General features: G+C 38.5%; 205 protein-coding genes, 2 tRNA genes and 1 riboswitch (2 of these 208 running past the window's edge). Of the genes, 72 read left to right on the forward strand and 135 right to left on the reverse strand.

Going from position 1 to position 230686, the window contains the following annotated elements; all coding sequences use genetic code 11:
- From ACQY77_RS02855 to ACQY77_RS02895, 9 genes are all read right to left on the reverse strand, one after another.
- Positions 1-303, reverse strand: the start of a protein-coding gene (locus ACQY77_RS02855; RefSeq protein WP_421939497.1) for a hypothetical protein. It extends 915 nt beyond the left edge of the window; the window shows 303 of its 1218 coding nt (coding positions 1-303); the start codon lies at positions 301-303; its stop codon lies beyond the left edge, outside the window.
- A complete protein-coding gene (locus ACQY77_RS02860) occupies positions 300-1394 on the reverse strand; it encodes a glycosyltransferase family 4 protein (RefSeq protein ID WP_421939496.1) in 1095 nt (364 codons plus the stop codon). Before ACQY77_RS02860 ends, ACQY77_RS02855 begins: the two co-directional genes overlap by 4 nt.
- Positions 1395-1407: 13 nt before the next feature.
- Positions 1408-2268, reverse strand: coding sequence for a glycosyltransferase (locus ACQY77_RS02865; protein WP_428430118.1), 861 nt, complete (start codon positions 2266-2268; stop codon positions 1408-1410).
- Between the two features lie 14 nt (positions 2269-2282).
- Complete coding sequence (locus tag ACQY77_RS02870; protein WP_421939494.1) at positions 2283-3443, reverse strand: DegT/DnrJ/EryC1/StrS family aminotransferase; 1161 nt, start codon at positions 3441-3443, stop codon at positions 2283-2285.
- Positions 3440-4882: a lipopolysaccharide biosynthesis protein gene (locus ACQY77_RS02875; RefSeq protein ID WP_421939493.1), complete on the reverse strand. Its 1443-nt coding sequence runs from the start codon at positions 4880-4882 to the stop codon at positions 3440-3442. The genes ACQY77_RS02870 and ACQY77_RS02875 overlap by 4 nt, the downstream gene beginning before the upstream one ends.
- An 8-nt stretch (positions 4883-4890) precedes the next feature.
- Positions 4891-6189: a nucleotide sugar dehydrogenase gene (locus ACQY77_RS02880; protein WP_421939492.1), complete on the reverse strand. Its 1299-nt coding sequence runs from the start codon at positions 6187-6189 to the stop codon at positions 4891-4893.
- Positions 6182-6730 (reverse strand): UpxY family transcription antiterminator, encoded by a 549-nt coding sequence (locus tag ACQY77_RS02885; protein ID WP_421939491.1) that lies wholly within the window; start codon positions 6728-6730, stop codon positions 6182-6184. Before ACQY77_RS02885 ends, ACQY77_RS02880 begins: the two co-directional genes overlap by 8 nt.
- 352 nt (positions 6731-7082) lie before the next feature.
- A complete protein-coding gene (locus tag ACQY77_RS02890; RefSeq protein ID WP_421939490.1) occupies positions 7083-9374 on the reverse strand; it encodes a GumC family protein in 2292 nt (763 codons plus the stop codon).
- 20 nt (positions 9375-9394) lie between these two features.
- A complete protein-coding gene (locus tag ACQY77_RS02895) occupies positions 9395-10153 on the reverse strand; it encodes a polysaccharide biosynthesis/export family protein (RefSeq protein WP_421939489.1) in 759 nt (252 codons plus the stop codon).
- Positions 10154-11014: 861 nt separating this feature from the next.
- Here ACQY77_RS02895 and ACQY77_RS02900 point away from each other — a divergent pair.
- Positions 11015-11674 carry a hypothetical protein gene (locus ACQY77_RS02900; protein WP_421939488.1) on the forward strand — a complete coding sequence of 220 codons (660 nt, stop codon included), beginning with the start codon at positions 11015-11017 and terminating at the stop codon, positions 11672-11674.
- A gap of 54 nt (positions 11675-11728) precedes the next feature.
- Here ACQY77_RS02900 and ACQY77_RS02905 read toward each other — a convergent pair whose 3' ends face one another.
- Positions 11729-12124, reverse strand: a complete 396-nt coding sequence (locus ACQY77_RS02905) for a response regulator transcription factor (RefSeq protein WP_421939487.1) — start codon at positions 12122-12124, stop codon at positions 11729-11731.
- A 39-nt stretch (positions 12125-12163) separates the two neighbouring features.
- Positions 12164-12928 carry a DeoR/GlpR family DNA-binding transcription regulator gene (locus tag ACQY77_RS02910; protein ID WP_421939486.1) on the reverse strand — a complete coding sequence of 255 codons (765 nt, stop codon included), beginning with the start codon at positions 12926-12928 and terminating at the stop codon, positions 12164-12166.
- Between the two features lie 160 nt (positions 12929-13088).
- Here ACQY77_RS02910 and ACQY77_RS02915 point away from each other — a divergent pair, with 160 nt between their 5' ends.
- The 6 genes from ACQY77_RS02915 (at position 13089) to ACQY77_RS02940 (ending at position 20146) form a co-directional block, all read left to right on the forward strand.
- A complete protein-coding gene (locus ACQY77_RS02915; RefSeq protein WP_421939485.1) occupies positions 13089-14684 on the forward strand; it encodes a glycerol-3-phosphate dehydrogenase/oxidase in 1596 nt (531 codons plus the stop codon).
- A gap of 24 nt (positions 14685-14708) precedes the next feature.
- On the forward strand, positions 14709-16199 hold the full coding sequence (glpK, locus tag ACQY77_RS02920) for a glycerol kinase GlpK (RefSeq protein ID WP_421939484.1): 1491 nt from the start codon (positions 14709-14711) through the stop codon (positions 16197-16199).
- Positions 16200-16220: 21 nt separating this feature from the next.
- Positions 16221-16952, forward strand: a complete 732-nt coding sequence (locus ACQY77_RS02925) for an MIP/aquaporin family protein (RefSeq protein ID WP_421939483.1) — start codon at positions 16221-16223, stop codon at positions 16950-16952.
- A 162-nt stretch (positions 16953-17114) separates the two neighbouring features.
- Complete coding sequence (locus tag ACQY77_RS02930) at positions 17115-17801, forward strand: exonuclease domain-containing protein (RefSeq protein WP_421939482.1); 687 nt, start codon at positions 17115-17117, stop codon at positions 17799-17801.
- Positions 17794-19698: a DUF294 nucleotidyltransferase-like domain-containing protein gene (locus ACQY77_RS02935; protein WP_421939481.1), complete on the forward strand. Its 1905-nt coding sequence runs from the start codon at positions 17794-17796 to the stop codon at positions 19696-19698. The genes ACQY77_RS02930 and ACQY77_RS02935 overlap by 8 nt, the downstream gene beginning before the upstream one ends.
- 118 nt (positions 19699-19816) lie before the next feature.
- On the forward strand, positions 19817-20146 hold the full coding sequence (locus tag ACQY77_RS02940; RefSeq protein WP_421939480.1) for a YegP family protein: 330 nt from the start codon (positions 19817-19819) through the stop codon (positions 20144-20146).
- A 65-nt stretch (positions 20147-20211) separates the two neighbouring features.
- Here the strand turns inward: ACQY77_RS02940 and rplT are convergent, their stop codons facing one another.
- From rplT to ACQY77_RS02980, 8 genes are all read right to left on the reverse strand, one after another.
- A complete protein-coding gene (rplT, locus tag ACQY77_RS02945; protein ID WP_025144714.1) occupies positions 20212-20556 on the reverse strand; it encodes a 50S ribosomal protein L20 in 345 nt (114 codons plus the stop codon).
- Between the two features lie 77 nt (positions 20557-20633).
- Positions 20634-20834, reverse strand: a complete 201-nt coding sequence (gene rpmI / locus ACQY77_RS02950; protein ID WP_090882274.1) for a 50S ribosomal protein L35 — start codon at positions 20832-20834, stop codon at positions 20634-20636.
- Positions 20835-20863: 29 nt separating this feature from the next.
- A complete protein-coding gene (gene infC / locus ACQY77_RS02955; RefSeq protein WP_421939479.1) occupies positions 20864-21433 on the reverse strand; it encodes a translation initiation factor IF-3 in 570 nt (189 codons plus the stop codon).
- A 20-nt stretch (positions 21434-21453) separates the two neighbouring features.
- Complete coding sequence (gene thrS / locus ACQY77_RS02960) at positions 21454-23379, reverse strand: threonine--tRNA ligase (RefSeq protein WP_421939478.1); 1926 nt, start codon at positions 23377-23379, stop codon at positions 21454-21456.
- 379 nt (positions 23380-23758) lie between these two features.
- Positions 23759-24661, reverse strand: coding sequence for a hypothetical protein (locus ACQY77_RS02965; protein WP_421939477.1), 903 nt, complete (start codon positions 24659-24661; stop codon positions 23759-23761).
- A gap of 146 nt (positions 24662-24807) precedes the next feature.
- Complete coding sequence (locus ACQY77_RS02970) at positions 24808-25545, reverse strand: (Fe-S)-binding protein (RefSeq protein ID WP_421939476.1); 738 nt, start codon at positions 25543-25545, stop codon at positions 24808-24810.
- A gap of 51 nt (positions 25546-25596) precedes the next feature.
- Positions 25597-26937 carry an MFS transporter gene (locus ACQY77_RS02975; RefSeq protein ID WP_421939475.1) on the reverse strand — a complete coding sequence of 447 codons (1341 nt, stop codon included), beginning with the start codon at positions 26935-26937 and terminating at the stop codon, positions 25597-25599.
- Between the two features lie 89 nt (positions 26938-27026).
- Positions 27027-28919: a RecQ family ATP-dependent DNA helicase gene (locus ACQY77_RS02980; RefSeq protein WP_421939474.1), complete on the reverse strand. Its 1893-nt coding sequence runs from the start codon at positions 28917-28919 to the stop codon at positions 27027-27029.
- A gap of 71 nt (positions 28920-28990) precedes the next feature.
- On the opposite strand from ACQY77_RS02980, the gene ACQY77_RS02985 reads away from it, so the two are divergent.
- On the forward strand, positions 28991-32218 hold the full coding sequence (locus tag ACQY77_RS02985) for an amidohydrolase family protein (RefSeq protein ID WP_421939473.1): 3228 nt from the start codon (positions 28991-28993) through the stop codon (positions 32216-32218).
- 297 nt (positions 32219-32515) lie between these two features.
- On the opposite strand, the gene ACQY77_RS02990 is transcribed toward ACQY77_RS02985, so the two are convergent.
- The gene (locus ACQY77_RS02990) at positions 32516-34714 is read right to left on the reverse strand and encodes a B12-binding domain-containing radical SAM protein (protein WP_421939472.1); all 2199 of its coding nucleotides are present in this window, start codon (positions 34712-34714) and stop codon (positions 32516-32518) included.
- 165 nt (positions 34715-34879) lie between these two features.
- Between ACQY77_RS02990 and ACQY77_RS02995 the strand changes: the two genes are divergently transcribed.
- On the forward strand, positions 34880-35596 hold the full coding sequence (locus ACQY77_RS02995; RefSeq protein ID WP_421939471.1) for a hypothetical protein: 717 nt from the start codon (positions 34880-34882) through the stop codon (positions 35594-35596).
- 208 nt (positions 35597-35804) lie between these two features.
- Here the strand turns inward: ACQY77_RS02995 and ACQY77_RS03000 are convergent, their stop codons facing one another.
- Positions 35805-36995, reverse strand: a complete 1191-nt coding sequence (locus ACQY77_RS03000) for an NAD(P)/FAD-dependent oxidoreductase (protein WP_421939470.1) — start codon at positions 36993-36995, stop codon at positions 35805-35807.
- 55 nt (positions 36996-37050) lie between these two features.
- Here ACQY77_RS03000 and ACQY77_RS03005 point away from each other — a divergent pair, with 55 nt between their 5' ends.
- Both ACQY77_RS03005 and purE read left to right on the forward strand, forming a co-directional pair.
- The gene (locus tag ACQY77_RS03005) at positions 37051-38190 is read left to right on the forward strand and encodes a 5-(carboxyamino)imidazole ribonucleotide synthase (RefSeq protein ID WP_421939469.1); all 1140 of its coding nucleotides are present in this window, start codon (positions 37051-37053) and stop codon (positions 38188-38190) included.
- 31 nt (positions 38191-38221) lie between these two features.
- A complete protein-coding gene (purE, locus tag ACQY77_RS03010) occupies positions 38222-38707 on the forward strand; it encodes a 5-(carboxyamino)imidazole ribonucleotide mutase (protein ID WP_421939468.1) in 486 nt (161 codons plus the stop codon).
- A gap of 59 nt (positions 38708-38766) precedes the next feature.
- On the opposite strand, the gene ACQY77_RS03015 is transcribed toward purE, so the two are convergent.
- The gene (locus ACQY77_RS03015; RefSeq protein ID WP_421939467.1) at positions 38767-39330 is read right to left on the reverse strand and encodes a YqgE/AlgH family protein; all 564 of its coding nucleotides are present in this window, start codon (positions 39328-39330) and stop codon (positions 38767-38769) included.
- A gap of 45 nt (positions 39331-39375) precedes the next feature.
- On the opposite strand from ACQY77_RS03015, the gene pdxH reads away from it, so the two are divergent.
- From pdxH to ACQY77_RS03035, 4 genes are all read left to right on the forward strand, one after another.
- The gene (gene pdxH / locus ACQY77_RS03020; protein ID WP_421939466.1) at positions 39376-40026 is read left to right on the forward strand and encodes a pyridoxamine 5'-phosphate oxidase; all 651 of its coding nucleotides are present in this window, start codon (positions 39376-39378) and stop codon (positions 40024-40026) included.
- Positions 40027-40070: 44 nt separating this feature from the next.
- A complete protein-coding gene (locus ACQY77_RS03025; protein ID WP_428430140.1) occupies positions 40071-40964 on the forward strand; it encodes a 3-hydroxybutyryl-CoA dehydrogenase in 894 nt (297 codons plus the stop codon).
- Between the two features lie 31 nt (positions 40965-40995).
- Positions 40996-42018: a Holliday junction branch migration DNA helicase RuvB gene (gene ruvB / locus ACQY77_RS03030; protein WP_421939464.1), complete on the forward strand. Its 1023-nt coding sequence runs from the start codon at positions 40996-40998 to the stop codon at positions 42016-42018.
- Positions 42019-42548: 530 nt separating this feature from the next.
- Positions 42549-44057 (forward strand): GNAT family N-acetyltransferase, encoded by a 1509-nt coding sequence (locus tag ACQY77_RS03035; RefSeq protein WP_421939463.1) that lies wholly within the window; start codon positions 42549-42551, stop codon positions 44055-44057.
- A gap of 85 nt (positions 44058-44142) precedes the next feature.
- On the opposite strand, the gene ACQY77_RS03040 is transcribed toward ACQY77_RS03035, so the two are convergent.
- Positions 44143-44349, reverse strand: a complete 207-nt coding sequence (locus tag ACQY77_RS03040) for a hypothetical protein (RefSeq protein ID WP_421939462.1) — start codon at positions 44347-44349, stop codon at positions 44143-44145.
- Between the two features lie 127 nt (positions 44350-44476).
- Between ACQY77_RS03040 and queG the strand changes: the two genes are divergently transcribed.
- The gene (gene queG, locus ACQY77_RS03045; protein WP_421939461.1) at positions 44477-45409 is read left to right on the forward strand and encodes a tRNA epoxyqueuosine(34) reductase QueG; all 933 of its coding nucleotides are present in this window, start codon (positions 44477-44479) and stop codon (positions 45407-45409) included.
- A 156-nt stretch (positions 45410-45565) separates the two neighbouring features.
- Here the strand turns inward: queG and ACQY77_RS03050 are convergent, their stop codons facing one another.
- A complete protein-coding gene (locus tag ACQY77_RS03050; protein WP_421939460.1) occupies positions 45566-47425 on the reverse strand; it encodes a M1 family metallopeptidase in 1860 nt (619 codons plus the stop codon).
- A 40-nt stretch (positions 47426-47465) separates the two neighbouring features.
- On the reverse strand, positions 47466-48413 hold the full coding sequence (locus ACQY77_RS03055; RefSeq protein WP_421939459.1) for an exonuclease domain-containing protein: 948 nt from the start codon (positions 48411-48413) through the stop codon (positions 47466-47468).
- 188 nt (positions 48414-48601) lie between these two features.
- Here ACQY77_RS03055 and ACQY77_RS03060 point away from each other — a divergent pair, with 188 nt between their 5' ends.
- Positions 48602-50578, forward strand: a complete 1977-nt coding sequence (locus tag ACQY77_RS03060) for a DUF3857 domain-containing protein (RefSeq protein ID WP_421939458.1) — start codon at positions 48602-48604, stop codon at positions 50576-50578.
- Positions 50575-52479 (forward strand): DUF3857 domain-containing protein, encoded by a 1905-nt coding sequence (locus ACQY77_RS03065; protein ID WP_421939457.1) that lies wholly within the window; start codon positions 50575-50577, stop codon positions 52477-52479. Before ACQY77_RS03060 ends, ACQY77_RS03065 begins: the two co-directional genes overlap by 4 nt.
- Positions 52480-52622: 143 nt before the next feature.
- Here ACQY77_RS03065 and ACQY77_RS03070 read toward each other — a convergent pair whose 3' ends face one another.
- Entirely contained in the window at positions 52623-54071 is a 1449-nt protein-coding gene (locus ACQY77_RS03070; protein ID WP_421939456.1) for an SDR family oxidoreductase, read from the reverse strand.
- Between the two features lie 196 nt (positions 54072-54267).
- Between ACQY77_RS03070 and ACQY77_RS03075 the strand changes: the two genes are divergently transcribed.
- Entirely contained in the window at positions 54268-55053 is a 786-nt protein-coding gene (locus ACQY77_RS03075) for a murein L,D-transpeptidase catalytic domain family protein (RefSeq protein WP_421939455.1), read from the forward strand.
- On the opposite strand, the gene ACQY77_RS03080 is transcribed toward ACQY77_RS03075, so the two are convergent.
- Positions 55054-55491, reverse strand: a complete 438-nt coding sequence (locus ACQY77_RS03080; RefSeq protein ID WP_421939454.1) for a hypothetical protein — start codon at positions 55489-55491, stop codon at positions 55054-55056.
- A gap of 183 nt (positions 55492-55674) precedes the next feature.
- Here ACQY77_RS03080 and ACQY77_RS03085 point away from each other — a divergent pair, with 183 nt between their 5' ends.
- Positions 55675-57525: a DNA topoisomerase 3 gene (locus ACQY77_RS03085; protein WP_421939453.1), complete on the forward strand. Its 1851-nt coding sequence runs from the start codon at positions 55675-55677 to the stop codon at positions 57523-57525.
- On the opposite strand, the gene ACQY77_RS03090 is transcribed toward ACQY77_RS03085, so the two are convergent.
- The 5 genes from ACQY77_RS03090 to ACQY77_RS03110 all read right to left on the reverse strand — a co-directional run bounded on the left by ACQY77_RS03090 (position 57522) and on the right by ACQY77_RS03110 (position 61611).
- Positions 57522-57899 (reverse strand): response regulator, encoded by a 378-nt coding sequence (locus ACQY77_RS03090; protein WP_421939452.1) that lies wholly within the window; start codon positions 57897-57899, stop codon positions 57522-57524. The genes ACQY77_RS03085 and ACQY77_RS03090 overlap by 4 nt on opposite strands.
- 354 nt (positions 57900-58253) lie before the next feature.
- On the reverse strand, positions 58254-60164 hold the full coding sequence (locus tag ACQY77_RS03095) for an AAA domain-containing protein (protein WP_421939451.1): 1911 nt from the start codon (positions 60162-60164) through the stop codon (positions 58254-58256).
- Positions 60165-60186: 22 nt separating this feature from the next.
- On the reverse strand, positions 60187-60570 hold the full coding sequence (locus tag ACQY77_RS03100) for a DUF3037 domain-containing protein (protein ID WP_421939450.1): 384 nt from the start codon (positions 60568-60570) through the stop codon (positions 60187-60189).
- Positions 60548-61345, reverse strand: a complete 798-nt coding sequence (locus ACQY77_RS03105) for a HipA family kinase (protein WP_421939449.1) — start codon at positions 61343-61345, stop codon at positions 60548-60550. The genes ACQY77_RS03100 and ACQY77_RS03105 overlap by 23 nt, the downstream gene beginning before the upstream one ends.
- 77 nt (positions 61346-61422) lie before the next feature.
- Entirely contained in the window at positions 61423-61611 is a 189-nt protein-coding gene (locus ACQY77_RS03110) for a hypothetical protein (RefSeq protein WP_421939448.1), read from the reverse strand.
- A 123-nt stretch (positions 61612-61734) separates the two neighbouring features.
- Here ACQY77_RS03110 and ACQY77_RS03115 point away from each other — a divergent pair, with 123 nt between their 5' ends.
- Complete coding sequence (locus ACQY77_RS03115) at positions 61735-61935, forward strand: KTSC domain-containing protein (protein WP_421939447.1); 201 nt, start codon at positions 61735-61737, stop codon at positions 61933-61935.
- 164 nt (positions 61936-62099) lie between these two features.
- Here the strand turns inward: ACQY77_RS03115 and idi are convergent, their stop codons facing one another.
- The 4 genes from idi to ACQY77_RS03135 form a co-directional block, all read right to left on the reverse strand.
- Positions 62100-62618 (reverse strand): isopentenyl-diphosphate Delta-isomerase, encoded by a 519-nt coding sequence (gene idi, locus ACQY77_RS03120; protein ID WP_421939446.1) that lies wholly within the window; start codon positions 62616-62618, stop codon positions 62100-62102.
- A 2-nt stretch (positions 62619-62620) separates the two neighbouring features.
- A complete protein-coding gene (locus ACQY77_RS03125) occupies positions 62621-63457 on the reverse strand; it encodes a phytoene/squalene synthase family protein (RefSeq protein ID WP_421939445.1) in 837 nt (278 codons plus the stop codon).
- Positions 63441-64346 carry a MerR family transcriptional regulator gene (locus ACQY77_RS03130; RefSeq protein WP_421939444.1) on the reverse strand — a complete coding sequence of 302 codons (906 nt, stop codon included), beginning with the start codon at positions 64344-64346 and terminating at the stop codon, positions 63441-63443. Before ACQY77_RS03130 ends, ACQY77_RS03125 begins: the two co-directional genes overlap by 17 nt.
- Before the next feature lie 170 nt (positions 64347-64516).
- The gene (locus ACQY77_RS03135; protein WP_421939443.1) at positions 64517-64795 is read right to left on the reverse strand and encodes a hypothetical protein; all 279 of its coding nucleotides are present in this window, start codon (positions 64793-64795) and stop codon (positions 64517-64519) included.
- A 440-nt stretch (positions 64796-65235) separates the two neighbouring features.
- On the opposite strand from ACQY77_RS03135, the gene ACQY77_RS03140 reads away from it, so the two are divergent.
- From ACQY77_RS03140 to ACQY77_RS03170, 7 genes are all read left to right on the forward strand, one after another.
- Complete coding sequence (locus tag ACQY77_RS03140) at positions 65236-65988, forward strand: LytR/AlgR family response regulator transcription factor (protein ID WP_421939442.1); 753 nt, start codon at positions 65236-65238, stop codon at positions 65986-65988.
- Positions 65989-66139: 151 nt separating this feature from the next.
- On the forward strand, positions 66140-66505 hold the full coding sequence (locus ACQY77_RS03145) for a response regulator (RefSeq protein WP_421939441.1): 366 nt from the start codon (positions 66140-66142) through the stop codon (positions 66503-66505).
- 4 nt (positions 66506-66509) lie between these two features.
- The gene (locus ACQY77_RS03150; RefSeq protein WP_421939440.1) at positions 66510-67139 is read left to right on the forward strand and encodes an autotransporter outer membrane beta-barrel domain-containing protein; all 630 of its coding nucleotides are present in this window, start codon (positions 66510-66512) and stop codon (positions 67137-67139) included.
- 108 nt (positions 67140-67247) lie between these two features.
- Entirely contained in the window at positions 67248-68621 is a 1374-nt protein-coding gene (locus ACQY77_RS03155; protein ID WP_421939439.1) for an exonuclease domain-containing protein, read from the forward strand.
- A 96-nt stretch (positions 68622-68717) separates the two neighbouring features.
- Entirely contained in the window at positions 68718-69065 is a 348-nt protein-coding gene (locus ACQY77_RS03160) for an MmcQ/YjbR family DNA-binding protein (protein WP_421939438.1), read from the forward strand.
- Between the two features lie 79 nt (positions 69066-69144).
- Positions 69145-69456 carry an ArsR/SmtB family transcription factor gene (locus tag ACQY77_RS03165; RefSeq protein WP_421939437.1) on the forward strand — a complete coding sequence of 104 codons (312 nt, stop codon included), beginning with the start codon at positions 69145-69147 and terminating at the stop codon, positions 69454-69456.
- Between the two features lie 33 nt (positions 69457-69489).
- Positions 69490-69921, forward strand: a complete 432-nt coding sequence (locus ACQY77_RS03170) for an SRPBCC family protein (protein WP_421939436.1) — start codon at positions 69490-69492, stop codon at positions 69919-69921.
- A 51-nt stretch (positions 69922-69972) separates the two neighbouring features.
- On the opposite strand, the gene bioA is transcribed toward ACQY77_RS03170, so the two are convergent.
- The 3 genes from bioA to ACQY77_RS03185 are packed head-to-tail and all read right to left on the reverse strand — an operon-like array spanning position 69973 to position 72700.
- Entirely contained in the window at positions 69973-71253 is a 1281-nt protein-coding gene (bioA, locus tag ACQY77_RS03175; protein WP_421939435.1) for an adenosylmethionine--8-amino-7-oxononanoate transaminase, read from the reverse strand.
- 21 nt (positions 71254-71274) lie between these two features.
- Positions 71275-71727, reverse strand: coding sequence for an NUDIX domain-containing protein (locus tag ACQY77_RS03180; RefSeq protein ID WP_421939434.1), 453 nt, complete (start codon positions 71725-71727; stop codon positions 71275-71277).
- Positions 71714-72700 carry a cation diffusion facilitator family transporter gene (locus tag ACQY77_RS03185; RefSeq protein ID WP_421939433.1) on the reverse strand — a complete coding sequence of 329 codons (987 nt, stop codon included), beginning with the start codon at positions 72698-72700 and terminating at the stop codon, positions 71714-71716. The genes ACQY77_RS03180 and ACQY77_RS03185 overlap by 14 nt, the downstream gene beginning before the upstream one ends.
- 115 nt (positions 72701-72815) lie before the next feature.
- Between ACQY77_RS03185 and ACQY77_RS03190 the strand changes: the two genes are divergently transcribed.
- Positions 72816-74012, forward strand: a complete 1197-nt coding sequence (locus tag ACQY77_RS03190) for a pyridoxal phosphate-dependent aminotransferase (protein ID WP_421939432.1) — start codon at positions 72816-72818, stop codon at positions 74010-74012.
- A gap of 316 nt (positions 74013-74328) precedes the next feature.
- Here the strand turns inward: ACQY77_RS03190 and ACQY77_RS03195 are convergent, their stop codons facing one another.
- Positions 74329-75573, reverse strand: coding sequence for an ABC transporter permease (locus ACQY77_RS03195; protein WP_421939431.1), 1245 nt, complete (start codon positions 75571-75573; stop codon positions 74329-74331).
- 200 nt (positions 75574-75773) lie between these two features.
- Here ACQY77_RS03195 and queA point away from each other — a divergent pair, with 200 nt between their 5' ends.
- Together queA and ACQY77_RS03205 are read left to right on the forward strand one after the other, a co-directional pair.
- Positions 75774-76823, forward strand: coding sequence for a tRNA preQ1(34) S-adenosylmethionine ribosyltransferase-isomerase QueA (gene queA / locus ACQY77_RS03200; protein ID WP_421939430.1), 1050 nt, complete (start codon positions 75774-75776; stop codon positions 76821-76823).
- Positions 76824-76907: 84 nt separating this feature from the next.
- Entirely contained in the window at positions 76908-77585 is a 678-nt protein-coding gene (locus ACQY77_RS03205; RefSeq protein ID WP_421939429.1) for a 2-C-methyl-D-erythritol 4-phosphate cytidylyltransferase, read from the forward strand.
- A gap of 20 nt (positions 77586-77605) precedes the next feature.
- Here ACQY77_RS03205 and ACQY77_RS03210 read toward each other — a convergent pair whose 3' ends face one another.
- From ACQY77_RS03210 to ACQY77_RS03235, 6 genes are all read right to left on the reverse strand, one after another.
- Positions 77606-77764, reverse strand: coding sequence for a lmo0937 family membrane protein (locus ACQY77_RS03210; protein WP_109924584.1), 159 nt, complete (start codon positions 77762-77764; stop codon positions 77606-77608).
- Positions 77765-77926: 162 nt separating this feature from the next.
- On the reverse strand, positions 77927-78148 hold the full coding sequence (locus ACQY77_RS03215; RefSeq protein ID WP_010603503.1) for a DUF2795 domain-containing protein: 222 nt from the start codon (positions 78146-78148) through the stop codon (positions 77927-77929).
- Between the two features lie 84 nt (positions 78149-78232).
- Positions 78233-78781 carry a cob(I)yrinic acid a,c-diamide adenosyltransferase gene (locus ACQY77_RS03220; RefSeq protein WP_421939428.1) on the reverse strand — a complete coding sequence of 183 codons (549 nt, stop codon included), beginning with the start codon at positions 78779-78781 and terminating at the stop codon, positions 78233-78235.
- Between the two features lie 74 nt (positions 78782-78855).
- Positions 78856-79614 (reverse strand): ABC transporter ATP-binding protein, encoded by a 759-nt coding sequence (locus ACQY77_RS03225; protein WP_421939427.1) that lies wholly within the window; start codon positions 79612-79614, stop codon positions 78856-78858.
- Between the two features lie 64 nt (positions 79615-79678).
- Positions 79679-79969: an Asp-tRNA(Asn)/Glu-tRNA(Gln) amidotransferase subunit GatC gene (gene gatC / locus ACQY77_RS03230; RefSeq protein WP_421939426.1), complete on the reverse strand. Its 291-nt coding sequence runs from the start codon at positions 79967-79969 to the stop codon at positions 79679-79681.
- Positions 79966-80697 carry a lysophospholipid acyltransferase family protein gene (locus ACQY77_RS03235; RefSeq protein ID WP_428430119.1) on the reverse strand — a complete coding sequence of 244 codons (732 nt, stop codon included), beginning with the start codon at positions 80695-80697 and terminating at the stop codon, positions 79966-79968. The genes gatC and ACQY77_RS03235 overlap by 4 nt, the downstream gene beginning before the upstream one ends.
- Before the next feature lie 151 nt (positions 80698-80848).
- On the opposite strand from ACQY77_RS03235, the gene trpS reads away from it, so the two are divergent.
- The 3 genes from trpS (at position 80849) to kdsB (ending at position 83423) form a co-directional block, all read left to right on the forward strand.
- On the forward strand, positions 80849-81847 hold the full coding sequence (trpS, locus tag ACQY77_RS03240) for a tryptophan--tRNA ligase (protein WP_421939424.1): 999 nt from the start codon (positions 80849-80851) through the stop codon (positions 81845-81847).
- 108 nt (positions 81848-81955) lie between these two features.
- Positions 81956-82570 (forward strand): deoxynucleoside kinase, encoded by a 615-nt coding sequence (locus ACQY77_RS03245; RefSeq protein ID WP_421939423.1) that lies wholly within the window; start codon positions 81956-81958, stop codon positions 82568-82570.
- A 97-nt stretch (positions 82571-82667) separates the two neighbouring features.
- The gene (kdsB, locus tag ACQY77_RS03250; protein WP_421939422.1) at positions 82668-83423 is read left to right on the forward strand and encodes a 3-deoxy-manno-octulosonate cytidylyltransferase; all 756 of its coding nucleotides are present in this window, start codon (positions 82668-82670) and stop codon (positions 83421-83423) included.
- Between the two features lie 63 nt (positions 83424-83486).
- Here the strand turns inward: kdsB and ACQY77_RS03255 are convergent, their stop codons facing one another.
- Positions 83487-84437 carry a bifunctional helix-turn-helix transcriptional regulator/GNAT family N-acetyltransferase gene (locus ACQY77_RS03255; protein ID WP_421939421.1) on the reverse strand — a complete coding sequence of 317 codons (951 nt, stop codon included), beginning with the start codon at positions 84435-84437 and terminating at the stop codon, positions 83487-83489.
- 120 nt (positions 84438-84557) lie between these two features.
- Here ACQY77_RS03255 and ACQY77_RS03260 point away from each other — a divergent pair, with 120 nt between their 5' ends.
- From ACQY77_RS03260 to ACQY77_RS03280, 5 genes are all read left to right on the forward strand, one after another.
- Entirely contained in the window at positions 84558-85100 is a 543-nt protein-coding gene (locus tag ACQY77_RS03260; RefSeq protein WP_421939420.1) for a hypothetical protein, read from the forward strand.
- 278 nt (positions 85101-85378) lie between these two features.
- The gene (locus ACQY77_RS03265; protein WP_421939419.1) at positions 85379-86995 is read left to right on the forward strand and encodes a CTP synthase; all 1617 of its coding nucleotides are present in this window, start codon (positions 85379-85381) and stop codon (positions 86993-86995) included.
- Positions 86996-87015: 20 nt separating this feature from the next.
- Complete coding sequence (yidC, locus tag ACQY77_RS03270) at positions 87016-88818, forward strand: membrane protein insertase YidC (RefSeq protein ID WP_421939418.1); 1803 nt, start codon at positions 87016-87018, stop codon at positions 88816-88818.
- 311 nt (positions 88819-89129) lie between these two features.
- Entirely contained in the window at positions 89130-91988 is a 2859-nt protein-coding gene (locus tag ACQY77_RS03275; RefSeq protein ID WP_421939417.1) for a prolyl oligopeptidase family serine peptidase, read from the forward strand.
- Positions 91989-92143: 155 nt separating this feature from the next.
- Positions 92144-93415: a nucleoside recognition domain-containing protein gene (locus ACQY77_RS03280; RefSeq protein ID WP_421939416.1), complete on the forward strand. Its 1272-nt coding sequence runs from the start codon at positions 92144-92146 to the stop codon at positions 93413-93415.
- 182 nt (positions 93416-93597) lie between these two features.
- Here ACQY77_RS03280 and ACQY77_RS03285 read toward each other — a convergent pair whose 3' ends face one another.
- The 3 genes from ACQY77_RS03285 to ACQY77_RS03295 all read right to left on the reverse strand — a co-directional run bounded on the left by ACQY77_RS03285 (position 93598) and on the right by ACQY77_RS03295 (position 96973).
- Positions 93598-93768 (reverse strand): hypothetical protein, encoded by a 171-nt coding sequence (locus ACQY77_RS03285; protein WP_421939415.1) that lies wholly within the window; start codon positions 93766-93768, stop codon positions 93598-93600.
- A gap of 163 nt (positions 93769-93931) precedes the next feature.
- Positions 93932-94372 carry a PaaI family thioesterase gene (locus ACQY77_RS03290; RefSeq protein ID WP_421939414.1) on the reverse strand — a complete coding sequence of 147 codons (441 nt, stop codon included), beginning with the start codon at positions 94370-94372 and terminating at the stop codon, positions 93932-93934.
- Between the two features lie 144 nt (positions 94373-94516).
- Complete coding sequence (locus ACQY77_RS03295) at positions 94517-96973, reverse strand: TonB-dependent receptor (protein ID WP_421939413.1); 2457 nt, start codon at positions 96971-96973, stop codon at positions 94517-94519.
- Between the two features lie 182 nt (positions 96974-97155).
- On the opposite strand from ACQY77_RS03295, the gene ACQY77_RS03300 reads away from it, so the two are divergent.
- Positions 97156-97596 (forward strand): Fur family transcriptional regulator, encoded by a 441-nt coding sequence (locus ACQY77_RS03300; protein ID WP_421939412.1) that lies wholly within the window; start codon positions 97156-97158, stop codon positions 97594-97596.
- Between the two features lie 5 nt (positions 97597-97601).
- On the opposite strand, the gene ACQY77_RS03305 is transcribed toward ACQY77_RS03300, so the two are convergent.
- Positions 97602-98849, reverse strand: coding sequence for a glycoside hydrolase family 28 protein (locus tag ACQY77_RS03305; RefSeq protein WP_421939411.1), 1248 nt, complete (start codon positions 98847-98849; stop codon positions 97602-97604).
- Between the two features lie 175 nt (positions 98850-99024).
- The gene (locus ACQY77_RS03310; RefSeq protein ID WP_421939410.1) at positions 99025-99906 is read right to left on the reverse strand and encodes a sugar phosphate isomerase/epimerase family protein; all 882 of its coding nucleotides are present in this window, start codon (positions 99904-99906) and stop codon (positions 99025-99027) included.
- A 405-nt stretch (positions 99907-100311) separates the two neighbouring features.
- On the opposite strand from ACQY77_RS03310, the gene ACQY77_RS03315 reads away from it, so the two are divergent.
- Positions 100312-101295, forward strand: coding sequence for a hypothetical protein (locus ACQY77_RS03315; protein WP_421939409.1), 984 nt, complete (start codon positions 100312-100314; stop codon positions 101293-101295).
- Positions 101296-102026: 731 nt separating this feature from the next.
- On the opposite strand, the gene ACQY77_RS03320 is transcribed toward ACQY77_RS03315, so the two are convergent.
- The 19 genes from ACQY77_RS03320 to ACQY77_RS03410 form a co-directional block, all read right to left on the reverse strand.
- Positions 102027-102100: transfer RNA gene (locus ACQY77_RS03320), tRNA-Arg, on the reverse strand.
- Between the two features lie 67 nt (positions 102101-102167).
- Positions 102168-102401 carry a hypothetical protein gene (locus tag ACQY77_RS03325; RefSeq protein WP_421939408.1) on the reverse strand — a complete coding sequence of 78 codons (234 nt, stop codon included), beginning with the start codon at positions 102399-102401 and terminating at the stop codon, positions 102168-102170.
- Between the two features lie 68 nt (positions 102402-102469).
- The gene (gene uxuA, locus ACQY77_RS03330) at positions 102470-103639 is read right to left on the reverse strand and encodes a mannonate dehydratase (RefSeq protein WP_421939407.1); all 1170 of its coding nucleotides are present in this window, start codon (positions 103637-103639) and stop codon (positions 102470-102472) included.
- 18 nt (positions 103640-103657) lie between these two features.
- On the reverse strand, positions 103658-104482 hold the full coding sequence (locus ACQY77_RS03335; protein WP_421939406.1) for an SDR family oxidoreductase: 825 nt from the start codon (positions 104480-104482) through the stop codon (positions 103658-103660).
- A gap of 17 nt (positions 104483-104499) precedes the next feature.
- Positions 104500-105975 carry a glycoside hydrolase family 30 protein gene (locus tag ACQY77_RS03340; protein ID WP_421939405.1) on the reverse strand — a complete coding sequence of 492 codons (1476 nt, stop codon included), beginning with the start codon at positions 105973-105975 and terminating at the stop codon, positions 104500-104502.
- 79 nt (positions 105976-106054) lie between these two features.
- The gene (locus tag ACQY77_RS03345) at positions 106055-107179 is read right to left on the reverse strand and encodes a glycoside hydrolase family 18 protein (protein ID WP_421939404.1); all 1125 of its coding nucleotides are present in this window, start codon (positions 107177-107179) and stop codon (positions 106055-106057) included.
- Positions 107179-108351, reverse strand: coding sequence for a glycoside hydrolase family 88 protein (locus ACQY77_RS03350; RefSeq protein ID WP_421939403.1), 1173 nt, complete (start codon positions 108349-108351; stop codon positions 107179-107181). The genes ACQY77_RS03345 and ACQY77_RS03350 overlap by 1 nt, the downstream gene beginning before the upstream one ends.
- A 1-nt stretch (position 108352) precedes the next feature.
- Complete coding sequence (locus ACQY77_RS03355) at positions 108353-109537, reverse strand: alginate lyase family protein (protein WP_421939402.1); 1185 nt, start codon at positions 109535-109537, stop codon at positions 108353-108355.
- 1 nt (position 109538) lies between these two features.
- Complete coding sequence (locus tag ACQY77_RS03360) at positions 109539-112001, reverse strand: glycoside hydrolase family 2 TIM barrel-domain containing protein (protein ID WP_421939401.1); 2463 nt, start codon at positions 111999-112001, stop codon at positions 109539-109541.
- A gap of 11 nt (positions 112002-112012) precedes the next feature.
- Complete coding sequence (locus ACQY77_RS03365) at positions 112013-113188, reverse strand: DUF5009 domain-containing protein (RefSeq protein WP_421939400.1); 1176 nt, start codon at positions 113186-113188, stop codon at positions 112013-112015.
- Between the two features lie 4 nt (positions 113189-113192).
- Positions 113193-115835, reverse strand: a complete 2643-nt coding sequence (locus tag ACQY77_RS03370; protein ID WP_421939399.1) for a glycoside hydrolase family 2 TIM barrel-domain containing protein — start codon at positions 115833-115835, stop codon at positions 113193-113195.
- Between the two features lie 78 nt (positions 115836-115913).
- On the reverse strand, positions 115914-118136 hold the full coding sequence (locus ACQY77_RS03375; RefSeq protein ID WP_421939398.1) for a glycoside hydrolase family 3 N-terminal domain-containing protein: 2223 nt from the start codon (positions 118134-118136) through the stop codon (positions 115914-115916).
- A gap of 12 nt (positions 118137-118148) precedes the next feature.
- Positions 118149-119234, reverse strand: a complete 1086-nt coding sequence (locus tag ACQY77_RS03380; protein WP_421939397.1) for an endo-1,4-beta-xylanase — start codon at positions 119232-119234, stop codon at positions 118149-118151.
- A 1-nt stretch (position 119235) separates the two neighbouring features.
- Entirely contained in the window at positions 119236-121065 is a 1830-nt protein-coding gene (locus tag ACQY77_RS03385; protein WP_421939396.1) for a glycoside hydrolase family 2 protein, read from the reverse strand.
- A gap of 200 nt (positions 121066-121265) precedes the next feature.
- A complete protein-coding gene (locus ACQY77_RS03390) occupies positions 121266-123017 on the reverse strand; it encodes a RagB/SusD family nutrient uptake outer membrane protein (RefSeq protein WP_421939395.1) in 1752 nt (583 codons plus the stop codon).
- A 10-nt stretch (positions 123018-123027) separates the two neighbouring features.
- The gene (locus ACQY77_RS03395; RefSeq protein WP_421939394.1) at positions 123028-126129 is read right to left on the reverse strand and encodes a SusC/RagA family TonB-linked outer membrane protein; all 3102 of its coding nucleotides are present in this window, start codon (positions 126127-126129) and stop codon (positions 123028-123030) included.
- 37 nt (positions 126130-126166) lie between these two features.
- Positions 126167-127879, reverse strand: coding sequence for a RagB/SusD family nutrient uptake outer membrane protein (locus ACQY77_RS03400; protein ID WP_421939393.1), 1713 nt, complete (start codon positions 127877-127879; stop codon positions 126167-126169).
- Between the two features lie 4 nt (positions 127880-127883).
- The gene (locus ACQY77_RS03405) at positions 127884-131045 is read right to left on the reverse strand and encodes a SusC/RagA family TonB-linked outer membrane protein (RefSeq protein WP_421939392.1); all 3162 of its coding nucleotides are present in this window, start codon (positions 131043-131045) and stop codon (positions 127884-127886) included.
- Between the two features lie 160 nt (positions 131046-131205).
- Positions 131206-131346, reverse strand: coding sequence for a hypothetical protein (locus ACQY77_RS03410; RefSeq protein ID WP_421939391.1), 141 nt, complete (start codon positions 131344-131346; stop codon positions 131206-131208).
- 163 nt (positions 131347-131509) lie between these two features.
- On the opposite strand from ACQY77_RS03410, the gene ACQY77_RS03415 reads away from it, so the two are divergent.
- Positions 131510-132526: a LacI family DNA-binding transcriptional regulator gene (locus tag ACQY77_RS03415; protein ID WP_421939390.1), complete on the forward strand. Its 1017-nt coding sequence runs from the start codon at positions 131510-131512 to the stop codon at positions 132524-132526.
- On the opposite strand, the gene ACQY77_RS03420 is transcribed toward ACQY77_RS03415, so the two are convergent.
- Positions 132523-133752, reverse strand: coding sequence for an MFS transporter (locus tag ACQY77_RS03420; RefSeq protein ID WP_421939389.1), 1230 nt, complete (start codon positions 133750-133752; stop codon positions 132523-132525). The genes ACQY77_RS03415 and ACQY77_RS03420 overlap by 4 nt on opposite strands.
- A gap of 170 nt (positions 133753-133922) precedes the next feature.
- Here ACQY77_RS03420 and ACQY77_RS03425 point away from each other — a divergent pair, with 170 nt between their 5' ends.
- The 3 genes from ACQY77_RS03425 to aqpZ all read left to right on the forward strand — a co-directional run bounded on the left by ACQY77_RS03425 (position 133923) and on the right by aqpZ (position 136252).
- Positions 133923-134366 (forward strand): MarR family winged helix-turn-helix transcriptional regulator, encoded by a 444-nt coding sequence (locus tag ACQY77_RS03425; RefSeq protein ID WP_421939388.1) that lies wholly within the window; start codon positions 133923-133925, stop codon positions 134364-134366.
- 42 nt (positions 134367-134408) lie between these two features.
- Positions 134409-135239 (forward strand): MBL fold metallo-hydrolase, encoded by an 831-nt coding sequence (locus ACQY77_RS03430; RefSeq protein WP_421939387.1) that lies wholly within the window; start codon positions 134409-134411, stop codon positions 135237-135239.
- A 305-nt stretch (positions 135240-135544) separates the two neighbouring features.
- Positions 135545-136252, forward strand: coding sequence for an aquaporin Z (aqpZ, locus tag ACQY77_RS03435; RefSeq protein ID WP_421939386.1), 708 nt, complete (start codon positions 135545-135547; stop codon positions 136250-136252).
- A 73-nt stretch (positions 136253-136325) separates the two neighbouring features.
- Here aqpZ and ACQY77_RS03440 read toward each other — a convergent pair whose 3' ends face one another.
- Entirely contained in the window at positions 136326-136838 is a 513-nt protein-coding gene (locus ACQY77_RS03440; RefSeq protein WP_421939385.1) for a glutathione peroxidase, read from the reverse strand.
- Between the two features lie 191 nt (positions 136839-137029).
- Here ACQY77_RS03440 and topA point away from each other — a divergent pair, with 191 nt between their 5' ends.
- Both topA and ACQY77_RS03450 read left to right on the forward strand, forming a co-directional pair.
- Positions 137030-139588, forward strand: a complete 2559-nt coding sequence (topA, locus tag ACQY77_RS03445) for a type I DNA topoisomerase (RefSeq protein ID WP_421939384.1) — start codon at positions 137030-137032, stop codon at positions 139586-139588.
- Positions 139589-139610: 22 nt separating this feature from the next.
- Positions 139611-140015, forward strand: a complete 405-nt coding sequence (locus tag ACQY77_RS03450) for a hypothetical protein (protein ID WP_421939383.1) — start codon at positions 139611-139613, stop codon at positions 140013-140015.
- An 82-nt stretch (positions 140016-140097) separates the two neighbouring features.
- Here the strand turns inward: ACQY77_RS03450 and ACQY77_RS03455 are convergent, their stop codons facing one another.
- Positions 140098-140526, reverse strand: coding sequence for a nuclear transport factor 2 family protein (locus ACQY77_RS03455; protein WP_421939382.1), 429 nt, complete (start codon positions 140524-140526; stop codon positions 140098-140100).
- A gap of 217 nt (positions 140527-140743) precedes the next feature.
- Here ACQY77_RS03455 and ACQY77_RS03460 point away from each other — a divergent pair, with 217 nt between their 5' ends.
- Both ACQY77_RS03460 and pbpC read left to right on the forward strand, forming a co-directional pair.
- The gene (locus ACQY77_RS03460) at positions 140744-146326 is read left to right on the forward strand and encodes an alpha-2-macroglobulin family protein (protein WP_421939381.1); all 5583 of its coding nucleotides are present in this window, start codon (positions 140744-140746) and stop codon (positions 146324-146326) included.
- A 60-nt stretch (positions 146327-146386) separates the two neighbouring features.
- Positions 146387-148765, forward strand: a complete 2379-nt coding sequence (gene pbpC, locus ACQY77_RS03465; protein ID WP_421939380.1) for a penicillin-binding protein 1C — start codon at positions 146387-146389, stop codon at positions 148763-148765.
- Positions 148766-148848: 83 nt separating this feature from the next.
- On the opposite strand, the gene ACQY77_RS03470 is transcribed toward pbpC, so the two are convergent.
- A complete protein-coding gene (locus tag ACQY77_RS03470) occupies positions 148849-149541 on the reverse strand; it encodes a lysoplasmalogenase (RefSeq protein ID WP_421939379.1) in 693 nt (230 codons plus the stop codon).
- Positions 149531-150748: a sterol desaturase family protein gene (locus ACQY77_RS03475; RefSeq protein ID WP_421939378.1), complete on the reverse strand. Its 1218-nt coding sequence runs from the start codon at positions 150746-150748 to the stop codon at positions 149531-149533. Before ACQY77_RS03475 ends, ACQY77_RS03470 begins: the two co-directional genes overlap by 11 nt.
- Positions 150749-150961: 213 nt before the next feature.
- Between ACQY77_RS03475 and ACQY77_RS03480 the strand changes: the two genes are divergently transcribed.
- Positions 150962-151312, forward strand: a complete 351-nt coding sequence (locus ACQY77_RS03480) for a hypothetical protein (protein WP_421939377.1) — start codon at positions 150962-150964, stop codon at positions 151310-151312.
- Positions 151313-151717: 405 nt separating this feature from the next.
- Here ACQY77_RS03480 and ACQY77_RS03485 read toward each other — a convergent pair whose 3' ends face one another.
- On the reverse strand, positions 151718-151951 hold the full coding sequence (locus ACQY77_RS03485; protein WP_421939376.1) for a cold-shock protein: 234 nt from the start codon (positions 151949-151951) through the stop codon (positions 151718-151720).
- A 120-nt stretch (positions 151952-152071) separates the two neighbouring features.
- Here ACQY77_RS03485 and ACQY77_RS03490 point away from each other — a divergent pair, with 120 nt between their 5' ends.
- A complete protein-coding gene (locus tag ACQY77_RS03490; protein WP_421939375.1) occupies positions 152072-152755 on the forward strand; it encodes a phosphatase PAP2 family protein in 684 nt (227 codons plus the stop codon).
- Between the two features lie 3 nt (positions 152756-152758).
- Here ACQY77_RS03490 and ACQY77_RS03495 read toward each other — a convergent pair whose 3' ends face one another.
- On the reverse strand, positions 152759-153394 hold the full coding sequence (locus tag ACQY77_RS03495) for a Crp/Fnr family transcriptional regulator (protein WP_421939374.1): 636 nt from the start codon (positions 153392-153394) through the stop codon (positions 152759-152761).
- Positions 153395-153576: 182 nt separating this feature from the next.
- On the opposite strand from ACQY77_RS03495, the gene ACQY77_RS03500 reads away from it, so the two are divergent.
- On the forward strand, positions 153577-154242 hold the full coding sequence (locus ACQY77_RS03500) for an HAD family hydrolase (protein WP_421939373.1): 666 nt from the start codon (positions 153577-153579) through the stop codon (positions 154240-154242).
- A gap of 43 nt (positions 154243-154285) precedes the next feature.
- Here ACQY77_RS03500 and ACQY77_RS03505 read toward each other — a convergent pair whose 3' ends face one another.
- Entirely contained in the window at positions 154286-155458 is a 1173-nt protein-coding gene (locus ACQY77_RS03505; protein ID WP_421939372.1) for an aldose epimerase family protein, read from the reverse strand.
- A 213-nt stretch (positions 155459-155671) separates the two neighbouring features.
- On the opposite strand from ACQY77_RS03505, the gene mgrA reads away from it, so the two are divergent.
- Both mgrA and ACQY77_RS03515 read left to right on the forward strand, forming a co-directional pair.
- Positions 155672-156661 carry an L-glyceraldehyde 3-phosphate reductase gene (gene mgrA, locus ACQY77_RS03510; RefSeq protein WP_421939371.1) on the forward strand — a complete coding sequence of 330 codons (990 nt, stop codon included), beginning with the start codon at positions 155672-155674 and terminating at the stop codon, positions 156659-156661.
- 138 nt (positions 156662-156799) lie between these two features.
- A complete protein-coding gene (locus ACQY77_RS03515; protein ID WP_421939370.1) occupies positions 156800-159250 on the forward strand; it encodes a TonB-dependent siderophore receptor in 2451 nt (816 codons plus the stop codon).
- Between the two features lie 81 nt (positions 159251-159331).
- On the opposite strand, the gene ACQY77_RS03520 is transcribed toward ACQY77_RS03515, so the two are convergent.
- From ACQY77_RS03520 to ACQY77_RS03545, 6 genes are all read right to left on the reverse strand, one after another.
- A complete protein-coding gene (locus ACQY77_RS03520) occupies positions 159332-159529 on the reverse strand; it encodes a hypothetical protein (protein WP_421939369.1) in 198 nt (65 codons plus the stop codon).
- An 85-nt stretch (positions 159530-159614) separates the two neighbouring features.
- Positions 159615-159941 carry a hypothetical protein gene (locus tag ACQY77_RS03525; protein ID WP_421939368.1) on the reverse strand — a complete coding sequence of 109 codons (327 nt, stop codon included), beginning with the start codon at positions 159939-159941 and terminating at the stop codon, positions 159615-159617.
- A 129-nt stretch (positions 159942-160070) separates the two neighbouring features.
- Complete coding sequence (locus tag ACQY77_RS03530; RefSeq protein WP_421939367.1) at positions 160071-160367, reverse strand: Dabb family protein; 297 nt, start codon at positions 160365-160367, stop codon at positions 160071-160073.
- A 63-nt stretch (positions 160368-160430) separates the two neighbouring features.
- On the reverse strand, positions 160431-163121 hold the full coding sequence (ligD, locus tag ACQY77_RS03535; RefSeq protein ID WP_421939366.1) for a DNA ligase D: 2691 nt from the start codon (positions 163119-163121) through the stop codon (positions 160431-160433).
- Between the two features lie 6 nt (positions 163122-163127).
- On the reverse strand, positions 163128-163301 hold the full coding sequence (locus ACQY77_RS03540; protein ID WP_421939365.1) for a DUF3606 domain-containing protein: 174 nt from the start codon (positions 163299-163301) through the stop codon (positions 163128-163130).
- Positions 163302-163400: 99 nt separating this feature from the next.
- Positions 163401-164609, reverse strand: coding sequence for a glycosyltransferase family 87 protein (locus ACQY77_RS03545; protein ID WP_421939364.1), 1209 nt, complete (start codon positions 164607-164609; stop codon positions 163401-163403).
- Between the two features lie 183 nt (positions 164610-164792).
- On the opposite strand from ACQY77_RS03545, the gene ACQY77_RS03550 reads away from it, so the two are divergent.
- The gene (locus ACQY77_RS03550) at positions 164793-164996 is read left to right on the forward strand and encodes a DUF3606 domain-containing protein (RefSeq protein WP_421939363.1); all 204 of its coding nucleotides are present in this window, start codon (positions 164793-164795) and stop codon (positions 164994-164996) included.
- A 61-nt stretch (positions 164997-165057) separates the two neighbouring features.
- Here ACQY77_RS03550 and ACQY77_RS03555 read toward each other — a convergent pair whose 3' ends face one another.
- The 10 genes from ACQY77_RS03555 to ACQY77_RS03600 all read right to left on the reverse strand — a co-directional run bounded on the left by ACQY77_RS03555 (position 165058) and on the right by ACQY77_RS03600 (position 173717).
- On the reverse strand, positions 165058-165999 hold the full coding sequence (locus tag ACQY77_RS03555) for an NADP-dependent oxidoreductase (protein WP_421939362.1): 942 nt from the start codon (positions 165997-165999) through the stop codon (positions 165058-165060).
- A 53-nt stretch (positions 166000-166052) separates the two neighbouring features.
- Complete coding sequence (locus ACQY77_RS03560) at positions 166053-167195, reverse strand: serine hydrolase domain-containing protein (protein WP_421939361.1); 1143 nt, start codon at positions 167193-167195, stop codon at positions 166053-166055.
- Positions 167196-167260: 65 nt separating this feature from the next.
- A complete protein-coding gene (locus tag ACQY77_RS03565) occupies positions 167261-167719 on the reverse strand; it encodes a VOC family protein (protein WP_421939360.1) in 459 nt (152 codons plus the stop codon).
- A gap of 49 nt (positions 167720-167768) precedes the next feature.
- Positions 167769-168767, reverse strand: coding sequence for an LLM class flavin-dependent oxidoreductase (locus ACQY77_RS03570; RefSeq protein ID WP_421939359.1), 999 nt, complete (start codon positions 168765-168767; stop codon positions 167769-167771).
- A gap of 128 nt (positions 168768-168895) precedes the next feature.
- Positions 168896-169210: a hypothetical protein gene (locus ACQY77_RS03575; protein WP_421939358.1), complete on the reverse strand. Its 315-nt coding sequence runs from the start codon at positions 169208-169210 to the stop codon at positions 168896-168898.
- Positions 169211-169354: 144 nt separating this feature from the next.
- Positions 169355-169873, reverse strand: a complete 519-nt coding sequence (locus ACQY77_RS03580; RefSeq protein WP_421939357.1) for a hypothetical protein — start codon at positions 169871-169873, stop codon at positions 169355-169357.
- Between the two features lie 170 nt (positions 169874-170043).
- Positions 170044-170820 (reverse strand): exodeoxyribonuclease III, encoded by a 777-nt coding sequence (xth, locus tag ACQY77_RS03585; protein WP_421939356.1) that lies wholly within the window; start codon positions 170818-170820, stop codon positions 170044-170046.
- 301 nt (positions 170821-171121) lie between these two features.
- Entirely contained in the window at positions 171122-171964 is an 843-nt protein-coding gene (locus ACQY77_RS03590; RefSeq protein WP_421939355.1) for a metallophosphoesterase family protein, read from the reverse strand.
- Positions 171965-172089: 125 nt separating this feature from the next.
- Positions 172090-172632 (reverse strand): lipocalin family protein, encoded by a 543-nt coding sequence (locus ACQY77_RS03595; RefSeq protein WP_421939354.1) that lies wholly within the window; start codon positions 172630-172632, stop codon positions 172090-172092.
- Between the two features lie 197 nt (positions 172633-172829).
- Positions 172830-173717, reverse strand: coding sequence for a DMT family transporter (locus tag ACQY77_RS03600; RefSeq protein WP_421939353.1), 888 nt, complete (start codon positions 173715-173717; stop codon positions 172830-172832).
- Positions 173718-173804: 87 nt separating this feature from the next.
- On the opposite strand from ACQY77_RS03600, the gene ACQY77_RS03605 reads away from it, so the two are divergent.
- Positions 173805-174287, forward strand: coding sequence for an Lrp/AsnC family transcriptional regulator (locus ACQY77_RS03605; RefSeq protein WP_421939352.1), 483 nt, complete (start codon positions 173805-173807; stop codon positions 174285-174287).
- A gap of 10 nt (positions 174288-174297) precedes the next feature.
- On the opposite strand, the gene ACQY77_RS03610 is transcribed toward ACQY77_RS03605, so the two are convergent.
- Positions 174298-174744 (reverse strand): hypothetical protein, encoded by a 447-nt coding sequence (locus tag ACQY77_RS03610; protein ID WP_421939351.1) that lies wholly within the window; start codon positions 174742-174744, stop codon positions 174298-174300.
- A gap of 211 nt (positions 174745-174955) precedes the next feature.
- Between ACQY77_RS03610 and ACQY77_RS03615 the strand changes: the two genes are divergently transcribed.
- The 4 genes from ACQY77_RS03615 (at position 174956) to ACQY77_RS03630 (ending at position 176685) form a co-directional block, all read left to right on the forward strand.
- On the forward strand, positions 174956-175417 hold the full coding sequence (locus ACQY77_RS03615; RefSeq protein ID WP_421939350.1) for a sigma factor-like helix-turn-helix DNA-binding protein: 462 nt from the start codon (positions 174956-174958) through the stop codon (positions 175415-175417).
- Positions 175407-175895: a hypothetical protein gene (locus ACQY77_RS03620; RefSeq protein ID WP_421939349.1), complete on the forward strand. Its 489-nt coding sequence runs from the start codon at positions 175407-175409 to the stop codon at positions 175893-175895. Before ACQY77_RS03615 ends, ACQY77_RS03620 begins: the two co-directional genes overlap by 11 nt.
- 117 nt (positions 175896-176012) lie before the next feature.
- Positions 176013-176375 carry a response regulator transcription factor gene (locus ACQY77_RS03625; RefSeq protein WP_421939348.1) on the forward strand — a complete coding sequence of 121 codons (363 nt, stop codon included), beginning with the start codon at positions 176013-176015 and terminating at the stop codon, positions 176373-176375.
- Positions 176376-176484: 109 nt separating this feature from the next.
- Positions 176485-176685 carry a hypothetical protein gene (locus ACQY77_RS03630; protein ID WP_090888861.1) on the forward strand — a complete coding sequence of 67 codons (201 nt, stop codon included), beginning with the start codon at positions 176485-176487 and terminating at the stop codon, positions 176683-176685.
- Between the two features lie 110 nt (positions 176686-176795).
- Here the strand turns inward: ACQY77_RS03630 and ACQY77_RS03635 are convergent.
- A tRNA-Ser gene (locus ACQY77_RS03635) sits at positions 176796-176880 on the reverse strand.
- 351 nt (positions 176881-177231) lie between these two features.
- Between ACQY77_RS03635 and ACQY77_RS03640 the strand changes: the two genes are divergently transcribed.
- Positions 177232-177618, forward strand: a complete 387-nt coding sequence (locus ACQY77_RS03640; RefSeq protein WP_421939347.1) for a transmembrane 220 family protein — start codon at positions 177232-177234, stop codon at positions 177616-177618.
- A 930-nt stretch (positions 177619-178548) separates the two neighbouring features.
- On the opposite strand, the gene ACQY77_RS03645 is transcribed toward ACQY77_RS03640, so the two are convergent.
- From ACQY77_RS03645 to ACQY77_RS03710, 14 genes are all read right to left on the reverse strand, one after another.
- Positions 178549-179052, reverse strand: coding sequence for a sigma-70 family RNA polymerase sigma factor (locus tag ACQY77_RS03645; RefSeq protein WP_421939346.1), 504 nt, complete (start codon positions 179050-179052; stop codon positions 178549-178551).
- Positions 179053-179185: 133 nt separating this feature from the next.
- Positions 179186-179836 (reverse strand): response regulator, encoded by a 651-nt coding sequence (locus tag ACQY77_RS03650; RefSeq protein WP_421939345.1) that lies wholly within the window; start codon positions 179834-179836, stop codon positions 179186-179188.
- A gap of 66 nt (positions 179837-179902) precedes the next feature.
- A complete protein-coding gene (locus ACQY77_RS03655) occupies positions 179903-180982 on the reverse strand; it encodes a PAS domain-containing sensor histidine kinase (RefSeq protein ID WP_421939344.1) in 1080 nt (359 codons plus the stop codon).
- A 114-nt stretch (positions 180983-181096) separates the two neighbouring features.
- Entirely contained in the window at positions 181097-181942 is an 846-nt protein-coding gene (locus tag ACQY77_RS03660) for an alpha/beta hydrolase (protein WP_421939343.1), read from the reverse strand.
- A gap of 182 nt (positions 181943-182124) precedes the next feature.
- Positions 182125-183168, reverse strand: coding sequence for a ThiF family adenylyltransferase (locus ACQY77_RS03665; RefSeq protein WP_421939342.1), 1044 nt, complete (start codon positions 183166-183168; stop codon positions 182125-182127).
- Between the two features lie 2 nt (positions 183169-183170).
- Positions 183171-184286 carry a 2-iminoacetate synthase ThiH gene (gene thiH / locus ACQY77_RS03670; protein ID WP_421939341.1) on the reverse strand — a complete coding sequence of 372 codons (1116 nt, stop codon included), beginning with the start codon at positions 184284-184286 and terminating at the stop codon, positions 183171-183173.
- Positions 184279-185043 (reverse strand): thiazole synthase, encoded by a 765-nt coding sequence (locus ACQY77_RS03675; protein WP_421939340.1) that lies wholly within the window; start codon positions 185041-185043, stop codon positions 184279-184281. Before ACQY77_RS03675 ends, thiH begins: the two co-directional genes overlap by 8 nt.
- Before the next feature lie 10 nt (positions 185044-185053).
- Complete coding sequence (locus ACQY77_RS03680; RefSeq protein WP_421939339.1) at positions 185054-185689, reverse strand: thiamine phosphate synthase; 636 nt, start codon at positions 185687-185689, stop codon at positions 185054-185056.
- A gap of 13 nt (positions 185690-185702) precedes the next feature.
- Complete coding sequence (locus ACQY77_RS03685; RefSeq protein ID WP_421939338.1) at positions 185703-186299, reverse strand: thiamine phosphate synthase; 597 nt, start codon at positions 186297-186299, stop codon at positions 185703-185705.
- Positions 186300-186305: 6 nt separating this feature from the next.
- The gene (gene thiC, locus ACQY77_RS03690) at positions 186306-188183 is read right to left on the reverse strand and encodes a phosphomethylpyrimidine synthase ThiC (protein ID WP_421939337.1); all 1878 of its coding nucleotides are present in this window, start codon (positions 188181-188183) and stop codon (positions 186306-186308) included.
- A gap of 16 nt (positions 188184-188199) precedes the next feature.
- Positions 188200-188403, reverse strand: coding sequence for a sulfur carrier protein ThiS (gene thiS / locus ACQY77_RS03695; protein ID WP_421939336.1), 204 nt, complete (start codon positions 188401-188403; stop codon positions 188200-188202).
- A gap of 61 nt (positions 188404-188464) precedes the next feature.
- Positions 188465-188553: riboswitch (TPP riboswitch) on the reverse strand.
- Between the two features lie 187 nt (positions 188554-188740).
- Complete coding sequence (locus ACQY77_RS03700) at positions 188741-190054, reverse strand: PepSY-associated TM helix domain-containing protein (protein WP_421942396.1); 1314 nt, start codon at positions 190052-190054, stop codon at positions 188741-188743.
- Positions 190055-190095: 41 nt separating this feature from the next.
- Positions 190096-191322, reverse strand: a complete 1227-nt coding sequence (locus ACQY77_RS03705) for a DUF4374 domain-containing protein (RefSeq protein ID WP_421939335.1) — start codon at positions 191320-191322, stop codon at positions 190096-190098.
- Positions 191323-191352: 30 nt separating this feature from the next.
- Complete coding sequence (locus ACQY77_RS03710; RefSeq protein WP_421939334.1) at positions 191353-193740, reverse strand: TonB-dependent receptor; 2388 nt, start codon at positions 193738-193740, stop codon at positions 191353-191355.
- Positions 193741-193839: 99 nt separating this feature from the next.
- Here ACQY77_RS03710 and ACQY77_RS03715 point away from each other — a divergent pair, with 99 nt between their 5' ends.
- Positions 193840-194607 carry a helix-turn-helix transcriptional regulator gene (locus tag ACQY77_RS03715; protein ID WP_421939333.1) on the forward strand — a complete coding sequence of 256 codons (768 nt, stop codon included), beginning with the start codon at positions 193840-193842 and terminating at the stop codon, positions 194605-194607.
- Positions 194608-194973: 366 nt separating this feature from the next.
- Here ACQY77_RS03715 and ACQY77_RS03720 read toward each other — a convergent pair whose 3' ends face one another.
- The 3 genes from ACQY77_RS03720 to serC are packed head-to-tail and all read right to left on the reverse strand — an operon-like array spanning position 194974 to position 197349.
- Positions 194974-195117 (reverse strand): hypothetical protein, encoded by a 144-nt coding sequence (locus ACQY77_RS03720; RefSeq protein WP_421939332.1) that lies wholly within the window; start codon positions 195115-195117, stop codon positions 194974-194976.
- Between the two features lie 6 nt (positions 195118-195123).
- A complete protein-coding gene (locus ACQY77_RS03725) occupies positions 195124-196248 on the reverse strand; it encodes a DUF1015 family protein (protein WP_421939331.1) in 1125 nt (374 codons plus the stop codon).
- Between the two features lie 3 nt (positions 196249-196251).
- Positions 196252-197349 (reverse strand): 3-phosphoserine/phosphohydroxythreonine transaminase, encoded by a 1098-nt coding sequence (gene serC / locus ACQY77_RS03730; RefSeq protein ID WP_421939330.1) that lies wholly within the window; start codon positions 197347-197349, stop codon positions 196252-196254.
- Between the two features lie 323 nt (positions 197350-197672).
- Here serC and ACQY77_RS03735 point away from each other — a divergent pair, with 323 nt between their 5' ends.
- Both ACQY77_RS03735 and ACQY77_RS03740 read left to right on the forward strand, forming a co-directional pair.
- Positions 197673-198143, forward strand: coding sequence for an Lrp/AsnC family transcriptional regulator (locus ACQY77_RS03735; RefSeq protein WP_421939329.1), 471 nt, complete (start codon positions 197673-197675; stop codon positions 198141-198143).
- A gap of 149 nt (positions 198144-198292) precedes the next feature.
- Positions 198293-198757, forward strand: a complete 465-nt coding sequence (locus ACQY77_RS03740; RefSeq protein WP_421939328.1) for an Lrp/AsnC family transcriptional regulator — start codon at positions 198293-198295, stop codon at positions 198755-198757.
- 743 nt (positions 198758-199500) lie between these two features.
- On the opposite strand, the gene ACQY77_RS03745 is transcribed toward ACQY77_RS03740, so the two are convergent.
- The gene (locus ACQY77_RS03745; protein WP_421939327.1) at positions 199501-199812 is read right to left on the reverse strand and encodes a hypothetical protein; all 312 of its coding nucleotides are present in this window, start codon (positions 199810-199812) and stop codon (positions 199501-199503) included.
- A gap of 224 nt (positions 199813-200036) precedes the next feature.
- Here ACQY77_RS03745 and ACQY77_RS03750 point away from each other — a divergent pair, with 224 nt between their 5' ends.
- Positions 200037-200312 (forward strand): hypothetical protein, encoded by a 276-nt coding sequence (locus ACQY77_RS03750; protein ID WP_421939326.1) that lies wholly within the window; start codon positions 200037-200039, stop codon positions 200310-200312.
- Positions 200313-200568: 256 nt separating this feature from the next.
- Here ACQY77_RS03750 and ACQY77_RS03755 read toward each other — a convergent pair whose 3' ends face one another.
- The 8 genes from ACQY77_RS03755 to ACQY77_RS03790 all read right to left on the reverse strand — a co-directional run bounded on the left by ACQY77_RS03755 (position 200569) and on the right by ACQY77_RS03790 (position 214310).
- Positions 200569-201843, reverse strand: coding sequence for an ATP-binding protein (locus ACQY77_RS03755; protein WP_421939325.1), 1275 nt, complete (start codon positions 201841-201843; stop codon positions 200569-200571).
- A 102-nt stretch (positions 201844-201945) separates the two neighbouring features.
- Complete coding sequence (locus ACQY77_RS03760) at positions 201946-202461, reverse strand: hypothetical protein (protein ID WP_421939324.1); 516 nt, start codon at positions 202459-202461, stop codon at positions 201946-201948.
- Between the two features lie 161 nt (positions 202462-202622).
- Positions 202623-203510 carry a PorP/SprF family type IX secretion system membrane protein gene (locus ACQY77_RS03765; RefSeq protein ID WP_421939323.1) on the reverse strand — a complete coding sequence of 296 codons (888 nt, stop codon included), beginning with the start codon at positions 203508-203510 and terminating at the stop codon, positions 202623-202625.
- Between the two features lie 67 nt (positions 203511-203577).
- The gene (locus ACQY77_RS03770) at positions 203578-211440 is read right to left on the reverse strand and encodes a YDG domain-containing protein (RefSeq protein ID WP_421939322.1); all 7863 of its coding nucleotides are present in this window, start codon (positions 211438-211440) and stop codon (positions 203578-203580) included.
- A 38-nt stretch (positions 211441-211478) separates the two neighbouring features.
- Positions 211479-212621, reverse strand: coding sequence for an ABC transporter substrate-binding protein (locus ACQY77_RS03775; protein WP_421939321.1), 1143 nt, complete (start codon positions 212619-212621; stop codon positions 211479-211481).
- A 26-nt stretch (positions 212622-212647) separates the two neighbouring features.
- Complete coding sequence (locus ACQY77_RS03780) at positions 212648-213196, reverse strand: phage tail protein (protein ID WP_421939320.1); 549 nt, start codon at positions 213194-213196, stop codon at positions 212648-212650.
- Between the two features lie 18 nt (positions 213197-213214).
- Positions 213215-213763, reverse strand: coding sequence for a phage tail protein (locus ACQY77_RS03785; protein WP_421939319.1), 549 nt, complete (start codon positions 213761-213763; stop codon positions 213215-213217).
- 10 nt (positions 213764-213773) lie between these two features.
- Entirely contained in the window at positions 213774-214310 is a 537-nt protein-coding gene (locus ACQY77_RS03790) for a phage tail protein (RefSeq protein WP_421939318.1), read from the reverse strand.
- 158 nt (positions 214311-214468) lie between these two features.
- Between ACQY77_RS03790 and ACQY77_RS03795 the strand changes: the two genes are divergently transcribed.
- From ACQY77_RS03795 to ACQY77_RS03805, 3 genes are all read left to right on the forward strand, one after another.
- Positions 214469-215395, forward strand: coding sequence for a hypothetical protein (locus ACQY77_RS03795; RefSeq protein ID WP_421939317.1), 927 nt, complete (start codon positions 214469-214471; stop codon positions 215393-215395).
- Between the two features lie 345 nt (positions 215396-215740).
- Complete coding sequence (locus tag ACQY77_RS03800) at positions 215741-216043, forward strand: hypothetical protein (RefSeq protein WP_421939316.1); 303 nt, start codon at positions 215741-215743, stop codon at positions 216041-216043.
- Between the two features lie 761 nt (positions 216044-216804).
- Positions 216805-217110 (forward strand): hypothetical protein, encoded by a 306-nt coding sequence (locus ACQY77_RS03805; protein WP_421939315.1) that lies wholly within the window; start codon positions 216805-216807, stop codon positions 217108-217110.
- A gap of 7 nt (positions 217111-217117) precedes the next feature.
- Here ACQY77_RS03805 and ACQY77_RS03810 read toward each other — a convergent pair whose 3' ends face one another.
- From ACQY77_RS03810 to ACQY77_RS03835, 6 genes are all read right to left on the reverse strand, one after another.
- Positions 217118-217897, reverse strand: coding sequence for a DUF72 domain-containing protein (locus ACQY77_RS03810; RefSeq protein ID WP_421939314.1), 780 nt, complete (start codon positions 217895-217897; stop codon positions 217118-217120).
- A 16-nt stretch (positions 217898-217913) separates the two neighbouring features.
- Entirely contained in the window at positions 217914-218279 is a 366-nt protein-coding gene (locus tag ACQY77_RS03815) for a hypothetical protein (RefSeq protein WP_421939313.1), read from the reverse strand.
- An 86-nt stretch (positions 218280-218365) separates the two neighbouring features.
- Positions 218366-219049, reverse strand: coding sequence for a hypothetical protein (locus ACQY77_RS03820; RefSeq protein ID WP_421939312.1), 684 nt, complete (start codon positions 219047-219049; stop codon positions 218366-218368).
- A 374-nt stretch (positions 219050-219423) separates the two neighbouring features.
- On the reverse strand, positions 219424-219807 hold the full coding sequence (locus ACQY77_RS03825; protein ID WP_421939311.1) for a GreA/GreB family elongation factor: 384 nt from the start codon (positions 219805-219807) through the stop codon (positions 219424-219426).
- Between the two features lie 1116 nt (positions 219808-220923).
- A complete protein-coding gene (locus ACQY77_RS03830; protein ID WP_421939310.1) occupies positions 220924-221253 on the reverse strand; it encodes a hypothetical protein in 330 nt (109 codons plus the stop codon).
- Positions 221254-221282: 29 nt separating this feature from the next.
- Positions 221283-221612, reverse strand: coding sequence for a TonB-dependent receptor plug domain-containing protein (locus ACQY77_RS03835; protein WP_421939309.1), 330 nt, complete (start codon positions 221610-221612; stop codon positions 221283-221285).
- A gap of 891 nt (positions 221613-222503) precedes the next feature.
- On the opposite strand from ACQY77_RS03835, the gene ACQY77_RS03840 reads away from it, so the two are divergent.
- The 3 genes from ACQY77_RS03840 to ACQY77_RS03850 all read left to right on the forward strand — a co-directional run bounded on the left by ACQY77_RS03840 (position 222504) and on the right by ACQY77_RS03850 (position 225022).
- Complete coding sequence (locus tag ACQY77_RS03840) at positions 222504-223118, forward strand: Crp/Fnr family transcriptional regulator (RefSeq protein WP_421939308.1); 615 nt, start codon at positions 222504-222506, stop codon at positions 223116-223118.
- 89 nt (positions 223119-223207) lie between these two features.
- The gene (locus tag ACQY77_RS03845; RefSeq protein WP_421939307.1) at positions 223208-223996 is read left to right on the forward strand and encodes an SDR family NAD(P)-dependent oxidoreductase; all 789 of its coding nucleotides are present in this window, start codon (positions 223208-223210) and stop codon (positions 223994-223996) included.
- A 219-nt stretch (positions 223997-224215) separates the two neighbouring features.
- A complete protein-coding gene (locus ACQY77_RS03850; RefSeq protein ID WP_421939306.1) occupies positions 224216-225022 on the forward strand; it encodes a phytanoyl-CoA dioxygenase family protein in 807 nt (268 codons plus the stop codon).
- Between the two features lie 156 nt (positions 225023-225178).
- On the opposite strand, the gene ACQY77_RS03855 is transcribed toward ACQY77_RS03850, so the two are convergent.
- The 3 genes from ACQY77_RS03855 to ACQY77_RS03865 are packed head-to-tail and all read right to left on the reverse strand — an operon-like array spanning position 225179 to position 227304.
- The gene (locus ACQY77_RS03855; protein ID WP_421939305.1) at positions 225179-226423 is read right to left on the reverse strand and encodes an RNA polymerase sigma factor; all 1245 of its coding nucleotides are present in this window, start codon (positions 226421-226423) and stop codon (positions 225179-225181) included.
- Between the two features lie 45 nt (positions 226424-226468).
- Positions 226469-226819 (reverse strand): YciI family protein, encoded by a 351-nt coding sequence (locus ACQY77_RS03860; protein ID WP_421939304.1) that lies wholly within the window; start codon positions 226817-226819, stop codon positions 226469-226471.
- Positions 226820-226851: 32 nt separating this feature from the next.
- Positions 226852-227304: a carboxymuconolactone decarboxylase family protein gene (locus tag ACQY77_RS03865; protein WP_421939303.1), complete on the reverse strand. Its 453-nt coding sequence runs from the start codon at positions 227302-227304 to the stop codon at positions 226852-226854.
- 357 nt (positions 227305-227661) lie between these two features.
- Between ACQY77_RS03865 and ACQY77_RS03870 the strand changes: the two genes are divergently transcribed.
- The gene (locus ACQY77_RS03870) at positions 227662-228087 is read left to right on the forward strand and encodes a LytR/AlgR family response regulator transcription factor (protein ID WP_421939302.1); all 426 of its coding nucleotides are present in this window, start codon (positions 227662-227664) and stop codon (positions 228085-228087) included.
- A gap of 128 nt (positions 228088-228215) precedes the next feature.
- Here the strand turns inward: ACQY77_RS03870 and ACQY77_RS03875 are convergent, their stop codons facing one another.
- The 3 genes from ACQY77_RS03875 to ACQY77_RS03885 all read right to left on the reverse strand — a co-directional run.
- Entirely contained in the window at positions 228216-228905 is a 690-nt protein-coding gene (locus ACQY77_RS03875; RefSeq protein WP_421939301.1) for a competence protein, read from the reverse strand.
- A 272-nt stretch (positions 228906-229177) separates the two neighbouring features.
- Entirely contained in the window at positions 229178-230251 is a 1074-nt protein-coding gene (locus ACQY77_RS03880) for a PepSY-associated TM helix domain-containing protein (RefSeq protein WP_421939300.1), read from the reverse strand.
- Positions 230252-230255: 4 nt separating this feature from the next.
- On the reverse strand, positions 230256-230686 hold the final stretch of the coding sequence (locus tag ACQY77_RS03885; RefSeq protein ID WP_421939299.1) for a TonB-dependent receptor. Its footprint extends 1915 nt past the window's final position; only the last 431 of its 2346 coding nucleotides appear in the window; the start codon falls outside the window, past its right edge; it ends in the stop codon at positions 230256-230258.

The raw sequence follows: 230686 nt of genomic DNA on the forward strand, positions 1-230686 counted from the left end.
CCGCTTTAAATCCATTCCTACCACATAATTAAACAAGAGTGCGAAGCATGCGGCTACAATCATTAAGGCGAAGAAACCTGCAATATCTGCCTGGCCAATTACATAAAAGAAAAGACCTGCAAGAAAAAAAACGACCATTTCTTTACCGTATAAGAAGTCTTTTTCGTCTGTTCTGAAAAAATAGAGCAAAGGAGCAAGAAAAACTACAGGTGCGGGAATTCTGAAAATACCCGTCATAAAAATATTGAACGTTGTTACATAAATAAATAGAAACAACAGCCCCAGAAGCATTACCTTTTTCATGATAGGATTAGATTTTCCCAATTCGTAGATATATTTTCCATTGAATTGGTTTTACTGATTAATTTTCCGTTGGTAGAGAAAGTAGTCTGGAGTGTTTCATTACTGAGCAACTCATTCATGGCATGCGTTAATGCATCTACATCCTCACATTTAATTAAGAAACCATTTATTCCGTTATTGATGATTTCTGAAGGGCCAAACTCACAATCCATTGCTATGGCCGGGCACCCTAAACTCATGGCTTCTACCAGGGCATTTGGATAACCTTCTACCCTCGAAGCCATCACAAACAATTTTGCCTGGCTATAGTAATCCTGAAGGTTTGATTTAAATCCGATCAATTTTACGCGATCAGTTAGCTTTAATGCCTCAATCTGTTGCGTTAATGCTGGTCTGCAGTCGCCCTCCCCTGATATGATTAAATCGATATTTTGGTTAGGTATACGACTGTAAGCCGCTATTATCAGGTCAAAACATTTATCAGGATCCAAACGTCCTACACTCAATATAAAAGGCTTATCATTAACTGCTGCTTTTGAGGGCTGATTAAAAATATTTACCGGATTGTAGATGGTTTTAAAATTGCTCAGGGTACGAAATCTTTTATTACGTTTAAAACCATCTTCCATTGCTTTTGCGGGTAAAACTACCGCCTTTGATTTGTTATAAACCTGAAATGAGATCCATTGCAACCAGGTACTGTACGTATTTAAGGTATAATCAGGCGAGGTTCTTTCCGATATTATATATTTGATATTCAATAATATACAAGCAATACCTGTCCATATATTAACCGATGTCATAAAAGAAATACAGCAAACTGGTTTCTCTTTCCTTAGTGTTGCAATGAGCCTATAAAAAGTAACTGCAGCAAATTTCAGTCTGGAAAACAAGTCTGATTTACCTCTCCGATCTACCAAAACTTTAAGTTTAATTTTTGGAGCAAGAACATATTTGGTGGGCGCCTGATTTAAACAAATCACTATAACATCAAAATCCTTTTCACTAAAGTGATTGGCCAGGTTACTCAAAACCCTTTCGGCCCCACCCCCCTCCAAGCTGCTAATTACAAAGCATAATTTAGTTGCCATTTCAGTTAGTTTACTATGGTTTTAATGGTGTTAATGCGTTACCTAAGGTTTTATGTTTTACTTCGAACAGGAAATATTTCTTAAAGTAGAAATAAAGCAGTTTAACTTTTTGAAAGGTGGTGTAAGTAAAGATTTTGGTAATGATATAAAAATCACTGAGTTGCATTTTCTTTAAAGGCACGTATGCCACCGGGCTCCATATTCCACCAGAATGTCTTCTGTAGCAGCTCATCACCTCTGGTAATACATATATTTTTTTGCCTGTTGCCCAGGTTGAATACAATTTCAAAAACTTATCGCAGGCATTGCATTTCAGAAACCAATCGTTTTTGTATAACTCTTTAATCTCTTCTACATTTCTATACACAATGGTAGCGGTACAGGTTTCTAATTGTTTGTTCATCAACAAATCGCTAAAACTGTAGGTTAACGGAACAGGATTAAAATCCATGTAAATCAACTCCGTTTCATCGTAATTAATTTCTTTGGTATAATGGCAACACATAACATACTGTGGATTTGCCTCCAGAAAATCAACTTGCTTCTGAAGTTTATAAGGATCAGTCCAAAAATCATCACCATCACAAGTTGCTACGTACTTGCCTTTGGTTTCTAATGCTACCCGAATTACATTCTGGGTAGCACCAATATTTTTAGGTGCCTTTAACCGCTTTATCCTTCCGGGATATCTGGCTACGTAACCATCAATAATTTCTGTTGTTCCGTCTGTAGAGCAATCATCCCCAATAATAATCTCGGTATTGAAATTGCATTTCTGCATTAAAAAACCATCGAGTGCTTTGCCAATAAATTTGCTGTGGTTATAGGTTATGCAAAAAATGCTAACCATAATATTGTCGTTAATTTGTTCCATTTTCAAAGCCTGAATTAGTGGCCGTTTACAACCATCCCGAGGGTAGTTCCGTTAACCAAGGTGCCGTAGTCTGCAAGTTTGACCACTTGTTTTTTACGATAATTTTGAGTTCTTAAAATGATTCTTACCACCAGGTCCTGATCTGCAGCTGTAAGGGTGTGGTACAGGGGTAAGCAAATAATGCGCTTTGCTATCGAATCGCAGATTGGCATATTTATTTTTTCAATATAAGGTAGTGCCGATAAGGATGGATAAAAATACCTTCTGCAGTAAACCTGAACCAATTCCAGCTGCTTCATCACATCGAGCATGATCTCTTCAGACTTAAAGATGATTGGAAAGTAAGCGTAGTTAAAATCGGTATCATCCTGCACCACCTGGAATTCTGCATCAGCCTTGGTTAATCTTTGCATATAGTGTACGGAAAGCTCCTTACGTTTACTTAAAATCTGATCGATATAATTTAAGTTACAGAGCCCCATTGCAGCATGAAACTCAGAGTTCTTAGCGTTTGTACCAATTTCAGAGAAGGTATCTACACCACTGTAGCCAAAATTGCGCATAAACGCCATTTTCTTTAGTACCTCAGGATTCTGAGTAAATACTGCCCCCCCCTCTATGGTATGAAATAATTTTGTAGCATGAAAACTCGTTGTACTTACATCGCCATAGGCGAAAATCGATTTCCCTTTGTACTTTGTGCCAAAGCAATGTGCGGCATCGTAAATTACCTTCAGATCATGTTTTTTAGCGATCCTGTCAATGGCCTCAATATCACATGGATTTCCAAAAACATGCGTTGCCATAATGGCTGATGTATTTGGTGTTATAGCCGCTTCAATTTTGTCAGGATCTATATTTAAAGTTTTCTGATCTATATCTACAAAAACAGGCTTGCAGCTCTGCCAAACAAGGCTGCTTGTGGTAGCAACAAAAGAAAATGGAGTAGTAATCACCTCTCCTTTTATCTCCAGTGCCTGAATAGCCAATTGCAGTGCTATGGTACCATTGGTAACAAATAACAAGTGCGGAAGATCCAGGTACTGCTGCAACTTCAACTCCAATTCGTTTACTAATGGACCGTTATTGGTTAGCCATTGTCTGGCCCAAATGCTACTAACATAGCTTTTGAATTCTGCCTGTTTAGGCAAAAATGGTTTGGTTACAGGGATCATTGTTTGAGAATTAATTGTTTAAAATCGATTATTGCAGTAAGGCGAATCAAACTGCTTATGCCGAGGTAAAATCCTCCATATATTACTCCAATGGATAAAATCTGGAGTATGTTGTTCATTGCGTAATGTGATAAGTACCAAATACTGAGGTAAAAACAGCCTAGACCCACCGTTGCAGAAAGAATGAGTATGGGTAAAATATCTGTAAGCTGCTCTTTTAACGGGTAATTGATGAGCTTACCGCTATAGCTTGAATTGATGTAGTAAGCAAATACGGTAAAGAATAACTGATAATATAAAAGCCCCATAATACCGAATGGGATTACTGCGAGTATTCCGATTACACTGAGCACTTTTTTAATGATTTCGAGCTTTAAGAACTGGCCACTCTTACCTTTAACTTTTAATATATTCAGGTTATAAGCATGTAGTGGATACAAAATCCCTGCGATGCATAAAATCTGGAAGTATGGGACAGCAGGTAACCATTTTTCTGTTAAAAGCATTAGAAAAAGTGGTTTAGCAATCACTGCCAGATAAATGAGTATCGGCGCATTCCAAAATAACACCTGCTGCATCAGCTTACGGTAAACCATTTTAAGTTTTACATCATCGTTAGAGATGCTGGAAAACATGGGGTACGTTACTTTGTTAATTGCTGTTGATATAATTCCTATTGGTAACTGGCTTAAGCTATCTGCTCTGGAGTAAAAACCCAACTGAGTAGCGGCATAAAAACGTCCGATGATTATGGTATATATATTCTGATAAAAGGTTTCTAATAAACCCGAAAGTGTCATCTTATAACCAAAGTGAAAATGTTTTTTAAAACTTTTCTTGCTAAAGATTAACCTGGGGCGCCAATCAGAATAATACCAGTGTAGTGCTGTAGAAATACTGGAGTTAACCAGATACATCCAAACCAGGCTCCAGGCACCATAACCATTTTTGGCCAGGTAAATACCTACACATCCCCCAAGAATAACAGCAGGAATCTGGATAACGGTTTGCAGCTTAAACTGCATTTCTTTGGTTAACAAGGTATTTTGAATACTGAAAAAAGCATTGATCAGAAATACCAAACCATAAACCTTTACAATATCATTTAGCTGGGGTTGTTTATAAAAGGATGCTATTAATGGTGCCGCAAAGAATAGTATCGCATATACAACTACGCTCCCGATGAGGTTAAAAAAAAAAATTGTCGAGTAGTCTTTTTGTCCGGTTAAGCGAGACCGGATTAATGAGGAGGTTAAACCACTATCTACTAACGAATTGCCAATTGCTATAAACACTGAAAGCATGGCAATTAAGCCGAATTCTGCAGGTGATAAAATCCTGGCCAGAATGATTGTAATGAAAAGGCTTATGAATTTTGAACTAAACTGTTGCCCGATTGACCATATTATGCCAGAACGGGCTTTGTGTTGCAAACTCATGGTGTTTATTATAAACGAACGGCTTCAAGCGATTGTGGTAAAAACGATTTGATGTCGTAAATGATTGATTCAGGTTTACAAAGCATATTGATATCTAAACTTTTAAACTCGTTGTGCGCAACCGCCAGTACCACTCCATCATATTTTCTTGTTTTAGAAGAGCCGTTTTCGCAGATCACGCCGTAGTTGTGTTCAGCCTGATCGGAATTTGCCCAAGGATCGTGAATGGTTACCTTAACTTTATATTCTTGTAACCGCCTAACAATATCGATCACTTTAGTGTTGCGAACATCAGGACAGTTTTCTTTAAATGTAAAGCCTAAAACCAGCACCTCTGCCCCTACAATATGAATATTTTTAGCGATCATTTTTTTAATAACCTGATCAGCCACATATTTACCCATACCATCGTTAACCCTTCTTCCGGCCAAAATAATTTCAGGATGATAACCAGCTTCCTGTGCTTTCTGAGCCAAATAATAAGGATCTACGCCAATGCAATGCCCGCCAACCAAACCTGGTCTGAAATTTAAAAAATTCCATTTGGTACCTGCAGCGTTTAGTACTTCTGAGGTATCAATTCCCAATTGGTTAAAAATCATGGCCAATTCATTTACAAAAGCAATGTTGATATCGCGCTGTGCGTTTTCTATAACTTTTGCTGCCTCGGCTACTTTAATAGAAGACGCTTTGTATGTGCCGGCTGTAATCACCGAGCGGTAAAGCGCATCTATTTTTTCAGCGGCTTCAGGTGTTGATCCCGAGGTGATTTTAAGGATATTAGCAACAGTATGCTGTTTATCCCCCGGATTAATCCTTTCAGGTGAGTAACCTGCAAAGAAATCTCTGTTGAAAACTAAACCTGACCCTTTTTCTAAAACAGGTACACATTCATCTTCTGTTACACCAGGATAAACCGTAGATTCATACACCACTACATCGCCTTTTTTTAGCACTTTGGCAATGGTAGCACTGGCTTTAATCAAGGGCGTTAAATCCGGACGGTTATTTTTATCTACCGGGGTAGGTACAGTTATAATGTATACTGAACATGAGCGAAGTTTTTCTAACTCATTGGTACAGTATAAACCTTTAAGTGTGGTACAATCGAAAGTAAGCACGTTTTTCAAATCGGCTTCGGCTATTTCTAAAGTACTGTCATAGCCCGCTTTAAGTTGATCTATTCGCTCCTGCTGAATATCAAATCCAAAAACTTTATGTTTTTTGGCGAACTCTACCGCAAGAGGAAGGCCAACATAACCTAAACCAATTACAGCCATTTTCAAATTTTCATCGTTACTAAACATATTGTTGTTGTTGATTAACGGTTAACATCAAATTATTTACGGGTACACGGGTTACTACGGCACAATCGAGATTATCGAAGGACATGAGTACATGTTTGCCCTGAATTTGGATAATATTACCCTCCTGATCGTGAAACAAGCCACTTTTGATCCTAACTTTATCTCCTTTAGACAGGTTTTCCAGGCTAACTACTTCCGCATCATGATATGAATCGGCAATGTATTTGAGTTTTTCTATTTCATTATCTCTAACCACAGCAGGTCTTCCTAAGTAGTAAATGAAATTGAGTACCCCCATTGTTGCCCTTACCTTATATTCTTCCCTTTCGTTAATTCTTACAAATACATAACCTGCAAAAAGCGGAAAGCTTACCATTTTCTTTCTGTCGGCCCATTGGCTTTCTACATTACGAACCGGGCAAAAAGATTCTATACCTTGTTCTTGTAACAGCTTATCCACTTTTTTTTCCCAACGAGGGCGAACGTAGATAACCAACCATTTTTTGGCAAAGGATGGTCTGAAGTTAATTTTAGATTCCATGTTTAGTTATAGAGTTTTTAGATTTCTTTACTTGGTACAGCTTCGCTATATCACTTACAGGAAGTAAGCAATAATGTGGCTGCTTGTTCTGGTTTTACCAGCGTTATGCGCGGGATACAGCTTCGCTATATCACTTACATGACGTTTTTTTTGTTTTTAATACTCTTGCTGAAATAGCAAACTATTTTTAAAGATTTGCCTGTTAATTGGTGAAATAGCTACTTGATACTTAGTTAGGGTATCACTAAATCATGCGTTAACAAACTGAATTAAAACGGTTGGGACGTTTATTTGGTAAAAGGTATTCGGTACTGGGTAATTCGTTTGGGCAATATTTTACAGTATAGTGGTATTAGTTCGCCATAGCGTAGCCATATCCTCCATAGCTGTATTTTTGGTTCTTTTCTCTTTTGGCATCGTTAAATACGACCATTGGATTTTTCAATTTATTGTTGTCGTATATATCTTTTAAAATTGCCAGCTGATACTTATTTGTGTAATTATATCTTACTAAGTAAATACTTACATCGGCATATTCGGCTAAACTAAATGCATCTGCAACCTGTCCTACCGGAGATGTGTCAATAATGATGTAATCAAAACGGTCTTTCAGTTCTTCAAAAAGTATATCCATTTTTGGGCTCATCATTAATTCTGATGGGTTTTCCGGTGATTTGCCACATCCTATTACCGAGATGTGTTTTGAAATTTTAGTTGGTCTGATGATATCATTTAAGAAAACCTTATCATCATTGAGGTATTCGGAAATACCAACGGTTTGTTTCAGGCCTACTTTATTCAGTAAATCTGGTTTTCTTAAATCAAATTCCAAAACAACCACTCTTTTATCCAGCATGGCTAAAGTAGAAGCCAGGTTTATGCTGAAGAAAGTTTTTCCTTCACCTTTCATACTTGATGTTACCAGCATTACTTTGTTCTCTCCATGAGCAGACATCAAGCCTAAGTTCATTCTGATATATCTGAATAATTCAGAAATAGTAGAGCGGTTATCTTTTTGGAAAACAACAGTTCCTTTGTCAGCATTATGCGAAAGCTCACCTAACATTTTTACACCTGTTAGTTCAATCATATTGGCATCTTTTACCTTATTGTTGAACAAACCTTTCACATAGATAAATCCTGCAGGAACCAGGCAGCCAAAAATAAGTCCGCATAGGTATAATAACGGCTGTTTAGGGCTATCCGGAATGGTGTTATAAGCTGGTTTATCGATGATTTGCGAGGTTGGCACGGTAGCCGAAAGTGATAAAGCTGTTTCCTCTCTTTTTTGCAACAAATATTTGTACAAACCTGATTTCACTCCTTGTTCGCGACTTCTTTCAAGTAAACCTCTTTCTATTGTTGGAACAGATTTTATTTTACTGTCATATTGTGAATAATTAGCCCTCAGGTTTCTTCTTTCGATGGCAAATCCTTGTTTAATACTGCTTAAATTCTCGAGAATATTATTTTTAAGATTGGCCAGCTGCTCATTAAGATTAATAACCAATGGATTTTCAGCATTCGCTGTTCTCAGCATCCTGTTTCTTTCAATCTGAAGATCGTTAAATCTGGAAATCAAAGAATTTAAAATCGGATCTTTTAATCCCATTGCACTGGGTGCCAAATCATTTTGGTCCTGTTTGCCCCTGAAGTAATTTTCAACGGTACGGATAAGCCCCATTTGAACAGCAGAAGCTTCTAATTGCTGTGTATATTCGCTGGAACGCGCAGCATTCATTTGCGCATCCATATTAATATCAGTAACCCTGTTTTGTTGCTTATAACTCTCTACATCTTCTTCACCTCCGGTCAAATCATTAACCAGATATTTTAATCTGTTATCAATAAATTTGATGGTATTTCTGGCAATTGCATTCTTATTATTTACATTATTGATGTTGTAAGTGTCGATCAGATCGGTTAATATATCAATTCCACGCTGTGGTATATTATCGTTCATGCTAATGGTGATGGTATTGGCATCCTTTACTACCGGAAGTATTTTCAATTTAACCAAACTGAAAGATTCTGTCATGTTATAAAGGTTTTTGAATTGGATTTTAACCTTACCAAACTCTTTTGCGAAAGCTGGTCCTTTATTAACCTGGATCTGATAATTTTTGCTGTTGATTACCTGACCATATTTATAGATATTGATACTGGTGCTGTCCTGAAAAATGAAAGAGATATCATCTAAATAAGATATATTGATTTTTCTTGCATATGCACCCCTGGTTAAATTGAAGGCATGAATTTTTAAAGGACTGGTTTGACCATAAAGTTCTTTATCCCTTAAGCCTTGCTTTTTAAAGTATGCGGTTTCAAGGTTCAGTTTTTTAAGCACTTTATAAATCAAATCTCTTGATCTTAAAATCTCAATTTCATTGTCTACGGTTTTTACCGTTTGAAACATGTTCAAATCGCTAAAAGCTGTACTGTTAGACATTGCAGAGCCATTTTTATCATCTTGAATTAAAAGTGTACTGCTAATTTTGTATCTGGGAGGAGTAACATATAGGAATGCGTAAATAGATCCTAAACAAATTACAATACTCAATAGAAAGTAAGGCCAGTTTCTGGCAAAGCTTGTTAGTGTTTCTACAAAATCTTTTGCTCCACTATTTGTGCTTGTTGTTGACATAACTATATATTTAAGAAACGTTATCGATTTAATACTGCTGTGATCAGTACAGCTACAGCTGAAATTGAGGCTACTACGACAGGCATCACCCTGGTGCCAGTACTATATTCTATTGCTTTAGATTTATCAGGCTCTACATAAACAATGTCATTTTGTTTAAGGTAAAAGAAAGGCGAATTCATAACGTCCTGTTCGTTTAGATTGAGACGTTTCATTACTCTTCGACCATCTTGCTGACGAATAATCAGCACGTTTTCGCGCTTGCCATAAACAGTCATATCTCCGGCCATTCCTAATGCTTCCAGTAAATTAATGTTGTCTCCCTGAACGGTGAAATTAGATGGGCGGTTAACTTCGCCGATTACGGTAACTTTAAAATTTACGAGTTGAACATCTACCACTGGCTTTTTAACATATTTATCCAGTTCTTTAGAGATCACCCCCTGAGCCTGCTCAATGCTTAAACCCTCTACCCTGATATTACCTGCAACAGGTAAATTGATTGTACCATCTTTAGCTACGCGATATCCTTCTAATTTATAAGAGTTATCAGCACTTGATACTCTGCTATTTACAGCAAACAATACATTTGACTCCTGGTTTAAACTGTTTACCGTTATACTTAAGAGATCATTCTGCTGGATTTTAACTTCCTGACTTTGTATTTTCTCGCCATTTGTTTGTTGAGCCAGATTGCTGAAATAAACAAGGTCTCTTTTAGGAGCGCATGCACTAAATACACATGCATATATAACAAGGAATAACGTTAATTTCTTCATGACTTTTAATATTTAGTTTTGATTCGATTTATTGAGAACTAAGCTAGGTATTAAACAGCCAAGGTGTTAGGCTTTGAAGGGGGTTGTATTTAAATTGTATAAGAATGAAACAACATTTACAGTATTTGAAATATTAACCTAACAAATTATACAGGATTTGTGAATTTTTAAACTCAACTCATGTAAAATGCACTTCATAGTTTTTCAGTCCATATTTGAAGTTTTGGGTTAAAATTTAATTATGCAAATCAAAAATTCTTCCTAAAATCAATTTAACACTTAAAAAAGCTGCTTAATACTACAGAATACTCACCAATTTCACAGGAAATGCGAGCTTTTCACATAAAACGTTTTTGTAATTTCAAAATACTAACTAAAAATCAAATTCACATTACAGCAAACCCTCACTTACAGCAAAAAGGAAACAAAAAGCGCTTCAAAAATACATACAACAGACTTTTTTATGGACCAGCGACTTATCATTGGTTGTAAAAAATTATAGAACCAGGAAAATGTTAACGATAATTTAACTATAGCTTTACAATCCCATGGAAATTTCTGTTCAAAAATTTGGAAGCTTCTAAGAACATACCACTTCTATCAATATTCTGTAAACTATATGTTTACATTCTTAAACTTGAAAAGAGTGGAAAATTGCAGTCATACCCTTCCCTACTAATTCAAATCGTGAGAAACTAACAGGTGAAATCTCATTAATTCCGTAAAAAAAGCACTTTAAGGTTAATATGCCTAAGCTGTAAATGAAAATATACACTTGATCATCAAAAGCGTACAGAGTTGCCTGATCAGCTAGAAAGGCATTATATATTACATATTTTTAAAGCAACTAATAGTGAAATTATGAAAGTAATAATTTATGGAACTGGGAAAATGGCAGAGTTTATCTGTTACTCTTTTACTAACGACAGCGCATATGAGGTAGTGGCTTTTTGCGTAGATGACGATTATGTGCCACCTATTGGTACAACGCTTTTGGGAATACCCATACTAGGCTTAGATGAGATTGTAAAAAGCTTTCCTCCAGAAAACCATAAAATGCATATTGCTATAGGTAGGAACAGCGCCAGAGAAAGCATTTTTAGAAAAGTGAGTGAATTGGGATATGATTTCGCTAACTATATAGCATCCAAAGCAAATATATGGCCCGATTTAATTGTAGGAAAAAATGTATTTATAGACCAATGCTGTGACATACATCCCTTTGTAACCATTGGGGATAATTGTATGCTTATCGGAGCCAGAATTGGACATCACTGCACCATCGAGAATAATGTTCTGCTATCTGGAAATATCCTTGCCGGAAATGTAACAGTGAAAAATAATTCTTTTCTGGGGATAAACTCATCTGTAAAAGAAGATGTTACTATTGGAAGTTATAATATAATAGGAGCCAATATCTTTATCAATAAGCCCACCGAAGATGATGCAATTATTTCTAATGCTGCAACCGCACAACGGGTAGGTAATTCTAAAAGGTTTGTAATGTTTAACAAAAGCTAAACTTATGCTTCTACTCTACTTTGCAAAAAAAGGGAGCCAATTGGCTCCCTTTTTTTATTGGACTTTCGTTGTGCTTCGTTCAGCGCTTCGAGTCAATTGAGTATTAATTCGCTTTAAAACATCGTTAATATCAAAAGGCTTACTGATATAATCATCTGCAAAAGCATCTGCAGCCTTCTGCTCACTGTTATTTTGAGCCGACATCACAATGATCGGAATATGCTTTGTAAAAATATCTGTTTTTAAATCTTCACAAATCTCTGCTCCGTTACCATCTGGCAACATTACATCAAGTAAGAAAAGATCAGGCATCGCATCCTGAATATTTTTCTTTAGCTCTGCGAATGAAGACGAAAGTTGTAATTCATAACCTTCCTCTTTTAAAAGAATTTCAATCACATTTCTAATCTCTTGATCATCTTCTAAAATGTGTATTCGTTTTTTTTCCATATACAAATTATCGTTTTGGTTCTGTTTATAGCTTTCGGGCTATACGATAGTAACAGTAACACCTAAACCCTCTAAATGTTTTACAATTTGTTCAGAAATTCCTTTATCGGTAATAATGTGGTCTATTTCTTCGAGACCGCAGATTTTTCCAAAGCCCCTTTTACCAAATTTTGTAGAATCTGCTAAAACGATTGTTTTTTGTGAAGCATTGATCATCTTACGGTTAAGGTGTGCTTCCATTGCATTCGTAGTAGTTAAACCAAAATCGAGATCAATGCCATCTACACCCAAAAACAACTTATTGAAATAAAAATCCTGTAATACATGCTCTGCATAAGAACCCATAACCGAGGATGAACTTTTTCTAAGTAAACCACCAAGCTGAATTACCTCTATGCTGGGCTCTCTCATTAATTCTAAAGCCACATTCAGCGCAGATGTAACCACTGTCAAATTAGCACCAGAAGTGATATTTTTAGCAAAATATAAAACAGTAGTACCACTTGCAATTGCGATTGAGTCATTATCGTTCAATAATGCAGCGGCAGCAGCCCCTATTTTATTCTTTTCTGTAGACTGGATTTTTTCTTTTTCATTTACTGGCCGGTCTACCGTGTAAGGATTATTCATGGTGGCACCACCATGTGTTCTAAACAAGAGGTTCTTATCTTCTAAGAGTTTTAAATCCTTTCTTATGGTTACAGAAGATACTTTCAATTCCTTGCATAAATCAACCACATTAATATATTGATCCCTTTGCAGGCGATTAAGGATAAACTGATGCCTTTCAGCTAAATTCATCATGAGCTTTTAATAATTATCGGTATCGCAAAATAGCAAATAAAGTAATTAAGAAAATCCATTTGTAGAAATATTTAATATTTTTTTAACGTAGATATTATATTATTTCGATAATGATTACTTATAATTGCGTATTGTTTCGTTTTATTACATTTATATTTAAATGAAAAGATTAAATAACCAGGAGATTATTTCAGATACCGAGTGGGATATGATCATTATCGGAGGTGGTGCAACCGGATTAGGCACCGCATTAGATGCCGCAAGCAGAGGCTTAAAAACCCTGCTTGTCGAACAATCTGATTTTGCAAAAGGAACCTCGAGCAGAAGTACCAAATTGGTGCATGGTGGTGTACGTTACCTGGCTCAGGGCGATATTGCATTGGTTAAACACGCACTGAAGGAAAGAGGCCTATTAGAGCAAAACGCTAAACACCTGGTTAAAAAAGAAGAATTCTTAATCCCATGTTACAGTTGGTTCTCCATATCAAAATACCTCATAGGACTAACCCTATATGATTGGCTTTCTGGCAAATACAGCTTTGGAAAATCTAAGTTCTTTAATAAAAAAGAAACCCTGCTTAAGATGCCAGGCATTAAAGCGAAAGGATTAAAGGGAAGTATCCGTTACTATGATGGAAAATTCGATGATGCCAGACTGGCCATAAACATCGCTCAAACCGCGGTAGAATATGGTGCTACCCTTCTGAATTACACCAAGGTTATAGCGCTTAATAAATCAGAAAACGGGCAAATTACAGGCATAAAAGCAGAAGATATGCTTACAGGAGTGATAAACGAGTTTAAGGGCAAGGTGGTTATCAATGCAACTGGTGTATTTGTAGATGACATCTTAAAAATGAGCAACCCACGCTCTAAAAAACTGGTAAGACCTAGCCAGGGCGTACATATAGTGTTGGAAAAAAGCTTCTTAAACAGCGATTCTGCGCTTATGATCCCAAAAACTTCGGATGGAAGGGTGCTATTTGCAGTTCCATGGCATGAACATCTTTTGGTAGGTACAACCGATACCCCCCTTGATGAACACAGTTTAGAACCCAGGGCATTAACGACAGAAATAGACTTTATCTTAAAAACAGCAGGCATGTACCTCAATAGAAAACCCGCTTATGAAGATATCCTCAGTGTTTTTTCGGGATTAAGGCCATTGGCTGCTCCAACCAATGGTGAAGGAAACAGTACGAAAGAAATTAGTCGTGATCATAAATTGATGGTTTCGGCAAAGGGACTCATAACCATAACCGGAGGCAAATGGACCACATACCGTAGAATGGCAGAAGAAACAGTTGACCTGGCCATTGCACATGCAACTTTAAAAGCGAAAGCATGTGTAACTACAAATTTACGGATACATGGCTGTGTAGAGCAGCAGGGCGATGAATATCTGGACATATACGGATCAGATAAAATCCATATCCGGCAATTAATGACAGAAAAGCCTGAATGGGCTGAAAAAATCCTGCCTGGTTTCCCATATGTAGCTGCAGAGGTAATCTGGATAGCCAGAAATGAAATGGCCGAAACCATTGAAGATGTATTGAGCCGCAGGTTAAGAATTTTGTTCATTGATGCACAGGCGGCGAAGAATATGGCTCCAAAAGTTGCTTCCCTCCTAGCAAAAGCGTTACATGCCGATCAGGATTGGGAAAACGATCAACTGGAAAAATTTAATAAATTAGCCGACGGCTATATCTACAAATCGAAAAGTGAAGCTCAAAAAGTAGTACTGGCTCAATAATACCTAACCAAATCATTCAATTCTATGCATAAATATATTATGGCTCTTGATCAGGGAACCACGAGTTCAAGAGCAATTATTTTCAATCACAATGGAGAAATTTTAGCCATAGCCCAACGAGAATTTACGCAAATTTACCCTCAGGCAGGTTGGGTAGAACATGATCCATTGGAGATTTGGTCTACACAAATAGCCGTAGCAGCCGAAGTTATTGTAAAAGCAAATTTAAAAGCCTCGGATATTAATTCTATCGGGATTACCAACCAAAGGGAAACTACTGTGGTTTGGGACAGGGAAACCGGAGTTCCGATTTACAATGCCATTGTTTGGCAGGACCGCAGAACTTCTGATTATTGCGACGAAATCAGGCAAAAAGGATTGGCTCCAATGATCCAGGAGAAGACCGGTTTAATTATAGATTCATATTTTTCGGCTACTAAAGCCAGGTGGATCCTCGAAAATGTAGCTGGTGCTAAAGAAAAAGCTGCCGCTGGCAAACTGGCGTTTGGAACCATTGACAGTTGGTTAATCTGGAAATTAACTGCAGGAAAAACACATGTTACAGATGTTACCAATGCTTCGCGAACCATGCTTTACAACATCAATACCTTATCATGGGATGATGAGTTGCTGGATTTATTTGGCATACCCAAAAACATGCTGCCAGAAGTAAAATCATCCAGTGAAGTTTATGGTGAAACAGCAGGAAATATTCTGGCAGCCAAAATTCTCATTGCAGGTATTGCCGGAGATCAGCAATCTGCACTATTTGGCCAGATGTGCACAGAAACAGGCATGGTAAAAAACACTTATGGTACAGGTTGCTTTATGTTAATGAACATTGGTGACGCACCAAAGATCTCGTCTAATAACTTACTGACAACCATTGCCTGGAAAATTAAAGACCAGGTAAATTACGCATTGGAAGGCAGTATCTTTATTGGAGGTGCAGTAGTTCAATGGCTTAGAGATGAAATGGGACTGATTTCCAAATCTGCTGATGTAGAAACACTGGCGCAGAAAGTAAAGGATACTGATGGGGTTTATGTAGTACCTGCATTTGCAGGCTTGGGTGCCCCGCACTGGGACCAGCATGCCCGCGGAACAATAACCGGTTTAACACGGGGAACAAACAAATCTCATATCGCAAGGGCTGCTTTAGAAAGTATTGCTTATCAAACAATGGATGTACTTAAAGCCATGGAAGCTGATGCAGGTGTAAATATTGCGGAATTGCGTGTTGATGGTGGGGCAACTGCAAACAACCTGCTCATGCAGTTTCAGGCCGACTTACTGGCTTGTAAAGTAATCCGACCAGAAGTAACAGAGGTAACTGCCATAGGTGCTGCCTATCTTGCCGGCTTGGCCACGGGTTTTTGGGAAAGTATTGATCAGATCCGTTCTCAATGGAAAGTAAACAAAACCTTTATTGCAGAGCCAGGCATCGATAATAAGGCAAGAATTAAGGGCTGGAACAGGGCTGTAAAAGCTGCAAGAGTAAATGCTGAAGATTAATAACGCTAATTAAATATTATCATGACCGAATTTATCGCAGAACTTATTGGTACCGCCTTGCTTATCCTTTTAGGTAATGGCGTTGTAGCAAATGTGGTTTTAAAAGAAACCAAGGGGAATAACAGTGGATGGATAGTAATCACAACCGCCTGGGCATTAGCTGTTTTTGTTGGTGTGGTAATTGCAGCGCCCTACAGCGGGGCTCATTTAAATCCTATTGTAACGCTGGCACTCGCCATAGCGCAAAAGTTCGATTGGATAAAAGTTCCTTATTACATTTTAGCTCAGTTATGTGGCGCTATAATTGGTTCTTTCCTGGTATGGCTGATGTATAAAGATCACTTCGATGCCACAGAAGATCAGGGCTTAAAGGCAGCTCCGTTTGCCACTTCTCCAGCCATAAGAAACCTAAAATCGAACCTTTTATCTGAAATTATCGGAACGTTTGTATTGATTTTCGTTATTTTCTATTTCACCAATGCAGAAATGGGTACCGATAAAACGCCAATTGGTTTGGGCTCACTAGGGGCTATCCCTGTGGCTTTCCTGGTATGGGTAATCGGTTTAGCGCTTGGTGGCACCACCGGATATGCCATTAACCCTGCCCGTGATTTAGGACCCAGAATTGTTCATGCCATAATCCCTATGAAAGGTAAAGGCAGTAGCGACTGGGGATACGCCTGGGTACCGATTGTGGGTCCCGTAATTGGGGCAACTTTAGCGGCCCTACTCTACCTGGCACTCAACATCTAAATAAAATAAAGCTATAAAAACCTTATCCTCACCGATAAGGTTTTTATGATTTTATCGCAGTTATAAATTAGAAAAGCGCTAGGGATTGAAGTCAAAAATATTTACATTTGAAAAAGGGCACTTGAAAGCGCCATTTAATTTTCTAACTAAATATTTCAGCCCTTGCAAGCGTTTTTCCTCGTCATCGATACTGAAACTTCTGGTTTACCTAAAAACTGGCAAGCTCCTTATGCTGAAACAGATAACTGGCCATACATTATCCAAATTGCCTGGATAATTTACAACCAAAATCATGAAGAAGTAAAGCGGGAAAATCATTTTATCTACTATAAAAATATCGATATAGCTGAATCTGCTACGGCCATTCATCAGATTACTGCTGACTTCCTAATCAAAAATGGTGAGGATAAACAGACTGTATTAAACTTACTGATCAGTGATTTAAGCACCTATAAACCTTTGGTTATCGGACATTTTGTGGCATTCGATCTCCAGATGCTGAATGTTGAGTTTTACAGATTGGGGCAAACCAATGCATTAAATACCTTATCGTATTTTTGTACCATGATGGCCAGCACGCCATTTGTTCGTAACCCGAAAATAGCGCAGTTGAAATTAAACGAATTTTATATTGAGTTATTTAATGAAGTGCCAAAACAAATCCATAACGCGCTTGCTGACGCCATTCTAACAGCCAGAATATTCTTTTATCTTTTGAAAGCAAACCTTGTAGAACGGTTTCAATCCAATGCAGAAATCATGGAAGCACAAACTTCCAAACCTTCAGTAAAAACCTTATCTTCGAGAAGTACCCTATTACGCCTGCTTTCTATATTTTTCTATGGATGAAAAAATAACATTCCTTCAATCTACCCCTCCATTTAACCTGCTAACCGAAGCGGAGCTTTTACAGCTTAGCCAGCCGATTGAAACTTCATCGTACGAACGCGATGATGTACTTCATCACCAAAACCATCAAAAAATAAAGGGCATAGAAGTCATTGTAAAGGGAAGCTTTGAAACCTTCTTTTTAGATAATAAAAATGAAAAACGCAGGATAGAGATTTATCGACCCGGGGAAATAATTGGTGGTGTTTCTATTTTATTCAACAAAAGAAAACCCTTAAAAACAGTTGTGGCTTTAGAAGATAGCGTTACCTATTTTATCCCCAGAAAAGACTTCAAAAAACTGTGCACTGAAAATGAAGACTTTTTCGAATATTTTGCGAATGATTTTGGGAAGCGAATGCTTGATGAAGAATATGCGCATTTTTACAAGAGCAATATTTCATCCCAAGACAATTTCTTACTTGTTGATCAGCTTTATTCGACCAAAATCGGTGATATCACATACAAAAAAGTGGTAAGCTGTGCACCTTCTACCCCTATTTTCGAAGCCGCTTTAAAGATGGCTGAAAATAAAACGAGTTGTTTGTTTATAGAAGAATCTCCTCAAAAATTTATTGGTTTTGTAACGGATATCACCCTAAGGGATAAGGTAATTGGCAGAAGGTTAAATGCCGATCTTCCTATAAGCGAAGTTATGGATGAGCACATTGTATCTATCAGTACCCAAGCTTATGTATATGAAGCTGTGCTGATGATGTTCAGCAGCAAATCTCGTTACTTATTGGTTAAAAATGAAGCGCAGATTGTTGGCTTTTTGAGCAGAAACAGGCTCTTAAGCGAGCAGGCACAATCGCCATTGGTTTTCATTCAATCGGTAAAATCGGCTGTAGATACTGCAGATTTAAAACGAAAATGGGAAAAAGTGCCGGGTATTGTTTCCCAATTGCTGAGCAGAGGGGTGCATGCAGAAATTGTGAATGAAGTAGTTACAACCATTGCTGATACCATATCTACCAAGATAATTGAAGAAGTAATTAAACGATTGGGGCCGCCTCCGGCAAAATTTGTTTTTATGGTTCTAGGAAGTGAAGGCAGAAAGGAATTAAGCCTTAAAACAGATCAGGACAATGCTATTATTTACGAGGATACTTCTGCTGATAAGCGGGCTGCAGTTAGAAGTTACTTTTTAGACTTTGCTGGTCAGGTATCAGATAAACTCAATGCAGTAGGCTTTGTGTATTGCAAGGGTGATTATATGGCATCCAACCCAAACTGGACACATTCTCTGGAACATTGGAAATACAATTATAAAAGCTGGATTGAGGAGGCACTTCCGGAAGCTGCAGTAAAATTTGCTGCTTTCTTTGATTGCCGCGCGATTTATGGTGATCTGGAGCTCATGGAAGAACTGCGAACTTTTGTAGATCAGGAGTTGCAACAACCTATAGAAAAGTTTTATGTTTATTTAGCTAAGAATGCTCTGCAATACGAACCACCACTAACGTATTTTAGAAATATCAAAACTCAAAAGGTAGCCCAAAAAGAGGTATTCGACATTAAAACGGCGATGACGCCCATTGTAGATCTGGTTCGGGTATATGCATTACAAAATAGAATATTCCAAAAAGAAAACACCGGCGAAAGACTAAAGGTGCTGAAAAATTTAAATGTGTTTACCGAGCAACAGTTTAATGAACTGATGCAGTCTTATTACTATTTGATGGGCTTAAGATTGAAACATCAGGCCGATCAGATTAACAATCACATTGAACCTGATAATTTCATTGAGATTAACTCCCTTACCAAAATTGAAAAAGTAACATTAATAGAGATTTTCAAAACCATTCAAAACTTTCAGAGTGGGATAAAGATACGCTTCACGAACAGCTTAGGTTAAAAGTTAATTTTAAATTGTGCTGAGGTATTGCGAATGTTTAAAGACTTTAATAACTTTAGGTATCACCTCCTATTTATATCATTATTAACACATCAACCTATCTTAAAAAATTAGAAAAATGGGAAAATTTGTAATCACCAAACGAAGTAATGGAGAATTTCAGTTCAATCTTAAAGCAGGAAATGGCCAAACCATATTAACCAGCGAAGGTTATTCAGCCAAATCGAGTTGTGAAAATGGAATTGAATCGGTAAAGAAAAACGCGCAGGATGATACTAAATTCGAGAAGAAAACTTCAACCAATGGCAAGTATTATTTCAGTTTAAAAGCCACCAATGGCCAAATTATCGGATCAAGCGAAATGTACGAAAGCGTTTCGGCGAGAGATAATGGAATTGAATCTGTGAAGAAAAATGCGCCAGACGCAGAGACTGACGATCAATCATAAGAGCATAAAAAAAGGGAACCAAATGGTTCCCTTTTTCAATATGATTATCGCCTAAGCGAAAATTTCTATTTTACTGCATCAATTACAGCTTTGAAAGCTTCTGGGTGATTCATTGCTAAATCAGCCAATACTTTACGGTTTAAACCGATTTCTTTAGAAGCTAGTTTACCGATCAATTGAGAGTAAGAAATACCGTGCTGACGAGCACCTGCATTGATACGTTGGATCCATAATCCGCGGAATTCTCTTTTCTTAACTTTACGGTCACGGTAAGCATATTGCAAACCTTTTTCTACTGTGTTTTTAGCAACAGTATAAACCTTACTTCTTGCACCCCAATAGCCTTTGGCTAAATTAAGGATTTTCTTTCTTCTTCTTCTCGAAGCTACTGCGTTTACCGAACGTGGCATGTTGTTGTTGTTTTTTGGTAAGCGGCGCCCTTAATTAAAAGGAACTTTAATGGCCTGATACCTGGTGAATTAATAAATTACTTTCCGATACAAAGCATACGTTTAACGTTACCTGAATCTGCATCAGTTACGATGCTAGCATGACCTAGGGCACGTTTACGTTTAGTACTCATCTTAGTTAAGATGTGACTTTTGTATGCATTGTTTCTTTTGATTTTACCTGTTCCAGTAAGCGAAAAACGCTTTTTAGCACTGGAATTGGTTTTCATTTTTGGCATAACCTGTTTTTTAATTTATAAACCTATTTTTATTTTTTTGCAACTTTTGGCGCAACTGTTAAGAACATACGTTTACCTTCTAATTTCGGTAACAATTCTACTTTCCCAACATCTTCAAGTGCCTGAGCAAATTTTAACAATAAAATTTCACCCTGTTCCTTGTAAACAATTGCTCTACCTTTAAAATGCACATAAGCTCTAACTTTCTCACCGTTCTCTAAGAAGCTAATGGCATGTTTTAATTTAAATTGAAAATCGTGGTCGTTGGTATTAGGACCGAAACGAATTTCTTTAATAACAGTTTGTTTAGCATTTGCTTTAATCTCCTTTTGCTTTTTCTTCTGCTCGTAAACAAACTTGCTATAATCAATTATTCTACAAACAGGAGGAACTGCATTTGGAGAAATCTCCACTAAATCCAACTCCAGTTCATCAGCAAGTGCCAAAGCTTTAGCCAAAGGATAAATTCCTGGCTCAACATTATCGCCAGCTAAACGCACTTCGGGCGATTTAATAAACTGATTAATGTTATGCTCTGCTTCTTTTTTCTTAAAAGGTGGACGTGGCCCCCTGTTAAATCCTGGTCTTCCTAATGCCAAATTTGTATTAATTTAATTTTTTAAACTGTTATTTCTTTTATTAATAAATTGTTGAACTCTTCCAACGTCATTTCGCCTAAATCTCCCTCACCATGTTTACGCACTGAAACTTTACCTTCAGCCATCTCTTTATCGCCTATAATAAGCATGTAAGGGATTTTTTTAACCTCTGCATCGCGAATTTTGCGACCAATTTTCTCATCACGGAAGTCAATCAGCCCGCGAATATCGGAATTATTTAGTTCATCTAAAACTTTTTTTGCATATTCTTCATATTTTTCTGAAATCGGAAGAATGATAAACTGTTCAGGACTTAACCACAATGGGAAGTTACCGGCACAGTGTTCAATCAATACAGCAATAAAACGCTCAAGTGATCCAAACGGAGCCCTGTGTATCATTACAGGTCTGTGCTTCTGGTTGTCGCTACCTGTATATTCAAGTTCAAATCGTTCAGGCAAGTTATAATCTACCTGGATAGTTCCCAACTGCCATTTTCTGCCCAAAGCATCTTTCACCATGAAATCCAGTTTTGGACCATAGAAAGCTGCTTCACCATATTCAACAACTGTATTTAAACCTTTCTCTGCCGCTGCTTCAATTATCGCATTTTCAGAAAGCTTCCAATTCTCATCAGAACCGATGTATTTGGCTTTGTTTTCAGGATCGCGTAATGAAACCTGTGCAGTATAATTATCGAATCCTAATGATTTGAATACATATAGCACCAAATCAATTACTTTTTTGAACTCTTCTTTTACTTGCTCTGGCATACAGAATAAGTGGGCATCATCCTGAGTAAAGCCACGAACACGGGTTAAGCCATGTAATTCGCCACTTTGTTCATAACGATAAACGGTACCAAATTCTGCAAAACGCACCGGAAGATCCTTGTAAGAACGCGGTTTAGTTTTATAAATCTCGCAGTGGTGCGGGCAGTTCATTGGTTTTAAGAAAAACTCTTCTCCTTCTTGCGGGGTTTTAATTGGCTGGAAAGAATCCTTGCCATACTTTTCCCAGTGACCAGAAGTTACATAAAGATTTTTATGACCGATATGTGGCGTTACCACTTGTTCATATCCTGCCTTGGCCTGCGCTTTGGTTAAGAAATTAACTAAACGCTCGCGCAAAGCAGTCCCTTTTGGTAACCACAACGGCAAGCCCATTCCTACTTTCTCAGAGAAAGCAAAAAGCTCCAGTTCTTTACCTAGTTTACGGTGATCACGCTTCTTAGCTTCTTCAATCATTTGAAGATACTCGGTAAGCTCACTTGCTTTAGGGAAAGTTACACCATATATACGGGTTAGCTGTTTTTTAGTTTCATCTCCACGCCAGTAAGCACCAGCTACATTCATTAATTTTACAGCTTTTACGAAACCTGTATTGGGAATATGTGGGCCGCGGCATAAATCTGTAAACTGACCTTGTGTATAGAAAGTAATCTTTCCATCTTCTAAGCCATCAATTAAATCAAGTTTATACTCATCACCTTTTTCGGTAAAATATTTAATGGCATCGGCTTTACTTACACTTTCCCTGGTGAAAGTTTCCTTTTGCTTGGCCAGTTCAATCATTTTAGCTTCTATAGCCTTGAAATCATCTGAAGAGAATTCTTTATCGCCAAAGTCTACATCGTAGTAAAAGCCAGTTTCAATAGCCGGGCCAATTCCGAATTTAGTACCTGGATACAAAGCCTCCAGCGCCTCTGCCATTAAGTGAGCAGATGAATGCCAGAAAGTTGATTTACCAGCAGCGTCATTCCAGGTTAACAATTTAACCGATGAATCTGACTCAATTGGTCTGGTTGAATCCCAAACTTCTCCATTAACTTCTGCAGCTAATACGTTACGGGCTAAGCCCTCGGAAATGGATAATGCAATTTGATGGGCGGATGTGCCCTTTTCGTACTGACGAACAGAGCCGTCAGGTAAAGTAATGTTAATCATCTACAACTATGATTTTGTCTTCTATTTGTTAAAATTTACAGACGGTTATAAAAAAAAGTTAGTTCTAAATCACATACCACGTGATTTGTAATTGTCGCGAAGATAAGCAAATTATTGGAAATGGAGAAGAGTTGGGAGTTGGGAGGTTGGAGTTGGGAGTAAAGAGTAGAGAGTAAAGACCCCAACTACGAGATTAGTACGGGATAACTATGACTCATGTATGGCTCATCTACGGGTTATCCCCGGCTGAAGCATGGATCAGGAATGGATTGTGCTTTATCCACTTATAGCTACATCAGTAGCCAATTGGACTTGGATGCAGCATAAAAAAACCTGCTCAATTTACATCAAGCAGGCATAATATTGTTACCAGGATTATTTATTGTCCCATAATCATTACTCTTCCGCCACCAAAATTTCCGCGAGGCCTATTTTGTCTCATGCGTTTCATCATGTTTTCCATTTTAGTCTGGTATTCCTCCTGTGTAATTGGTTTAGCCTTTTTAGGTGCGGTTACGTCTTTTGCACTTACTCCTCTGTAATCAATACTGGTCGCTATTGAGCGGTTTCCCCTGCCCTCTATTGCTAAAACAGCACCTTCTGTCCACATATTTGGATTTGGAGAGAAATTGAACCCTAAATCATTGGTATACCAGATCCGGGTTTCTTCAGTTACTTCTCTATCAATATCTAAAAGCTTGATTGAACGGGTTGATTTCACAATTACCTGATGACAAGTAAAACCAATAATCTGCCTGGTTGAATCTGTTTTAACGATCTCAATTTTTGGGGGTGCTACAGGCTTAGGCTTAGTGGTATCTCCGGGAGCTCCTCCACCCATTCTAAATGAAGTAACAGGCCCTGCCGTAGATAAGGTTAACTTGCTTGGCATAAAATACGTGGTATCATTCAGATCGAAAACTTCTGTCAGACTTTTATCCGCAAAAACATAATAATATTCGCGGTTACCACCTGCTCCACCAAAACGCATCATCATTCTACCTGCACCGCCACCACCACCACCAGCGCCGTTGCTGTCTTCAATTTCCTCCACTGGCATATAGCTTGCATTGGTTGCTGTAAACAGCAATTCGAAATTAGACTTGCTTGAAGAAGGCATCCTGGCCTTCATTTGGTCAGTTAGTTGAAAACCGCTAGCTGCAGCCATTGCAGCAGGGTCTACAGTTACTTCGAATTGTATTGCTCCAGAACTTTTTTTCTGTGCAGTTGCTACAGAAACCATAGAGCATACGCCCAATAAAGCGAATAATATTTTTTTCATTGCTATTGATTTTGTCGTGTTAGGTACTGTTATCTAAAAGACTTAGATTGAAAAGAAATAAAATGGTTTAAGCAAAGTTATTATAGTTCTAACACAAAGGCCGTTAAAAAGTGTTAAATAACTGCTGTTCAGACGTAAAATATTGGTTAATATTCGGTACTTTCCAGCCAGCCGTTGGTTAACACATCTGCAATATGCATGGTTTTAATGGCGATGTTATTTTTCTCAATATATCCTTGAAGGTGCAGCAAACAGGACAAATCGGTTGAGATGATATAATCAGCGTTTTGTGCCAGGGCATGATTCACTTTCTGTTCGGCCATGGCTGATGAAATGGCATCGAATTTTACCGCAAAAGTACCACCAAAGCCACAGCACATATCTGTGTCTTCCATTTCAATCATCTCCAAACCATGAACTTTAGATAATAACTGACGGGGTTCATCTTTGATTTTGCATTCGCGCAGGGCGCTACATGAATCATGATAAACCGCTTTTCCTTCCAGTTCTGCCCCAAAGTAATCTTTCTTCGCAACATTCACTAAAAAATCAGATAGTTCCCAGATATTGGACTGTAAACTGCGGCACTTATTATGCACAATTGTATTGGTAAACAGATCGTTATAACCACTTTTAATCATACCTACACAAGAGGCCGATGGTGCTACTACATAGGTATTTTCGGTAAAATCGCTAAGGAATTTTGTACCCACCTGCTTGGCTTCATCCCAGTAGCCCGCATTATAGGCTGGCTGACCGCAGCAGGTTTGTTTGGAGTTGTAGCTTACCACACAGCCCGATTTTTCTAACAATCGTAGCGTGTTAAAGGCCGTTTCCGGATATAACTGATCTACAAAACATGGGACAAACAACTCTACTTTCATTTAGGGTAGTAAATTTATTAAGGAATGAACAGCTTCTGACTGAAATAACAATTAAGCCTGCAAAGCTACATCTTTAGTTTCTTTAGGTTCAACTTTTAGTACAAAAAGAAGAAATAACAGGCCGATTATAAAGAAAACGGCAATAGCTACAACAGAATTGCGCATGCTTCCGGTAATTTCTTCAATATATCCGAAACTAAACATTCCAAATACCAAAGCTACCTTTTCTGCAACATCGTAAAAACTGAAGTAAGAGGTGTGGTCAGGACTCTCCTGAGGTAAAAACTTGGAATAAGTTGAACGGGAGAGTGATTGAATTCCACCCATTATTAAACCTACAATGGCTGCAAGAAGGTAAAATTGCATTTCCGTGTGGATGAAGTATCCATAAACGCAACACCCAATCCAGATAATCACAACACCAATTAAGACCTTAACATTTCCAAAAACGTTTTTGGCCAGGTATGACATCAGCATCGCTCCCGGTATAGCGATTACCTGTAACAATAATATGGTGGCAATTAATTTCTCTGTAGGCAGGTGGAGTTCCTTTTCTCCAAAAATTGTAGCCATTAACATAACGGTTTGCACCCCCATAGAATAAAAGAAGAAAGCAAAAAGCAACCTTTTAAGGTGTTTCATGGTTTTAACCTGTTTCCAAACCTTCTGAAGTTCCTTAAAACCACTGGTCATGATATTGCTTTTAGCCGTTTTAAAATTTGGACTGCCCTTTGGAAGGTTTCGAAAGGGAATTTGTGCAAAGCCCATCCACCACAAACCCACCAGTAAGAAGGAGATTCTTGCTGGCAATGCCTTACCTTCAGGAGTATCCGGTATACCGAAAGCACCAGGAAAAAATACGATTATGAAACAAAGTATCTGAAGGATAACGCTGCCTATGTACCCATAGCTGAACCCTTTTGCACTTACACCATCCTGGCGATCGGGTGTAGCAATTTCGGGCAGATACGAATTATAAAACACCAGGCTACCCCAAAAACCAATTGCAGCAAGAATGAAGAAAACTATACTTATCTGCAATGTATTTAAGGTGAAGAAATACAACAAGCAGCAGGCAATGCCACCGAGGTAGGTAAACATTTGCATAAAAATTCGCTTGTTTCCCCGGGTATCTGCAATGGCAGACAAAATGGGCGAAGCTATGGCTATCACTAAAAATGCAAAAGCCATGGCATAGCTGTACAAAGATGAATTAACAAACTTATGCCCTAAAAAGGTAACATAATCAACGGTTTGATCATCCTTATCGGAAGTGATAGCGGAATAGTATGCCGGAAAAATTGTTGAAGTAATAACCAGGTTATAGGCGGAATTCGCCCAATCAAAGAAGGCCCAGGAACGAATGGTTTTCTTATTATTTTTTTCTATCATTTTTTTGAGAATGACGCTATTTGTTTGGTTTAACTGTTGAATTGCTTAACTGTTTAAAGCGAACAGAAAACTTTTAGCTGGAAACCGGTCTAAAGATAATACTTCTTACCATCAGTTTTAATTTTGCCTGCATCTAATAATTCACGGATGGCGTCAAGTCTTTCATTTTCAGATCCATTTTTGATACCTGAGATAAGTTCATCCAGGGTTAATGGGTTCTGTTGCAACAAGGAGGCTATTTCGTAATCGATTTCATCCTCTACTCCTGCTGCTGTTTCATTTTTCTTTTCTGCAATACACACATCACACACGCCACATTTGGTAGCATTGGGTTCATCGAAATAAGCCAATAACTGAACGCTTCTACAGGAACCGGACATTGTGTAGCCTACTACAGCTTCAATCTGTTTCAGTAAAATTTCTTTCCTGAGCGATAGGTATTTCACATCCAGATCAAAATGATCCATATCTACCCTGGCCCTTACATATTGCAGCTGTGGCTGATCGGTTTGCTGAATATAGTTTAACAAATCAATGGCCTGGAGTTTATTTAAAACCGCGATTACATCTTTATAAGAGGCTCCTGTTTTCTTTGCGATATCGGCTTCGCTAATTTTAACAAAACCATCAAAAGCACCTCCATGTGATCGTAATATGGTTTTGATGAGTGAATCGTAAGCCCTGTTTTCAATCTGGAAACGATAAACATCTTCGTGGCTTGCGGTAAACATTAATCTTGAGGGTAAAAACACACTTTCTGATAGCGTAATGTATCCATCGTGCTCCAGAAACTTTAAACCAGATAATGTTTTTAACACACTAATATTAAATCTTTTACAAAAGTCAGCTACATCAAACGTAAAGGTAAGCCCCTCGCCTGCTCCAAAAGCTAGCTGAAAGTAGTTACCGAGGTAATGGTATATTTTTCTGATCTCATCAGGACTCGGGAAGCTATCAATATACCTGCTTTCCAGTCCTTCGACATCAGCTTGATTGGCCAATAATACAGCATAGCTTTTTTTCTCATCCCGACCTGCCCTTCCAGCTTCCTGATAATAGGCTTCAAGGCTCTCTGGTAAGTCCAGGTGAACTACGAAACGAACATCAGCCTTGTCAATCCCCATACCAAAAGCATTGGTAGCCACCATAATCCTGGTTTTATTTTGCTTCCAGTCTTCCTGTTTTTTAAAACGGCTATCTCTTTCCAGTCCGGCGTGGTAAAAATCGGCCTTAATCTGATTGCGAATTAAAAAGTTGGCCACCTCTGCGGTTTCCCTCCTGTTGCGCACATAAACCAGCCCAGTGCCTTTTACATTATTGCAGATTTCAATTAGTTTTTTATATTTATCTTCCTTATTAAAAACCACATAGCTTAAGTTATCTCTTGCAAAGCTTTTAACAAAAATCTGGGGATCTTTCATTTCCAGTTTTTCTACAATATCTTGTCGCACAAAAGCTGTAGCAGTTGCTGTAAGTGCCAAAACAGGTACATCTGGTAATATCTCGCGGAGTTTTGCAATTTGCTGATAAGGCGGGCGGAAATCATATCCCCACTGGGAAATACAATGCGCCTCATCTACGGCGATGAGATTTACATTCATGTATGATATCCTGGTTCTTACTAAATCAGAGAGTAGCCGTTCTGGTGAGAGGTATAGAAATTTTATTTTACCATAGATGCAGTTATCAAGCAAAATATCGATCTCTCGTTTACCCATGCCGGCGTAAATGGCTATGGCTTCTATTCCTTTGGCTTTAAGGTTTTCTACCTGATCTTTCATCAGGGCAATTAATGGGGAAACCACAATACAAATACCCTCTTTTACCAGGGCGGGAACTTGAAAACAGATTGATTTTCCGCCGCCGGTAGGCAAAAGAGCCAGACTATCCTTCCCATCAAGTGCGGAAGTAATAATCTCTTGCTGTAAGGGCCTGAAAGCGGGATATCCCCAATACTTTTGTAAAATCTCTATTGCTGTCATAAATCGGCGGTATCAAAACTATAAAAAACCTGCTGATATTGCTAAATTGCGGCAGATTTAATCATCATTTAATGAAGTCACGCTACATCCTACCCGCACTCTCGCTATTATTTTTAACCGCTACCGCTCAAGAAAAAAAATGGGATATTGAAAAATATCAGGGCACAACCAAGAATTTCACCTTAAATACTGACGAAGGTACCTGGATGAATCTGGATGTGAGTCCGGATGGGCAGGAAATTGTTTTTGATCTCTTGGGAGACATTTATACCATGCCAGTTTCGGGCGGCATAGCTAAATTAGTGAGTGGTGGCATAGCCTGGGATGTTCAGCCGCGTTTTAGTCCTAATGGAAAATACATTTCCTACACCAGCGATAAGAGTGGCGGCGACAATATCTGGATTATGAACCGGGATGGTGCCGAAAAAAAACAAATTACAAAGGAAAGCTTCAGGTTATTGAACAACGCTACCTGGATGCCCAACAGTGAATATATTATTGCCCGGAAGCACTTTACAGCATCTCGCTCTTTAGGGGCAGGAGAAATGTGGATGTACAGCATTAATGGTGGCGATGGTGTTCAACTTACCAAGCGCAAGAATGACCAGCAGGATGCCGGAGAACCTAATGTATCTCCTGATGGCAGATTCCTTTATTTTAGCGAAGATGTTACCCCTGGGCCTAATTTCGAATATAGCAAAGATCCGAACGGTACCATTTATGCCATTCGCCAATTGGATTTAACTACGGGAAGGCTGACTACCCTGATAAACGAACAAGGAGGCGCCTGCCGTCCGCAAGTTTCGCCTGATGGCAATTTGATTGCCTTTGTAAAAAGAGTTAGATTGAAATCTACCTTATACGTTCAAAACCTTAAAACTGGCGAAGAGTGGCCGGTAAATGAAGATTTATCGCACGACCAACAGGAAACCTGGGCTATTTTTGGTGTTTATCCGAATTTTGCCTGGACACCTGACAGCAAAAGCCTGATATTTTACGCGAAAGGAAAAATAAGAAAAACAGAAATTGCGAGCTTAATCAACACAGAGATTCCATTCCAGGCTAATACCATACAAACCGTACAAAAAGCTTTACATTTTGAGCAGCAGGTTTTTAGCGATGAGTTTAATGCTAAAATGTTGCGTCAGCTGGTAACTTCTCCTGATGGTAAAACAATCGTATTTAATGCGGCTGGTTTTCTATATAAGCAAGAACTTCCGGGAGGAACGCCTCAACGGTTAACTACAGGTTTAGATTTTGAATTTGAGCCTGCTTTTAGTCCGGATGGCAAATACGTTGTTTTCACAACCTGGAACGATGAGCTTCGGGGCGCGATTAAGCGGGCAGATCTAAAATCGGGCAAATTAATTACGCTAAGTGATGAAAAAGGCTTTTACTATTCGCCGCAATACGCTACCAAAGGTGATAAAATTGTTTTCAGAAAAGGTAGTGGTAATGATGTTTTAGGTTACAATTATGGCCGGGGCACCGGAATTTTTATTATGCCGGCTAATGGGGGTACTAAAACACTGGTTTCTGACAATGGTATCCGTCCGCAGTTTAATAACACCGATACCAGAATATATTTCCAAAGCTATGCTGATGGAAAAAAAGCCCTTAAAAGTATCGATTTAAACGGCGCCAATGAACGTACGCACTTTACCTCACAATATGCCAATCAGTTTGTCATCAGTCCAGACAATAAATGGCTGGCTTTTAATGAGCTGTTCAATGTGTATATCACGCCCATGATTAATATTGGAACTGCACAGGATGCCTCCGCCGGAAATAAAGCCATTCCGGTTACTAAGGTTACTACCGATGGGGGAACTTATATCCAATGGAGTGCAGACAGCAAAAACCTTCATTGGACCCTGGGACCAAAATATTTTACAATAGCAGTTGATGAGGCTTTTAATTTTGATGGAAAAACACCTAAAGCCCAGGCTACGGGTACCGATATTAATTTAGTACTGAAATCAGACCTTCCTACGGGTATTGTGGCTTTGAAAGGAGCCCGCATCATTTCAATGAAGGGTGATGAGGTGATAGAAAAAGGTACAATTCTTACCGATGGCAATAAGATTACAGCGATTGGTAAGGATGATGCAGTAACCATTCCTGCTAATGCTAAGGTGATTGATGTACAAGGCAAAACCATTATGCCCGGAATTATTGATGTGCATGCACATTTGCGTACAAGTCCAGATGGAATTACACCACAAAGTGACTGGAGCTACATGGCTAACCTGGCTTTTGGGGTAACCACTTCCCATGATCCATCAAGCAATACAGAAATGGTTTTCAGCCAAAGTGAAATGCTTAAAGCAGGTAGATTAATTGGTCCGCGTGTGTATTCTACAGGATCTATTTTATATGGAGCGGATGGCGATTTTAAAGTGGTGATTAACAGTTTGGATGATGCTTTAGCTAACTTAAGAAGGTTGAAAGCAGTGGGTGCATTTTCGGTAAAATCTTACAACCAGCCACGGAGAGAACAACGTCAACAGATTTTAGAAGCTGCACGGCAGTTGAAAATGGAGGTGGTACCTGAAGGTGGATCTACCTTTTTCCACAACATGAATATGATTGCTGATGGCCATACAGGTATTGAACACAGTATCCCGGTATTACCTGTTTATAAGGATGTGACCACACTTTGGAACAATACAGAGGTGGCCTATACGCCTACTTTAATTGTGGCTTACGGTGGCCAATGGGGTGAGAACTATTGGTACGACAGAACGAACGTTTGGGAGAATGAAAAACTGATGAGCTTTACACCTCGCTCGATTATCGATTCGAGAGCCAGACGCAGAACTACTTCAGAATACAGTGATTATAACCACATTGATATTGCGAAAGCGACGAAACAGATTGCTGATGGTGGTACAAAGGTAAATTTAGGTGCACATGGTCAAATTCAAGGCTTAGGTGCACACTGGGAACTCTGGATGATGGTACAAGGTGGTTTTTCTCCTTTACAGGCTATTAGAAATGCCACTTTGAATGGTGCAAGCTATTTAGGTATGAACAAAGATATCGGTTCTTTAGAGGTAGGTAAACTCGCCGATTTAGTAATTATGGATGCCAATCCTTTGGATGATATCCGTAATTCGGAAAAAATAAAATATGTAATGATTAATGGTCGATTGTATGACAGTGCTACTATGAACGAAGTTGGAACAAGAGAAAAACTTCGCGGCAAATTGTGGTTCGAAAATGCAAGAGGCAATGGCTACATTGTTCCAAACGGAGATTCAGAAACCTGGACGTATACGGTTCCGCATTGTGATTAGGGATTAATGTGTGAATGAGTGAGTTTTGAATGACTGAATGTTAATAGCAAACGTCCCATTCAATCATTCACTCATTCACTCATTCTCTCATTCTCTAATTCAATAATTCAATGCGTGAATGAGTGAGTTTTGAATGACTGAATGTTAATAGCAAACGTCCCATTCAATCATTCACTCATTCTCTCATTCACTCATTCTCTAATTCAATGCGTGAATGAGTGAGTTTTGAATGACTGAATGTTAATAGCAAACATCTCATTCAATCATTCACTCATTCTCTCATTCAATAATTCAATATTACAACACCAAAAGTCCGTAATCCCGGAGTGTATTAATTGGCTTGGAGTACCAAAAAAGTTCGAAGTTCTCCATTTCGGTTTCAAAATCGCTTTTAATCTCCTGGAAAGTATAAACTTTCTCTGCTGCTATTTGAATACGCACTAAAAAAGAGATTAGCCAGGCGCCTTCGCTTTTACTGGTTTGAATCGTAAAGCTTTCCTTTTTATCATGAAAAGTTAGTGTGGCCATTTCCCAGGTATTGCCCTTTTTAGTTTTGCTGAAATAGTCTATAACAGGTTGCCTGCCAATCCAAACTACTTTTGCTGTAGGTTTAATATTGAAGAGATCCTGGTCTACCAATGCTTTTTCGATGAAATCGGCATTGATTTTAGTTCGTGGAATTTTAAAATCGAACCAGTCCTGCAATTCGTAATCGAAGCAGATGCCATGCATAAAATTAAAAAGCGACTTTTTTAAGCCATAGCTAAATTTATTATGGTCGATTCCGGTTTTATCTATGTAATTAATGTCGTTATTAGCAAAGGAACCTGTACATGAAGTTTCTTTAACCACACCAAATTTCTCGGGGTACATGCCTACAGGGCTGTGAGCTGTCATTGCAAACTGGTGCCAAAAGCCCGATTGTAAGACCCCTGCCTCGAATAGTTGTCGCACCATTTCCAGGCTATCTACGGTTTCCTGAACTGTTTGTGTAGGATATCCATACATCAGGTAAGCATGAACCATGATGCCTGCTTCGGTAAAATTCCGGGTAACTTTGGCCACCTGCTCTACGGTTACTCCTTTATCGATCAGCTTTAATAGCCGATCGGAAGCAACTTCTAACCCACCAGAAACGGCAATACAACCAGAAGCTTTAAGTAAAAGGCACAAATCTCTGCTGAAGCTTTTTTCAAACCGGATATTGGTCCACCAGGTTACAGCCAATCCTCTTCTTAAAATCTCTAAAGCGACTTCCCGCATCAATGCAGGTGGTGCAGCCTCATCTACAAAATGGAAACCATTTTGGCCGGTTTGCGCTGCAAGCTGTTCGATCCGATCTACGATCTGTTGGGCTGCAACTGGTTCGTAAACACGGATATAGTCTAAGGAAATATCACAGAAAGTGCATTTACCCCAATAACAGCCATGCGCCATGGTGAGTTTATTCCAACGCCCATCACTCCACATCCGGTGCATGGGATTTACAATTTCAATAACAGAGATGTAATGATCCAGTAATAAATCGCTATAATCTGGCGTACCTACATCGGCCTGCTTATAATCATTTCTAAAAGAATCATTTCGGTAAACAACCTGATTATTTTCAAGCAGAAAAGTTCGTTTATAGGTTTTGGCCGCTTCAGGAATATCCTGGATAATATTTTGATAAAGCAATTCGATGGGTAATTCGCCATCGTCAAGCGTAATAAAATCGAAGAATTCGAATACCCGCTCGTCACTTAATGAACGGAGTTCTGTGTTTGGAAATCCGCCACCCATAGAAACTTTAATTTCAGGATGATTTGCTTTAAGCCATTGTGCACAACGGAAAGCACTATACAAGTTGCCTGGAAAGGGAACAGAAATGAGAAACAGTTGAGGCTGTATGGCATTGATTTTCTCTTCCAGGATGTGGATTAAAATTTTATCGATATAGCTTAAGGGTGCATTCAGAATCTGATATAATTCGTCAAAAGAGTTTGCGCTCCTGCCTAATCGTTCTGCATATCTGCTAAATCCAAAATTATCATCAATACATTCGACGATAAAATCTGAAATATCTTCCAGATAAAGTGTCGCCAGGTGCTTCGCTTTATCCTGGGTTCCCATAGCACCAAAAGCCCAGTCGAGCTCTTCCAATTGTGCAAACCTGGATGCCTCCGGCAAAAAATCGCCACTGCAAATCTGCAAGGCCAGGGTCGGGTTTTTTCCTTGAAGAAAAGCAATAACGGCATCAATGGTTTTAATGTAATCCTGTTGAAGGGCCAGAATGCGCTTAGAATTATCGCTGATCTGATCTACCTGAATAATAGCATTAAAAAGCCTTGTAATGCCTTGCTTGGAAAACAATTCTAAAATCACTTCAATGCCCAAATCTGCCTGGGTACAACTGATGTTTTTTGTATTGAGGAAACCTTTTATATACGCAGTAGCCGGATACGGTGTATTCAATTGGGTAAAAGGTGGCGTAATGGCAAAGATCTCGGTTTTCAAAAGGAATTGTTTTTTCTGCAAAAGTAAGGGATTTTTAAGGATTATAAATGCCCGAATGACACATCAGGGCAATTTCATTATTTAAAACAGTCGCCATTTTCATCTTTTTAAACTAAACTGCGTGTTCAAGCGTTTTAATACCACATCAACACGTTTTCTATTTTAATGAAATTTGTCCCGTTTTTCCTGCTGGTACTTTTTACTCAAGTTAGTTTAGCCCAAAAGGCTTTTCAATTTCCTAAGTTAAAATCTCAGGGTATTTCGGCTGATCAGTTAAAACCCGGTAACTGGAACATCATCAGTACTGCTGAAGGTGATTTGAATAATGATGGAGAAGCAGATATAGCATTGGTATTTGAATATTTTAAAGCAGTGGACGAGATCAGGGTTTATGGAGATAATACCACAGGCATTATTAAGGAGACACAAAAACCAAGGATACTGGCAATCTACTTAAAAAATAGCAGCAGTAATTCTTATAATTTATCCACCCAGAATAACGACTTCATTTTACGTTCTGAAGAGGGCGGTAAATTGGGGGATCCGCTGCAGCAAATTGCCATTAAAGACCAGCAATTGTATTTGCGTTTTCAGGGAGGAAACGACTGGCGTTGGGAATTGGGATATACCTTTAAGTTTGAAAACAAGGATTGGTTTTTAACGAATGCCATTAACCTTTACTACAACAATTCCAGCGGCGACATGACCGAACGGATCTACAATTTTAAGGATCGGGAACTCTACACCACTCATGGCAATTTATACCGAAGGGATATTTCGAATTATAAAACCAGTGAAGTGCTTTTCTTTTCCCAAATGCGCACTTTTAAAACCTTTAAAAAACCCTGGGCCTGGGAAATTATGCCGAATGTTTATCTTTAGTTTTAGTAGCAAGTATTAAGTAGCAAGTATTAAGTATCAAGTAGCAAGTATTGAGTAGCAAGTAGCAACAGCAAGTATTGAATAGCAAATAGATTTGACGCTCATGAAACATCAGGGGACTTAAATATCGTTTAGGATTTATCTTGCCATTCTCATTAATCCTTTTGGATCTCAGACTTCTGAGTCCAGCCTCCAGAGTTCACTGCTTTTAAAGTTGCTGTGCAATTACAAAGCCGCTTGCCCATGCCCATTGAAAATTGTAACCGCCAAGCCATCCCGTAACATCAACACATTCGCCTCCAAAAAAGAGATTTGGAACCTTTTTACATTCGAGTGTTTTAGAAGATATTTCGTTGGTATCAATGCCTCCCCGCATTACTTCTGCTTTATCATATCCTTTATCTCCTGCTGGTTTTACTTTAAAGTGATGAATAGTCTGGTCAATTAATTCGATTTCTGCTTTAGTTAATGACGCTACAGGCTTGCTTAGTGGTAAAAACTTGCCCAGGGCATCGGTAAACTTTTTTGTATAGAAACGATTGAGCAAAGTAGAAAGCATGGTTTTTCCATTCAATTTCCGCTCCTCCTCTAAAAGTTCGGTGATATGCTCATTTGGCAAAAGGTTGATATTAATCGTTTCTCCTCTTCTCCAAAAGGAGGAAATCTGCAAAATAGCCGGCCCACTTAATCCCCAATGCGTAAAAAGAATATTTTCTTCAAAAGCAATCTCATCATTGCTCACCTCGCAGAACACAGCGTTTCCAGAAAGTTGGGCAAACCACTCCTCATCTTTTCCGGTAATGGTTAATGGCACAAGGGCCGGTGCAGTTTCAATAATGTTTAGGCCTTGTTTTCGGGCAAACCGCAAAGCGAAGTCGGTAGCGCCCATTTTAGGAATGGGAAGCCCGCCGGTAGCGATAACCAACTTCTCAGCACTAAGCTGGATGGTTTTTCCATGCTTTTCGTAAGTCACTTTAAATCCATTGGGCAGGATGCTAATGTCTTTTACATCCGCATTGCATCTGATCTCTTGTCCGAAATCTTCGCATATAGACGTAAAAACCTGCACTACATCTTTGGCATTTTTTTGATCGGGAAATAGCTGTCCCAATGTTTTTTCTTTCCCTACAATACCATACGTTTCAAAAAAGCTGATGGTATCTTCAACCGTCCATTGTGTAAAAGCCGATTTAAGAAAATGCGGGTTAGCAGAGATAAACTGCTCAGCAGAAGCGAATTGATTGGTATAGTTACATCTTCCACCACCCGAAATCAGAATTTTAGCCCCTGGTTTATCGTTTTTTTCCAACACGACAACTTTCTTGCCCAAATACCCCGCCTGCACTGCGCACATCAATCCGCAAGCCCCGGCACCAATTATTATCGCATCTGCATCCATCAATAATCTAAATATTGTTACTTTTGTGCAAAATTAGCATACTTTTTCACACCTCATGGCAAAACAGATCAGCGAATTAAAATTAGGTATTTTAGGAGGCGGACAATTAGGGCGCATGCTCATCCAACAAGCAATCAACTATAATGTAACTTCATTGGTGTTAGATCCAGATCCGGATGCACCTTGCAAACACATTTGCAATTACTTTGAAAACGGTTCAATAACTGATTTTGATACGGTTTACAACTTTGGTAAGAAAGCAGATATTATCACCATAGAAATCGAAAAGGTAAATATAGACGCACTTGAGCAACTGGAGAAAGAAGGCAAACAGGTTTTTCCTCAATCGAGAGTAATTCGGTTAATTCAGGACAAAGGTGTTCAGAAACAGTTTTTTAAAGAAAACGACATCCCTACTTCTCCGTTCCAGATTGTGAATACTAAGGAAGACATGGAAAATAGTCATTTTCAATTTCCATATATTTTAAAGTTACGCAGAGACGGTTACGATGGCAAAGGTGTAATGAAAATCAATGATTCAGCTGATTTAAAAAATGCCTTTGATGCTCCCTGCATCATTGAAAAACTGGTAGATTTTGAAAAAGAAATTGCAGTTATTGTGGCGAGAAACTCCAATGGTGATGTTAAAACTTTTCCGATGGTGGAGATGGAATTTAATCCGGAAGCCAATTTGGTAGAGTTTTTAATTTCTCCTTCTACTTATGCAGAAAGCCTGCAGCAAAAAGCTGAAAATATTGCCAAGCAAATTGCCTCGGCCATGAACATCACAGGTATATTAGCCGTAGAGATGTTTGTAACCAGAGAAGGTGATATTCTGGTAAATGAAGTTGCTCCTCGTCCGCACAACAGTGGTCACCAAACCATTGAGGGCAATTACGTTTCTCAGTTCGAGCAACATTTGCGTTCAATATATAATCTGCCTTTGGGCGATACCTCGAGTATTACCAATGCGATTATGATTAATTTATTGGGAGAGAAAGGCTTTGAAGGGGTTGCAAAATATGAAAATCTGGAAAAAGTAATGGCTATAGATGGTGTATATGTTCACCTTTACGGCAAGAAATACACTAAACCTTTCCGCAAAATGGGTCATGTAACAATAGTAGACATCGACCGCGAAAAAGCAATTGAAAAAGCCAGATATGTGCAGAAAACGCTTAAGGTAATCGCTTAATCAATAAATAGAAAAGATAAATCAATATAAAATGAGTGACTTGAAAGTAGGTATCATCATGGGGAGTAAATCAGATCTACCCGTAATGCAGGATGCCGCAGATATATTAAAAGACTTTGGGATCGACTATGAAATTACTGTTGTTTCTGCACACCGCACGCCTGAAAGAATGTTTGAATATGCAAAGGCTGCTGCTGGCAGAGGATTAAAAGTAATTATTGCCGGTGCCGGTGGTGCTGCGCATTTACCTGGTATGGTAGCTTCTATCACTACCCTACCCGTAATTGGTGTACCTGTAAAATCATCTAATTCTATTGATGGCTGGGATAGTATTTTATCTATTTTACAGATGCCTAATGGTATTCCTGTTGCTACAGTTGCCTTAAATGCTGCTAAAAATGCAGGTTTACTAGCTGCGCAGATTTTAGCAACAGCTGATGAATCTTTGCGTAATAAGATGCAGGATTACAAAGACGATTTGAGAAAGAAAGTGGAAGAAAGTGCGGCTTCGATGTAATTAGAAGCTGTGAATCGATAGTCTGGAATCTGTCTGCAGTTCCTGACTATCGATATAAGTTAATTCAAGCTTGGATCAGCAGGGAAATTACTAATGTGGGCGTACTTAGGCCCCAGATTCACTATCACATCTCTCCACAGCTGTTCATCATCGTTATTGAAAATTAAATCAGTATCCGAGATATTACTAACCATCCAGGCATTCTGCTCAATTTCGCGCTCCAACTGTCCTGTATCCCATCCAGAGTAGCCCATAAAAAATTTCACTTCATCCTCAGCGATGGCATTGGTGTTTAAAAGAATCTTAAGGGTTTCGAAGTTACCGCCCCAGTATATGCCATTACCTATTTCTTCCCCGCTTTGCAACTTATCATAGCATCTGTGGATAAAATGAAGGGTATCGGCAGCCACCGGCCCGCCAAAGTAAATGTGGTTATTGGCTTCCCATAAATCCTGGATAACCTCATTCAGCACAAGATTTCCTACCTGATTCAGGATATAACCAACCGTTCCTTCATCACCATGTTCGGTTAATAACACCACCGATCTTTTGAAATTAGGATCTGCCATGAATGGCTCTGAAACGAGTAGTCTTCCGGTTTGGGGTTTAATATTATTTAGCATGACGAGAATCATTTGTGGCACCATAAAAGATGCGTATGTTTGTTTATGCAAGTTACAAATGAATTTCTACAAAACCTGCGCCAAGATTACAAAAGCGCAACGTTAGACGAATCTGACGTAGATAACAATCCCATTACCCAATTTAAAACCTGGTTTGAAAATGCAGTTTCTGCCCAGGTTTATGAGCCCAATGTAATGACCCTGGCCACTGTTGATAAAGCTGGCAGACCAGATGCCAGAATTGTACTTCTTAAAGGTGTAGATGAGGATGGTTTCAGGTTTTTCACTAACTATTTAAGCGCTAAAGGCAAGGAACTTAAAAGAAATCCATATGCCTGCTTAGTTTTCTTTTGGCCGGATTTGGAGAGACAGGTTCGCATTGAGGGATCGGTAGAGAAGTTAGATAAAGAAACCTCTGAAAATTATTTCAATACCCGTCCTGTAGCAAGCCAGATTGGTGCCATAGCCTCTCCACAAAGCCAGGTTATTCCGAACAGACAATTTCTGGAAGAAAAAGTGGAAGCTTTTAAAACCAGTACCGGAGAGAGGAATATTGCTAAACCAGCACATTGGGGTGGATATATTGTTAAACCTACGCGTATAGAATTTTGGCAGGGCCGCCCAAGCCGTTTGCACGACCGCATCAATTTTGAACTGATTAAAGGAAGCTGGGTTAAAACTCGCTTAGCGCCTTAAATAAATAATTGATTTAATTTAATTTTATTACTATCCACTTTATGATCAGAAACATTTCAGTAATCGGCTCCGGAACCATGGGAAATGGTATAGCGCATACCTTTGCTCAGCATGGTTTTCAGGTCAGCTTAATAGATATCAGCGAAAACGCACTAAACCAGGCACTGATAACCATTGGTAAGAATTTAGACCGGCAGGTATCCAAGGGAACGTTAACCCCGGAAGAAAAAGAGCATACGTTAAAGAATATTACTCCCTATACTGCATTCGAAGAAGGCGTGGCAATGGCCGATTTAGTAGTTGAGGCCGCTACTGAAAATACAGAACTGAAGCTTAGGATTTTTAAAGACCTGGATACTTTTGCACCCGAGTCGGCCATTTTAGCTTCCAATACCTCCTCCATTTCCATTACGCAGATTGCAGCTGTAACCAAGAGGGGCGATAAAGTAATTGGTATGCACTTTATGAATCCGGTTCCGGTGATGAAGCTGGTAGAAGTGATCAGAGGCTATGCTACCAGCGATGAAACAACCCAATTGGTGATGTCGATTTCTGCTCAACTTCAAAAAACCCCGGTAGAGGTTAATGATTATCCGGGGTTTGTGGCCAACCGCATTTTAATGCCGATGATTAATGAAGCAATATATACCTTATATGAGGGAGTTGCAGGAGTTCAAGAAATCGATACGGTAATGAAGTTAGGAATGGCTCATCCGATGGGTCCACTCCAATTAGCCGATTTTATTGGTTTGGATGTTTGTCTTGCGATATTAAAGGTTCTGCATGATGGTTTTGGAAATCCAAAATATGCACCTTGCCCACTATTGGTTAATATGGTAACGGCAGGCAGAAAAGGCGTAAAAACCGGAGAAGGGTTTTATCAATACACAGCAGGTTCAAAGGATATCGTGGTTTCAGATAAATTTAAAAAATCCTAATTTTTTTAGCATTTAATTTTATATTTGCTTTATGAATGAGCATCTGGATCCGAATGCAAGCCACTTAACACCTACCGATCGCGATATTGAGCGGGTGTTAAGGCCACAAGCTTTTGAAGATTTTACCGGGCAAGAGAAAGTGATGGAGAACCTGAAGATTTTTGTTCAGGCGGCGAAACTTCGTGGCGAAGCTTTAGATCACGTGCTTTTGCACGGCCCCCCGGGATTGGGTAAAACAACGTTATCTCACATTATTGCCAATGAGATGGCTACCGGGATTAAGGTGACTTCCGGGCCAGTGCTAGATAAACCAGGAGACTTAGCGGGCTTACTTACCGGACTTGATACCGGTGACATCCTCTTTATTGATGAAATTCACCGGCTTTCACCATTGGTTGAAGAATACCTTTACTCGGCGATGGAAGATTTTAAAATCGACATCATGCTCGAAACAGGTCCCAACGCCCGTTCAGTGCAAATTTCTTTAAATCCTTTCACCTTGGTTGGTGCAACTACACGTTCTGGTTTACTTACAGCGCCATTGCGTGCGCGCTTTGGTATCAATGCCCGTTTGGCATATTATGATGCCAAATTATTAACCACCATTGTACTGCGCTCATCAGACATTCTTAAAACACCAATTAGCGAAGAAGGCGCTTATGAGATTGCCCGCCGAAGTCGGGGTACGCCTCGTATTGCGAATGCACTACTCAGAAGAACACGGGATTTTGCTCAGATTAAAGGTAACGGTACCATTGATACTGAAATTGCCCGTTATGCATTAAATGCCTTAAACGTTGATGAGCACGGTTTAGATGAAATGGATAATAAGATACTATCTACCATTATTGATAAATTTAAGGGTGGCCCGGTTGGGTTAAAAACCATTGCTACCGCTGTTGGAGAAGATGAAGGAACGATTGAAGAAGTTTATGAGCCATTCTTGATTCAGGAAGGCTACATCATGCGCACTTCAAGGGGAAGAGAAGTAACAGAAGCCGCCTATAAGCATTTAAAAAAGAACTATCCGGGGCAAACGGGTAAATTGTTTTAAAAATGAGTGAATGAGAGAAGGATTGAATGAGTGAATGAGTGAATGTAAAAACCCAAAAGCCAATCTAGCGACTACATTAACATCTTGAAATTCACTCATTCGAAATTTAAAAATGAGTGAGTGTAAACCCAAAAGCCAATCCAGCGATTACATTAGGCATCCTATAAATTCACTCATTCAAAATTCTATCATTCGAAATTTAAAAATGAGTGAATGTAAAAAACCAAAATCCAATCAAGCGATTACATTGGGCATCCTATAAATTCACTCATTCAAAATTCTATCATTCGAAATTTAAAAATGAGTGAATGTAAAAAACCAAAATCCAATCAAGCGATTACATTGGGCATCCTATAAATTCACTCATTCAAAATTCTATCATTCGAAATTTAAAAATGAGTAAGTGTAAAAAATCAAAATCCAACCGGCGAGCGCACTGCACATTCCATCATTCAAAATTCTATCATTCAAAATTAATTTCTCCGAACATTTAACCTACTTGTCTGTTCATAGTGTACAAATCAAACATTATGAATATTGACATACGAAGATTAACGCTCGAAGACTATGCCGACCTTAAAGAATCTATGCTTCAGGCTTATGATAGCATGGGCGGACAGATTTGGCCAAAATCGAGCATCGCGAAACTCTTAAAAATTTTTCCGGAAGGCCAGCTCTGTATTGCGGTAGATGATAAAGTAGTAGCCTGTTCCTTATCTATTATTGTTGATTATGATGAATACGGCGATCGGCATACGTATAAACTCATTACCGGAGATTACAGCTTCTCTACGCATAACCCAAATGGCGATACCTTATATGGCATAGAGATTTTTGTCCATCCTGAATACAGGGGGTTACGTTTGGGGAGGAGGCTTTATGAAGCCAGAAAGGAACTTTGCGAGGGTTTAAACCTGAAAAGTATTATTGCCGGGGGAAGAATACCCGGGTATCATGCCTATGCAGAAACTTTATCTCCAAGACAGTATATCGATAAAGTGAAGGCAAAAGAGATTTACGACCCTACCCTCACCTTCCAGATATCGAACGATTTTCACGTCCGAAAGGTATTGAAGAATTACCTGCCTGGAGATCATGAATCGAAAGAATTTGCCACACTTATTGAGTGGAATAACATTTATTACCAGGGCGTGGATGCATCTGCGCGGTCTGCTATGACTATTCGCCTGGGATTGGTTCAATGGCAAATGCGCTTATTTCCAGACATGGAATCTTTTTACGAACAGGTGGAATTTTTCGTAGATGCGGTAAGTGGCTATAAATCGGATTTTGTGATGTTCCCGGAACTGTTTAACACGCCCTTACTACAACCTTACAATCACCTGCCTGAGATTGAGGCGATGCGAAAACTTGCAGAAAAGACAGCAGAAATTGTACAGAAAATGCATGAATATGCTTTAAGCTACAATGTAAATATCATTACAGGAAGTATGCCGCTACTGGATAATGGCAAGCTTTACAACGCCACCTATCTGTGCCACAGAACAGGAAAGATTGATGAATACAGAAAAATTCATATCACACCCAATGAGCAAAAGTACTATGGAATGGTTGGAGGAGACCAGGTGCAGGTATTTGATACCGATTGTGGAAAAGTGGGTATCCTGATTTGCTATGATGTCGAATTTCCTGAACTAAGCAGAATTTATGCCGACCAGGGCATGCAAATACTGTTTGTTCCTTTTCTTACTGATACGCAGAATGGTTATACCCGGGTTAGACATTGTGCGCAAGCGCGGGCGATAGAAAATGAGTGCTATGTGGCTATTGCAGGTTGTGTGGGCAACCTTCCTAAAGTAAATAATATGGATATCCAGTTTGCACAGTCAGCGGTTTTTACGCCCTCAGACTTTGCCTTTCCGACCAACGCAGTGAAAGCGGAAGCAACACCTAATACCGAAATGGTGTTAGTAGTGGATGTAGATCTTCACCTTCTTGATGAATTGCATCATTATGGAACCGTTAAAATTTTAAAGGACCGCAGAAAAGATCTCTACCAGATTAAATTGCTGAAATAAGCCTTTCAATTGAAATGCTACAATAACCATTCAGCTATTTCCGTTAACAACAAAGCCGATTGAAATTCAATCGGCTTTGCTTTAATTATTTTCTCATGGCGAACCAAATGATCAAGCCTATGATTATCGCTATCGGAATCACCCACTTAAGTGCCTGCCCTGCTCCATTTTCATCTTTTTCTGTAACGGCAGGTTTTGCAGGCCCCGGATCGGCTTTATGACTCTCGTAATCTTTTTCTATCGGTTTTGGAGCTGCTCCATGTTCCGTATGTTGTGGATCAATATTTTCCATGTCTGTGTTAGTTGCGTAAGCGCCTACTCAAATGACTAAGCCTACAATTAATTAATTTAGTTTTCTGTATTTAGAACAAGCAAGCAGTTAAAAGGTTTTGAAACTTAAGCCTTATCTTTGCAAATCTGTGTATAACAATTCAGCAAAATATAGCCATTTAATTAAAGCCGAAGCCCTTCGCCTGGGTTTCATTGCCTGTGGTATTTCTAAGGCAGAGTTTTTAGAAGAAGATGCACCACGACTGGAGAAATGGTTACGTCAAAATCATCATGGTGAGATGAAGTATATGGAAAACTATTTCGATAAAAGACTGGACCCGAGACTTTTAGTTGATGATGCAAAATCCGTAATATCTTTATCTTTAAACTATTATACTGAAGAAAAGCAAACAGATCCAAACGCACCTAAAATCTCTAAGTATGCTTATGGGCAAGATTATCACACTGTAATCAAAGATAAATTAAAAGAATTGTTATGCTTCATTGAGGAAAATATCGGAGCCGTTTCAGGCAGGGCTTTTGTCGATTCTGCACCTGTTTTAGACAGGGCCTGGGCCAAACGCTCTGGAATTGGCTGGATTGGTAAAAATTCTAATCTGATCAGTAAAACCGATGGTTCTTTCTTTTTCCTCGCTGAGTTAATCATTGATTTGGAGCTGGATTACGACCATCCCTTTCAAACTGATCACTGTGGTACCTGTACCCGTTGCTTAGATGCATGTCCAACAGATGCTATTATCGCTCCTCAGGTAGTTGATGGAAGCAAATGTATTTCTTATTTAACCATAGAACTTAAAGAAGAAATCCCTGCACAATTTAAAGACAAAATGAGCAATTGGATGTTTGGATGTGATATTTGCCAGGATGTTTGTCCCTGGAACAGATTCTCGAAAGCCCATAACGAACCTGCATTTATGCCTGAAAACGGGCTACTGGATCTCAGTGCAAAAGAGCTTACAGAAATCACCGATGAAGTCTTTAAAAAAGTATTTAAAGGTTCGGCAGTTAAGCGTACCAAGTTTTCCGGATTGAAACGAAATATTGACTTTTTGAAAGGGTAGCAAGTTTAATAACCACAGCGCGAATAGACGCTCATTTTAAATCGCTTTGATAATACTGGTTTATAGTTTAATGGCCCTGTCAAGCATCAGCAGGAGGAATGGATTGCTTCATTCCCCCGGCATGACGAATTGATTCAGTTTAGGATGAAAATGTTATCAATTAACTGAAAAACTATTATCGCTTTTTACCTTATCGGGTGTGTGTGGATTGCCCATTACCACTTTTGATAGCTTCTTTATAGTACTAATTTCCAGCTGTACCTGCTTATCCCCTTTTTCCCAAACACCAATATTGGCATGTTTTCGTTCCCTGCTTCCATCGGTGTAAATAAGTTCCAAATCAATGGGAAGTGCTTTAGTGCCTTTATTTTCGACAGTCACCTGATATCCGGCAGTAGTTTTATTGACCGATTTAATGGCTAAATCCAAAACACCACCTTCAAAAAACCAGCTTTTCCAAAACCAGTTCAAGTTCTTTCCGCTTCCTTCATTCATGCTAAAAAAGAAATCATAAGGCATGGGATGCTTACCATTCCAGTTCCTGATATAATGATGTAAGGCCTTAGTAAAAAGCTCATCTCCAAGATAATCCTTCACAAAAAGATAAGCTAAACCTGGTTTAGGGTAAGAATTTGTAAATGAACCAGAACCTTTCAAATCAGGAGTAAGTGTCATGATAGGCGTATCGTCATGGCTACCAGATGATGAAGCTGTTGGTTGAATACCGTATTCATCCACAATGCTCGAATCAATCATTGGAGAGATCAACCACTCTCCAATAGTTGCCCAACCTTCATCCATCCAGCCATATTTTGTTTCATTAATACCCATGTAAAAAGGAAACATCGTATGAAAAATCTCATGATCGGTCAAGGTAATTGCATCTTCCCTGTTATCTACGGGATTATCATTTACCATCATCGGGTATTCCATCTGATCCAGACCATCAAAAATAGTTTCATGGCTATATGGGAAAGGCCATTTTGGAAATTGATAACTCATAGCGTAAACCGTTTTCCTGGCAAAATCAATTACCTCGTAATAATCCTTATGTTTGGGATTAAAAACAGCATCTACACGGGTTCTTCTCTTCGTAACAGGATCTACGATCAAACTGGTAGATTTCCATAAATAATGATCACTCAGTGCAAAAGCAAAATCTGTAACATTTTTTGCTTCAAACTTAAAGGTATTAAAAGCTTTAGGAAGCGTTACCTTTTTAGTGGTCAAATCCTGATCGGTAATCACATCAATAACAGCATCGTTCTTTTCAGCCTGTGCGATCCTGGAAACAATATCCTGCTGATAAACCTCAGCGGTATTTTTCAAATCGCCGGTAGCCCACACACCAAAACCTCCAGGTACCGTGATATCTACATTAAACTCATCAAAATCATTATAAAACTCTTCTGCACCGGTGTATGGGTATTTATTCCATCCATCCACATCATCATAAACGGCTATCCTCGGAAAAAAATAAGCAACAAAATGAGATCCCTCGTCTACTTGGCCGGTACGGATATGCGAACCCTTGTTCAGGGTATAATCGTAATTAATTGAAAAGACGATTGTTTTACCAGGCAACACTGGCGGAACAGCGAGGGTCATATTGGTTCCATCGATATTAAAATGGCTATTCTCCTTTCCGTTGGCCATGAGTTTTCTGATCACTACGCCTTCACCCTGATCTGATTCTGCAATTTTTGATTTTCTCGGCACCCCTTTCTTGTAAAGGTTCGGATAAAGTTTAAACCAGATTTCCTTTAAAGTATCCGGACTATTATTGGTGTATAAAACATCGACCTTTCCTTTCAACAAACGTGTTGCAGGATTAAAATCAACCTTTAGATTATACTTAGCTGTATTTTGCCAGTAATTTTTACCTGGCTTTCCGTTTTTACTTCTGGTTCCTTTTTGATAAGTCTGCTGAAATACGGCTGAAACCGGTAATTCGGTTTGTGCACTAACGTAAAGCGATACAAACAGTAAAAAACTAAGTAATTTAATTGATTTCATTAAGGCTTAACAGATTAAAAGAGGTTGATAATCAAACAAATTACTTACCAAATTTCATTTTCAATTGCTCCAGCATATCATTATTAATAGGTTGAGCAGGTTTGTCTACTTTTGGTTTATTGTAATGAGGTTTGTTTCCCTGGCCTTGTGGCTGTTGTGGTTTTGCTGGTCTGTTTTCATTTTTTTTGGCATTAAACTTTGCCCATTCTTCATCCAGTTTCTTCTTAGTATATAAAGGAAAATCTCCTTGTTTCATCCAGGCATAATAACTTGGTTCTATGGCAAATACCTCAGCAGTCGTTTTTCCTTTGTGTTTACCAAAGTTAAAGCAAACTTCATTTTTATCATTGTAAACCATACGACCGGCAAAATCAACAGGTTTATGCAGATTAGTAAAGGTATGAAGTGCATCAACATCGTTCACCACCGGAACACTTTTCACCCCCTGCTTATCTTCAAATTGGGTTTCCTTGTACATTTCCAACTGCCCCAGCAAAACTTTATAGGTAGCAATTACATCTGCCTCTGCCGCATGGGCGTTAACCAAATCTTCCTGACAATAAAATTTGTAGGCCGCCTTAAGCGTGCGTTGCTCCATCTGGTGGAAGATATTCTGTACATCAACAAACTTACGTTCGTTCATATCAAAGTCGATCTCAGCTCTTAAAAATTCTTCTAATAGCATAGGGATATCAAACTTATTGGAATTATACCCAGCCAAGTCTGCTTCCCCAATAAAACCAGCTATTTCTGCTGCCAATTGTTTAAATGTAGGAGCATTTTTTATATCTTCATCATAAATGCCATGAATTAATGATGTTTGAAGCGGGATTGGCATTTCAGGATTTACACGCCAGGTCTTTACTTCTTCTGTTCCATCTGGCAAAGCCTTTAAAATAGCAATTTCTACAATCCTATCCGACCCTACATTTACTCCGGTTGCCTCTAAATCAAAAAAAGCTAAAGGGCGTTTTAAATTTAATTTCATTATCTAGATCTGAGATTTCAGATGTGAGTATCAAATTCCCACATCTCCATTATGTTTCTTAATTCAAAAGTGCTAAAAAAGGTTTGCTTAGTTGCAAAAAACGCCTAAATATTAAAAAAATTAATTTGAAAAATATTTCTGAAAGTAAAACGCTACGCCTAAATTGCCTCTTTAATTCAAACGCTCAAATGAAGAAAATTTTCAGCTTAGTATCCCTGCTTTTCATCCTTAATTACACATATGCTCAAAACTTTAGCTATGGCGCCATTACTTATGATGATTACGAATTCGATCGAAAAAAAATAGACAGTAATGCCAATGCAATAGTTTTAAGAGAATTTGGAAATGCCTATATCCAGATTGACGATGCAACCGGAAGACCTGAATTGTTCTTCGAACACCATGTTAAAATTAAAATCTACAACAAGGAAGGATTTAAAGAAGCCAATATCGTAATTCCGTTATACAAAGATGATAATCATGAAGAGCTGATAGACGAACTTAAAGCTTCGACTTTTAATTATACGGATGGGAAATTTGTAGAAAGTGTGATGGACAGGAAAGCCATTTTCTCTGAAAACCGATCAAAATATACACGTTTAACCAAATTTACCCTTCCAAACCTAAAAGAAGGATCTGTAATAGAATACAGTTATCGTTTAAAATCTTTTAGGCTTTTCAATTTCAAAACCTGGGAATTTCAAACTGATATCCCAAAGCTGCACAGTGAATACGTAGCGCTTATTCCGGGAATTTACAACTACAATGTCACCCTCAGAGGATTCCAAAAGTTAACAGACCAAAAAGCAGAACTCTCTAAAGAGTGCATGCGCTTCTCTGGTGTGCCCATTGATTGTTCAAAAATAACCTATCTGATGAAGAATGTTCCTGCCTTTATTGAGGAGGATAACATGACGGCGCCAAGTAATTTTAAATCTGCCATCTATTTCGAACTTTCTGATGTTCAATTACCCAGCGGAGTTAAAAATTCTTACACCAAAACATGGAAAGATATTGATTATGACCTATCCTCGCACAAGGAAATGGGTGGTCAAATGAAAAGAAAAGAAGTATTCAAGGAGCTCTTGCCCACCTTAATAAAAGATGCAACTGACGACTTGAGCAAAGCAAAAAGCATATACAATTATGTAAAAAAGCAGATTAAGTGGAACAATTACTATGGAATTATCTCAGAAGAAGGGATAAAAAAATCACTTGAAATTCGTTCTGGAAATGTTGCCGATGTAAACCTGGCCTTAATTGCTGCCCTGGCTGCTGCCAACCTGGATGCCGAAGCAGTGATTTTATCCACCCGTGAAAATGGAACCATTAACAAACTATATCCTGTAGTTAGCGACTTTAATTACCTGGTGGCAAAGGTTAATATAGGAGAAACAAGTTATTTATTGGATGCAACAGAACCGCTTCTTCCTTTCGGATTATTGCCCCTAAGATGTATTAATGACCAGGGCAGGGTGATTAACCTGAAAAAACCTTCTTATTGGATTGATCTTAAGGCCAGTCAAAAAAATGCAACCAGCTATGTCTTAAACGGTAAACTAACATCCGAGGGCAAGATTTTAGGCACATTAACAACTTACACTCAAGGATATGCTGCTTTTAATAAACGCAAAGAAATTCTTCGCCATACCTCTACAGATGAATTTGTAGAGAAGTTAGATGAACGCTTACCCCGGGTAAAAATAATGGCGCATGAAATCTCTGGGATAGATAGTGTCGAAAATTCGCTGGTTGAAAAATATGAAGTAGAATTTACAGTTACAGATGGCACTAACCAGAATCAGTTTTACTTCAGTCCATTCTTTATCAATATGATTACCAAAAATCCATTCAATTTGAATGAAAGAAATTACCCTGTAGATTTAGGTGCTGCATCAGATGAACGAATTATTGTAAATTTAGCCTTATCAGACAAATTTGAATTGCTGGAGAAACCTAAGGATATGGCAATTGGATTACCCAATTCAGGTGGAAAATATCTCTTAAAAACAAACCTGGATGGTGAAACCCTTACACTCAACCAGATTTTGCAATTCAACAACGCCATTTATCAACCCGAAGAATACCTATCTTTAAAAGAATTTTACAGTAAAATCATTCAAAATCAGAAATCTGAATTTTTGCTAAAAAAAGTAACTAAATGAAGTATCTATTAACCTTAATCCTACTTTCATCCTTTATTTCAAGCAATTGCCAGGAAAATTACGATACAGATCTTATTCCTTCAGCTTTGCGCAACAGGGCTAATTCATGCATCAGAAATGAAGAACGTACAGTGGATATGAGATCGCCAGACAATGTATTGATTGCAGTAAAAAAAGCAATAACTGTATTCAATGAAAATGGCGAAGATCAGGCAAGGCTAGTGCTGCATTATGATAAAAATATTTCAATTAAAGCAATCAAAGGAGAAGTTTACAATGCTGTTGGAAGAATAATAAACAAATTTTCTCAAAGTGATTTTGCCGACCAAAGCGCAGCAGATGGATTTTCATTATTTGTAGACAGCCGGGTTAAGCATTACCTGCCTGCAGTAAGTCAATACCCTTATACCATAGTTTATCATTACGAGATCAGGAATAAACAGAATTTAATAATTCCTGACTGGGATCCACAACCGGCAAATGATGTATCTGTAGAAAAAGCCAGTTATACCTTTATTTGTAAGCCTGAAGATCAAATTCGTATCAAAACACAAAACTACAAGGAAAAACCAGTTGAAGCGATTGACGAAAAACAAAAGAAATTAACCTGGAGTGCCAGCAATATTCCAGCAATTAGAACAGAGCCTTACAGCCCTGATCCTGAAACTTATCAAACCAGCATAAAAATTGCACCTCAGCAGTTTACCTATTACAATTACAAAGGTACTTATACGAATTGGAATGAATTGGGAAAGTGGGTTTACGATGACCTCTTGAAAAACCGGGGCACATTACCACCCGCAACCATCCAGACTATACGTGAACTGGTAAAAAATGAATCAGCCGAAAAAGATAAAGTGAAAAAAATCTATCAATATCTCCAGGACAAAACGCGATACATCAGCGTTCAAATTGGTATTGGTGGTTTCCAACCCATTGCCGCAGCAGAAGTTGACCGCTTGGGATACGGAGATTGTAAGGCGCTGGTAAATTACATGCAAAGCTTGCTTAAAGCTGTAGATATTGAATCACTGTATTGCGTTGTTGAAGCAGGATCAGAAAAGAAAAGTATGGATCCATCCTATGCGAGCATGGTACAGGGTAATCACATCATTCTTTGTGTACCCCTTAAAGGCGATACCATCTGGCTGGAATGCACCAGTCAGAAAATTCCTTTTGGCTTTTTAAGCGACTTTACCGATGATCGGATTGTATTGGCTTGCACAGCAAGAGGAGGAGAACTCCTCCATACACCAAAGCTATCTACAGCGCAGAATATGCAAATTCGCAATGCGAATTTAACTATCCAACCTGATGGTAATATTAAAGGCAAAATGCACACCCTATTTTCGGGGGCACAATATGATAATCACGAAGTGATTATTGGAAAGTCTGTTACTGAGCAACAAAAGATGCTAAAACAATCGTACAATATTGATAATATTGATTTTAACAGCATTAACTACCTACAACAAAAGGATATTAACCCCAAGCTTACAGAAGATATTGAGGTAAATATCAGAAATTATGCTCCTATAAACGGGAACAAGATGTTTCTCCAGTTGAATGTTTTTAATACTAAAAAATCCATTCCGGAAATTAAAAACAGACTAATGCCTATATACATTAATCGTGGATATACAGATGAGGACACCCTAACCTATAGCCTCCCCGATAATGTAATACTGGATCTTATAACAGAACAAAATAAAAAGCTTAAAAACGAATTTGGAGAATATATCTGCTCTGCAAAATTAGAAGGGAACAAACTCATTTATTATCGCAAATTTATATTGAATGATGGCTCCTTTCCCGCAGACAAATATGTGGATTTTGCCAATTTTATTAACGAAGTAGCAGCCTACGATTATTTAAAGCTGGCACTTAGCTTAAAAAAATAATGCCCAGGCCTATGCCAATAATCATGATCAGGTACATAAGAATTTCTGTTGTAGCAAATCGTTTGTAACGGGTCCAAAACGAATAATCTTTATCTTGATTAGGCATATGATATGAATATTGGCCACAAAAATAACAAAAGCTTTTAATTACCTGGCTTGTATTCGGTAATCTGTTTAGCCATTCCGTTAAAGAGTACCAAATGAAACGGCCACATGGCATACCAATAAAGCCTTCCCCATAGCCCTTTCGGCCTGAAGGTGGCTATTTGAGAGAGATAAGCTCTACCATGGAAATCGATTAGTTTCAGTTCTAACCAGGCCTCTCCGGGTATTTTCATCTCTGCATATAATAAAAGGCGTTTATTTTTACGGTCTGCAAGCAGCACGCGCCAAAAATCCAGCACATCTCCCGCCTGCAAGTCTACGTTACTGGTGCGCCCTCTCCGGGTACCCACCCCACCAAACATCTTATCTAAAAAGCCGCGAAGCTGCCAAAGCCAATCCATATAATACCAACCCCTGTTTCCTCCAATACTCCATATATTATCAAATACTTCTTCTGCCTTACGTTCAAAAGGCTTCTTAACCTTATACTCCAGGGTGCCGTTTTGAGGTACTTTAATCTGATCCATAAAATCACTCTTCAGGTATCCCCTGTTCAGTGCATCCTTCCAGCTGGAAACTATTGAATTCTGATCTATTTTCTCAAAAGCCAAATGTAAAGCTTCCGCATAGCTGAGGCATTTTCTTGGTACAACCTTATGGATATGGTTATTCTTACAAACCACTTCATTCTTCATGCTATCTACCAGGCTTCTTGCCAGGGCAAACGGAACAGAAGTAATTAAATTAAGCCATAGAGATGATAATCTGGGAGTTAGCACCGGAACGGTAATAATCCAGCGCTTTAAACCTCTTTCTTTGGCATAGCCCAATAACATTTCCTTATAGGTGAGAATGTCAGGCCCTCCAATATCGAATGTTTGGTTAAGCGCCTCCGGATGATGTATGACACCCAGTAAATAACCTAAAACATCCCTGATTCCGATCGGTTGACAACGAACTTTAATCCATTTAGGTGCAACCATAACCGGTAGTTTTTCGGTTAAATCTCTGATAATTTCAAAAGATGCACTGCCGGAGCCAATGATAATAGCTGCCCGAAGGATGGTACACGGCACTCCAGATGATTTCAACTTATTTTCAACGGCTAATCTGGAACCTAAATGCTTAGAAAGATGCTCATCATTTGCAATGCCCGTTAGATAAATAATTTGCCTGCATTGTGTTTTAGCAATGGCATGTGCAAAATTGGAGGCAGATTGCTCCTCCATGGTTTCAAATCCCTGTTGACTGGAGGACATAGAATGTACCAGATAATATGCTGCATCAATATGATGAGGGATTTCGTTCAATGTTTCCGGCTCCAACAGGTCGCCACTTATAATAGTAACCTGATTGCTCCAATCCGATTGGGCAGCAAATCTTCGTTTATCCCGTACCATACATATCACTTCGTGATTTTCGGCCAACAAGATAGGCAACAACCTTGTTCCTATGTAACCATTAGCGCCTGTAAGTAAGATCTTCATGGGGATTTAAGGCTTTAACAATTCAACACACTCATTTGTTGGTTACTCTCAGCCAATTAGTAACACAAAATGATTCCCATTTGCTATAAAACATGCCTTAATGTCACAAACTTGTCAAACAACTCCCATAAATGATTTACCAAAGGCAACAAATGGCTTTGAGATTCGTATAAGTAGTTCAATATCAAATCCCTGAATGAAGAAAAACATTTTAGGCAGTGCTATGATTTTGTTAGTGAGTATCAGCATTGTCGCCATCAGCTGGAAAGCCGCGGAGCTTCCACGCCCTCAGCAGCAAGCAGTTCAAAACATTGCTTCTGATAGTTTGTACAACAGTTACATCTTAAACATTTATCAGGCTACTCATCTGGATTCTGCCGGCTTGAATGAGGAGGTTTTTGAAAAAGCTTTAACAGGCTTTATCAACATGAAGTACGCTGGTTTATTACATAATAAATCTATTCTTACCATTGCAGATTTCGATCAGGAAAGCCGCAAAAAAAGACTGTACATCATTGATCTTAACCAAAAGAAAATCTTGCTTAACACCTGGGTTGCGCATGGACAGAATAGCGGTGGCGACAAGCCCACTAACTTCTCTAACCGCATCAGTTCTAACCAAAGCAGTATTGGTTTCTACCTTACCGGCGAAATATATTATGGAAAACATGGCCGTTCTTTAAAGTTAGACGGTATGGACAGCGGATTTAATAACAATGCCAGAGAACGTGCAATTGTTGTACATGGCGCAGATTATGTTTGTCAGGAAACGATTGACCAGCTGGGTCGCCTGGGCAGAAGCCAGGGATGTCCGGCTGTTTCTTCAAAAGTAGCTAATCAGGTTATTAATACCATTGCGGATAGAACCGTTTTATTCATCAATAATTCTGAATCTCAATACAGTTCGTCTTTTCTAAATGAAACCTTAGCGGCCAGTGTAGCAATGAATGAGCAGGAGGTTTTAGCCGCACAGGTAGATTAATTATTTCAGTTTTCTATAGTTGAGATTTCCAGGCATAAAGTAAATAAAGACCTTATTAAAGCGCGAGAGCAGGTTCCATATCCACCTATTGGAATCTACCTCGTGCTCACCACAATCTACAACCTCCGCCCTTTTCAACAACCTGATAACTATTCTCTGCATCCATTTTATTTTTACAAAGCGGTTAAAAAGTAAACCCAGATAGTCGCAGTAAACATGAACCAAAATCTCAATAATCAGAGATTCTGTGCTAATATTAAGTCTTTTACCGAAAAGCTCAGCATATTCCGCTTTAATCTTACCGGCTAGCAACTGCATTCTTGAACTTACATCTCCATTTAAAAACTTCCAGAGTTGCAGATTGCTATATACCCTAACCAACTGAGGTTCAAAATCGACGCTAAGTTCGTATCCTGCTAACTCGAAGATTTTATTCATGCTTTGGCTTTTATAATTAGATGTGGTGCTGGTCATTTTGTTAAGATAACAGACATAAAAATCATCAATTTGTTTGCAGAAGCTAACTCGTTACATATCATTCCTTTAAGCCCGTGTGAATAAATATTTAGGTTAAAGAACAGGAATTTTAGCCATATTTGGGGTTGGAATTAAGCTGAATTGATGAAAATTGTAATCGCAGAAAAGCCCTCAGTTGGACGGGAACTTGCAAAAGTTTTTGGTGCGACAACCCGTAAAGATGGATACATTGAAGGTAAAGGATATTCATTTACCTGGGCATTCGGGCATTTATTACAGTTGGCTCCTCCACAAGATTATGGCTTTATTGGCTGGCGCAAAGAGCACCTGCCTATGCTCCCCCAAAAATTTAAGCTGGCAGTTAGAAAAATTAAAACCAAAGATGGATTTGTAGAAGATCCGGCGGTTAGAAAACAACTTGACACCATTAAAAAACTGTTTGACGAGGCTACGGAAATTATTGTGGCAACGGATGCCGGACGGGAGGGTGAGCTTATTTTCAGGTATATTTACTATTACCTGAAATGTAAAAAGCCATTTAAACGCCTCTGGATTTCATCTCAAACAGATGAAGCCATCAAAGATGGATTTAGAAACTTAAAGCCGGGAACCGAATATGATACGCTTTTTAATTCTGCACATTGCAGATCTGAATCGGATTGGCTGGTAGGAATGAATGCTACACAGGCCTTAAGTATTTCTGCGGGTAATCGAAGTGTATTATCGTTAGGAAGGGTTCAAACACCTACATTAGCCATGATTTGTGCACGTTTTTTAGAAATCAAAAACTTTGTTCCACAAACATATTATCAAATCAGTATTCAGCTGGTAAAGGAAGAACAGGTTTTTAAAGCCATTTCAACCTCCAACTATAAAGATAAAGCTGAAGCTGAAAGTGCCTTTGCATTGGTCCGTGATGTACCCTCTGGTCATCCTGCGGGTGGGAATATCACCGCAGTAGAAGCCAAACCCCGTAAAGAACCACCTCCGCTGCTGCACGACTTAAGTAGCTTACAACAAGAAGCAAATAAGAAAAAGGGGTACACGGCCGATCAAACCCTCAGTATTCTCCAAAACCTATACGAGAGTAAGCTGGTTTCCTATCCTCGTACCGGAAGCAGATATATTGGTGATGATATTTTTGCTGGTGTTCCTGCGCTACTCGAAAAGTTTACCGATCATCCGGATTTTGGTAAACAGGCACAATTTTTACAAACCACCACGCTTAATAAACGAAGCGTAAATGCCAAAAAAGTAACCGATCACCATGCCATTTTACCTACAGGTGAAAACGCTTATGGATTAAGCCCTGACAGGCAAGCTGTATATGATATGGTTGTAGGGCGAATGATAGAAGCATTTCATCAGGAGTGCTTAAAGGAGATCACTAAAATTACAATTGAATCAGGCATTTCCTTCCTGGCAAATGGTACAGTTATCCGTTCTGCGGGATGGAGATCTGTATTTAATGAGGTGGAAGATGACAAAAAAGATGAAGACAACGCAGCGCTTCCGAAGGTTGCAGTTGGCGAACAATTGCCTATAGTGGAGAAAAATTTCCTCGAAAAGCAAACAAAGCCTAAGGCCATGTACAACGAAGCATCTTTACTTAAGGCGCTGGAAACCTGTGGAAAGGAAATTGAAGATGAAGAGTTGAGATATGCCATGAAAGACAGTGGACTGGGTACTCCTGCCACACGGGCATCAATTATTGAAACATTAATTACCAGAGAATACATTACCCGGGAAAAACGTAATTTATTGCCAACCACCAAAGGATTAGCGGTTTACGAAGTGGTAAAAGATAAGCAAATTGCTCAGGCAGAACTAACAGGACAATGGGAAAAGAGGCTGGAAGAAATCAGATCCGGGGCTTCTGTGAAAGATTTTAAATCTGAAATAACGGATTATACCAAAACCATTACTCAGGAACTTTTAATAGCAGGTGCATCTATTACAGCAAAATTGGTGGAACCGAAATTGGAAAAGGCCTAGCCAAAAACCATTTTCACAATTTCTCCGGCTGACGAACCCATAGTATTATCCTTTTGGATAAATCCGATGGCGCCAGCATCTAAAAAACTTTGGGCGATAACTGATTTATCATTACCAGAAAACATACAAACTTTCATTTCAGGTTGTATCTCCTTAATCAAGGCTATTGTTTCCGGGCTACTATCACCCGTAGGCATATTGATATCCAGTAGCAGAAGATCAAAACTGTCTTGTTTAAGCATTTTAAATGCATCATCCAAATCAGATGCTTGCTTCAACTCTGGCGATCCTAAGAGCTTTTTAAGAATATTACTCATTAAAATTCGCATCAGATTATTATCATCAACAATTAGAATTCTGGGATGTTGCTTCATTTAACTGAGATAGTCTACATTCATTAAAACTGCTGTTAACCAATCCAAATATTTTAGAAACAGTTGAACAAATTATAACCTGCATTTAAAATATTGAATCTCCGGGCTGACTCATTTCAAAAATAATAATTTAATCGATTTATAATACACCAAACTAAACAATTACGTATAAATGAGTATGATCTGAACCCTGAATGGCATATAAAAGTTGTATTACTGCTCTTTTCAGTACCTGAACCAGCATAAGAAACCCAGTACGCTATAAGTTTGCTCAAACGCTACCCAGGTATCAAAACCCCAAAGTGTTTAAATTTGTTTGCATCATCTGCACTTTTCACTTTCAACTTTTAACTCTCATCCTAAATACTCCCAGGCACTATGATACCCACCTAAAGATTCTGCATAGGCGATAAAATCATTGTAGAATTTCGATTTTGAAAGAGTAGAACTGTCTCCAACTACAACGAGCTTCTTCCTTGCACGGGTCATGGCCACATTCATTCTTCTGGTATCTGATAAAAATCCAATTGTGCCGGTTGGATTACTTCGCACTAAACTGATGTAAACCATATCCCGCTCCTGTCCCTGAAAGCTGTCGATGGTATTAACCGATATCTTATCCCCAAACGCTATTAATACTTCGTTTTCGTTAATTGATGTTTTAAGAAGCTCTACTTGCTGTTTATAGGGCGATACAACAGCAATGGAAGGAAATTGTTCGATTTCCTTTCTCGATTGAATAAGCTGAACTTGAGACACCAGGTGCTGAATTAAAAAGTTCGCTTCATCCGGATTTGTTGTACTGGTGCCATCCAATTTCTCTTCAAAGCTACATCCTGCTGTATCTATAAAAATCAGTGCCTTATCCGATTCAAAAACAAGATGCTTAGAGACACTATCATGTGCTTTTAGCTTATCCTGATAAAATACTTTAGAAGAATAAGCCATAATGTCCTGATGCATCCGATATTGTTCTTCCAACAAAACAACAGCTTCAGGATGAAGCTGTACAACCTTTTCTAAAAGTGTATTACTTAAACCATTTTGTGCCGCAGTGGTAGATTTAATTGTCGGTGGTAACTGAAAATGATCACCAGCCAAAACCATTTTATTGGCTTTCAATATCGGAATCCAGCAAGCTGGCTCTAAAGCCTGTCCGGCTTCATCTATAACAATTGTATCATATTTCAAATTCCTCACTGTATAATGGTTGGCGCCCACCAGAGTGGCTGTAATCACCTGTGCATTTCCCATCAAATTATCTATAATATACTGTTCAGATTTCTCAATCTCCCTTCCAATTTTATGGGCTTCATCAAATAAGGCTTTCCGTTGATCGCGCTCGGCTTTTCCAAAATTTCTTTTGTACTTATGTGCCATATTTTTGTACTCGCTGGCCTGTTTCTTTAAAGATTTGATATTTTTCATCTCTGGATGATCCGTCATCTTATAATCCAGGGTAGATTCCATTAACCGAACTGAAACACGGGCCGGATTTCCAACACGGATTACATTCAAGCCGGCTAGCGACAATTTTTCAGTTAACAAATCAACAGCAGTGTTACTCGGGGCAACTACTAAAACTTTCTGATTATTGTGCTTTACCAATGCTTTAATTGCCGCTACCAACGTGGTTGTTTTGCCAGTTCCAGGAGGCCCATGAACGATTGCCAGATGATCTGCCGATAAAATCTTATCAACAGCAAGCTGCTGAACCGGATTAAGCTGATTAGGAATATTAAACGTCTTTTCCTTTGTAAAAGATGGTTTCTCTCCCCTTGTTAAAATACGGATTAACTTGTTCTCTGAATTATCTTCAGTTTGCAAAGCAGCCTGTTTTAAAGCCGCATACATTTCATTATAGCTATTGCTATCAAACAACAAGTCTATTCCAAGTTTTCCATCTCTGGCCCAATCAGGCAACTCATCTACCCGCACACTTATCTTCATCCTATTTCCGCTCTGGTGGGTTATGGTGCCTTCGATACGATCTGATTTAGGATCATGGTTGGAAAATAAAACCACTGATGCGCCAAAGCGAAACTGATGTTGCAAATCCTGATGGGTGGTCCGTTCTACCTCAATGTTAAGATAGTCTCCCCTTCCTACTTCCGTATTTCTAATGGCTATGGGATACCAGGCTAAGCCTAAACCCCGCCTGTCTGCAGCTGCAGTATTTTCCGTTAATTTAATATACGCTTGTAAATCTTCATTTTGCTCTATTTCCAGCAAACCCTGAAGTTCTTTAAAATACTCTTTTGGCAAGTTATAATCTATTTTAGTGCATTTAAAGCACCATTTGTGCATGCAATCTTTCTAATGTTTCTTGTGCATCAACACAAAACCCTGGATGCACTTTCGAACATTGTACTACAGTGCTTCTGGTTGCGGTAAGCCACCTGAAACGTGAAGCCTGATCGTAATGTCCTATCGGGCCCGAACCTTTAGCTCCACAGGCAATTCTTTGGAAAGCAAGTAAATTCGTCTCCATTTCTGCCAAATCAATTGCAGGAAATAAGCATTCTAATCTCTTTTCATCCAGCGAATAAATACTTTTAAGGAATTTTTGTCTGGCGCAAAAAAGAATAATGCCCACATTAATAAATTCTTCACGTTCTACCCTGGGCATCACGCGAATTACAGCATACTCAAATAAGAACTGATCTTGCATGCTGTGCTTCTTTTAAAAATATAGCTGAATGGGAAAGCCTGATTGCTAAGAAACGGGCATAAGCCTTACGATGTTCATCTCTACTATGGAAATTACTATCTTCTTCTAACCAATCATCCGGGATGAGCTTAATTACAGCCTCAATTTTTTGCTCATCCAGTATTGCCATAAACTCCTCATGAACCTGTTCTAATTCGGTAGCCCAAGGCAACAGCACATGGTCTTTAACCAGGAAAAATGGCTTTTGGGCTTGTTGCTCCCAGTTATCCCATGAATGGTGAAAATATAACGCAGCACCATGGTCTATTAGCCAAAGTTCCTTATGCCAGATTAGCATATTGGTATTCCGGCAGGTTCTATCCATATTAGTTAAAAAACAGTCCAGCCAAACAATCTGAGAGGCCAGTTTAGCATCAATTTGTGTAACTGTCGGATCAAAAGTGATAGCACCAGATAAATAGTGTAGTGCAAGGTTTAAACCTATACTTGCTTTCAACAGATCCTGAATTTCTTCATCTGGTTCTGTACGACCAAAGGCTTCATCCAGATTCGCAAATACCAGCTCTGGCACCTTTAAACCTAAAATACGAGCAATCTCGCCTCCAATTAGTTCAGCAATGAGTGCTCTTGGCCCCTGTCCGGCCCCCTTAAACTTTAAAGCATAAAGAAACCCGTCGTCCGCTTCGGCAATTGCAGGCATAGAACCGCCCTCACGTAAAGGGGTTACATATCGGGTAACCTGAACAGTTCTAAGCGCCATTTGAAAATTATTCATAAGCATGTTGATGATATACTAGAACATCAAAAACGCTGCAAATTTAGTAGAATTATAGGTTATTCCTTTATCAATAATTAATCGTGACCTAAATACGCATTTCCAGCTGGTGTCATTGCTGCCGACCACTGCACCGAGTCACGATTAATCTTAATCAGTCCCATACTTTCCAGTTCTTCATAGTCTTCTTCCATACCGCCCAAAATCGAAGAACTTACCTGCTGATTGATTACCTCAAGTAGAGATATAATTTCTGATCTATCCATAATTCAATAATTGTTTTGTTTGGTAAAAACAAGCAAGCCAGAAAAATGTTTAACACTGATAATCAAAACAATAAATATATCTTTTAAGTTATCATTTTGATCAGGATATTGAAATTATAAATCATGCCTTCAACAGCCATTAAGCATTTCTATTATGATGAAAGCAGTCAGATATTGCTGATTACCTTTATCACAAATTTAACCTATCGCTATAAAGAAGTACCACAAAAAGTATATCAGATGTTGAAAGCAGCCGGATCAAAGGGTAGATACTTCAATTATCATATTAAGGGAAATTTTGAATATGAACTGGTTGATGAATGAATACAGTTTAAGTTCCCTACACAAATTATATATTACCTGAATATAATCTTAAAGTAAAAGAAGTGTTAAAGATTTAGGATTATTGGAAACTTACCCTATATTTGTCCTCGAGAGCGTTAATTTAGATACGGGTATATGGCTTAGGCTATATGCCCGTTTTTATTTTAAATGCCTTTCAAATGCTCAACCACTTTATCTAAGCAAATCTTCAACCAGGAAGTATACTGATCAGGATGTAGTTCAATATCTTTTTTCAGATCGGATAAACTCAAGTAGCGATAGGCAGCAACCTCTTCCGGGTTTATTACCGGTAAATCATCACAATGTCCATAAAAAACGTGATCAAGCTCGTGTTCAGTTAATCCATCATCAAATTCAACTTTGTAGGTAAAATTAAAGAGATAGTTGAGCGAACTGCCAATCCCCATTTCTTCCATCAACCTTCTATTGGCAGCTACCAGATTATCTTCGCCAACTCTAGGATGGCTACAGCAGGTATTGGTCCAAAGGCCGCCAGAATGATATTTATGTTCAGCCCTTTTTTGAAGTAGCAGCTCATTTTTTGAATTGAAAATAAAAACCGAAAAGGCGCGGTGAAGTACTCCCTTTACATGTGCTTCAAGCTTTTCCATCTGTCCTTGAGGCAAATCGTTTTCATCTACTAAAATTACATGCTCTACCATAGTTATATCACATTTAATTTGTGCCTGATCATTGAATCAAACATCAAACCTATTTTATGGTGATTAGGTATTCTGATCCGCTCATTCATAATCCGCTCAGCAGAAAGCCCTTTAATTTTGCTAAACAATTTTTTATAATAAATATAAGACAGGTAAACACCATTTCTGGAGCTTAGAGGGAGTTTTTTGATTCCGATTAACGCCTCCTCAAAATCATGTTCAATTTCTTCCTCAATAGTCTTTTTCTGCAAATCACAAAATACGGCTAGGTCTATGTTAGGGAAATAGTTACGCTTCAGGCCTTGATGGTCAGCTTTAATATCCCTTAAAAAATTAACCTTCTGAAATGCAGCACCCAACTTCATTGCATAGGGCTTTAATTGCCTGTACTGATCGTCATTACCTTTTGTAAAAACGCGTAAACACATTAAACCCACTACCTCAGCCGAGCCCAGGATATATTCCTTATACAGCTCTTCAGTGTAATACTTTTTCTCTAAATCCATTTCCATACTGTGCAGAAAAAGTCTTACCAACTCATGTTCAATATCATATGTATTCACCACTTCCTGAAAACAATTCAGAACGGGATTTAAGCTAATGCCTTGTTCGATGGCCTCGAAAGTATCCTGTTTAAACTTATTTAAAAGATATGCTTTGTTGTAATCATGAAAACTATCCACAATTTCATCAGCTAACCGCACAAACCCATATATGGCATATACCGGATTTCTATGCTCTTTTCCTAAAAAATAAATCCCTAAAGAAAAGCTCGTACTGTATCTTTTGGTGATCAACTTGCTGCAAGTAACCGATAATTGATCAAATATTTGTTTCATAAATAGCAGTTTTTTTCATTGTTTCTTCAAATTCTTCAAGTGTTTTACACCAATTAATATGATCTACATTAGCCAGTTTACCAATTAACTGACCATTACCAGAAAGATGCATCTTAACATTAGCACAAATATCAGACAGCTGATCAATGTAATCTTGTGCAGCATTGACCATTCTAGCCCTAACCATAAAAAGCAGGATATGATTGATTTTAGTAGTAGGCAGTACTTCTTTTATTGACGACAACGGTACCTTACTGCCCAAAAATATCACATTTTTACCATTTAGCTTTAAAATATAGTAAGCCAGCAATAACCCAATATCGTGATCTTCATCTTCGGGTAGAAAAAGAAGCCACCTTTCTGCTGCTGCCTCACAGTTGGGTAATTTATCAATAGCAGAAAATAACTTCTGCCGGATAATTTGAGAAATAAAGTGTTCGTGTGCCGGACAAATATCATCCTTACTCCACATCAACCCCAGCTTAACCAACAATGGATATATTATTTCCTGGTAACACGCAATTGTACCCAGTTCTTGAAATGAACGGGTTAACAAATTGGAAAAAGAAATTCCATCAAAAGAAATTCCATACCTAATTAACTGACCAACAATAGCTTCGTAGCGTTTATCGATTGTAAAACGTTCCAGTTGCCGATCTAATAAAACGTTAAAATCATGGCTGGAAAGGCTACAGATTTTAGAAATTTTGATGCCGGATTGATTTAACGAAACAATATTTAGCAGTCGCTTAAGCTGTTCATCATCATATTTCCGGGTATTGCCTTCAGATCTGTCAGGCTTCAGCGCGTCATAACGCTGTTCCCACATCCTGATGGTATGAGATTGAATGCCCGAAAGCTGTTCTAGATCTGAAATAGAATAAGTCATTATTTTGTTTAAATATATAAACTAAAATTTAAACAAAAATGCAAGAAAAAGGTTTGAGCAATTAATTATTTCTGCTTTTCCCTGTAATTAGCTAAAACAGAGCAATTAACTTAATTGCTTAACCATTTAAATTCTTAAAAATAAAAAATTCAGAAAAAGACCATAGCTCATTAACTCAGCGCGGTTTCAGAGAGTAAAACTCCTTTTTCACCATTCCCCGTTTCGATAATATGTACGTTTTTATAAGAATGACTTAACAAATCATAACCATTCTCCAACCTTTTAATCACAACTGTACTTAAAGGATAATTAAAATTAGTTTGCATACAATGCAACGTCCCATTAGCGAGTAACAGAAAATCACAATCATACCCCATCTCCTGAAGTTCAATTACTTTTTTAGTGAGAGAGACGTTTAACCGATTGGTTCTACGGGTTTTGTTTTTCATGGGGACTTAGTTTTAGGATGAAATAGGTAGATGACAAAATTCTCAGTGGTACTCAGCCAAGAACCGTATAACTAATATACTGTAATACAATCAATTAAAAAAATTTGTTTTCATTTCTTTTATATCACAGCCCCTAAAAGCCTGGAAATTGACCAGAATGGCCTATTGATGATAAACAATGAATAAGATGAATGATAACGCACGATCAGGCATGAATTAAAAACTTACCTGATATTTAACCTCATATCCTATTTTTCTGATAAAAAACCGAATATTCCTGGCAGATCTAAAACAGTTGAAAGTTTCATTATTTGTTTAGGATGACACTAAATTATTCAAAAATTAATAATTTAGTGTCCAAACTAATTTCAATAGAATAATATCCCAAAAAATCAGTTTATATTTAATTAACTTACATCTCACCTCCTAAACCAACTGAAATGCCCATTACCTGTATTGCCATTGATGATGATCCACATTCTTTAGAGAGTTTGGTATCATACATCGAAAACTCACCAGATTTAGCACTTATTAAAACCTTTGCCGACCCTTTACAAGCCCTGTCCGAAATTTCAGTTTCAACATCTGTTGATATTATTTTTATGGATATCGAAATGCCTACTATATCCGGAATTGAATTAGCCAGTTTATTGAGGCAAAAAACCAAGCACCTTATCTTTACTACCGCACACACCCGATATGCCATTGATGCTTTTAAAGTTGAGGCGGATGCTTATCTGCTAAAGCCCTATTCCATTTTAAATTTTATTAAAACCATTGGTAATCTTTATCCTAACGGCAAGAAAGATAGCAATCCCTTAACTGTTTTTGAAGATCATTACTTCTACATCCCTATGCAGGATGAAAGTGGATCATTAATTAAAATAGATCTTGATGAATTAATTTCTATCGAAAATTCTCATCAGGAGATTGAGTTTATAACGATAAATACCAATTATAAAAGTGCGAAGCTCGATTTCATCAAAATAATGAAAATGCTAAAAAAACACCCTGCATTCTTACAAATCAGCGAAAACATTATCATAGCTAAACAACACATTAAAAGCGTTTTAGGAAATCAGGTTTTACTTTCTGGTGAAATTTCTTATCCCATAGCCAATAGCCATCTCGCGCTATTTAATTCATTTCTGGAAAGCAATTTATTGAAAGACAAAAATTTGCCAAATACCTGATTCAAGCTTTACCTGCCGGCTCGTAAAATAAATAATCATTACAGCAAAACCAGGAAAGCAGTTGATTTGGCAATTTTTATGCTACAATCAAACATTACCTGCGGTTGATTGTCTTTACGATAACTAATTATTATTAAGGAGACGAATTATTTTGAAAAGGATTTTGGTTGTTGATGATGATCCAGATATACTGGAGGTATTTCAACTTACTTTAGAAGAAGAGCATTACGACGTTTTACCCCTGCTTTCCCCACGATATATATTTAAAACGATTAAAGATTTCCATCCGGATTTAATTATACTGGATATTATGTTAAATGGAATGGACGGAAGAGCAGTATTTAAAGAATTAAGGTTAGATCCGAATACAGAACATATACCGGTAATTCTTGCGTCCGCCAGATTTGATGAACAATACATTGCTACTCAGCGTTACCAGCCTGATTTTTATCTTGAAAAGCCTTTTGATATGCCTGCCTTAATAAAGCAGGTAAAATACCTCACCTCAAAGAACTAAGCTTATGAGAAACACAATTGCCGGTATATTTTTAATGTCCTTTATTTTCCTTTGGGAAAATGGTCATGCCCAAAGCAGCCGTACAGATAAGCTTTACTCCATGAGTGGAGTTGGTTTTGCACTTCCGATGGGAGAAAGTGCAGATTTTCTAAAACCTAAATTTTCAACTACCCTTGGATTAAATCTCGCGCTTGGAAACGGCGGTTTATTTATGTACCCAAAGCTAAGCCTTCATGCCTTTAAGTTTAATCAGATTGACGCAGATCCCGGCTATCCATATACCCTGCAAGAAGGAAGATCCACCACCTATCTGCTGAATGTTGCCTTAGGATACAGAAAGTTTATTAACAAATGGGCTGTATATGGCTTTGGTGGTGCAGGAGGTGGATTTATTCTTACCCCCCAGGCAGCCGTTGATCTTAATAACCAGCAAATAACCATGAACAACAAAACAAACGGAACAGTAATTGTTGAACTGGGTGGTGGTGTAGAATATAAGCTTGGTGGGGTAAGTTTGTTTTTCGAAACCAGTTATATGCATGGCCTAAGCAAGATACAAAACAGAACATACAGCACCGTACCGTTAACCATTGGTATAAAACCCAACTTAAGCAAACTCATTCGTAAGCGTTAAATCAGAAACTTAAAATTTTCTTTAATCAAAGGCGTTTAATAAAAAATGTAAAAACATTTCACATGCTAATTATTTTAGCATAAATTTGTCATTCATTTTAATTAGCATATGTTGTACGCCGTTGTAGATATTGAAACCACTGGAGGCCATGCTTCGGCGAATGCCATCACAGAAGTAGCAATTAATATCCATGATGGAACAGAAGTTGTTGAGCGTTTTAGCACATTAATTAATCCTAAACGGGAGATACCAGCTTACATTACAGCACTGACAGGGATTGACAACGAAATGCTTGTCAACGCCCCGGGCTTTGAAGAAGTGGCCCTGCAGATTTACCAACTCCTTCAGGATAAGATATTTGTAGCACACAATGTTAACTTTGATTATTCCTTCTTAAGACATCACTTATCACTTTCCGGTTTTGAACTGAACGTAAAAAAGCTGTGTACGGTAAGACTTAGCCGTAAACTTTTACCCGGCAAACCTTCTTACGGTTTAGGAAAATTATGCAGCATTTTACAAATCCCCATTCATAATCGTCACCGCGCCGCCGGCGATGCTGATGCAACAAGTATTTTATTCAACCTGCTTTTAGAAACTGATCAGGAAGGCTTCATCGCTGAAATGCTAAAAAAAACATCAAAGGAACAGGTTTTGCCTCCGCACTTAGATAAAAAGGTTATCTTGAATCTGCCTCATCAGCCCGGTGTTTATTATTTTAAAGACAAAAAGGGTAAAATTGTTTATGTAGGTAAGGCCAAAAATCTGAGAAAGCGTGTTTTCAGTCATTTTACAGGAAACAAGCCAAATAAGCAACGACAAGACTTCCTGAGAACGATCCACCATGTAGATTATGTGACCTGTGGAACAGAATTAATGGCACTTATACTAGAAGCCCACGAAATAAAACGCCTGTGGCCGGAGAATAACCGGGCAATGAAACGTTACGAACATAAATATGATCTTTGTGTTTTTGAAGACCAAAATGGCTATTTAAGGTTAGCCATTGATAAACACCATAGCAACAATAAAGCACTACAAAGTTTTAATAGTTTACTGGAAGGATATAATTTTCTGAATCAGATGGTAGATAAATATCAGCTCTGTGCAAAGCTGTGTTACCTTCAAAAAAAATTCAGCAAGTGTATGGCGCATGAAAACGGACAATGTTTTGGTGCTTGCAGCAGCATTGAAACTGTAGCAGTTTACAATAAAAAATTGAATGCCGCCCTTTTAGACATTCAGCAATCTCAACCGAGCTTTGCCCTGGTTGATGAAGGCAGAAGAGAAGAAGAATTAAGCTGTCTGGTAGTAGAACAAGGAAAATTTTATGGCATGGGTTATTTTACAGATAAGAATTACCTCTCAGATGGTTTAGCTCCCATAAAAGAGAATCTTTCTGTTTACCCTTCAAATAGCTACATTTTAAACCTGATCTTAAGTTATGCTGCGCAAAATCCAGAAAAACTATTTAAATTGTAATTCAGGAACTTACCACTAATGCATGGATTGTAGGTAAGATTTGTTGCAGCCCTGGATATTTGTACCAGTTAAACTGACAAATTAAACCCATAAAATATGACCGATTTAGCATTTAGAAAACTGGTATTAAGCTTTGAGGAAGTAACAGAGCAGCCCCATTTTGAAAAAACATCTTTCAGGGTTAATAAAAAAATCATTGCAACACTCGACCTAAAGAAGCAAAAAGCTTGTTTTAAGCTTTCAGAAATAGATCAGTCGGTGTTTTGCAGCTACCATCCCCAGCAAATCTATCCTGCTACAGGTGCTTGGGGAAAACAAGGCTGGACAATTTTTGAACTCGCATCCTCGCCCATTGAAATGATTAAAGATGCCCTAACCCTCTCCTATTGCAATGTTGCGCCTAAAACTTTGGCCGCAAAATATAAATCTGAGGATAATGCTTAAATAAATTTGCGTAAGCAATTACTTACACTTATATTCGTAAGTAATTGCTTACGTTTTTTTTTTTTAACAAATCCATAAGATGAGACGAGATGTATTTCAGGCCATTGCAGACCCCACCCGAAGAGAAATCATACATTTGATAGCGCATCAAACGCTAAACCTGAATGCAATTGCAGATCAGTTTGAGGTTAGCAGGCCCGCAATTTCGCAGCACATCAAAATATTAACCGAATGTGGCTTAGTTACCATTACGCAAAAAGGCAGAGATCGATATTGTAAAATAGAATTTAAGAAATTACAAGAAGTATCCAAATGGATTGAACAGTATAGAAATTTCTGGACGAACAAGCTGGATGCACTTGAAAAACACTTAAATCAAAAAGATAAATAATTCAATTATTCCGATTCATTAAAATCATTAATCATGAAAAATGACCCAGTTATTGTAGAACGTGTTTACAATGCACCAATCGATAAAGTTTGGAATGCAATAACACAAAATGAAGAGCTAAAAGCCTGGTACTTCCAGCTGGAAGAATTTAAACCCGAAAAGGGCTTCAAATTTGAATTTTCCGGAGGACCTGATGATGGCCCTCAATACCTTCATCTGTGCGAAGTGATAGAAGTTATTGAAGGTAAAAAAATAGCCTACACCTGGCGCTATGATGGTTACCCGGGAAATTCAACCGTACACTGGGAACTCTTTGATCAGGGAGATAAAACTTTACTCAGACTTACCCATGAGGGATTAGAAACCTTTGCAGAAAATGGACCAGATTTTGCCAAAACCAGTTTTGTTGGCGGCTGGACTTACTTTGTTAACGATGCACTTAAAAAGTATTTAGAAGGAGCCTAAACACTTTTCAGATGAATAACCTGTTATTTGTTCCAGGTTATTCATTTGCTTCTATATCTCTTCCAATGCTGATTTGATCGTTTTATAAATGTAATCCAAATCTGCATCACTGATGATATATGGTGCAAGGATATAAATTATATTCCCCAAAGGCCTTAAGATTATCCCACGCGTTAAAAAATAGGCATACAGTTGGTTACGAAGATCACTCAGATAAGAAGTTCCGCTCTCCGTTTTCCATTCAATTGCTATAATTGTACCGGTTTGACGTACAGATCTAATTTTTTCATGTCCCGCTATCTCTTGCAAAAATGAAGTATGCCTGGCAGATATTCTTTGAATATTTTTCAAAGTTGCTGGCGCTAATAAAATATCTAAACTCGCCAATGAAGCTACACAAGCAATGGGATTGGCCGTAAAAGAGTGCCCATGATAGAGTGTCTTTAATTTATCATCGCTGAAGAATGCTTTAAAAATATCTGCCGTACAGGTTGTTATACCTAAAGGCATAGTGCCACCTGTTAAGCCCTTACTCAAACAATAGATATCAGGCTTATTAACCAGTTGTTCGCAAGCGAAGAAGGTCCCTGTCCTGCCAAAACCAGTCATTACTTCATCGGCAATGGTAAGAATATTATTTTGCCTGCAAGCCGCTAACAATTGATCTAAATGCCTGGCTTCATACATCAACATTCCTCCTGAACCTAAGATTAAAGGCTCAAAAATGAAACATGAAGTGTTTTCAAGGCTTGAAATGTGCTTTACAAGGTCTTCTATGTTCTCTTCATTTGGAAGATCTATGAACTCGACATCAAATAGCAGACTATTAAAAGCATCGGTAAAAATACTTCTTCCACTTACCGACATGGCTCCAAAAGTATCTCCATGGTAAGCGTTTTTAAAAGCAAGGACTTTTGTTTTTGGTGTATCCAGATTATTCCAATACTGTAAACACATCTTCAAAGCCACTTCTACCGCCGTTGAACCATTATCCGTATAAAAAACCTTTTCCTGCTTTCCGGGAAGAAGCTCCAGAAGCCGTTCTGCCAGTAAAACAGCTGGTTCGTGTGTAAAACCCGCAAAAATAACATGTTCTAAAGTGGTTAACTGTTCGGCAACCTTTTTCGCAATGTATGGGTTAGAATGTCCGTGAATATTTACCCACCAGGAAGAGATGGCATCGATATAACGATTGCCATTTTCATCGAAAACATAAACGCCTTCTCCCCTTACAATAGGTATGTGAGGTAAGGGGTTTTTCATTTGTGTATAAGGATGCCAAATTACTCTTTGATCGCGTTCGGCTAAACTTAGTTTGGAAGTTGAAGACATAATGTATTGCTTTACACACGATTAATCATTAACGGCATATTGGTCTTTCAACAGGCTTGCTACGGTTTTATCTGTTCTGAAAGTGATTTCATCCAGAGACAAATCGGCTATTTTTACCCATCGAAAAGCCTGAAGGATTTCCCCTTCAGCATCAAAATCATATATTTTGGATTTGAAAGCCAGCTTGAGCGGAGCCTTTTCTTTTACCAGGTAATAAACACTGATCACCTGACTATCGTTAAAAGACGATTTTTCGTAAAAATCGGTGGTATAGAAATGTGATAAAACATCTATTTCGGCTTGGCACTCTTCCACAAATTCTCGCTTCAGACCATCAATTAATCCCTCTCCTAACTCCAATCCTCCTCCAGGAAACTTACTAAAACGAAAACCATATTCTTCTTCATCACTGATCAAAACTTCGTGATTTGAATTGATTAAAAGGCCATAAACCCTTACGTTAAAGTAGCTCATTTTCGAAATGTTTTTTATTCTTAATTACAATTTCTGGTGTCCAGATAATTTCTCCTTTAAAAGGTTCAGACCTAACCGGACATTCACTCATATGACAATAATGGCAACAAGCAGGCAAACAAGGATCAGCATGTATAAATAATTCTGCCTTCCTGACTCCACTTTTATTAATCAGTTCATCAATCTGTGATATTTCTTTGTGCACCTTATTTAAATCAAAATAATAAGGTAAGGTAACATGACAATCGATGTGAAATTCAGGTCCGTACTGCTGTGTTCTCAAATTATGAACATCAATCCATGGCTTATGCCTGTTTTGCTGTAAAACTTCTACTACTTCTTCAACCAAAGTAAAATCACTCTCGTCCATTAGTCCACCAACCGAACCCCGTGTAAGTTTATATCCGGAATAGATGATATAGAAGCCAACCAAAATAGACAGCAAACTATCTAACCAAATAATATTTGTTAACTGTATCAATATCAAACCTACAACAATGGCAATGCTGGTATAAGTATCGGTTAGCAAATGTCTTCCATCAGCCTGTAAAGTAATGGAGTGTTCGTTTCTTCCGGTTTTAATCAGGTAAAGACCAACAACCATATTGATAATACCGGTTATACCTATAATAATTGTACCCTCCAGCAACTGATCTACTGCATGAGGATAGACTAAATTGTAGGATGATTTGAAGATAATGATGATACCTGCAATGAGAATTAACATACCCTCAACGAAGGCAGAGAAAAATTCCACTTTACCATGTCCATAGGGATGGTTTTCATCACGCGGTTGCGTACTTAGATAAATACTATAAAAAGCAAAGCCTCCGGCAATTACATTTACAATACTTTCGGCTGCATCAGTTAAAATGGCATTGGACCCTGTGATAAAATAGGCTATAAATTTAGCTAACATCAACAGCACACTCACCAATAAAGAAATTAAGATAGCCCTCTTTTTTACCGACACAATATTTTTTTTTCATCAAAAATACGCTTATCAGCTAAAATAAATGATAAAAACTATAGCTTTTTTAGTGCAGAATAATATTTGGTTTATATATTTGCGCTCAAAGTATTTAACCATGAGCACCTTATCACAAAGAATCAACAATCTTTCAGAATCTGCAACGCTTAAAATGACAAAGCTTGGCCGCGAATTAGCTGCTAAGGGAATCAATGTTATTAGTTTAAGTGTTGGCGAACCCGATTTTAATACGCCAGAGCATGTTAAAAATGCAGCAAAAAAAGCCCTAGACGAGAACTACACCCGTTATTCTCCGGTACCGGGATACCCTGATCTGCGCCAAGCCATTGTAAACAAGCTTAAGACGGAAAATAATCTGGATTATGATATTTCTCAGATTGTAGTTTCTACAGGTGCGAAACAATCACTTTCAAATGTAATTTTAACTTTGATTGATCCTGAAGATGAAGTAATTATTCCTACACCATATTGGGTTTCTTATTCAGAAATGGTTACCCTTGCTGAAGGAAAATCTGTTTTCATCAATACGGATATCGAAAGCAACTTCAAAATCACCCCTGAACAATTGGAGGCTGCTATCACACCTAAATCAAAGTTGTTTATGTTCTCTTCACCTTGTAACCCAACGGGTTCGGTGTATAACAAAGAAGAACTTGCCGCATTAGTTAAAGTTTTTGAAAAACATCCTAACATCTATATCCTTTCCGACGAGATTTATGAACACATCAACTTTGTTGATCAACATGAGTCTATTGCTCAATTTGAAAGCATTAAAGACCGCGTAATTATTGTGAATGGTTTTTCTAAAGCATTTGCCATGACAGGTTGGAGATTAGGTTACATTGCGGCAAATAAAGAAATTGCTGCAGCCAATGATAAACTTCAGGGCCAAACTACATCCGGAACTTGCTCAATTGCACAAAGAGCAGGAATCGTAGCTTATGAGCAAGGACTTGAAAGCGTGTTGGAAATGAAAAAAGCATTTACCCGCCGCAGAGAATTGGTTTACAACCTGTTAAATGATATCCCAGGAGTTAAAACCAACCTTCCTGAAGGTGCATTTTATTTCTTCCCGGAAATCAGTTCATTCTTCGGTAAAAAAGATGCAGATGGAAACGTAATTAAAAATTCTGCAGATTTAGCGCTTTATTTATTAAATGTAGGCCATGTAGCTACTGTAGGCGGTGATTCTTTCGGAAACGACAATTACATCCGTTTATCATACGCAGCATCTGACGAAAGCTTAACAGAAGCATTGAGAAGAATTAGAGAAGCCTTAGGTAAATTGGTATAACTGACAGCCTTTTAAAATAAAAAAATCCCCGTTGAATTCATTTTAGCGGGGATTTTTTCTTTAAGGAGTAAGGAACAAGAATAAAGAGCAACTGCCGCAAAAAACTTTAATCCTACCACGTTTAATGGAAAGATGTGGTTGACCTACCTTAGGTGATTAAATAATAAGAATCAAAGTCTTGATACTTGATACGCTATTCCTGATACTAAAAACCAAAAAAAAAGTTTGAATCCAAACATACTTAGGTGTCTAAGCTGCCTTAGGTGGTTAAATAATAAGAATCAAAATCTTGATACTTTATTCCTGATACCAGCAACTAGCTCCTGATCGCTTCTACCGGATCTAATCTCGATGCAGAATATGCAGGCCAGAAACCAGATATCGTTCCGATAACGACAGAAATCCAGACGCCTAAATTTATATTTGCTAAATCAAGTACCACCTTAACATCTGCTGCCTGCTCCAAAATTAATGTACCCAAGTATACCAGGACTAAACCCAGTACTCCGCCCATTAAGCATAAGGTAATGGACTCAAATATAAACTGAAGCAAAATAAAATAGTTTTTGGCTCCGAGAGATTTTTGAATACCAATAATGTTTGTCCGCTCTTTTACCGAAACAAACATAATGTTAGCGATACTAAAACCACCCACCAAAATAGAGAAGCCACCAATAACCCATCCGGCAATATTAACCATATTGAACATGGTATCTAACTGGTTGGAAATAATGGTTGTTTTATTTAAAGCAAAATCATCTTCCTCACCAGGTTTTAGTCGGTGAATTGAACGCATTAGTCCCCTCAATTCACTCTCCACCTCTTCAAGCGAAACCTGATCTGTTCCTCGCACTGTAATCTGTGGGCCATAACGATCGCTTTGAACATCCAAAACACCTTTGGCAAAGTTGATTGGAACATTCACATTTTTATCGAGTGAGGTTCCAAGCATATCTTCCCCTTCTTTCTTAAATACCCCAACAACTGTAAGTCTTCTTCCCAGAATCTGAACCTGTTTGCCTATTGGAGAATCACCGTTAAACAAGCCTTCAGCAATATCTGCTCCCATAATACAGACTGGGGAGCCATTATTACTTTCATTTTCTGTAAAATAACGTCCATCCTGTAATTCAAAATTCCAGGTTTTATTAAAATCCTGAGATGCAGCCCAAATGGAAATCCCTTCAACAGAACTACTTCTGTATTTGATTGTTCTATCGTTTGTAGAAATCTCAAACGTAATGCCCTGTGCATTTTCCATCCGTTCTCTCAGTGCTGTAAAATCACGCTGAGAAGGCTGTGGACGGTTCATGTATTTCCACCATGGATAATTATCGCTAAAGCTCCATGGCCATTTTTGAACATAAATGGTATTTGAACCCAATTTATCTACGCTGGCCTGTAATTTGTTTCTAAAAGTATCTACCGCCGAAAACACCGCGATAATGGTAAAAATACCAATGGTTATTGCCAATAACGACAACATCGTACGTAACTTATTTTGGCGCAATGCATCAAATGCAAAACGGAAACTCTCGCCTATTAGCCTAAAAATTATCATAATTGTGGTTTAGACACCATTGGTTTAAAAAGGTTACAGTTTTATGCTCAAAACTAATTAATTTTATTGCAGTATGTTAACGCTATGCCATAATTTTCCACGCTGCGCCACCAAAACATTATTTAGTTCCAAAGCGTTTGATAAAATACTAAAAAGAAAAATTAATTTCGTATTTTTGCACCTCAAAAAATTCATCAGGAATGAAATTATCACAATTCAAATTCAACTTACCCGAGTCACTTGTAGCACACAATCCATCAGAAGAACGTGATGAAGCACGTTTGATGGTTCTACACAAAGATAGCGGCAAAATTGAACATAAAATTTTCAAAGATGTTTTAGGTTACTTTGATGACCAGGACGTTATGATATTAAATAACACCAAAGTTTTCCCTGCCCGTTTATATGGCAATAAAGAAAAAACTGGTGCTACCATCGAAGTTTTCTTGTTACGTGAGTTAAACAAAGAATTACGCCTTTGGGATGTTCTTGTAGATCCTGCACGTAAAATCCGCGTAGGTAATAAGTTATATTTTGGTGATGACGATTTATTAGTTGCTGAGGTAGTTGACAATACCACCTCTCGCGGCCGTACCATTCGTTTCTTATTTGAAGGTACAGACGAAGAATTTAGAAGAAACGTAGAAATTTTAGGTGAAACACCTCTTCCTAAATACATTAAACGTAAGGCTACTGCCGAAGATAAAGAACGTTATCAAACAATTTTCGCTAAGCATGAAGGTGCTGTTGCAGCGCCAACTGCTGGCCTACACTTCAGCCGTGAGCTGATGAAGCGTTTAGAATTAAAAGGGATTAACTTTGCAGAAGTTACTTTACATGTTGGATTAGGAACTTTCAGAACGGTTGAGGTTGAAGATTTAACCAAACACAAAATGGATTCTGAACAATTCATCATCGAACAAAAAGATGCCGATATTGTAAATAAAGGTATTGCTGACAAGAGAAGAGTTTGCGCGGTTGGAACTACCTCAATGAGAGCCATTGAATCAGCAGTTTCGGCTAACAGAACTTTGAAAGCTGCAAACGACTGGACCAGTAAATTTATTTTCCCTCCTTACGATTTCAGCATTGCCAATTCAATGATCACCAATTTCCATACACCAGAATCAACATTATTAATGATGATTAGTGCCTTTGGAGGCTATGAAAACGTAATGAATGCTTACGAGGTGGCTGTTAAAGAAAAATATAAATTCTATAGCTATGGCGATGCCATGCTAATTATATAACTACATTCAAGTAGCGAGTATCAAGTATCAAGAAATCTTGGTACTTGATTCTTGATACTAACTTCTTGCTACTTGATACTAAAAATGAAAAACTACGCTATAATTGTAGCTGGCGGTTCAGGAAACCGGATGCAAACCGAAACCCCGAAACAATTTCTTTTGCTTAATAACCTTCCGGTATTAATGCATACCATTAAAGCTTTTGCCCAAAGCGAAACTCAACCTAAAATTCTACTGGTATTAAGTGCTGATCAACATCAGAACTGGCATAACCTATGTAAGGAATTTAACTTCCAGATTCCGCATGAAGTAGTTAACGGAGGTAAAGAAAGATTTTATTCTGTAAAAAATGCTTTGGATTTACTTGATGAACCTGGTGTTGTAGCCATTCATGATGCCGTTAGGCCCCTGGTTTCTAAAGAATTGATTGATGCTTGTTATGGGGCGGCTACCGAAAAAGGAAATGCCGTTGCCGCAGTTAAACCTACTGACAGCATCAGAAAAAAAAACGGAGATTATACCGAGGCTGTTAACCGGGATGACTTTTATTTAATTCAAACCCCTCAGGTGTTTGATCTTCAAAAAATAAAAAACGCCTACCTTCAACCTTTCAGCAATCTCTTTACAGATGATGCCAGTGTTGTGGAACATAGTGGGGAGATCATCAATCTCGTAGAAGGAGAAAAAAACAACATTAAGATCACCTATCCTACTGACCTTGATTTAGCAGAGATACTGATCAACAAAAAGCCCTTTAAATAAATTAAAGGGCTTTTTATTTTCTAGGCCGCTCTGCCGATCACTTTCAACAGAATAGCAATAACTGCAATTACTAATAAAACATGGATTATACCACCAACATCGCCGAAGCCGTGGAATACAAAACCAATCACCCATAGTATAACCAATACTACTGCGACTAAATACAATAAATTTCCCATAGTGTTAATTCTTTAAGTAAATATTGAATCATTAACATATGGTCAGGAAGTTTTGTTTAGAAAATGTAAAGAAACAAGATTAAAACACTCTTTTCCAAGCAGATTGGTACTAAACAAAAAAGCCTTCTGATTTCTCAGAAGGCTTTTATTAAATTATGTTTTTTAGTACTCATCCTCATTAAAGAAGAAATCTTCCTTAGTAGGATAATCCGGCCAAATTTCCTCGATGGTTTCATAAGGTTCGCCATCATCTTCCAGCGCCTGTAAGTTTTCAATAACTTCTACTGGTGCACCAGAGCGGATTCCATAATCGATTAATTCGTCTTTAGTTGCAGGCCATGGAGCGTCTTCCAAGTGCGATGCTAATTCTAATGTCCAATACATATTATCAATTCAATTAAATTCTATTTTCTTTATTGCGCAAAGTATATTAAAATTTTTGAGCAAAACAAACTTATTTTTCAACTATTACACACGTGGAATCCAAATGTTTTCTTCCACCTGATAATCCATCGTCAGTTTTCGTGCCAAAACAAACAAATAATCACTTAAACGGTTTAAATATATTGTTACACGCTCATCTACAAAGCTATTCTCTGCTAACTCTACAGATAATCGCTCTGCTCTTCTGCATACACATCGGGCAATATGGCAGTACGAGACTACACTATTTCCACCGGGTAATACAAAGTGCTTTAAAGCAGGTAGCACCTCATTCATCACATCCATTTCACTTTCTAAAAGAAGAATATCTTCCTCATGCAAATCAGGAATTTTCATTTTAGATTTTTCCGGATCAGCTGCCAGTGAGGCTCCTACCGTAAATAATCGATCTTGAATTTCTTTGAGCATTTTCTGGTGATGTGCGTCTATCTCCTGGCACATAATTAAGCCGATATAAGCATTAAGCTCATCCACCGTACCATAGGTTTCAATGCGTAAGTGATATTTTGGCACCCGCGTACCACCAATGAGCGAGGTTTGCCCCTTATCTCCTGTTTTAGTATAGATTTTCATCAGATATTGATAGGTAAATGCGAATATAGGATGCTTAAGCTTTAAATTGCCCATCCTGCACTTAAAATCTATTCTTAGTTTATTTTCTCCCAGTCGCTGCCACTTTCATTTAAAGCCTGTAATCGCGGTGAAACAGACTTAACATCGGTATTGGCGTGATCATTTTCGATTAAACCATCACGCATACGTACAATCCTGTGAGCGTGTTGAGCGATATCTTCTTCGTGCGTTACCAGAATAATAGTATTTCCCCTGCTGTGGATTTCTTCCAGTAAGCCCATAATTTCAATGGAAGTTTTGGTATCCAGGTTTCCTGTTGGCTCATCCGCAAGAATAATGGAAGGATCATTAATCAATGCTCTTGCTACGGCCACACGCTGCCTTTGTCCACCGGAAAGCTCATTGGGTTTATGCTCCATACGGTTACCTAAATTAACACTTTCTAATGCAGACTTTGCCTTTTGTTCTCTAACCTTACGGCTATATCCGGCATAAATTAATGGCAAGGCAACATTATCAAGAGAGGTTGAGCGAGGTAGCAGGTTGAAAGTTTGGAATACAAAACCAATCTCTTTATTACGAACTTCAGCTAATGCATCCTGGCTCATGTGACTTACATCTGTACCGTTTAATACATATGTACCACTGGTTGGTGTATCCAAACAGCCTAAGATATTCATTAAGGTAGATTTGCCCGAGCCGGAAGGGCCCATTAGAGCGACAAATTCTCCTTTACGGATGTCTAAAGAAACAGATTTAAGTGCATGAATAACTTCGGTGCCGATAACGTATTTACGACCAATTTCTTTGATTGTGATGATTGGTTTCTGCATGTTTTTTTCTTTTTAGACAACCGCAAGGTTGAGGATGTTACAGTGATTTTTGAAAAATACCGAATTACTTTTCGATAATTTTAGGAACCATGAAGAATTGATCGGTGTGTTTCGCTGAATTCTTAAGTCCATCGGCTGTAGATATCTCCTGTTTAACCACATCTTCACGCCAGATATTTACAGCTTCATTCATATAAACTAAAGGCTTAACTTCAGCTGTATCCAATTCATTTAACTTTTCCATGAAAGATAAAATCTTATTCATTTCTGGAATAAGTGTATCCACCTCCTGATCATCAATATGAATTCGGGCCAAATCGGCTATTTTATGAATGGTTTTTGCATCTAAATTCATATTAATACTAATTTACTTTCAATTAACTTATAAACTTTGTCCTTCAAAACATCAGCATCATCTGCTGATAAACCTGCAGTATCTATAGGTTTGTGGATGTAAATATCGCAAATCCCTGGCTTACTTCCATATTTTCTGCCATCATCCCAGCTTAATTGCCAAACATTAGCTATACTAACCGGAACCAATGGGATATTTTTATCTATGGCCAAACGAAAAGGACCATTTTTAAATTCACCAAGCCTTGGAGGATAGTGATCGTCAATCTTTCCTTCAGGGAAGATCACCAGGCTCATGCCTAATTCCAGGTTATCTCCGGCTTTTTTAAATGCCCGAAATGCTGAAATTTTACTCTCCCGGTTTACTGCGATATCTATGGTGCTAAAAAATATCTTCAATATTGGATTCTGCAGCAGTTCATCTTTACCCATAAAATGATATTTACCATGGGCCATAATACAAAAAACCATGATATCCAGATTGGATGAGTGATTGGCACAATATATATAGGTTTGGTTGCGATCTAATTTTTCCTCAAAATGATAGCTATAAAATACGCCAGACAAGAAACTGGGTAAAAAACTATTCAGTTTTCTACAATAGTTCAGGATGCCGTAAAAACATTGCTTCCTTGAAGTGAAGTAGTAAATGGGGTAAAACAGTATGAAAAAAAACAAGATCCAGAACAAAAACCAAGCCCGATGGATGTGTTTGAAGAATAAAGCCATAGCATATAGATGACCAAAAATAGAAATTTTTTTCAGTTATCAGTTTTCAGTTAACAGTTAACATGAAACTAAATCTATCATTTAAGAACTCCATACATTCTCACAATAAAATTGACAGTATAATCTAATTTATTTTTAATTTCGTGCCATTATGAAAGAAACAGTGGTGAGCGGCATTCGCTCTACAGGAAAATTACATTTAGGCAATTATTACGGGGCGGTTAAAAACTTTATCCAGATGCAGCACGATTACAACTGCTATTTCTTTATTGCCGATCTTCACTCTTTAACTACACACCCTACTCCGGCAGATTTACATGGCAACATCAAACATGTTTTAGTAGAGTACCTAGCCAGTGGGATTGATCCTGAAACCAGTACAATTTATATACAAAGTGACGTTCCGGAAATTGCAGAACTTTATCTTTATCTGAACATGAATGCATATTTGGGTGAGTTAGAACGGGCAACTTCTTTCAAAGATAAGGTGCGTGCCAATCCAGATAACGTTAACGCAGGTTTATTAACCTATCCTGTATTAATGGCAGCAGATATTTTAATTCATAAAGCCACTAAAGTACCTGTTGGAAAAGACCAGGAACAACACCTGGAAATGGCCCGAACTTTTGGCAATCGTTTTAACAGGCTCTATGAAACTGAATATTTCCCTGAACCTTATGCTTTTAGCTATACCAAAAGCCTGGTCAAAGTACCTGGGTTAGATGGAAAAGGAAAAATGGGTAAATCTGAAGGAGAGGCGAATGCAGTTTATCTATCAGACGACCCGGAAACCATCCGCAAAAAGGTAATGAGGGCAGTGAGTGATGCCGGCCCAACTGAGGAAAATCAGGCCAAACCTGAGCCGATTCAAAATCTTTTTGATTTAATGAAGGTGGTTTCCAGTGAAGATACTCACCAGCATTTCGATGATCTTTATAATAAGATGCAGATCCGTTACGGTGATTTCAAAAAACAATTGGCAGAAGATATGATCATCGCAACAGCGCCAATGCGCGAGCGCATCCAGGATATTGCTAAAAACGATTCATACTTAAGGCAGGTGGCCAGACATGGTGCACTAAAAGCTCGTGAAAGTGCACAAAAAACCATCAAAGAAGTACGTAGTTTAATCGGATTTAAAAGTTTTTAATTATTAATAGATTTGAGACAATAGATATGGGATGCCAGACAAAAGCTGATAGCGGCCAGTGTCTCCAATCTTATATCTTATACATTTCAAAACCCAAATCCCAAAAAGATGCACATAGCGATTGTAGGAAATATTGGTGCTGGTAAAACAACCCTAACCGGTTTATTAGCTAAAAATTATGGTTGGGAAGCTTTGTATGAAGCAGTAGATAACAACCCCTATTTAGAGGATTTCTACAGTGATATGAAGCGCTGGAGTTTTAACTTGCAGATTTACTTCTTAAACAGTCGTTTTCAACAAATTAACGATATAGAAAAAAATAGCCGTAATGTTATTCAAGACAGGACTATTTATGAAGATGCCCATATTTTTGCAGAAAACCTGCATGATATGGCGCTTATGACTACTCGTGATCATGATAACTACCGTGCAATATTTGATAACATCACCTCATTTATTAAACCACCCGATTTATTGGTATATCTGAGGGCTTCTGTTCCAACATTGGTTAATAATATCCAGCGCAGAGGAAGAGAGTATGAAGCTGGCATCCGTATCGATTATCTCTCTAAATTAAATGAAAAATATGAAGCCTGGATCAAGGGTTATAATTTGGGCAAGCTACTGATTTTAGATAAAGATAAATTAGACTTCACCAACAATCCTGAAGATTTAGGAACGGTTATCCAAGCCATTGAAGCAGAGATAAATGGTTTGTTTTAATAATAATAGATAAGGTATGAGTATTTTTGCTCATCCTTTATAATATTTTGCCATTTCAATTGCGATTATTATTTTGCGTGAATTCTAACCTCAAGCTATGCCCAAAATTATCGGAATAATTCCCGCTCGCTACGCCTCTACCCGTTTTCCGGGAAAACCATTGGTTGATATTGCCGGGAAAAGCATGATTCAGCGTGTTTATGAGCAAGCTAAAAAAGCAACCAGTCTTTCTAAAGTTGTTATTGCCACTGATGATGAACGAATTGCCGAAGAAGTAAAAAGATTTGGCGGAGAATTTGTTTTTACTGCATCAACACATCAAAGCGGTACGGATAGGTGTGCTGAAGTAGCAGAAAAGCTTCCTGAATTCGATATTGTAATCAATATACAAGGCGATGAGCCTTTTATTGAACCTGCGCAAATTGATCTGCTTGCCAGTTGTTTCACTGAAGAAAAAGTACAATTGGCTACTTTGATAAAACCAATTCAAAGTCAGGAAAGTGTATATAACCCCAACAGTCCTAAAGTAGTAATTGATGTAAATGGAAGAGCGATCTATTTTAGTCGCAGCCCCATCCCTTTCATCAGAAATGGTGAGCCAGGTGTATGGGCGGAGAAACATCAATTCTACAAACACATCGGGATTTACGGCTACCGTTCAGAATCGCTTAAGGCGATCACTAAATTACCTCCCTCTTCTTTGGAAATTGCAGAAAGCCTGGAGCAATTGCGTTGGATTGAAAATGGTTTTTATATTCAAACCAGGGTTACCACGCTAGAAACAGTTGCCATTGATACACCAGAAGATTTGACCAAATTAAACAAGCTGCTGGAGGCTTTAAAACTGGAATAAGTTAGTCTTCAGAACACATCTATAACAAAATAAAAAAGCTGAATAAACATTCAGCTTTTTTATTTACAAGTTCAATTCCATCTGAATATTACATCTGGTGTATGGTGTTGGTTTACCAGCTACTTTCTGAAATCCAAGTTTGTGATAGAGATTGATTGCCGGCTTTAAAACTGTATTGCTTTCAAGATATATTTTCTTTGCGCCTTTGCTTTTAGCTTTTTCAATAATAGCAGATGCTAACAGGAAGCCTATATTTTTCCCTTGTGCCTTTGGCGAAACAGCCATCTTTGCCAGTTCAAAATCGTATTCAGCATCATTCATTTTAATCATAGCGCAAACACCCATTGGCTCATCTTCATATAAGGCAACCATGATAAAACCTCCCTTATCCAAAATATATTCATTAGGATGATCAAGGGCTTTATAATCAGAGTCTTCCATTTCGAAATATGTAGAAATCCATTCTTTGTTCAATTCCCTAAAAACATCCTGATACTGCGGTTTATAATCAATGATTTTCACCAATTCGCTATTTCTTTCTTTCTTTTTTTCCATCACCCTTTTTAATAAACTTTTCTGTTCCAATAAAAATTCCCATTCTTCGATCGCTTGCCAAAGATCATTCGTAGCCTGTGCAGATAGTTCTTCAACTGCTGCGTTCACATCAATCAATTGGTCAGCTATTTTAGCGGCAATTGTTTTTCCTTTTTGTGTCAAGGCTACCAGTGTTCTTCTTCCGTCAGCCTGATCTTTCTTCTCCTCTACATAACCTTTCTCTATCATTTCGCTGATAATCTTACTTACAGAAGGGTGTGAATGTCCAATCGCCTTTGCTATAGCCGTAATGGTTTGATCCTCTCCTTCTATAAGAGAATAAAAAACAGGAAACCACTTAGGTTGCATATCGATATCATATAGTTTATAAATCGCAGCACCGTCTTCGGTTACTTTATCTGTTAGCATTCTAAGCCTGCTACCTATGGCTACCTTACCTGTTCTTCTAAAAAAATCCATACAAATACTAATTACGTAACTGATTACGCAAATATAAAAACAGATGTGTTCAAAACAAAATTATATGAGATAAAATCTTTGAAATAAAATTTCCTTATTTTGTGGGTAATGAAAATGCCTATGAAACACCTATCCATTTTTGCCCTTGTTGTATTGTCTATCTTCAGTGCTTGTACCCCATCAGGTAAGGAAAAAGATAATGCGATTGAATTCAAAAACGTAAATCAATCTAATGTAAAATCTTTTTCAAGTTTAAAAACCCTTGATACATTTAAAATAGAACTTAATGGCAGAAAGCCAGAAGAAATGGTGCTCAATTTCAGCATCAAAAATGCAGCTGGAGAGCAGATATATAACGCAAAAATAAAAGGCACAGAATTGTTGGGAAGTACTGATCCGAATATAGATTTGAGTAAGGAGAAAGATCAGATTATCTTTTTAAAAACAATAGCTGATGACTTTTTCAGCGAAGAAAACTTTCTGGAGCCTGCCGTGATGCCGGATGACAAGGCGGACAACTATACTCCGGATAAAATCTTATACGAAGAATTAAAAAAATCTGGCTTGAATGGCTTTAAATATCGCTTAGGTAAGGAAAACAATATTTACATCGCCTGGAGTGAAAAAGAACACAAGGTGAAGGTTTATTACAATTGTTGTTAGCGGGCTACATGGCTAATTGCTCAACTGTTTAATTGCTGACGTAAATTGAAAATTGCGAACTGTTATCTAAAAACAGGGTTATTATTGACTTAAAAGAAACTTGGTTATTGATCAATTAATGAGCGGATGTTTGGGCATGCGATGTATTCAGTTGAAAAACACAGGATTATCACATTTAAAATATCTCAACTTTATCACTTCAAAAAGCGAGGAATTTTCTTACCTTTGTATCCCGTACAAAAAGCATCAAAATACATTTGTTGCACAAAAAATAATCCATGACTAAGTATATTTTTGTTACGGGCGGTGTTACTTCCTCTTTAGGTAAGGGCATCATCTCCGCTTCTTTAGCTAAGCTTTTACAGGCACGGGGCTACCGTGTAACCATCCAGAAATTTGATCCATATATCAATATCGATCCGGGAACTTTAAATCCTTATGAACATGGGGAATGCTTTGTTACCGAAGATGGTGCGGAAACGGATTTAGATCTTGGCCACTATGAGCGTTTCTTAAATGTTCCAACCTCCCAAGCTAACAACATCACCACTGGTCGTATTTACCAAAATGTAATTAATAAAGAACGTAAAGGTGAATATTTGGGAAAAACCGTACAGGTAGTGCCTCACATTACTGATGAAATTAAACGCAACATGCGCATTTTGGGTGATAGCGGCGAATATGATATCGTGATTACTGAATTAGGCGGTACTGTAGGCGATATTGAATCTTTACCGTTTATTGAAGCTGTACGTCAGTTTAAATGGGAAGAAGGAAACAGTAATGCGATAGTAATCCACTTAACTTTAATTCCTTTCCTGGCTGCTGCCGGTGAGTTAAAGACCAAACCAACACAACACTCTGTTAAGGCATTATTAGAATATGGCATCCAACCCGATATACTGGTTTGCCGTACCGAACACCACATTACTGCAGATATCAGAAAAAAAATTGCTTTATTCTGTAACGTTAACATCAATGCAGTAATCGAATCAATGGATGCATCAACCATTTATGATGTTCCTTTATTGATGTTAAAAGAACAATTAGACAAAACCGTTTTATCAAAATTAAAACTTCCTACTAAGAACGACCCTGATATGGAAAGCTGGAAAGATTTCCTTGGTCGTTTGAAAAACCCTACAGCCGAAGTAAAAATTGGTTTAATTGGTAAATATGTAGAGCTACCAGATGCTTACAAATCTATTATTGAATCTTTTGTACATGCAGGTTCAAAAAATGAGTGTAAAGTTCGTGTAGAGTATATCCATTCTGAAGGAATTTTCCCGGATAACGTTAAAGAGAAATTAGGTCATCTGCAAGGTGTTTTAGTTGCTCCGGGCTTTGGCAGCCGTGGTATTGAAGGAAAAATTGACACCATTAAATATGTTCGTGAGAACAATATTCCTTTCTTCGGAATCTGCCTGGGCATGCAGTGTGCAGTTGTAGAATTTGGAAGAAATGTTTTAGGATTAAAAGATGCTCATACCACTGAGATTGAGCCGGCAACTAAAAATCCGGTAATCAACATGATGGAAGAGCAAAAAAACATTGTGAACATGGGTGGCACAATGCGTTTAGGATCTTACCCTTGTGACATTAAAAAAGGAACTAAAGCTTTTGCAATTTATGGAAAGCAACATATCAATGAGCGTCACCGCCATCGTTATGAGTTCAATAACGAATACCTGAAACAATATGAAGAAGCTGGAATGATTGCTTCTGGTATTAACCCACAAACTAATTTGGTGGAGATTGTAGAACTTAAAAACCATCCTTTCTTTGTTGGCGGACAATTTCACCCAGAATTAAAATCAACAGTTGCGAATCCTCACCCACTTTTTGTTAAATTTGTGGCCGCTGCGATGGACTTTGCAAAAAAGAAAACGAATTAAACGCAGTTTAGATACTTATAATGGATAGAAATACCTTCACAGGATTATTCCTGATTATGATCATTTTGGCAGGATCATTCTACTTTTTTAAGCCCAGCGAGGCTGAAATAAAAAAGGCCAAAGAAAGAGATAGCATAGAAAATCTTAAGAAAACAGGCGCTACCCCAGCAGTAAAAAATACAATTACAAATACTGCAGCTGTTAGTCCGGCATTAGATTCGGCAGCTTTAAAAGGTCCTTTTGGAACTGCACTGACAGGAACTGAATCGAAAACAGTATTAGAAAACGAAAATTTGTTGATCAGCCTTAGTAATAAAGGCGGTAGAATTTCATCAGTTGAGGTTAAAGGCCAAAAAACTTTTGCGGGTAAACCCTTAATTCTATTCGATGGTGCGGAAAACAAATTTGGTTTAAGTTTAAATGCTGCAGGTAAAGTAATCAATACCAACGATTTATTCTTTACACCTACCAAAACAGCCAATACAGTGAGTATGCGTGCTACTTATGGTCCTAACGCCTATGTAGAATATGTTTACAATTTGAAAGGCTTAAGCAACAAAGTAGATTTCAAAATTAACTTAGTAGGCTTGCAACAAGTTATTGCGGGCAATAACATTGGCCTAAACTGGCAAACTACTTTATTACAACAAGAAAAATCTCTTGAAAGTGAGCATCGCTATTCAGCGCCATATTACAAATATGTTGATGGTGATGTAGATCATTTAAGCGTTGCCAAAGATGAAAAAGAAGATCTAACCAAAGGAAAAATCCAGTGGTTCTCTTTCAAACAACACTTTTTCTCTGCATCATTAATTGCTAAACAAGGTTTTGAAAAAGGAAGTTTAGAAGTTAAAATCCCTACAGCACCTGGCCAGGTTAAGTTTTATGATGCCAATATGCAATTGCCATATGCGCACACAGCTAACCAAAGCTATGACATGGAGTTCTATTTCGGAACCAATAAGTTCTCCGCTTTAAAAGATCAAGGCTACGAATTAGAGAAACAAGTAGACTTAGGTTACTGGCCGCTAAAGTACATTAACCGTTTTATCGTGTTACCGGTATTTAATTTCTTAAATAACTTTGGTTGGAATTTCGGTTTAATTATCCTGGTTTTAACCATTTTATTAAAAGTTGCTTTATCGCCACTTACTTATAAGTCATACCTTTCAATGGCTAAAATGAGAGTTTTAAAACCTGAAATGGATGAAATTAAAGCAAAAGTGGGTGAAGATAATCCAACTTTGGTTCAACAGGAATATTTGAAACTCTACAAAAAAGCTGGAGTGAACCCACTTGGGGGATGTTTACCGATGGTACTTCAATTGCCTTTGGTGATGGCTTTCTTCTTCTTCTTCCCTAACTTATTCGAACTAAGGGGAGAAAGTTTCTTGTGGATGAAAGATTTATCTACTTACGATGAGTTTATCAAATTTGGCGTTAAGATTCCTTTCATTGGTGATCACTTAAGCTTGATGTGCGTTTTGATGACGATCTCTACGTTAATCATGACTTATTTCAATAATCAAACTTCAGGTGCTACAGGTCAAATGAAATATATCGGCTACATTATGCCAATCATCTTCCTGGGGGTATTAAATAGTTATCCGGCTGGATTAAACTACTACTACTTTTTAGCCAACTTAATGACCTTTGGTCAGCAGTTTATTATCAGAAAAATGGTTGATGACAATAAAATTCACGCCATGATTCAGGAAAATAAAGCTAAACCTGAAGAGAAAAAGAAAAAATCAAAGTTTCAGCAGCGTTTAGACGATTATATGCGTCAACAGCAACAAGCGCAACAACAAGCTAAAAAATAATCAGAAAGCCCCGGATGTTTTGAAACATCCGGGGCTTTTAAGTTATAAGCTGTTTGTTATGGGTTGCGTATACTTGTCCTGACTTCCTTCCGGAAAGCTTAGGATTTACATATCGAATTCATAAGTTACCCTCCTTCGTAGGGCAAAATTCTCACCGATAGCAGCTAGCAGAGTTTTATGCTCCAGCCCTTTTAAATTGGGTCAGATGCTTCTTTCTATTGTAATATTTGGCATACAAGTTTCTTAATCAGCTAAAAATTTCCAATTTTAGATGATTAATACCTCAACCAACAAATTAATCATTCATAAAAATGCACAAGAGACTAACTATCATTCTATTTTTCATCGTTAGCTTTACCTACGCACAAAAGAAACCTTTGGATCATACTGTATATGATACCTGGGAATCTGTAGGAACCAAACAATTATCAAATAATGGGCAGTGGGCCATGTATGGTGTTTTACAACAAGAAGGTGATGCCCAACTGAACCTCTTAAATTTAAAAACCAACGCAAAAATAAATGTTCCCAGAGGTATAAACCCTCAATTTAGCAACGATTCTAAATTTGCAGCTTTTAACATCCGTCCCTTAAATAAAGATATCCGTCAGGCTAAGATTAAAAAGAAAAAAGCTGATGATATGCCTAAAGATTCGTTGGGCATTGCCAATTTAACAACAGCTATGCTTACTAAAGTGGCCAGGGTAAAATCTTATAAATTCCCTGAAGAAGGTTCGGGCGTACTGGCTTATTTAATGGATAAACCAGATACGGCAAAAAATGTAGCGAAACCAGTTGGGAAAAAAGATTCGGATGAAGATTTTGCCGATGATGAGCCTGCAGGAAAGGGCAAATCCGAAGAAGGAACCGATCTTATTGTTAAAAACCTGCTAACTGGTGTAGACAAAACCTATAAATATGTAACCGAATACGCCTTTAGCAAAGACGGAAAACAGTTAGCTTTCGCTTGTAGCGGATCTAAAAAAGATAAAACAGCTCCTCAAGGGGTATTCTTATTAAATACTGAAAAAGGAACTTTAAAAACATTAATCAAAGGGAAAGGTAATTTTAAAAACTTTGCTTTTGATGAAGAAAATGAACATTTGGCTTTTGTTGGGGAGCAAAGTCCGGAAAAACAGGAAGTAAAAAACTGGAATGTTTATTATACTTCTCCTACCATTGATACTGCTCAAATCATAGTTGACTTTGATATGCCCGGATTACCTGCTAAATGGTCGGTAAGTGGTGATGGTAAGGTTACTTTTAGCAAAGATGGCAAAAAGTTATTCTTTGGGATTGCCCCGGTAAAGAAACCAAAGGATACGACCATTGTTGATTTTGAAGTTGCGAAAGTAGACATCTGGAATTATAAAGATGATTATTTACAACCTATGCAATTGAAAAATGCTGAACGCGATAGCAAAAAGAGTTATTTATCGGTTATTGATGTGTATAGCAGTGACCCCAAAGTAATTCCATTAACCGATATCAAATTACCGGATGCAAATTTGATATCGGAAGGTGATGCAAATTTTGTATTGGCTTCTACGGATTTTGGTCGCAGAATTGAATCTCAATGGAGCGGTGCAACGGCTAAAGATTATTACCTGGTTGATACAAAAAACGGCCAGCGCAAGAAAATTATTGAAAACCTGACCGGTTTTGCAGCAGCTTCACCTGGCAGTAATTATGTGCTTTACTTCGATAAAAAAGCTGGCAATTGGTATACGTATGCCATTGCAACAGGCAAAGTGACTAACCTGACTGAAGGTTTAAAAGTAAAATTTGCAGATGAAGATAATGATGTTCCTGATTTCGCTAATCCATATGGAGCTGCAACCTGGACTGAAGAAGACAAAGCCGTATTGATTTACGATCGATATGATATCTGGTCTATTTCTCCTGATGGAAAATCGCAGCCTAAAAACATTACCAATGGTTTTGGAAGAGAGAACAAAATCACTTTCCGTTATGAAAGAGTGATACCTGAAAACCGCCTGGAGCGCAATGTAGATACTAAGTTTGTAAAAGCAAACGAACTGGTTTGGCTGGATGGTTTTAACAACGAAACTAAGGAAAGTGGTTTCTATCGCAAAAACGTAGGCAGCGTTAAGGCTCCGGATTTAGTGGTAATGGCTAAAGCTAAATATTCAGATTTATTAAAAGCAAAAGACGCTGACGTTTACATTTACGATAAAGCAAGTTATGTAGCATCTCCAAACGTTTATGTAACTACTGATTTCAAAACGGAAACGAAACTAACAAATACCAATCCGCAACAGCAAAACTATAACTGGGGAACTGCTGAACTGGTTAAATGGACAACCCCTAAAGGATATTCTTCTCAAGGTATCTTATATAAACCAGAGAACTTCGATCCAGGTAAAAAATACCCAATGATTGTTTATTTCTATGAAAAACTTTCTGACGGCTTATACGCTTATAACCCACCTGCTCCTACTCCATCTCGCCTAAATATTTCATTCTTCGTAAGTAACGGATATTTGGTTTTTGCACCAGACATCAGTTATGAAACTGGCCATCCTGGTCAGTCGGCAGTTGAATACATTAACTCGGGGGTAGAAAATTTAAAGAAAAACAGCTGGGTTGATGGAACAAAAATTGGTTTGCAGGGACAAAGCTGGGGAGGTTACCAGGTTGCTTATTTAATAACTGAAAACAATATGTATGCTGCTGCGTGGGCCGGTGCTCCTGTTGCCAACATGACTTCCGCTTATGGAGGTATTCGTTGGGAAACTGGTATGAACCGTCAGTTTCAATATGAAAAAACACAAAGTCGTATTGGTGCAACCCTTTGGGAAAAGCCTGAGTTATATATCCAAAATTCGCCATTATTTAAATTCCCTAAAGTGAATACACCAGTAGTGGTTATGGCTAACGATGCCGATGGAGCAGTTCCATGGTACCAGGGAATTGAAATGTTTACAGGCTTACGCCGCTTGGGAAAACCGGTTTGGATGTTAAACTACAACGGAGAAGCACATAACCTGGTTCAACGCCAAAATAAAAAAGACATCCAGATTCGTGAACAGCAGTTCTTTGATCATTACTTAAAAGGTGCTAAAGCACCATTATGGATGACATCTGGTGTTCCAGCGACGGAAAAAGGTAAAACATGGGGTTTTGAATTAACAGATGATAAACCTTAATTATAGTCTTCAGTCATGAGTATACAATCTTGATTCGAGATTCAGAAGATAATTTAAAAAAGTCCATAGTTAATAGTTTTAAATACTATCTGCTATGGACTTTTCGAGTAAAAAGGGTATTTTACACCGTTAAAATTTCAAACTAAACAAACCTAATGGCATTAAGCAGAATTTGGTCGGCATTTATCATTGTGGCAATAGTTGTTGCCAGTATCAAGTGCTTTTTTTTCGGTCAGAGCGATATTTTTAGTTGGATGGTAATCGGAAAAGCCGATGATGCTGCCAATCCTTTAAAATTAGATGGTATTATTCAAACCTGCTGGGTTTCTGTAGAGCTTTGTTTAAAATTGATTGGAATTCTGGCTTTATTCATGGGATTAATGAGTATTGCAGAGAAAGCCGGAGGAATCCGTTTATTATCAAGAATTGTTGGTCCATTCTTTTCTAAGCTTTTCCCTGATATTCCAAAAGGGCATCCATCGATGGGGCACATGATCATGAATTTTTCGGCCAATTTATTAGGTTTAGATAATGCTGCTACACCATTCGGCCTAAAAGCAATGGAAAGCCTGCAGGAACTAAATCCGAATAAGGATACAGCCTCAAATGCACAAATTATGTTTTTGTGCTTACACGCTGCAGGATTAAGTTTAATTCCGGTGAGTGTAATCGCTATCCGTGCTTCTCAGAATGCTTCTAACCCAACTGATATCTTCATACCTTGTTTAATTGTAACCTTTGTCGGAACAATGGCAGCCATGTTAATCGTTTCCTTTAAGCAAAAAATTAACCTGCTACAACCTGTTGTGATCGGCTGGATTTTCGGTTTATCCTTAATTATTGCTACCCTGGTTTTATACATCAGATCTCTGGATGCAACAGGCATTCAGTCTTTTTCGGGAATCCTCAGCAATGGGCTAATTCTATTCATTTTTCTGGTGATTGTTCTGGGGGCATTATATAAAAAAATTGATGTTTTTGATGCATTTATTGACGGTGCTAAAAACGGGTTCAATACGGCAATTAACATTATTCCCTATCTGGTGGGTATGTTGGTTGCCATTAGCTTACTTAGAACAAGCGGTACTTTTGATGTGGTGATAAATGGAATTAAAAGTATTTTCGTTTACCTGGGTACCGATACAAGATTTGTTGAAGGATTACCTACTGCTTTAATCAGACCATTAAGTGGTGGTGCTGCCAGAGGAATGATGGTAAGTACAATGGAAACGTATGGAGCCGATTCATTTGCAAGCAGATTATCCGGCGTATTTCAGGGCGCTTCAGATACTACTTTCTATGTCGTTGCGGTATATTTTGGATCGGTACAAATTAAAAATACCCGGTATGCCATTGGCGCTATGCTATTGGCAGATTTAGTAGGTGTTTGTACAGCAATAGGAATTTGCTATTTGTTTTTCGGATAGCCTTTATTTTAGTCTGGAGTATTTAGTCTGGAGTATTTAGTCTGGAGTCGTAAGTCATGAGTCAACTGACTTAAGAGAAGTTGGTCACAATGATTTTTTCGACATCAGTTCTCTATACTAAATACTTTCTACTTGATACTAAGTACTTGATACTTTCTACTTGTTCTAAAGACGCTTTCTCTCTACGCGGGCAATGAAATCCGACTAATGATCTCGTCAAGTGCATCAGGATCAATGGCGGCATTTTTAGAAGCACGCCATTTGGAAGATTTGTTATCCATCCAGATGCAAAAAGAGTGGTAACCGTCTAACACAACGGCATAAGTCTCGTGAAAATCATCTTGAATACGCATGCAAAACCCTTTAAACATTTTGCCTCTAACAATAAATTGCAGTGTGGAATAGTTTTCTAACATGGCTCATTATATTTTTGGTTAAATTACAACAAATCTTTAACGAGAATGTTTGGTTAGTTTTAAGGAATAGCTAAAAAATCTTTAAGCTTTCAAAATTAGCTTAACCTATGTTTAACATGTTCGAATAGCCTTTAGCTATTAAACGTTTTTTTGAAGGTAAAAATATCTCGCACTGTAAATTTAATATGGTTTTTCCCCTTTTAACAATTGCAGTTTCGGCTACGATTTCATCACCCTCCGCAGCAGGTGCAAAATAGTCGATATAATTATTTACCGTAGTATAGCGATCGTTCAATCCCATGGTATAAACTGTAGCACCAATCAGGTCATCAATAATTCCGGCAGTTACGCCTCCATGTAAAATCTGATAAGGGTTGGTCATTTCTTTTCTCACCGTGTATTGGCATACCAGAACACCGCTCTCAGCCTTTATTAATACAGGTGCCAACCAGTTCATATAATTAGAGGGCGATGAAGTAATCACTTTCCCCAGTGATTGTCTTAAAAAATTTAATCTTTGCTCGCTTAATGATTGCTCCATATGGGTATCAGTGATGTTGAGCAAATTTAGGAAATGAAACTGGAGAATTAGAATAGGAAATGGAGAATAGACTGTCTATCCATTCTCTGCTACTTAATGTCGCTCATGCGGCACCTTTATAGCTATCACATTCCCTGTCAGGTCTTAAAATGGCATCACCACCTTGAAACTGAAATTTCTTCCCATGTTATAAATGCCGGACCGTCCATCAGGAGAGGCACTGTAATATTCGAAATACTTTAAGCGGTTTAAGTTAGATTGGTAAGCGATATTAAAGATATTATCGCATTGAATAAAGATATCGCACCAGTTTTTCCCTGTTTTCGATTTTAGTGTAGTGCCAACCCCTGCATTGAATAAGGTATATCCCCTGGTAAAGGTTTCAGTATCATCTAAAGCATAAAACTTATCCTGATCGGCAAAGATAGCCGCATCTATTTTAAAATAGGGTTTATCAAGGAAGCTGATGGGTGATTGAGCTGTTGCCTTAAGTTCCGTTCTGATTTGTAATGGCGGGATAAATGGCAGGTACCTGGCTTTATTGCCATGAAGATTTAACAGTGCTTCGTTTTGGTTTAATCCAACAACATAGGCCAGGCTATTATTAAAACTTAACCATTTGGCAGCAGTTGGGTGGATATTTACCGTCAGCTCCGCACCATATAACCTGGCTCTAGATTGTTGATATTGATAAGTGAGGTTACCCGGAACAATTACCACCGGGTTTCCACTGGCATCTGTTAACCTCGATTGGTAGATGTAATTCTGAATGTTGTTGTTAAAGAGTTCCAGGCTTAAGTCAAATTCCTTCAAATAAGCAATAACACCAATGTCTTCCTGCAAATTAAATTCAGGCTTAAATGTGCGGTTACCTAAATACACAATGTGTGCTCCCGGATCTAAACCGTTTGAACCTATCTCGGTAATATTTGGTGCACGGTAACCACGGGCAATGTTTGCTTTAAACAATAACCTTTCTGATAAATTATAGGTTAGGCCTAAACTTCCCGAAAAACCATAATAGTTTTTATTAAAATTGGGAAACTGCAAATTTCCACCGGGATTTCCTGCATCTACTTTTTTACCGAATCCGGTTGCGGGATCTGTACCTACATAAAAATCATCCCATTGGATATTTCTTCTATCCAAACGTACACCACCCGAGATATCTAGCTTCCCAAATGTTTTCTTTGCGAACAGAAAAGCACCAATATCAAACAAATCATAATCCGGAATGGGAAAATCTGTCGCGGCTTTACTCCTGTTCTGCTGGTACATTCCATTTACTCCAATGGTACTTTCTATCCCTGATATATCGGGTAAGTTATATTTAAGATCATAATTAAAGGTATTGAGAACAACATACAAACCGGCCTGACTTGGCACAGTAGGATGATTATATTCCCGCCTTACACTTTGCTGCCCGCCCAATAAAACATTTAAATCGCTGCTACCAAACTTAAACTGGCTGTTGTTGTAAAACCTAAAATGTTGAATATGTTGGTGTAGCGGATTGATGGAATAAGTGGTTAAATCTGCATCAGGTACAATGGGTCTGTTTTTAATATCATCACCATCATCTAAAATTTGTCGGGTAAATCTTCTGCTCAGCGAATCACGGCTACCATCGGGAATTTCCATCTGGTTATTGTAATAGGTGGCAGCTGTTTTAGAATATCCCCATGGCTTATCTACCCTTGCGCTTGCCGAAAGATTATACTCTCTAAAAGCGGTACCATAAACCCAGCCATCAATTGGATTATGATAATTGTGAGCTGTTTTGCCAGTGGCTCTGAAGGTATATTTCCAGTCGTTTTGTACATAAGCTAAACCGAGGGAAGCACCCAGCATTCCGTTATTACTCTGATAATTTAAGGTTGCATCTCCTTTTAACCCATTTTCCTGTGAATTAGGAACGTAAGGAATCATATTGATTACCCCCGCCAAAGCATCAGATCCATAAGTTAAGCTTGCAGGACCTTTTACCACTTCTGCACGACTAATACCGTATTCATCTACTTCAATACCATGCTCGTCACCCCATTGCTGCCCTTCTTGCCTTAAACCGTCATAAAGCGTTAAAACACGATTATAGCCCAATCCACGAATAAAAGGCTTGGAAACATTAGGTCCGGTTGTAACTGCAGTAACCCCTGGAACACCTTTAACGATGGCCTCAATGAGATTCGTATTTACGTTCTGATCCATGGCTTTCTTGCTCAGTACTGCAATTGGAACAGGACTTTTGCGCAGAGAGGTAGCCCGGTTCACCCCTGTAATCACGACATCATCCAGATTTGAGGAAGCATTTTGAAGCTCAACAGCAAACTCGTTTAAGCCATTTTTAACCTGTAGGGATAATTTTTTAGATTCATAACCTAATCCGCTGATTTGTAATTCGCAGACACCAAGTGGTACATCCTCAAAAATGAAACGGCCATCTGCTCCAGACTTAACTACTTTTTTTAAGGTATTTATTTTAATGTTGATATTTTCTAAGGGCTGGTGGTTGGCATTAATCTGCCCAATTAGTTTAGCCGACTGACCAAAACTAAGCAAGGAAAGAAGTAAAAAGGAAACTGAAAGTATTAGTAATCTCATGAATTAACTTATCTAAATATATTTTTAGACAAATCTAAATTTAATTTTAAATTAATCAAATTATATTTTTAATAATAAACAACAATTTAATTGTCAATAAATTAAATATTGCATTTTTTACATTGTTGCATTAAGATCCTAGCGCGTATATTTGTAAGTAAATAGTCCTTTTGTTAGAAATTATGGAAGCTACGGCAGAGAAAAAATACGAACAGGTATTGGTTAAAAACGGATTGAAGCGTACAGGTGCTCGACTGAAAGTATTGGATATTCTATCTCAGCGTGATTCTGCCACTTCTCAACCCTATTTAGAGACAGTTATTGGGAAAGACACTGATCGCGTTACGCTTTATCGGATCTTAAAAACCTTTGAAGAAAAAGGGATTATCCACCGTATTCTGGATAATAACGGAACAGCAAATTATGCCATTTGCTCCAGCTCATGTTCTGCACACGATCATCATGATGAGCATATACATTTTAACTGCAGTAATTGCGAAAAGGTTTTTTGTATAGATGATGTTAAAATCCCGGCCATCAAAATACCAGAGGGCTTTACCCCTACCCAAATGAATTTAGTGGTAACGGGTATTTGCAAAGAATGTAATGCCTTGCTTGATTAATGTACTTAGCGAACAACCAAAGGTGTTCCATTTAAAGTTACATTTTCAGCTTTGACCCCATCATAAATATTTTTGAACGCAGGTGTTTCTGATGTTGCTTTTATATCTTTAAACAAGATCCCAGAAACCTGATCGGCTGGATTTCCCTGCATGGTACCGAAACTCTGGCAAGTTACATCAATGTTTGTAAACCTGATGTTTCTTACTGTACCATAAGGCTTTTCTTTACTATCGCCAAGATTGAAAAATTGTTTCCAGGGGTTCATATCAATAATTACCCCACACTTACCACTAATGTTTTCTACTGTTACATTTTCAAATAGCTGATAGGTATCGGGTCGCATTTTTAACCTCAAAATCGGACACGTATTATCCACTTTACAATTTCTAAGGGTGATATTTTTGGCATGAATACATTCGCTTCCTAACGTTAAAGTTCCATGAGATTGGCCAAAATTGCAGTTCTCTACCAGGATATCTTCTACAATTCCATTTCCCGGTAGCTTTTGCGCGTCCGGTCCTTTTCCTCCTTTAATACAAACAGCATCATCATTTACAGAAATATAGGTATTTCTGATCGTTACTCTTTTACACACATCAATATCTATTCCATCAGTACTTGGTGCTTTTACGGGCGCAAAAGGCGAACGAATATCACAACTATCAATTAACACATCTTCACATTGATACAGATGGGTAGTCCAGAAACCTGAATTACGAAGTTTTACATTCGTTATCTTAACTCGATTGCTTCCCCAGATAAACAAGAGTCTCGGACGGTGAACTTCCAGATTGGTACTGCTTTTATTAAGTTTCTTTAAAGAATCCCGGTGCGCCCAAAATGCTTTCCAAAAGCGCAATCCGTTTCCATTTATTTCGCCCGGACCCGTAATAGAGAAATGCTCTACTTTATAAGCATTTACCAAAGCTGCATAATAATCCAGGTTTTGTCCTTCCATGCGGGATGGGATCAAAGGATAATGGGCAATATTGTCTGATCCTTTCAACACCGCGCCCTGTGCTAAGCGTAATTTCGTTTTCGGCTTAAAAAACAAAGCCCCCGTTAAGAAAATACCTTTCGGGATTACGATTGTACCACCACCTTTTGCACTTACCCGATCAATCAGCTTTTGAATAGCTACTGTATTAAGTTTTGTACTGTCGGTGTTTGCACCATATTTTGTGATGACATATTCTTGAGATTGAACGCTTAAGCTCGCCAACAGGCAAAGGAAGAGAAAAAGTTTTTTCATTAGATTTGGTTAGCACAGCACGAAAGGAACTGCTTATTCAAATATAAAGATCATAATGGTTAGGGGCATCCTGTATTGTCCTGTGTTGTTTAGTTCATTGGTCATTTGCCATTGGGCATTTGGCATTGGTTGGACTACTACATTGCCTTACTCCAAACTCTCAGCTCAAAACTCCCTACTCCACACTCCCTACTCCCTCGTAAACCTCTGCAACCTGCCTGGAAAGATATTTAAATGCCTGAGGAATTTCGACTTCAGGGTTTTTAATACTGCCTTCCATAAAAATATAGCCTTTATAACCAATTTTTTTCAATGCGCGCAAATAAGGTCTAAAATCATCGCCCATTACGCCAGGAAGTGATCGCTTCTCCTTTTCTGCAATTTCGGAGAAGCCTACCAAATTGCCTGCGGCCACAATTTCCTCGGGAGATTCACCTTCGCGCATCATATGGAATATATCTGCATTAAGCCTAAAATTAGGATGGTTAACAGCCCTAACAATCTCTGCAGCTGCTTTTAGCGAGGTAATAAAAGTTGTTTCTGTGGTTTCCAGGTTTTCTAAAACAATAGTCACCTTGTATTTTTCTGCAATAGTACCCAATTTTCGCCCCAGGTTAATAAATGCTGATTTGGCTTTTTCGACATCATAACCTGCAGGAATATTACGTGCCCCTCCACTACCCAATACGATAACCTTTACATCTGCTTGTCCGGCCCTGGACAGTACAGAGTCTGCGTAACTTAACACACGTTGCTCGTTTACATCTGGCCCTGCAATTTTTATATCCGCCGGAAAGAACAGGTTGCAGGAAACCAACTTACATTTTGCTGCTTTAATTTCTTTTAATTTATCTGAAAACTCCTGATCGGTTAAGCTTGGCGAAAGTACTCTTTTAACCGATTCTCCGTTAGCCCTAAAACCGGCCGAATAAACCAATTGATCTTGAGCCAGGCCACCCACAATACCTAATTTCGGGAGTTCCTTTTTATCCGACACAAAGCTTGAAACAAAAAAAAGCGATACGCTTAGCAGGACAATTAAATATTTGTTTTTCATGTATGAATTGGTTAGGATGAATGCCTTGACAGCTTTAAAAACAAAATAGGAATTTAAGTTCAGAATGTTGATTAACATTATTGATACGCTTGTGTACTTAGTCAGTATGCGCATTACCTATATATACTTGCCCATCTGTATAATTCAGAATCTCTTTGATAAATATCATATTTAATGCGAATTTTTGTTGTTACCAAAATACTATTTCCTTAAATTTAGCATAGCTCCCTGTCCAAATTGATCAATGGATCTTCAGGACTTTACCAGACAACCAAGATAACCGGCCTAGAAGAACATCAGCTATAATTTAATTGAGACATAATCTGCTTAAATTCAGATTTATGTGTGAAATTACACGCTGTTCAATGTCCGATATCCTTTATTCAACTGATAAAAGCAAGCGCTATGAAGCTGATCTTTATACACGGACATATACCACAGGGCTACGAAGCCCTCGAATTGAAAAAGAGATGGACAGATGCGCTGAAAATCGGTCTTTCCAGATCAGGCTTATCGTTGCCACTTGATAAAAATGACATTATATTTTCTTACTATGGACAGGAACTTGGGGCATTGGCTACAAGCGCGAACTGGGCTTTAGAGCAAACAGTGAAAGAAAGTAATATCTCGCTGAGAACAGAAACGCGGATAATTCACGATTTTTTACTGGAAGTTTCCAAAAATGCAGGTTTGGACATTGAGTTGATAGCAAGCCGCAATGGAATCTCACTCATTCACAGGTCATACCTAAACTGGACGTGGGTAAGGCTTTTATTGGAAACACTGGATAAACATGCTGTATGGAGCCAACTCTCTATCAGGAGAATGACTTATGAAATTTACTGCTACCTCAGTAATCCTGTTTTCAGAGATGCTGTTCATGATGTAGTTTTAAATCAAATGGATCGGGAACCGGCAGTAATTGTTTCCCACGGCCTGGGGTCTATTGTGGCTTACCATGCATTGCTAAAAAATCCGCAGCTACAAATCAGCAGGCATTTTAGTTTGGGTAACCCGATGGGATTGCAAGCGGTAAGCGCCTCCTTAGAACCCATCCGCTTTGCTTCAAGTTTGAAGGGTGACTGGATTAACTACTACGATCACCGGGATCCAATCGCACTGAATGAAATATCTGGTGCTGATCGTCAAACCGAAAGTCAAATTTCTAACCACGGGGGCACCTACACCCGAACAGAAAATCATCATGATATTGGTGGCTATCTGAACAATCAGCATATTGCCAGGGAAATTTATGATGCCTTGACTCATTCAGCGCCCCGCTCTTCCAGTAATCACATACAACATTTAAAATTTTGGGCCATTATTAGTCCCTCTTTTTCTTTTATGGGAGAATTAGAGTTATTCGGTTGTATTTTTTCTTTTTTTTAGCTTCCGCTGAGCACTTCGTGGTTCTTCAAGCATTCTGAATGACAAAGCGTGAAATACGGCTGTTAAAAGAGCAGCGCAATGTTAAAGTGCAACGGCTGCAGAAACAGATTCTTCACTTCGTTCTGAATGACAAAGCCTGAAATACTGCCGTTAGAGGAGCACTCAATATTTGAGAGCAGCAGGCTTAACAAGCCATTTCTGTCATTCGGAGCGAAGAATCCAAGCCTATGAATTACTCTCGTTAGAGCGCGTCACTGGAATATTAAAAGTTAAGGATGCTGAAAGGCAGATTCTTCACTCCGTTCTGAATGACAAAGCCTGAAATACTGCCGTCAAAAGGGCACTGAAATGTTAATGTTGAGCACGCTGCCAAGCAGATTCTTCACTCCGTTCTGAATGACAAGGTGCGAAATACTGCCGTTAGAGGAGCACTCAATATTTGAGAGTAGCAGGCCTAATAAGCCATTTCTGTCATTCGGAGTGAAGAATACAAGCCTATCAGTTACTCTCGTTAGAGCGCGCCACTGCAACATTAAAAGTTCAGGATACTGAATCTTCAAGCGTTCTGAATGACAAGGCCTGAAATACGGCCATTAAAAGAGTGCTGTAGTTCAGCACGCTATCCAAAAGATTCGTCACTCGTTGAGAATGACAGGTCTTGAAGATTTCTTTTAGAAAAAACAAATTAATAACGCACAAAAAAAGCCTTTAGCGATTAACTAAAGGCTTTGTACCCCGGAAGGGATTCGAACCCCTGACCCACGGTTTAGAAAACCGTTGCTCTATCCAACTGAGCTACCGAGGCCCGTTTTTTTAATGAGCTGCAAATATATAAGTTCTAACGAATAAGTAAAAATAAATTTTCACAAATTTTAAGCGTCTTCACCGTTCCATTCATCGTCATCGGCGAACTTTGTTTTTTCATGACTGGAACTCAGGCTTCTAAGTTCTTCATGGTGAAAATGGCGTTCTGGATTTTCTGGTAAAAGATCTTCCTCATCGCATGATTTTTTTCTCAAATGCTCCGGTTTCTTAACCTCAGGCAAGTCATCATGAATTACAGATGGCTTAAGAATTCGTTTTTCGGGGAGTTTTTCGTTTTCCATAATAAGGTAATTCTCAAATTTCAAGCCAATAAAAAAGCCTGCTTTTTAATAAGCAGGCTCAAATTTACCTAATAGTTTCCGGTTACACCAACTTCCAAACCTCTTAATTCTGCGAGGCCCCTTAAACGGCCAATTGCAGAGTATCCCGGATTGGTCTGCTTGGCCAAATCGTCCAGCATCTGATGTCCGTGATCAGGGCGAAATGGAATCGACTTATCGCGCAAAGCGTTCTCTTCTGAAACAGCTTTCATAATCTCGTACATGTTAACATCGCCGCCTAAATGATCTGCTTCATAGAAGCTACCGTCCTCATCTTTGGTCACATTGCGTAAATGCAGAAAGTACACCCTTTCTTTAACTGCCTGAAAAATTGCTAAAGCATCATTCTTCATACCCGCTCCTAAAGAGCCTGTACAAAAACACACACCATTGAAAGGTTTATCTACTTCGCTAATGATGTATTTAAAATCTTCTAAAGTACTGGCAATACGTGGAAGTCCTAAAATAGGATATGGAGGATCATCCGGGTGAATGGTCATCTTTATCCCTTCTTCGGTACAAACATCAGCTATTGATGACAGGAAGAATTTTAAGTTTTCTTTCAAACCCTGCGTTCCAATCGCTTTATATTCATTAATGCTTGCGCGAAGTGTTTCCAGTTCAATTTCTTTTTCATTGGGGATCCCCATCAATACATTTATCCTTAAATCATCCAGCTGTTGTTGGTTTAAGGTTGCATATTTATCCTGGGCACGTTTTAAAATGGATGCTGAGTAATCTTGTTCTGCACCTTCACGTTTTAAAATATAAAGGTCGAAGATAGCCAGATCAATCCAGTTAAAATATAAAGCCTTAGAACCATCCGTCATTTCTAAATCCAATTGTGTACGTGTCCAATCTAACACTGGCATAAAGTTGTAGCAAACAGTCTTTATTCCGCATTGCGAAAGGTTGCGTAATGAGGTTTTATAATTTTCGATGTATTTACCGGCATCTGGTCTGCGGGTTTTAATCGCTTCATGAACGGGTACACTTTCTACCACAGCCCAGGTTAGGCCTGCAGCTTCGATAATGGCTTTTCGTTCCTGAATATCGGCCAAAGGCCAAACTTCACCATGTGAAATGTGATGTAAGGCAGTTACAATTCCCGTTGCCCCTGCTTGTTTTACATCTTGTAACGACACTGGATCATTTGGTCCGTACCAGCGCCATGTTTGTTCTAGTTTTTTATATTTCATGTTAGTTTGTTTCTTGTTTTAAACGCCCGAAAAAGCACAAAATCCGCCATCAACTTTCACATTTTCTCCATTTACAAATTTAGAGGCATCACTTAACAGATACACCAGTGCACCAATAAGTTCTTCAGGGTTACCGAAACGTTTAAAAGGAGTTTTAGTTATGATGGATTGTCCCCTGGCTGTTAAGCTACCGTCTTCATTGGTTAGTAAAGCACGGTTTTGATGGGTAATAAAAAAGCCTGGAACGATGGCGTTCATTCTAATTTTATCGCCATAGCGATTAGCCAATTCTACTGCCATCCATTTGGTATAACTATCAATAGCTGATTTGGCCAATGAATAACCCAGTACCCGGGTTAATGCCTGGCTTGCAGATACCGAAGAGATATTAACAATGCTACCGCCATTTTTTGCAATTTCTTTTCCAAAGATCTGGGTAGGAACAATGGTTCCGAAAAGGTTAAGGTCAAAAGCTTGTTTCAATGCGTTTACATTCAGGTCAAACACGTCGCTTCCTGGTTGCACTACTGCTTCTGCGACATTTCCTCCTGCCCCATTTACCAGTGCATCTATCCTGCCAAAGGCAGCAATGATTTTATCTTTTGCAGCTATTAATGCCTGCTCGTCCAGTACGTCTGCAATGAGGTATATGGCTTTTCCGCCTGCATTTACGGCTTCTTCTGCTCTTTGTTTAGCTACTGCTTCATTTCGGCCGATAATAACAATCGTTGCACCTGCAGCAGTTAATCCATTTACAAAGGCTTCGCCCAAAACACCCGTGGCACCTGTTACAACAATTACCTTATCTTGAAGCGAAAACATGTTTTTTAATTCGTTGCTCATTATTTTATTTATTGTGGTTAGTCAACTACCAAAGTGGCAATAGAATGCGGTAAACTAGTAGTAGTTGCAGCCTGTCCTTTAATCCACAGGCTGTATTTTAATTTTTCATCGGATTGGTTCATCACCACCACAACCAACTTCCCATCTGTATTTAAAAAGGCTGTTGCCTGTAGTTTATCGCGGCTAGATGCCGAACCAATACGCTTTGCTCCCGGGCGGATAAATTTAGAAAAATGTCCCATATAATAATAGGCATTTGTATAAATGATTTTGTCATTTTTAGTATCGGCATGAACTGGTGCAAAACAAAAGTTACCTACATGGTTTGGGCCACCGTTTTCATCTAAAAGTATGTTCCAATCGGTCCATGCAGCAGTTCCGCTATTAAAATCATTGATCATAGAGTAGCCATACCGCTCACCCAAAGTCCAGTCATCTAATTTATTCACATCGTATTTTTCTTTGCAACCTTCAGTAAAAATTAATGCTTTATCGGGATAAGCATCATTTACCTGCCTAACATTGTTAAACTGCATACCGCTGCCTGTCCAGGTTTCGTACCAGTGATAACCAATTCCCCAAACATATTTGGCGGCATCTTTATCGTTCAGGATGGTGCTTGCCCTTTGAAAAATCTGATCGCGGTTATGGTCCCAGGCGATTAGTTTTTTGCTTGACAAACCTGCTTTCTGCAAGGTTGGACCTAAGAAATTCTTAATAAAATCACGCTCTTCTTCAGCGGTATAAATACAAGATTCCCATTTCTGCTTAGCCATAGGCTCGTTCTGTACACTTAATCCCCAAATTGGAATGCCCATCGCTTCATATGTTTTTATAAATTTCACATAGTGATTGGCCCAGCTTTGACGGTATGCGGGTAAAAGATGACCACCCTGAAGGAGGTTGTTATTGTCTTTCATCCAGGCTGGCGGAGACCATGGACTTACATAAAGTGATAGTTTACCTCCTGCTGCTGTTATAGCTTGCTTAATCAGTGGAATTTTAAATTGCTCATCATGGGCAACGCTGAAAGTTTTCAAATCCTTATCATTATCCTGAACATAAGTATAGCTACCACTCGAGAAATCACAGCTAGCGATATTGGTTCGTGCTAAAGTATAGCCAATCCCCTTATCAGCACTGTAATAAGCTGTAAGCAATTCTTGCTGATTCTTTTTAGATAGCTTCGCAAATGTTTCGGCTGATGCATCTGTTAATGCCCCACCAATGCCTACCAAAGTTTGGTACTTAATTGTAGGGTCGATAAAAATGCAGGGCTCGGTTTCAAAAGGTTGTTTATTTTCTGTGAAAGTTAAGTTTTCTGTTTTACTGATCCGATAATCAGAGTTTGCTGCAGTAGTATAAACAGTTACCTTTTTATTGCTTGTGGTGTAAGCTACAGGTATTGCAGTTTTTTTAACGGGTTTTGGGGTTTGGGAAGCGGCATTTAAGGCCGTAGCCAAAATCAATAAGGTGCTCAGATTAAATTTCATATATATTGCTAATTATTAACATCCAAAAATGGGATTTTAAATTTATTTAATGAGGGCGTTAAAGGTTTATTGGATAATTTTACTTTAAGCTCCTATTTATCTGATCTAACAAATAACCATTGCGATCACTGTCATACTCCCAAAACATTACACCACCCATTCCATTTTGCGCTACATACTTACATTTTTCTTTTACTGACTTTTCATCATCATAAGTCATGTATTCTTTAGTAAGGGCATTAAAAATATAGGGCGCTTTGGCATCCTCATCATAATAAGCTTTAAAACCTTTTTGATTGATCAGGCTATCTTTGATAAAAGTATAACCCTTACCATACTTTCCTGTTAATACAGAATCTCCTAAACCTTTATTTGAATTGGGTTTAAGGGTAAATGACCTGCTGTAAAAGGCAATTCCCATCACTAACTTATGCGCAGGCACCCCGGCAGCTGCAAATGCCTTGAAAGTTTTATCGGCATAATTTTCAGCAGGAAAAATTTTAGAGTTGTACAGGTTGGTGTGGTGACCGGCAACATCTCTATGATAAAAATCATAGGTCATCAGGTTTACAAAATCGAGGTATTGCTGCACTTTGTCCATCTCCGTATTTTGGATAAAATTACTGAAACCACCAACGGCAATGGTAAGTAACTTTTTCTTACCTGAGTTTTTTTCAAGGGTGTCTAATTCCAAACGGAGCGCTTTAAGCATGAGGGTAAAGTTTTGTTTATCCTCCGTACGATACACATTCCCTTCTTCCCCAGCAATTGCAGGGTACTCCCAGTCTACATCTATCCCATCCAATTCATATTTTTCAATGATTTTAACTGCACTTTCTGCGAAAGCTTTTCTTGCAGTATCGGTTAGTGCTGCATCTGAAAAATTCTCGCTCCAGGCCCATCCTCCTATAGAAATTAATATTTTGAGCGAGGGATTTTTGGTTTTCAACTGATTTAAGCGTTGAAGGTTTAATGTGTCTGTTGCTTCATGGTTCAAAAAAGCCCTGTTATTTTTGATATTTACAAAAGCATAGTTGATATGGGTAAGTTTTTCAGCTTTTATTTTGGCTACATCAACTAAGCCCTTATAACCACCTACATAACCGATAACGACCTTACTTTTGGGTGCAGGTATTGACTGCATGGCCAAAAGGGCGACCATGCACAATACAACAACGGGAACAATGAGTTTAAACCTTTTCATTATTTACTTCTTAAAAGTGCTTCTAAATAGTAATAATCTGCGTAGTTAATGGGTACATCAATTTCAGATTTCGCCGGACGATGGCCTGTACTGTGATCAAGAATAAAACCGTATTGGGCACCTGTTTTATTGGTATAGCTGTTGCTGCCTAATGAAACTAAAATTTTATCTGCTGCAGCCTTATATCTTTTACTATTGGTACTATAACGGGCAAGCTCATAAAGAGCTGAAGCCGTGATAGCTGCTGCTGAAGCATCTCTCGAAGCATCCGGGATCTTTGGATCATTGTAATCCCAGTAAGGAATACCATCTGCTGGCGTAATTTTATTATTTAATATAAAACCCGCAATTCCATCTGCCTGAGCCAGATATGCCTTATTTTTTGTCTCTCTAAAACACATGGTATAACCATACAGGGCCCAAGCCTGACCGCGTGCCCATGCAGATTCATCAGCATAACCCTGAGCGGTATTTTTCTTTAAAACATTGCCGGTTTGCGTATCATAATCAATAACATGATAGGAGCTAAAATCAGGGCGGAAGTGATTTTTAATGGTGGTATTGGCATGTGATACTGCAATTTTATAAAATGATGAATCCCCTGTTAGTTTAGTTGCCTCAAATAACAACTCCAGATTCATCATATTATCAATAATTACCGGGTACTTCCATTTATCTCCGTTGTGATCCCATGATTTAATTACGCCTGCTGTGGCATTGAAACGGGTAGATAATGATTTAGCAGCCTGAATGATTACTGCTCGGTAAGCGGTATCCTGAGTTAACTTATAGCCATTTCCAAAGGGACAATAAACCATAAAACCCAAATCGTGTGTGCCGGTATTAAATTGTTCTTTTTTAATGTCTTCAGTATACTTTTTTGCCAGCGCTAACCATTTTTTATCTTTGGTGTATTGATAAAAAAACCAAAGCTCTGCCGGGAAAAAACCACTGGTCCAGTCTTTAGAAACAACCATCTTAAACTGGCCGTTTTCTACGGTTCGGGGCGAAACCTGGTTAGGTTTTATTACCCTGGCCGAATCAACGTTTTTTATTAATACTTCAGTTTGCTTTGCCGCAGCAGAGAAAGCTTTGGCAACATTTACTTTTTGTGCCTTTATTAAACTGAAAGACAATACACATAGTGCGGTTATGGTGATTTTTAATTTCATATTATAGCCAGATTAAAGGATTACGTATAGGCAGATTTCGGATAACTTCTTCTACCTGAGGTTGATGATCTAATTTACTCCAGGTGGTATACCAATTTGATTGATTATATTGAATGGCGCCAAACAACAAAAAAGGCTGTGCTACAGGCCAGTTATCCCAGTACATTACATCAGGAGCTAAAGTCCATTTACTCTTATCCGCAATAAAAGGATACAAATAAGCTATGCCTTTTTGAATTGATTTTCCATCAGGGGTTTGGTAGTTCCACAAATTATCTTTCGCACTGGATAAGATCTGACAAAGCGTGGTCATGGCATCTAAGTTGAAGATAGAGTATCCATAAGGTTTCGTCCTTGCGGTTTCTAATGGAAAACTGCCATCAGCTCCCATTTGGTTTGGAAGTAAAATGGTTTTAAAACTCGTACGGAGTGAATCCAGCATCTGCTCATCACCGCACAGCCTGGCAAATGCAGCCACCTGCATGGCCCAACAGGTTGCGTGATTGTTTTTTACCGTTTTCTCCTGTATGCCGGGTTTGGAGGTATTTAACCAGCGCACATAATCTGCAAACCATTTTTTAACGCCTTTTAAGGTTTCTTTATCAAAGGCTTTTGCATTTTGCATTACCAAAGCACCCTGGGCTACCTCCATCAGGTGAATGGTATCAATAATGCCATAGTTACGTCCTGTAAATCTTCCCTTCACTGCCTGGGCAAAAAGCAAGTTTGGATTCATCAATGTTTCGGAGTTGATAAACCAGGCTTGAAAATGCTTTATGGCTTGTTTTACATACTTTTCATCACCTGTTATTTTATAGGCTGAAGCAAGGGCACCAATGATTTTACTAAAGCGGATCATTGCTTTACGGTGTTCCACAAAGTTATCAGGATTGGTTAAACCATCCCGGTTAATGTATGGACCATCAGGATTCTTAGGATCTGGCCAGAAATAATCTGCTTCTGAGAAGAAATCATGCTTGCCTCCGGCACTTCTTGGAGATGATGATGCCGTTACCGTAATAGGCGCCTGCTTCATTGCCCAGTCGGCTTCTGTTAAAACCTGTTTCTTCAATAAGGCCAAGGCCTGCTGCTTCATTAATGCATGGCCGGGTTTTTCTTCCTGATGCATTGCCATGGCAGCCAAAGCACACAGTGATAATAGCAAAATTGGAATGATTTTTTTCATATTATAGGGATATAAAAACAGTTTTTAAACCAGGCGATTTGACTGAAACACTACTTTTACCCTGGTTTAAGTTTACTTTAATAATGGCTCTTCCATTATAAGCCTGCACCTTCCTCGAACCCGAAGAAGTTCCTTGATTATCAATAAGTTTACCATCCCCAGTTAAACCAAAATCAATCCAGTTTACTGCATCCAGACATTGAACATTCTTCTCATCAAACAGCTTTACCTCCACAGTAGCCACATCTCCCTGCTGATCAATTTTATTCAAAGTCATCTGAGTAGGTTTTGTCCACTTTTCGGTTTGATACTGGAACTTAATTTCGTCGGTAACTGTTTCCTTTCCTTGTTTAGCAATTACTTTTACTACATTTTGGCCCTTTACAAAAGGAAGATTCCAGCGTAAACCCGCGGCAGGATAATCCTGACTATTTCTCTTTTTGGTACCATAGCTTTTGCCGTTTAAGAAAATTTCGGCTTCGCTACAGTTGGAATAAACTTTAACCATTTTCTCTTCAGCTTCATCGCCCCAGCGTACTGGCCAGGAATGCCCATAGATATGTACCATTGGCTTTTGGGTCCAATAAGATTGAAACACATAATAAGCCTCTTTCCTGGTAAAATCTCGCTCTATTACGCCCTTCTGGTTCATATATGGAACAGGATTATCTGGACGAACAGGGGTTGAAAAATCTTTGAAAGGCCAGTATGCGGTTCCACTTAACCAAGGCATGTTCTCTTGTTCTTTTAAATGCCAATCGATCAGATTAGAGATATAGGATTCACTCCAGTCTCCATCTTTGGAAATTCTTGCTGCTCCACCATAAAGCGAGGCATCTCCTGCTCTTTCATCGGCAGCGCCTCCTGATTTGATTTTACTTAAGGCTTTGTCGGGATTCTCAGAATGGCGCAACGCATGACTGTCTCCACCCCATTCTACGTGTAAAAAGCGCTTCACCTTTGCAAATTCCTCTTCCGAAACTTTTTTATAGTCGGTGTAATTGCCGCGATACCATCCTGCCCAGATAGATGGAGAGTAAACATCTACAATATCTGCACAGAAGTCGCAACGCCTGATGGCAGTATAACGTGAAACGTCCAGCTGATGTGATAAATCGTTCAGTTCTTTCATAAAAGTTCTGATTTTTTCTTTATCAAATTCAGGGAAATCACCTGGCCAGTCATTTTCATTTCCCATCCCCCAAATGATAATGGATGGGTGGTTGTAATGCTGATCAATCATATTTTTCAACATTCTTTTAGCTTGTTGCTGATAAACCGGGCCACCTAAACCACCACGGCACCATGGAATTTCTTCCCATACCAAAATCCCTAAGCTATCGCAAAGGTTAAGTACAATGCGAGATTGCTGATAATGGCCTAAGCGAATGAAATTCACGCCCATGTCCTTCATCATCGTCATTTCTGTACGAATCATCTCTTCTGTCATTGCTGCAGCTACGCCAGCATGGTCTTCATGACGATGGGTACCACGAAGCAATAATCGCTTGCCGTTTAAATTAAAAGGACCTTTTTCTACAAACTCAATATGCCGGAAGCCAATTCGTTCTTCACCTTTGTAACTGCCCGCAGCAGATACAAGTTCGTAAGACAAACGGTATTGACGCGGTTGATCTGCGCTCCACAAAACAGGCTTTTTAAATTCTGATTGCCAAACAGATACATCTCCGGAAAGGGAATTTAACAACTGCTCTTTTTTAGCTATAATCTTCCCCGATGGGTCAAATAAAGTTAACTTCATCGTTGCATTTCCCAGTGCTGTCGGATTATAAAATCTGCCTGTAACGGTTAGCTTGCCCAGTTTACCCTGGCTATCTACCTCAGCCTTGGCGAAAAGTTTATCAACTGAAAGTGCCGGTGTATAAACTAAATTTAAGTAGCGGTAAATACCTCCATATACATTGAAGTCGGATAAATCTGAAGGCACCATTTCTAAATCTCTGGAATTATCGGTGCGAATAGAAACCGGCACATTACCTTTAAACTGCTTAGCATAGGCTTCTGTTTTCTTAAAAGCAGCAACGGCTTCAGTAATATCTGCCGTCCATTCATCATAACCGCCCACGTGCTCGGCTACTTTGGTGGTATAAACATAAACAGCAGTTTTCTGTCCTGCACCTTCAAAATGCAAGATGGTTCTGCCATTTTGATAAGGATTGTCAATTTTAAGTTGTGTACGGTACCATGCAGGCCCCTGATAGTAATTTACATCCGGATCCACAGCATCTTGTGCATTTACACAATGCGGCAGCGTTACTTTCTGCCATAAAGGAACAGACTCGGGATTCCCCTGTCCGACAGGGCGAACGGCTTCCCAAATCCCACCAAGGTCTTGTTTCAAAAACTCCCAATTTTGATTTAGTCTTACAGCCTGTTGCGCAAACAATAAATCACTGTAAAACAGAACGATTAATACAATTATATACTTAAGATACTTCAACATTAAAAAATGAATTAAACTTTTAAACGAATTTTTCTTTTTTCTAAAAATGATACGGTTATAATCACCAGAAAAGCCATTGCTATGGACCGTAAAATCCCTCCAATGCCTACACTTAAAAAATGAGGGAACTGAAAATGCAATAAGCTGAATAATGAATAAATTATATAGGGCGTGATGTAGCAGGTTAGCGTACTTGTACCTGCTGATTTTATTGCCTTAAAGATATTACTCTTACCTTTAAAATCAACAATATAAATAATGATTTCGAATGCCAGTATCGTGATTCCCATGCAAACAAAAACCCAGGCTGGTGTGGCATATATTTTGGAAATTCCTCCTGCATAAGGCCTGATGAACATTCCAAATGCGATGGCCAGTAAACCATAAAAATTAAACAACACCCAAAAATCAAGGTATTTCTTTTGGATCATTAACTTTTCATATAATTCTGCTATCAGTATCCCAGCCAACATCAGTGTAACAGCAGATGCATCGCCGATGATCCATAAGTGTATATTCAAATTTCCTGTATGTGTAGCGATGTTAATTCCGGCAAAAAGTGTAAAAGCTATGGCCAGCACCAGCATATTGCGTTTGCTGAAGAGGTAAACAAATGCAGAAACGAGGTAAGCCCAACCGATAATACCCAGAATCCCCCACCAATGTGGTTTTAAACCTTCTGGATGTGTTGCACTGCCACCTTTATAAAAAAATGCGAGAGTAACCAACAGAATTACGCCTGCAATAATCAATAAATTCTTGTTTGTTTTAGATATGGTTGAAGGATAGGCTAACCAGATCAAGAAGAAGGAAATGGTGATTAAAATGGTATAAACAGGATAAGGCAGTAAGGCCGAACTGCGATCATAATTTTCCAGATTCACCTGAAAAAAGCCCATAATAATCAGAGCAAGCGATCTTAAAAGGATATAAAAAGCGTTTGAAGGCAAAGAATTACCCTTTTTAATTCTGTTTTGTAAAGCAAAGGGCATGGATAAGCCCACAATAAACAAAAAAGCAGGAAAAATGATATCTGAAAAGCCCATTCCATCTTCATTGGCTTCTGTATGCTTAATCCAGTCGGGAATATGAGACACTCCTGCCACATCATTCACAAAGATCATTAAGAACATGGTAACTGCCCTTAAAACATCTATGGATAAAATACGTTTAGGAAGTGCGTTCATAAGGTTAGTAAACTTTTCTTAATTGTATAGCATTCAACACTGGTTTTCCCTGGATACTTTTAAAATCAATAGCAATTCCCTTCCCATTAATTACAGTAACGCGGGTCTTCTTTTCAACAGCTGTTGTATAGCCAAAATCGGCTGCTAAATTTACTTGAGTTAAAAATGGAACCCCATTTATGGCTACATCAAAAATACGTTTCTCTTCTACTTCTTTCTTATGATTATTATCCAGGTTATAAGCTAAAGCTTCCTTACTTTCCCCACCAACCAATTCGGCAAAATGCAGGGTGAGGGCGTATTCCCCGTCTGGGACATCGAATTTAAACGCACTTATGCCAACCTGTTGTGTCCGATAAACGGGGTCGTTATCCGTTCCGAGGATATTTTTATCGCTTCCGTAACTGATGCGGTTGTTGGTGCCTTTGTAAGGCTCCCCACCAATCCATCCCCATGAACCTGCCTTATAGGGTTGATCCGGGATCCAGAGTTCTTGTTGTTTATCGTTGATGTAAAAGCGTTTTGATCCCAGCAGTACATTGATATCCTGAAAAGCGGTTTTGGCATCCGAAAAACGGAAAGGCTGTAACTGTAAATTGATTTCCGCCTGGTCGCTCAGCTCTCCGGAAACTACCCGCAATTGGTTTCCACCATGAACAAAAGGTACAGGCCAGCTGATGATGTGGTCTATCGCATCTTTTACACCAAGACTTTTACCGTTTAAAAAAAGCTCGGCAGACTTTAAATTAGTTGCTATTTGAACTGGCTGAGTTGAAACTGAAGCAGCAGAATCTGCTACCGAGGTTCTGTCCTTCCATTGTGCCGATGTAATTTTTAAGTAGGGTTTGTTTGCTAAATAAGCCTGATACAGGTAGTAAGTATCTTTGGGTTGACGACCAATGGTTAATAATCCTTTATTATTGATGTGAGGCATGGTTTCTTCCCGTGTTTCGGAGTTGAAATCGGCTAAATTCCAGGCCATTCCACCCGCAACAAAAGGTCTGCTTAACATTGCATTCAAATATATCTGATGAAACTGAATGGCATATTCTATACTCTTATCGAAACGGATGGGTGAAAAAGACCGAATCCTTGGATCTGCATCAGCACCATACTCTGTTACCAGAAATGGAGTATTAGGCAGTTCTTTGTGGTGGCGATCCAGAAACTTAGCAAAGTCGGCAGGAATACCGGAATACCATCCAGAGTATAAATTCCAACCCACAATCATTGGAATTTTGGTTAACCCCACTTTATTATAAATGTCCCATGCGCCGTGATTAACCAGCAAAGTATATCGTGAAGGATCTTCTTTTCTTGTTAAACTATCCAGTTTTTGAGCCAATTGGCGGACATGATCGAAATAAATCTGTTGACGAGGTTTGTCATTTACAAACTTTGGCCTTAGCAAAATCTCATTCATATAAGCCCAAATGATAATACTGGGGTGATTGAAATTCTGTTTAATCATTTCACGCTGCATGTTAAGGCAGTTTTGGGTAAAAGCGGCTGTTTCGGTAATGGTATTCACCACAGGAATTTCAACAGAGGCCAGGATACCTAATCGGTCGCAGGCTTCTAAAATCAGGGGGTCTTGAGGATAATGCGCCACCCTTAAAAAATTGCCACCCATCGCTTTCAAAAGCGCTACATCTTTAATCTGTAAAGCATCTGGAACGGCATTTCCACTGTTTTCATAATCCTGGTGACGACTTGCACCAATTAACTTTACAGGTTTATCATTTAAGAAAAATCCTTTATCAGCATCAAACTTAAACCAGCGAAAACCAACAGGACTGGTTACCTGATCAATAACAGATTTTGTTTTAGTGTCGATAATCTGGCTCACCATCCGATAGAGGTAAGGGCTTTCGGGCGACCATAAAATGGGCGATTGAATGGCCGGTATGCTATGAACAATTGTTTGCTTATCACCTGGGCGGATGCTTAACTTAGTTTCCTGGTTGCCTACAATCACGCCATTCGCATTAAAAAGCATACTTTTAACGCGTAGTTTCTGAGTTCCTGATGAAGCATTCTCTATGAAATTTTGTGTTTGAACTGTTGCTTCAGCTGCCGAAACTTTTGGCGTGGTAACGAACACACCAGAACTTCCCTGCTCCTGTTGTGAAAAATGAACAGGGTTTGTAATCAACAGGCTTACATTCCTGTAAAGTCCGCCAAAAAATGTAAAATCAGCAGTTAACGGTGGAATGTCTTCATTGAAACGGTTATTGGCCCTAACTTCAATTTCATCATTTTTAAAGTTTAAAAATTTGCTTATTGCCACAGTGAATCGCGTATAACTGCCAATGTGCCTGGCAGCGCTTTGGCCATTAACCAAAACTTCTGCTTCCTGAGCTACCCCATTAAAAACCAGGTAAATCTCTTTTCCTTTGGAAGATTCATCAAGCTCTAATTTACGCTTGTAAATTCCCAGTCCCCTGTAGTACCCGGGTGCATCATCCAGCACATCCTGGGCATTCCAGGTATGCGGTATCATTACTTTTTCTATGGGTCCATTCTCTTTTTGAAAAGACCATTGATCGTTTAAACTGATTATTTTTCTTCCTGAATCTTGTGCGTAAAGGCTTGAAAGCATTAAGCTTGCAAACAATAAAGTGAGGATCGGCTTTAAATTGAACATAATAGCTATGGTCCTATTTTGGTTAATATTTCTTTTGTACCAGGTACGGATTAATACCCTATTTTGAATATTGATATGCTAATTGGTTAATGTGAAGTCTTTTTCCAGTTGTATGTTATTTGATGCCGTACCAATCATGAGTTTAAAATCTCCTGCTTCAGCACCCCATTTTAATTGCTGGTTATAAAAAGAAAGCTTTTCTTTATTGATTGTAAAACGGATGATTTTGCTTTCTCCAGCTTTCAGCATTACTTTTTGAAAATCTTTAAGTTCCTTTACCGGACGCGCTACCGAAGCAAATTTATCTTGCAGATACAACTGCACAACTTCCTCTCCAGCGTACTTACCTGTATTTTTTAAAGTAAAGGTTACTGTAATCTGATCGTTCATAGACATTTGGGCCTTGCTGAGCTTTAATTCATTGTACTCAAAAGTGGTGTAGCTTAAACCATGTCCGAAAGCAAACTTTGGACTATTGGGCATATCCAGGTATGCGGAACGATAGCGGGTATCCTGATCATTTTTAGCTGGTCTGCCCGTACTTAAATAATTATAATAGAGGGGAATCTGGCCTTCATCTCTAGGGAAAGTCATAGGTAATTTACCTGCGGGATTATAATCTCCAAACAGCACATTAGCCATAGCATTTCCAGCCTCGCTGCCCAACCACCAGGTATACATAATTGCAGGGATGTGATCGGCTGTCCAGTTAAAGATTAGTGGCCTGCCTGCCATCACCAACACCACAACGGGTTTTCCTGTAGCCTGGATGGCTTTAATTAAATCTTCCTGAACACCAGGGATACGGATATGTGCTTTGCTTTTGGCTTCACCACTCATATCCAGGGTTTCACCAACAGCCATAATCACCACATCAGCCTGCTTAGCCGTTGCTATAGCTTCTTCGAAACCTGTTTTAGTAGAATCGGTAACTTCACAGCCTTTTGCATACAGGAGTTCTGTATGGTTACCCACCTTATTCTTAAGTCCTTGATATAGTGAAACCAGGTTATCATTTTCCCAGGCAATAGACCAAAAGCCCTGCATATCTTTTTCAGATTTTGCCAGCGGGCCAATTACAGCGATTTTTTTTAAATCTTTAGCCAATGGTAAAACCTGATTTTGATTTTTAAGCAATACGATGCTTTTTTCGGCCATTGTCAGAGCAGCTTTTCTGTTTTCTGCAGAATTGAGTTCCTTTTCTTGCCGACTTTCATTACTGAAACGATAAGGATCATCAAAAAGGCCTAACTCAAATTTTTTGCGCAGTATTCTGCGAACAGCATCGTCAATTAAGGCTACTGTTACCTTTTTATCCTTCACCAATTGTTCAAGGTTTGGCAAATAGCTTCTGCTTTCCATATCCATATCGCTCCCGGCTTTTAAGGCTAATTCAGCAGCTTCTGCTTTATCTTTCGCATAGCCATGAGCAATCATCTCACCTATCGAGCCCCAATCGCTTACTACAAAGCCGGTATATTTCCATTGGCCTTTTAAAATATCGCGTTGCAAATAAGTATTCCCGGTTGCGGGTACACCATTTAGCGTATTAAAAGCGTTCATAAAAGTTGCTGCACCTGCGTCAACTGCCGCTTTAAATGGGGGGAGATAAACTTCCCAAAGTGTGTGATTGCTCATATCCACGGTATTATAATCTCTCCCGGCAATGGCTGCTCCATATGCGGCAAAATGTTTGGCACAAGCCATTACAGCATCCAGATTTCCTAAACCTTTTCCCTGAAAACCTTTTACGCGGGCCTTTGCAATCTGAGCACCTAAATAAGTATCCTCTCCTGCTCCTTCCATTACCCTTCCCCAGCGTGGATCGCGGGCAATATCAACCATAGGTGCAAAAGTCCAGTGCACACCCGAAGCGGCTGTTTCCCGTGCCGCTACGCGTGCAGTATTTTCCATGGAAGCTAAGTCCCAGCTTGCTGCTTCTGCCAATGGAATCGGAAAAGTTACCCTATAGCCATGAATAACATCTAAACCAAAGATTAAAGGAATTTTCATACGCGATTGCATGGCTACTTCCTGAACCGCCCTGGTTTCTTTTGCTCCGCGTACATTTAACATGGAGCCGAGCTTCCCCTCTCTGATGTCTTTTAGTTTATTGGGATTATTGGTGATCGGGCCGGTGGCATCGCGGTCTCCCGTATATTGATTTAGCTGGCCTATTTTTTCTGCCAGGCTCATCAGTTTTAAAACGGAGTCTACTTTTTTTTCTATCTTTTTATCCTGTGCCCATGCAGCAGAAAAGGTCAAGGTCATTAAAAAAGCTAAAGGTATATATCTTTTCATTGATGTATGTTTCTATTTTATGCCGTCTAAAATTCCCTGGTAAGCTACTTTTCGCTGGTACTGACTATTAAAAGGCAAAGGCCAATCTGGACGATTATAATTAGATAGAATCCAACTGTCGGCATCACACACATTCCATTGTGTAATTCCGAATTGTTGCGTTTTGGGAATGCCATTGTAAGTTTTTACAATGCTCTTGTATTTGGCGGCCTGTTGGGCTGCTAAATCAGGAGTATAGGTTAGCGTTTGAATATTGTCTGGGTTTAATGCAATATCGATTTCTGAAAGGTGAACTTTGAGCCCTGTAGCGGCCGCTGTTGTAATTGCGGCTGCCAGATTGCTATCGCTCTGCGTAACACGGGTATGCATTTGTAAGCCAATTCCGTGAATGGGAATGCCTTTATTTTTTAAATCGTTTACGAGATTTAAGATCGCTGTTCGTTTGGTTGGCCCGAACTCATGGCCATAATCATTGTAGAAAAGCAGCGCTGACGGATCTGCTTCATGTGCATATTGAAAGGCTCTGCCGATGTAATCTACACCAAGTTTTTGTACCCAGATACTGTTTCTAAAAGTACCATCTTCATTGATGGCCTCATTCACTACATCCCAGGAAACCACTTTACCCTTAAAATGTGAAACGACAGTTTGAATATGGGTTTTAAGCAAATTTTCCCAATCAGCAGTGTTTCCCTGAAAATTATTTACCCAATCGGGTAATGATTTATACCAATTTAAAGTATGGCCGTGTACCCTTTTGCCATTGCTCAGGGCAAAATCTACCAGATAATCTGCGTCTGTCCAATTGTAAGTATCCTTACCAGGATGAACAGACGCAAATTTCATGGCATTTTCGGCTGTAAGGCTATTAAATTCTTTGATAACTAAATTTCTGTAATTCGCATTGCTCTTTAAAAGTCCAACGTTCACTGCGGCTCCCATCGGGAAAGGCATCTCCTTTTGTAAACTGGTTTCTACTACCCTGGGATTGGGCAAAGGATCAATAGTGGTACTTTTATATTTCGCGCATGAGACGGTTAATACCGTAATGGCTACAGCTATTTTTGGAATAAAACTGAAATTTAGTGGTTTAATCATGTCATTTATATTTGGTCTGCATTTGACCATAAAAGTCTTTCAGCACGTAAAAAGCTTTTTTCTTTTTACCGGTTTCACTGATTAGTCCTTTACGGTTCCAGAAGTTTTGATAAATCGGATGTTGTCTTCTTGGCGATCTGAAATCAGTTAAAATCCATGGTGTCATTCCCCTCAAAGCACCGATTTTACTCAACATGGTGATTTGGTTTTTATACAGTGCTTCCTGGTATTCCTCACTCCAGCGTGTATTTTCATCGGCATGGAAACCACCTAAAGCATCTCCACCAAACTCTGTTATCACCACAGGTTTATTGTACTTAATATTAAAATCATATTTAGTAATTTCTGAAGGTGTTCCGCCCCAATACCAGCCTGCATATTCATTGAAACTCACCAAATCAATTTTTTCGCCTAAAGGATCGTTTAAAATCATGGTATTGCCTTCGCGATGCACTTCCAATGCGGCTGCAACCAACCTGGTATCGTCTAAACTGCGCGCAGTTTCTGCCAAATTGCCCATAAAGCTTAATCTTGCATCGCTAAGCGGCGTTTCATTGCCAATAGACCATACAATAACGCTGGCTCTGTTTTTATCTCTAACGATTAAATCTGTTAATTGCTGCTTAGCATTGGCATAGGTTGCAGGATTTGTCCAGCTTATTGTCCAGTAAACCGGTACTTCGGCCCAAACCAATAAGCCCATTTCATCTGCAAGGCGAATCATTTCTTCATTATGTGGATAATGTGCTAAACGAACATAATTACAGTTCATTTCTTTGGCCCACTGCAACATCATACGCATATCACCCTCTGAGCGTAAGCGGCCAGCTAAAAGTGGATTTTCGTCATGAATGGAAATCCCTCTTAAAAACACCGATTTACCATTCAAATAAATGCTGTCTCCTTTTACTTCAATATTTCTAAAGCCAATTTTATCATTAATATCTTCTTTATCGGTTTTAATATTTACACCATAAAGTTTAGGGCTCTCTGGCGACCATAAGCTTAAATTATTCCAGGTGAATTCATCGGATATTTTCCCTTCACTATCGGTTTTGTACTTCTTTTCTAATTTTAGTTCAGGAATAGATAAAGTTACTTCCTGGTTTGCTGTAGCATCTGAAAGCTTTACCGTAAAATTAACCAGGTTATTGTTTCCCTTTACCAGTTGCAATTTATAATCACTGATAAAATGATCTGGAAATTCGGCGAGGTATACATCTCTGGTAATTCCGCCGTAGTTCCACCAATCGGTATTTACTGTAGGGATTTCATCTTGCTTACGGGTATTATCAACCTTTAAAACAATAGAATTCTCTCCTGCTTTAAGTTTATTGGTAACATCAAACTGAAACGGGGTAAAACCACCTTTATGAATGCCAAGTTTTTTACCATTAAGATAAACATGGGCCTCATAATTAACCGCAGCAAAGTAAACATAGTATTTTTTACCCTTTTCCGGCTTGGCGTCAAACTTTCTGCGTAACCAAAGACTACCTTCATAAAGTTCTAGTTTCTCCGTTTGGGAATTCCAGTCGCCAGGAACATTCATCAATGGTGAATGATCAAAATCATATTCAATAAGCTCTGTTTTATCTTTCTGCACGCGATCATCGAAAAAGCCACCTGTACCTGTTTTTGATTGATCAAAAGGCTCATGTCTATAATCATAATAACCATTTTCATACGGATCGATGATGTAATTCCACTTTCCGTTAAGGCTTAATACCTTACGCGACTGGATGTTTTGTATAGCCGTAACCTGAGCATCAGTAATGGTTGAAAGAAGCGAAAAGCAGATTATAAATACGCTATAGATTGATTTTTGCATAACTTATGTTTTAATTTTTGATTAATTGAAGTTTCCAAAACTAACAATTAATTTATCGCCGGTGTTTCCATCCATGTTATTAACTTAATTTTTACTTTCAATACTATTGTTATGGTAATGTGCCAATCCTGCCGTGGAGGAATCTGTTATCAGGCATTCCCGTAACAGATCCTTCATGTCATTCAGGTTGTAGCGCCCGCTTAATAACCTGGATTTTGCCCTAATGCCGGTGCCCTGTTCAATTCATTTTGAGATATTGGAAATAAATAATTTTTGCTGCTGAACACCCTGTTTTCAACTGTAAATGGGGTATACGAAAAAGTAGTGGCTGTTAGTCGCTCTATTCTCATCCCGGTTACCGGTTTATTGAATGTAACCTCCCCTTCTTTCCACCTGCGAACATCGTAGAAACGTTGTTCTTCAAAACATAGCTCTACCCTACGCTCATTGCGGATACGTTTGCGCAATTCGGCCTGGTTAGGTGCCACATAACCATTTCCTGCCGGGTTACTTGTTTGCAATGCTGGCATTGCTACACCACTTCTTGCCCTGATTAAGTTAAGCGCGGCAATTACCTGTGGCATTGCTGCTGTACCCTGAGCTTCATTTAATGCTTCAGCGTAGTTCAATAATACTTCAGCATATCTGAAAAATATCCATGGCCTCCTTACGGTGGTGGTAGTACCTGCCCAGGATGCGCTTTCACTCAAATACTTACGAAGATAATACCCCGTTTTAGTGGCATTTACATTCAAACCTAAACCGTCTTTCCCTCCAACAAATGTTTCTACAGGCTTACTTTTAAAGTTATATGCTGCAACAATAGGCTGCACTGATGCCGTATTAAACATTACTGTAAAAGCTAATCTGGGATCACGGTTTAGATAAGGATTATTGGCATTGTAACCAGATGCATTATCTGTAATCAACCTACCCGTGGTTTTCATTTCAAAGGCATCTACCTGCTCCTGAGTTGGGTTTGTACGACCATTTGCTGCATCATAACTAACAGGCGCATTGTTTACTTCAATGGTATTAACGTTTTGTGTTTGTGAAGCGAAAATAGTTTCTATGTTATATGCACCACTGTTCCAAAGCCAAATGTTTGGGTAAGAACTGTAAATGCTGTGCTTACCGGTATCCATAATTCTTTTGGCCGCATCTGCAGCAGCCTGCCACTTCGTTAAATCATTGGTTGGATTATATTGCGGACTTGCAGCATATAACAGTAAGCGGGCCTTAAGTGCCATTGCTGCAGTTTGAGTAGCCCTGCCGCGGTCAGTAGTTCTCCATTCGGTTGGCGACAAAGGCAACCTGGTAATTGCAGCTTCACAATCGTCTGAAATTTGTTTTACGCATTCGGTAAATGTATTCCTTGGCAAATCTAAATTATCATTAACCGTTAAGGTTTTGGTTACGATGACGAATGAACCATACCTTTTTAATAATTCAAACTGAAAGAAAGCCCTTAAGAAATATGCCTGTCCTTTTAAACGATCTACCTGAGCCTCATACGTTTGGTTTGCTGGTACGTTTGCAGGCAAAGTTTCATCCAATGGGATAACAGCACTGCCATCTACCTTTTCCAAAAACATATTGGCTTTACGGATACCTACATACATATCGGTATAAACATCATCAAATGTTCTTCCCGCACTCCAGGTACCATTGTTAAGCGTATTAACGGATGAGTTTAAATTAGAGTTTACAGCCTCATCACTTCCAGATGCAAATAAAGCACCTCCATCATCCACATTGTAACGATTAGCTGGTAATGCGGCATAAACATTGTTTAAAAAATTTCTTGCATAATCAGGATTGGCCCAGAGCTGAGCTTCTGTAATATCATTTGTTCCACTAAAAGAACCATCTTGTAAAAAACCATCTTTTTTGCAACCTACAACATAAATTGATGTAGCGATAAGAACCGAATAGAATATATTTTTTTTCATTGTCTTCTTATTAAAATTTCAAGTTCACACCAAAAGAATATATTTTCATATAAGGGTAAGATGCACTCGATATGCCATTAATGTTTGAGTTGTAGCCCGATTCTGGCAATTCCGGATCAACCGGAAGGCCTTCAAGCTGATCGAAGGTTAAAAGATTTAAACCGCTCAGGAAAAACCTTACCTGGCTTAATTTTAAGCGTTTAATCAAAGACGCTGGCAAGGAATAACCCAACTCAACATTTTTCAATCTGATGTAATCTCCAGAACGAATCCAAAAATCTGATGGGGTATTATTGTTTCCTCTATCCGCCAATAACAACCTTGGGAATTGTGCATCAGGAGTACCTGGTGTCCATCTATCGGCGCTAAATTGATTTAAAAAACCATTATTTGTAGTTCCTGCATTAACCAGTTGCTGAATATAAATGGAACGTCCGCTTGTACCCTGAAATAAGAAATTCATGTCGAAACCTTTGTAAGCTATAGAAGATCCAAAGCCGAAATAGGCTTTTGGCACAAAGTTGAAATCTGTTCTTACACGATCTAAATCATTAATAATCCCATCACCGTTTTGATCTACATATCGAATATCTCCAGGTTTTACATCCCTTGAGAAAAGCTGTTTCGGGGCAGCATCAATTTCAGCCTGATTCTGAAACAAACCATTCGAAATTAACATATTACTGATGTAACCTGCATTGGTTGATGCTGTAGCAGAAGGTGCAATAACACTCGAAATCGGATGCCCCAATGCTTTTTGATAAGCAGGCAAATTTGCAGCTTCGTTAATCGCTAAAATTTTGCTGGTGTTATAGGTGAAGTTTCCAAACAGGTTAAAGTCTACAGCACCAAGCTTTTTATTGAAGTTAATCCCGGTTTCAAAGCCTTTATATTCAGCCTCTCCTTCATTCACATAAATTAAAGTTTGCCCGAGTAAATTAGGTAGTTGAGAGGCAGTTGCCAGGTTTTTTCTATCCTCATAAAAATAATCGGCACTAATAGAAAGCGATTGCTTAAATAATTTTGCATCAAAACCAACACTTGTTTTATAGGCTTTTTCCCAGGTTAAATAAGGATTGGCAGCAGCCAGCTGACCTGTACCGCCTACACCAGTAAAACCTGTACCGAAGTTATAACCTGTAGTGCTCCTGCTAAAGAAATCATTAAATGCAAATCTTCTGGCCGAACCCAAGGCATCATTACCGACAATACCATAGGATGCGCGGAGCTTCAAGAAATCCAGAAAGCCAGTTGAGCCTTTTAAGAAATCCTCATCCGAAATGATCCAACCTGCTGATGCTGCCGGAAAGAAGCCATATCTTCTACCGGGAGCGAAATTTTCTGAACCTGAAAAGGCTCCAATAAGATCAACATAATAACGTGCATTGTAGTTATAAGATAATCGGTTAGACCAGCCTTCTCTTCGTACATCTAATTGTCCGAAGGTAGAATAATTTTGTCTGGAAACACGTGTAGAGAATTTAAGGCCATGTTTACCAAATAACCGGTCGTAATCTAAGCCTGCCCAAAATTCACTTTTTCTAATGTTGCCAGAAAAAGCATTCGGCAAATAATCTACTTTTACAGGCGTACCATACAGCGGGCTGTATTCTCCTGAAGGTAAAAGTTCTTGCGTTGCATAAGTTTGTGTAAAACCCGAGCGGTATAAACCAAATATATCATAGGCATAGAATACTTCTGCAGATAAACCTTTTAATATACCGTCCATTTTTTGCCTTGCACTGATGGTAGCCATCATATTCCGCATTAAATCGGTACTGGCACCATCTGCTTCCATCATCGCTTTCGGATTGCTTGCAGGGAAAATAGAAGTACCTCCATACGATCCATTTGGATTCATAATCGGGAAAGCATTTGCAGGGGTGCTGTAAACTGCGCTCAAGAAGCCACCTGTTCCGGCTCCCGGGAAGTTCAGGTTACTAATCCTCCCACCAATATCTAAGGCTACATCGAGATTTTTATTAATGTGTAAATCAATATTTGACCTTAAATTGTAACGGCTAAAATCGGTATTCGCGTCATAAGAATCGTTATGACCACCTTTATAAAAGCCGCCCTGCTTAAATGCACTTAACAAGGTATAATATTTGATAAAAGCATTACCACCTGCTACCGAAGCCACATAACGTTGCGTAGGTGCCGCAGTTTTAGTAAAATCTCTTACAAAATTATTGTTAGGATATTTAATTGGATCTGATCCGGTTTGGTAAGCCTGTAATGCTGTGGCATCATAAACTGCTGTACCACCACTATTAATTGAGGCTTCGTTATACAGGCTGGCATAACTATACGAATCTAAAGGCCTTGCCACTTGTAACGGAGCCTGCACTCCTGCCTGCGCATCAAAACTTACTTTAGTACTTGTTGCCGTTCCGCGTTTGGTTTTAACATAAATAACACCATTGGCAGCATACATGCCATACCAGGCCAGGGTTGCTGCATCTTTTAAAATGCTTATACTTTCAATTTCGCCTACATCCATCGATCTGAAATCCCGCTCAATACCATCAACTAAAATCAAGGGATCCTGGTTACTGTTATAAGATGATCTTCCGCGGATTAAAAAACTGGCAACATCATATCCAGGTTGCTGAGAACCACTTGGATAAATGGCCAAACCTGGCAAGCGACCTGCAAATACATTCGTTAGCGATGAAGTTGGTAATTGGGGCAAATCTGCTGCAGAAACCGTACTAATGGAGGCGGTTAATTCTCTTCTTTTTCTTACTCCAAAAGGAATATACACATTATCATCATCTCCCGCATCAATGAGTGATTTGGCAAGTACTACAGCGCCTTTACTAATTTCGGTAGCTGGCTTTAATACCATCCCATAGCCAACAAACTTAAATACCAATACATCGCTCGTAGTCGTTTCAATGCTGAAAACCCCTTCGGCGTCCGTAGTCACTGATCTGTGCTTTTTATCTTCCTGTATGGTCACTACCACACCAGGCAGGGGCTTTTTCTCCTGATCTACAACTGTCCCTTTTACAATAAGCTGTTCATCAGGTGTTTGCCCGTAAACCTTAAGCATGCCAGCTAAAAACAGCATCAGGCATACCATATATTTTGATTTGAAAAATTTCATTTTGAATAATCTTTTTTAGCGTATACTGATCAACTAACTATTCCCAACCTGGATTTTGCATCAACACCCCTTTACTTTTGTAAACCTCTTGTCTCGGGATAGGGTATACATTCTGTTTCTCTGTCCAGGTTTTTTGAAAAGTTTGGCTCAATACGATTGGCGTATAGGTAAATGAACCATTGGCATTTTTAAATACATCCATTCCCTTCATGGGAACAGCAATGGTTTGAGCACCAATCTTCCAGCGCATAATATCGTACCAGCGATGATCTTCGAATGCCAGCTCTATTGCTCTTTCATGCCTGATGGCAGCACGCATTTCATCCTGCGTCATACCTGCTTTTAACCCGTACAAATTATTCGCACCGGCCTGAATTCCTGCTCTTTTTCGGATCGCAATCAGTTGATCGTAAACTGATGCATCTGGACCAACAGCTTCATTTTGTGCTTCAGCGTAGTTTAACAATACCTCGGCATAACGGAAATAGATATAATTAAGCAAAGTGGTGCTACCACCTACCGTCCGGTATACCTCAGGCCAGTATTTTTTACAGTAATAACGGGTTGCCGTAAAAGTAATGGTGGGGTTGTAATCTTTTCCGTAAAGCGTATTTCCACCAGCATCTTTAGTACTCCACATTTCGATTCTTCTTCCCTGCCAAGGCAGATCATTGTAAATAATATTATCGTAAAAACGCGGTTCTCTGTTTAAATATGGCTTAGTTGCGTCATATCCTGAAGTTGGATCCGTAATATCTTTACCATTAGCCATTTGATACATATCTACGTGGTTTTGGGTTGGATTCATTTGTCCCTGTGCACCACCAGAACCCGGCGACATCGAAAAATCCTGCATCATCTCTCCTGCTAAAGGCGTGTTTCCTTTAATTCGGATCATGATGTATTCTGGAGAGGACGGTACATTTAAGATATCTCCATAGGTTGTTTGGAGTGAATACCTGTTATCCATTAAAACGGTGGCGGCATCTGCTGCTGCTTTCCATTTCGCTTTATCACCCGTAGGATTATTTAAAGGACTGGCAGCATAAAGCAACACACGTGCCCTAAGTGCCTGTGCAGCACCTTTGGTTGGTCTGCCATACATGGAAGCGGTATAATCTGCGTCATTTCCCAACCTGGTTATAGCCACATCAATATCTGCAAGAATAAATTTTGTTACCTCATCAAAGGAAGCACGTGGAAGATTGATATCTTCATTCACATCGTATACCCTGGTTACCAGTGGAACACCTCCAAATCTTTTGGTCAGTTCGAAATACGAAAGCGCACGCAAAAAACGCATCTCACCTTCTACCCTAACCGGATCAAAAATCGGAACTGTTGCAGGGGGTGCAGGTGGAACATCTTTCAAGCGGGCTAACATTTTGTTTTCTACTGCAATACCCGCATACATTAAGTTCCAAACACTGTAAATATCGTTCATGCTTGGCCCTGTTGCATGATCGTGATACAAGCCACGGTTTAATGAAGTAACCGATCCTTCAGCATTTCCGGATACGGCCTCATCAGACGCCTGTGCGGTACATCCACGATGGTCATTAAAACGAACATACTTGGTAATCACAAAGTTGTATGCATTATCTGCAAATCGGGCTGCTTGGGCCGGATCTGCAAAAATTTCTTCCTCTGTTAAAGCTACCCCTGGTGTCCTTTCTAAAAAGTCTTTCTTACAAGAAAAGGTAGAAAGCATTAAAGTAAGAATCGCTATATATTTTGAATATTTTTTCATGTTCTTAAAAAGTGACGTTTAAACCTAAATTGTAAACCTTTGATGTTGGATAAAGTGCCTGCAAAGGAAATGCAGTATTGATTGTATTTACATTCTCCGGATCAACATACATGCGATACTTGGTCCAGGTATACAAGTTTTGCCCTTGTAAATAAATCCGCACATTAGCCAGCTTTATTGTTTCCATCCAACGTTTTGGAAGTGTCCAGGCCAATTCAACATTTCTGATCTTTAAGTAAGCTGAATTTTGAAGGGTAAAATCGTTTAAAGCATAATTGAGGGAGGCAGTACCCCGGGCATGTAGTGCTGGCCATGTGGCTGTAGCTGCGTTAGCAGGTGTCCATGAATCAAGCATGAAGGGATACATCTGCTGACCATTGTTTTGCTCTGTTAAAATCACATTTGAACTCACATTGGCAACGCCTTGAAACAACACAGAGAAAGAAAAACCTTTGTAGCTTAGCCTCGGGCTAAAACTGTATACATATTCGGGATTGTTGCTATAACCAATGGCTTGCTGATCTAATGTGGTAATCTGACCATCTCCATCTAAATCTTTCATTTTCAAATCGCCAGGAATCGGAGTATAACCTTGCTGTTTTGGCGATGCTGCAATATCTGCTGCCGATTGATAAAAACCATCTGTTACATAACCAAAAAACTGCCCTACTCTCAAACCTTTTCTGATTGAAGCTACAGGCATTCCATCTGGTTCATCATTTTCAATAATTTTATTGCGTGCAAAGCTCAGCTGTGCATTTAAACCCAATGTTACATTTCCCAGCTGATGTTGGTAATCCACCTCAACCTCGTAACCTTTATTGTACACAATACCTTTGTTAAAATTTGGATAAGTATGTCCGAAAAGGTTTGAAGAACTCAGCGGTGCCGTTAAAATGTCACGTCTGGTTTCATCAAAAACATCAACATTCAGTTTCAAAGCATCTTTGAATAAACGCGTTTCCAAACCAATATTTCGCTTAGTACCGGTTTCCCATGTAATTTGGTCCTGGCCCAGGCCGTTATTTCCGGCTCCAAAACGTGTGTCCGGAATCCAAAGGGTTGGATAGTTGGTGATGGATAAAGGATTTCCAAAAGGTGCAGAAGTATTGGCAGCATAACTGGTTAGATACAAGAAACGAGCATCTGAAATCCTGTCGTTACCCACCAAACCATAACTTCCTTTTAACTTCAGGTAAGTAATTACATTATTCTTTTTCCAGTAAGGCTCATTACTGATTGTCCAGGCTGCAGATCCGGCAGGAAAAAAACCATAACGCAATCCTGAAGGGAAGTTTTCAGAACCATTGTAAGCCGCATCAAATTCAGCAAAATAACGCTCATTATAATTATACGTTACACGACCTGCCAAACCTTGTGTTGCCCTTGGCGGAGCGGTGAAAGCAGTTGCACCTGTTGTACGAATCAACTGACGCGTGCCTAAAATCAAACCGGATACATTATGCACGCCAAAGCTGCGATTATAATCAAATCCTGTTTGTAAGTTCATATTGGTACTTCCGCTGGTTACACCGCCATCCTGTACTCCTCCTAAAGGCTCATCACGGTTACGTGTATCAGTAGATAAAGTTGCAGTACCCGTTGCAGCATTATACACGTAAGCTGCCCAGTTAGCATTTCTTCTTTCTACGTTGTTGTAATAAGAATCGTAACCAAAGTTGGTTTTAAATGCTAAGCCTTTTGTTATAAAATCTAGCTTGTAATTTAAGTTAAAAGTACTTTCTATGGTATTTACATTATCATTTCGTGTTCCAAAACGGGTTAATACAGCGTACGGATTCCAGATGTTTGTACCGATGTTGGGGTTAGCCGTAATCCTTCCATCAGGTAAGGTTACCGGATAAGCGTATGCCGGCACTTGCAAAATACGGGAAATCATACCCTCAATGGTATCATAAGAAAAGGCCGAAGAAGATAATAATCCTGCCGGTTGATAACGGTCAGCAAAACGGCCACCCAGTTTTACCCCTACAGTAAAGTCTTTACTTAGCGTAAAATCTACGTTCGATCTAAAATTATAACGATTGTAATTGGGTACAGTATTAATGCCATAAGGCGATTCGAATTTCTTGAAAATACCATCCTGAAAGGCGTAGCCGGCAGAAACAAAGTATTTTGCAATTTTTGTTCCACCATTAATATTGATATTATGTTGTGTTTGCGAATAGAATTTTCTGGTTAAATAATCAAACCAGCGTACATCCGGATGCCCCAAAGGGTCTGAACCATCCGCAAATTTCTGAATATCAGCATCAGTGAAAAATGGGGCTTTTCCATCATTTCTGTACGATTGATTTAATAAAACAGCACTATCGTAAGCACCCAGGCCTACCGCCAAACCTGTATATGTTTGCTGGGCAATATTACCTGTATAAGTTACTTTTGGTTTTCCGATTTTACCAGCTTTAGTAGTTACCACTATAATACCATTTGCCCCCCTTATACCGTATATGGCTGTAGATGCTGCATCTTTTAGCACGTTAATAGATTCGATCTCACTTTGATCAATATCCCCAAAACCAGGTCTTTCGATTCCATCAACAACAACAATTGCCGAATTATTAGAGCCATAGGTAGCTACACCACGTACCTTAAGCGAAGCAGCATCAGCCCCTGGCTGTCCACTGGTTTGAACTGCAATTAACCCAGGAAGGCGGCCAATTAAACTGTTGGTTGGGTTGGGTGTTGGCGACTTCATTATTTCTTCTGCACTGATTTGGGATACAGCACCAGTTAAAGTGGATTTCTTCTGCTGCCCATATCCGATAACCACCACTTCATCAAGCCCTTGTGTATCATCATCTAAGCTCACGTTTATTGAAGTTTTGTTGTTGACCTGAACCTCTTTAGTAATGGCTCCGACGTACGTAAAGACCAAAACTGCGTTTCCGGTAGCTTTGATGGTAAATTTTCCGTTATCATCAGTGAGTGTTCCTGTTGGTGTACCTTTAACTTTTACACTCACGCCAGGAATAGTGATGCCTTTGCTGTCTTTTACCGTTCCTGTAATGGCTGTTTGGGCAAAAGCACTCGAAGAGCAGAAAAAAAGACAACAAAAACAGAGCAAGTAAAGCATGCTTGCTATTCGAATTTTAGGAAATTCTTGCTGTTGAATAATGCTTTTTAGGATGTAGCGTATATCCATATGGTTTAATCAATAAAATATTTAGGATGAAAATTGAATAAATAGCCAATACAGTTTCTTAATCAAAGAGAATATTCTCCCGAAGTCAGGCTGCATGTCTATAGTAAAATTTGGCGCTAAAAGGGCGCTTTCTAAAAATTACTAAATAAAATACGTGGTATTATGAATCGATAAAATGGTAAGATTTTACCTCAGGGGAATAATTTCCCTGCTCTAATTCGAAAACCCGATTGGATTGATTCGAAGTTAATGATCTTCGCCTGATGGCTGTTCTTCGGTAGTTAAGTAATGATTTCTTCATTGTGATTTGGTTAGTTAGTGTTAGCGAAGCGAATGTAGAAAAGGAAATGCTATAAAAACCACACTAAAACGTATAAAGCACCTTAAATTCATTTCTGATGGCATTTCAAACGTTTGAAATAATTTGATTTTTTTTTCTTAACTATGCATAGAGATTGGAAAAGATGATGAACAATACCCCTGTTACGCTTAAGTTCCTGGCTGAAAAGCTAAAGATGTCAGTATCAACCGTATCAAAAGCACTTAATAATTACCCCACCATAAATGAATACACTAAAAAGCGTGTTCAGGAAATGGCCAGGGATTTGCATTTTACTCCGAATAAATCTGCTATTAATTTAAAGGAAAGAAAATCCAGGATAATAGGTATCATATTACCCAATCTATTGGATCACTTTTTTACCCGAAGCATTTATGGTGTAGAGCAGTTTGCGATGAAAAATGGTTATAACGTAATCATCAGTCAATCTCACGATGAGTTGGAAAAAGAAATTCATTTGGCAGATATGCTCTTAAAAAGCCGCGTTGATGGATTGATCGTAGCCATTTCAAAACAAACTCAAGATTTTAAACACCTCGATCAGTTTGAACAGATGGGAATTCCAGTGGTATATTATACCCGAAACCCAAGTTTTAATTTAAACTGCCACAAAGTATTGGGTAACACTTTTCAAGGCTGTTATCAGGCCACAAAATTTTTGATTGACCGGGGACATAAAAAAATAGCTTATCTGGGAGGTCCTAAAATGATCAATTTCACTCATGATCGTTTCAACGGATACATTAATGCACTGAAAGACAATGAAGTGCCCTTCTCTGCTGAATTAGTGGCTTATACTGATTTTGATCAGGAAAATACCATTAAAGCCATTCAGAATTTATTTACCAACCCTGAGAATACCCCAACCGCATTAGTTGCTTTTAAAGAACCTATTCTTTTTGATGCAATAAAGTACCTGAGATCTATTAATTACCCCAACTTCAGTCAGATTGAATGTATTGGTTTTGGTAATAACTCCTTCATTACCTATCTGGATGCCCCCCCTATCGCTTCGGTAGAAGAGAATCCTGAGTCAGTTGGAGAAAATGCCATTAAGCTTCTTTTACAGCTGATTAACCGGGAGATCGATATTGACAACTACCAAAAGGTAATGGTAGATTGTAAACTGGTTGTTCATTAGTTAAAAGACACAGCACTACGTCCCAATTCCTGGCGGTGTTTTTCATTCAAAATAAAAGCTACAATGATGAGTAAGCCAGCTACTCCCTCAAAAGCAACCACTACCTGCGTACCAAAAGCATGAGCAAGATAACCCATCAACAGGCTCCCTAGTGGCAATACACCTTGATAAGCCATGATGTAATAACTCAAAGTCCGCCCCCTCATTGCATCAGCAGCATGTGTTTGAAGATAGGTATTAATTGATGACGTTTGCGCCATAAGTCCTAAAGAAGCCAGGCCCGTACAAACCAAAGCCAGTATTAAAGAAGGTGCAATGGCTAATGCAACTACTGAAACAGCCAGTAAAATACCTGAAAACATCACGATTTTCTGCAGGTTCCGACCAGCCTTCAATGTTGCCATGTAAATTGCACCGAAGAATGCCCCAAAGCCCGCTGCGCTCTCAAACCAGCTGAAAGTAGTAGCTGTTCCGTTAAAAATGTCCTTAGCAAAAACAGGCAACAAGGTGGTAAAAGGAATAACCAGTAAACTGGATGCTGCCATAAGCAAAACCATAGATGCCAAATCTGGCGAGGCCTTTAAATAATCATAACCTTTTCTAAGATCAATCCATATATTCTCTTTTGGTTTTTCTGTTTGTGTGATCTTAAGTTTCATCATCACCATACAGCCCAAAACCGCTATAAAACTTAAGAAATTAATCAAGAAACACACATCCTCTCCCAGCGTACTTAAAATTACACCAGCTACAGCTGGCCCAATCAGCCTTGCTGCATTAAACACCGATGAATTTAGCGCAATCGCATTCGGTAAATCTTCTTTATCCTCTACCAGATTTACCATTAACGATTGCCTTGCCGTTACGTCAAAAGCATTAACGAGCCCCTGTACAAGCGACAAAGCTGCAATCCAGAACATATCGTAGACTTTGAACCAGATCATCACGGCCAGTGCCCCTGCCTGCAACATCAGCACAACCTGGGTAATGATTAAAATCTTATACTTGTTATGCCTGTCAACGTAACTGCCTGCATACGGCGCTAATACCAGCGATGGAATTAAACTTAAAAAAGTAATCAGGCCAAGTAAAAATGCCGAACCGGTTAACCGGTAAACCAGCCAGCTCACGGCTACACGCTGCATCCAGGTTCCCACAAGTGATATGGCCTGGCCGGTAAAAAACAACCTGTAATTATAATGTCTTAATGATCGAAATATACTCATGAATAAAATAGTAAAGTAACTTTACAAAATTACTATTATCAAATAAATAAATAAAATGGAAACACGCTATTTTTATCATTAAAAAATCACAAAAATACACTTATTAGAAAAATATTATCAAAAACTCAAATAAATAACCATTATATTTGTAAAGTTTATTTACTAACATAATGCCCACGCAAACGCAAAAGATCGCAGCACAATTAAGAAGCACAGTAACCCGGCTTACCCGGCAATTGCGCAAACAGAACGTGAGTTCTGAATTTAGCAATGCCGAATTGCTTACCATGTCATTACTCGAGCAACATGGCCAGTTGCTTTCTACAGAACTGGCAGATATGGAAAGGGTTTCTAAACAAGCCATTTCCCAAATTATTAACCGTCTTTTTGAGGCCAAATGCGTGGAGCGCTTCCCGAGTGAGGAAGATAAACGAAAAGTATTTATAGGCTTAACCCAACTGGGTGAAAAACACATTGTAGCTACCCGTAAAATCAAAGAAGAATGGCTTAGCCAAACCATGGAAAAGATTTTCACACCAGAAGAGATTAATCTGATTCAGGCCTTCTTACCACTCCTCTCCCGCCTGGTGGAGCACAATGGATTAAGGGTATAATTTTTTCTATCTTTCCAGATTTAGCAGTATCTTGCAAGTGCAATGGGACTTTATTTTACTTCAATTAATTCGGGCAGCAACGGCAATTGTTATTATGTAGGGAACGATCAGGAAGCCATATTGGTTGATGTAGGCCTGACCTGCAAAGAAGTGGAGCGCAGAATGGCCAGACTTAACCTGCCCATACATAAAATTAAGGCCATTTTCATCTCTCACGAGCATTCCGATCACATTAAAGGCCTCTCAGTATTTGCAAGAAAATATAAATTACCCGTTTACATTAGCTCAGCTACCTTAAAAAGCAGTAGCCTGCTACTTGATGAAACATGTATTCGCCCCATTCAACACCTCCAACCGGTAATGATCGGAAATTTAAAAGTGGCCCCCTTTTCAAAATTACATGATGCTGCAGACCCATACAGCTTTACCATAGAATATAATGATGTGCGTGTAGGTGTATTTACCGATATCGGAGCAGTATGCAATAGACTAATCGAACAGTTTAAAACTTGTCACGCTGCCTTTTTAGAAGCCAATTACGATACAGAAATGCTCGAAAAAGGTAATTATCCTTATTTCTTAAAAAAAAGGATAATGGGCGGACATGGACACTTAAGCAATAAACAGGCTTTAGATTTATTTATGAGCCATAAATCACCCCAGCTCAGCCATCTTTTATTAAGCCACTTATCAAAAGATAATAACAATCCTGATTTAGTAGAACAGCTCTTTAAAACAGCCTGCGGCAACACCTATGTAAAAGTTGCATCACGGTACGAAGAAAGTGAAGTTTACTTTGTTGGCCAGGAGGCAAACAAAACCTATCATTTTAACCCTGAAGACTATCAACCTGAGCAGCTTAACCTGTTTTAATGATTGTTTCTATCAGTTAAAAGCCGAAAAACAGACGTTCAACACCTTTCCAGATAAAAAATCTAACTTTTTTCAAACATTTTCAATCCAACGGCGTTTTATATTAACTTCATAAATAGTTTGTTTGGTTTATTAGGGGGCTTAATTAATTTAAGCCCCCTTTCTTATTGCCAATCCTACATCAAAACCCTGATTAAGAACACCATAAACATATTTCATCAAGCATACTTGATATTCCAATAATTAATTTAAATTTGATATTAATCTCCCCCTATATTTTTCCTGAAACCTTAAATTAATATAATATGGAGACAAGTAAATTTTCAAAATTCAGTGCCGAACTTCTGGGCACAATGGTGTTGGTTTTAATGGGTTGCGGTAGCGCAGTTATTGCCGGCGCAAACGGAACTACAGGCGTTGGTTTATTAGGGATATCTTTCGCTTTTGGATTATCAGTAGTAGCAATGGCATATGCAATCGGACACATTTCCGGCTGTCACATCAACCCGGCCATTTCAATTGCCATGGTTATCGCCGGACGTATGAAGGCAGGAGAAGCAGCCTACTATATTGTAGCGCAAATCTTAGGTGGGATTTTGGGGGCCGGGGTTTTAATGATGATTGCATCAGGCAAACCGGAGTACAATCTGGCTGTAAACGGTTTAGGACAGAATGGTTTTGATGCCTTATCGCCCCAGCACTACAGCTTGCATGCTGGTCTGATTGCGGAAATTATTTTCACCTTCATATTCTTATTGGTTATTTTCGGAGCAACTTCTACCAAAAATATTAATGGTGGATTTGCAGGATTAGCCATCGGATTGAGCCTGGTTCTCATTCACATTGTTGGAATTCCTGTAACCGGTGTATCCGTTAACCCGGCAAGAAGCATTGGCCCTGCAATCTTAGTGGGCGGTGAAGCCTTAAGCCAGGTATGGGCCTTTATTGTTGCTCCATTAGTTGGTGCAGCATTAAGTGCAGTGGTTTGGAAATTTGTATTAGAAAGAAATTAATAAAAGTTATGTGTTATGGGTTGTGGCTTACAGGTCCGAACACCCAAACTACAACTCATAACACACAACTTACTTAAAGATTTTTAGTGATAGCCTCATCCATCGGTTTGGTTTTTGAACGATAGCGGTGAACAAGTTCTCCTTTTTCATTGATCAAAAACTTTTCGAAATTCCATTTAATATCGCCTTGCTCTTCGGTATTGGTTTGTGATATCAGATACTTAAAAAGCGGACTAATGTCATCTCCTTTAACACTGCTTTTCTCCGCTAACAAAAATGAAACATTGTACTTCCCTGTACAGAATTGCTTAATTTCGGCGTTTGAAGAAAATTCCTGACCTCCAAAGTTACCTGCAGGAAATCCAATCAAAACTACCTTTTTACCATACTGCTTGTGCAATTTCTCTAAATCTTCGTATTGAGGTGTATAACCACATTTAGACGCGGTGTTCACAATCAAAATTTTCTTGCCTTTAAATTTCGACAATTTAATCTCTTTACCATCGATAGTCTTGAAACTGAAATCGTAAACAGTTTTTGGTGGGCTCACCAATAAGTTTAATAGGATTAAAATAGTGCTTATCATTTTAGTTTAATTTTATCTACGAAGATAATTAGAAATAAGTTGCAGAGTTGCCACGTTCGTGTAATTTATGTAGGATAGATATTCCCAAAAAGATTGGAACGGGATTAAAATTTCGAAAAATTTGTATTAATTTTTAGTCAGGTTTTGATTTATGCTTTATTTATAGCTTTATTTGCAGAAAAACGTACTTCATGGCAAAAAATTTATTAATCGTCGAATCACCCGCAAAAGCTAAAACTATAGAAGGCTACCTTGGAAAAGATTTCCTTGTGAAATCGAGCTATGGCCACATTAGGGATTTAGTGAAAGGAGATATGGGTATAGACATTAAAAATGATTTTGCCCAAACTTATGAAGTACCTGCAGATAAGAAAAATGTAGTCTCCGAACTTAAGAAACTTGCTAAGGAAGCCGAAATGGTGTGGCTAGCATCCGATGAGGACCGCGAGGGAGAGGCTATTTCATGGCACTTATTTGAAACGCTGGGTTTAAAAAGCGACAAAACAAAACGTATTGTTTTCCACGAAATTACCAAACCAGCCATTTTAAAAGCTATCGAAAACCCCAGAAGTATTGATTATAACTTAGTAAATGCCCAACAAGCTCGCCGTGTTCTAGATCGTTTAGTAGGTTTCGAACTTTCCCCTGTTTTATGGAAAAAGGTAAAACCTTCTCTTTCGGCAGGTCGTGTTCAGTCAGTGGCTGTTCGCTTAATTGTAGACAGAGAAAGAGAAATTAACAATTTCAATGCAGCTGCAGCATATAAAATCACAGCTCAATTCTCTACCGGAAAAGGCAAAGAAACAGTTAAGGCAGAACTTCCGCAGCGTTTCGAAAAAGAAGCAGATGCAGAAAAGTTTTTGCAGGATTGTGTAGCTGCCAAATTCAATATCAGCAGCTTAGAAACCAAACCTGCAAAAAGAAATCCAGCAGCACCTTTTACTACATCTACTTTACAACAAGAAGCTTCCAGAAAGCTTGGTTTTTCTGTTGCCAGAACCATGCAGGTTGCCCAAAGGCTTTATGAAGCGGGTAAGATCACCTACATGAGAACGGATTCAGTGAATTTATCCGATACGGCCCTGGCAGCAGCAGCAGCTGAAATTAAATCTGCATATGGAGATAAATACTATCAGGCCCGAAAATATAAAACCAAATCGGCAGGTGCACAGGAGGCTCACGAGGCCATCCGCCCTACTTATTTTGACAGACATACAGTTGATGGCGATATTTCGGAAAAAAGATTATATGATCTGATCTGGAAACGTTCAATCGCTTCGCAAATGAGCGAAGCTTTATTCGAAAAAACAACTGCTCAGATTGCAGCCTCAACCAGAAAAGAAAATTTAGTTGCAGAAGGTGAAGTCTTAAAATTTGATGGTTTCCTAAAAGTCTACCTGGAATCTACAGATGATGAAGAGCAGGAAGAAAAAGAAGGTGGTGCAATTCTTCCGCCCCTGACTAAAGGACAAGAATTATTTTTAAAAGAAATGCAGGCTACTGAACGCTATTCTCGTCCGCCTGCAAGATATACAGAGGCTAGTTTGGTAAAGAAACTAGAAGAATTGGGTATAGGCCGTCCGTCTACGTATGCACCTACCATTTCTACGGTTCAAAATCGTGGTTATGTGGTTAAAGAAGATCGTGATGGCAAACAACGTAAATTTACCTCTATCATTTTAGCTGATGGTACTGTTAAAAAGGAGATAAAATCTGAAATTACAGGAGCAGAAAAATCCAAACTCTTCCCTACCGACATAGGCGAAGTAGTAAACGATTTCCTGGTAGAACACTTTAAAGGTATTGTTGATTTCAACTTCACTGCTAAAGTGGAAAAAGAATTCGATGAAATTGCCCAGGGCTTGCAAGAATGGACCAAGATGCTTCATTCTTTCTATAACCCATTCCATTCGGAAGTAGAAACTACGCTGGAAACTGCAGAACGTGCTACAGGTGAGCGATTATTAGGTATAGATCCGGCGACAGGCAAAAATGTTTATACCAAAGTTGGAAAGTTTGGTCCTTTGGTTCAGATTGGAGAATCTGATGACGAAGAAAAACCGCAATATGCCAGCCTGATGAAAAATCAATCGGTAGGTACAATTGTTTTAGCTGATGCGCTGGAATTGTTCAAACTTCCTTTTTCACTTGAAGATTATCAAGGCAAAGAGGTAATGGTTGGCGTTGGCCGATTCGGTCCTTATGTAAAATGGGGTGAAAGCTTTATTTCGCTTCCTAAAAATGAAGACCCACTTTCCGTTACCAATGAGCGGGCTATCGCTATTATAAACGAGAAAATGGATGCCGATGCACCTATTGCACATTATCAGGGCTTAGGGGTTACAAAAGGCAAGGGGCGTTTTGGTCCATTCATTAAATGGAACGACCTTTTTATCAATATTCCTGCAAAAGGCTATGATTATGATAACCTCTCTCAGGCAGATATTGAAACCTTAATCAGCAAAAAAGTAGAAAAAGAAGCTAATCGCTATATCAAAACCTGGGATGCAGAAAAAATCTCAATTGAAAATGGCAGATGGGGGCCTTTTATCCGCTTTGGCAAATTAATGCTTAAGCTTAGAAACAACGAAGCAACAAAACAAAAATATACTGCTGAAGAATTGGTGGATATTGACCTGGAAGTGGTAAAGAAAATGATTGTAGAGCAGGTTCCTAACGCATTTGAAACGAAGAAAAAAGCAGCGGCTAAAAAGGCTCCGGCCAAAAAAGCTGTAGCTAAAAAGAAATAGGTAAAATAACTAGAAATTTATTGTGAAGGCAGATTTACCAGAAAATATAGTTGAAGATATTGCAATGGCAGTGGTATTGATGAGTGAAACTCCAGAAGTAAAAAACTGGACAGTTTACCTTGTCAATTTAAAAGATCAGCCAATAACTAATGTACTCATCAGCTCAAAAGGATATGGAGAAAAGGATGGAAAACCTGTAAAAACTTCTATATTAAGACATTTTATAGGCGATATGGATGCACATGCCTTTTCAGGCGTAGAAGCAATAGATCCTGAAGTTTTTGGACTAACAAATGAATACTGGTTGAGCTACTACATTGGTTCAACCATCTATGATAAAAAATTCATCTTTCTCCCGGAAAGCATAATAGACTCGAATTTAATTAAAATCCCATTGGTAAACAGACCAGGGGTAATGATAAAATGATTTGGAGCTCGGAGTTTGGAGCATTATATCAAACTCCCAACTCCCAACTCCCAACTCCCAACTCCAAACTCAAGACTCAAAACTAAACCACCGGCACCTTAACGGCCTGTCTTCCCAATAACTTCCAGCCTCCTTTTTCTTTGGACCAAATTAAAAGGATATATAATTTTACTGTTCCCGGAACATTCTTATCATTGGTTTTGGCACTTAATGTATGTCTAACCAGGGCTGTTTTGCCTTGAACAGTCACCGTTTGATCGGATAAATTAATCTCTACAAAATCAGATTCAGCGGATAACAAGGAATGCATAAACTCCCGTTTATTCTGAATTTTTCCACTTGAATGGCCGTAACTAAGCTTATCCAGCACCAATTTATCTAAAGCAGCACTGTCTGGAGTGATCATTAATTTGGTTAAAGTATTCACAGCATTTTCGATATCGTTTTGCTGAGCAGAAGAAAGTTGAATAGACATCATAAAAAAGCTAAGGTAAATCAATATTTTTTTCATGGTATTTGGTTAAATGAATGATATCCGTAAACATATCCAATTCCATCAGCACTAGCAAATTAAGCTTGTAATTTTTAAAAAAATTTATTTTAACGGTAATTTTAGTTATTTTTCAACTTAATTATAATTACTCAAGGTAAAACCCTTAAAAACTGACTATAAATATTCTACCCTATTTTAGTCTGAGACTATCTTTGAACACTACCTATTTTCAAACATGGAAAACACATCTAATTACCGGTCTTCGTCCAAAAAGAAATTCATCTTTATTGGCTTATTGGCACTCTCAATTGGTGCTATTGCATTCATTTTTTTTAATCGAAAGAAAAAAAATCTGGAAGATAACCAGGCCTATGCTAAATACATCGAAGCCTACACTTCGGGAACCATTTCTAAGAAAAGCTTTATCAGGGTTCATTTAGCCAATGCTGCGCAAGGCATGCAAGACCTTGGAAAAGCAGATTCCAGAGAATTATTCGACTTCTCTCCGTCCATTAAAGGAAAAACCTATTGGATAGATCCTCAAACAGTAGAATTCAGGCCAGAAGAACCTTTAAAATCAGGTGAAACCTACGAAGCCACTTTTAAATTATCGGAGGTTTCTGCCACGGAAAAAGGTCTCGAAGATTTTGAATTCGAGTTTAAAGTAATTACGCCTGGAGTAATACTGAATCAAAATGGTTTGGTTTCGCAAAACAATACTTCATTGGAATATATGAAGCTGACAGGCGAAGTACTAACTGCCGATGTTGAAGAAACCCAAGCCATTGAAAAGATACTAACGCTCGATTTTGCTCAGAAATTAGCAGTAAAGTGGCAACATGACCCCGGAAAAAACACATCTAAATTTACCATAGATAGCATTAAAAAGAAATCTTCAGATCAGACTTTAAAATTAACCTGGGATGGGGATGCTATTGATGCCGACCAACAAGGCGAGATAGAAGTTCGTGTTCCGGCAATTAATAAATTCGAGGTTTTGGATATGAAAGCCATTCAGGGAGAAGAAGATTATGCCCTGGTGCAATTCTCCGAACCTATTGGTGTTGGACAGGATCTTACCGGTATGATTACCCTTGGAAATTTAACCGATTTACGCTATACCATAGATGCCAGTCAGGTTAAAGTATATGCTGCAGAAGAATTAAAAGGCAATTATAACTTTAACATCAATGCAGGTGTAGAAAATATAAATGGTAAAAAATTAAGCAATGGCAAAACAGCTAACCTCACTTTTGAAGACAAAATTCCTGCTGTAACTATTGCTGGAGCTGGTACAATTTTACCTAATTCGGGTAAATTGGTGTTGCCTTTTGAAGCCATTAACTTAAAAGCAGTTGATGTTACCGTAATTAAAATTTATGAAAACAATATTCCTCAGTTCTTCCAAAGCAACAGCTATAAAGACGGAAATGAGTTAAGACGGGTTGCTAAACCAATCCTTCAAAAAACTATCCGGTTGGATGAAGATAAAGCCTTAAATCTCCATAAAAAGAATCGTTTCACATTGGATTTGGACAAAATGATCCGAACCGAACCTGGTGCCATGTATAGGGTTACGATAGCGTTCCGTCATGAATATAATGCTTACAATTGTAAGGCAAATAACGAAAATAATGATCAAGGAGAGGGATATGAAGAATACGAAGGTTATGGTGAAAAAATTGATGAAGATGATGAGTTTTGGCAAAGATACAATAACTATTACCCACAAAATTATCGTTGGACAGATCGTGACAACCCCTGTACACCATCCTTCTACACCAATGAGCGTTGGGCGAGCAGGAACCTAATTGCTTCCAATATTGGTTTGGTAGCCAAACGAGGAAATGACAACAGCATGCTTATCGTAGCAACGGATTTGTTAACGGCCAAACCGCTTAGTGGTGTAAACTTAGAACTGATGGACTATCAAAAGCAAATTATGTTTACCACTAAAACTGATGGTGATGGATTTGCCTCATTTGATTTAAAAAGAACGCCGTTTCTTCTGATTGCCAAGAACGGTTCAGAAAGAGGATACTTAAAATTAGATGACGGGAGCTCACTCCCACTTAGTCGTTTCGATGTTGGTGGCGATGTTGTTCAAAGTGGCTTAAAAGGCTTTATTTATGGCGAACGTGGCGTTTGGCGTCCAGGTGACAGTCTTTATGTGTCTTTCATTTTAGAAGATAAACAAAAGAAATTACCTGCAAACTACCCTGTTACCATGGAATTTTACAATCCTAAAGGCCAACTGTACAAAAGGCTGATTAATGGAAAACCTGTAAACGGGTTTTATACTTTCAAAACAGCAACCGAAAGCACTGCACCAACAGGAAACTGGCTGGCTAAAGTAAAAGCGGGTGGAGCAACTTTTAGCCGAACGCTAAAAGTAGAAACGGTTATGCCAAATCGATTGAAGATTGACTTTAATGTAGGAAATCGAACATACTTAGAAACAGGAACTTCAACCGCTACCCTGTCTGCCAAGTGGCTTTTTGGTGCAGTAGCACAAAATTTAAGGGCAAAAGTAGATGTCAATCTGAATACCACAGAAACCAGGTTTAAAGGTTTTGAAGGATTCAGTTTTGATAACCCAACGATCAATTTTCAATCTCAGGTAAAAACCATTTTCGAAGGCTCACTCAATCAAAATGGAACAGCAACTATCAATACTAATTTGAATGAAGGAAATGCAGCTCCGGGTGTGCTAAGGGCAAACTTTACCACTAAAGTATTCGAACCTGGAGGAAATTTCAGCATTGATAACTTCAGCATCCCCTATCACGTGTACCACAGCTATTTAGGCGTTAAAGCTCCTCAGGGAGATCGCTTAAGTGGCATGCTGGTTACAGGCAAAGATCATAAAATAGAAATTGTCAATGTGAATACTGGCGGTAAATTAATTGCCGGATCTAAAACTGTTCAGGTTGAACTTTACAAAACGCAATGGCGATGGTGGTGGGAACAAGACAACCAATATACCTATGCTAACTTCACTCAAAATCAATACAATAAACTGATTGAAAGTCACCAGGTAAATCTGACAAACGGAAAAGGCAGTTGGAATTTACGAGTTGATGAACCGGAATGGGGAAGATATTTGATTTTAGTAAGGGATCTAAATGGCGGCCACGTTACCGGTAAATCTGTTTATATTGATTGGCCGGGCTGGGCTCAACGAGAGCAGGGCAGCAATCCTACAGAAGCCTCCATGCTTTCTTTTACAGCCAATAAAGAAAAATTCTCAGTTGGAGAAGAAATTACCTTGACCATCCCGACAGGTAAAAACGGACGAGCATTGATCTCAATCGAAAATGGCAGCCGGGTGCTCAAAACTTTCTGGGTAGATACCAAACAAGGTCAAACACAATTTAAATTCAAGGCAGAAAAAGAAATGGCGCCCAACGTTTTCGCCAACGTTACGCTTTTACAACCGCATGCGCAAACAGTTAACGACCTCCCGATCAGGATGTATGGTGCTATCCCGCTTTCGATAGAAAATCCGCAAACAATTTTAAAGCCAACCATCAAAATGGCTGATAAAATTAAGCCTGAAACGGAAAACACCATTACTGTAGCTGAGCAAAACGGTAAGGCGATGACTTACACCATTGCTTTGGTAGACGAAGGTTTATTAGACTTAACCCGCTATAAAACGCCTGATCCGCACAGTGCTTTTTACGCTAGAGAGGGACTTGGTGTAAAAACCTGGGATTTGTTTGATTATGTTTTGGGTGCCTGGGGTGGAAATTTAGAACGGATTCTCAGTATTGGTGGTGATGGTACAGTGAACAAAAATCTTAATCCGGCAAAAGCAAACCGATTCAAAGCCGTGGTTAAGTTTATGGGGCCTTTTGCACTTGGTAAAGGTGAACAGAAAACCCATAAATTCAAACTTCCACAATACATCGGTTCGGTTAGGGCAATGGTGGTAGCCGGCCAGGAAGCCGCATATGGTTTTGCAGAAAAATCTGTTCAGGTGAAAAAACCTTTAATGGTACTTGCAACCTTACCGAGGGTTATTGGCCCGGGCGAAAGCTTTACCCTTCCGGTAACGGTTTTTGCTACAGAAAGTAACTTAAAAAATGTCTCTGTGCAATTACAAGCCAGCAACCTCATTGTGCAAGGTGCTAATAAAACACAATTGTATTATAAACAAACTGGTGAGCAAATGGCTTATTTTGAAGTAAAAGCTCCAAATCAGGTAGGCATTGCTAAAGTCCGGGTGTTAGCACAAAGTGGTGCTGAAAAAACTGCTTACGATGTGGAAATGGACATCCGCAATCCAAATCCTTATGTCACTAATGTGGTATCGGCAACGGTACAACCACATACTAAATGGGCAGTTAATTACGCCCCTATTGGCATGGCTGGCACCAATTCAGGTACCCTGGAAGTGTCTTCTATTCCAGCAATTAACCTGAGTAAACGTTTAGGCTATCTGATTCAATATCCTCATGGTTGTATCGAACAAACAACCTCGGGTGTATTTCCACAGCTTTACTTAGATCGCCTAACGCCATTAAATGCACAACAAAAAGCTTCAACGGAGAAAAATATCAAAGCTGGAATTAACAAACTGAAAGGTTTCCAAAGTACCGATGGCGGCTTATCTTACTGGCCTGGAGAAGGCAGCTCTGACGAATGGGGAAGCAACTACGCCGGCCATTTCTTAATTGAAGCTCAAAACGCCGGCTACACACTTCCTGTAGGCTTGTTAGAAGAACTGATGAGATTCCAGAAAACAAAAGCAAATAGCTGGGCTCCAAACAGCAATAATTTTTATGGTGGAGATTTAGCCCAAGCCTATCGGTTGTATACGCTTGCACTTGCTAAGAGACCAGAAATGGCTGCAATGAACCGCTTGCGTGCATTCGAATATTTATCTGTAGCAGCTAAATGGCGCTTGGCAGCAGCGTATAAGTTAGCCGGACAAAATGATATTGCTCAAAATATGATTCGGGGACTGGATACAGCTGTCAAACCATACAATCAGCTGGGAGGCACTTACGGTTCTGATGTTCGTGATAATGCAATGATTCTGGAAACCCTCACCTTGTTGGGCCAAAAAGCGAAAGCAGCTTCACTCCTGCTACCTTTAGCGGCTAAATTAGGCGAAAACACCTGGTACAGCACACAAACCACCGCTTACAGTTTATTGGCAATAGCAAAATTCTGCGGTTCTAATCAATCAGCAAACAGACTGCAGTATCAATATACATTGGATGGAAAAGCAGGCAATATCAATAGTACACAGTACATCAACAGCACTTCACTTGGCTTCAAAGGGAATACAGCCACGCTTACCAACAATGGAAACAATGTACTCTTTATCAGACTGGTACTATCAGGACAGCCCCTTGCAGGGCAAAATAATTTCCTGCCTAATCGTCCGGAGGTGTTAGACATGAGTGTCAGTTATAAACGCTTAAATGGTACACCATTAGACCCAACGACCATTAAACAGGGAACTGATTTTTATGCAGAAGTTACCATTAAAAACCCAGGACAAATGGGTTATTACGAACAAATGGCCTTGACACAAATTTTCCCTTCAGGCTGGGAAATTATTAACACCAGGGTAAATGATAACCAAAGCATCCTGGCTTCATCTCCATTCACTTATCAAGACATCAGGGATGACCGTGTTTTCACCTACTTCAATATTCGTGAAAATGAAAGTCTGGTCTACAAAGTGCTGTTAAATGCATCTTATCTCGGCAAATATTATTTATCTGCCGTTCAATGCGAAGCCATGTACAACAATGATATCTCTGCAACAGAAGCCGGCAAATGGGTGCAGGTGGTTAAATAAATAAGAATCAAAACTTTAAACCTCGTAGATAATGCCTGCGAGGTTTAATTTCTTTAATCCATGAATAATAAAATCCCGAGAGCCTTTATTGTTTCAGACATTATATGTTTTTTGCTGCTGCTGTTTTTTCTGCTTGCACTTCCTAAAACATTATTCAAATCGCCTACCTCTTATGTGATTGAAGCCAGCAATGGGCATCTGCTGAGTGCGGCTATCGCAACCGACGGGCAATGGCGTTTCCCTGTTGCGGACAGTGTTCCGGAGAAGTTTAAAAAATGTATCATTGCTTTTGAAGACAAACGTTATTACCAGCATTTCGGAATTGATTTCCTGGCCATGAGCAGGGCCATGCGCCAAAACTGGAAAGCCAAAAATGTAGTTAGTGGTGGAAGTACTTTAAGCATGCAGGTTATTCGCCTCTCACGAAAGCAAGACCGAACCCTCTGGCAAAAACTTCTGGAGGTGATCTTAGCGCTTCGACTGGAATTAAAATACAACAAGGAGGAAATCATAGGATTATATGCTGCCAATGCGCCATTTGGAAGTAATGTTGTCGGACTTGAAGCAGCCAGCTGGCGGTATTATGGCCGTAATGCGGAAAGTCTTTCCTGGGGCGAAATGGCTACACTGGCAGTCCTTCCTAACAGCCCCTCGCTGGTTCATCCAGGAAAAAATTCAGCCCGTTTAATCAAAAAGAGAAATGACCTGCTAGATAAACTGGTTAAACTCAGGGTAATCGATCAAACAACGGCCAATTTATCCAAGCTTGAACCTGTGCCAGGTAAACCCTTACCCCTGCCACAACATGCACCCCACTTATTAAATCGCTTCAAGGCAGAAGGAGCAAGTTTAGGTTTTAATGCAACCAAAATTACCTCAACCCTGAATGAAGATATCCAACTAAAAGTTAACGGCATTCTAAAACGTTATAACAACCGATACCGTGCAAATGATATTAATAACATCTCTGCTTTAATTTTAGACGCCAAAACCGGAGAAGTTGTCTCTTATGTAGGAAATATTTACCAGCCGGAAAATATGGCTCTCGAAAGTCACGTTGATATGATCAAAGCCCCCAGAAGTCCGGGGAGTACTTTAAAACCCTTGTTGTATGCCAGTATGTTAAATGATGGTTTCATTCTGCCACACACATTAATACCTGATATCCCTACTCAAATTGCCGGCTATTCACCTCAAAATTACGATTTAGGCTACGATGGTGCAATTGCGGCTGATAAGGCCCTTAGCAGATCCCTAAATATCCCTGCGGTAAAAATGCTTCAGCAGTATAAGTATGAGCGTTTTTACGATAAACTTAAAAAGCTTGGAATTGGCACGTTAAACCAACCCGCAGATCATTATGGTTTATCGCTTATTCTTGGTGGCAGTGAGGTAACGATGTGGGATTTGACCAATACATATTTAGGAATGGTGAGGACATTGAACCATTTCAATACCTACAAAGGATTATATAATCCTGCAGATTATCAGTCCGCAAATTATATCTCAAATCTAAAATCAGAAGGTAATGGCGAAGAGCGTACCTCCCATCTGGATCACGGGGCCATTTGGTCAACCTTCAATGCGATGGAAGAAGTGATGCGTCCGGGTGATGAAGGTTTATGGGAGCAATTTTCATCTTCACAACGAATAGCCTGGAAAACCGGAACCAGTTTTGGATTTCGAGACGCCTGGGCAATCGGTTTAACGCCACAATATGTGGTATGCGTTTGGGTAGGCAATGCCGATGGAGAAGGCCGTCCCGGATTAGTGGGTATAGAGGCTGCAGCACCGGTACTATTTGATATTTTTAGATTATTACCCAATGGTAAATGGTTTGAAATCCCCATAACGAAGCTAAAAAAAGCCAAAATTTGCAAACAGAGTGGCTATAAAGCAGGTGAATATTGCCAGGAAGCAATAGAAGAACTTATCCCCACAGCTGGCGAAAAAACAATCATTTGCCCCTTCCATAAACGAATTCATTTAGATCAAACAGGTACTTACCGGGTAAATGATCAATGTGAGCAGGTAATTAATATGCAACACCAAAACTGGTTTATACTGCCTCCTGCCATGGAATATTATTATAAAATTAAAAACAGCGATTACCGAAGTTTGCCTCCTTTTAAACCAGGTTGTGATATGGGGAGTAATGCCGGAACAATGGAATTAATCTATCCAAAAAACGGAGCTTCAATCTATATCCCATTGGAAATTGACGGTACCAGGGGCAAAATAGTGTTAAATGCTGCACATAGAAGCAACAACAGCAAGATTTACTGGCATATCGATAACGAATATGTGGCTACCACAGCAAACTATCATCAATTGGCGGTTAATCCTGCTCCGGGTAAGCATACGTTAACATTAGTAGATGAAAATGGAGAACGTCTGGTTCAGTATTTTACCGTTTTGGATAAAGAGCAAAAAAAATAACTGTTATTTCAGGTTCTTCCTCTCAATTCTAAATGTTCAAATAAGTCGAGCAATTCAGCTTAAAGAAAAATTCATTTATCACATCAAACTTCCGTCTGAGTAACCACCAATCTCCGTTCCACGGTTCCATACACGATCAGATATTGAGCAATCATATAGCTGGCCATAATTAATGCTCCGCTTTGAGGTATTGGATGACTAAATTTATTCACGGCCAACACACTATCGGATAGCAGGAAGAAAAGTGCACCATATAAAATCAGGTTAAAACTAAACAGATTTACTTTTCCATATCGGTTTACTGCCATTATCGCCATCACAGTGATGATGATTGCATACATTAAAACCGGAAATTGCATAGCCTCAAGACGGGGTTGTAAATAAAAAAACAGCCCTGAGCAAAAAATTGCAAAAGCACCAACCGCCCATAAAAAATAAGGATTTTTATAGTCTGGATTAGATTTATGATCTAATATAAAAGCGCGGATATAAAAAATATGACAGAGTAAAAAAGCTATCAATCCATAAATAAAGAAACTGGGTTGATTAATTTGATACATCAGGAGAACATCACCTAACAATGCAAAAATCAATCCTACCAAGATACGTTTATGAAATCTACCCCTTAACCTGGTTGCAGAAACCAACCAGGTTGCCAAAATAATAACGATAAGCGGTTTGGTAAAATTACGAACCGAGGCATTCGCAGTATATTCCGCATACAGCTGAAGAATAAAAACAATGGAAAATAGAAAGGAAAATAATTTAGTCTTCATCGGACTCGAAATTTGATGTTTGCAATTTGTAGAACCAAATTACGGATATTAGCATTACACCGCCAAAAATAACTTGATAACCTACGGGAAAGCTTAACAAGATTAACAATATCAATCCAACTGTTAACCTGATGTATTCAAATTTTATCTGCCACATCTTTTGCTCCAGTAATGCACCGCAAGTAATTAAAGTTAAAATGGTAAATACAGCAGCACTCACTAGTGGTAATATTTCCAATTTATGATAAGAAAATAAAATGATTGATCCGGCAATCAAAGCCATTAAAAATTGGAAAACGACATATCCATTTATTTGCTGATGATAGCTTGGATTATACTTTTGATAACGTAAAGTATCAATTTCTGGTGCATGCTGAAAACCACCTAAATGTGACGGATACCAGCCAGGGGGCTTTAAAAACACTTTGATTTTATCTTTCCAATTTGGCGATTTCTTTGCTGTTTGGATCAAATCACCCCAATAATGGAAGTTAGCCCAAACTGGATTCCAACTTGCCAGAGGCTTGGTAATTCCATAATAAACCGGTTCGTCTTCCTTCTGAAAAGTTCCAAATAGCTTATCCCAAATAATTAATGTACCTGCATGGTTCTTATCAATATATTTAGGGTTAGAACCATGGTGTACACGGTGGTGTGAAGGCGTATTTAGAATATGTTCCAAAAATCCCATGGTCTTAATTGCCCTGGTATGGATCCAAAACTGATAAAGGGTATTAAACGAGCTTAAGGTTAAAAACATTACCGGATCAAAACCAACAAAAGCCAATGGCAGGTAAAACACCCAGCTAAACCAGCCCTGAAACCAGCTTTGTCGTAATGCAACTGTTAAATTATATTCTTCAGATTGATGATGAACGATATGTGCAGCCCATAACGCGTTTACTTCATGACTCATCCGATGAAACCAGTAGTAGAAAAAGTCTACACCGATGAAAAGCACTATCCAAACCCAAACGTTCCTTGGAAGATCCAATAATCTCCAATGTTCAAAAATATACTTATAGCCGAAAAACAAGGCTGCTTTCATGAAAATACCAGTAAGCTGCTGTCCTATACCCTGACTAAGGTTTGAAATGCTATCATTTAATCGATAGTAATTAAACTTATTATAAAAATTATAAGCCAGCTCTATCCCGATCAGGATAAAAAAAACAGGTACTGATAGTGCAATGTAATCTACCTTCATGTTTGAAAACTGTGCACAATACATCTCTAACAGAACTTGTGCCTTGGTTAGAATTTATTTCAATTTAAGCATTTTCACAGGAAGATAAAATGGACAACATGTAATATTTACGGGTATTTTTCCATACTTATTGTTTTCTAATCTCTGATGCTTAACTTTGTTTCTCCAAAGTATTCAACTCTGGTATACTTTGATCACCATCATCCCGCTTTTATGAAAAAAATATTTGTTATTTTATTCTTAATAATCGTTGCATACCAGGCTAAAAGTCAAACTTTAGTTCTCTCAAAAGATGCCAAGCAATATTTAGGTAAAACAGTTACCATTTGTGATTCTGTTTACAGCACAAAAGCATTTGAAAAAATAAATTTGATCAATTTAGGAGGTGCCTTTCCAAAAGAGCTGATTACAATAGTGATAAATAAAGAAGATGCTGCAAAATTTTCTGCAGAACCTGCCAGCATGTTTTTGGGCAATAACATTTGTGTAACTGGTGTAATTTCCGAGTTTAAAGGTAAAATGCAGATTATAGTAACAGAGCCAAAACAAATTGTAGTGAAATAAAAAACTACACCTGCCAGGTAGCTTGCCTAATCAACCAATACCGGATGAATTCATAAAAACCTAAAGCACCTCCATGATACAGGAGGTGAACTTTAAGTTTGAGCGTTAATTTATGGGTAATATGATGAACTAAAACTACTTTGAGATGCTTTTGGTGCAGTAAATCCCAATCCACTGCCTGCAATAGTTAGATATCCTTATGATCTGGGATCGAAGATTGCAATTACATTTGATATTTCACAAAGACTTACACAGAACACTGTAAATCCTTTACAGAAATACTGCTTTTCAGGACAAAACCGATAAATGTTTAAACTCCTGCAGCTTTCAAATGCAGCGTTTACCTGACAGGCATTTCAGCTTGGCTAAGCTTCCAATCTGTTTTCAACTCTTAAAGCTTCTATCTTAAGCATTACCAAGGGGAAAGGTAAGGTCCTGATCAACAACCGCTATATTTATGGCTTCCTTGCCTTTATTATGAACTAAGACCTTATAATTCACTATCGACCCAACATTAGGCTCTTTTAATTTAGACAGGAATTTTTCACTATCTGCAAACAGCAGCTCAGTTCCATCATCTGGGGCAATAAAGCCAAATCCTCGTTCAGCATTATACCATCTCACTTCTCCTTTAGGCATGATTCATTAAGTTTTTCTTACTGATAAACACTTCATTTTCAATCACATTCACTTAATGCAAAAAAAAAGCAATTTCGGATCAATAAACAGAGGATACAATACTTAAAAATTAGTATTTAAATGGAGAAGAAGAATAAATTATATAGTTTTGAGTTCACTAGTAAAATACCTATGCTTTTTAAAAAGAATATCACCATATCACTTTTCATTTTATTTATTTTTTGTTTTACTACCCTAAGTATTTTTATTTTCCACCATCCGATATTACCCTTAGATATCAGAATATCATTGCTCATTCAGAAGTATCACGCCAACTGGTTAGATAAAGTTATGCTTGGCATAAGCTTCTTCGGCGAAATCCCTTACTCATTATTATCTGTACTAGTAGTTGCAGCCATCTTCTACTGGAAAAAATTTAAACGGGAAGCGCTTTTTATCACCTTTATTTTATTTTCAGGCTTAGTTATTCTGGGAATAAAAAATATTATCAACCGGCCCAGACCCACTGGCTTTCATGTAAGGTTGGTAGAGGTATTCCGGTTTCAAAGTTATCCGAGTGGGCACGTACTTTCATACTTCTTATTCTTCGGATTTCTAATTATTTTGATGAGTACTTTGAAGCAGATCACAAAAGGAACCAGAATAGTAATAAATTCTATCTCTGCTTTTTTATTGATTATGATTGCACCATCGAGAATATATCTGGGTGCGCATTGGTTTACAGATACCCTTGGGGGAATGTTACTGGGATTAATCTGCCTATTTCCGATGTGTTATTTCTATTTTAAAAAAGAAAATAATTAAATATTAGTCCATCAAATTTTGCTCCTGCTTTGATTTCTTCCTCAACCTGCTTAAAGTTTCTATACGCATACCTAAGTATGATGCCAGAAACTTTACCGGCACCCTGAAATGCAATAAGGGATGTGTTTCTTTAAATTGTTTGTAACGCGCCTCCGCTGATGGAATTCTGGAAAGAATGGATCTTTCTTGAGAAACATGATAATGTATAGCCAGAAGTTTTCGGCCCAGAATGTTTGTTTCAGGAAACTTAGTATAAATCTGGTCAATGATATCATAAGGCAATACAACCAGCTCGGTATCTTCCAATGCCTGCATATGTTCCTTATAATTCATCTTTGGGATACCCGGATTACGAATATTTCCAATTAAACTGTTTTCATCCGTTAACCAAACAGTAATATCCTTGTCTTCATCCATAATAAAGCCTCTTACAGCGCCCTTTACAATAAAAAACAAGCATTCTGTACATACTGCATCTGGACAAACCAAAAGTGCATTCTTCTTAACTTTCACATTATATGTGTGAGCCATGCACATTTCGATGACCTCTGGAGTTTGTGGTTCCAATCCATTAAAAAACTTAATCAGAGGGGCATTCTCCATTTCCCTATTTACCGCATCCATATACTTATCATACACCTATTGTGTTATGCAATGTATTATTTCAATGGCAATTTTCCAAATATTTTACTACACAAGAGGCATTGAAATTTAGGATTTCAGAAATCACAATAAGTTAATGTGTAGTTTATAAATTATAAAAAGTGTAGCATTACTTTAATTTAACACAAGGGCAAAAAAAATCTGATAATTTTGCAGCCATGATCAATCCACAAACAAAAGCATTTCTTTTCGACCTCAATGGGACAATGATAAACGATATGGCCTTTCACAACCATGCCTGGCATGATATTTTAACAGCAGATCTCGGTGCAAAAATTAGTTTCGAAGCAGTAAAGAAGGAGATGTATGGTAAAAATCAGGATTTGCTCGAACGTGTTTTTGGAGTTGGGCATTTCACACAGGATCAGATAGATCAGATTTCGATTGAAAAGGAACGTCGTTATCAGGCTGCCTATAAAAAACATTTAACTTTAATTCCGGGTTTAGCAACCTTTCTGGAAAAAGCCAAACACGCTGGTATTTTGATGGCTATCGGTTCTGCAGCTATTCCTTTTAATATCAATTTTGTTTTAGATAACCTGAATATCCGATCTTACTTTTCTGCTATCGTAAGCGCAGAAGATGTAAAAAACAGTAAACCGGATCCCGAAACATTTAGCCAGGGAGCAGATATTTTAGCGGTTAAACCAGAAGAATGTATTGTTTTTGAAGACGCTCCTAAAGGCGTAGAAGCCGCATTAAATGCTGGAATGAGGTGTATTGTACTTACAACAATGCACACAAAGCAGGAGTTTAACCATCCCAATATCATTACTTTCATTGAAGATTATAACGACCCGGCTTTGGATAAACTTTTTGAATAAAAGAGGATGTTAGCCTCGTACCAACATCCCCCAAAGCATATTTTTAATTGCCGAATTTATAAATAGAACTGGTTTTGTAAACCTGGCCTGCTTTCAATACGGTACTTGGAAATGCTGGTTGATTTGGTGAATCTGGAAAATGTTGTGTTTCCATCGCAAAAGCAGTTCTAAAATCATCCTTCGCTCCTGTTTTAAAAGTATTTTTACTTTGCATAAAGTTTCCGCTATAAAACTGTAAGCCAGGTTCCTGAGTATAAATATCCATTACAATACCTGATTTATCGCCTTTAACCATGGCTGCATGAAACATGCCCATACCTTTAGTTTTATTTAGAACATAATTATGGTCGTAACCTTTACCAAAAGTTAATTGTTCATTTTTATCTTCTACCCTGGCTCCAATAGTTGTGGCTTTTGTAAAGTCAAACGGGGTTCCGGCCACTTTTTCCAATTTACCTGAAGGGATTAATGTAGAATCTACAGGGGTGTATTCATCTGCAAAAATTTGCACTTCATGATTTAAAATACTCCCACTTCCGTCTCCGTTCAAATTAAAAAAAGCGTGATTGGTTAAGTTTACAATTGTATTTTTATCCGTTTTAGCCTCATAATCCATTTTCAACTCATTATCATCAGTTAAAGTATAGGTTACTTTAACATCTAAATTACCCGGGAAATTTTCATCTCCATCTTTAGATAAATAATGGAGTTCCAAGGTATGGTCATTGGGTTGAGTTGCATCCCACACCACATATTGATAGCCTTTTTTGCCACCATGCAATGTATTTTGCCCATTGTTAGTGAAAAGTGTATAAGTTTTACCATCCAGGGTGAACTTGCCTTTAGCTATTCTATTTCCATAACGACCGATGGTTGCACCAAAATAAGGTTCTGTAGATTTTTCATAATCCGATACACTTTTAAATCCCACCACTACATCCACCAATTTACCTTCCTTGTTAGGAATTAACAAGCTCACTAACCTACCACCATAATTGGTAAAAATGGCTGATGCATTGTGTTTGTTTTTTAAAGTATACAATGCGGTTTGCTTACCATCAATTTCTTTTTTAAATGAATCGGCTACCAATTTAACAACAGCTGTAGAATCAGCATTTAAACTATCCGAACCCGAAGCTTTTTTACTTTCTGATTGACATGAGGCTATAGTTATACTCGCTAAAGCGGCCAAGCCTGTAATAGATCTTAATTTCATAGAATGGAATATTTGGTTTTTTTAGATTAAGTTTTAAATATAGTAATAACAGTTATATTTACAAATAAATCGTTTTAGTTAACTGGACTTCAAAATCATTTCACCCAATTATCATTAAGGTATCAAGGCACTGATAGCAATTGGATCAGGCGAAATAGAATATCCGAATTTGATAAAATCTCATTATTATTGCTGGAAATCAGAACCCCAAATATGAATCAGAATATATCAGCAACACGTTACGATAATATGGAATATCGTCGCAGTGGAAAAAGTGGCTTAAAATTACCAGCAGTATCGCTTGGCCTTTGGCACAATTTCGGCCACGTTAACATGCTGGAAAACAGCAAGAACTTAATTTACACCGCTTTTAATAACGGTATTACTCATTTTGACCTGGCCAATAACTACGGCCCCCCTCCCGGTTCGGCAGAAGAAAACTTTGGAAAAATACTTCAGGATGATTTTAAAGCCTGTCGCGATGAGATGATTATATCCAGTAAAGCTGGATATACCATGTGGGATGGCCCTTATGGTGACTGGGGATCAAAAAAATACCTGGTCTCGAGCCTGGATCAAAGTTTAAAACGGATGAAACTGGATTATGTGGATATCTTCTATCATCATCGTCCAGATCCGCAAACACCGTTAGAAGAAACCATGAACACATTAAGTCTGATGGTTCAGCAAGGCAAAGCTTTATATGTTGGTATTTCAAATTACCAGGCAAACGAAGCTGCAAAAGCCATTAAGATTTTAAAGGAAAACGGCACTCCATGCCTCATCCATCAACCTAAATATTCTATGTTTGAACGTTGGGTAGAGGGTGGTTTGTTGGATGTTTTGGAAGAAAATGGAGTGGGTTGTATTCCCTTCTCTCCTTTAGCGCAGGGAATGTTAACCGATAAATATTTACATGGCATCCCAGCCGATTCCAGGGTGGCTACCAGTGGTATTTTCCTTAAAGAAAGTAACCTGACACCAGATCGTCTTCAAAAAATAAGCAGGCTTAATGATGTGGCCAAATCCAGAGGTCAAAAGCTAGCCCATATGGCTTTATCATGGATTTTAAAAGATAGTCGAATTACATCTGTTCTCATTGGTGCAAGCAAGCCGGAACAGATTATAGATTCTATCCAATCATTAAAAAATACCCAGTTCAGCACAGATGAAATTAAATTGATAGATGAAATTTTAGGATAAACCAGCCTGCGAAGTTTTCAAACTTCGCAGGTATTAAAACCTCCCACATCTTTATTTAGAATAATTAAAAATAATTTTGCAAATATCAAAGGAATACAGTTCCTTTGCGGCAACTAAGAATTAATCTAAATAAAGACAATGGATCTAAAATTTACTTCAATCTTTAAAGTATTGATATTGTTTTTCCTTTTCGGAGGAAATGTCATGGCTCAATCCAAAAACGGAAGCATTTCAGGTGTAATTAAAACAAGTGATGGCATTCCGGCATCATATGTAAGTGTTGGACTGAAAAACACTTCTAAAACCACGCAAACCGATGAAAAAGGCGGTTTTAAATTCAAAAATGTTCCGGAAGGTACTTATACTATCAGAGTTTCAGCCATTGGCGTTTCTACTCAGGAGAAATCAGTAACCGTAATAGCCAATCAAAACAATCAATTGGATTTTTCAATTGCCCAATCTGCTTCTCAATTGGACGAGGTAGCAATTACCGGTTATAAAACACCAAATAGAAAACCAGTGAGCTTAGGTAAGGTTGCCATTGCACCAATGGATTTACCGCAATCTGTTCAAATTATTGGCACACAAGTGATTGCTGACCAACAAATAAATACCCTTGGTGATGCACTTAAAAATGCAAATGGGGTTGCTTTAGGCGCTAACAGAGGCTCTGTTGGCGAAAATTTTTATGCCAGAGGATATAGCTTAGGTTCAAATAACGTGATGAAAAATGGAGCAAGAACTACCATAGGTGGTGTTCCAGACGCCAGTACTTTAGAATCCGTAGAAGTATTAAAAGGAAGCTCTGCATTACTTTACGGTGGTGTATCTGGTGGTGCTGTAGTAAATATGGTAACCAAAAAGCCTAAATTCGAAACTGGTGGTGAAGTTTCTTTGAGAAGCGGAAGCAACAGCTTTTATAAACCTATAGCCGACATCTATGGTCCAATTTCAAAAAAATTAGCTGTTAGGGTAATTGGTACCTACGAAAATGCAGGAAGTTTCAGAGATAATGTTGATTCGAAAAAACTTTATGTTAACCCTTCTTTACTTTACAAAGTTTCTGACAAAACTGAAGTTTTATTACAAGGAGATTATCTGAAAAATGATTACACACCCGATTTCGGTGTAGGAACTGTTGATAACAAAATAGTTGATTTTGGAAGAAGTTCCTTCATTAACGCTCCTTGGGCTTATAACAAAACAAACACCGCAACAGCACAATTAAATGTCTCACATGTATTTAATGATTCATGGAAATTAAACATTATAGGTGCATTACAATCTTACAACCGTAACTATTTCGGAGCTGAGCGACCATTTGCAAATGCACAAGGAATCGCAGCCAGAACTTTAACCAGAAGTCAGCAACAGGAATTTACCTACAATCAGCAAATTAACCTAAATGGTAATTTTAAAACCGGATTTTTAGGACACACTTTATTATTTGGCGCTGATGCTGATCAAAGTAGGATAAAATCAGATGGTGGTTACTATTACAACAACGATAAAAAGGCAACATCATTGAACTATGGAAGTGTTAATTTATTAGATCCAGGTACTTATTTTGGATCAGGTATTGAACCGACTACAACGGCTACAACCAATACCCTGGCAAATGTTTACAGATTGGGAACATTCGTACAGGATTTGATCTCTGTAACTGATAAATTCAAAGTTTTAGCAGGAATCAGATGGACTTTCCAAAAAACACCTACTACTTCAATTACAAATCTTGAAACAGGTAACGTTACTTCAGGAACAACTGCAGACAAAATTGATAAAGCTTTCTCTCCAAAAGTTGGATTGGTATACGAGCCTTTAAAAACCACTTCAATTTACGCCAGCTATGCAAACAATTTTGTTTCAAACTCTGGAACAGATATTAACCTAACTCCTTTGTCACCTTCTACCATCGATCATTATGAAGTAGGTGTTAAAAACGATTTATTAAAAGGAAGGTTATCAGTGAACGTAACCTGGTATAGAATCAACAATAGCAACTTTGCACAACAGGCCTTAGTAAAAGCAGATGGTACACCAAACGCAGATAGTAATATTAAAGAATTTTCTGGTAGTACAGCCAGCGATGGTTTAGAATTAGACGTAACGGGAACAATTGTGAAAGGCTTAAATTTCATTGCTGGTTATGCCTACAATTATATGAGATACACATCAACAAGAGATGTTACCACTATTACTCCTCCAACTGGTGCTCCGGTTGTGTTGGCTGGTATTGTTGAGGGAGAACGTTTAGTTGGAACAACAAAAAATACTGCTAATGGTACTTTATTCTACACTTTCCAGGAAGGAACATTTAAAAATCTAAAGCTCGGTGCATCTGCATTTTACACAGGTGATCGTCTTGGAGGAAGAAATACTACAAAAAACAATTCATCAACAGGAATTATCCCATTAAGTGGTTTTACTACTTTTGATTTTTCTGCAGGTTACGCATGGAGAAAAGTTTCATTATTGGCAAAAGTATCTAATATCACCAATGAGTTAAACTACTTCGTACACGAAAATTACAGTGTAAATCCAATTGCACCACGTCAGTTCATGACTACCCTATCTTACAAGTTCTAAGATCAATAAATATTATAAAGCAGAAGCCCCTTATCAAATTTGATAAGGGGCTTTTTGAATTAAAACTAAGGAGACGTTTACTTAAAGAATGATTAATACCGTTCCGGATTTACCTAAGTGAAAATAATAATGTACTTCCCGGGTACGTAGAATTTTTTCAATGTTTTTTACTTTCCCTGATCTTCCGAACTCATCGGTTACCAAATCACCAATCTTAATTTTGTCTAATAAAGTGCTGTTCGCGGAGCATCTCCGAATATTAATAATATTGCGCTGCATAGATCAAGGGTTAAAACTTTACTTACGTAACCTTAACAGGCTTAGATGTCACTGCATGCGTAACATTTACATTACTTAAATTAAGCTAACCATGTTGATGTACAAGCTCATACACCCGCTTCATGTACAGGGCTTCATCTATCTTAATAAAAAATTCTGTCCACTCCTCCCTGGTAAATACCAGGCTAATATCAGGAAACGGTGTAGATAGAATAACAACTTCTCTTCCATCAGGATTAGTTTCGAGATAGTCATCAAACTGAAGTTTTTTAGTAGCAATGTGGAAAGCGTCAAACTGATCAAATGAGAAATTCATCAATACCCCTGAGCGCCATATATTTAAAACTTTACAGTTATCGCATTGCGCGATGGTAATGTTTTCATTTTGAGCGAGTACGGTTGTTTTACACATAATGATCTTATTGAGGGTGAACTAAACAAATATCGCATTATTTAGAATTATTCCAAATAAAAATAAAAGAAATTTAGGGTAAAAAAAATGCCAGATTAAATCTGGCATTTACTATCAATTTGCTAATGATTAATGAGCATCATAAATTATAACCTTCTCAAAATAAACTCTAAACTCATCTAGAAAAGCCTTATGGAGCGGATGTACCTGGTAAACATCATGGCCAGCCATATCTTCAAAAATGAGTAATAAGCTGAATGTGTAAGTTGTATCTACTACAGCGCGTTCGATTGGTGCTGGCGTACCTACATGAAAGGTTTTTACAACATCAATGTTTTCTAAGGTCTGTAAGCTGTTTTTAAAGGCAACTTTCTGTTCTTCGGTAGTATCGGCTTTAAGCCAGAATAAAACGTGGTGAGCTATCATTTTTTGGTGTTTTTTTTTGCCAAATATAAGCAAACCATTAAAAGAACTTTATTAAAAAAACAGTTATTCAAAAATGCGTTTTGCCGCAGAAATGGCTGCTTTTAAATCTATTCCTTTTCCCAGCACACCTTTAAACAAATCTCCGGTCTCTTTTAGCCTATCCACCGCATTAAAAATATGGAAATCTTTCATTTTTAATCCTGGCTTCACTTCATCCCAGTCAAGAGGCATCGAAACCGTTGCTCCGGGTTTTGGTCGCAGAGAATAAGGTCCCGCAATGGTAGCTCCTGGCCTGTTTTGCAAAAAATCCAAATACATTTTTCCTTTTCTGGCAGCAATCATGCGTTCCAGAGAAGTGTAATCAGGAATCTGCTTATGAACTAAACTCACAATAATTTTCGCAAACAACTGACTTTGATCATAGCTGTATTTCGCATTAAGCGGAATATAAATGTGCATACCGGTAGAACCCGAAGTTTTACAGTAGCAAGGTACATTTAATGCATCTAAGACCTTCTTGGTTTCCAAAGCTGCATTGATTACTTCATTAAAACTATTTTTATCAGGATCAAGATCAATTACGCAATAATCAGGATTATCAGGTTTTTGAACCCTGCTGAACCAGGGATTGATTTCAATACAACCTAAGCTAGCCATCCAAAGCAGTGTGGCTTCATCATCTCCAACAGCATATTCCTTTTGCTCGCCATCACTTGTTTCGTAAGGAAAGGTTTTAACCCAATCTGGTGCTTTACCTTTCACATCTTTCTGATAAAAACTTTGCCCATGTATACCACCCGGAAAACGGTTTAAAGATTGGGGCCGATCTTTTAAATATGGCAGGATATAATCGGCCATCTGATAATAATAGTTAAACATATCCCGCTTGGTAATCTTATCTTCAGGCCAGTATATTTTACTCAGATTCGTAAACTTAAGCTCATGTCCCTTGATTTTTCTCACCTGTGTTTCATCCTTTGGATTAAGAAAGGTTTTAGCCCCGTTACGCTTTGGGGGTTTTACAGCATCTGCATGAGGTTCTTTAGTTTCATCCTTCACCAGGTCTTCAGTTGGTTTACTTATTTCACGCAATACTTCACTGGCTTTTTTATCTTCCCGCATGCCTTTAAATGAAGGATGACGAAAAACACCATCTTCAGTTACTTCAGTAAAAGCTACCTCACATACCAAAGCTGGCTTTAACCAGGTTGCCTTAGCCTTGGGCGGGTTTGGCCTAAACCGAGAGGGTTTATTTACATCTGGAATCTCCTCAAAGGGACTTTTATCTGTAATTAATGGTTTAAATTGCTCCATCATTTGCTTCTGAACCTTGTCTGAAAAGCCCGTACCTACTTTTCCCACATACTGAAGTTCTCCGTTTTCATAAACACCCAGTAACAAAGAGCTGAAATATTTTGCCGTATCTTCATTTTTAGTGAAGCCCGCTATCACCACTTCCTGCCTTTTACTCACTTTAATTTTTAACCATTCTTTAGAGCGCAGGTTCGGGCTATACAAGCTGCTCACTTTTTTGGCTATTATTCCCTCTAATCCCATCCGTTCTGCGGCAGTAAAAAAATCGAGCCCGTTGGCTTTAAAAACTTTACCCAACCTAATATGGTCATCGTTTGCTGGCAGTATTTCATTCAGTATCGATTGCCGTTGCTCCAGCTGAAGATTTGTTAAATCTTTTCCTTCATACCATAAAAGATCGAAAATATAAAATACCAACTCTCCATCAGCTTCACTCCTCCAGTTTTGTAAAGCACCAAAATTGGAGATACCCTTATCATTTAAGACCAGAATTTCACCATCGAAAACGGCCTTAAATTTCCATGTTTTCAATATATTATAGATGGGATAAAACTTCTCGTTAAATGACTTATTATTTCTGGAGTAAATGTCTGCTTTCCCTTTATCTACAAATGCAAGTGCCCTATAGCCATCCCATTTAACTTCATATTGCCAGCCTGGGTCGTCAAAAGGCTCATCAACCAGCGTAGCAAGCATTGGCTTGATACCTTTCGGCATAGCAGATTTAGGGGCTAATTTCAAAATGGCTTTTATATCTGTAGCTCCATCCCCACCCGTTGTTTTGAATACTTCATCTACGGTTTTTTCGGTTTTTTTCTTAGGACGAATCGGTTTTTCTCCACCATCCGTCCAAACTTTTTCTGAACTTGTTTCCATCTTTTTGATGGTTTTACCAGAAATCACCGACTTGTCTGCCTTTGTAATGTCTTTAACAGAGGCATAATCGTCTTTGTGCTTAATTAATAACCAACCATTTTCACCCATTCCATTGGTTTTTACCAATGCATATTCTCCCTGAAGTTTTTCTCCATGTAGCTTTATCTTGAGCGACCCATCATGCAGTTGTTTCAGGAGGTGCTTTTCCTGGGCCTTTTTCCCTTTAATTTCTTCAATGGGTTCATAAGTACCCTCATCCCATACAATTACGGTTCCACCACCATATTCACCTTTAGGGATAATACCTTCAAAATCTTTATAATCAAACGGATGATCTTCAACCATCATGGCAAGGCGCTTATTTTTAGGATCAGTTGACGGACCTTTAGGAACTGCCCAGCTTTTCAATACGCCTTCCATTTCTAACCTGAAATCATAGTGTAGTCGTGAAGCATCATGCTTTTGGATCACAAAAAGTAATTTATCCTTGTTTTTGCTTTTACCAGATTTAGGTTCAGCAGTTTTAGTAAAATCCCTTTTTGATACATATTGTTTCAGTCCCATAATCCCTTATTTTTTTAGGTAGTTTTCCACTTGAGTAACAGCAGTACCAACTGTTTGTACCACTGCCTTAAGCTTATCTTTACTTACACCAAACTTATTTGCCCAATAATCTACCTCATAACTTTCATTGATATTGATCCGAGTACGGTCGGCAATACCGGTTTTCTGTTTATTATCCATAATAACATTTGATTAGACTTTAGTAAAACAGCTTTAAAACACAAAAGGTTTTAAGCACACTATGGTACTTAAAACCTTTATCTGTCCGGAAAAAAAATATCAATTGATTATCTGTAGCCTTTCCATTTCCTGATCTTCTGCGTAATGATATTTTTTACGGACAGCCAGGTAAAGAACCCTTACCCAAACTATAAAGTAAGGAAAGCTTAATATCGACAGCGATAAGGGATGTGCTTTTGCGAAACCGGGGAACAGCAATAATGGGAAATTGCAGGTAATGAATAACAGTATTGGCAACAATACGTTTTTCATCTTACGATTGTGCTCCTGAACATACCAGATTCCTACTGCAGTGATGGAAATAATATAAGTACAATCTTCCGAGCCGGTGCTAAAAAGAATTGGAAAGATTAACACGGAAGACAAAATCATCAATTGAAATTTTCGTTTGCCGTAGAGCTGGATGTTATTAAAAGGAAGCAGGAATAAAATTGCCCCTAATGTGAGAAAAATATAATTGGGAATAGCCCGATAATTTAAAAGTGACCGGAAAAAGCCCATAATGGAAATATCAGAAGATCCTCCAACTATATTTTGCACGTTTTTGGAGATTAAAGAATCCTTCCAATCTAAGTAAGAATGTGATACAAATTCTGGTGATGCGAAAAGCATGGGTAAGCAATAGAATATTATGCTCCACACGATCAACCAAGCAATGTACGCTGGTTTATTCTTCGCAAAGCAGAAAAACACCAATCCTACGCCGCCATAAAGCTTAACAAAAGCACCCAAAATCAAACACATGGCAGACCAAATGCCATTGTTTCTGTTCATGAGGGTGTAACTTAAGATCATTAATGCGCCTGCTCCAGCATTAAATTGCTGGTTAAGCATAGATTCAATTAAACAAGGAATGGCAATGTAACCAATGATGACCCTTTTTTCTTCACTAAGTGGTAAGGTTTGTATAGCTCTGAAAAGGAAAAAGCAATTAAACAGATTCCAAAGTAATAAACCAAACCAATTTGGAAATAGCGCAAAAGGAGCAATAATTAAACTAAAAACCGGGCCGTAGTGATTGGCATCCTCATGATAAGCGGGATAAGCTGCGTAAAGCGATTGTTGATGAGTTAGATTTCGAAAGGTATTTTCAAAAATAAGATAATTATTTAACCGGTTACTGACCCATGAATCAATTACAAATATGAGGGTTACCAAAACCCAAAATATGAGTACTACCCGGTTATCATTATAAAATTTAAGGCGCGCGCAATCACGCAGCAATTTGGTTAGAGGATGATTATTCATTGTAAAATTCACATTACAATACAATAATAAGGAAGATTAATTATTTTTTCATATAATTGTAAAATAAATGTTACCCAAATTAGGAATAGCTGTAAATCAACAATTTATAGCTACATTTAAGTGATTTATTAAGTTAAATCATCGTACTTATCTTGTTTTTATTAACCCGTAATAAACCTATTGATGGAAAATCAAAATCATCCCAGCATTCCTCAATCCGAACTGGTTGAAATTGCCGACGAACAAGAACGTAATTATTGGGCCGCTAAACTAGGTGTTAGCTGCGAAACGTTAAAATCTGCTGTAAGAGCTATTCACAGTATGGAATTTTCCAGACTAAAGGAATACTTAAGCATCAAAAAAGTAACATCAAGTAGTTCGTTTTAAACTATTTGGGTTTTACTAATTAAGGCAAAAGAGATAAAATGCCCTAATTAGTTTTTCTTTTCTACATCGTTAAAACGATTTTCCCCACTGTTCTGCCACTTTCTATATGTTGATGTGCTGCTGACATCTCCTCTAAAGGATATATTTTATCTATATGAGAACGAAGTCTGCCTTCAGCCAACAGATCAGCTATTACCTGCATATCTTCAGCACTCGATTTAGCCCTCATAACATATCCATGTTTATTAGCTGCCTTTGCTTTCTCGGCTACCAGTTCGTTCATACCTGAAGGAATACAAACAATGGTACCTCCATCCTTCATTACTTTAAGTGATCGGTCAATATATTCACCACCTATTGCATCGAGCACGAAATCTATGTCACTTGTAACTTCTTCAAAAGGTTTGTTCTTATAATCAATGTGTTCATCTGCACCCAGGGAAAGTACAAAATCGCGATTTGCCGCAGATGAAGTACCCACAACATAAGCACCTAAATATTTAGCTAACTGAACTGCATAGTGCCCAACACCTCCGGATGCTGCATGAATCAATACCCGATCACCCGTCTTTATCTTAACAAACTGCGTTAAGGCCTGCAATGCAGTTAAACCGGCCACAGTTGCCGGGGCTGCTTCTACATGACTTACTGACTCAGGCTTCAAAACCAATTGGTCAGCGGCTGCAGCAACATATTCTGCATAAGCTTTACCCAACTTTGGGAAAGCGATCATACCAAAAACCTCATCGCCAACCTTAAAACTACTTACTGATCCGCCTACCTGGACTACTATTCCCGAAATATCCCAACCTAAAACAGCCGGCATTTCATCCTTTATTAAAGGGGCAATTCCCCTCCCCGCTCGTGTTTTTACATCTATTGGGTTAATACTAATGGCTTTGGTTTGGATCAAAACCTCACTCTCTGAAATTTCAGGAACAGGCAGATCAATCTGTTCCAATTGATCTACTGCACCAAAATCTTTTAAAATTATTGCTTTCATTATTTTGTCTTAGATAAAATGACCCATACGTTGGATATAGTTAAGCCAGTTGCTTAACGAATAAAATTTTGATAAAGGCTATTGTATGCGGCTTTACTAAAATCACACCAGCCCTTCGTGTAAGTGGGATTACAGCCATTGGTAATCACAACAATGCCAAATTTTTCTTTGGGACTGAAAAACATGGTACTGTACAACCCATAGGCCGATCCGGTATGTCCCTTTAAATTAACGCCATCAACCAGATCATCAACACTTCTTAATGCCAGGCCGTAACCTTCTTCATCTGTAATTTTAGTTTGCATCAATTTGGCGTGTCGTTTAGAAATTATCCTATGTTTATTGCCTGTACCATAATTCATGTGCATCATCATGTATCGGGCCAGATCTGTTGCCGAAATTTTCATCCCACCTGTTGGTGAAAAAATTGGCGTGCTATACCCCATTATATAATTGGCAATTTCGGTACGTCTTGGTGCATAGGCTGCAGGAGCAATACTAAAAGACTTATTATCTGCATGATACTCATATAAATTCACAAATCTGGAACCATCCAAAGAATCTACGCAATAGCCCGCATATAAATCAAGCGGATTTAAAATGTGCTTCTTAATATACTGGTCAAAGCGTTCTCCGGATATTTTTTCGATAATGGTGCCAATAAGGTTAAAATTAAGATTACAATATTCGTACTTTGAGCCCGGCTCATAATTATTGTAACATTTTGCCCAATTCGGATTTTTATCCGGATTAATCAAGTCTAAATTCAGATAACCTTCACTATCATTTAAACTTGAAGTATGGGAAAGTGCCATCTTTAAAGTAATTACCTTTTCCGGGAAGTTGGGATTGCGAATCTTAAAACCTATCAAGTCGCCAAAATCATCATCCAAAGTAATTTTACCTGCTTCGACCAGTTGCATAATCGCAGTAGCAGAAAAAGACTTGGATATGGATGCAATTCTGAAGATATCCTGGTTTGACAATGCAATTTTATGGTCTAAGTCTTTTAAACCAAACGAATGGGCATAAACGAGTTTATTGCCTTTAACTACCGCAACAGAAGCTCCAACAGCTTCATATTTCTTCATTACTGCTTCAAAATCCGATTCTGCTTTGCTGTTTTGTGCAAAAAGCAGATTTATATTAAGCGTAAATAAGAAGATAAAAACCAGAAAGGATTGAAGAGATTTCATATTGCTCCGTTTAAGATTATAAATATTATAAAATCAGCTGGTCAACACAATTTATCTCGATAAAGTTACTTCGCGTCGTTTACTTCAAGCCAGTGTCCGTCAGGGTCTTTGAAGTAAATTTGTTTCACCCCATCTGCGCGATGGGTTATTCCACCTGATTCTCCGGCCCAGCTTTCAAATTTAATGCTGGCCGATTGCAATTCTTTTATAAATTCGTTGATATCGGCTACACTAAAGCACAAGTGATTATTTCTATCAAACTGCTGATTAGCCTTCTCACCCTCAATAAGGTGAAGCTGCCCTGCATGCCCCAGACTAAACCAGGTGTGCTTGCCGTCCTTAAAGGGCTCAGGAATTATCTTTAAATCAAAAACTGATTCGTAAAATTGGGTAGACTGAGTTAAACTGGATACATAAACTGCAATGTGATTAAGCACTGCAGGAGAATTTTTCTGCGCCATTGTTTTTTGATTAATAAAAGCAAGCATTGCCAGAACAATGCAAAAAGTTCTGATTGTCTTCATGCTTAAATATGCAAATTTTAATCAAACTTCGATCGAAAAAATTTAAAACTTAATTAAAAATTGAGGCAAACAATTCATTGGATTTTAAACCAGCTTCATGATCATAAATATGTGAAGTAGCCATGAGCTCATTTATGTCAAATTTAGAAACAAAGTCCTCCAATTTATTTTTAATGGTTTCGGGTGTACCAATAAAAGAATATTCGAGCATACTTTCTACGCCCTGCTGTTCAAACTCATCCCAAACCTGATTGATATGGTCAACAGGTGGCTGAAGCAGGCTTCTTTTCCCGGTAATTACGCCTAAAAACATCTGTTTTACAGAGGTTGCAAGGTATTCAGCTTCATCATTAGAATTAGCTGCAACAACATTTACGCAGGCCATTAAATAAGGTTTATCCAAATATTTAGAAGGCTTAAAATTTTGCTTGTAATAAGTTGCGGCCTGAGCAAAATAACTAGGTGCAAAATGACTGGCAAAAGCATAAGGCAACCCCTTTTCAGCGGCCAGCCGGGCACTGTCCATACTTGAACCTAAAACCCAGATTGGAATCTCTAAGCCCTCTCCCGGAACTGCTCTCACATTACTATATTGATTATCTGTTGAAAACAACAACTGAAGTTTCTCAATATCCCGGGGGAAATGATGCACAGCATGCACATTCTCTCCACGGATAGCCATAGCCGTTACCTGATCGGTTCCAGGGGCGCGGCCTAAGCCTAAATCGATGCGGTTAGGATATAAGGATGCCAATGTTCCGAATTGTTCTGCTATAATTAAAGGAGCGTGATTGGGTAGCATGATCCCTCCCGAACCTACTCTGATGGTTTGGGTTCCTCCAGCAACATAACCAATTAAGATAGATGTAGCAGAACTTGCAACACTAATCATATTATGGTGTTCTGCGAACCAATATCTTTTATACCCCAAACGCTCTGATTGTTGTGCAAGTGCCAAACTTTTCGGGAATGTCTCGGTAGGAGTTTCTCCTGCCCTAACGGTAGCTAAATCTAATATGGAATAGGAAATATTTTTTAACGGCGACATACTTATTCTTTAATTATTGGTGCCGTAAAAATATGTTTTTAAACAAAGAAGAATATTTAATGAGTCGATAAATGACAGTTGCTGAACATTACCAAGGCCTAATGGCAAAGCATTGACATTTGCCTAAATTATTCTATCCCCTTAAATATATTAATGGCTGCTGTACTCCACCGAAGGTATCCTAACTCGGCACAAACCTTCGCAACGTAGTTTTCAATATCTTCGGATACATCATTTACCACACGCCATCTGATTTTATATTTAGGATTATAGCTCATATATACAACTACATCTTCATTTCGCTGACCAATTGCCTCCAGCGACTGCAGATGGATGGCTTGCAAATCAGCAGCAGCCACACGAAGTCTTTCATTCATAATTTTCCCTAATGAAGCATCAGGTTTAAAATCCGTTTCAAAAATGGGTAATACGGTAACAATCATATCCATCAAATTTAATCAGCAAAAAAGCTTCGATAGCAGAACAAATTTATACTAATTTTTTTAGTATTTAAAATTTATTCCATATTTTTTAACTAAAAAAATACACCAGGCAATTTCGGCAATCGAAAAAGCGATCGGATAGGATTATAGTAAAGTTATAAGGAGCCAGGTTAATGCTGCACCCAAAAGAAAAAATCCCGACCGGATGAAAATCTGATTAAAATTAGATTGTTTAAGGAGTTCAACCTGTTCCTGATATTGACGGATAACGTTCTCCATCTGTTCCATTTTCTCCTTATTGGTTCGGTTGATGCTGCTGAGGTTTAAATTTTCTGTTTGAAGTTCCTGTAAACCTTTTCCAGCAGTTTCCTGTAATTGTTTTAGCTCAAATCGGCGCATAAAGCCACCTTCACTCATAAACATGTTTACACCGGATTGCTTTCCAATCATGGCAGGCAATGCATAACCTTCTACTTCTCCAATGAGCGTAATTAATTGCAACTGAGCTAACAGCCCCAGATAATCTGCAGCCAAAATATCATTGCCTCTAAAAATTTTACTTACCCGGTCTGTCTTGATGTACGCTTCATCTTTAAATTCTTTCAAAATATTATCAAGAAGTTCACATTTTGCCGAGGTAAGCGTTATTGAGAGATTATCCATAAGGTTATTCTGCTAAAATATAAAAGGCACATTGATTAAAAAGGAAGTTTCAAGGTGAACATCACTCTTTTTAGGAATAAATGAACTTTCTATGGATTCTAAACAGGATGAATTTGATTATTTTACAAAAAAACGATTTTCATTGCCTTTCTCCAAGTCGTAAAATAACTTTATTCTTTTTTTATTGTAATCCAAACTGGCGCATGATCACTGGTTTTCTCCCATCCCCGTACCTGCTTATCCACGCCGGCATCTTTTAATCGGGTAGTCAATTTCGGATTGAGGAGAAAATGATCAATTCTTAGTCCGGCATCCCTGCCGTAGGCATTGCGAAAATAATCCCAAAAAGTGTAGATTTTTTGATCAGGATGAAGTGTTCGCAGCGCATCTGTCCAGCCCTGCTGCATTAAACCAGAAAAAGCTTCACGTGTTTCGGGCCTGAATAACGCATCTTCTATCCAGCGTTCAGGTTTATAAACATCTATATCAGTAGGAATTACATTATAATCTCCACAAAGCACAACAGGTAAATCGTAAGTCAGTAACTTTTGGGCATGCAGTTTAAACCTTTCGAACCAGCTTAATTTATAGTCAAATTTTGGCCCTGGGGCCGGGTTACCATTAGGAAGATAAAGACAGCCCACGATTATCCCGCCAACATTGGCTTCAATATACCTGCTTTGGATATCTTCATCATCGCCGTCCAAACCTCTTCGTGTTTCCTGAATCTCCAGGTTTTTAGCCAAAATAGCCACGCCATTCCAGCTTTTCTGTCCATGCCAAATGGCATTATACCCGGCATCATTAATGGCCTGCAAAGGAAACTTCTCTTGCGGGGCCTTCAACTCTTGCAAACAGACAATATCTGGGGCACTTTCTTCAAGCCATCTTAACAATACAGGCAAACGACCGTTAACACCATTTACGTTATAGGTTGCAATTTTCATTTTTTATGAATAGGCCGCTTTTACGACTTATCAATAATGAAAGTACAAAATATTTTGTTCGCAACTAAACATTTTTGTATAGTTAAGAAAATAGATCAGGTTTAGAGGCCAACTAAAAACAGATTAAATTAAAAAGGATAGCACAAAAAGAAAAAACCCCGATATCCATCGGGGTTGTATCAACTAACCTAAACTTTATAAATACTAACCAAATATTTATAGCGCAAAGATGCTTTGGCTATGTTATTAAAAGATTAAGTTCATGTTATAATTAATGATATAACAAATGGTGATTTCTTATTTATAATTTGGTTTCATTCAGCACTGGTACCTGACTTGCATTTACCTGATGTGTTAAGATTTTCCCATCCTCATTCACCTCAACAATCCGATAACCTTTATAGGTTGTCCCCCAGCTTCCACCAAAATGGGCATCAAAAAAATGAGGTAACTTGGCGGTATAGAAAACTGCATCTAAACTATGATCGTGACCATGAAAAACCGCTTTAACATTGGTATAATCATGAAGTAACTTTATGGTATCCGGGCATTCTACAAATGGGCTTTCAGGCACCCAAAAATGTGGTGGAATATGCATCACGACAAAAACAGTCTGTAAGTTTTTAAACTGATCAAGTGCTTGCTTTAAAAAAACATTATCCGGACAACGATATGTTCCTTTAACATCAGAGGTATTAACCAGTACGAACCCTATTCCATTCTTTTCAAATGAAAAGTTATCTTCATATCCAAATACGTTTTTCCAGGTGGCCGTATCAGCATGATCGTGATTTCCCGGAACGGCATAAAAAGGAACTTTTAGTTTGTCAAAATAATTGTTTTTTACCTCTGATAACAGTTCCGGACGGTCATGAACCAGATCGCCATTAATGATTACAAAATCCAGGGGACTTTGATCATGAGATTGGTTTAACCAACCAATAATATTGTCGTGATCTCTTTTATAATCTGTTTTCGGCTGCCCATAATGCCCATCTGAGGCTATTGCAAAACGTAGTTTTACAGTCCTTTTTTCGGGTAATTCATCGGCCAATTCTGCTGAAAGTACCGGTACTGCAGGAGATAAACCGGCCAACACAATGCTGGCCAAACTGCTTTTAATAAAGAATCTTCTATTCGACATACCTTTTCTTATTTGATTAAAAATAAGACATTTTAGGTATAATGATGAAGCCTTTTACTAAGATTCTATTTAAAAAGACGCTGAGATTAATGAAGATTTGGCAGATAAACTACTGAGCGATAAAATTAATCTTGCCTTGTCCAAACCAATTTGGAAGTAGCGTATCCTAATTCTTCTGCTTTAGCCAGATAATCTTGTTTTATTGATTCAGGAATAGTCCTTTCACGGGAAAGGATCCACATATATTTAAGATTTCTACCTGCAACAAGCGCATATCGATATTCAGGATCAATTGCAATTACGTTATAGCCTGCATAAAAGGGACCAAAAAATGATACTTTCAGTTTAGCCTCGGTATCCCGATCAACAAATTTGGCTTTACCTGTACTTTCTTTCCACTCATTTTTAATGGCGTTGAAACCTCTGTTTACTACCTTAATTGTACCGTCGTTCCGGAGGGAATAATTGGCTGTAACCTGACTTAAATTTCTTTCGAACTTAAAATCCATGCGGGCAATTTCAAACCATTTGCCTAAATATTTATCTTTCTTAAAAGGCTTAACAGCTTTAGCTCCCTTCGGAATAGTGGCACAGGAACTGAAATATATGGTTGCAGCAACCACAGCTGTAGCCGCTAAAATTGTATTTACTTTAGTGCATGTTTTCATATTATTTTACATAACAGCTGGCTGATCAAATGGTTTTTCCACAACGGAAAATGGTTATGCAATTTGGGTTTACCAAAATCCTCCAGGAGATTCATCAGCCAGAACTTACTCAGTTCTACCCAAAAACCTTCGCCAATGCAGCGCACAAAGCCTGCTCACTAAAAAAACAATACAAAACCTGGCTATTATTTGGGCTTTCATTTCCGTGCCAGCAGAAAAATGGCCAATAAAATCATTACGCTGCCAACTATATCCATTGAACCAAAACTAACTTTTAGCCAAAATATAGAGATCAAAGCTGCTGATAAGGGTTCGGCAGAAGCCAGCAAACTGGTAGTTTGTGCTCCAATCCATTTTACAGCTGTAAGATAGGCGTAGAAGGCGATTACACTTCCCAATAAAATAATAAAAGTTATTGAAATACAGGTATCTAAATCCCATATACCCTCTACCTTCCAGGGAACGTGAACAAAGCTAAAGGCAATTCCTCCAATAAGCATAGCCCATCCGATAACGATTATTGCATGATAACGATGTAAGAGCTTAACAGGTTGAATACTATAAAACGCCAGGGCAACCGCTGATGCTATTCCCCAAAACAACGCCAGGCTAGAGATTGAGAGGCTGTTAAAACTACCATGGGTAACCAACAGAAAGGTCCCCGTTATGGCCATAGCGATAGCCAAAATGGTATACATACCAGGTAAACGTTTATTGATGAGAGCCAGATAAATAGCAATCAGCGCAGGCCCCGCATATTGTAGTACAGTAGCTGTGGCCGCATTTGAATGCTGAATCGCAGCAAAGTATGTATACTGCACTAATGGTATACCAATCAGCCCAAATATTAATAAGCTTAAAATATCCTGTTTGTTCTTCCAGATATTGAAAATTGCAGCCCCAAATTTCATGAAACCAAAAGCCAGTAAAATTAATCCTGAGGAAAGGCAACGCACGGTAACCAGCCATGCCGGATTAATGCCCCGACTGTTAAAAATAAATTGACCGAAGGTGCCCGAAACGCCCCAAAGGGTAGCTGCTAATATTGCAAGTAAGAAACCTTTTAATTGATTACCATTTTCCATCAGGAGCAAAACTATTTCAATAAAGGAGAATAATTTTCTCTATTTTGAGGCCACTTTTGCAATTTTGTTTCATCAATTTAAATATTTATGCCTAAGTCTCCAGCATCGTCCAATTCGTTGGATCATTTCGATCTTGCAATTTTAAGAATCCTACAGGAAAATAATTATACACCACAACGGACTATCGCCAATCTTATTAACCTTTCTGCCGCTGCTGTTCATAGAAAGATAAAACGAATGGAAGAAAATGGCACTATCCAAAATCAAATTGCTGTGGCAGATCCAAATAAGGTTTCCATTCCGATTACCATAGTTGTTGAGGTAGAGATGGAAAATGATAAAATTGAACTTGTGCGTAAAACCAAGCAAAAATTTGCCTCAATACCGGCAATACAACAATGCTATTATGTAACAGGAGAAGTAGATTTTATACTGGTTATTAATGTTGCCAATATGACCGCTTATGAAGAACTCACTACCAAACTTTTTTTTGATAATCCTGATATTAAACGCTTCCGTACCTTTGTTACTTTAGATCGGGTAAAAGTAGGTTTAAGCTTACCAATTTAATGGTTGTTTATCAATCGATCATTATTAAACGGTTAAACACCGCCTGACTCTCTGTTGTGCCGCTTGCAGGAAAGCCAACAAATTTCAATGTAAGTTTATCATCTTTGATGTTAAAACTTGCTTTGTCATAAACGCTTTGGTTAACTGCTGTGGTTACCGATTGATCACCACTTCGGCTAACGCTTTCCGTAATGATAATATTTACTGCATTTCCATTAACACTATACTTTCCATGTAGCGAAGTGGAATGCGAGTCATCTATAATCGTAACCATAGAAAAATCCATTCCTACACCAAAAGAGATTCTCCGGTTTACGTCTCCAGGGACTTTTTCTAACCAGTTACCTGTTATACCAGCTAGGGGTACGGGTTCAGGTTTGTCATTCTCCTTTTTACAAGACACAATCATCACAACCAGGATAATCGAGTACATCAATATTTTAAAAGCGTTTTTCATTTGGTTAAGTTTTTTAAAGTTAAACGTTAACAATTGAAATAATGCTACAGTTTAGGGATTAAAAAAGAATAGTGCAATTAAATTTAAATCTGAAACACCTCATCGGCATAAATTAATAAGCTATAGAATTGTTTTTGGTGAAGATGATTTTAAATTCAATTTTTTGGGCTTATCTTGCAGGGCGATTTCATAAAAAGAACCATCCCAATAAATGTTGAAAGCTGCTAAACAAACCGCTTACGAAAACTCCATTGATATCCGATGGATATATACTAAATATGGCGCCATGCTGTTAGGTTATATACAGGGAATTCTGAAACACCAACCAAGTGCAGAAAAGCAACTGATTAAAGTGTTAAGTAGCTATATCTCAAACCATAGCAACCTTACTACTGAAAAGGTAACCTGGTTGCACTTAAGACAATATACCCAACAACAATTGTTGGCATTTGAATTTAAATCACTGGATATACAGCCTCAACACAACAGTAACAAACAGGATGATAGCTCTTTATCCTTACTTACTGAAACAGAGCGCAACATTTTCTCGGAAATTTATTACCACGGAAAAACGGCGACATATTTATCTGGTGTATTAAATCTATCAGAAAACGAGATACGTAGTCAGTTAAAATCTTCTTTAGATAAAATCAGAAATGCCCATGGAAATTAGAACAATAATCGAAAGCGGCCTTTTAGAAACCTATGTAATGGGTATTGCAAGCGAAGAGGAAAAATTGCAGGTAGAACAACTTAGCGTTAGATACCCTGAATTTAAGGAGGCTTTAACCTCACTTGAACTGGACATGGAATTACTGGCACAGCGTATGGCTGTTCCTCCTCCTCCATTAGTTTTTGATAAAATAGAGCAAGAAATAAATGAAATAAAACTGCGAGACCAACACTTACTTAAGATAGATAAACCTGTAGATGACCAAAAAGAAAGACAATCAACAGCAGGCGGTTATATTGAAGTTGAATCTTCATCCAGTCATATGCGTATTCATAAGGCATGGAGATGGGTATTTGCAGCGGTCTTTATTTTAGGGAAGATATTTCTGGGATTCGCCATTTACTATTACCTGGAAAGCAGACAGGCAAAGGAGAAAATAGAAGAATTAAAACAGGAAATTAGAAAAACGACATCATAATTATACCAGGTAATAAATCTTTTTCTATGATAAGATCGTGGATAACTACGCTATCGTGGATAATTTCTTTAAACTGACGTAAAGCTTCCTGCGTTACTTAATAAACAAGGAGGCGTTATGAAAAAGTGCATCTATGTAGTAGAAGATAACATCAATATCAGGGAAATTATTGAATTTCTATTGGTAGAGGAAATGTATGATGTAATTACCTGCCCGAATACGAGGTCGTTTTGGCAGCAAATGAATAAACATCTTCCAGACATGGTGGTGCTGGATGTAATGCTACCGGATGGAAATGGTGTTGAGATCTGTAGTAAGCTAAAGCAAAATGCAAAAACCCATCAAATTCCAGTGATGATGATGTCGGCGGGGAATAATCTCTATAAAATTAAAGCCAAATGTTCTGCTGAGGATTTCATTAATAAACCATTTGACCTGAATGATTTCGCCAACAGGATTGAAAGATATGTTGCCAATTAAAATGCGGCTAGGGAGAAACCTGCAATTTTATCGCATTGAGGTACAGACAGAAACGAATTATCCCATAATAAAACTAGGTCAATTAAGGGAAAGCATTTAGTTTTGTGTTATGGCACAAAATAACATCAGCAAACTCTTACAGAATAAACTGGAGACTTTAAAAATTGAAGTAGAACAAGCGCAGGCAGAACTCAAGAAATGGTCGGATATAGCTGCAGAATATGAAGCAGGACCAGAAAAATTTGAAATGCTATCATCTTTATTTTTCCCGGAATCGGAAGGGAAGAAAGCCAGAAAAGCTAAAGGATAAAATTATTGAGGGAGGATAAAGTTCTCCCTTTTTTTTGCTTAATAATTTGCAAAAAGATAAAGCAGCAGAAACTAAACAAAAAAAGCCACCTTTCAGGTAGCTTTTTTAAGCGGAAAGTGAGGGATTCGAACCCCCGGACCTGTTACAGTCAACAGTTTTCAAGACTGCCGCATTCGACCACTCTGCCAACTTTCCGGAGGCAAAAGTACAAACTAAGTTCATTTCTACAAGTTTTTTTTTGGCTTTTTATTGGCTTCTGAATCAATTAAAGCATGAATCTCCTGATTGCTTGAGGCTTAGCCTGTGATTTTTTTTTGTTTTTTTTCAAATGAGAGGACCCAAAGTGTCTGTTTTACATTCTTTGTTTATCTATTTTCTAATTTAATCATCTAAAGCGTCTAAGAGATTTAGGAATTTCTTATTACAATTTATTTCACATTCACTATTGTCTATGGTCTATTTAATCCTTTGAGACACGCGGATAAAATTTTAAAGTTCGCGTTCATTACCTATTTTTACCCCTTCAACACCTAAATAAACTATATCTTGAAAATCTTCAACCTGATTGCTTGTCTTCTTTTTATTTTTTCGGCTGCACTCCAGTATAATGATCCGGATCCATATATCTGGGTACCGATTTATCTTTATGGAGCCTGGTTCTGCTTCCAGTACTTTAAAGGAAAATATTTCCCTAAAGCTTACCTTGCAGGTATATTAGTATACGCTGTTTACGCAGCATTTCTATTTTTTGATAAAACAGGAGTTATAAACTGGTATCATGATCACCAGGCTGAGAATATTGTTCAAAGCATGAAAGCAACAAAGCCCTGGATTGAAGAAACACGGGAATTTGGCGGCCTACTTATACTGATTATAGTACTGGCTATAGACTACATTAGCCTGAGACGCAAAAAGCCCGCACTGACAAAATAATTTTAAAACAAATCCCGTTCAGGTATAAAATAAGGCGTTAATTTAGATATACTTGAACGGGACGATGATGCTATCATAAGTAGATGAAGAAACTTACCGAACCTGCAAGTACAGGTATCAGTAAGTTTATAATTCCAAAGATTTAGTAAATATGCATGAAGAAAATTTGATTTGTAGCAGTTTTACATATAAAGGAAGATTTCCTTGATAAAAAGGATTAATTTCTACACAAGGAAGCTACAAGCTGATATATTATTTTGCGAATCCTGGTTTATTTTCATATCTCCAGCATGATGGAATATCTTCATTGCATGATATTCAAATTGCATCATATCGGCAAAAACTATAGAAGTTTTTCAGGAATACATCAACTAAAGCAAAAAATTCTTAATAAATAAGCAATAACCACCCAATAAAACGTCAAAAAATTACATAACCAATCAAAAAACTAACATTCCATACAAAAACACGACTTATCACCCCAATGACATTCCAAATATTAAAAACAAAGCATAAAAAAACCACAACAAACTGAAAACAAAGCAATTAAATACACAAAAACTTGATTTTTAATTTGCTTTTAACTATATTTACTTCCATGAACCAGAATAAATCAGTACATTATGAAAAAAGTAGTTTTTTTCTTATTGGTTTGTTTGATTTCCACGTTTGTAATGTGGGCATGCCTCAGCCTATCCGAACCTGAATTAGGCTTAGGAACTGTTATCTTAATTCTTCTTTTTTATTGTTGGTATAATTTTTACGGCTACCGGGGAAAATATAACAGTACGCATTTCAAAGCACAGAGTTGATTGTTGATAATGAAGTCAATGCTGAAATACTTAAGCTGAAAATTTTCAAGTATAAAGATATATGGTACAAATACATGCTTATGCATTTTTGCTACTCACTCTTTGTACCGAAAATAAATTAAGACCGATATGCTTTTAATTGGCGTTTAAGCAACTCTCTGGCGACATGAATACGGGTTTTAACGGTCCCTAATGGTATATTAAGATCTGCTGCTATCTCGTGATATTTATAACCTTCGAAATACCGGCAAAAGCAGTATCTAGCCTCTTCAGGGAGAACAGATAGTGCCCGTTGAATATCTTCCATCATGAATTTAGCATTGCCCCGATTCTCATGCGCGCTATGACTAAGCTGTGCATTTGTTATCTCTGCATCCTGAACGAGTACCGCAGCTCGCTTTTGTTCTCTTCGGTAATCATTGTAAAAGGTATTTTTGAGAATGGTAAAGAGCCAGGCCCGTACGTTACTTCCGGTTTGAAAGCTATCGGAGAAGCGAAAAGCTTTTACAAAAGTATCCTGCACAAGATCAGCAGCTGTTGCTTCATCCCGTGTGTATGATACCGCCTTTTCGTAGAGTGGAAGGTGGTACTGGTAAATTTCTGTATTAAAATTTAAGGTCATATGCTTTAGCTTAATATTTGGATATAAACTGAACAAAATGACCTTAATAGTTGTTATCGGGAAAAATACCCGACTTTTTACGGAATTTTAAATGAAGGTTATAAAACCATAAAAAAGCGCATCATTTGATGTTTTAACGAACAAATCCGTTAAGCACAGAAAAGCGAACGAGATCTGCAGTATTTCGGGTTCCGGTCTTGGCGATCAAGTTTTCGCGCTGCGTTTCTACTGTCCTTCTGCTTAAAAAAAGCTGGTCAGCGATCTCTTGATTGGTGAGCCCTTCTGCGATACCTTTAAGCACTAAGCTTTCCCTTTCGGTTAAAATTAAACGCTGTTTATCATGATAATTTTTACCTCCCAGGTGGCTATTAAACCGCTCCAAAACAGCGATACAAATTGCAGAAGCCAAATACTTTTTTCCTTTTGTTACATGTTTAATGCAAAACAAAAGTTCCTCAGCATCAACACTTTTAGAAAGATAAGCGCTAGCCCCAGCCAGAAATGCATCAGAAGCATATTGCTCATCTTCCATCATAGAGAGACAAATAACATGAACTTTCGGGTCTATTTTTTTGATTTCCCGGATCAAGTTCAATCCGTCTTTTTCCGGTAGAAAAATATCAGAAATCACCACATCAACCTGTTCGTTTTGCTTAAGATAATCCAGGCATTTTGCTGCTTGGTCTGTTTCTAAAACCACATCAATTTCCGCTTGATGTTCCAACATAAATCGGATGGAACTGCGCACAACATGATGGTCATCGACCATAATAATTTTGATCATAAACCAAATATAATATACCGTTGCAAATTTGAAAAACCACTGGTTCCAGTCAGCATGGTGACGGACTTATTTGGGGAGTTCGATGTAAAAAGTACTGCCATTTCCTTCTTCAGATTCAAACCAAACCTGCCCTTTGTGCAAGGCCACAATCGCCTTGATAATCCCCATGCCAAATCCTCCTGTTGGTTCGCCTTTTATCCCTCTACGCAGGGTTTGCGGTAACCGATCAAAAAGACCAGCCTGCAAGTGTTCCGGAATACCAATACCATTATCTCTTACAGACACAATTACTGAATTTTGAAGTTCTTCAATGTGTACACCAATAAACCCATCGGGTTCGGGCGTAAACTTTAGTGCATTAGAAATGAGGTTATTAATTACCTGAAGAAACTTCATCGTATCCAAATGGATGAAAATTTTCTCGCTCGAAGTACTGAATTGAAAAGTCTTTGTTTCAGACAGTTGAGATCTGCGATAAAAGCGCAGCATATCCCTGAGTTCTGCAACAAGATCAGCTCTTTCTTTACCAATTTCTACCTCTGCAGATTTGAGAAACTCCCTGTTAATCATACTTCTTACCAAACGTAAATTACGATCGCAGAGTTCATGGATAAAATCCACCGCTTCCATCATATCATTCTGGCTTCCCCCTCTCAATTGCCGGGCCATGTGGCTGGCCGTCATTTGCATCATCCCCAAGGGCTCCTGTAAATCATGTGCCAATACTTCAAGGGTTATATTTTTCCGTGCATTAATCTGTTCAATGTGGATTTTATTATGCCGCATTACAGTAATATCTTCCATCATACCACAAAGCAAAAGCTCTCCACCATTATCAATGGGAAAAATATTAGTCCTGATATATTTTTCGGCACCAGCTACCGATAACCTGAATTCATACTTCTTGGCCTGGTTATCGCTAAGGCATTCCAGATAGCAATCCTTTACATGCTCCTTATCTTCGGAATGTATTTGTTGCCACAAAACCTGCGGATTATTCTTTATGATTGTTGTTGATATCCCCCATATATCAGCGAAGGCATCATTAAGGTATTCAAAATTCTTACCTATAGGATGAAAAATAAAATATCCATCCCTGGATAAACTACCCATTTCTACGAAAATCGAAGTGTTGACCATAGACATACAAAACGTAGTTTTATAATTCGATTTTATCATCAATCGATCTATTTCACAAACAGCTGAGCAGGCAAATAGTTTTGATACAAAAAAGGTGTTCCAAATTGAAACACCTTATAATCACTTTTGAGCGGATTGCTTAAAGAACCTGCTAAAGAACAACATCTGATAATTAATGGCATTGCCCCAATATTCCCAATTGTGTATTCCGGGCCGGATAATGAAATCGTGCGGAATATTTCTTTCCAATAATTTATCATGGAGATTCACATTCACTTTATAGAAGAAATCATTGTAGCCACAATCTATAATGATGAAGAGTTTATTTGGTATTAGTAAGTGAGTAAGATTAATGACTGTATTAGCTTCCCAACGATCGGGATATTCGCTGTATTTCCCCAATCGTTTAGCAATATCCCAATTCTCTGGAAAGGGACGGATGTCTACACCACCACTCATACTGCCACAGGCACCAAAAATATCCTGGTGACGAAAGGCAAGATATAATGCACCATGCCCACCCATGCTTAAACCTGTTATGGCGCGACCTTTCCTGTCTTTTATCGTAGCATAATGCTCGTCAACATATTTGACCAATTCCTTTGATATGTAGGTTTCATACTGATAAGCAGGATCAACAGGGCTATCGAAATACCAGCTGGTTACACCACCATCAGGGCAGACTACAATCATATTCAGTTCATCCGACAATCGCTTTACCGTTTCTCTATCAGGCACTTTAGTTAACCATCCAGAATATTTATCTCCGGCTCCGTGTAAAAGATATAAAGTTGGGAATGCTTTAGATTCCAAATAGCCGGCTGGCCTTACGATAACAGCCTTAATATCTTTTTTCATGATATTGCTATGGGTCAGTACGGTATCGACACTAGCAGCGTAGGTATTGGATAAAAATATGATCAGGGCAATTAAAGTAGCCGTTAAAAATTTAGGGATGTTTTTCATGACTTTAAATATAGACTATCTGAGAGTTAGTAGCAAGTATTCTATTGTCAGCGAGTCAGTGATATTAGGTTAAGAGATAAGTTCATGGTCTGTGATTTACAGACCATCGGTGGTAGTTTGGTTAACCGTACATAAATTAATTGTATGATCCCTGAGTCACGGACCATGGACCAGCTGATAGATTAAAGTCCCCCTTTTAAGCTATAAGAATTTATACCTGATGCACTTCGATGCAGGAAAACTGCCATCTTGCTTTTCTGTCCGGTTTGGCAGCAAAAGACTATTTTTCTATCTTTCGGAAGCTCGTCCAGGCGTTCCTGCAATTCATACCAGGGTATATTAATCCCCCCAATATTTAAGGCTTCAAATTCATGCTCCATGCGAACATCTACCAAGCAGACTGGATTAGACACATCCAGTTTCCATGCATCAAATGTAGCCCGATCGATTTCGATGAGCTCATCAGGTTTTACCTCAGCACCCACCTGTTGAACCACTGTTTCGACAGTTTTTGGGATATCATAAAGCAATGTTCTATTATTTAATATATCTACCGTTTTTAATTTTCCAGCCAGCACCTCTCCTTTTCCAGTAATCACCTTAATAACTTCAACAGCCATGTAAGAGCCAATAATACCGGGTAACACCCCTATTACTCCAATATCAGAACAATTGGGAACTTCATCTTCTGCTGGAGGCTCGGGGAATAGGTTACTATATCCTGAGGCTCCCTGATAGTGAAAAACGGACAGCTGACCTTCGAACTTGAAAATTGATCCAAATACCAGTGGCTTTTTAAGTGTAGCACAAACGGCATCCACCAGGTATCGGGTGGGGAAATTATCCGAACCATCAACAATTATGTCATATTGTAAAAATATACTGTTGGCATTTTCAGTTGTTAATCGTGCGGGATAAGGAGTAATTTCTACATACGGATTGAGTATAGCTAATTTCTCCGCAGCTACTTCTACCTTCTTTCTTCCTATATCGTTTTCTGAATAGAGTATTTGTCGGTGTAAATTGCTTATATCAACTACATCATCATCTATTAATCCAATTTTTCCAACACCGGCCACAGCCAGATACTGTAGCATTGGGCAGCCCAGGCCACCCGCTCCAATAATCAATACTTTAGCCTTTTTTAGTTCTTCCTGAGCACTAATTCCAAATTCTGGCAACAGGATTTGCCTGTTATAGCGTTGAAGTTCTACTTTTGTAAACATCTTTATGGATTTAATACACTATCCCAATCTTTCCAAACTGGCTCGTATCCAGCTTTTCTGATCATATCGGCAATCTCTGTGGCACTCCGTTCGTCGGAAATTTCAAATTGTTCTAAAGATTCTGGTTCAACAGCATATCCCCCCGGGTTAGTTTTTGATCCAGCACTCATAGAAGTAATTCCTAATTTAAGTACATTATTTCTAAAGGCTATCGTTTCCCGGGTAGATAATGAAAGTTCTACTTCCTGATTGAAAATCCTGTAAGCGCAAATTAATTGTACCAGTTCCCGATCATTCATATTTACTTTGGGTTCCAAGCCACCGCTAAATGGTCTGAGCCTTGGGAAGGAAAGACTATATTTACTCTGCCAGTATCGTTTTTCTAAGTAGGATAAATGCAGTGCAGTAAAAAAAGAGTCTGTTCGCCAATCCTCCAGGCCAATCAGTACGCCCAAACCCATCTTGTGTATTCCCGCTGCTCCCAGTCGATCAGGGGTTTCCAGTCGATAGTCGAAATTGGACTTCTTCCCCTTGGGATGATGTTTACGGTAATCTTCCTGATGATAGGTTTCCTGATAAACCAAAACTGTATTTAAGCCAAGTGGAATTAATCGCTCATAATCTGGTACATCCATGGGCTGAACTTCCATAGAAATATGAGAAAAATGCGGCTTGATTAAATTCAATACCTTTTCAAAATAATCTACATGAACGGTTTGGTTTGCCTCACCTGTAACCAGAAGTACATGGTTGTACCCCATGTCTTTAATTACCGCAACCTCCTGCATAATCTCCATCGGGCTGAGTGTTTTCCGCTTAACCTTATTATCATAACTAAAGCCACAATACGTACATATATTATTACACTCATTGGAAAGATAAAGTGGCACATACATTTGAATAACCTTGCCGTAACGCTGAAGAGTAAGCTGATTACTTAACTGCGCCATATTTTCTAAATACGGTGCTGCCGCGGGCGATACGAGCGCCATAAAATCGTCCAATGATCGCTGGGGAGCGGTAAGCGCACGTTCTACATCCTTAGCTGTGGAATCGTAAATCTTTTCCTTACTTTCCTGCCAGCTGTATTGGTAAAAAACATCTTTAAAACTAGTCATTTAAAAAGGAGGTTAAAGGGCTTGTGGAAATGGCTTCCGATTGAACACGGCCGAGCCCAGATTCATATGCAAGTCTTCCGGCTTCTACCGCCATTTTGAAAGCCCTGGCCATTTCGATTGGGTTTGCAGCACTCGCAATTGCTGTATTTACCAGTACTGCATCGGCGCCCATTTCCATTGCCTTTGCGGCATCAGATGGTGCACCAATTCCGGCATCAATGATTACTGGAACATTGCTTTGAGCGATGATAATTTCGAGGAAATCGAAGGTTTTTAACCCTTTATTACTACCTATCGGAGAACCTAAAGGCATAACCGCAGCCGTTCCTACTTCTTCCAGCCGTTTACAGAGTACCGGATCGGCATGGATGTAAGGCAACACCACAAAACCCAGTGCGGCAAGTTGTTCTGTTGCTTTCAGAGTTTCAATTGGATCGGGCATTAAGTATTTAGGATCAGGATGAATTTCGAGTTTAATCCAATTCGTTTCAAGGGCTTCCCGGGCCAATTGGGCGGCGAAAACTGCTTCTCTGGCATTGCGTACACCCGAAGTATTAGGTAACAGATGGATATGCGGATGTTTCAAATGATTCAGAATATCATCGCTGGTATCATTCATATCTACACGTTTCAAAGCTACCGTAACCAACTCAGAATCAGACGCCAAAAGTGCATTTTCCATTTCTATGGATGAACTAAATTTACCCGTACCGGTAAATAATCTCGATTGAAATATTTTATCTGCTATTTTTAACATGTGCAATGCATTAAACAAGTTGAGTATTGATTTCCTTTTGAATTTGTTGATAAGTCAGGGAAAGATCAGGCTGATTGGTGAGTGCGCCAGACACGGCAACACCATAAACCCCGGTTTCCATAATGTGGGCAACATCTGCGATCTCTATTCCACCAATTGCTATGATGGGAATGGATAGATTTGCTGCACTCAGCCTTTTTACGATTTCCCTGAAGCCTTCAGCACCTAAAATCGGACTTAATTTTTCCTTTGTAGTGGTGAAACGGAAAGGCCCAACGCCCACATAATCTACTTTTTCGTCGATCCGCTGAATTACCTGTTCTATTGTATTTGCCGTTCCGCCTACAATCCTGTCAGCGCCTAAAATGGCTCTGGCTTCTTTCACTGACATATCCTCCAAACCTAAATGAACCCCATGAGCACCTACTTTTAAAGCAATAGACGGGTAGTCATTGATGATGAGTTTTGCATCATAACGATTACACAACTCCACTGCATTTTCAGCGACTTCGAGTAATGTATGCTCATCCGTATTTTTCAGTCTCAATTGAATCCATTTTGCACCTGCAAGAAGTATCCTTTCAATCGATTTTAAGTGATCATCCGGGGTAATCCCTTGTGAAATATAGTGTATTCTATCAATCATATAATTTTATCTTTTACTGAAACTCATTGGTTTCTAATTGCTTTTGAAGAAGTTTGAATGCATTAACGGCATTCGAAGGATTATTCCATAGTGCGCCTAATACCGCGGCGCCATCAAATCCCATCTTTCCAATCAGTTTAACATTCTGGCTGGAGATCCCACCCAGCGCAACAACCTCTGGTTGACCATGCTTTTTAGTCAGTTTAAAACGCTCATCTACAACCCCCTGGTAACCTATCTTGGATAAACTATCAAATACAGGACTAAAAAAAACATAGCTGAACGGGTTTACCTCTTCCAGTTTGTCTAACTTATGGATTGAAGTACTCGAAATTTCCTTTTCCCTATTTACAACCATTTGTTTTGTCCTTTCATACTCTGGGTAATGGAAGCGTTTTATCCCATAATCGTCAGCCAATTCGTGATATTGATGCAAGGCGATTTGATGATAAAATTGAGGATTAATCTCCTCAATATATTTCCTATAATCCTCTTTAGACGTTTTCTCCTTCCTCAAATGATAAATCTCCAAGCCTTCTTCAAACAACTGATTCACAATCAGTTCCTCACCTTTAAAGGATATTGAATTAGAAATTACAATCAGTTTCATCGACGCTTACAAATAGATTTCGCTTCCTTTATTTTTAAATTCCTGTGCTTTTTCTTCCATTCCTTTTTCGAGTACCAATTGCTCATCCAATCCCTGCTTAGCAGCATATTCACGTACATCCTGTGTAATTTTCATAGAGCAAAAATTAGGGCCACACATGGAGCAGAAATGGGCGATTTTTGCTCCATCAGCAGGAAGTGTTTCATCATGAAATTCTCTTGCGGTATCGGGATCGAGGGATAAGTTAAACTGATCTTCCCAACGAAATTCGAAACGGGCTTTACTTAAAGCATTATCTCTGAATTGTGCTCCCGGATGACCCTTAGCTAAATCAGCAGCGTGAGCGGCAATTTTATAAGTGATTACACCATCCTTTACATCCTTTTTATTGGGTAAGCCTAAATGCTCTTTTGGCGTAACATAACAGAGCATTGCTGTACCATACCAACCAATCATGGCTGCACCAATGGCCGAGGTAATGTGATCGTATCCGGGTGCAATATCAGTTGTTAACGGGCCCAAAGTATAAAACGGAGCTTCAGCACAATGCTCCAGCTGTTTCTCCATGTTTTCTTTGATCAGGTGCATGGGTACATGTCCGGGGCCTTCAATTATGGTTTGTACATCGTGCGCCCAGGCAATTTTGGTTAGCTCTCCCAAGGTTTCTAACTCGGAGAATTGTGCTGCATCATTGGCATCGGCAATACAACCGGGTCTTAATCCATCGCCCAAAGAGAAAGAAACATCATAAGCCTTCATGATTTCACAGATTTCGGCGAAATGTGTATACAGAAAATTCTCCTGGTGGTGTGCCAGACACCATTTCGCCATGATAGACCCTCCTCTGGATACAATCCCTGTAATCCGTTTTGCCGTTAAAGGAATATAGCGCAGTAAAACCCCGGCATGAATAGTAAAATAATCTACGCCTTGTTCTGCCTGTTCGATCAAGGTATCCCTAAAAATCTCCCAGGTTAAATTTTCTGCTTTACCATTTACTTTTTCAAGGGCCTGATAAATGGGAACGGTACCGATAGGAACGGGCGAATTGCGGATAATCCATTCTCTGGTTTCGTGAATATTTTTTCCTGTAGAAAGATCCATAATGGTATCGGCACCCCAGCGACATGCCCATACCGCTTTTTCAACTTCTTCTTCTATAGATGATGTTACAGCCGAATTACCAATGTTGGCATTGATCTTCACCAGAAAATTCCGACCAATAATCATGGGTTCCAGTTCGGGGTGATTGATGTTACAGGGAATTACCGCTCTTCCTGCAGCAACTTCCTGCCTTACAAATTCTGGTGTAATGTATCCCTTTGGGGTATTGGCTCCAAAACTTTGGCCCTTGTGCTGGTGATTTAAGAATGCTTGTCCGTTTTGCTCGTACCATAAATCAATCCGTTGATTTTCCCTGATGGCAATGTATTCCATCTCAGCGGTAATGATTCCCTTTTTCGCGTAATGCATTTGAGAAACATTCATCCCTTTTTTTGCCTTGAAAGGTTTATTGATGTGTGCAAACCTTAATTCATTGAGTTTAGGATCGGCCAACCTTTCTTGTCCATAAGCAGAACTGAGTCCTTGAAGCTGTTCTACATCTTCCCTGTTCGTAATCCATGATGCCCTAAGTTTAGGCAAACCTGCTTTAATATCAATTTCAACATCCACATCGGTGTACGGACCACTGGTATCGTATACGGTTACGGGCGCATTGGATTCGGTAAGTCCGAAGCCATTATGGATTTTAGTATCGGTTAAACTGATCTCTCGCATGGCCACTCTGATATCGTGGAGTTGTCCTTTAACGAACACCTTTTTAGAAGCGGGAAATGGATCACGGCTGATTTGCCCGGTGATGGTTTCTTTTTGGTTTTTCATTTTGATTAGATTGCTACTATCCGCCCTGAGTGGCTTTAATAAGAGTTAACTGGTCGCCATGTTGAATGGTATGGGTATTCCAATGCGATTTAGGAATGATCTGTTGATTAACAGCGATGGCAATCCCCCTGGTATTGGGAACTTGCATATCCGAAAGCAGTTGCTCTACCGAACAGGTTTCTCTCAATTGATAGTTTTGATTGTTTATCGTTATTTCCATTTTATTCAAATTGGAAAAACCATAGGAATTGCCCCATCACGGGGAATGAAAAGACAGCAAATAGTTTGCTCTTACTTTTCCCTTCGGCGGTACTAACCGCATCAGGTTCAAAGGGTATTTCTCAGCACAAGGGCACCCCTAAAGTTTTTTGTAAATGTATAAGATTATTCTATTCGAACAAAAAAATATTTAAAATGCAGATAAATTTAAAATCAAAAAGGCTCTCCAACACCTGGAAAGCCTTTTTATTATCATTTAAAATTTCTTTAAATGGCTAATAAACAAAATCAAGATCAAATTTTAGTTTAACTTCTAAAAAATCGGGGTATATTAATGATTAGACCTCAGATTCTAAGCCCACCAATTCCTTTTTCTTTATCGAAGGTTTGGGATAGGTTCTTTTAGGTGCCGGGGATGCTGACAAATCTATTTTATCTACTGCATCTTTTTTCTTACTTTTCTTTTTAAACTTTCTGCCATACCAAATTAGAAATCCTGTGATCGGCAAACTCGCACCAATAAGCGAAGCTAAAAAGGCTAATACTTTTCCTGGGAAACCCAAAATACTTCCCACATGAATATCATAATTCATCTTTCTTAATTTAGCTCCAAAGGTTGCCGACTGATACGAAATGGCATAAACGCCCTCTCCTTTCAGCTCTTTCAAAGTATGCTGATCAAAAGTATAGCTCTGATTATTATAGAACTGTCCTTTAGTCGGATAAACTGTTATTCCGATGGTTGTTTTAGCTTTAGCCGTATCGGGAAAACTGTAATAAAAACCTTCAGACTTGGGATTCTTGGCTATAACCATCTGCCAGGCTGCATCCATTGCTTTTTGAGGCGTATTATATTTATTTGATTGTGTTGAGTCAGACTCCAACCGCTTAAATTCTGCTAACTTTTCACCGCCAGAAGTTACCCAGTATAATCCTTCGCTATACCATCGGATTCCATAAACCATCCCCGTTAGGGCGATAAATAGTAAGAAAATAAGCGAATAGAAACCAAGTACATTGTGTAAGTCTAAATTAACCCTTTTAAACGAAGCGCCCCATTTGATTTTAAAGCTTTTTTCCCGGGTAGATTTGTTCCACTTTTTAGGGTACCACCAGATCAATCCGGTTATGAGCAAAATGACAAAAATAAGTGTTCCATAATTCACAATTGGACGTCCGATTTTAAAAGGAAGCCAAAGGAAGCGGTGTCCGTTCAGTACTGTTCTGAAAAAATCTGTTTCACCTTTTTTGTGTACCACTTTGCTGATTACCTCTCCGGTATAAGGATTGATTTTGAGCAAGGTACCACCCCCTCTTCTGCCCTCTTCCTTTTTTCCACGCAAACTTAAATTGATTGCTCTTCCTTGCTGATAATTGGCATAAGCAGGGACTTTATCCGGATAAAGTTTAAAGGCAATATCACTGAGTTGGGAAGGCGTAAGTACAGGTTTTTCCTGTTGATCTATTTTAGTTTCGGGCTCCAGTAAACCTGTAATTTCTTCATTGAATACCCAAATGCACCCGGTAATGCACACTATAAGCACGATGATGCCGGATATAAGGCCCAGCCACAGGTGAAGCCATTTGTTAACCCTGGTAAATACGGATTCTTTGGTCTTTTTCTTGATGTTAGGATTCTTTTTGTCTGTCATCATCGCACTGTTATCTTTTAAAAATGAGGGGGAATAAACACTTATTTTATATTTTGAATGGTTGTGATTAAACCGCCCTCAACCTTTAAGCCTTTGGTTGCTGTTTGGTTTGATGCATCAACTTTATACACAAAGCTGGTACCGTCTGTTAAGTTTACACCTAAATAAGCTGTTTTACCATCTTTGATGGTGTAGTTATTAGTGGTGATAGAACTAATGTTTGCTGCTGCAGGTAATCCACCAACCTTTTTAAAAGTCTTGTCAACAACGTTAACGATTGCTAATTCTTTTCCTACTACATAGGCACCTTTACTGGCTTTTGGAGTTACATGTGCTACGAAGTTGTTTCCACCGATATAAATCCAGTTGGTAATTACGTAGCCATTAGAAATTTCTTCAAAATTGTAGAAATAAGTTTTATCAAATTCTGTTGTACCGGCCTTAATTTTAGTAATTGCAGAAGGTTTAGTTGAAGTAAGTACCCCACCTTTTGTAGCAACTGAAGAAGAGAATGCATAAACATCACCATTTTCAACAAGGCCTAAACCATCAACAAAATATCGGCCTATGAAACTTGTTCTATCATCTTTGATTACTTTCTCTAACTGCATCTCCGGGTAAGAGTATACCGCAATCCAGGCATTATCCGGGAAGTCGGTACCAAAAGAATCTCCGCAACATGCTTTAATAGAAAAATAAGGTGCATAAACTTTATTACCTACCTGTTTAATCCAGCTAAAATGTGCTGACTCGCCATTGTTTGAAGGTGCCTGAACATTAATGGTTCCTTCACCTGTAATTAATAAACTGTTGGTATTAACTTTATACCAGGTGGCTAAAGGAGAAGCAATATTCCTCGGGATTTTAACCAATAACAAATCATCGTTTACTGGTGCAAACGCCTGAACGGTTTCTGTTTGAAAATTAGAAAGCTTGTTTAATTTACCATTTGCAATGTTGTAAGTGGTTACAGCACCCGGATTTCCCTGTCCATACAACATGCTGAAAAACTTGTTGTTATGGGTTACATAATACCTGTAAGTACCATCTTGTTCTACTCCGTTTCCGGCAATTGAAACGGTTCCTGATTCTAAACTACCTGCAGTAAGCAAGTAATCTGCGACCCCTGTTGAGGCTACAGGTGTTACCGCAACAATGTAATTTCCCGGATTTTCCGGTATACTTTCTGTTCCCTCATTTTTTGAGCATGAGCTAAGTCCCCCTACAAAAGCTAAAGCCATAAAAGCCTTGGTAATGTTTGTTTTCATATTGTTTTTATTTTTCTTATTGATGAATTATTAATGTGTTTTATTGATGAAGTACCTCAGATTTAAATAGAAGCCACGACTAGGTTTTTGCAAGCTAAAGTTGTCGAATAACCTGGCATCGGTAATGTTTTTAGCTTCCAAAGCGATGTTATACCGGCCATTTTTAAGGCTGTAAACAATATTCAAATCAGGGGATATTTGTGTTGGAATACCTTTCTTTTTCTCTGTTTCATTTCTCCCGCCTAAGCTTGGCCAGTAAAGCCAGAATTCGTTCACAAACAATAAGTTACCGCCTACATTCAGGTGATTTCCTTTTCTACCAACATTTTTAAACGAAACCGATACATCGAAGTTTCCGAAGAAGTATGGAATATTAGGCATTTGATCTCCGTAGAGTGGACTTATTGTTGTAAACTTTTCTCCCGTTGCCGGGTTGGTTTCATACATCTGCATGTTTTTCAGGTATTGGTAGGTTATGGTAGCACCAGCTGTTAACCAGTTTTGATAAGAATACCTGATTTCTGCATCACCACCCCAGGTTTTCACCCCATCGCGGTTATCGGCAACCAATTTAGACTGGTTGTTATTCAGTCTGCTGTAAATAAAATCCGTTGCATTTCTATAAATTCCATTTGCGCTTAAACTAAAGTTGTGGTTTTTGTTTAATGCAAAACTGTAAGCCAGGCCCAGGTTAATGTTATTACTGGTTTCGGGTTTTAAAGATGGATTACCTTCCTGGTTCTCTACATCACCAAAAATCTCCTGCGCTTCCGGCATCCTGTTGGTCAGTTCATATGAAGCTTTGAGTTGAAGGTTTGAATTAATAAAGTAGGTTGAGGCCAGTCCATATCCTCCCCTTGATAAATTATTCTTCCTGCGGTTAGCGGCATTCCCTGAAATGTTGTTCTGATTGATGTATTTTCCGAAGAGTGTTGCACTCCATTTATCCTTAATATCATAACTATAGCCTAATCCTAGTACATTTTTATAGGTTTCACGCGCTTGCTCAAAATCATTATTTGCAGGGTTCAGCTCATCGCTTCCTTTTCGATTAAAAGTGGTAAAAACATTGCTTAAGGCTACCGATTGACGTTCAGTAATTTTGTAGTTTAACATGGTAGTTGCTAAACCATTATTGTTTTTATACTTGTACATGGTCCTGGAACGTTCGCCATTTGAACCATTGGGCTTGGTGTTTCCGTACCAATCAAAACGAACATTCATGGTATCAATGTTTTGTTCATACCCCAGGTTGTAATTGGCATTAACAGTCACATCCAATCCTTTAATCAAGTCCGTTTTTTTATATTTTAGAGAAGGCATTACGGTACTACCCCTTCTGTGCCAGCCTCCAAATACCGACTCCATTCGAGCTCCGGTTTGTATTTCTTTATAATTCTGACCAAGTGTTATCCCTAATAATAACTTATCAGCAAACTTCTTATCTACCAAACCAACGTTAACAATAACAGCTTCGTTGTGATAAGTATCATGAAACCTTCTCAAAACAGTTCCCGGAGCATAAGCACCAGTGTTGATATCAGATGCATTTACATCTATTTTATAATTGTTATCTGAATAATTTTGGAATGCATTTAACTGAACCGTAAAGCCGCCTTTTGAGGTCATTGCTGTATTGATTACACTCCTGTGGGTATTGAATGATCCGAAAGAATAAGAAGCATCAATGAAGTTACGGTAGCGATCGCCGGTTACAATGTTAATGGCTCCGCCTAAGGCATCGGAACCTAACCACATGGGTACTACCCCTTTATAAACTTCAATGCGTTCGGCAACATTAATCGGAATATTATTAATTTGGAAAGAGGTACCAAAATTATCCATTGGTATTCCATCGATAAAATAGCGAATATGGTTTCCTGAAAAACCATTTAGAGACAGGTTGAAGTTAGAACCTACTCCACCCGATTCGCGAACCCTAACACCTGCAACCCGGTCTAAAGCACCAGATATATCCAGGGTAGAATTGTATAACTTCTTGGCATCAATGGAGGTAACATTAAAGGCCTGCCTATTTGCTTCAGTATTGGCTGTTCTTCCCAATACAACCACGTCTGATAAATTTTTCTTATCCTCTTCTAATACACAAGAAAACGATTGATTATTGGTGTAAGGAACTTCTATATTGTAATTACGTTCTACAAATCCCATATACTTTACCTGCAATTTGTATTTTCCTGCGGGAAGGGCTTCAAAGCGAAAATTCCCATCAACATCGGCAACTGCCGACCAATTTCCCGGGCTTAACTTAAGACCTGCACCTGCTAAGGGAATTGATGATTGGCTTTTAACGGTACCCGAAAAGATGTGTTTTTGCTGGGCATTAGCGTTAAACACAAACAAATTGATTGCCAGGAAGATATAATAGATTGCAAAATTTTTCTTCAAAAAATTCATGTCGGGTTACTACTTTTATTTAGACTAATTCTTAATTTGCGACAAAAGTATAATATTGTATTTACGGTTGATGCAGGATTTTATACGGATTTAGCAGCTATGTTTAAGATCAAGGTCAGGGGTTATTCGGGAGAATTGATGAATAATGAATTTATCGATGAGGATTATCCCTTGATACAATTGCAGTTTACAGCAAGATTGGTAAATGTTAAAGTGCTAAAACCAGAAGCGAACAACAGTATAAATAAAGAAAATCGAAATTTGCTATCTGTATCTCTTCCAATCACTGCATTTAGCTTAATTACACTGGGTGAGTCCAATCAGCCTGCCCATCCATCTATCGTTGGAAAAACAGGGATACAAGTTTCTCCTTCGATGCGTCATGTCATTTCAGAAATTATCGAATGTCCGTTTAATGACGGACTTAGAATGCCTTATTTACGGGCTAAGGTTTCAGAATTATTGATTTTAGTGCTATCTGCCTCCACTGAAAAAACCGGGGATGAAAGATGGACTGCTGCAGAAAAGGACGCTTTTTACAAAATAAGGGAATTAATCAGCCTGAATTTAAGTCAAAATTACTCTATTGAAGTACTTGCTGAAATAGCGGGGATGAACCGTACAAAACTGCAATCTGGTTTTAAAGCGCTATTTGGTAATACGATTTATGGCTATACTTTAGCACTTAAAATGGCTGAAGCAAGAAGATTATTGTCTAAATCAGAGCGATCTAGCTTAAAAGAAATTACATCCTTGCTTGGTTACAGTCACACCAGTCATTTCTCTACTGCTTTTAAGAAACACTTCAGCTTCTCTCCTTCTTTTTTTCGGAGCGGAAAGGGGGAAGAGTTGGGACAGGAGAGTTGAAAGCAGTTGGCAGTTTTCAGTTGGCAGTGGCAGTTAACCAGTTCAACAATTAAGCAATTATAGAAAACAAAAAACATTGTCCTTCGAAAGGCTCAGGATGACAATGTTTCTTATTTTATTACTTAAGATAAAATAGAAAACAAAAATCTTTGCCTTCGACAGGCTCAGGGTGACAATGTTTTTTATTTTATTACTTAAGATAAAATAGAAAACAAAAATATTTGCCTTCGACAGGCTCAGGATGACAATATTTTTGATTTTCTGCCTTAAGTCAAAATAGAGACAAAAAGCTTTGCCTTCGACAGGCTCAGGATGACAATGTTTTTTTATTTTTTGCCTTGACTTAAAAACATTACCTCTATTTCCTCAAAAATAATCCCGCCTCCTATCCATTTTTCTTTTTTGAATAGAAGCAAACAGCACTTTAATGGTTCCCCATACCAGTATTGCTCCAATAATCGAAGTGGCTAAAAACATGCCTACATCTTCTATGTTAAATCCTAACATCATTCTACTCTATTTTAGGGAGATTGAGGCTTTTGCGTTCGCAGATGTGGCTACTAAGGTATTCATCATCATGCCGGGCGGAATTTTCGGTTCGATATAAGTTGTTTTAGGCGGTAAGAATAAGGCGTTTTTTGCGTGAGATATGAAATCCGCAATATCCATTTGATAAAGTGTAAAAGCAATCAAATCAGCATTTTCATAAATTTCTGCAATCATCTTTGCCCAATCTTTATCGGGGATATTAAGTAAACGCTGGTCAGTTTGCGGGTCGGTAATACCCAAAACGGGAGCTAAAATTTTGTTTTGCAATAATACTGCATCGGTTTCCGCTACCAACAAATTATCATCCTTTTTAAGATCTAATTGATACCAGGCAGATTTATAGTATAAACCTATCCTGTTCTTGCGATCGGGCCGGTAAGGTACATTATTGGGAATTTCGGATACAAAGAAATATGGCGTTAATTCCTGGAGCAAATCTATACCCGGTAAATGCTGCTCCAAATTAATCAACCTATGGAATGGATTTATGGTAATTGCATCCCAAGGCACTAATAAAGTACTAATGCCCCGCTTTTCTTCTGTTTTATCCTGATAAGCAGCAGCTAGTCTGTGGTGCCCATCTGCCACGTAAACTTCATCTAATTTTTGTATACAGCACCTGATTTCCTCTATGTGCCCGCCATCCGATATCTTCCAGATTTTATGTCCCAAACTTTCCCAGGGATGCTCCAACGGTTCATTTTTCTGTTTAATACTTTCAAATAAATATTCTAATGCTGCAATAGGTTGATGTACCATTACCACAGGTGATTTTTCCCACAACCTGTCTTTTCTTTCGTTTTTAATCGATGCTACTTTATTACAAAGTGTTTGTTCATGACCTTTAATCGCTGATTCTGGTGTTGAGGAAAGATCCGTTAGTGTCCACAAGGCAAATTTTAAATCGTTTCCTTTTTTAAATTCATACAGGTAGAAAGCAGGTTGACTGGCTACTTGCAATGGATTTGGAGCTTGTGACAGATTGGTATGCGGTATCTGAAATGGCAGCTGATCTCCAGCAAGCTTTGCCAGCAGTATTTCCAATGTTTTTACATCCGGACGAATAGCTATTATGGGATCGATTCTAACCATCGCTTAGGCAAGTTGGAGTGATTGTTCTAATTTACGACTATTTTCAAATTGTTTCATGGCATCTACTAATACTTCTACACTTGAAAGTGGCAATGCATTGTACAATGATGCCCTAAAGCCACCTACAGTCCTGTATCCTTTAATACCTACCAATCCGCGGGATTCAGCAAAGTCTAAAAATGCTTTTTCTGTTTCCGCATCAGTCGCTTTAAAGGTTATATTCATTCTTGAGCGGTGTGCAATATTCGCTGTTCCTTTAAACAAAGGATTTCGATCAATCTCGCGGTAAAGTATATTGGCCTTTTTGATGTTAACTTTTTCAATGCCTTCAACCCCACCCTGATCTTTCAACCACAACAAATTGAGCATGGCTACATAAATAGAAAATACCGGTGGTGTATTGTACATGCTGTCGTTATCCCTGAAAATGCGATAATCCATCATAGAGGGGACTTCAGTTTTCACGCTATCAAGAAATTTATTTTTAGCGATTACTAAAGTCATACCGGCTGGTCCCATATTTTTTTGAGCACCTGCGTATATCAGGTCAAAATCTCTGACATTTATTTTTCTTGAAAATATATCTGATGACATATCACACACCAGTGGGATTCCTATTGTTGGAAAATCAAATATTTCTGTTCCTTCTATGGTGTTGTTTGAGGTGCAGTGCAGATATGCCACGCCAGATTCATTGTAGATATGATCAGGAATGTAGCTATAGTTTTTATCTTGTGAGGAGGCAATAATCTCTACTTCACCAAATAACCTGGCTTCCTTTATTGCTTTTTGCGCAAAATATCCCGTATCCAGGTAAGCAGCTTTCATTTTTTTGTGCAGGAAATTCATGGGTACCATGGCAAACTGTGTACTTGCTCCACCTTGTAGAAAAAGAACTGAATAGTCGGCAGGTACATTTAATAGTTCCCGAACTAAAATTTGTGTTTTATGCAGTACGTTTTCAAAATCTGCTGAGCGATGGGACACTTCTAAAATAGAAAGCCCAGAATCGTTCCAATTGATTACTGCATTTGCGGCTTGCTGCATAACTGATGCGGCGAGTATACATGGTCCCGCTCCGAAGTTGTGTTTTTTCTGCATTTCTTTAATGAATAGGGATAGATAAAAAAATCTATTCTAAAGTTCAGAACTATAGCCATTTAACGTCGTTGAATTCTTTTTTTTGATAAAAAAAACTTTTTTCGGGGGGCTAAACCATTCAATAATTTGGTGGAAACTTGTTTGTTATCCTGAGTACAGAATTTTATTTTTTTCGTGTAGTTACAGAGTGATTCATAATTGTAAAATTTACACTAAGCAAAAAGCACTTTAAAACGCATAATTTTACCCTACACCTAATATTTTTAAGTATTTTAGCACTTATAAAAACCAATATAAAAATCATTTTTATACACTAAGTAATTATGTCAGCACTAAAAAAGTTAGATCAAACGGATATCGGCATTCTTAATCTTCTTCAAAAGGATGGATTACTTACTTATAAAGAAATTGCAGGAAAATTAAAGAAGAGTATGACGCATATTGCTGAAAGAATTAAGCAATTAAAAACAGATGGTTACATCAAAAAAACAGTAGCCCTTGCAGATATTCAAAAACTCCGTAATCTATTTATTGCCTTTCCTCATATACAACTTACCAATCACTCTGAAGAGACCATTAAAGCGTTTAAAAATGAAATGACAGGTTATCCTCAGGTTATGGAATGTTATCACCTTACAGGTCATTATGATTTTATGCTAAAAATTGTAATGCCTGATATGGTTGCCTACAATGAATTTTTGAGAGAAAAGATTGGAAGCCTCCCTTACATTGGAAATATTCAGAGTTTTCTAGTATTATCTGAGGTCATACACGAAACTGCCTACACTTTATAAACCTACAACTCAATAAAAAACACCCATTAAGCAAATTTACCACAAAATACTCTTGAATAAACCATATTTTTTATGGTTATTTGTTATAATATTTCAATTTGTAATCTAAAGATTACTTCAAAAACAACCATTTTAGCTTTTTAACAGGCATGCAAAACGAAATTGATACCGTTGACCTTGGAATTCTTAGATTATTACAACAGGATGCGTCTTTAACCAATAAGGAGTTGTCTTTTAAATTAAATAAATCTATTGCTACCATTCATGAACGTATTAGAAGATTAAAAGAACAAGGCTATATCAAGAAAATTGTTGCCATTTTAGACCGAAAAAAAATAGATCGCAATCTGATTTCATTTTCGCAGGTATTATTGAACGATCATACCCAAAAAACGCTTAATGAATTTGAAGAGCAGGTAACCAAGTTTCCGGAAGTAATGGAATGCTTACAAATGACCGGGGCGTACGATTTCATTTTGAGGATCGCCACTAAAGACATGGAATCTTATCATGATTTTTATCGCAATAAACTCGCAACCCTGGCCAACATTACTACTGTTCAAAGTTTCTTTGTATTGTCTGAACCGAAGAGCGAAACGGCATATCCTATTTAGCAGGGAGTCGTTAGTCTAGCGTAATGGCTGCATATTCATGGCAAGATCCTAAATTAACAATTGGTTAGGTAATCCAGTCCATAACACATTTAGCCACCTTAGGCGTATTAGACAACTAAGAAGATAAAGTTTTTCAACCACGAAGAACACCGAGATAAGGCATAGAGACACAGAGTTGGGTTAATACCCCCAGACTTACAACTTAAAACCTACCACTTACAACTTACCGAGATAAGGCACAGAGATACAGAGTTGGGTTAGCACACCCTGACTTACAACTTAAAACCTACCACTTACAACTTTTTCAACCACGAAGAACACCGAGATAAAGCACAGAGACACAGAGTTGGGTTAGTCCAGACTTACAATTTAAAACCTACCACTTACAACTTTTGCAACCAAGACGAACACAGAGATAAGGCATAGAGATACAGAGTTAGGTTAACACACCCAGACTTAAAACTTAAAACCTACCACTTACAACTTTTTCAACCAAGAAGAACACCGAGATAAGACACAGAGATACAGAGTTAGGTTAACACACCCAGACTTACAACTTAAAACCTACCACTTACAACTTTTTTCAACCACGAAGAACACCGAGATAAGGCACAGAGACAAAGAGTTGGGTTAACACACCCTGACTTAAAACTTAAAACCTACCACTTACAACTTTTTCAACCACGAAGAATGATTTTATTACCCGGAACGGTAAAAGGACCTCAGACTAAAGGCTCCCCCACTTAGTTTCCTTTAAAAACGTTCAGCGTTGCTGTTTTCCAGAAGAGATAACCAAGGTTTCCACAAATTTCTGCTACCATGTTTTCTGTAGCAGCCGGAACATCATTTACTACGCGGAAGCGGATTTTATATTTTGGATTATAACTGATATAAACCACTACATCTTCATTACGTTCACCCATGCTTTTCAACTCAGCGAGGTGTACCTCCTGAAGTTCGAAAGCTGCTTTCTGCAAACGTTCGTTCATCACTCTCCCTAAGGCCTTATCAGGCACGAAATCAGTTTCCAGAATTGCCAATACTGTTACAGTCATGCAACAAATTTATACGGATATCTTACATTAACAAGTCAAAATTCGTAAAGAACTGAGAATGAGGAAAAATATTTAGTATGATTTAAAAAAACGAACAAATAAATTAAAAAACTTATAATTTATGGATTGAACTGGGTATTTTTGCCGCCATGTTACCAGCTTATAAGATTCTATATCTTTTTGAGAGTCCATCCCTATTTATTACTGAAATCAAAAGGCTTAATATGCCTGAAGGTGCCGAACTATCTGAAATATTTCACTGGCTTTATCTGGACAGAAAATCAGGTGCTTTAATTAAACTCTGGTTCCGTTCGCTCGACTCCTCACCTGCCATCGAAGAGCGTTTTTTTGAACAGGGATACCTGAAGTTTAACACTGCTGAAGCGACCTTCATTGAAAAATATAATTCGGCGCAACACAGTTTGGATAACCGCAGCAACAGTGTGCCTGCAAAGGAGCTGATTGCATCTTTAGAGGATTACCTTAAGACACATTCTTAGTTGTGTTGTGGGTTACGGGGCTAATTACCTAGATGCCAAGCGTCCTAAACATATTGCATCAACCTATTTGTGACCTACAGGTTACGGAACTAATTGCCTAACCAAACAAAACGCACAAACCTATTTGTGACCTACAGGTTACAAGGCTAATTACCTAACTAAACAAACCGCATAAATCGTATTTGCGAGCAGCTGGGTAGGACTCTAATTGCTCCCTACCAGACACATAACTCAAAACACACAACACGCAACATTATTAACGAGCGGAACCCAAAATTTCAGTTAACTCTGCTTGTTCTTCTGGCGAAAAAACTACAATATCGTTGAGCATTTGAAAAATTGCTTCCTGTGCCTGTGTGTTTAACAGCATGCCTAAAAGCCTTACCAGCATTTTCTTTTGATCTATACTTAAGGCACTAAATAATTTGGGTTCGAGCTCATATAATGCCTTAATTAATGCAACAAGCTCGGTTTTCTGTTTCCTATTAGCAGGTTCATGATAATTTTCCGGAAAAATCTGTTCTTGTTCATAATTTTCGATCAAGCGATCGGCATACTCTTTTAAAAATGGTTTTCTTTTTGACCTGAGGTATTCAGTTAATTCTTTAATTAAAAATTTATAGGCGGCTGAATTTTTAGCAGTACTGAATAAAGTAACTTGTCCGTGTTGATTTTCTACACTTCTAAAATCGAAATCCTTAAAAAAATCGCTATCAATATACACACTGTGATAATACTCGTCGCTTTTTTTATTAAGTGTAGTGTAATCTTTATAAATCTCCTCTCCATTGGATGTAAAATAATATTTAGAAAGCTCCTTGTGGAGGTTTTCTTTCCAGTGAACATATTTAATATTAAAGGTTATGGAAGTATCGGGGTGTGTAATGCTAAAGCTTTCGGATGTTCTGATGTTGGTGCTAAAATCAATGGGTTCTCCGTTTATACTAATTGAATATTTCTTATTGCGGTTGAGTTCCATAAACCAGCAGAACTCATTGATTAAAAATGGGATTATCGAAATTTCCAGATCTTGTAAGCCAATACGTAAATTAGTAAAACGTACCGTGGTACCTGTGGTCCCTGCCAGACTGGCTGTTGCTGAAAAATCATGAATGTAATTATTCAGCTCCCCGGTATTAATTTGAATCTTTCCTTTTTGAAATCCCTTATCTGACTGATAGATTGTAAACCAGGTTGCAGTGTGTGCAAAGGTAAAAAAGGTTAATCTCCCTACTCCATTCCTGCCATGCATTTTGGATGTATGCTTAGGTGTTGTAATCTGAATGGCTTTTTCCGATTCATAAAAGGGATCGAACTTTTGCTGCAATTTTTCAAAATTAATTCCATAGCCATTGTCGGCAATGGTTAGGCTTTCCAGGTGCCCCAGCTCATTTGCAACATAATCTATTGCCACCTGATCAGCATTGGCATCAAATCCATTCCAGATATATTCAGCTATTGCCTGCTTCTCGTTATAGTTTTTTAATACTTTCTGAATACCTTTTGAGGTGATGTTTACGTTTTGAGCCATGATTACTAATTTAATTAGCAAATATAAGGGTTTTTATATTGCTTTATGAGATTTAAATTGGATTTGAAAGGCTAAGGCAGGATTACTTCTCCATTTTGGCATTTATTGAGGTCTGGCCTCACAGGTCCATACCTGCATGTGCGGAAAGGGTTTTGTCTGAAGTTTTTCTGCCTGATTTTTATCGAAGGTCATGCCACACCATTGCAATAAGGGTACTCCCATATTTCCTCCCTGCTGAAAATTTTCTATTATATTTTTACCTCCGGATTTATATCCTTCTTCGTGGAACACAAATGCAGGATCTAATTCAAGATGGATACAGGCTGCGTAAGACCATGCGATGGCCATCATTTCGCCTCCCTGATGGAGATCTGAATTTTCCAGATCATCACTCATCCCCTTTCTGATTTCAGGTGGCATACAGGCCAGGTGCCCTGCCTCGTGTAAGATATCACCCGGATAGAGCAATTGTTCCAAATCGATAATTAAAGTACCTTCACTCAATTTTAAACCGGGTAGAAAGGTATGGCAATCGATTTTGGAAAGTCTATAAACTACTCCGATCCTATCGAGGAAAGACAGGATCGGGATAATTTGTTCTAATATGGGGTTCATCATGAAACAAAGTAAAGCGTCTGGTTGATTGATTAAATCTTGTCATCCAGAGCGTAGCGAAGGATCTGTATAGCGGAATCCCTTTAATAGATTCCTCCGCAGCCGGAATGAAATATTGTCTTTTACATTTGAATTAAGCTGAATTCAGCTTCAATTATCCCATCTTATCTAAAATTATACTTCAATCCGATCTCAAATTCGCCATTAGCATAGTTTTGCAATCCGGAAGTATTGGTGGTATACATTACCAGGATGGCTAAATGGTTTTGATAGGTTGTTCCGGCCCCAACAGAAAAGCTATCGCTACTGTGGTAAATGCCACTGAGTAAAAGTTTATTGCTCCAGAATTGTGTATTCACACCCAGGTCAATAATATCTCTGTAATTATCTATCCCCCTGTAACTGAATTTTGGTTCAATGACGGTCAATACTTTATTGGGATTAATAAATTTATAACTTACCGCAGCAAAATAGGTTGCCCTATCCACCACTGTTCTTGATAAATCCCGATTAAAAAAGCGTTTCATATTGGGTAATGCAGCCTGGATATTCAAGTTTTGATTGCGAAAAGCGATCCCGAAATCTCCGTCAAAGTATAACTTACGCTGGTTGAAATTAGTTAAGGAGATATCGCTCTGATCACCTCTGATTTTACTAAAATCGATCCATTCATTCATAATCCCTGCTGAGAGGCCAAAGTCTAAGTAACTAGAGCCACTGCTTAGGGGCAAGTGATATGCATAAGTTCCTTTTAAACTTGTACGCTGAATAACTCCGGCATTTTCATTATAAAAGGATACGCCTGCTCCAACCTTACTGTTTTCTGAGCCATAAGCTGCTGTGACCGCCTGCATGGAAGGTGCTCCTTCTATAGATGTCCATTGTGCTTTATATCCAGCATTGGCTTCCCAACCTTTTTCTATTCCCGCCATAGCAGGATTACTAAGATAAAGGTTTTGATAATACATGCTACCCATCGGGTTAAGCTGCGCAAAGCTTGTCATGCTGATGCTAATCATCAAACATGTGATCAAAATTCTTTTTGTTTTCATCTTTATACGTTTAGCAAAGTCGCGATCAGTTTTTTAGTTAAAAACTGATCGCGACTGGTTTAATCTCTTATTGTTGACCTACTATTGTGATGTATCCTTTTCTTACTCCTATTCCCGGACCGAAATCGATGATAAAATAGTAAGCGCCTTCCGGTAATACTGTCCCTCTGAAAGTACCACCCCAGCTATTATCATACCCTTTCATTTCGAATACGCTTTTTCCTGAACGATCGAATACTTTTACAGTATTGTTTGGATACATATCAATATTCTCTACTTTCCAGGTATCATTTTTACCATCGCCATTTGGCGTAAGTATATTCATGATATTGAGTACCTGGAAGTCAGCCCTTACTTCCAGATTGAAGCTCCTGGTACTGCTTCTTCCGTATTGGTTAAATCCGGTAACGGTGTAGGTTGTATTTTGAGATGGTCTAACCGTTAATGTTGCGGTGTTTTGTCCGCTGATAATCCCGTTGGCATTTGACCATTGGTAAGTTAAGGCTCCGGTAGCGGTTAGTGTTGCAATTTCGCCTTTACTGATGCTGTTGTCCTTGTTACTAGAGATATTAATTACTGGTGGCGGATTCTCATTTACAGTGAACGACTGTACCACATTTGTTGCGGCCTGGTAATCTGAATTACCCACCTGACTTGCAGTAATATTAGTTACTCCCGCTTTTAGTATTTCTACCTGATTACCATTAATGATTCTGGCTACAGTTGGGTTACTGCTGGTGTAAGTTACCGTTAAACCTGAACTGGCTGTTGCGGTTAAGGTAAAGGTACCATCAGTATCTAATTTATTAGGCAAGGCAGCAAATGTGATGGTTTGGGTTGTCGGGTTCACCGTAAGGGTTCCAGCGACATAAGTAATGCTGTAGTTTGCTCCTACTGCTCCACTTGCCGTAATTGGATAATTACCTGCTGTAGAGGTTACCGTAGCTGTAGTACTTAATACCACCGGACTGGTTAACACTGCAGCTGTTTCTGTTCCTACAAAACCACTATAAGTAGCGGTAAGTGCCGGATTAGCCACACCAAAGTTTCTGTTTTTATTTTCAGCTGTGATTACTAAAACTTTTCTGGTGATTTGAAGGTTCGCTGGCACATAGGTAATGCTATAGTTTGTACCTGCCGTAAGCGTATTTTGACCAATTGCATAAGTACCTACCCCTTCACCGGTTGCTCTGCTCAATGCACCTGTAACATTATCGCCGGCTGCTAATGCAGCTGCAGATAAGGTATAAGTTAAAGCAGGGTCAGTTTCACCATAAACTTTGGTTTTAGCTTCTGCTGTAACTGTAATTGGTTTTGCAGTAATATTGGCAGTTGTTGTAGCTAGACTAGCCAGTGTATAGTTAGCTGCCTTTGCTCCTGACAAAACTAAGCCAGCTCCTGTTACCACTTTTGCTGTTCCTACGTTTTTATCTTCAAAGGTTGCAGTGCCACCAGTTAAATTTACATCTGCTACATCTGCTGCTAATACACCAGTTAAGCTTCTTGCAGAAATAGCAGCGGTAGTGTTACCATCATAAACTTTGCTGCTGGCGGTAATGCTGCCACTAACCGCTTTTGCAGTGATAGAAGCAGTTGCTGTGGCTACACTGGTTAAAATGTAGTTAGCTGCCTTTGCTCCAGTAATTGTCATACCCGCAGCAGTTACTACTTTAGCAGTACCCACGCTGGCATCAGCAAAAGCTGCTGTTCCACCTGTTAAGTTTACATCTGCAACATCTGCGCTTAAAACACCTGTTAATGTTCTGGTTAATACCGTAGCGGTAGTATTGCCATCATAAACTTTATTGCTGGCTGTAAATACCCCTGTAATGTTTCTGACACCGATATTTGCTGTTGTAGTTGCTACGCCTGTTAAGTTATAGTTAGCAGATTTTGAACCTGTCAAAGTCATACCTGCTGAAGTTACCGTTTTCCCCGTACCAATATTGGCATCTGCAAAAGTTGCTGTTCCACCTGTAAGGCTAACATCGGCTGCATCAGCAGTTAACACGCCTGTTAAGGTTCTGGTTAAAATACTTGCTGTGGTATTTCCATCATAAGCTTTATTATCAGCTGTAAACGCGCCTGCAATATCCTTAGCGGTAATATCTGCTGTTGTATTGGCTATTGATGTTAAAGTATAGTTTCCTGCTTTAGTGCCCGATAAGACTAAACCTGTTGCCGTAACTGTTTTACCAGCACCTTTATTGGCATCGGCAAAAGTAGCTGTACCACCGGTTAAAGTAACATCGGCAACATCGGCAATTAATACGCCTGTTAGGGTTCTACCTGAAATGACAGCCGTGGTATTGCCATCGTAAACTTTATTGCTGGCTGTTATATTTCCGGTAATTGCTAAGCCAGTAATATTAGCTGTTGTGGTAGCTACACCTGTTAAGCTATAGTTACTTGCTTTTGCTCCCGTAATGCTCATACCAGCTGCTGTTACCGTTTTACCTGTACCAACATTAGCGTTAGCAAACGCAGCTGTTCCACCAGTTAAGCTTACATCGGCAACGTCAGCTGTTAATACGCCTGTTAAAGTTCTGGTTAACACAGTTGCTGTTGTGTTGCCATCATAAACTTTATTATCGGCAGTAAAGTTTCCGGTGATATTTTTAGCCGTAATATTTGCGGTTGTTGCATTTACTGTGCTAATATTATAGTTGGCTGCTTTTGCTCCGGCTAAAACTAAACCTGAAGCATTTACTGCTTTGCCTGTACCTACATTTTCATTATTGAATGTAGCTGTTCCGCCGTTAACAGATACATCTGCCGCATCTGCAACCAATACACCTGTTAGGGTTCTGGTTAAAATAGCTGCTGTTGCATTGCCGTCATACACTTTGTTATCGGCTGTAAAGCCTGCGGCAAGGTCTTTGGCAGTAATATCTGCTGTGGTTGTGTTCAGCAGGGATAAAGTATAGTTAGCAGCCTTTGTTCCTCCTAAAGTTAATCCCGTAGCGGTAACTGTTTTTCCAGTTCCTTTATCCGCATTTGCAAAAGTAGCTGTACCACCATTTATGGTCACATCAGCAGCATCTGCCGGAAGCACACCGGTTAAGGTTCTGGTTAAGATGGTTGCTGTATTATTGCCATCGTAAACTTTATTACCCGCAGTAAAGTTAGCGGTTAAGGCCAAGCCTGTAATGTTGGCTGTAGTAGTGACAACACTGGTTAAGTTATAGTTTTCTGCTTTAGTTCCGCCCAGGATCATGCCGGTTGAGGTAACTGTTTTACCTGTACCTACAGTTGCTGTAGCAAAAGTAGCGGTACCACCAGTTAAAGTTACATCAGCAACATCAGCTGGTACTACCCCGGTTAAGCTTCGGGTTAAGATGCTTGCCGTGGTGTTACCATCATAAGCTTTATTAGCTGCCGCGAAGGTTCCGGTGATATCCTTAGCTGTAATATTGGCTGTAGTAGTATTTACAGCAAACAAGGTATAATTACCTGCTTTAGCACCAGTTAATACCATTCCGGTTGAGCTAACCTCTTTACCATTTCCGGTATTGATGCCTCCAAAGATTGCTGTTCCACCGGTTAAGGTTACATCGGCCGCATCGGCTGGCAATACACCTGTTAAAGTTCTGGTTAAAATTGTTGCCGCATTGGTACCGTCATACACTTTATTAGCAGCTGTAAAGCTACCTGTTAAGGGCAATCTGGTAATGTTAGCGGTTGTTGTTGCAACAGACGACAAGGTATAGTTACCTGCTTTCGCACCTCCCAAGGTCATGCCAGTTGAGGTAACTGTTTTGCCTGTAGCTGCATCGGCAGTAGCAAAGCTTGCTGTTCCACCATTCAAGGTAACATCAGCTACATCGGCAGGTAAAACACCTGTTAATGTTCTGGTTAGTACAGTGGCTGTAGTATTTCCATCGTAAACTTTATTATCGGCCGTAAAATTACCTGTTAACGCTAAGCCGGTAATATTGGCTGTAGTAGTGGCAACACTGGTTAAGTTGTAGTTTTCTGCTTTAGTTCCACCCAGGGTCATGCCGGTTGAGGTAACTGTTTTACCTGTACCTACAGTTGCTGTAGCAAAAGTAGCGGTACCACCGGTTAAAGTTACATCAGCAACATCAGCTGGTACTACCCCGCTTAAGCTTCGGGTTAAGATGCTTGCCGTGGTGTTACCATCATAAGCTTTATTAGCTGCTGCGAAGGTTCCGGTGATATCCTTAGCTGTAATATTGGCTGTAGTAGTATTTACAGCAAACAAGGTATAATTACCTGACTTCGCACCAGTTAGTACCATTCCGGTTGAGCTAACCTCTTTACCATTTCCGGTATTGATGCCTCCAAAGACTGCCGTCCCACCTGTTAAGGATACATCGGCCACTTCTGCTGGTAATACTCCTGTTAAAGTTCTGGTTAAAATTGTTGCCGCATTGGTACCATCATACACTTTATTAGCAGCTGTAAAGCTACCTGTTAAGGGCAATCCGGTAATGTTAGCGGTGGTTGTAGCAACAGACGATAAGGTATAGTTACCTGCTTTTGTACCTGCTAAGGTCATGCCTGTTGAGGTTACTATTTTGCCTGTAGCTACATCAGCAGTAGCAAAGCTTGCTGTTCCACCATTCAAGGTAACATCAGCTACATCGGCTGGTAAAACACCTGTTAATGTCCTGGTTAGTACGGTGGCTGTAGTATTTCCATCGTAAACTTTATTATCGGCAGTAAAATTACCCGTTAATGCTAAACCTGTAATGTTAGCCGTAGTAGTACCTACACTGGTTAAGTTGTAGTTAGCAGATTTTGTTCCGGATAGTGTTAATCCTGTTCCGGTAACTGTTTTACCTGTACCTACCAAAGCATCTGCAAAAGTTGCCGATCCACCTGTTAAGGTCACATCTGTTTCTTCTCCGGTAACCACTCCGGTTAAGGTTCTGGTTAAAATATTGGCTGTGTTACTACCATCATATACTTTATTGCCTGCGGTGATACTACCCGTAATATCTTTAGCGGTAATGTTGGCGGTTGTGGTATTTACTGCAGATAATGTATAGTTACCGGATTTCAACCCTCCTAAAGTCATGCCTGCTGAAGTTACGGTCTTCCCGTTGGCTGCATTGGCATTGTCAAAGGTTGCCGTTCCTCCGTTTAAGGTAACATCTGCAACATCTGCGGGAAGGACTCCGCTAAGTGTTCTGGTTAATATGTTGGCGGTATTGTTTCCGTTATAAACTTTATTATCGGCAGTGAAATTACCAGTTAAGATTAAACCTGTAATATTGGCTGTTGTAGTGGCTACACTTGTTAAGTTGTAATTACCTGCCTTGGTGCCATTCAAAGTCATTCCGCTTGAAGTAACTGTTTTCCCCGTACCTACAGTAGCGGTTGCGAAAGTAGCTGTACCACCTGTTAAGGTTACATCGGCAACATCAGCTGCCAAAACACCTGTTAGATTTCTGGTTAAGATGTTTGCACTTGTGGTACCATCATACGCTTTGTTATCAGCGGTGAAAGTTCCGGTGATGTCTTTTGCTGTAATGTCTGCTGTGGTACTGGCTATCGAAGCTAAGTTATAATTAGCCGCTTTTGTTCCTGTAAGTGTAATGCCTGTTGCTGTTACTGTTTTCCCAGTTCCTTTATCTGCATTTGCAAAAGTAGCTGTACCACCAGTTGCAGTAACATTAACAACATCTCCTGCCAATACGCCCACTAACCCTCTCGTTGTAATGGTTGCTGTATTATTACCATCATATACTTTACTACTTGCTGTAATAGTTCCGCTGATATCTTTTGTTGTAATGTTTGCTGTGGTTGTACTTACTGACGATAAGGTATAGTTACCTGCTTTTGTACCTGCTAAGGTCATGCCTGTTGAGGTAACTGTTTTGCCTGCAGCTACATCAGCAGTAGCGAAACTTGCTGTTCCACCCGTAAGGTTAACATCTGATACATCTGCTGGTAAAACACCTGTTAATGTCCTGGTTAATACCGTTGCTGTAGTATTTCCATCGTAAACTTTATTATTGGCAGTAAAAGCACCTGTTAAAGCCAGACCTGTAATGTTACCGGTGGTTGTAGCGCTTAGCGTAGTCAGATTATAGTTATCTTTTTTAGTACCTGCTAAAACGAAAGTATTTACAGTAATCGTTTTTCCTGTAGCTACATCAGGGTTGTTATAGCTTCCAGAACCAGTTACAACAACATCGTCTGCACCAACCTTACCTGTTAGGTTATAATTACCTGCAGCTAAATTTGCTGTTGTAGTGTTATCGTAAGTCTTAGTGATAACCGGGGCAGCATTTAAGGAAAGTGTAAGATCTTTCTTACTTACGGTAAGTGTTTTGGTAACTGTTGTTGCTGCATTATAGTTGGCATTTCCTGCTTGTGTAGCTGTTATTAAACTCGTACCTGATCCAACGATGGTTACTGTATTTCCTGAGATTGTAGCAACTGAAGGTGTACCAGATGAATAGGTTACTGGAAGATTTGCATCAGAATTAGCCGCTAATGTAAAGTTAGCATCTCCATAAGTTTTAGTTTGATCGGCAAGTGTAATGGTTTGATCTGCTTTGGCGATAGCAACGGTATAAGACCTGGTACCGGTATTTGCTGCCGCACAATTGTCGGTTGCCTTAATCTCAAAGGTATATGATCCTACCAAAGTAGGTGTTCCGGTGATTGCACCAGTTGCTGCTGTTAACGACAGGCCGTTAGGTAATACACCTGAATTCACAGTATAAGTAAACGTACCGCTACCACCTGAAGTGATATTTGCTATCTGGCTATATGGAGTGTTATAGGTTCCATTGGCAGGCAATGTGCTATTAAAGGTTAAGATTGGATTAACCAAGGTTAATGTTCCTGCATTTGAGGTCAGGCTATTCGCACCAGAAAGCACAACCCTATATTTACGGCCACCAAGAGTTGTTGCATTTGTTATGGTTAATGTGGCAGTTTTAGTACCTGTATATAGTCCTCCCTCTGCCAGATTATTAAAAGTTGTCCCGTTTATGCTTTCCTGCCATTGGTAAGCACAAACATTAGTCGCTACTATAGTAAAAGTTGTTGAAGCGCCCTGGCAGACAGCATTCTGATCTGCAGGATGGGTGGTAATATTCACACCATTTACAGTATAGGATTCTGAAGTAACAATAGGCGTCCAGTAATTTCCGTCACTTCTAATTTCCCAGTTAGCAGCATTATTTAATGCTGCAAGAAGCTGAGTTGCCAATCCGGTTTTCAAAAACGCAATTTTGTTATATCTTGCAACAGGAGCGGCAGGAAAAGCAGGGTCACCTGGATCTGCATATTTTATACCCAGATTTTGAGCACCAGTGGCCAGTGATGCTGGTAACATCGATTTATCAGCTCCTAAAGTCGTAATTGCTAATGTAGCATCCCAGTTACTTCCTGCTAAAGGATCTCTATTTATGCTAATTCCTGCTAAAAATGTAGGGCTCGCAACTGAATTTACAAATGCAAACAGCTGATCACCAGATATCTCAGCCAAACTCATATGTTCTGCCGGACTAACACCTGCCACTAATGTATTATAAGAATCTTGTTGAATAGTAACTACTCCCCTTGGTGTTCCACCTTGTGCTTTAGCACTCAGATTGTATTTACAGGTTATAATTACCTCTGTTCCTGCCGCATAAGCTACATCTGCTGTCCATTTTAAGATCGCATCACTCCGTCCCCTTTCTGCGGTTTGAAAAGAATTCGCACTGGTCCAACCTAAATCGGTAAAATAAATTACCTGACCTGCGGGTATATCTTTTAATAACATAAACGAGAAAGCATCATCAACTGTGTTGCCATTTACACCATCATCAAGCTGATTATAACCTGTGAAAACGAGATCGCCTGGGCCAAGCGTACACTGTGCAGAGGCAGAAAATCCAATGCATATAGCCAGGCAAAAAGGTACAAGGTACCTTAAGAGTTGTTTACGTAAGAGTGCTTTCATAGAGAGCGCTAGTTAGGGGATAATTAATTATAAATATGCTATGAACAGAGGTAAGTATTCAACCATCCAGTTGAAATGCCTGTAATTTTCTGTTCGATCATTCTATTTAAAGATTCTTCTACTTCTTTTAAATCGAGCGTATGAAGGTGTTCAGTTTCTCCTGCTGTAATGCGTACATCATACAGCGGGGCAATATACTGGTGGCTTGCCACATGCAATTGCATATTTCCTTTAGCACCAGTGAGCAGTTTATCAGAAAGTATTTTAATTATATTTTGGGGATTAGATTTATTCATTTCCCATAATTCGGCAACAGCTTGAAGGATCACTGCTGTATCCCAACCCAATACGCCAAAACTATCCGGCATTCTTCCGGTGCGGGTTTGAAATGATGTACAGTACTGTTCATTTTGAGCTAGTTTATTACCGTAGAACCAGGAAGTATACCCCTCTACAGTTAAATTTACTGTATCTTTTAGTATACTTGATTCTTCAATCATTACAGGACTTCCGTAGAAAATAGCGTCTGAACTTAATGTTTCCTTATTTATTTGTGCATGTATTTCGGGAACCAGTTCACCACTCAACACGGTTAAGAATGCTTTTACATCTTGCTCTTCCGATAAGAATGATAACAGCGGTGAAGCATCGAAATTATCCTTAAACTGATTTCCAACTAAATTGAATACTAATTTCTCTCCTGTTTCCGAGAAAGAAGCTGAAATAGAATGACAAACAGAATATCCTCCGTCATAATAAGAACTAATAAAAGCAGCCTTTTGATGTAATTTAGCAGCCTTTTCACCTGTACACCAACTACTCAATGAAGTGCTTAAATGGTGATGAATTACATTCGGATGCGCTTCCCATGATGTTGGATATTTAGCCCCATGATTAACTACAATAAGTAATTTGTTTAAAGCTTTTACCAATGAAAATAGTCCTTCAATAATCGGAAAATCTGCAAAGACAACAAGTAAATCAACCTGATGCTGCATAAAAAGTTCCTCGGCCTTTTGCTCAATAACTAAAGGATCGGTTCCAAATCCGATATTAGCAGTTACACAAATAATATCCTCAGATAACTGGTTTAGATCTGTAAACGCATGAAGTCCATCCAGAAAGCTATAAGCAATTATTGGATGGGTAGTGGAGCGTGGTAACAGTACACCTACTTTCATTTGTTTAACGAGTTATTATTTAAATACTATTGTTGCGGATAAACTCCAAATAAGGAAATGATAAAACTAATGGCCACATAAGGCTGCATATTTTCATGCGGTTGTGATCCCCCTGCGATACCAATAGAAGTAGTTGAAGTAAGTGGAGCCATTTTCCCTCCACCTGCAGTCTTACTAAAAAATTTCTTTAGCGGTGCAATACCGATGGCATGATTGTCTGGTGATGCGAAGTTTCCTGCCGAATCTCCACGGGTCATGATTGTAAGTTCACCACCAACAGTATGGGCATGAGCAGGTATTTGGTTAACACTCAAAGTAACGGACTCCACTCCGGCCATCTCTCCAATTTGATATGTTGTGCCGAAAGTACCCGTGCCCATGTGCATAGGAACACGACCGTTGAGATTGGGTAACCCAAAAGTTTCCTGTCCATCTCCACCATAGGTAGTTCCAATCAGATTAAACAGGGTGTCATTCTCTGCGATTGACATTAACTGTCCATTGCAAAACGCCCATCCTACAGGTGCAAAATTTCCTGCAAATATTCTTATTTCACCGATATAAGGTTGTGCCATAACTATATTTTAAAAAGTTTAAGACCTTTGCGGAAATATTCCTTGCAAGGCAATAACAAAGGTAACAGCTAAATAAGGCTGCCTGTTATTATGAGGAAGCCCTCCTCCGGCCGGATCCGTATTTGGGTTTAAAGCTACGTTCAATGGAGTCATAAAATTGGGACCTTCTGTACTTGCATACAAATCTGTAGTTGTAGTTGCCGGCAAAGATCCTACAGCTGTAGCCGTAAGTGGCGTAGTACCGGTGTTCATTGCAACCTGCAGCGTTTGGTGTGTATGAGCAGGAAGTTCACTTGTGATTAAGGTTACTGCCGCAGCTCCAGCTGTTTGCCCGATAAAATATTCTGTTCCGCTGGTACTCTGCCCATGTCCAACGGGAGCTGCACCTTGTAAATTGGGTAAAGCAAAAGTTGATTTACCATCACCTCCATAATTAGTTCCCAATAGCGAAAACAATGCGGTATAAGATGAAATCGGCAATAACTGCCCGTCGCACGTTGCCGTTCCGGTCATCGCAAAATTTCCGGCGAACATAAAGATTTCGCCTACAAAAGGACTTGATGCCATATTCTATTAGTTAATTACGTGAAGGAAATATGCCCTGAAGAGCGATAATAAAATTAAGTACTGTATAGGGCTGCATATTGGTATGCGCCTGCCCCCCGCCAATACTCCCGGTAGTAATTGGCGCTATATTGCCCATACTCGTATCGGGTAAGTTGGTAAACCTTTTGGTTTCGCTTGCGTTGGTTGCGAAATAATTATTTTCCGGAGTTTTTTGATTGGCTACGGTTCCGGTTTTTGCCTTTACTTCTCCCGGAACAACACCATGAACATGTTGGCCTAATTCACTAATAGTTAAGGTATGGCTTTCTGTCCCGGCCTTTTCACCAAGCGTAATGTTATTACCTGAGTGTAATGGAATTCGACCACGAAAATCAGGTAACGCAAACGTAGTGATACCATTCCCTCCGTAGGTTGTACCTAAAATACTGAAGAGCGCTTGATTAGTATTTATTGGCATAAATTGTCCGTTGCACGTTGCCCAGCCTCTGGGAGCAAAGTTAAAGGACACAATACTTATTTCGCCAAGGTATTGATCGTCTGCTGGCATGATGTATAATAGTTTGGATGATTTATGTGTAAATGTAAAGCAAAGTTTTTACATTGAATAAAAAATTTATTAAAATCACAATAAATAAGTATTTGTGTCGTTGCAATGCATTTTATTCATTTTTTTTCACAACATTTACACTAAATTATTTACGCCCTATGCAATTTAAACGCAGGTCATTCCTCAGAAACGCATCTATTTTGGCCGGAACGGCATTTTTAGGTTCTCCAATCGAATCTCTTGGTGCAATCAATAAATCTATCAATAACTTAACTAAGGGTAATACCGTTAGCATCTTTCATACTGCCGAACTGAATGGGAAAATCATTCCTAACAACGATCTAATTGGAGGACTTCAGGAAATTCATAATGTGATCAATCGATCTGAAACATCTGGTTTGATATTAGATGCAGGCAATTTTATGGATCGTTCATTTTCATCAGACATTATCTACCAGATGAATAAAACAGGATACCACGCTGTAACTGTTGGAAGTAATGAACTTATACATGGCCTGGCTAAATTTGAACAAGTAATAGCAGAAGCAAGCTTCCCGGTTGTAAACTGCAATTATACATTTGAATCTCCATCCAAAATAAGGCCTTATTTAATCATCCAGTCTGGTAAACTTAAAGTTGGTATTACCGGTGTTGGAGAAGAGATAAATAAAGCTGGTTTAACCTTTCACAATCCTTATGATCGTGTTAATAAAATAACGAAAATATTAAAAGAACAAGAAGGTTGCGATCTTATTATTTGTCTGTCTGCTCTTAACACCAACAATAAAATTTTTAACAACCAGGGTCTGGCAGCTGCTTCTAAATATGTAGATTTTATTATAGGTGCTAGAGGCAACAAAATACAAAACGGCGCATTGATTTTACAGAATGTAAGTAAACAGGAAGTAATCCTAAGTTCTTCCAGCTACAATGGATTAATTCTCGGAAAAACAACCTTTGGATTTAATAACGATAAAGTTCGTAATCATTTCGACCATGAATATTTAATTCCGGGCGCTCCTTTCAAGAAAAACTCTATGCAGGCGCATAAATTATATCATGAGCTAACATCTGAGCTAGTTTAATTTCAAGGTTCTATCTCGGTCATTTCTGGTAATTGGTAAGATAGAACCTGGCTTCTAACCTTAGAAAATTTTTCCTTTCCAACACGTAACTCAAACTACTTTTAACATCAGAAGTTTTATATCGAGTAATTGGCATATCTCAATAATCACCAATAAATATAATTATTCAATTGCAGCTGCCATATATTCCTGATTCATAATTACATCCCCGATTTCTATACTGGCTTAACTCTTACACCTGTCCTGCTATCTCCTTCTACATCTGCGTGGTTAAAATTTAAATATTTACTAAACCAAAGCACAGGTTAAAAGGTTCTAAATATAAACCCATTAATATTTAAAGCCATGGAAAACAACGAATATCAAAACCAGCCAGAAGGAGAAGAAATTCCAAATATCGAACAGTTTCAGGTACACAGAACGGATACTCATCCCGGAGAACCAAAAGAAGAGACGCCAACCGATCCTGACAATACAGGTTATACTGAAGCGGAAATACCTTTTGCAGATGGAGAAGGAACCAGATTAGATGAGGAAATTGATGATGATGAAACCAACCTCGATAACGAATTTGAAAATGATGATGATCTCAATATTGACGATGACCTTGATGTGGAGAATGATAAAGGTGACGATCTTTATAAATAAGACTGGACATTTTTGACATCAAAGTTTATCATATTAAAAGAGAATGTAAGCCGTAGTTTATGGCATGCATTCTTTTTCATATCTAAGCCTGGCCACAACTTAATAAGCCAACCGCTCAATTAGAAATCTTCCTGCTATCCCGGATATATGGCTTGTTGATTGAGGACATGCAAGCTAAATAACGTTATAAAACCATACATCCTATCCTGCTGTCCAACTAAAACGACCTGTTTTTACTACAAGAAAAAATTATTTTATTCAAAACCACCGACATTCTTAACCGTTACAAATCATTAAAAAACAATCAGTTAACACGACTGCGTAGATATGCGTATCGATAAGATTGGCTTTAAGCATTCTCTTTGTATAATTTTACCCGTAGTTACAAGGTTCGTCACCTATGACTAAACAATCTGAACTAACAGAACTGATTAGCGTAACTACACTTAGCCATGCTGGTAATTAACGTATAAATAGGGGATGATTTACTTTACGTGACCAGCATGGCTTTTTTTATTAAAACACCAGCAAATCTGAAATTGTTTCTGCGCACACTTTCTTCTTCTATAAAAATTCTTTTACCTACTGCAAATCAACCGCTTACAAAAACAGCGTAGAACTGCGTAGTCAATTATTTGTACAAAATATTCATCCTGACTTTATTTGTGTTAATCCTTAATCATTTATTAATCTAATAAGCAAAGAAAAACATATCCCATTTAAAGATTTTTTTATTTGCCAAAAATCGCCACCTCATCATTATGGATACCACGAAATATACTGTTAATGAAATTGTGTTACTGGTTCAATCTTTTTATAAAGGAGAAGAGCCAACCGAAATTTGTGAACAACTTGAAATCGACATTACCATTTTCAATCAATGGATTAGAACCTACGGCCAGGTAGCAAACAACCTGCTCCATTTAAATGAAGAAAATGAACGTTTGAGGCAAATGTTTGTGAATTTGAGTTTGTCCAATCAAAGCTTACGTGAGGCTTTGGATAACCTAACCACCACCGATGCTTCTTCTGTTCTAAACAGGTTGAAGGCAAAAAACAGTAGATAATATGATTTTAAGTCAGGAGATTTCTTAATGTAAGCAGATTTTCTGTTGCGGCGCCAATGGTATTGTTAAAATAGATGTAAACATCTTTTTCCTGCGCTAACCACTCTTGCACATAGCTTGCATACTCTGTAAGGATGGCTTCATCGTAGCTACCTCTGAAATCTCCTGTAGGTCCGTGAAAACGCAGGTAGCTAAAGTTAGCTTCTAAATCCCACATTGGTGATGATTGCGATCTGTGATCGTGAAAAACCAATGCCAATTCTTTGTCATTCATCCAATCTTTAACTTCTGTTGTATGCCAGGAGCGGTGTCTGAATTCTATTGCAAGATTCCAATCTACAGTATCATATTCCCTGATTAAATCTATAAGTCGCTGAAATTGGCTGAAGGCACTTATATCTTGTGATGGTGGAAGCTGAATAAGTAAACATCCCTTCTTCTGTCCTGCTGCCGATATGGCCAACATAAAATGTTCCAGCTGGTAAGGATCGAAAATGAGCCCTTTAGTGTGGGTAATATCTCTTAGCAGCTTAAAAGTAAATTTAAAATCCCTGCCTGTTTCTTCAGCCCATCTGCCAACTGTTACTGCTCTCGGCATCTTATAAAACGAACTGTTAATTTCGATTGAATTATAAAGGTGTGCATAATAATGAAGTCTGCTTGCCGTTTTGAATGCCTCTGGGTAAAAACTTTTATTTGGCACAGGCAATACCAGTCCGCTGGTACCTAAATAAATCTTTGCATCCACGTTATTGGCTTGCGTTATATTCAATATATCATTTCCCATGTCAATCATAAGGGATTTAATCAGGAATCACGGTTCTTCTTCCTCCGTGTTTATTAAGTAATAAAAGACTGCAACATACTGCTCCCAGTATCGCGGAACCCCATAAATCCATCTTTTTCCTTTTGGATATGCTTTTATAAAAACTCGATGCCGTTAGCAAACATAACGCAGCAATTTCTACATCAGAAACTGTAATTTCTCCCTTTTTCCTTTTACTTACGAGTACCGAACGCACTCCTTTATCAATTAGAACTAAGTTTTTAGCGATATATTTACCTAAACGGTTACGTGATACACCTAAGGCTCTTTGCAACAAATACCACAACTCTGTTTGAAGGTGTGCCGTTGTTTGTGCTTCCTTTACGGGTAAGGTTACTTTCATATGTACAATTTATTTGCTGAAGATGTGGAATGATTAAATTATGGAATGTATGAATGAACCAGCAACAATGACTAATGACCAATAAACTAATGAACTACCCTATCCAATTCTGCTTTTAAACCATTAATCTGAACCTGATACTTATTGGCAAATTTGCTTACAGTTTCATCAGTTGAACTGGCTGCCTTACCAATCAATTCTTGAAAGCGTTTAAAATCTGAAGTTGATGCCTTGATGTAAGCACTATCAAAATCCTTTCCCTTTAGCTTGGTAAGTTGAATTACACCTGCGGGTATTTCTTTCTCTTTAATTTTGCCTTGCTTAACTAAACCAGTATTTCCCGCCTCGCCAACTGATTTTTGGTTTCTACTGGTATCCTTAAGGTTTTCTGGTGAAGAATCAATCCTACCATCCGGGCGTTGGCCACCCTGAGGCTTTTCAGTAGGTAATGCAATCTGTTTGGATTTTGCCAGGGCCAATAAATCCACCTCTAAAGGGATTAGGGAATCAATTACTTTTTTGCTCCAGGTTTTAATCCCGGTATCATTAGTCTGCTCTACCGCCAAACCAGCCAGTTGCTTCTGCTTGCGGACTAAAATCAGCATGTCGCCCAACCAAAGTGCGGTTTTTGTTGTATCCGGCTTTGCTTTAATCTTGTTACTTAATAAAAAATCATTCTTTTTGAAAGAGGTAGCACTTACCGACAGGTTGCTCAATAACAGAAAAGCACCTAAAATACATCCAAAACTCAATAAGGTTATTGTTTTCATATCATTTCTCCCTTTTATATTACAACCCTGCTTATGTACAGAAAGTTTGAAATAGATGAAGAAATGAATATGGGAAGTATTATTGAGAGAGTGAGTGAAGGAATAAATTAGTAAATGATAAAAGGAATCATAACTAATAAACTAATGATTGAGAAACAAATGACTAGTGCCCAATGCCCAATGACTAATGACTAATGGCTAATGGCTAATGCCTAATAACCAAAAACAGGAATCAGCAATAACTCAATCATCAATTTAAAAAGAGAGGATGACCAGAATCACCAACGTCACCCCCCCGGTTATAGTTAACTAAACTGCATAAATGACGTATGAATATTGCGTCCGTTGCATCAATTACAGTTTAATCTACAGTTTTATGCTTGTGGAGGTTTAACATCCGTTATTTTAAAAACTTTTAACCCTGCCGGAACTTTCCATTGCACAGTTTCCCCTTTTCTAAAGCCAATTAAAGCTGCTGCAATTGGCGTTAATACAGATATTTTTTTTGCTTTGATATCGGCATGTTGCGGCAGTACAATAGTAAGTTCAGTGGTTTCCCCTGTACTTGCCTCTGTTATCCAAACCCTTGAATTTAACCTGATGGCATGGGGAGGAAATGCATCATCTTTGATGATCATCGCTCGGCTTAACTCTGCTGAAAGCGACATTTCATTTCCTGACGATTTGCTGAAATAAGGTTTCAACAGATTGTAATCTTCCTGGGTAATGATTACCGGATTGTTTTCGTTTAAATTCATGTCTCTCGTGTTTTATTGTTACTAGAATAGATTTGTAGATTAAATGCTTCCTTCAATTCAAATCAGAGCAAAGCGGTTTTTGAGAACTCAAAGTTCTGAATAGCTAAAAAAAGACTGAAAAAGGAAAAGCAGAAATAAGGATACCTGGTTTATTTACCCCAAGATCAAATACTGCGTTTTAAAGACTTGGGGCGATGGTATCAAAATCCTTAAAAGAAGGAATACAGAATAACCCGCATAAAAACACAGCTGCGATAGGTTCGCAAACAGGCTTAGCCTTAGCACCAAGCACTTGATTAGCTTTAAGGCCAATTTCTGGTTCGATATGTTGACTATTATTTGTCACTATACTCAAATATAAGCTTTATAAGTCCGGAGGCAAATTTTAAGCGTACTTCCCTGCTTATCTATTCAAAAATTTACATGGCAATAGGAAAAGGCATCCATGATAGTTTTTTTCATTAAAGTTAGATAATGATATTTCTATAAAAAACTAAATATCAATACTACTACTAACACAATTCCAGCCCCAATCCATACATCGATGTAATCTTGATTAATACAGTGATTGAGTATATCATTAGGCTTAGGCTCTGTAGATTGAGGCAACATAACTAATAAATATTTCCTCGTAAATCTTCCAATATTCGCCAGTATGAATTGAAAAATAATTGCTTGCAAAAATTCAAATAGGACTTCCATAATCAATGAGCATGTATTAAAACATGACCAGGATTAGATGAAAAACTGTAGATTTTGTTAAATGTTTTCTAAAGAAAAAGCTTCCAGATTTTTAAGGCTAATATAACAAGTCCGATAATAACAATATATGGCCAGTACTTTTTCGACGAGCCCAACCCGGGATTATTCGAAAATCTGAGCATGATTCCTAACGCCAATAAGCAGATCGGTCCCAGTAAGGAGATTACAATATGAAAGTTCATTTATTTAGATTGTGGATTCAAAAAAAATAAGAAACAATATTAGTCAAAAAGGTGTGATTATTCGCATTAAAGGCGTAAAAACCACACCATTTTTGGACTAAATCATTTTGCCATTATCTTTTACTAGTAAATAATATGTAGTTTTCCTAAGCGATCATCAGCACCCCATGATTTATTTTATGGGTTTTATGACAATAGATTCTAAGCTTGATGAAGTAGGCTCTCCTTCCACCAGAGCGACCGTTAGCGTATGTTTTCCTGCTTTTTTAAAGGTTAAAATCCCCATTGGATAAGTGTTATATTTTTCTGTTGCCGGCTGCTGATTCTGCACAATTATACCTTCATCGGTAGTGGTTTTCCATACCAGCTTACCTTTTCCTTTGTAATTTAATGAAAGGTAGTAGTGGCCTGGTTCTATCACATCAACAGTCCATGTAGCGGCAGACTCTGGCTTCCAGTCGTTCATCTGAATAACGTGCTTCCATTCTCCAAACTTTTCCATCCACCTTACAGGTTTTCGTGTAATACCTTTCAGGCTTGCAAAATCGGCCAGGAGTGTTGTTTGGTGTTAAGCACATCGGGTAAGAACGTTGGTCTGTTAAAACGCAAGCCTCCGGAATAGGTAATTTTTTCCTTCTGATCCTTTCCCCCTTTCTTAGTTGTTACCAAAATAACACCAAAAGCACCTCTGGCACCATAAATTGCAGCAGAAGCAGCGTTTTTCAAGACGGTAACACTTTCTAAACCAACAGGATTAATCAGGTTTAAACTGCTGGGCATACCATCTACCAATACCAGTGCAGCCCCCGCTAATTGAGGTAATGCCGCGCACATTTTCATCGTTAACCTTACCGTTAACATCAAGGAAGGCAAAAATCGTTACAGTGGTGCTTTTATAAGCATTAACCAAACCCAGTGCAGACATACTTCAGGGGAATTATAACAATGGGATAGTGTAAATATAAACATTTAAAAACCGAATAATAGAAACTGAAAACAGCACATCAACAAATAGCAGTATTCAACACATTCTCTATTTATAAAAAAATAACCCTACGACAAACAACTATTGAGATGCTTTAAACGGGGCAAAAAATCAACATATGTATTAACAAGCCTAACATCCTAAAAATTTCATCGGCAAATCCTTGATGATTTACAGCTTAAATTACAACAATAAATAAACAGACTTAGTGTAAAACAAACAACTCTAAAAATTGCCAATATCACACAATCATTGGCACATATTCCTGATAAACAAGTGATTAATTTCAGGTGTTCACGTATTAGATAATCACCTAACGAACTGTGGTTTAAACATTATTGAACTTCTTTTTCTTTAGAAATTCACATCTGGTGGAAAACTTTTAGCCCGCTGCTACTGTTGTATTTTTCAAATTTGGACCATCAACATAACAAACCGAATGAACCCGATTACCAACGACACTGAGTACAGGAATGTAATTTCTCGCATTAGACAATTAGAATCACTTAAAAACCCTGGTTATCTTTCCCAGCAAGAACTTGATAGTTTAAAAACTGAAGCTGCGTTATACGAATCATGCCGATATGATTTTGTACGCCACCAAATAAATAACATCCAGGGATTTCTATCTGCTTAGCAGGTACTTTATATGGAGAGATATTTCAAACCTTGATTTTCACTAAGATTTTGATAAACGTCATCAAAATAATGCATGTTTTATCTTAATATTTAAATACAATTCGGAACTTTACTGAGTTGTATTGCTCATGAATCTAGAAAATAAGTTTGGCAAAGATAAGTGGAAGGATTTTGGTGGTTGCTCTCCACTAATTGCTGTATTTAAGAATTTCCATCCCCTAAACAAAGATATTGAATCCATTATCAATGAATATACCTTTCCGGTTACTTTTGAAAAGAATAAACATATCGCTTCTCCCTTAAAACGCAACCGATATATTTTCCTGATATTAAAAGGTGTTGTTCATGGTTATCTGAAAATGGGGAATAAGAAAATTACGACCTGGATTACCGTAGAAAATGATCTGGCTGGTACCATCAGAAACCTTTGGACTGATGAGGCTTCTGAAGAATATATAGAAACCATTGAGCCGGTATTGGCTATTGCAGTGCCGCATGAAATGTCGAGGTTATTGTATAATAATTTCGATATAGCCAATTACGTGGGACGAAAGATGACCGAAATTTATTATCGCAGTGCTTCAGAAAGAGCATTTTTATCGCGTATTCCAACAGCCAGGAAGCGTTATGAACGCTTTTTAAAATCTTATGGCTATCTGGCAGATCGTGTACCTCAGAAATACATTGCTTCTTTTTTGGGTATTCGGTTAGAAACATTGAGCAGAATAAAAAGCACACCTTAATAAACAGTAAGGGCAAAATAAAATATCAATAAATTGGTTACACTTATCAATATTATCCCATATTTGCCTAAAACTCATCATTAAATCACATGGCTGAAGCGGATAAAAGGTATGCAGTAATCACCGGAGCAAGTAAAGGGATAGGTAAGTCTATAGCCAAATCACTGGCAAAACGTGGATATCATTTGTTACTTATTGCCCGGTCAGAAGATGAACTTACACAGCTGGCACAAGAAATCAGCCTTCAATATCAGGTGGAGGTGAATACCTTTCCGATAGATTTAGCCCTAAGTGATTCGGCTAATGCGGTAGTCGATTGGATTAACCAACATGAAAATAAAGTAACTATTTTGATTAACAATGCAGGTTATGGCTTATGGGGTTCCTTTGCTAATCTTAACCTGGAAGAACAATTGCAAATGTGCCGGTTGAATATGGATACTGTTGTGCAACTTTGCCACCTGCTGCTTCCGCTGCTGTTAAGAGAAAAACAATCTTATATCCTTAATGTGGCTAGCACTGCGGCCTATCAGGCTGTTCCAACCCTGGCTATATATTCTGCAACCAAATCATTCATACTTTCTTTTACACGTGCTTTGAGGTTCGAATTGAAAAACACACCTGTATCTGTTAGTTGCCTCAGTCCAGGGCCTGTTGATACGGGTTTTGCAAAACGCGCAGGACTGGATGCGTTTAGCAAAATGGCCGAAAAATTTAACATGAAGCCAGATCACGTGGCCGAAATAGCTGTAAAAGGAATGCTGGCAAAAAAATCCGAAATCATTCCGGGTTTCAGTAATATCATTAGTGTTTATGCCAATAGAATATTGCCAAAGGCAATGATAGAGAAAATTGCCGCAGGCATTTACAAAACCTAAACCACTGATTTAGAAAAAAATATTCATCTTTTTTCTTTGGAATATTAAAAAAGTATTATGTTTGTATTAAATACTACTAAATCTATAGATTATGTATAATAAAACAATCCCGTTTTATTTTCTTCCCATGCCAAGCCCTTCGCGAATGCGAATGTGTTGTTGCTGCGCATAATCTCTCCCCTACTAATTCTTTTTCTTTAAACTTTTAATCATTGCCCCATGGCCACTTCGTATCCTACCTTTACCCTATCTGATAGGCTGACTACAGAACAACTTGATTTCTTTCAGACACATGGTTTTATCCATTTTAAAAATTTCATCAAACCTGAAACAGTAGCTTCCATTATTGATGCTTCCAAGCAAGTAGAACAAAACTGGATTGAACAAGGAACAAAAAAAGTAAACGGTGTTCCTATTAAATACGGAAAAGACCTTGATGGATCATCTATTGTGCAACGTTTTGCTTTTATAAATCAGCACCATCAAACTTTGAGTGGCTTATTGCTTGACCCACGTTTTAACGGGCTTTTACAATTAGCTGGTGAAGGTGCAAGGCTGGGTACCGAAGAAAAAGACGGTATGGTTTTTAATCACTACATCAACGGACCGGAAAGCAAATTCAGTAAAATGGGCTGGCATACTGATGGTTTGAGAGATATCTTCTATGGCACCAAACTTAACCCTATGCTAAATGTGGGGATCCACCTCAGTACGCAGAAAATAGAAAATGGCGGATTAAAAATTATACCCGGTACACATAAGCAAAGTATTTACCAGATGCTTTTCCGTAAGAAATACTTTGTAGATAATAAGCCTGATCCGGAGGAGCTTTCTATTTTACCTGAAGCCGGAGATTTAACTATACATGACGGCAGGCTGTGGCACCGCGTTGCAGAATCATCCATTCGTGGAGAAGCCAGCCGACGAAGAGTGATTTACATTCCGATTATTGCTGGAAAATATGCACCGAAGAATGAGAATAGTCCAACCGTATTTTACCAGCGCTTTGCAGGAATTGTAAAATAACTTTATGCTGTTCATTCTTTTGTTCAGCTACCTGATCAGATCAGGTAAGTTGAAAAGGCAGGTGGCCTTTGTTAAAAATGTATCCAAAAGGATTAATCCGAAGAAATATAGACAACAGGCTGCCCTTGCTTCCGGCATGCTGTTACTGGAATTATTTTAATCCATCCGACGTTTGTTCAGCTTCTTGATATTACTTAAGATCAACTGCTTATCGGTATCTGTACTGGCCAACTGATGTGCTTTCTCAAAAGACTTTAGGGCTCTGGGGTTATCAATACCGGTGTAAAGATCGCCTAACAGAGAATAATAGAGGTGGTTATCTGATAGTTGAAGTTTTTCTGCTTCCATGATGGCTATGGCTTTACCCTTTACTTTAGCCAGGGCATAAGTTCTGTTCATGGCAACAACAGGAGAATATTCTAAAATGAGTAGTTGGTTATAAAGCTGCAGAATATTATCCCATTTTTCATCAGTATCAGCTTTATGTGTATGCCAATAAGCGATTGCTGCCTCTAAGTGATATTTGGTTAAGTTATCTCCCGTTGAAGCTTTATTAAGGTAATAAATTCCCCGTTCAATTAGTTCCTTATTCCACAGATGCTCGTCCTGATCATCGTATAATATGGCAGCCCCTTCAGTGTCTGTTCTGGCCGCGAATCTTGAGGCATGAAAACACATGAGGGAGAAAAGTGCATTTACAGCAGGGGTATTGGTATTGGGATTTTCTAATAGTAAGAAATTTAAACGCATAGCTTCTGCACAAAGGTCTTCTCTCAAGGTGATATTGTTTGACACGGAGTAATAACCTTCAGAAAAGAGCAGATATAAAGTAGTTAATACGGTTTCTAAACGGTGGCTAATTTCTGATAATTGAGGCTGTTCGATCCGAATTTGGTCTTCTTTTAGCTTTTCTTTTGCCCGTTTTATCCGCTTATAGACCGTTTCTTTATTGCTGAGAAAAGCATCGGCGATTTCCTGAACCCCAAAACCACACAATAGATTAAGTGCCAATGAAATTTGCGAAACGTTGGAAATTGCAGGATTGCAGATGGTAAAGATCATTGCCAACTGGCTGTCTTTAATATTCTGATCAGAAAGATCAAGCTGGATTTCTTCAACCTTTTCTGCATTGTACGCAATTTGTTTTACTAATTTTTGTTCAAAAACAGCATGGTGGCGGAGATGGTTCCGGGTTTTATTTTTAGCAACTGTATACAACCAGGCAGCTGGGTTTTCAGGAATTCCTTTTATGCTCCAGGATTCTGTTGCTGATAAAAAAGTATCACTCACTATGTCTTCGGCAGTTTCCATATGTTCGATGCCAAAAAGATAACAGAGTACCGAAACTATTTTCCGGTACTCTGTTCTGAATAAATGTGGAATAAGTTCTGATTCGTTCATCTTACCGGTTTAAGCCAAATTTATAAGGCATACGCCAAATCACTACTAAACTGCTGGTGTAACAGCCATCCGAACTTCTACATTTCCGCCCAATTCAAGTATGGGACAGCCCTGGGCTATTTCTACCGCCTCATCATAATCTTTTGCCCTAATGAGGATTAAACCGCCAATCGACTCTTTAATTTCGGCATAGGGACCATTGATTACATCTTTATCTTTCTTTACTACTCGTCCTTCTAAATCCCATCGTTGTAAGGGGCGTACCAGTTTATCCTGGGCTGCAATACTCCCAAACCAATCTTGCCATTGCTTAATTGATTGTTGCATCATTTCAGGAGAAGGCTGCTCTTCAGAGCTGCCAAAAGCTCTTCTGAAAATCAATAAAAATTCATTCATGATATTTTATTTAAGGTGATTAATTTAGTCATTTATCCGAACATACCTACTTTGTAGCTTCCCGGTGTATTGGGAAAAGAAATATTTAAGCGGTTCCAGGTGTTAATTGTTGTGATCACCAGGGTAAGTTCTATCATTTCCAATTCGGTAAAGTGCTTTGCCAGTTCCTGGTAAACATCATCCGGAACCACACAGGCTGTAACTGCCTCAGCCCAAGCCAAAGCTGCCCTTTCTCTATCGGTATAATAAGGTGTTTCGCGCCAGGCACTTAATCCATACAAGCGTTGCTCCGTTTCTCCCTTTGCCCGGGCTTCTTTCGCATGCATATCTAAGCAATACGCACATGCATTAATTTGTGATACACGAAAATGTACCAGTTCCTCTAATTCTGCACCCAGAGTAGACTTTTTCAGACTCATCCCCATATCGAAAAGTGGTTTTAAAGCATTCATTCCTTTTCCAAATACATTGATTCTCTTTTCCATTTTGATAATATTTTAATTGTTAAAAACCTAATGACACGCAGACTGTACCGAATTGGACATTTTTTCTATCTTTTTAATAAAAAAACCATAAGACACTCATAATAAGCATGTTAATTTTAAAATAAAATTCCACAGTTGGGGAATTTAAGTGGATAAAATTCCCCAAATATCCACAGATGTAAAACCTGGATCGCTGAGCGCCCATTCATATAAAGCAACTGTACCCATTCTGTTAATAAAAAAATGAGGCTTTACAGAAAGTGGGCAAACAAAAAGGGTTAATCACAACCCATTTGAGGAAAGCAATATTACTAATGGCTGAAATTTTGTATCAGCAATATTTTAAATTATAATCATATGGCTCATCCTAGAAATCTTAAACTGCCCTATAATTGTGTCATTCTTGATGATGATATCCTGGCCATCAGCGTTATTAAAAATTATATTTCGAGAATAGACAAACTGGAACTAAGCGGATGCTTTACGGATGCGGTAGAGGCTATGGCTGCATTCAGAACCTATGAAAAAATTGATTTCTTATTTTTAGATATCAGTATGGATGTTTCAGGGCTCGATATTGCCAGAATGTTAAGAGATCGTGTTTCTTATATTGTTTTTACTACTGCACACAGTCATTATGCAATAGATGCTTTCTCCAATGGAGATGGTTTTCTGGTTAAACCCATTGATTTTAAAAAATTTGATTATACGATTAATGAAATTTTGCATAAAAACACCAAACGCCAGCATACCACAATTTGGGATCGCGCTGAGAATTTGTAGTTTATGTTAAAATCTCATTAGGTAAATAAGATTAATAATTGCGGATTGTAATTCTGCACAAAACATTCAATGCCTGTAGATGTTTAAAGATTCATCACCTTAATCGAAAGATGAATATTGAAACAGATTTAAATATACCCTTCTACAAATGCTTTTCGGGAGATTAGCTTCAAATAGGCATAGTCTCCGTTAATTTGTTTGCGTTTTTTAATTTCATAAAGAAAATGCCCGCCCATATCTACAATCATCCTGCAACGGGCAGAAAACCAGGCTGTATGCGGATTCTTCCAGCAAAAAGAATAGTATTGGGCAGTCATCTTAATTCCCTGCATTTCGGGATGAGCGAAACTGATGGTTCGGGGTTTGAGTTTACCTGCATCAATATCTGCCTTACTCACCACGGCTAAATGATCAGAATGGCAAAATTCATAGGCCGCAAGCTTAGAATCATCTACATCAGGCAAGTGTTTCAGCAACCGGAATCCTTTAAGTTTTGCGCCATTTAATATCCAGACCAAATTGGGGTAAAAGGCCTCCCTACTGGCAATTTCTAAGGCAGTTATTGGCGAGTGCTGAAATTCAAGCGTAGTACCACAGGCTGTAAAAATATCGGCGCGATGCATCTCTCCAGAGGCCTGATCAATAAATACTTTTTCCCGGTAATGTTCTGGGAATGCCATTTTCCAATCCCGATGCCAGGGACTTTCTTTTCGATAAAATCTGGACACATCAGCCGGCATTACAGGCATGCCCATATCCCACAGCACTGCTTTGCGAACAGGCAACCGAGCGCTAAGCTCTTCAGTTTTCCATTCCATAAAATCTTACGCTAATCATTATGATTGAGGGCAAAATTACTAAAAAAATTAGTTATAAAAACTAAAGATTGGGCAATAAGTCTTGGAAAAAGTAGTAAGTAGTAAGTAGTAAGTTTTAAGTCTAAGAAAAAGAAAATTAGCATGGTAATTATTTTCCCTTAATGGTTGGCTCAATAACAAAACACAAGACTTTGGCCTCAAAACTAATGACTAAAGACTAATGACTCCAGACTAAAGACTCAAGACTCAAGACTCAAGACTCAAGACTCCCTCTACCTCCTCCTCTTCTTCCACCAGATAATAAATCCGGTTACGGGAAGACTAGCTGCGATTAAGCTTGCCAAAAAGGAAAGGATCTTATGGGGCACACCGAACAATTTACCCGTATGCAGATCGAAGTTTGTAGCTTCAATAAAATCTGCTCCGTTATAATCCTGATAAAGCTTGGCTCTTAGCGGCGTACCGGTGGCCTCATCAAAGAAAAAGGTATTCTGATTTCGGGCCCATCGGTAAGGATAAATCATCCTTAAGCGAAGTTCTCCTTTTGCCCTGACCGAAAAACTGGTAGAAAGCGCGCCGGGGTATTTTAAACTCGCTTCCCGGTAAAGCTTGTTGTACCTTTGAGCAACCGATTTAATGGTATCTACCTTAGCTCCTGCTATGGCTTTTCCCGGTGTTAACTTTGTGCCTGTAAAGAAACTGGCAGCAGTTTTTACTTCTTTAAAAGCAAAATAAAGGCCGCTTAAAGCAGTGATTAATAAAACTACTGCAGCGTAAAAGCCGAGCACATTATGTAAATCATAATTCAGCCGTTTAAATGATGCATCTCTTTTGATGGTTAATGATTGTTTGAGCAGTCGCCTCCTACCTGGAAACCACAGCAGCAAACCGGTAATCAGCATCAGTACGAAAATAACTACCGACCACCTCATGATGAACTCACCAGGTTCTCCCAACAACAAAGAAGTGTGCAGTTTTCGGTCAATCTCGATCCAATCTAAGCCCCTTTTACTTACCAATGCCGCGGTATAAGGGTTAAAGTAATACACCTCATCTTTCGAAGTGCTTAACTCAACTGTAGCATTAGGATATTGTTCGGTAATTCTGATCAGCTTGAGTTTAGCCTTTGGTGCCAGTTTATCAAATTGTGTAATGATCTGATCTAAACCTGCAAAAGGTTTTTGCTGAAGGGGTACAAAGCGAAAATCCTTCTGGGTAGCAGCCCTGATCTCTTCTTCAAAAACATACAATGCTCCGGCAATACTAATGATCAGTACTACCAAACCTGTAGTTAAGCCTAACCAAAGGTGAATTTGCCGAACAATATTTTTAAACTTTTTATTCATTTATTTAGAACGCGTAACCCACTGCAAAATTAAAGCGACGGCCATTACCCCTCACATAGTTTACATTACTGCCATAAAACTGAGATATAGCCGGATAGTATACTTTGTTCAATATATTTTCTAATCCTAAAGTTAAACGTAAAGCAGGGGTCATTTGATAAGCGCTTGCTAAATTAAAAAGATTAAAGGCTTTTACAGGACCTTCGCCAATCAGGTACTTACCTGCCGCATTTTTAGCAAATCGATCGCGGTTGCCTACCCGCATCCAATTTACATCGATACTGAGGTTCTTAACTCCCGAATATTTAAGGTAAATGGTTGTTTTTGACGGCGGTATCCTGGTTGTATTCAAATAAACATCCTTTTCACCATCATAATTTCCATCATCATCCACATCGCCTTTACCTTCTACCTGAGCATAATTACCACCAATGC

This window comes from Pedobacter sp., assembly GCF_965279535.1.
GTDB lineage: Bacteria > Bacteroidota > Bacteroidia > Sphingobacteriales > Sphingobacteriaceae > Pedobacter.

What these genes read in the sequence shown, in the direction of transcription:
- xth (WP_421939356.1), bottom strand. Translation starts at nt 170,820, where the DNA reads ATGAAAATTGCAACCTATAACGTAAATGGTGTTAACGGTCGTTTGCCT.
- ACQY77_RS02985 (WP_421939473.1), top strand. Translation starts at nt 28,991, where the DNA reads ATGAAGTCACGCTACATCCTACCCGCACTCTCGCTATTATTTTTAACC.
- ACQY77_RS03810 (WP_421939314.1), bottom strand. Translation starts at nt 217,897, where the DNA reads ATGGGAAATGATATATTGAATATAACGCAAGCCAATAACGTGGATGCA.
- ACQY77_RS03315 (WP_421939409.1), top strand. Translation starts at nt 100,312, where the DNA reads ATGAAGCTGATCTTTATACACGGACATATACCACAGGGCTACGAAGCC.
- ACQY77_RS03290 (WP_421939414.1), bottom strand. Translation starts at nt 94,372, where the DNA reads ATGGAGCAATCATTAAGCGAGCAAAGATTAAATTTTTTAAGACAATCA.
- ACQY77_RS03395 (WP_421939394.1), bottom strand. Translation starts at nt 126,129, where the DNA reads ATGAAATTTTTCAAATCAAAATATATGGTATGCCTGATGCTGTTTTTA.
- ACQY77_RS03205 (WP_421939429.1), top strand. Translation starts at nt 76,908, where the DNA reads ATGAAAAACTACGCTATAATTGTAGCTGGCGGTTCAGGAAACCGGATG.
- gatC (WP_421939426.1), bottom strand. Translation starts at nt 79,969, where the DNA reads ATGAATTTAGATGCAAAAACCATTCATAAAATAGCCGATTTGGCCCGA.
- ACQY77_RS03490 (WP_421939375.1), top strand. Translation starts at nt 152,072, where the DNA reads ATGGAGAAGAAGAATAAATTATATAGTTTTGAGTTCACTAGTAAAATA.
- ACQY77_RS03540 (WP_421939365.1), bottom strand. Translation starts at nt 163,301, where the DNA reads ATGGATAATAAACAGAAAACCGGTATTGCCGACCGTACTCGGATCAAT.
- ACQY77_RS03705 (WP_421939335.1), bottom strand. Translation starts at nt 191,322, where the DNA reads ATGAAAACAAACATTACCAAGGCTTTTATGGCTTTAGCTTTTGTAGGG.
- thiC (WP_421939337.1), bottom strand. Translation starts at nt 188,183, where the DNA reads ATGAAAAACCAAAAAGAAACCATCACCGGGCAAATCAGCCGTGATCCA.
- ACQY77_RS02910 (WP_421939486.1), bottom strand. Translation starts at nt 12,928, where the DNA reads ATGATGAATTTAGCTGAAAGGCATCAGTTTATCCTTAATCGCCTGCAA.
- rplT (WP_025144714.1), bottom strand. Translation starts at nt 20,556, where the DNA reads ATGCCACGTTCGGTAAACGCAGTAGCTTCGAGAAGAAGAAGAAAGAAA.
- ACQY77_RS03000 (WP_421939470.1), bottom strand. Translation starts at nt 36,995, where the DNA reads ATGGATGCAGATGCGATAATAATTGGTGCCGGGGCTTGCGGATTGATG.
- ACQY77_RS03135 (WP_421939443.1), bottom strand. Translation starts at nt 64,795, where the DNA reads ATGAAAAACAAAACCCGTAGAACCAATCGGTTAAACGTCTCTCTCACT.
- ACQY77_RS03410 (WP_421939391.1), bottom strand. Translation starts at nt 131,346, where the DNA reads ATGAAGAAATCATTACTTAACTACCGAAGAACAGCCATCAGGCGAAGA.
- ACQY77_RS03505 (WP_421939372.1), bottom strand. Translation starts at nt 155,458, where the DNA reads ATGAAATTAAGATCTATTACAGGCTTGGCCGCTTTAGCGAGTATAACT.
- ACQY77_RS03300 (WP_421939412.1), top strand. Translation starts at nt 97,156, where the DNA reads ATGGAAGCTACGGCAGAGAAAAAATACGAACAGGTATTGGTTAAAAAC.
- ACQY77_RS03355 (WP_421939402.1), bottom strand. Translation starts at nt 109,537, where the DNA reads ATGAAAAAAATCATTCCAATTTTGCTATTATCACTGTGTGCTTTGGCT.
- ACQY77_RS02860 (WP_421939496.1), bottom strand. Translation starts at nt 1,394, where the DNA reads ATGGCAACTAAATTATGCTTTGTAATTAGCAGCTTGGAGGGGGGTGGG.
- ACQY77_RS03115 (WP_421939447.1), top strand. Translation starts at nt 61,735, where the DNA reads ATGCCTTCAACAGCCATTAAGCATTTCTATTATGATGAAAGCAGTCAG.
- ACQY77_RS03515 (WP_421939370.1), top strand. Translation starts at nt 156,800, where the DNA reads ATGGATCTAAAATTTACTTCAATCTTTAAAGTATTGATATTGTTTTTC.
- ACQY77_RS02865 (WP_428430118.1), bottom strand. Translation starts at nt 2,268, where the DNA reads ATGGAACAAATTAACGACAATATTATGGTTAGCATTTTTTGCATAACC.
- ACQY77_RS03765 (WP_421939323.1), bottom strand. Translation starts at nt 203,510, where the DNA reads ATGAAAACAAAAAGAATTTTGATCACATGTTTGATGATTAGCATCAGC.
- ACQY77_RS03170 (WP_421939436.1), top strand. Translation starts at nt 69,490, where the DNA reads ATGAAAAATGACCCAGTTATTGTAGAACGTGTTTACAATGCACCAATC.
- rpmI (WP_090882274.1), bottom strand. Translation starts at nt 20,834, where the DNA reads ATGCCAAAAATGAAAACCAATTCCAGTGCTAAAAAGCGTTTTTCGCTT.
- ACQY77_RS03150 (WP_421939440.1), top strand. Translation starts at nt 66,510, where the DNA reads ATGAGAAACACAATTGCCGGTATATTTTTAATGTCCTTTATTTTCCTT.
- ACQY77_RS03580 (WP_421939357.1), bottom strand. Translation starts at nt 169,873, where the DNA reads ATGGATAATCTCTCAATAACGCTTACCTCGGCAAAATGTGAACTTCTT.
- yidC (WP_421939418.1), top strand. Translation starts at nt 87,016, where the DNA reads ATGGATAGAAATACCTTCACAGGATTATTCCTGATTATGATCATTTTG.
- ACQY77_RS03370 (WP_421939399.1), bottom strand. Translation starts at nt 115,835, where the DNA reads ATGTTCAATTTAAAGCCGATCCTCACTTTATTGTTTGCAAGCTTAATG.
- ACQY77_RS03195 (WP_421939431.1), bottom strand. Translation starts at nt 75,573, where the DNA reads ATGATAATTTTTAGGCTAATAGGCGAGAGTTTCCGTTTTGCATTTGAT.
- ACQY77_RS03350 (WP_421939403.1), bottom strand. Translation starts at nt 108,351, where the DNA reads ATGAAATTAAAAATCACCATAACCGCACTATGTGTATTGTCTTTCAGT.
- ACQY77_RS03840 (WP_421939308.1), top strand. Translation starts at nt 222,504, where the DNA reads ATGAATCTAGAAAATAAGTTTGGCAAAGATAAGTGGAAGGATTTTGGT.
- ACQY77_RS03415 (WP_421939390.1), top strand. Translation starts at nt 131,510, where the DNA reads ATGATGAACAATACCCCTGTTACGCTTAAGTTCCTGGCTGAAAAGCTA.
- ACQY77_RS03710 (WP_421939334.1), bottom strand. Translation starts at nt 193,740, where the DNA reads ATGAATTTTTTGAAGAAAAATTTTGCAATCTATTATATCTTCCTGGCA.
- ACQY77_RS03500 (WP_421939373.1), top strand. Translation starts at nt 153,577, where the DNA reads ATGATCAATCCACAAACAAAAGCATTTCTTTTCGACCTCAATGGGACA.
- idi (WP_421939446.1), bottom strand. Translation starts at nt 62,618, where the DNA reads ATGGTAGAGCATGTAATTTTAGTAGATGAAAACGATTTGCCTCAAGGA.
- aqpZ (WP_421939386.1), top strand. Translation starts at nt 135,545, where the DNA reads ATGGAGACAAGTAAATTTTCAAAATTCAGTGCCGAACTTCTGGGCACA.
- ACQY77_RS03800 (WP_421939316.1), top strand. Translation starts at nt 215,741, where the DNA reads ATGGAAAACAACGAATATCAAAACCAGCCAGAAGGAGAAGAAATTCCA.
- ACQY77_RS03295 (WP_421939413.1), bottom strand. Translation starts at nt 96,973, where the DNA reads ATGAGATTACTAATACTTTCAGTTTCCTTTTTACTTCTTTCCTTGCTT.
- uxuA (WP_421939407.1), bottom strand. Translation starts at nt 103,639, where the DNA reads ATGAAATATAAAAAACTAGAACAAACATGGCGCTGGTACGGACCAAAT.
- ACQY77_RS03160 (WP_421939438.1), top strand. Translation starts at nt 68,718, where the DNA reads ATGACCGATTTAGCATTTAGAAAACTGGTATTAAGCTTTGAGGAAGTA.
- ACQY77_RS03325 (WP_421939408.1), bottom strand. Translation starts at nt 102,401, where the DNA reads ATGGAAAACGAAAAACTCCCCGAAAAACGAATTCTTAAGCCATCTGTA.
- ACQY77_RS03100 (WP_421939450.1), bottom strand. Translation starts at nt 60,570, where the DNA reads ATGCAAGATCAGTTCTTATTTGAGTATGCTGTAATTCGCGTGATGCCC.
- ACQY77_RS03715 (WP_421939333.1), top strand. Translation starts at nt 193,840, where the DNA reads ATGTTTAAGATCAAGGTCAGGGGTTATTCGGGAGAATTGATGAATAAT.
- ACQY77_RS03860 (WP_421939304.1), bottom strand. Translation starts at nt 226,819, where the DNA reads ATGAATGAATTTTTATTGATTTTCAGAAGAGCTTTTGGCAGCTCTGAA.
- ACQY77_RS03655 (WP_421939344.1), bottom strand. Translation starts at nt 180,982, where the DNA reads ATGTCTATGGTCAACACTTCGATTTTCGTAGAAATGGGTAGTTTATCC.
- ACQY77_RS03630 (WP_090888861.1), top strand. Translation starts at nt 176,485, where the DNA reads ATGGCACAAAATAACATCAGCAAACTCTTACAGAATAAACTGGAGACT.
- kdsB (WP_421939422.1), top strand. Translation starts at nt 82,668, where the DNA reads ATGCCCAAAATTATCGGAATAATTCCCGCTCGCTACGCCTCTACCCGT.
- ACQY77_RS03005 (WP_421939469.1), top strand. Translation starts at nt 37,051, where the DNA reads ATGGCAAAACAGATCAGCGAATTAAAATTAGGTATTTTAGGAGGCGGA.
- ACQY77_RS03755 (WP_421939325.1), bottom strand. Translation starts at nt 201,843, where the DNA reads ATGGCTCAAAACGTAAACATCACCTCAAAAGGTATTCAGAAAGTATTA.
- ACQY77_RS03880 (WP_421939300.1), bottom strand. Translation starts at nt 230,251, where the DNA reads ATGAATAAAAAGTTTAAAAATATTGTTCGGCAAATTCACCTTTGGTTA.
- ACQY77_RS03050 (WP_421939460.1), bottom strand. Translation starts at nt 47,425, where the DNA reads ATGAAATCAATTAAATTACTTAGTTTTTTACTGTTTGTATCGCTTTAC.
- ACQY77_RS03680 (WP_421939339.1), bottom strand. Translation starts at nt 185,689, where the DNA reads ATGATTGATAGAATACACTATATTTCACAAGGGATTACCCCGGATGAT.
- ACQY77_RS03390 (WP_421939395.1), bottom strand. Translation starts at nt 123,017, where the DNA reads ATGAAAAAAAATATATTCTATTCGGTTCTTATCGCTACATCAATTTAT.
- ACQY77_RS03340 (WP_421939405.1), bottom strand. Translation starts at nt 105,975, where the DNA reads ATGAAATTTAATCTGAGCACCTTATTGATTTTGGCTACGGCCTTAAAT.
- ACQY77_RS03475 (WP_421939378.1), bottom strand. Translation starts at nt 150,748, where the DNA reads ATGAAGGTAGATTACATTGCACTATCAGTACCTGTTTTTTTTATCCTG.
- ACQY77_RS02940 (WP_421939480.1), top strand. Translation starts at nt 19,817, where the DNA reads ATGGGAAAATTTGTAATCACCAAACGAAGTAATGGAGAATTTCAGTTC.
- ACQY77_RS03525 (WP_421939368.1), bottom strand. Translation starts at nt 159,941, where the DNA reads ATGTGTAAAACAACCGTACTCGCTCAAAATGAAAACATTACCATCGCG.
- ACQY77_RS03165 (WP_421939437.1), top strand. Translation starts at nt 69,145, where the DNA reads ATGAGACGAGATGTATTTCAGGCCATTGCAGACCCCACCCGAAGAGAA.
- ACQY77_RS02965 (WP_421939477.1), bottom strand. Translation starts at nt 24,661, where the DNA reads ATGAAAAAAATATTATTCGCTTTATTGGGCGTATGCTCTATGGTTTCT.
- ACQY77_RS03215 (WP_010603503.1), bottom strand. Translation starts at nt 78,148, where the DNA reads ATGTATTGGACATTAGAATTAGCATCGCACTTGGAAGACGCTCCATGG.
- ACQY77_RS03420 (WP_421939389.1), bottom strand. Translation starts at nt 133,752, where the DNA reads ATGAGTATATTTCGATCATTAAGACATTATAATTACAGGTTGTTTTTT.
- ACQY77_RS02880 (WP_421939492.1), bottom strand. Translation starts at nt 6,189, where the DNA reads ATGTTTAGTAACGATGAAAATTTGAAAATGGCTGTAATTGGTTTAGGT.
- ACQY77_RS03140 (WP_421939442.1), top strand. Translation starts at nt 65,236, where the DNA reads ATGCCCATTACCTGTATTGCCATTGATGATGATCCACATTCTTTAGAG.
- ACQY77_RS03220 (WP_421939428.1), bottom strand. Translation starts at nt 78,781, where the DNA reads ATGAAAATCTATACTAAAACAGGAGATAAGGGGCAAACCTCGCTCATT.
- ACQY77_RS03265 (WP_421939419.1), top strand. Translation starts at nt 85,379, where the DNA reads ATGACTAAGTATATTTTTGTTACGGGCGGTGTTACTTCCTCTTTAGGT.
- ACQY77_RS03075 (WP_421939455.1), top strand. Translation starts at nt 54,268, where the DNA reads ATGAAGAAAAACATTTTAGGCAGTGCTATGATTTTGTTAGTGAGTATC.
- ACQY77_RS03625 (WP_421939348.1), top strand. Translation starts at nt 176,013, where the DNA reads ATGAAAAAGTGCATCTATGTAGTAGAAGATAACATCAATATCAGGGAA.
- ACQY77_RS02975 (WP_421939475.1), bottom strand. Translation starts at nt 26,937, where the DNA reads ATGATAGAAAAAAATAATAAGAAAACCATTCGTTCCTGGGCCTTCTTT.
- thrS (WP_421939478.1), bottom strand. Translation starts at nt 23,379, where the DNA reads ATGATTAACATTACTTTACCTGACGGCTCTGTTCGTCAGTACGAAAAG.
- ACQY77_RS03365 (WP_421939400.1), bottom strand. Translation starts at nt 113,188, where the DNA reads ATGAACGCACTTCCTAAACGTATTTTATCCATAGATGTTTTAAGGGCA.
- ACQY77_RS03865 (WP_421939303.1), bottom strand. Translation starts at nt 227,304, where the DNA reads ATGGAAAAGAGAATCAATGTATTTGGAAAAGGAATGAATGCTTTAAAA.
- ACQY77_RS03385 (WP_421939396.1), bottom strand. Translation starts at nt 121,065, where the DNA reads ATGCAAAAATCAATCTATAGCGTATTTATAATCTGCTTTTCGCTTCTT.
- ACQY77_RS03460 (WP_421939381.1), top strand. Translation starts at nt 140,744, where the DNA reads ATGGAAAACACATCTAATTACCGGTCTTCGTCCAAAAAGAAATTCATC.
- ACQY77_RS03620 (WP_421939349.1), top strand. Translation starts at nt 175,407, where the DNA reads ATGGAAATTAGAACAATAATCGAAAGCGGCCTTTTAGAAACCTATGTA.
- ACQY77_RS03360 (WP_421939401.1), bottom strand. Translation starts at nt 112,001, where the DNA reads ATGTTGAAGTATCTTAAGTATATAATTGTATTAATCGTTCTGTTTTAC.
- ACQY77_RS03305 (WP_421939411.1), bottom strand. Translation starts at nt 98,849, where the DNA reads ATGAAAAAACTTTTTCTCTTCCTTTGCCTGTTGGCGAGCTTAAGCGTT.
- ACQY77_RS03595 (WP_421939354.1), bottom strand. Translation starts at nt 172,632, where the DNA reads ATGAAAACATGCACTAAAGTAAATACAATTTTAGCGGCTACAGCTGTG.
- ACQY77_RS03560 (WP_421939361.1), bottom strand. Translation starts at nt 167,195, where the DNA reads ATGAAATCTCTTCAATCCTTTCTGGTTTTTATCTTCTTATTTACGCTT.
- glpK (WP_421939484.1), top strand. Translation starts at nt 14,709, where the DNA reads ATGCATAAATATATTATGGCTCTTGATCAGGGAACCACGAGTTCAAGA.
- mgrA (WP_421939371.1), top strand. Translation starts at nt 155,672, where the DNA reads ATGAATCAGAATATATCAGCAACACGTTACGATAATATGGAATATCGT.
- ACQY77_RS03815 (WP_421939313.1), bottom strand. Translation starts at nt 218,279, where the DNA reads ATGAAAGTAACCTTACCCGTAAAGGAAGCACAAACAACGGCACACCTT.
- ACQY77_RS03110 (WP_421939448.1), bottom strand. Translation starts at nt 61,611, where the DNA reads ATGGATAGATCAGAAATTATATCTCTACTTGAGGTAATCAATCAGCAG.
- ACQY77_RS03805 (WP_421939315.1), top strand. Translation starts at nt 216,805, where the DNA reads ATGGATACCACGAAATATACTGTTAATGAAATTGTGTTACTGGTTCAA.
- ACQY77_RS03570 (WP_421939359.1), bottom strand. Translation starts at nt 168,767, where the DNA reads ATGTCGCCGTTAAAAAATATTTCCTATTCCATATTAGATTTAGCTACC.
- ACQY77_RS03650 (WP_421939345.1), bottom strand. Translation starts at nt 179,836, where the DNA reads ATGATCAAAATTATTATGGTCGATGACCATCATGTTGTGCGCAGTTCC.
- ACQY77_RS03725 (WP_421939331.1), bottom strand. Translation starts at nt 196,248, where the DNA reads ATGGTTAGAATCGATCCCATAATAGCTATTCGTCCGGATGTAAAAACA.
- ACQY77_RS03720 (WP_421939332.1), bottom strand. Translation starts at nt 195,117, where the DNA reads ATGATGTTAGGATTTAACATAGAAGATGTAGGCATGTTTTTAGCCACT.
- ACQY77_RS03545 (WP_421939364.1), bottom strand. Translation starts at nt 164,609, where the DNA reads ATGAATAATCATCCTCTAACCAAATTGCTGCGTGATTGCGCGCGCCTT.
- ACQY77_RS03190 (WP_421939432.1), top strand. Translation starts at nt 72,816, where the DNA reads ATGAGCACCTTATCACAAAGAATCAACAATCTTTCAGAATCTGCAACG.
- ACQY77_RS03060 (WP_421939458.1), top strand. Translation starts at nt 48,602, where the DNA reads ATGAAGAAAATTTTCAGCTTAGTATCCCTGCTTTTCATCCTTAATTAC.
- ACQY77_RS03780 (WP_421939320.1), bottom strand. Translation starts at nt 213,196, where the DNA reads ATGGCACAACCTTATATCGGTGAAATAAGAATATTTGCAGGAAATTTT.
- ACQY77_RS03850 (WP_421939306.1), top strand. Translation starts at nt 224,216, where the DNA reads ATGGCCACTTCGTATCCTACCTTTACCCTATCTGATAGGCTGACTACA.
- ACQY77_RS03615 (WP_421939350.1), top strand. Translation starts at nt 174,956, where the DNA reads ATGTTGAAAGCTGCTAAACAAACCGCTTACGAAAACTCCATTGATATC.
- ACQY77_RS03225 (WP_421939427.1), bottom strand. Translation starts at nt 79,614, where the DNA reads ATGCAGAAACCAATCATCACAATCAAAGAAATTGGTCGTAAATACGTT.
- pbpC (WP_421939380.1), top strand. Translation starts at nt 146,387, where the DNA reads ATGAATAATAAAATCCCGAGAGCCTTTATTGTTTCAGACATTATATGT.
- ACQY77_RS03575 (WP_421939358.1), bottom strand. Translation starts at nt 169,210, where the DNA reads ATGATTGTTACCGTATTACCCATTTTTGAAACGGATTTTAAACCTGAT.
- ACQY77_RS03770 (WP_421939322.1), bottom strand. Translation starts at nt 211,440, where the DNA reads ATGAAAGCACTCTTACGTAAACAACTCTTAAGGTACCTTGTACCTTTT.
- trpS (WP_421939424.1), top strand. Translation starts at nt 80,849, where the DNA reads ATGAAAGAAACAGTGGTGAGCGGCATTCGCTCTACAGGAAAATTACAT.
- queA (WP_421939430.1), top strand. Translation starts at nt 75,774, where the DNA reads ATGAAATTATCACAATTCAAATTCAACTTACCCGAGTCACTTGTAGCA.
- ACQY77_RS03795 (WP_421939317.1), top strand. Translation starts at nt 214,469, where the DNA reads ATGCAATTTAAACGCAGGTCATTCCTCAGAAACGCATCTATTTTGGCC.
- ACQY77_RS02915 (WP_421939485.1), top strand. Translation starts at nt 13,089, where the DNA reads ATGAAAAGATTAAATAACCAGGAGATTATTTCAGATACCGAGTGGGAT.
- ACQY77_RS02900 (WP_421939488.1), top strand. Translation starts at nt 11,015, where the DNA reads ATGAAAGTAATAATTTATGGAACTGGGAAAATGGCAGAGTTTATCTGT.
- ACQY77_RS03605 (WP_421939352.1), top strand. Translation starts at nt 173,805, where the DNA reads ATGCCTAAGTCTCCAGCATCGTCCAATTCGTTGGATCATTTCGATCTT.
- ACQY77_RS03645 (WP_421939346.1), bottom strand. Translation starts at nt 179,052, where the DNA reads ATGACCTTAAATTTTAATACAGAAATTTACCAGTACCACCTTCCACTC.
- ACQY77_RS03245 (WP_421939423.1), top strand. Translation starts at nt 81,956, where the DNA reads ATGCACATAGCGATTGTAGGAAATATTGGTGCTGGTAAAACAACCCTA.
- ACQY77_RS03255 (WP_421939421.1), bottom strand. Translation starts at nt 84,437, where the DNA reads ATGGATTTTTTTAGAAGAACAGGTAAGGTAGCCATAGGTAGCAGGCTT.
- ACQY77_RS03235 (WP_428430119.1), bottom strand. Translation starts at nt 80,697, where the DNA reads ATGGCTTTATTCTTCAAACACATCCATCGGGCTTGGTTTTTGTTCTGG.
- ACQY77_RS03830 (WP_421939310.1), bottom strand. Translation starts at nt 221,253, where the DNA reads ATGGAAAAGTTTGGAGAATGGAAGCACGTTATTCAGATGAACGACTGG.
- ACQY77_RS03820 (WP_421939312.1), bottom strand. Translation starts at nt 219,049, where the DNA reads ATGAAAACAATAACCTTATTGAGTTTTGGATGTATTTTAGGTGCTTTT.
- ACQY77_RS03400 (WP_421939393.1), bottom strand. Translation starts at nt 127,879, where the DNA reads ATGAAAAAATATTCAAAATATATAGCGATTCTTACTTTAATGCTTTCT.
- ACQY77_RS03775 (WP_421939321.1), bottom strand. Translation starts at nt 212,621, where the DNA reads ATGAAAGTAGGTGTACTGTTACCACGCTCCACTACCCATCCAATAATT.
- ACQY77_RS03080 (WP_421939454.1), bottom strand. Translation starts at nt 55,491, where the DNA reads ATGAATAAAATCTTCGAGTTAGCAGGATACGAACTTAGCGTCGATTTT.
- ACQY77_RS03825 (WP_421939311.1), bottom strand. Translation starts at nt 219,807, where the DNA reads ATGAATTTAAACGAAAACAATCCGGTAATCATTACCCAGGAAGATTAC.
- ACQY77_RS03550 (WP_421939363.1), top strand. Translation starts at nt 164,793, where the DNA reads ATGGAAAATCAAAATCATCCCAGCATTCCTCAATCCGAACTGGTTGAA.
- ACQY77_RS03455 (WP_421939382.1), bottom strand. Translation starts at nt 140,526, where the DNA reads ATGAAAAAAATATTGATTTACCTTAGCTTTTTTATGATGTCTATTCAA.
- serC (WP_421939330.1), bottom strand. Translation starts at nt 197,349, where the DNA reads ATGCAGAAAAAACACAACTTCGGAGCGGGACCATGTATACTCGCCGCA.
- ACQY77_RS03210 (WP_109924584.1), bottom strand. Translation starts at nt 77,764, where the DNA reads ATGGGAAATTTATTGTATTTAGTCGCAGTAGTATTGGTTATACTATGG.
- ACQY77_RS03700 (WP_421942396.1), bottom strand. Translation starts at nt 190,054, where the DNA reads ATGACAGACAAAAAGAATCCTAACATCAAGAAAAAGACCAAAGAATCC.
- ACQY77_RS03740 (WP_421939328.1), top strand. Translation starts at nt 198,293, where the DNA reads ATGCAAAACGAAATTGATACCGTTGACCTTGGAATTCTTAGATTATTA.
- ACQY77_RS03440 (WP_421939385.1), bottom strand. Translation starts at nt 136,838, where the DNA reads ATGATAAGCACTATTTTAATCCTATTAAACTTATTGGTGAGCCCACCA.
- ACQY77_RS03675 (WP_421939340.1), bottom strand. Translation starts at nt 185,043, where the DNA reads ATGTTAAAAATAGCAGATAAAATATTTCAATCGAGATTATTTACCGGT.
- ACQY77_RS03055 (WP_421939459.1), bottom strand. Translation starts at nt 48,413, where the DNA reads ATGAAATTAAATTTAAAACGCCCTTTAGCTTTTTTTGATTTAGAGGCA.
- ACQY77_RS03105 (WP_421939449.1), bottom strand. Translation starts at nt 61,345, where the DNA reads ATGAATAATTTTCAAATGGCGCTTAGAACTGTTCAGGTTACCCGATAT.
- ACQY77_RS03345 (WP_421939404.1), bottom strand. Translation starts at nt 107,179, where the DNA reads ATGAAAAGGTTTAAACTCATTGTTCCCGTTGTTGTATTGTGCATGGTC.
- thiH (WP_421939341.1), bottom strand. Translation starts at nt 184,286, where the DNA reads ATGACTAGTTTTAAAGATGTTTTTTACCAATACAGCTGGCAGGAAAGT.
- ACQY77_RS02980 (WP_421939474.1), bottom strand. Translation starts at nt 28,919, where the DNA reads ATGACAGCAATAGAGATTTTACAAAAGTATTGGGGATATCCCGCTTTC.
- ACQY77_RS03425 (WP_421939388.1), top strand. Translation starts at nt 133,923, where the DNA reads ATGCCCACGCAAACGCAAAAGATCGCAGCACAATTAAGAAGCACAGTA.
- ACQY77_RS03070 (WP_421939456.1), bottom strand. Translation starts at nt 54,071, where the DNA reads ATGAAGATCTTACTTACAGGCGCTAATGGTTACATAGGAACAAGGTTG.
- ACQY77_RS03855 (WP_421939305.1), bottom strand. Translation starts at nt 226,423, where the DNA reads ATGAACGAATCAGAACTTATTCCACATTTATTCAGAACAGAGTACCGG.
- ACQY77_RS03835 (WP_421939309.1), bottom strand. Translation starts at nt 221,612, where the DNA reads ATGTTAACGGTAAGGTTAACGATGAAAATGTGCGCGGCATTACCTCAA.
- ACQY77_RS03035 (WP_421939463.1), top strand. Translation starts at nt 42,549, where the DNA reads ATGAATATTGACATACGAAGATTAACGCTCGAAGACTATGCCGACCTT.
- ACQY77_RS03555 (WP_421939362.1), bottom strand. Translation starts at nt 165,999, where the DNA reads ATGAAAGCAATAATTTTAAAAGATTTTGGTGCAGTAGATCAATTGGAA.
- ACQY77_RS03870 (WP_421939302.1), top strand. Translation starts at nt 227,662, where the DNA reads ATGGCTCATCCTAGAAATCTTAAACTGCCCTATAATTGTGTCATTCTT.
- ACQY77_RS02935 (WP_421939481.1), top strand. Translation starts at nt 17,794, where the DNA reads ATGGATGAAAAAATAACATTCCTTCAATCTACCCCTCCATTTAACCTG.
- ACQY77_RS03155 (WP_421939439.1), top strand. Translation starts at nt 67,248, where the DNA reads ATGTTGTACGCCGTTGTAGATATTGAAACCACTGGAGGCCATGCTTCG.
- ACQY77_RS03660 (WP_421939343.1), bottom strand. Translation starts at nt 181,942, where the DNA reads ATGAAAAACATCCCTAAATTTTTAACGGCTACTTTAATTGCCCTGATC.
- ACQY77_RS03485 (WP_421939376.1), bottom strand. Translation starts at nt 151,951, where the DNA reads ATGCCTAAAGGAGAAGTGAGATGGTATAATGCTGAACGAGGATTTGGC.
- ACQY77_RS03610 (WP_421939351.1), bottom strand. Translation starts at nt 174,744, where the DNA reads ATGAAAAACGCTTTTAAAATATTGATGTACTCGATTATCCTGGTTGTG.
- purE (WP_421939468.1), top strand. Translation starts at nt 38,222, where the DNA reads ATGAGTGACTTGAAAGTAGGTATCATCATGGGGAGTAAATCAGATCTA.
- ACQY77_RS03480 (WP_421939377.1), top strand. Translation starts at nt 150,962, where the DNA reads ATGAAAAAAATATTTGTTATTTTATTCTTAATAATCGTTGCATACCAG.
- ACQY77_RS03125 (WP_421939445.1), bottom strand. Translation starts at nt 63,457, where the DNA reads ATGAAACAAATATTTGATCAATTATCGGTTACTTGCAGCAAGTTGATC.
- ACQY77_RS02970 (WP_421939476.1), bottom strand. Translation starts at nt 25,545, where the DNA reads ATGAAAGTAGAGTTGTTTGTCCCATGTTTTGTAGATCAGTTATATCCG.
- ACQY77_RS03665 (WP_421939342.1), bottom strand. Translation starts at nt 183,168, where the DNA reads ATGTTTACAAAAGTAGAACTTCAACGCTATAACAGGCAAATCCTGTTG.
- ACQY77_RS02905 (WP_421939487.1), bottom strand. Translation starts at nt 12,124, where the DNA reads ATGGAAAAAAAACGAATACACATTTTAGAAGATGATCAAGAGATTAGA.
- ACQY77_RS03845 (WP_421939307.1), top strand. Translation starts at nt 223,208, where the DNA reads ATGGCTGAAGCGGATAAAAGGTATGCAGTAATCACCGGAGCAAGTAAA.
- ACQY77_RS03600 (WP_421939353.1), bottom strand. Translation starts at nt 173,717, where the DNA reads ATGGAAAATGGTAATCAATTAAAAGGTTTCTTACTTGCAATATTAGCA.
- ACQY77_RS03735 (WP_421939329.1), top strand. Translation starts at nt 197,673, where the DNA reads ATGTCAGCACTAAAAAAGTTAGATCAAACGGATATCGGCATTCTTAAT.
- ACQY77_RS03430 (WP_421939387.1), top strand. Translation starts at nt 134,409, where the DNA reads ATGGGACTTTATTTTACTTCAATTAATTCGGGCAGCAACGGCAATTGT.
- topA (WP_421939384.1), top strand. Translation starts at nt 137,030, where the DNA reads ATGGCAAAAAATTTATTAATCGTCGAATCACCCGCAAAAGCTAAAACT.
- ACQY77_RS03745 (WP_421939327.1), bottom strand. Translation starts at nt 199,812, where the DNA reads ATGACTGTAACAGTATTGGCAATTCTGGAAACTGATTTCGTGCCTGAT.
- ACQY77_RS03790 (WP_421939318.1), bottom strand. Translation starts at nt 214,310, where the DNA reads ATGCCAGCAGACGATCAATACCTTGGCGAAATAAGTATTGTGTCCTTT.
- ACQY77_RS02890 (WP_421939490.1), bottom strand. Translation starts at nt 9,374, where the DNA reads ATGTCAACAACAAGCACAAATAGTGGAGCAAAAGATTTTGTAGAAACA.
- ACQY77_RS03280 (WP_421939416.1), top strand. Translation starts at nt 92,144, where the DNA reads ATGGCATTAAGCAGAATTTGGTCGGCATTTATCATTGTGGCAATAGTT.
- bioA (WP_421939435.1), bottom strand. Translation starts at nt 71,253, where the DNA reads ATGTCTTCAACTTCCAAACTAAGTTTAGCCGAACGCGATCAAAGAGTA.
- ACQY77_RS03875 (WP_421939301.1), bottom strand. Translation starts at nt 228,905, where the DNA reads ATGGAATGGAAAACTGAAGAGCTTAGCGCTCGGTTGCCTGTTCGCAAA.
- pdxH (WP_421939466.1), top strand. Translation starts at nt 39,376, where the DNA reads ATGCAAGTTACAAATGAATTTCTACAAAACCTGCGCCAAGATTACAAA.
- ruvB (WP_421939464.1), top strand. Translation starts at nt 40,996, where the DNA reads ATGAATGAGCATCTGGATCCGAATGCAAGCCACTTAACACCTACCGAT.
- ACQY77_RS03685 (WP_421939338.1), bottom strand. Translation starts at nt 186,299, where the DNA reads ATGAAACTGATTGTAATTTCTAATTCAATATCCTTTAAAGGTGAGGAA.
- ACQY77_RS03530 (WP_421939367.1), bottom strand. Translation starts at nt 160,367, where the DNA reads ATGATAGCTCACCACGTTTTATTCTGGCTTAAAGCCGATACTACCGAA.
- ACQY77_RS02885 (WP_421939491.1), bottom strand. Translation starts at nt 6,730, where the DNA reads ATGGAATCTAAAATTAACTTCAGACCATCCTTTGCCAAAAAATGGTTG.
- ACQY77_RS03260 (WP_421939420.1), top strand. Translation starts at nt 84,558, where the DNA reads ATGAAACACCTATCCATTTTTGCCCTTGTTGTATTGTCTATCTTCAGT.
- ACQY77_RS03090 (WP_421939452.1), bottom strand. Translation starts at nt 57,899, where the DNA reads ATGAAGCAACATCCCAGAATTCTAATTGTTGATGATAATAATCTGATG.
- ACQY77_RS03285 (WP_421939415.1), bottom strand. Translation starts at nt 93,768, where the DNA reads ATGCGTATTCAAGATGATTTTCACGAGACTTATGCCGTTGTGTTAGAC.
- ACQY77_RS03750 (WP_421939326.1), top strand. Translation starts at nt 200,037, where the DNA reads ATGCCTGAAGGTGCCGAACTATCTGAAATATTTCACTGGCTTTATCTG.
- ligD (WP_421939366.1), bottom strand. Translation starts at nt 163,121, where the DNA reads ATGGGACTGAAACAATATGTATCAAAAAGGGATTTTACTAAAACTGCT.
- ACQY77_RS03380 (WP_421939397.1), bottom strand. Translation starts at nt 119,234, where the DNA reads ATGATTAAACCACTAAATTTCAGTTTTATTCCAAAAATAGCTGTAGCC.
- ACQY77_RS03590 (WP_421939355.1), bottom strand. Translation starts at nt 171,964, where the DNA reads ATGTCGAATAGAAGATTCTTTATTAAAAGCAGTTTGGCCAGCATTGTG.
- thiS (WP_421939336.1), bottom strand. Translation starts at nt 188,403, where the DNA reads ATGGAAATAACGATAAACAATCAAAACTATCAATTGAGAGAAACCTGT.
- ACQY77_RS02870 (WP_421939494.1), bottom strand. Translation starts at nt 3,443, where the DNA reads ATGATCCCTGTAACCAAACCATTTTTGCCTAAACAGGCAGAATTCAAA.
- ACQY77_RS03130 (WP_421939444.1), bottom strand. Translation starts at nt 64,346, where the DNA reads ATGACTTATTCTATTTCAGATCTAGAACAGCTTTCGGGCATTCAATCT.
- ACQY77_RS03375 (WP_421939398.1), bottom strand. Translation starts at nt 118,136, where the DNA reads ATGAAAAGATATATACCTTTAGCTTTTTTAATGACCTTGACCTTTTCT.
- ACQY77_RS03760 (WP_421939324.1), bottom strand. Translation starts at nt 202,461, where the DNA reads ATGATGAACCCCATATTAGAACAAATTATCCCGATCCTGTCTTTCCTC.
- ACQY77_RS03565 (WP_421939360.1), bottom strand. Translation starts at nt 167,719, where the DNA reads ATGAAGACAATCAGAACTTTTTGCATTGTTCTGGCAATGCTTGCTTTT.
- ACQY77_RS03405 (WP_421939392.1), bottom strand. Translation starts at nt 131,045, where the DNA reads ATGGATATACGCTACATCCTAAAAAGCATTATTCAACAGCAAGAATTT.
- ACQY77_RS03520 (WP_421939369.1), bottom strand. Translation starts at nt 159,529, where the DNA reads ATGCAGCGCAATATTATTAATATTCGGAGATGCTCCGCGAACAGCACT.
- ACQY77_RS02925 (WP_421939483.1), top strand. Translation starts at nt 16,221, where the DNA reads ATGACCGAATTTATCGCAGAACTTATTGGTACCGCCTTGCTTATCCTT.
- ACQY77_RS03785 (WP_421939319.1), bottom strand. Translation starts at nt 213,763, where the DNA reads ATGGCATCAAGTCCTTTTGTAGGCGAAATCTTTATGTTCGCCGGAAAT.
- ACQY77_RS03040 (WP_421939462.1), bottom strand. Translation starts at nt 44,349, where the DNA reads ATGGAAAATATTGATCCACAACATACGGAACATGGAGCAGCTCCAAAA.
- ACQY77_RS03310 (WP_421939410.1), bottom strand. Translation starts at nt 99,906, where the DNA reads ATGAAAAACAAATATTTAATTGTCCTGCTAAGCGTATCGCTTTTTTTT.
- ACQY77_RS03335 (WP_421939406.1), bottom strand. Translation starts at nt 104,482, where the DNA reads ATGAGCAACGAATTAAAAAACATGTTTTCGCTTCAAGATAAGGTAATT.
- ACQY77_RS03015 (WP_421939467.1), bottom strand. Translation starts at nt 39,330, where the DNA reads ATGCTAAATAATATTAAACCCCAAACCGGAAGACTACTCGTTTCAGAG.
- ACQY77_RS02895 (WP_421939489.1), bottom strand. Translation starts at nt 10,153, where the DNA reads ATGAAGAAATTAACGTTATTCCTTGTTATATATGCATGTGTATTTAGT.
- ACQY77_RS03180 (WP_421939434.1), bottom strand. Translation starts at nt 71,727, where the DNA reads ATGAGCTACTTTAACGTAAGGGTTTATGGCCTTTTAATCAATTCAAAT.
- ACQY77_RS03065 (WP_421939457.1), top strand. Translation starts at nt 50,575, where the DNA reads ATGAAGTATCTATTAACCTTAATCCTACTTTCATCCTTTATTTCAAGC.
- ACQY77_RS02995 (WP_421939471.1), top strand. Translation starts at nt 34,880, where the DNA reads ATGAAATTTGTCCCGTTTTTCCTGCTGGTACTTTTTACTCAAGTTAGT.
- ACQY77_RS03085 (WP_421939453.1), top strand. Translation starts at nt 55,675, where the DNA reads ATGAAAATTGTAATCGCAGAAAAGCCCTCAGTTGGACGGGAACTTGCA.
- ACQY77_RS03470 (WP_421939379.1), bottom strand. Translation starts at nt 149,541, where the DNA reads ATGAAGACTAAATTATTTTCCTTTCTATTTTCCATTGTTTTTATTCTT.
- ACQY77_RS02875 (WP_421939493.1), bottom strand. Translation starts at nt 4,882, where the DNA reads ATGAGTTTGCAACACAAAGCCCGTTCTGGCATAATATGGTCAATCGGG.
- ACQY77_RS03275 (WP_421939417.1), top strand. Translation starts at nt 89,130, where the DNA reads ATGCACAAGAGACTAACTATCATTCTATTTTTCATCGTTAGCTTTACC.